The sequence below is a fragment of the Rhizobium sp. UGM030330-04 genome (assembly GCF_003208455.1).
In the GTDB taxonomy this organism is placed as follows: Bacteria; Pseudomonadota; Alphaproteobacteria; order Rhizobiales; family Rhizobiaceae; genus Agrobacterium; species Agrobacterium rhizogenes_A.
Window position 1 is genome coordinate 54773 of record NZ_QKML01000012.1, and the last position, 161853, is coordinate 216625.

Sequence of the window (161853 nt, forward strand, 5' to 3'; positions counted from 1 at the left end):
CCTCTTCCAGAGTGGCACGGAAAGCGGCGACCAGATGCGTCGGCAGGTCGGAAATGAAACCGACCGTATCGGACAGGATGACGGTGCGGCCATGCGGCAGCTTCATGCGGCGCAAGGTCGGGTCGAGCGTGGCGAAGAGCATGTCCTCCGCCAGAACGCCAGCGCCGGTGATGCGGTTAAACAGCGTGGATTTGCCGGCATTGGTATAACCGACGAGAGCCACGATCGGATGCGGCACCTTTCGGCGCTTGGCGCGGTGAAGCTGACGGGTGCGCACCACCTGCTCCAGTTCGCGTTCCAGCTTGACGATGCGTTCCTGCAAAAGCCGGCGGTCGGCTTCGATCTGGGTTTCACCCGGACCGCCCATGAAGCCCGCGCCACCACGCTGACGCTCAAGGTGGGTCCAGCTTCGGACGAGGCGGCCCTTCTGGTAGTTCAGATGCGCGAGGTCGACCTGCAGCGTGCCTTCCTTGGTGGAGGCGCGGCGGCCGAAGATTTCAAGGATCAGACCGGTGCGGTCGATGACCTTGCAATTCCACTGCTTTTCGAGATTGCGCTGTTGCACCGGGGTCAGCGGATGATCGACGATGACGAGACCGGAATCGGTTTCATCGAGAAGATGGCCGATTTCCTCGATCTTGCCGGTTCCAAACAGCGTTGCCGGCCGCGGCTGGTTGACGGAAACGATCAGCCCCTGCGTTACTTCCAGATCGATGGCGAGCGCCAGACCCTTGGCTTCCTCGAGCTTGGCCTCGACCGAACGGCCGGGCGCGGCCGGGGCGGCGGCCGCATCGCGCGTTTCACGCGGCTGCTTGAGGACGGGCACGAGAACCACCGCGCGCATGTCGTCGCGGTGCTTTTCCTGCTCCGGAATGATCGATTCGTTCGAGGTGTCGCGTGTCGAAATGGGGCTTGGCCTTATCCAGAAAGAACATTTCGGCCAACCGCATCCACACGGACGGCCATTGAATTTAACCTGACAGAACCGGAAACGTTCCGGTCCGGGTCAGCTTATATCGAATATACCGCCGGAGGGAGCCTGATCAGGCCGCGCCTTCTTCGCTTTCGAACATCTGCATCGGCTGGCCGGGCATGATGGTGGAGATCGCATGCTTGTAGACCAGCTGCGAATGACCATCACGGCGCAAAAGCACGCAGAAATTGTCGAAGGAGGTAACAACGCCCGTCAGCTTGACGCCGTTGATCAGGAAAATCGTGAGCGAAATCTTCTGCTTACGAACGGTATTGAGGAAAAGATCCTGAAGGTTTTGAGAACGTTCCGCCATGGCGCCGCTTCTTTCTTTTTTGCCGGCAGGGATACCGGAAAATAATCAATCAATAATCAACCGGCCAAGTCACATCCCCCGCTTGGCCAGCCTGCAACTCTGGTATCAAATCGTGTCCTGTTCCGCAACGGTCAAAACAGCCGAATGAGTACGAGTATTGACCCGCTTTTTCGATTCGAAACAGTCAGAAATATTGTATCGAAACCCGGAAAAGCTGTTCCACGTCGCGCACCGCATCCGCAGACGCAAACAGCACGACACGGTCCTTCGCCTTGATTTTCGTGCTGCCGTCCGGGCGGATCACCACGCCATCACGATAAATCGCGCCAATGCGCACACCGTCGGGCATATCGATGTCGCGGAAGGACTGGCCGACCAGCGGCGACGTTTCCAGCGCCTCCGCCTCGATAACCTCCGCCGAGCCGCGCTGGACGGCGTATACCGAGCGGATGCGGCCCTTGCGCACATGCTGGAGCACGCGGGAGATGGTGACGGCACGGGGGTTGATATAGGCGTCGAGGCCAAGCGAAGCCGCAACATCGTGGAAGGACGAACTGTTCAGCAGCGCAAGGTTGGACTTGCAACCGAGCTGCTTGGCCATCACCGCAGCCAGAATATTGGTCTGATCGTTATTGGTGAGCGTGACGATCAGGTCCGCGTCCTGAATATCCGCCTGCATGAGAATTTTCTGATCGAGTGCCGAACCGTGCAGAACGATGGTGTTGCTGAGCTGCTCCGATGCGACAACAGCCCTGTCGCGATCCGCTTCGACGATCTTCACCCGGGTCTTCGGCTGCATCTCCTCGATCTTGTGCGCGACGAAATGACCGATATTGCCGGCGCCCGCGATGACGATGCGCTGCGCCTCCTGCTCTTCATGACCGAAGAGGCTCAAGGTGCGACGGGCGTGCTGGCGCTGGCAGATGACATAGGCAAGATCGCCGACCCGCAACTGCTCGGAGGAATGCGCCACCTTGAGAATGCCGTCGCGATAGACGCCGACGACCGTGGCGATGAGGTCAGGAAAGAGATTGGAAAGCTGCTGCAGCGGCGTATTGATGACCGGGCAGTCCTCCATGCATTCGATGGCCAGCATGAAGATCGTGTCGTCGGCAAAACGCACGACATCGGTGGCGCCCGGAAAGGCGATACGCCTGAGCACCATCTTTCCGACTTCCACTTCCGGCGAAATCGTCACGTCGATGGACATGTTCTCGCGGCTGAAGAGATCGGCATATTCCGGCCTCAGATAGCTCTGGTCGCGGATGCGGGCAATCTTGGTGGGAACGCTGAACAAGGCGTGCGCCACCTCGCAGGCGACGATGTTGATTTCGTCATGCAGCGTCACGGCAATGATCATGTCGGCCTGGTCCGCACCGGCCTTGGCCAGCATGTCCGGATGCGCGCCATGGCCAACGTATCCGCGCACATCCAGCGTCTCGGTGATGGCGGTGATCAGCGGTGCGGCCGTATCGATGACAGATACTTCGTTATCCTCGCGCGACAATTGTTCGGCGATGCCGTAACCCACCTGCCCTGCGCCGCAAATGATGACTCTCATGCTGTCTCTCTGACGGAATATCTGTTACGGCGACCTGGCCTTCGTTCCTTATACGCCGAGAGATTTCAGTTTGCGATGCAGCGCCGATCTTTCCATGCCAACAAATTCCGCCGTCCGTGAAATATTGCCGCCGAAACGGTTGATCTGGGCCACCAGATAATCCCGCTCGAACATTTCACGGGCTTCGCGCAGTGGCAGGGTCATGATGTGCTGGTCGCCCTGCGCCGAAATCTTCGGCAGCATGTCGCCAATATCCGATGGCAGCATGTCGGCCGAGATCGGCGCCTCGCCGCCCTCCGGACGGGCAAGGATCATCAGCCTCTCGATATTGTTGCGCAACTGGCGGATATTGCCCGGCCAGTCATGCGTCTGGAGAACGGCCATGGCGTCGTCACCGATCTTGCGCGGGCGGATACCGGCCTGCTCGGAAATCTGGCGCATGAACATGTCGACGAGGAAGGGAATATCCTCGCGCCGTTCCGAGAGCGCCGGCACCTTCACCGGCACGACGGCCAGACGGTGGTAGAGGTCCTCGCGGAACTGGCCTTCGGCGATCAGGCTTTCGAGGTGATGGGCGGTCGAGGAAATGATGCGCACATCCACCTTCACCCGCTTGCCGCCACCGACGCGCTCGAACTGCTGGTCGACCAGCACGCGCAGGATCTTGTTCTGCGTCTCGCGCGGCATTTCGCCGACTTCATCGAGATAAAGCACGCCGCGATGGGCTTCTTCCAGCGCGCCGACCTTGCGTGGCTGCCCCGGCAGGCCTTCCGTTCCAAAGAGCGCGATTTCCATGCGGTCCGGCGTGATCGTCGCGGCATTGAGCGCCACGAAGGGGCCGCCCGCACGCGAGGACTTCTTGTGCACCATGCGGGCCACGAGTTCCTTGCCGGAACCGGAGGGGCCGAGGATCATGATGCGGCTGTTGGTAGGCGCAACCCTGTCGATGGTCTGGCGAAGCTGCGACACCGCAAGCGAGGCGCCGACGAGTTCAACCGCGTCCCCGGTGCGTTTCTTGAGTTCCTGAACCTCGCGCTTCAGCTTGGAGTTTTCCAGCGCCCGCTCGGCTATCAGGATCAGGCGGTCGGCCTTGAACGGCTTTTCGATGAAATCGAAGGCGCCGCGCTTGATGGCGTTGACGGCGGTTTCGATATTGCCGTGACCGGAAATCATGACGACAGGGATTTCGGGATGGCGGCTCTTGATCTCGTCAAGCAGCGCCAGACCGTCGAGCTTCGAGCCCTGCATCCAGATGTCGAGAAAGATCAGGCGCGGCACACGCTCCGAGATGGCGGCCAGCGCGCTGTCACTGTCGAACGCCATGCGCGTCTCATGGCCTTCATCGGACAAGATGCCCGCTACGATTTCGCGAATGTCCGCCTCGTCATCCACGACCAGAATATCAGACGCCATATGCTGCTTCCTTGTTATTTTCGCCGCCGACCGCCTCGATATAGGGCAGCAGCACTCTGATCATGGCGCCGTGGCCGTGATCGAACTCAGGCGGGGCATCGTGGAGTTCCAGATACCCGCCATGCTCTTCGATGATCTTCTTGACGATGGCCAGACCAAGGCCCGTGCCCTTGTCCCGCATCGTCATGTATGGTTCGAGAATGCGGTGACGGTTCTCGACGGGAAGGCCGCGGCCATTGTCGATGATATCAGCGACAAAACGGGAGTTGGCCTCGTCGAAGGAGGCGCGTACCAGGATCATGCCCGGCCGCTTTTCGCCTTCCACCGCCTCGATCGCTTCGGTCGCATTCTTGATGAGATTGCCGAAGGCCTGCCCCAGCATGCGGGCATCGAACATGCCCTCCAGCGGGATATCGCCCAGCTCCGTCGTGAACCTGGTGTCGGCGGCGCTGATTTCCCGCAGGAACGCCGCATCCTTCAGGATCGCGCGCAGATCCGACTTTTCCTTCGTCGGCTTGGGCATACGCGCAAAGGCCGAGAATTCATCCACCATCCGGCCGATATCACCGACCTGCCGGACGATGGTGTCCGTACACTGATCGAAAACGGCGCGGTCGCTCTCGTCGATCTGCTTGCCGAAACGGCGCTTGATGCGCTCGGCGGAAAGCTGGATCGGTGTCAGCGGGTTCTTGATTTCATGCGCGATGCGGCGCGCCACATCCGACCATGCCGTCGAGCGCTGGGCAATGACGAGGTCGGTGATGTCATCGAGGGTGATGACGTAGCTGTCGCGGCTGTCGCGGGCATCCTCACGGGTCACCTGCACATTCAGTGTCCGTTCCTTGCCGCGTCGCATGATGTTTATCTGCTTGCGGAAGTTGCCACGCGCCCAGGTGTTGGCCTCGGTCACGACCTGTTCGATTTCCGGCGCGATCTCCGACAGCTGCGCGCCGATGAGCTGCTCGGAATTCAGCGCCAGGAACTCTTCGCCGGATGGGTTGACGATGGTGATCCTGCGGTTCTCGTCGACACCGATGACGGCGGCGGTGACACCTGACAGCACGGCTTCGATGAAGCGGCGGCGATCGTCGATATCATCCTTGGCCTCGATGATCTGCTCCTGCTGGCTGCGCAGTTCCGAGACCATCTTGTTGAAGGTACGCGACAGGCGCCCGACATCGCCATCGACGGCGCGGACGGGAACCAGAACATGCATGTTGCCGGTGGCGACACTGTCTGCGGCACTGATGAGCAGGCGGATCGGCCGCACGATACGGTCGGCCACCGCGATTGCCGTCCAGATGGCGGCGAGAAGCACGATCAGCGCAAAGCCGAGATAGAGGATGGCAAAGGCGATCTGCAGCGGCGCGCGGCCCGCCTCCATCGCCTTGTATTCGGCGCGGTTCTCCTCCATCAGCCGCATCGCGCCCATCACCTTGGGATCAACGGCGCGCACGGTGTAAAGGAAGGTGCCGCTGATGCCCTCGAGCTTGATGATGGCGCCAACGAGGTTGGTGATCCCCGGCGGGATCAGCGTCGGCTGGCCGGCGGCCGCCTTTTCCAGCGCGTCATGCGGAATGGCGGGAAGCGGTTTTTCCGTCTTGATATCGGCCTGCGCGACGGCGTCGCCATCCTCCTGCACCAGAAACGCGCCAAGCAGGCCGCGCCCCTTGGCCTGACGGGTCATCAGATCGACGAAGCCGGTGCGGTCAAGATAAAAAAGCGCGCGATTGCGGTCGAGGTCGGTGGCCATCGACAGGGTCTGGCCCTGAAGATAACCGGCATTCTCCATCATATAGGCCTGGGCGATATTGCTGGAGGAATCGACGATCGACTGGGTTCGGATCGAGAACCAGCGGTCGAGGCCGACATTCAGCGTCAGGCTGGCGAAGATGGCGACAAGCACGGCGGGCGTGATTGCCACGATGGAGAAAAGCACGACAATGCGCACGTGCAGGCGTGCGGCCGCCCTGCCCTTTTTGCGCGCTTTCAGCAGGCGGTTGATTTCCCGGCCAATGAGGAAGATCAGGCCGATCACGAAGATCGAATTGATGACCACCGAAGCGATGACGACATTCGATGTCGGTGCGATCGGCGTCACGCCCAGCAGCACGAAGAGGGTAATGATGGCACAGACGAGCGCGACGCCAGCGAGCACAAGCCCCGGCAAAGCGAAAGACATCCTGCGATCGGCAACCACCATTCCCGCTGCTTCGTCGGCAACGGCGTTTTCGGCGGCGGGTTTCCGCATGCACTACTCCCAATCGCTGGCCAGCCAGCGCCACAATCATGAAGTCAGGCGAGACTCACCGCATATTGGCGAATCTCTTCCTTCCTAGTGTTTTCCAAGCAACACAATGTGGCGAAAATGCAACGACAAATGCGACCTTGTCAACATTCTCACGTGGGGCGGGAGCTGCGATAGACGGAAACACCAAGCTCGCGGATTTTCTTGCGCAGCGTATTGCGGTTCAGGCCAAGAAGATCGGCAGCCTTGATCTGGTTGCCGCGCGTCGCCGTCAGGGCGGCGAGAATCAGCGGGTATTCGAGTTCGCGCAGCACACGGTCGTAAAGGCCGGGCGGCGGCAGGCCATCGCCGAAGCTGGCGAAATAATCCCGCATATTTTCTTCCACCGCCTGCGAAATGGTGAGCGAACCGGTGCGAACCGCCATCTTGTCGAGCGGGCTGTCGGGAACATCCGACTGCAGTTCCTGCTCGATGATCTCGCGGGTGATGACTTCCTGCGGATAAAGCGCCATCAGGCGGCGGATCAGGTTTTCCAGCTCGCGCACGTTGCCCGGCCAGGCATAGGCCTTCATGACCTCAAGAGCTTCGCTCTCGAAACGCTTGCCCTCAAGACCTTCCTTCTCACCCTGCTGGATGAAATGGCGCACCAGATCGGGAATATCCTCGGCGCGGTCACGCAGCGGCGGCAGGCGCAGCGGCACGACGTTCAGGCGATAATAAAGGTCTTCGCGGAACAGGCCCTGATTGATCGACTGTTTCAGGTCCTTGTTGGTGGCAGCGACGATGCGGACATCGGTACGGATAGGCGTGCGACCGCCCACCGTCGTATATTCGCCCTGCTGCAACACACGCAGCAGGCGCGTCTGCGCATCCATCGGCATGTCGCCAATTTCATCGAGGAAGAGCGTGCCGCCCTCGGCCTGCTCGAAACGGCCGGTGGAGCGGTTCTGCGCGCCGGTGAAGGCACCCTTCTCATGGCCGAAGAGTTCGGATTCGATCAGGTCACGCGGAATTGCCGCCATGTTGATGGCGACGAAGGGGCCGTTGCGGCGTTTGCCGTAATCATGCAGCGCGCGGGCCACCAGTTCCTTACCCGTACCGGATTCACCTGTTATCATCAGCGTCAGGTCGGTCTGCATCAGGCGGGCGAGAACGCGGTAGATTTCCTGCATCGCCGCCGAGCGGCCAACGAGCGGCATGCCGTCCTGCATGTCGTCATCGAGCTTGGCCGGCTTGCGCTTCGGCTCCGACAGGGCGCGACCGATGATGGCGATCAGTTCCGTCAGATCGAAGGGCTTCGGCAGGTAATCGTAAGCGCCTTTTTCCGACGCCTTGATGGCCGTCATGAAGGTGTTCTGCGCACTCATGACCAGAACCGGCAGGTCCGGGCGGGCCTTCTTGATGCGCGGCAGAAGATCGAAGGCGTTTTCATCGGGCATCACGACATCGGTCACGACAAGATCGCCCTCACCTGCCGAAACCCAGCGCCAGAGCGTTGCGGCATTGGAGGTGATGCGCACGTCGTAACCGGCGCGGCTCAGCGCCTGGTTCAGCACCGTGCGGATTGCGGCATCATCATCGGCGACGAGGATCGTAGCTGTCATAGGTCATTTCCTGTCGTGTTCGGCAAAGTGCTGTCGTCGAGCGCCACTTCCGGCGAGACGGGCATCAATACGCGGAAAGTCGTGCGATGGTTCTGGCTGTCGCATTCGACAATGCCGCCATGGGCGCCGATCAGCTTGGCGACAAGCGCCAGCCCGAGGCCCGAACCATTCGTCTTGGTGGTAATGAAGGGATCGAAAAGATGCGGCAGGAGATCGGCCGGAACGCCCGGACCATTATCATGCACGCAGAATTCGAGCGGCAGCGAGATACGCTCGCGGCTGCCGGCGACCGAAAGCCGCATGCCGGGACGATAGGCCGTGGTGAGGATGATCTCGCCATCCGGCTGGTTGCCCACGGCTTCCGCCGCATTCTTCACCAGATTGAGGAAGACCTGCACCAGCTGATCGCGATTGGCATAAACCGGCGGCAGCGACGGGTCGTAATTTTCCGAAATCTTGATATTGCGGGCAAAGCCGGCCTTGGCGATGGCCTTCACATGATCGAGCACGGAGTGGATATTGACCGGCACGCGATCCACCGGCCGCTCGTCGGAAAACACCTCCATGCGGTCGACCAGCGAAACGATGCGGTCGGTCTCGTCGCAGATCAGCCGCGTCAGCGCCCGGTCTTCATCGGCAACCGAAGTCTCCAGCAGCTGGGCGGCGCCACGAATGCCGGACAGCGGGTTCTTGATCTCGTGCGCGAGCATCGAGGCAAGGCCCGTGACGGAACGGGCGGCGGCACGATGGGTCAGTTGCCGGTCGATCTTGTCGGCCATCGACCGTTCCTGAAAGACGACGACCACCGATCCCGGTTCGCTGACAACGGGCGCGACATAAAGATCGACCAGCTTGTCCTGACCAAGACGCGGCGAACTCAGATCGACGCGGTATTCGTTGACCGGCGCGCGACGCTCCCGCACCTGATCGATCAGCGCCAGAAGAGGGCTGCCGAAGGGAATGAAGGTGGAGACGCGGTAGCGGGCGAGATGGGAGGCGCTCGCTCCGAAAAAGGCTTCGGCTTCCCAATTGGCGAAGGCGATGAAACCTTCGGCATCCACCAGAATAACGGGGTTCTGCACCGCGTTCAGAACCGCCATGGCAAGCGGGTTTCCATCTGCCGGGCTGTGTTTGTCAGCGCTCATGCGGCCTTCCTTGCGGCGTCTTCGCCCGCATTTTCGCTAAGGGCAGAGCGCAGCAGATCAGCCACCTCCCCCGTGTCACGCGATGTCATGATTTTAGCCTTGTCAGGCGTGGCGCTCTCAATCGCGAAACGATCGAGATACCAGCCCAGATGTTTGCGGGCATGCCGGAGACCGGCTTCCCTTCCGTAAAATTCCAGCATCATCTCGTAATGCTCGACGGCAATACCAGCGATCTCGGCGTGTTGCGGGGCGGCGTGCCCGGCCAGCACAGCCGGCAACCAGGGTTGCCCCTGCGCGCCACGCCCGACCATGACGGCATCCGCACCTGAACGGCGGAGAATTTCCCGCGCATCTTCCGCAGTCTCGACATCGCCATTGGCGATCAGCGGCACGGAAATCACCTCGCGAACGGCGCGGATGGCATTCCAGTCCGCCCGTCCCTCGTAAAACTGCATACGGGTGCGGCCGTGAATGGTGATGAGCTGAACCCCTGCCGCTTCGGCGCGGCGGGCAATTTCGGGCGCGTTGATGGTGTTTTCGTCCCAGCCGAGCCGCATCTTCAGCGTCACGGGCACATCAACCGCACTGACGGTCGCCTCGATCAGAGAGAGCGCATGATCTGGATCGCGCATCAACGCCGAACCGGAGTAGCCCCCCGTCACCTTCTTGGCCGGACAACCCATATTGATATCGATGATTCCCGCGCCGTTATCGGCCGCGATCTTCGCTGCCTCGGCCATGAAATGCGCCTCGCGCCCGGCAAGCTGCACCATATGCGGAACCATGCCGGCATTTTTCAGCCGCGCCCAGGATTCCCCTCGGTTGGCGACGAGTTCGCGGCTTGCCACCATTTCCGTGACAACAAGGCCAGCGCCATAACGCCAGGCAAGCTGTCGGAACGGCAGATCCGTCACGCCCGACATGGGCGCCAGCACGGCACGATTACGGATCGTGACTGAGCCGATGCTAAACGGTTCTGACAACTGCGGAAGGGGCAACTGATGATCTTTCATGCAGAAGGGTTATTTGCATTATTTTTAGACAGTGTTTGCGCAGTTGCCAAGCACTTTTAGAGGGTTGCATCTTTTATTTGCTGCGCGGCTGCCTGCCTGTTTTGCGGTCGGTGGCAAATTGTGCAGGTTCGGGACATGCCATGCCGGACGATCCTGCGGCGTGCAGGGTAAATGCGCGTCTTATCGGGCTGGCCATCCGGGTTTTGAAACGCTAGAGCAGGACTGTCAACCGTTAAGGGTTGCGCGCAAAGCATATGACCAATGCAGGAAAGTACTATGAAACTCGGCATCGTCATCGTCGCCGCCGGGCGCGGCGAAAGGGCAGGCTCCCCCGAGGAAGGGCCGAAACAATATCGCCCGATCGGCGGCAGAGCCGTCATCGAGCACACGGTATCGACCTTTCTGGGCTGGGACAGCGCCTGCCCCATCGTGATCGTCAGCCATGCCGACGATGCAGCACTGCTGTCGCCGATCCTTGAGCGGCTTGATGCCGGTGAGCGGATCGTCACGGTGACGGGCGGCGCGACACGCCAGCAATCGGTGCTGGCGGGGCTGGAGGCGCTCTCCTCCCACGATCTCACCCATGTGATGATCCATGACGCCGTGCGGCCTTTCGTCGCCACGGACATGCTGGAGCGTATCGTGGCGCTGCACGCGGAAGGCGCTCGGGGCGTTCTGCCTGCCCTGCCCGTTACCGACACGTTGAAACGCGGTTCGGATGACCGCGTCGTGGAGACGGTTTCCCGTCAGGGACTTTATGCCGCGCAGACCCCGCAGAGCTTCGCTTATGATGACATTCTCGCAGCGCATCGCGCCGCTGCCGCCTCGGGAAAGTCCGATTTTACCGATGATGCGTCGATTGCCGAATGGGCGGGACTGCCGGTGACGCTGACCGAAGGTTCGGTCGACAACGTGAAACTCACTCTCAAGCGGGATATCGCCATGGCCGATGAAAAGCTCTCTCACGCATTGCCCGACGTGCGCACCGGCAATGGTTACGACGTGCACCAGCTGGAGGCCGGAGACGGTGTGACACTCTGCGGCGTCTTCATCGAACACGACCAGAAACTCAAAGGTCATTCGGATGCGGATGTGGCTTTGCATGCGCTGACGGATGCGCTGCTCGCCACCTGTGGTGCCGGTGATATCGGCGATCACTTCCCGCCTTCCGATCCGCAATGGAAGGGGGCGGCCTCGCGCATCTTCCTCGAACATGCGGCCAAGGTGGTGCGCGACAATGGCGGCACGATCATGAATGCCGATGTCTCGCTGATCGCCGAGGCGCCACGCATCGGTCCGCACCGGCAGGCCATGCGCGAAGCGCTCTCCGACATGCTCGGAATTGCGCTGGAGCGCTGCTCGGTGAAAGCGACGACCAATGAGACGATCGGCTTCGTCGGCCGCCGTGAGGGTATCGCGGCAATCGCCACCGCTACCGTCGTTTACAGGGGCAGACCGTTATGAGCCTCTTTCCCGCTGACATAGAAGAACTGGCGCGGCGGATCATCTCTGATTTCACCGCCCGTGGCTTCATGGTCTCGACCGCCGAAAGCTGCACGGGCGGCCTGATCGCCGGTGCCCTGACAGAGATTGCCGGCTCCTCCGCCGTCGTCGACCGTGGTTTCGTCACCTATACGAACGAAGCCAAGATGGACATGCTGGGGGTTGGCACTGGCACGCTTGCCACATTCGGCGCGGTATCCCGACAGACGGCGCTGCAGATGGCGCATGGCGCGCTGTTCCGCTCACGCGCGGATTTTGCCGTGGCCGTGACCGGTATTGCCGGTCCGGGCGGCGGTTCGGCCGACAAGCCCGTTGGCCTGGTGCATCTGGCCGCCAAGGCGCGCGGCGGTAAAATCCTGCATCATGAAATGCGTTACGGCGAGATCGGCCGCACGGAAATCCGGCTTGCGACCGTCAGAACCGCACTTGAGATGCTGATTGCCCTCAATCAGGCCGGGTCGGCGTAAATTTTATCGGCGCGGGTCTCGAAGGCTTCCGCAAACATGCGGAAAGCCCGGTCGAACATCGACCCCATGACGGCGCCGAGCAGGCGGCTTTTAAATTCATAATCGATGAAGAAATGAATGGCCGAGCCACCATCTTCCGATTCTTCGAAACGCCAGCGATTGTCGAGATATTTGAAGGGCCCATCGATATATTTCACATCGATGGCGCGCTCGGCCGGGTTCAGCAGCACCTGCGTGGTGAAGGTCTCGCGAATGGCCTTGTAGCCCACCGTCATATCCGCCACCAGTAGCACCTTGCCATCGCGTTCCTTGCGCGAGCGGACAATGAGCGCCTCGCAAAGCGGCAGAAACTGCGGATATTTTTCCACATCGGCGACGAGGTCGTACATGCGGTCTGGCGAGTGTTTGACGAGGCGATGCGTTTCGAACTGTGGCATAAGCGGCAGTTAATCCCCGGCAACAAGAAGATCAAGAAGGCGGCGAAACTGTTTTCGGCTTTTCAGCTGGAATACAGGCACATCGCCGCCATAAAGCGCGAAATTCTGCTCGAAGAGCGGAGCATGACGCCGTTCGAAGTTCCAGATATAGCGCAGGAAATCGACGTCTATCCGTTCGGGGCATCCCTCCGCCATTTCCGGCCTCGCCTTGCCATACCCCCTGATCGCCCGGCTGACGGCACCCCACAGGCAGAGCCAGCGCGGCATGCGCACCCAGAGGACGATGTGGGACCGCGGCAGTCGCATGTCGAACGAGGATGGATTGCTGCCGTCCATCAGCCAGCGCTCTTCGGTGATGATGGCGGCTATCCTCTGCCGCTGCTCCTCGCGCGGGCGCGCCTGCCAGCCGGGCAGCCAGAAAATTTCACGGTCCATGGAGATATAACGAAGCCCAAATTTGCTTGCGAGCTTTTGCGAGAGCGTCGACTTGCCGCCGCCGGAACAGCCGACGACCATGATGCGTTGCGCCCCGGCGACGATCGTCGCAGCATCTTCCACTGTCTCAAGATAGTTCGGCATCGCATAACCTCGTCATGACCGGGGAGATTGCCTGCGGCAAGGATATCTGCACCCAGGCGGGTATTGTCGTTGCGCATGGCAGTTACGGAAAATTGACTATTGCAACCCCGTCGCAGGGATTGCTATTTATTTGCGACTAATATTACACCCATTGGATGCAAACGCGCCGGGCACTCCCGATTTCCCCACGCGTATTCATCTTTGGGTTCAGACCCGACACATAACCGCTTTGAGCCACTGAGTGAGCCGATGGACGATTTTTCCAACATCATCAACCTTCTCGAATCCGCCAAGCAACTCGCATCGATGAACGGCATGCCCGTGCTTGCCTACCTTATTGACGTTGCAAAATGCGAGGCGAGAGAGAACAAGCCGGTTCTGCGCAAGCGCAAACGCGGCGAATCGACCGCCAAGGAAGACTGTTAATTGCCGTTTCGTATAGCTGAGCGATAAAGCCGGCTGGCCCAATCTTCAAGACGATGTCATAATCAACGATGAAACTGGCCGCTTTTTCGAGGCGGCCATTTCTTTGCACAATGGAAACGACAGCGTCATGACATCCGCATCGGCCGATATCAGAACCTACAGGCAGGAAAGACCGAAAGAGCGGCACGGTTTCGTGCAGATCGTTCTTCCGGTTTCTGGCCGCCTGCGGATCGATGTGGCGGGGCGGCAGGATGAACTGTCGACCGGACGTGGTGTCTTCATCCACCGTGATGCACCGCATACACAGGAAGCGACGGCAAGCAATCACTCGCTGGTGGTCGATATCGATGAAAGTGCCGTTTCCGAACAGACGCTGGAGAGATTCGCCCGCGTGCCGTTTCTCGATATTGCCCCGGACACACGGCAATTGATCGCCTATATGCGCGGCCTCATCAAAACCGACGGGCGGCGCGACGATGTCGCCGGGATCTGGGCGCCACTGCTGGTGGATAGTCTCGCGACTGAAAAAGCCGATATCCGCCAACGCCTGCGCAAACTCAGTGCAGTCGTCAGGGCGGAGCCGTTCTTTCCCTGGACGATCGAGATGCTGGCGGCCTGCGTGACGATCAGCGACAGCCGCCTGCACGCGTTGTTTCTCGAAGAATTCGGTCTCCCGCCTCACCGTTGGCTTGCCGGGTTGCGCATGGACAAGGTTTGCACGCTCCTCAGCCAATCCAGCCTGCCGATTGCGGAAATCGCGCTCAGGGCCGGTTTTTCCGACCAGACGGCGCTGACCCGCGCCATGCGCAATACGGTGGGTGAAACGCCGGCCACCTATCGCCGGAACCTCGGCATTCATTAGATTTGAGCTTTCAGGAGGTCGTCCGTTCACAGCGGATCGAGGGGTGCGTGTGGCTTTACCCCCCTCTGCCCTGCCGGGCATCTCCCCCCTCAAGGGGGGAGATCGACAAGCGGCTGCGTCTCGCCTCTTTCAACGTTTGCGAATGAAGTGGCGGTAGCGCCTCCTGCTGATCTCCCCCTTGAGGGGGAGATGCCCGGCAGGGCAGAGGGGGGTAAAGCCACACGCACCTCGATCCGCTATAAACGCACAACCCTCTAAAACCCCCCAATCATAGCGGCGGACAAATCCTCAGGAGTTTTTGTCAAGACAGCCGCAAGGGGCTGTGGCACATCGCGGGCAAATGCGAATGCGGATGTGACATGACATGAACAACAGAACAGGTCTCGGTGTTTTTTACGGCATGCTGGCGGGTGCGCTGTGGGGGGGTATCTTTCTCGCCCCAAAACTGGTGCCGGATTTTTCGGCCCTGCAACTGTCGACGGCACGTTATCTCACCTACGGGCTGATTTCCCTCATCATCATCGGACCGCGTCTGAAACGGGTATCGGCGCATTTCGGCGCGCGGGAATGGTTTGCGCTCGGCTGGCTGAGCATGATCGGCAATATCGCCTATTACGTCTTCATATCAACGGCGGTGAAGCTGAGCGGTGTTGCTTTCACCTCCATCATCATCGGCTTCCTGCCCGTCGCCGTCACCATCATCGGCAGCCGCGATCATGGCGCGGTGTCGCTGAAGCGGCTGTGGCCGTCGCTTGCCTTCGGTGCCATTGGCATTATCGGCATTTCCTGGCAGTCGCTGACGGAAAACGATGCCGGGCTGGATGTGTCCCGTATCATCGGCCTTGCCTGTGCGCTCGGGGCGCTGGCTTCATGGACGGCCTTTGCTGTCGGCAATGCCCGTTGGCTGTCGCGTCTTCACGATGTCAGCGCCGATGACTGGAACATGATGACGGGTGTCGTAACCGGCGGGCTTGCGCTGCTGCTCGCCATTCCGGCCTTCGGATTTGGTGGGGAAAGCCATAGCACGGGAGACTGGCTGCATTTCACCGCCATCGCCGCCGGGCTCGGTTTCACCGCCTCCATTCTCGGCAATGCCTTCTGGAACCGCATGAGCCGCCTGCTGCCACTCACCCTGGTCGGACAGATGATCCTGTTCGAAACGCTGTTTGCGCTGCTTTACGGCTTTATCTGGGAAGGACGCGGCCCAACACTTATTGAGGTCGTGGCAATATGTTCCGTGGTACTGAGCGTCGTGCTGTGCATGCGGGCGCACCGGCCTGAGAAGGTTGTGGCCTAAATGGGATGCTGGGGCTTTCTGGACATTCTTCTTCCGTCATACCGGCCCTGAGCCGGTATCCAGCCAGCCCAAGTCCTTGGGCTGAAAAGACTCTCCCAGCCGCGCGAGAGCCGCGATGGCTGGATTCCGGCTCAAGGCCGGAATGACGGAGTAGGTAGATTGCACCACGTGGGCGCAATCCAATCGTCCTAACGCCTACTTACTCCGCAGCCGCCAGCAGCTTCTTCTCGCGGGCTGCACGCAGGCGCTCAAAATCGTCGCCGGCATGGTGGGAGGAACGGGTCAGCGGGCTGGAAGACACCATCAGGAAGCCCTTGGTATAGGCGACCGTTTCGTAGGACTTGAACTCTTCCGGCGTCACGAAGGCCTCGACCTTGTGGTGCTTGCGGGTCGGCTGCAGGTACTGGCCGATAGTCAGGAAATCCACGTCGGCGCTGCGCAGGTCGTCCATCAGCTGAAGCACTTCGTTGCGCTCTTCGCCGAGGCCGACCATGATGCCCGACTTGGTGAACATGGTGGGATCGAGTTCCTTCACCCGCTGCAGGAGGCGCACGGAGTGGAAATAGCGTGCGCCGGGGCGGACCGTCAGATAATTGCCTGGAACGGTTTCCATATTGTGATTGAAGACATCGGGCTTGGCGGCCACGACACGCTCCAGCGCACCGGGCTTCTTCAGGAAGTCGGGGGTCAGGATTTCGATGGTCGTCGTCGGAGACGCAGCACGGATCGCCCAGATGACCTTTTCGAAATGTTCAGCACCGCCATCGGCGAGATCGTCGCGGTCCACCGAGGTGATGACGACGTGGGAAAGGCCCATCTGCTTGACGGCCTTGGCGACATTCTCAGGCTCGTCCATGTCAAGCGGATTGGGCTTGCCGGTCGCGACGTTGCAGAAGGCGCAGGCGCGGGTGCAGATTTCACCCATGATCATGAAGGTCGCGTGTTTCTTGTCCCAGCATTCGCCGATATTCGGACAGCCGGCTTCCTCGCACACCGTTACCAGCTTGTGGCTGCGCACCAGTTCGCGCGTCTCGTGATAGCCCTTGGAGGTCGGCGCCTTGACGCGGATCCATTCCGGCTTGCGCATGACCTCGGTATCGGGCCGATGCGCCTTTTCCGGGTGGCGGATGCGCTTTTCGTCGGACGACGTTCTGTCGAGAATAGTGACCATTTAAAACCTGCTTCCATCGCCTGTGGCGATCTAAACACCTGTTGGCCGGATGCTTTAGAACAATTCCAGAAAAAGCGTAAGCCCTTTCCGGTCACGAAGCATTTTCAGCGCCGTACCAGCTTTGCCAGGAACAGCAAAAGGCTGGCACCGAGGAAAGACGTGACGAAATAACCGAGCCTGCTGTCCTGCACGAAGACATCAAGAGTGCGAAGGACGGCGACGGCGACAACCGAGCCGACAATGCCGAGAATGATGTTCATGAAGATGCCGAAGCGCATGTCCATGAGCTTGCCCGCAAGCCAGCCGGCGAGACCGCCGATGATGATTGCTGCAATCCAGCCTACACTTTCCATTCCCACGCTCCCTGAAGAACAGTTCCCTTGAGGAACCGGCGTTGAGACATATGGGACACCCGGCAAGGTTAAACAATGCCGGGCATCACGCGGCACTTATGCGTTCAGCACACGCCCATAGGCGTCGAGTACGCTTTCCTTCATCGATTCCGAAATGGTCGGATGCGGGAAGATCGTGTGCATCAAATCTTCCTCGGTCGTCTCGAGATTCATGGCGACGACGAAGCCCTGAATGAGTTCGGTGACTTCCGCACCCACCATATGCGCGCCGAGCAGCTCACCGGTCTTCTTGTCGAAGATGGTCTTGACCATGCCCTGATCTTCGCCGAGAGCGACCGCCTTGCCGTTTGCCGCAAAGGAGAAGCGGCCGACGCGGATGTCGCGGCCCTGTTCTTTGGCCTTGGCTTCGGTGAGGCCGACCGAGGCGACCTGCGGGTTGCAATAGGTGCAGCCGGGGATCTTGAGCTTGTCCATCGGGTGAACATTCGGCAGACCGGCGATCTTTTCGACGCAGATGACGGCCTCATGTTCGGCCTTGTGGGCGAGCAGCGGCGGGCCGGCGACATCGCCGATGGCGTAGATGCCAGGCACATTGGTCTTGCCGTAACCGTCGATGACGATGAAGCCGCGATCGGTCTTCACGCCAACGGCCTCAAGACCGATGCCTTCGACATTCGCCACGACGCCAACGGCGGAAATCATCCGGTCGGCGGTGATCTTCTCGGAAGAGCCGTCCTTCTTCTCCAGCGTCGCGGTGATGGAGTTCGCGCCCTTCTCGACCTTGGAAACCTTGGTCTCCAGATGAATCTTGATGCCCTGCTTTTCCAGCTGCTTCTTGGCGAAGGCGGAGATTTCCGCATCTTCGACCGGCATGACCTGGCTCATGATTTCGACGACGGTAACGTCAACGCCCATGGTGCGGTAGAAGCTGGCGAATTCGATGCCAATCGCGCCCGAACCCATGACGAGCAGCGACTTCGGCAGCTCTTCCGGCTTCATCGCCTCGAAATAGGTCCAGATCAGCTTGCCATCCGGCTCTATGCCGGGCAGTGCGCGCGGGCGGGCGCCTGTGGCGACGATGATGTGCTTGGCGGTATAAGTGCCCTCGCCCAGCGTGTTCTTCGGAACCGGACCCTGCGGCTGAACCACCGGCTTGGTGGATTTGCCAACGACGATCTCACCCGGCTTGGTGATTTTTGCTTCACCCCAGATGATATCGACCTTGTTCTTCTTGAACAGGAAACCGACGCCGTTATTCATGCGCGCGGCAATGCCGCGCGAGCGAGCGACGATTGCCTTCACGTCCGGCTTGATCGAACCTTCCAGCGTCAGGCCGTAATCCTTGGCATGAGTGGCGGTGTGCATGACATCGGCGGTGCGCAGCAGAGCCTTGGTGGGAATGCAGCCCCAGTTGGAGCAGATGCCGGCCAGATGCTCGCGCTCCACGACGGCAACCTTCATGCCGAGCTGGGCTGCGCGGATCGCGGCAATATAACCGCCCGGTCCCGAACCGATGATGATGACGTCATAAGATTGAGCCATTGGAAATCCTGCCTTGTCTTATTCGGATGACGGCAAACCGTTCCGAAACGAGAATGAGTGTCAAAGTCCGAGCATCATGCGGACAACGGGCTCCAGCCCGCGCCCGATGGCCCGCGTGTTTTCAGCATCGAGATGAACGCCGTCCACCGGCGTCGTGCGGGCGACGGAGCCGGCATCGAAAAATCCGCAATCGAGGTCGTCGGCCAAATCCCTGTAGACGGAAGCCAGCATCGCCGATTCATCGATCGCATCACGAAAGATCGCGCCCATGACGGGATTGGCCGTTTCGCATAATTGTGGCGGCGCGACGATTAGAACGTCAGGCGCTTCCCAGTCCGGTACTTGCCAGACGTGGTTGCGCGTGAGTTTCACCAGTCGCTCGACGCCCTTCATGGCGACAATGGCCGAACCATGGATCGCCGGTTTCATGTCGTTGGTGCCGAGCATGATGATGACCAGATCCAACGGCGCATGGCTATGCAGCAGCGTCGGCAGCAATCTGGCGCCATTACGGTCACAATCGGCGGTGTGGTCGTCATAGGCCGTGGTGCGACCGCCCAGCCCTTCGTGGATCACATGCACGTCAGGCCCGAGCGCCTTTTGCAAGACGCTCGGCCAAAGATCGTCATGGCTGTGCCGGCCACCCGTTTCCGCATTCGAGCCCCAGGTCAGGGAATCGCCAAAGCAGAGGACCGACTTCACCATGTCACTCTCCGATCAAACCAGCATGCCCATCGGGTTTTCGATGTAGCGCTTGAAGGCGCCGATCAGCTCGGCTCCGAGCGCGCCATCGACGCAGCGGTGGTCGGTGGAAAGCGTAACCGTCATGACGTTGGCGATCTTGATCTCGCCGTTCTTCACGACTGCCCGCTGTTCGCCCGCGCCGACCGCCAGAATGGTGGCATGCGGCGGGTTGATGACGGCGGAGAAGCTCTTGACGCCCATCATGCCCATATTGGACACGGCGGTCGTGCCGCCCTGATACTCCTCGGGCTTCAGCTTGCGCTCCTTGGCGCGCTTGCCGTAATCCTTCATCTCGTTGGAGATGGTGGAGAGCGACTTTTCTTCCGCCTTACGGATGATCGGCGTGATCAGGCCACCCGGAATGGAAACGGCAACGCCGACATCCGAATGCTTGTGCTTGACCATGGCGCTTTCCGTCCAGGAGACGTTGGCGTCAGGCACATCACGCAGCGCAAGAGCCAGCGCCTTGATGACCATGTCGTTGACCGAAAGCTTATAGGCCGGCTTGCCGTCCTTTTCGGGAGCAGCCGCATTGAGCTGAGCGCGCAGCGCCAGAAGCGTATCGAGCTCGCAATCCACGGAAACGTAGAAATGCGGAACCGTCTGCTTGGATTCGACCAGACGCTTGGCGATGACCTTGCGCATGCCGTCATGCGGCACAAGCTCGTAGGAGCCCTGTTCGAAGAGCTTGAGAACCGCTTCGTCGGAAGGGCCCTTGGCAAGCGCCGGAGCCGGTGCGCTAGCAGCTGCTGCTGCAGACGGTGCGGCCTTGGCACCGCCGGAAGCGGCAGCCTTTTCCACGTCGGTCTTGACGATACGGCCATGCGGGCCGGAACCGGAGACGGCCGAGAGGTCGAGACCGGCTTCCTTGGCGAGACGGCGAGCAAGCGGCGAAGCGAAGATGCGCTCGCCGGACGCCGACGCTGGAGCGCCATTGCCGACACGGTCGCCTCCAGCCGAAGCTGGACTTGCATTACCGACAAAACCGTTTCCAGCGACTGCCGGGGCAGCAGCTTCTACCTTGGCTTCCTGCTTGGGTGCCTCGGCCTTTGCTTCCGCCTTGGCAGGAGCGGCAGCGCCGCCCTTTGCCGCCTCGGCCACGTCCTCGCCTTCGGCGGCGAGGATGGCGATCAGGGCGTTGACCTTGACGGCTTCGGTGCCGGCCGGAACGACCAGCTTGGCAACCGTGCCTTCGTCCACGGCTTCCACTTCCATGGTCGCCTTGTCGGTCTCGATCTCGGCGATCACGTCACCGGGTGCGACCTTGTCGCCTTCCTTGACCAGCCACTTGGCCAGATTGCCCTCTTCCATCGTCGGAGAAAGGGCAGGCATGGTGATGTTTATCGGCATCGAAACGCCTCCCCTTACTTGTAGCAGACGGTTTTGACGGCCTGAACGACTTCATCGACGTTCGGCAAAGCCAGCTTTTCGAGGTTTGCCGCGTAAGGCATCGGAACATCCTTGCCGGCGATCGTCAGGATCGGCGCATCGAGATAATCGAAAGCGGCGCGCATCACCTGGTTGGCAATGAAGTCACCGACCGATGACTGCGGGAATCCTTCCTCCACCGTGACCAGACGGCCGGTCTTCTTGACCGATTCGATGACCGTGGGCAGATCCATCGGACGAATGGTGCGCAGGTCGATCAGTTCGACATCAATGCCAAGCTTTTCGAGTTCCGCAACCGCCTTGATCGCGTAGGTCATGCCGATGCCGAAGGAAACGATGGTCGCATCCTTGCCCTTGCGGTGAATGCGCGCCTTGCCGATCGGCAACACGAAATCATCGAGCTTCGGCACTTCGAAGCTCTGACCGTAGAGAATTTCATTCTCAAGGAAGATGACCGGGTTCGGATCGCGGATAGCTGCTTTCAGCAGACCCTTGGCGTCGGCTGCCGTGTAGGGCATGACGACCTTGAGGCCCGGAATATGGCTGTACCATGCGGCGTAACATTGCGAATGCTGTGCACCGACGCGGGCAGCAGCACCGGACGGACCACGGAACACCATCGGTGCACCCATTTGGCCACCCGACATATAAAGTGTCTTGGCCGCCGAGTTGACGATCTGGTCGATCGCCTGCATGGCGAAGTTGAAGGTCATGAATTCGACGATCGGCTTCAGGCCGGTCATCGCCGCACCGACGCCGATACCGGCAAAACCGTGCTCGGTGATCGGGGTGTCGATGACGCGGCGCTCGCCGAATTCCTGCAGCAGGCCTTGGGTGATTTTGTAGGCGCCCTGATATTCGGCGACTTCTTCACCCATGACGAAAACTTTTTCGTCGGCGCGCATTTCTTCGGCCATGGCGTCACGCAGCGCTTCACGCACCGTCGTCATCACCATTTCCGTGCCTTCCGGGACATCCGGGTCGGCTGCGACGTCGATCTTCGGGGCTGCCGGAACCTTGGCGGCTTCCTTGGCAGCGCTCGGCTCTTCGGCAGCTTCGCGAGTCTTGCCGCCGGCGGCATCAGAACCGGAATTTGCGGCTTCAGCCTTCGGCGCGGAAGCGGAAATGTCGTCGGCGCTTTCGCCTTCCTGAATGAGAACGGCAATCGGCGTATTGACCTTGACGCCTTCGGTGCCGGCATCGATCAGCAGCTTGCCGATGACGCCTTCATCCACGGCTTCCACTTCCATGGTCGCCTTGTCGGTTTCGATCTCGGCAATCACGTCGCCTGACGTGACCTTGTCGCCTTCCTTTTTAAGCCATTTGGAAAGCGTGCCTTCCTCCATGGTCGGGGAAAGGGCGGGCATAAGAATTTCTACAGGCATGGTTTTCCCTTTCCCGATCAGAGCAGAATGTCGGTGTAGAGCTCGGATGCATCCGGCTCGGGATCGTTCTGGGCGAAGTCGGCGCTGTCGGCGACGATATCACGGACATCCTTGTCGATGGCCTTCAATTCGTCTTCGCTTGCCCAGCCCTGCTCCAGAAGCCGTGCCTTGACCTGTTCGATCGGGTCATGTTCGGAGCGCATCTTCTGCACTTCGTCCTTGGAACGGTATTTCGCCGGGTCGGACATGGAGTGACCGCGATAACGGTAGGTCAGCATTTCCAGAATGATCGGACCCTTGCCGGAACGGCAATGTTCCAGCGCCTGATCGGCGGCGGCCTTGACGGCGCGCACATCCATACCATCCACCTGGATGCCGGGGATGCCGAAGGACTGGCCGCGCAGCGAGTAGTTCGACTGGGCGGTGGCGCGGGCGGTCGAGGTGCCCATCGCATAACGATTGTTTTCAACGATATAGATGATTGGCAGTTTCCAGAGAGCAGCCATGTTGAAGCTCTCGTAGACCTGGCCCTGGTTGGCGGCGCCGTCACCGAAATAGGTCACGGAGACATTGTCGTTGCCGCGATAGCGGTTGGCGAAGGCAAGACCGGTGCCGAGTGAGACCTGCGCACCGACGATGCCGTGGCCGCCGTAGAAATGTTTCTCCTTGGAGAACATGTGCATCGAGCCGCCCTTGCCCTTCGACAGACCGCCCTTGCGGCCGGTCAGTTCGGCCATGACGCCGCGGGCGCTCATGCCGAGTGCGAGCATATGGCCGTGGTCGCGGTAAGCGGTGATGACCTGATCACCTTCCTTCTGCGACATCTGCATGCCGACGACGACAGCTTCCTGACCGATATAGAGGTGACAGAAACCACCGATGAAGCCCATGCCATAAAGCTGGCCGGCCTTTTCTTCGAAACGGCGGATCAGAAGCATTTCACGATAAGCGTGAAGCTCTTCTTCCTTCGAGAAGTCCGGGCTGTTCTTGCCGGTGAATTCGGTTGCGGACTTTGCCGTTGTCTTGCGGCCGGATACGGTCGCTGGTTTTCGCGGCGCCATTCATCCCTCCCTGAGTTGCCGTTTGAATGGATAGAGTGGCGCGTACCATATGCAAGAAAATGCCATGCAGCAATGCTTTAAACGCATGGCACATATTCACGCTAAGATGCTGTGAATAAATCACAAATGTTAAATTAACCTGATTTCGGTTAATTAGAAATATGTGTTCATGATGACGATTTCGTCCGTACGCGACATATTCAGCTGGTAACGGGAAATCTCATCGATCATGTCCCGCTCCAGCGAACCGTCACTCAACAATTCCACCTGCCGTTCCAGTGCCGTGCGCGCCTGCGTCAGCTTTGCAAGCTCCGCAGTGCGGGCAAGACGCTGCCGCTCCAGCCGCTCCGTCGCCTGAAGGCCGAAGTCGCCATGGATGGAATGATACCCGAAATAGGAAAGAAAAGCGATCGTGATGGCCGGAACGATCAAACGGCCGAATCGTCTCTTTTTATGATGTCTGGTCCACATGCCGCAGAGAAGCCTTAAAACGCATAACGTGAGTCTGAAGACTAAGCCGGATTGTTTAACTATCCGTTGACCTTAAATTCCAATCGGCAAATGGGCATGAAAAAGCCCGCCGGGAGGCGGGCTTAGAACGGTGACGACGCCAGAAGAAACCTCGTCATGCCGGACTTGATCCGGCATCCAGCCACGGCGCGTCTGCGCCGTGAAAGAGTCTCCCGCGATCAAGGACTTGATCACGCTGGACCCCGGATCAAGTCCGGGGTGACGGAGTGCGGATGATACCGCTCACCCCTGAAATGAGCCCGCCAAAGCGGCGGGCTGCATCGTAAAACCAGACGCGAATTATCCGCGCAGAATGGAACGGCCAGCGTAGGCAGCCTGCGGACCCAGCATTTCCTCGATGCGGATCAGCTGGTTGTATTTCGCGAGCCGGTCGGAACGGGCGAGCGAACCGGTCTTGATCTGACCGCAGTTCGTGGCAACCGCGAGGTCGGCGATGGTGGAATCTTCCGTTTCGCCCGAACGGTGCGACATGACGGCGGTGTAGCCGGCCTTGTGCGCCGTTTCGACTGCGTCCAGCGTTTCAGAAAGCGAACCGATCTGGTTGACCTTGACGAGGATGGAGTTTGCGACACCCATCTTGATACCATCGCGAAGGCGAGCGGAGTTGGTGACGAAGAGGTCGTCGCCGACCAGCTGGCACTTATTGCCGATCAGATCGGTGAGCGCCTTCCAGCCGTCCCAGTCGTCTTCAGCCATGCCGTCTTCGATGGAGATGATCGGGTACTTGGCAACGAGCTCCGCGAGGTATTCAGCCATTGCGCCGGATTCCAGCGTACGGCCTTCACCTTCGAGAACGTATTTGCCGTTCTTGAAGAATTCGGTCGATGCACAGTCGAGGCCGACATACATGTCCTCGCCCGGACGATAGCCAGCCTTTTCGATCGACTTCATGATGAAATCGAGCGCTGCCGGCGCGCTTTCGAGACCCGGTGCGAAACCGCCCTCATCACCGACATTGGTGTTGTGGCCCTGAGCGGACAGTTCTTTCTTCAGCGTATGGAACACTTCAGAACCCATGCGCACGGCTTCGCGGATGTTCTCCGCGCCGACCGGCAGGATCATGAATTCCTGAAAGTCGATCGGGTTGTCGGCATGGGCGCCGCCATTGATGATGTTCATCATCGGAACCGGCAGCAGATGCGCGTTCGGGCCGCCGACATAACGGTAAAGCGGCAGGCCGGAAGCTTCAGCCGCAGCCTTGGCGACGGCAAGCGATACACCGAGAATGGCGTTGGCGCCAATACGCGACTTGTTCGGCGTACCGTCAAGCGCGATCATCGTCTGGTCGATCTGGATCTGGTTCTCGGCATCGAAACCGCCGATGGCGTCGAAGATTTCCGTATTGACGGCTTCGACTGCCTTTTCCACGCCCTTGCCGAGATAACGCTTGCCGCCATCGCGCAGCTCAACCGCTTCATGCGCACCGGTGGAGGCGCCCGAAGGAACGGCGGCGCGGCCCATGGAGCCGTCTTCGAGATAAACATCGACTTCAACGGTCGGGTTGCCGCGGCTGTCGAGGATTTCGCGCGCGATGATATCGGTAATGGCAGTCATGGTCTCTCCCTTGGGAATGGAACAGATATTTTCCGTCGCCTGTCTTAGACGATGGCGAAGAAATTACAATGACGGCGGGCGGCAGAAACGGAGCGCCCGCCATTTAAAATCGATTGGCACGAACCGCGCCGGTTCTTCAGGCTTTGGTGATGGTGTCGAAGGCCAGGAGCTTTTCGAGCAGTTTCGGCATGTCCTTCAGGTGAACCATGTTGGGACCGTCGGAAGGCGCATTGTCCGGGTCCTCATGGGTCTCGATGAAGAGGCCGGCCACGCCGACGGCCACGGCCGCGCGCGCCAGCGTCTCGACGAATTCGCGCTGGCCACCGGTGGAACCGCCCTGCCCGCCCGGCTGCTGCACGGAATGGGTGGCGTCGAAGACAACGGGCGCACCCAGCGAGGCCATGATCGGCAGCGAGCGCATGTCGGAGACCAGCGTATTATAACCGAAGGAGGCGCCGCGCTCGCACAGAAGCACATTCGGATTACCGCTGTCGTTCAGCTTGGCCAGAACATTCTTCATGTCCCAGGGGGCCAGAAACTGACCCTTCTTGACATTGATGACGCGGCCGGTTTTCGCGGCGGCAACGAGAAGATCGGTCTGACGGCTGAGAAAGGCCGGGATCTGCAGCACATCCACCACTTCGGAAACGATGGCGCATTGCTCTTCGGTGTGAATGTCGGTCAGGACAGGAAAACCGAACTCCTTCTTGAGATCGGCGAAGACCTGCATGGCGTTCTCAAGGCCGATGCCGCGCTTGCCGGAAAGCGAGGTACGGTTCGCCTTGTCGAAGGAGGATTTATAGACAAGCCCGATTCCAAGTTTGTCACAAAGCTCCTTCAGGACGCCGGCGATCATGAATGCATGTTCGCGGCTTTCCATCTGGCACGGGCCGGCAATCAGCGAAAAGCGCTCGCTGTTGGAGAAAGAAACTTTGCTGGCGCCGTCGCCGGCGGTGACTTTGAGATTGTTCGTAACGCTCATTATTTTTCCTCGAAGGCGAAGGCAACGCCCTGGCCGGGTGCTGCGGGCACCACCAGACGGCCGCCCGTTTCCATGCAGAACACGCCATTAGCAGCAAGCGCCGCCGCTGTCACGGCAAGATCGCCGACGGAAAGGACGATGCCCGCGCCGCGCAGTCCAGCATCACCCTGCCCGGCAACATTCAGCGCATATCCATTGAAGACTGGCTTCTCAGTCAATCTTATGCACGCATTGCCGGTTGCGAAAACCACATCACCGTCCGGTGATATTTTGCCGCCGCAGCCAAAAACCGTCTCTATCAGGCGTGCGGCATTCGGATCATCACCGACAAACAAGACGATCTCGCTGAGACCGGACACACCATTGGCATGGCGCTCCAGCGCCGAGCGGTCGCCCGGCAAGGCCTGCAGCCGCTGGCAGCTGAACAGGAAGAAATCCTCAGCGGAACCGCTCGCAGCAAAAGCCAGCCGGAAGGCTGCCTCGCTCTGCGAACCGTCCGGCATTTTGACCGGACGCGAAAATTCAAAGACATTACCGGCCGTCAGGCCGGAGGCCACGAATCGGTCGTGATCCCCAAGGGCGTCTTCGGTTGCAGCGACGAGAGCGGAAAAACCCTCCCCTCCGACGTGTTTCCGAAAGGCATGATCCCGCCCGGTGAAGACATCTCCTCTGCCAATCGAGGCGTTATATTTAGCCGGGTCAGCAATTGCGAGCGGCTCCAGATAGGTGCCGTCGGAGAAAAAAACACAGGCATTGTGTGTGCCGAACGGATGGAGAGCCGCCGGCGCGACCGTAAACCCAAGGTTTGCAAGGCGATTGGCGGCGACGTCGAGACGCTCGACGGGCAGTACGAGATGGTCGACGCGATAGGGTTTCGTCATTTTCCTGCTTCCTGCTGTCGGGTCCGGCAAGGCGACACCGGAACAGTCCCAGCGGCAGAAAAGCACAATTGCGTGCTTTCAGGCAAATCATCAAAACAACAGATGGCAGCTTCACGAAATTTTAGGGGATTGCGGAACACATATGGAACATATAGTGTTCGTTCTGTATTTGTTTCGCGATCTCCACTACGATTCTCAAGGGTGTTTTCCTCATGCTCACGCGCAAACAGCAGGAATTGCTTCTCTTCATTCATGAACGAATGAAAGAGTCCGGCGTGCCGCCCTCCTTCGATGAAATGAAGGACGCACTCGATCTTGCCTCCAAATCCGGCATCCACCGGCTGATCACCGCCCTCGAAGAGCGCGGATTCATTCGCCGGCTACCGAATAGGGCGCGAGCGCTGGAAGTGATCAAGTTGCCTGAGGCCTATACGCCGGGTGCGCGGCCGCAGCGCGGCTTTTCACCGAGCGTCATCGAAGGCAGTCTCGGCAAGCCAAAAGCGCCGGAACCGGCCCCTGCCCCCAAGGCGCCCGCCAACGATCTCGGCGGCGCCGTTACCGTGCCGGTCATGGGCCGTATTGCCGCCGGCGTTCCGATTTCCGCCATCCAGAACAATACCCATGATGTGGCCGTACCGGTGGACATGCTGGGCTCGGGCGAACATTACGCTCTCGAGGTCAAGGGCGATTCGATGATCGAGGCCGGCATTTTCGATGGTGACACCGTCATCATCCGCAATGGCAATACCGCCAGCCCCGGCGATATTGTCGTGGCGCTGGTGGATGACGAGGAAGCGACGCTGAAGCGCTTCCGCCGCAAGGGCGCCTCCATCGCGCTGGAAGCGGCCAATCCTGCCTATGAGACCCGCATATTCGGGCCGGACCGGGTGAAAATTCAGGGCAAACTGGTCGGACTGATCCGCCGTTACCATTGATCCGTACAGGCCGCCATCTTCTCGGGGCGAACATCGCCCTGGTGAAGAGACATCCATTGAGGATGGCGGCAATTTCGCTCGTTGGCTGACTATGCGGAAACCGGGCTGACACATTCATCCCGGGAGCAGTTTCATTCCGTACCGCTGAGCATCGGTTGCGGTCTTCATATGATATTGCGGCTTCGATTTTAGCCCGGCCTGTTGCGTTCCGTGCGTCATCCGCATGGAATTTCGGTAACGCTGCGAGGTATCCGGCCTGCGTGATGGGCTTGACGCCCATCCGTCACTTGAATGCTGACATTGATCGTTGAGCAGCCCGCCGCCACTCATCAAAGGCGTTTATGGGTGCCATGGATTATTTTCGATATTCCGCAGCGCTCCGACAGGTATAGAAATGCGCGTCATATCCGGGAGACAAGCCATGTATGATCTTTATATCGCCAACAAGAACTATTCCTCATGGTCGCTGCGGCCGTGGGTCCTGATGCGCACGCTCGGTATCGCCTTCGATGAGAAACTCGTTCCGTTCGGCGAAGGCGTCGCCTTTTCCAACTTTTCGCCGACGGGCAAGGTGCCCTGCCTTGTCGACGAGGGAGTGACGATATGGGAATCGCTGTCGATCGCCGAATATCTGGCGGAAAGACATCAGGGTATCTGGGCGAGCGACAAGCAGGCCCGGGCATGGTCGCGTTCGGCTGCGAGCGAAATGCATGCCGGCTTTTCCTCGCTGCGCAATCTCTATCCGATGTCGGTCGGCATTCGGGTCAAGCCGAAAGGCGGCGATGCCGGGCTTGCGGCCGATATCAAGCGCATCGATACGCTGTGGAGCGAAGGGCTGACAAAATTCGGCGGCCCCTACCTTGCCGGTCAGAAATTCACGGCGGTGGACGCTTTCTTTTGCCCTGTCGCATTCCGTTTCCAGACCTACGGTGCCGATCTTTCACCGGGCGCGAAAACCTATTGCGACCGGCTGCTCGCCCTGCCCGCCATGCGCGAATGGTATGAGGCCGGATTGAAGGAAATCTGGCGCGATACGGCGCATGAAGAGGAGATCGGCGGTATTGGCGAGTTGACTGCCGATCTTCGCCTGAAGGCCTGAGGACCTGTGCTGGCGATGGTCACTGCGACGTCGCCAGCAACTGCCGGACCTTTTCGGGTACATCGTGCTCGAAACGGCCGCTCTTCCAGTCATAATAGCGGTGTTCGCTCCACGGCCTGTCCGCCCCTGCGATGGCTGCGCGCAGCCTTCCGACCACCGCGGACTGCTCGCTGCCCGCAAAGTTCATTTCCACCGAACCGATACGCCGCAGAATATCACGGTTGAGCAGCAACGCTCCCGAGCGGCACTGCGAAAACGAGGTTCTGCGGGAAACAACGACTATATCGGCGATGTCGCAGGCTTTTCCGGCAAACCGGCCGTCCTCAAGAACGACGATCCATTCGCCGCTGCCCGCCCGCGCCACGCACCATATGCCTCTCATGCAGGTGAAGACACCCGGCTCGGCATCTTTCAGGGCCGCCGTCATCTGCCGTGCAACGGTGCTCAGCTCCTGCGAGGTCAGTTTCGGCCTTGCAGCGAAAGCCACACGGGTCGGTGCCGTCCCGGTTTTGACGATGGCCGGCGGCACGGGCTGTTCCGGTAAGAGCAATGCTCTTTGCCACTGGCCATAAACGAAACCCTGCGGCCGTGTCTTTGTTGTATAGACCTTGCCATCCTCCAGCAGCGCGACCAGTTCACCGTCCTCGTGAATGAGCAGGTCCGGCGCATCGCGATAGGCCATGGTCGCCGATAGCCCGAAAGCGACGAGCAGAACCGGGATGCCAAGCAGGGCCAGCCGGCTGCGCAGCAATGTCAGCAGCAGGAAACCGGAGGAAGCAAGACCGATGAACCAGCCATGCGGCCGACCTGTCGCAGCGCTGCCACCCCAGGACGCGACCTCCCCCGCAACCTCGATGACAAGCGCCATGCCATATCCCATAACCTTCAGGAACGGGGCATCGAGCCCGAAAGGCATCAGCAGCATGGCGACGAGACCGAAAGGCATGACGACCAGCGACATCAGCGGCATGGCGGCCAGATTGGCGAACAGTCCATAGGTGGTGACACGGTGGAAATGTTCGGCCGAATAGATCGCTGTCGAAAGCCCGCCAATCAGCGATGTGACGATGACGCCACCGATGATGGCCCCTGCCGTTTCCCCTGCCCTCATCCATGCCGGTCTGCGACCGATCGACAGCCGCTCGTGATCGCTGCGCCGGAGGCTCCACCAGGCATAGGCGGATACCAGCGCGATGGTCGCGGCAAAGGACATCTGAAAACTCGGCCCCATGATTTCCGAAGGTGAAAGCGCAAGAATGACCAAGGCGGAAAGCGCGACATTCCGGAGGCTGAGCGAGGGTTGATCGAAAAGGACAGCGATCAGCATCACCGACATCATCAGCCAGGCGCGTTCGGCAGAGACGGCAAAACCGGAAATCAGATAATAGGCGAGCGTCATCAGGAGAGCGGCGAAAGCCGAAATCTTCTTCACGGGCCAGCGCTGCGCAAAGGCGGGAAACAGGCTGAAACCCAGCCGAAGGCCGACGAAGAAGATGCCGGCGGCCAGCGCCATGTTGAGCCCGGATATGGCGACGATATGCGCAAGGCCGGAAAGCCTCAGCGCTTCCATGGTTCCGGCCGATATGGCCTGTCTCTCATCGGTGACTATGGAGGCGGCAAAAGCGCCGGCATCGCCGCCAATCGTGCCGCGGATGCGTTCGGCAATGGCGCTGCGAAGGCCATAAAGGCGCATATCGGCCCATTCGAGCAAACCTGTCGCAGCCGCAACATCACTTTTCGGTGACATTATCATCCGGGGCGGCTTGTAGAAAAATCCCGTCGCGCCCACGCCTTTGAAGTAGGAGGCGAAAGCGAAATCATTCAGCCCCGGCAGGGCCGGACCGGAGGGCGGCGAAAGCCGCGCCTTGCCGCGAATGGTGGCGCCAAGTGCGACCGGCTCACCGCCGCCGCGCGCAAGCAGCGATACCCTTTCCGGCGGGCGTGACAGTTTCGGCGCCTCCGTCGCGACAAGTCTCACCATATATCGCCAGTCGCCACGCGCATCGACCTCCCGGCGTGTCACCGTGCCGGTGATGGTGGTGGTAACGGGTGTATCCAGCACCACGGTGCCGGCACGCCTCGTTTCGAGATCGGCCAGAAGCATGCCGAGCAACAGAAAAGCGACGATGCTGCAACTCGCCGCCGACAGGCCGGTATCGTATCGACGAAAAAGTGCCAGACCGGCGGCAAGCAGGAATGCGATTGCCAGAACGGACGAAGATGGCGTGACATCCAGAGAAAACCACAGGATCGCGCCACAGCCGATCATGACGGGAATGAACAGGAAACCATGGCCGAATGCCCGCTCCTCGGCGAGACAGGCGGCGAGTTTTTCGACGATGGCGGCCTTCAGCCCGCGCCGGGAAACAGGAGCCGGCAGATCGTAGGCAGCGACATCGCCGGTGCGACAAACGGGAAACAGGATTTCATGCGTGCCGGGCAAGGTGCCCCGCATCGTTTCGGCATATCCGAAATGCTGTTTTTCCCCTTGATCAAGCAATCCGCGCTGCGCCCCTGCCGCACCGGAAACAGGTTTGCAGGCAGGCGCGGAGGATTGCAATCCCTTCCTTTAACGGTGCGTTGACCGAGATTGAATTGCCGTGGCCGATAAAGCCGCGGGCAGCGTAATTGCGTTTGCCGCAATGCACAATTTGACCTTCGAATAGCTTGGCATCGGCGCAAGGATCATATAGCTAATCGGTAGACGCTTAACCGCGGGGCGTGTCTCAACGCCCCCACCCGCATGTTTTCGGAGGATCAGTATGACGGAAAAAAGCGCTACAGTGACACTTGGCGATAAACAGGTCGAACTCCCGGTCAGGGAAGGCACGATCGGGCCGAGCGTCGTCGATATCGGCACGCTGTACAAACACACGGGCTCCTTCACCTACGACCCGGGTTTCACGTCGACGGCCTCCTGCGAATCCAAGATCACCTATATTGACGGTGACGAAGGCGTTCTTTTGCATCGCGGCTTCCCGATCGAGCAGCTTGCCGAACAGGGCGACTTCCTTGAAACCTGCTACCTGCTGCTTTACGGCGAACTGCCGACGGCCGCGCAGAAGAAGGATTTCGACACCCGCGTCACGCGCCACACCATGGTGCATGAGCAGATGAGCCGCTTCTTCACCGGCTATCGCCGCGATGCGCATCCGATGGCCGTCATGTGCGGCACGGTCGGCGCTCTCTCGGCCTTCTATCACGACTCGACCGACATCACCGATCCGCACCAGCGCATGGTCGCTTCGCTGCGCATGATCGCCAAGATGCCGACGATCGCCGCCATGGCCTATAAGTACCATATCGGCCAGCCCTTCGTTTACCCGAAGAACGATCTCGATTACGCCTCCAACTTCCTGCACATGTGCTTTGCCGTGCCGTGCGAGGAATACAAGGTCGATCCGGTTCTGGCCCGCGCCATGGACCGCATCTTCATCCTGCATGCCGATCACGAGCAGAACGCCTCCACCTCCACGGTGCGTCTTGCCGGCTCCTCGGGTGCGAACCCGTTCGCCTGTATCGCGGCTGGCATCGCCTGCCTCTGGGGCCCGGCTCACGGCGGTGCCAACGAAGCGGCGCTCAACATGCTCAACGAAATCGGCACGGTTGACCGCATTCCGGAATATATCGCCCGCGCCAAGGACAAGAACGACCCGTTCCGCCTGATGGGCTTTGGCCACCGCGTCTACAAGAACTACGACCCGCGCGCCAAGATCATGCAGAAGACGATGTACGAAGTGCTGGAAGCCACCGGCAACTCCGACGATCCGATCATGCAGGTCGCGCTGGAACTGGAAAAGATCGCCCTTTCCGACCCCTACTTCGTCGAGAAGAAGCTTTACCCGAATGTCGACTTCTATTCGGGCATCACGCTGAAGGCGCTCGGCTTCCCCACGACCATGTTCACCGTTCTCTTCGCTCTCGCCCGCACCGTCGGCTGGATCGCCCAGTGGAACGAAATGATCGAAGATCCGCAGCAGCGCATCGGCCGTCCGCGCCAGCTCTACACGGGCGCCGGCAAGCGCGACTACGTTCCGGTTTCCAAGCGCTAAGCCGCGAAACCCTCTAAGATCAAAGGCCGGCAGGTTTTCACCCGCCGGCCTTTTTTGTTGAACATCCGAATGGTTCTCAGTGGCGCGCCGCAACGCCCAGGAACTGCTTGAGTTCGGGTGTTGCGGGATTGGAGAATACCTCTTCCGGCGGTCCGATTTCATGCACCCTGCCCTCGTGCATGAAGACGACGCGAGAGCAGACGTCGCGCGCAAATTTCATTTCATGCGTCACCATCAGGAGCGTCATGCCCTCGGCGGCGAGTTCGCGCACCACGGCCAGCACTTCCGCAACCAGTTCGGGATCGAGCGCCGAGGTGATTTCGTCGCAGAGCAGCGCGATCGGCTGCATGGCGAGCGCGCGGGCAATGGCGACGCGCTGCTGCTGGCCGCCCGACAATTCATCGGGATAGGCATCGAATTTATGCGCCAGCCCGACCCGTTCCAGCATCTTGCGGGCAACGGCTTCCGCTTCCGGTTTCGGCGTCTTCTTCACCACGGTCTGCGACAGCATGACGTTGCCGCCGACGGTCTGGTGCGGGAAGAGGTTGAACTGCTGGAAGATCATGCCGACCTTCAGTCGCAGGGCTTTCAGATGCAGATCGTCTTCGAGAAGCTGCGCGCCGGCGACCGATATGGAACCGGCCGAAATCGTCTCCAGCCCGTTGATGCAGCGAAGCAAGGTCGACTTGCCCGATCCGCTCTTGCCGATGATGGCGATGACCTCACCAGGCTCCACATCGAGATTAATGCCCTTCAGAACCTCGTTACTGCCATAGCTTTTACGGACTTCAGTGATTTCGATGAGCGACATTGAGCTTCCTTTCGAGGATCTGGCTGCTCTTCGACAGAGGCCAGCACAGCGCGAAATAGATGAGGGCGACGAGGCCATAAACGGTGAAGGGCTGGAAGGTGGCGTTGGTGACCACCGTGCCGGCCTTGGACAGTTCCACGAAACCGATGATCGAAGTCACGGCCGTTCCCTTGATGACCTGCACGAAGAAACCGACGGTCGGCGGAATGGCGACCCGCATGGCCTGCGGCAGGATGACATAACGCATCTGCTGCAGGCGGCCCATGGCAAGGCTTGCCGATGCCTCCCATTGGCCTTTCGCGACGGATTCGACGCAGCCGCGCCAGATTTCAGTCAGGAAGGCTGCCGCCCACAATATCAGCGTCAGGCCCGCAGCCAGCCAGGCCGGCACGTCGATGCCCAACAGGCCAAGGCCGAAAAAGGCGATGAAGAGCTGCATCAAAAGCGGCGTGCCCTGAAAAAGCTCGACATAATAACGCGCGAAAGCCCGCATCGATTTTTTCCGGGAAATGCGCATGAACAGCAGAAGCAGCGCCACCATGCCGCCGCCCGCAAAGGATACGAGCGAGAGCAGCACGGTCCAGCGCGTGGCGAGCAGCAGGTTTCTGAGAATATCCCAGGTGGAGAATTCGATCATCGGACACTCCGGCGTGGAAAGATGAGATTACCGCCCATGACAAGCACCTGCCGCAGAAGAATGGCCAGCACGAGATAAATGACGGTGGAGACCATATAAGCTTCGAAGGCGCGGAAGGTGCGCGACTGGATGAAATTGGCCGCGAAGGTCAAATCCTCGGCGGCGATCTGCGAGACAACCGACGAGCCGAGCATGACGATCACCACCTGCGATGAAAGAGCGGGCCAGATGCGTTGCAGTGAAGGCACCAGCACTACATGCCGGAAGGTTTCGAAACGCGTCATGGCAAGGCTTGCCCCCGCTTCGAACTGCCCCTTCGGCGTTGCCTGAATACCGGCGCGGATGATTTCGCAGCTATAGGCGCCGAGATTGACCACCATGGCGATGTTGGCGGCGCTTAGTTCCGACAATTGCAGGCCAAGCGACGGCAGGCCGAAAAAGATAAAAAACAATTGTATGAGGAATGGCGTATTGCGAATGAGCTCCACATAGGTCGCGACCGGCGGCCGCAGCCATTTGGGCCCGAGCGCGCGCACCCAGGCGCAGACGATGCCGAGGGCGATGCCGAGAACGCCGCCGATGGCAATCAATTCCAGCGTAACGGCGATGCCTTTGGCAATCTGCGGATAATAGTCGAGAAGCCATCCAAAATCGAATGTGTATTTCACCCGATGCTTCCTTTCGGCGAGGACAAACCATGCGCCGGTCCCACCTCAAGGCGAGGCCGACGCATGCATTTTGCCGGGTTGCTCAGAGATCCTTGGGCAGGTCGGTTTTCAGCCATTTCTGCGCGATCGTGTTCAACGAACCATCGGTCTTTGCGGTGGCGATGATGGCGTTGACCTTTTCAAGCAGCGCCGGCTGTTCCTTGTTCAGGCCGATATAGCAGGGCGAATTCTTGATCAGGAACTTAAGCTCGGGACGCTTTGGCGGGTTCTTGGCGAGAATGGCGGCGGCTACGACATTGCCCGTGGCGACGGCTTCCACCTGGCCGGCGAGGAAGGCGGAGATCGTGCCGTTATTGTCCTCGTAGCGCTTGATGGTCGTATCGGCAGGCGCCACCTTCGTCAGCTCCAGATCCTCGACAGCGCCACGGGTGACACCGACGGTCTTGCCGGACAAATCTTCCGCCTTGGTGACGGCAACCGAATCCGGAGCGAACACGCCGTTGAAGAAGGGCGCATAGGCGGTGGAGAAGTCGATGACCTTTTCACGGTCCGGGTTCTTGCCGAGACTTGAAATGACGAGGTCGACCTTGTTGGTCTGCAGATAGGGAACGCGGTTGGCGCTGGTCACCGGCACGAGTTCAACCTTCACGCCGAGTTTTTCGCCGATCAGATTGGCGACGTCGATATCATAACCCTGCGGAGCCATATCCGTGCCGACGCTGCCGAAGGGCGGGAAATCCTGCGGGACGGCAACGCGGATCGTGCCACGTGAGGTGATATCACCGAGCGCATCCGCAAAGGCTGCGGGCGAAAAACCGAGCGTTGCGGAAATCGCGGCGATGGCAAGCAATGAACGTCTGGAAATCATTGGGAATTACTCCTTGGGGCTTGAGGAAAGAGGCTGAAGTGAAAGGGAATTGCGAAGCTCGTAGAGCGGATCCGGCCTGCGGGTGAGATCGAGACCGGTTTCGACTTCATCGAGATGGCGGATGGCGAGTTCGGCGGCGCCATGAAAATCGGCAGCCTTGATCGCGTCAAAGATACGGCAATGCCCATCATGCGATTGCTGCGCATGGAAATCGGACTGATAGAGCATGGAGATGAGGATGGTTCTCGCTGTCAGGTCGCGCAGCGTTTCGACGATGATGTCGTTGCCGGCGATTTCCGCGATGCGGATGTGGAAATCGCCCATCAGGCAGGTCAGGCGCTGGCGGTCGCCTTTGGCAATCGCCGCCTTCTCCTCATCGAGATGATCGGCGAGGATGGCGATGCCTTCCTGGCTGACGCCGGAAAGATTGCGCAAGAGCCCATATTCTATGATGCGACGCGCCTCATAGACCTTGATGGATTCTTCGGCGGAAGGCTCCACCACGAACCAGCCCCGGCGCGGGCTGACGGTGACGATGCCGCGCGTCTCCAGCCGCATCATCGCCTCGCGGATGCGCGTGCGCGACACACTGAAAAGGCTGGCCAGCTGGTTTTCGCTGAGGCGGGTTCCCGGGCGGATGCGCGCGGATAAAATGCCGGAGATGATGGCGTCTTCTACCGCGCTCTGGGCGCTTTCGGATGTATGGCTATCTTGCATACAAGATTGAAAGCAAGCGGTGTGCCAGACGAAAATTCCAGGGTTGCGAACCGCCCGATGGTCAGCTGCCTGCCGTTCCAACGATCAAATGCAGTAAAATCGATCCCTTGCCTGCCTGCAGGAGCGGCAGGACGGCAGCCAGCATCCTTTGCCGGCACATGGGTGTTCCGGCAGCTGAAGACGCGGCGAATGGGGTTTTCCCGAGGGGCTATTTTTTGCTTTTCAGGACGTCAAGAAGAATGGCCGCACCGGTTTCACCGGGAGGCACATCCGTCTGCAAACGCCGTTGCACCAGCGCATAACCTTCCAGCATCGCCCGGCGTTCGATGGTATCGTGAGACAGGCGCTCAGCCCAGCGCAGCATCGAACCTGCCCGTACCACCTCGTTGAAATATTCCGGGACGACGGCATAGTCGGCAATCAGGTTTGGCAATGCGCCGGTCCAGGTTTTCACCCGCTTGCTCAGCATGGTGAAAATCCAGTCGGTCTTGTAGACCGAGATCGTCGGTACGCCGGCGAGTGCGAGCTCCAGAATGACGGTTCCGGAGGCGGCGATTGCCGCATCGGCCTCCGCGAAGGCATTCCACTTGAATGCAGGGTCGGCGCCGATTTGCGGCCTGATTTCTTCCGGCCATGTTGCGGCCAGTTCGCGGATACGGTTTTCCTGGCGCGGCACAGTGGGCAGCAGGAACCGGGTGGGGCCGTTGCGTTCCACAAACGCCTTTGCCGCCTGCTGGAACGGCTCCATCAACCGCGTCGTTTCAGTGGAGCGCGATCCCGGCAGCAGAAGAATGGTCTTCGGCTGGCCATCGGCCGGAAGAGAGCGTTCCGCGCGCTTCTGCCGTACGGAGAGTACATCGGGGTCGACGCTGAGGCGATGACCGACAAAGGTCGTCGGCGGGCCGCCGAGACGGCGCATGGCTTCCGGCTCGAAGGGCAGCAGGGCCAGAACGTGATCGACATAGGACAGCATCGCGGTGGCGCGATATTCCTTCCAGGCCCAGACGCTGGGGCAGACATAATTGACAACAGGCAGATGCGGCAATTGCCGGCGGACTTTTTTCGCAACGCGATGGGTGAAATCCGGGCTGTCGATGATCAGCAGAATATCAGGCTTCGCAGCCGCGATGGCCTGAGCGGTCTGGTTGATCCGCGCAATGAGCTTCGGCAGCTTCTTCAAGACCTGCGTGAAGCCCATGATGGAGAGTTCGGAATAATCGAACAGCGACACCAGCCCCTGCGCCTCCAGCGCCTCACCGCCGACACCCACCAGCTCGATCGGACCGGCATACCGGGCCTTGAGCGCGCGGATCAGATCCGCGCCGAGAAGATCGCCGGATACCTCGCCGGCGATAACCGCCACTTTTAATGTCGCCGTCATGCGCTCATATCCCCGCCAATCATGTCTCCATCAAGTGACGTATCGATGCCGCAGACGAATATGCCCGCCTGATCGGCGGCTTTCAACATCGCGTCGCGATCGAGCACAAGCGCCCGGCCGGCTTCGACGGCAATACCCGCCAACCCGGCTTTCCGGGCGTTTTCCACGGTTTCGATGCCGATTGTCGGCAGGTCGGCGCGCACATCCTGTTGTGGTTTGCAGAGCTTGACCAGCACCCCCCTGCGACGGGGCGATATACGACCTTCAGCGCGCAGCGCCGCGACACGCGCCAGCATGGCATCCGTGCCCTCGACACCTTCAAGGGCCACGATGCGGCCACCGACAGAGACCGCCCCCTGCCCCACATCCAGCGTGCCGAGCGCAAGCGCCGCGTCGGCCGCCTTGCGTATATCGCGAAAATCCTCGTCGGTGGGTTTCTGAGTGCCCAAAACACCGGTGGTGGCGAGCAGCCCGGGTGCGATCTCGTGTGCACCGATGACCCTTGCACCAAGCGTGCCGATGATCTTGATGACCATCTGCAGAACGGTGTCGTCGCCGCCCGACAGCAGCGTGCGAACGATGGAGGGAAGTTTCAGCACGATGCCGATTGTGGGGCGAATTTCGCGCCACTCCGGCCGCCGCGCCACGCCGCCGGAAAGGACGACGCGGTCTACACGATTCTCCCGCAGCAACCGGCCAAGCCCGGCAACATCCCCGACACTGATGATGGCATTGTCGAAACCGCTCCAGTCGAAGCTGGAATCATCGCGCAGCCGCACAATGAACGGGTTTTCGCCCATCTCGCGGGCGGCGGCCGCCACATAGAGCGGCAGCTGGCCGCTGCCGGCCACAATGGCGAGACGCCCGCCGCCTGTCACGGCTCACTTGCCCCGGTTGGGCGAAGAGATCGCGCGGTCGCTATCCGCACCGATGAAATCGATGACTTCAAGCGCCTGCGGGCAATCCAGATAGTCGTTACGGTCGATGGCCGCCGCATTGCCGCGGATCGTGCCCTCAGCCTCGAAAATCGCCTTGTAGACGCGCCTGACCTTGTGGATATCGGCGCGCTCGATACCGGCGCGGGTCATGCCGACGACATTGAGGCCGCCGAGAATGCCGGGATTGCCATTCAGCATGCCATAGGGAATGACGTCATAATTGACCGCCGAAAGTCCGCCGATGAAGGCCTGGCGGCCGATACGGGTGAACTGGTGCACGGCGCAACCACCGCCCAGAATGGCGCGATCCTCAATGGTGACATGGCCCGCCAGCATCACATTGTTCGACAGGATGATGTGGCTGCCAAGACGGCAATCATGCGCCACATGCGAATTGGCAAGGAACAGATTATCGTCACCGACAATGGTCTTGCCGCTGCCATCGGAACTGCCGGCATTCATCGTCACGCCTTCGCGCATGACGCAGCGTTCACCGATCTCGAGCGTCGTTTCCGAACCGTCGTGGCGAACCGCCTGCGGCGAACCGCCGATGACCGCCATCGAATGGATGACCGAGCCGCGACCGATGACGGTCAGGCCGGAAACGACGGCATGATTGTGCAGTCGGACCTCGTCGTGCAGCGTGACTTTCGCGCCGACATAGCTCAGCGCGCCAATGACGACGTTTTCACCGATCACCGCACCGTCTTCGATGACGGCGGTCGGGTGAATTCTGGCCGAGGCGGCAATCGTGCTCATTGCTGATCCTCGGGGATCATCATGGCGCCGACATCGGCCTCCGCCACCAGAGCACCGTCCACCTTCGCCTCGCAATGGAATTTAAAGACATTGCCGCGCTGACGCTGCTTGACGACGTGGATTTCCAGACGATCGCCGGGGATCACGGGCTTGCGGAAACGCGCGTTGTCGATCGTCATGAAGTAGACCAGATGACCGCCCTCACCCTGACTGCGAGCGCATATCGCACCTGCCGTCTGGGCCATGGCTTCGACGATCAGAACGCCCGGCATGATCGGCCGGTCCGGGAAATGGCCGGTGAAATGCGGTTCGTTGACCGTGACGTTCTTGATGCCGATCGCCGAATTGTTACCATCGATATCGATGATCTTGTCGATCAACAAGAATGGGTAACGATGCGGCAAAAGCTTCATGACTTCCAGAATGTCAGCCGCGCCGAGCGTCTTCGTTTCGTCAGTCATTGTTTTTCTCTCCTGTTTTTTTATCACGCCCTTCAGCGCGTGCCAGAATCTCGGCCATATCGCGCAGGAAATATTTCATTGGACGCGCAGGCGTTCCGCCATAACGGGCGCCTGCCGGCACGTCCGCCACAACACCGCTCATCGCCGCGATCTGCACGCCGTCGCCAATAGTGATATGGCCATTGATGCCGGCCGCGCCGCCAATCATCACACCGTCGCCGATGCGGGTGCTGCCGGCAATGCCGACCTTGCTGACGATGCCGCAATGGCGGCCGATGCGAACGTTGTGGCCAATCTGGACCTGATTGTCGATCTTGGTGCCTTCGCCGATGACAGTATCATCCATGGTGCCACGGTCGACCGTGGTGTTGGCGCCAATCTCGACATTGTCCTGAATGATGACCCGGCCGATCTGCACGATCTTCAGCATGCCGCGCGGACCCGGCGCATAACCGAAACCGTCCTGGCCGATGCGGGCACCATTGTGGATAATCACATTATTGCCGATGAGCGCTGCAAGAACGCTTGCGCCGCCGGCAATGGTGCAATCGCGCCCGATCTGCACATCCTGCCCGATGATGACGCCGGGGCCGATCCGTGTGCCAGCGCCGATATGGGCGCCGGCTCCAATCACGGCAAGCGCCTCGACGACGACACCCGCCTCAAGCTTCGCGGATGGATCGACATGCGCTGCATGAGAAATCTCGGCTTCCATTCGCGCTATCGGACCCGGACGCATGGCGGCAGGATGCAGCAAGGCACCCACCTGCGCAAAAAGCGTATGTGGATTTTTCGATATCAGGGCGGGGATGTGGGACGGAAGCATGTCTACAAGCGCCGCGTCACAAATAACGGCGCCAGCATCGCAGGTCTGCAGCTCATCGCGGTTCTTGCGCGAAAGAATATAGCAGAGCTGATCGGGTTTTGCCCGATAGACCGGCGCAACGGACCGAATGACCCGTTCTCCTGCCGTCTCATCAGACAGTTCCGCCCCAAAACGGTCTGCGATGTCTTTCAATCGCAGTCCCTCGTGGGGCGGAAAAAAGGCGTTGTATTCCATCAGCCGGAAACTCCAGAACGTTCAAAGTTGCAGTTCTGGACTGCCGATATCAGAAAGTGTTGGACATGCCAAACCGGAAACGCTGTTCCTCGTCGTAGTCTTCCTTGGCGATCGGCACAGCGTAGTCGACACGGATCGGGCCGAAGGGCGAAGCCCACATTACGCCGATACCAGCGGACGCGCGGATGGAGTTGTCATCCTTGACAGTCTGGGTGGTGGACACCTTGTTGCCATACATGGTGCCGGCATCGACGAAGCCAGCAAGACGCAGGCCGAAATCTTCCGGAATGCCGGGCATCGGAGCCGAGACTTCAGCAGAAGCCGCGAAGTACGTCGTGCCGCCGATGGAGTCGGAACCGATGCGCGGGCCGATACCGTCGTTCTTGAAGCCACGAACCTGACGACCACCGAACTTGAACTGATCGAAGACCAGAAGATTGTCGCCCGTCGGCATGACGTGACCAGCCTGACCGGTAAGCGAGCCGATAACATCGTATTCGTCAGACAGCGTGTAGAAGAAACGAGCCTTGGCGTAAATCTTGTAATATTCGGAATCACCACCGAGGCCAGCGAATTCGTTCGTCAGGGCAGCCTGCCAGCCTTCACGCGGCATGTTGCGGTCGTCGAGCGTATTGTAGTTCAGGGTGTTCGAAATGATCGACTGCGTCCAGTCACCACCTCTGATCAGATCCTGATAGGGCTCGGCAAGATTGGAGTTGTTCTGCCAATCACCTTCGCCATCATAGTTGATCTGCTTGTAGGTGTACTTGAACGTCGTAGAAAGGTCTTCAGTAATCGGCGCGGTCACACGCAGCGTGAAGCCCTGCTCGTCGTAGTCGTAATAATCTTCGCTGCGGCTCTGGCTCTTGAACAGATCGAAACCTGCGGCAAGACGATAGCCGAGGAAATAGGGCTCGGTGAAGGACAGCGTGTAGCTACGGGCATCATCCTCGCCCGCACCAGCGGCAACACGGATGTACTGGCCACGACCGAGGAAGTTCTTTTCTTCGATGGAGGCTTCGAGCAACACACCGTCGTTCTGCGAGTAACCCGCACCGATACCGAACGAACCCGTCGACTGGTCTTCAACGTCGACAACGATCACCACGCGGTCAGGCGCGCTGCCGCCGGCGGTCGAGATATTGACCTTGGAGAAGTAACCGAGCGCTTCAAGACGGCGCTTTGCAGCCGTGATGACGGTCTGGTTGAACGCATCGCCTTCGGAAATATCGAATTCGCGGCGGATGACATAATCACGCGTACGCGTGTTGCCGCGGATTTCGATGCGCTCGACGTAAGCGCGCTCGCCCTGGTCGACGATATAGGTCACACCGATGGTGTTGCCGGACATGTCACGGTCGCCGCGCGGCGTAACCCGGGCAAAAGGATAACCTTCGCCGGCAACACGCTTGGAAATCGCTTCCATGCTCTGCTGAACTTCCTTGGCGCTGTAGTTTGCGCCCTGGCGGGTCTCAACCAGACCCTGCAGCTCGGAACCGTCAACACCCGGAACCGTCGATTCGACCGCAACGTTACCGAAGTTGTAACGCTGGCCTTCGTCGACCGTGATGGAGATGTTGTATTCATTCTTGGATTCGTCCAGCACCGCCTCGGAGGAGACGACGCGGAAATCCGCATAACCACGGTTGTAATAGAACTGGCGCAGCGCCTCTTCGTCGGCGCGCAGCTTGTCCTCGTTGTAAACGTCCTTACGCGTCAGGAACGACAGCATGTTGGACTTCTTGGTGTTGATGACGGCGGCCAGACGACCGTCGCTGTAGGCATTGTTGCCCACGAAATCGATACGACCGATCTTGGTGCGCTCACCTTCGTTGATGACGAAAGCGATGTTCACCCGACCCTGACCAACGGACACGGTCTGCGTGGTGATTTCAACGTCGCTGCGACCGATCGCGGAATAGGCTTCCTTGATGCGGGCGATATCCGCCGTCACGATTGCCTGATTGAACGGGCCGAGCGGCTGCGTCTGCACGATACCGGCGAGCTTGTCGTCCTTGATCTTGCGGTTGCCGTTGAAGACCACCTGGTTGACGAGCTGGTTCTCGTTGACCGTCACGACCAGCGTGCTGCCGGAGACGCGCATGGAGACATTCGAGAAATAACCGGTGGCGTAAAGACGCTTCACCGATTCATCGATGTCCGAATTGGAAAAGTTCTTACCCGGCGCAATGGTGATGTTGGAACGCACGGCGTCCGCACCGGACCGTTCGGCCCCGCGAACATCAATCCTGCTGATAACGGCTGCCTGTGCAACGCCGGCAGAGGCAAGCACGCCAAGGCCCACAACCGAAGAAACACCAGCAGACAGCGCAACCGCCGACACAGCGTTCAAAAATCTTGAACCAGCCTTCATTTCAATTCTTACCTTTTTACGTTGTCCCTCAGCGGGCGGAACCCGACTCCGGCCATGTGCGTCGTTTTACCTGCTTTTCCCCTACAAGCAAGTCAGAACGTTAAATTCTGTTTACTTCGTGATCCAGAGTGGCTCATTCGCCACTTCGGCATAAAAACAAGGTAAACAAGCCCCTAACAAAACCGTTAAAACACTATCCTCAGCCAATCAAGCTGCTGATATCATTCCATGTTGCAAAAACCATAAGACCCAAAATCATCGCCATGCCGATACGGAAGGCCACTTCCTGCGCGCCGGCGCCAAGCGGCCGGCCACGGATGGCCTCGATGGCATAAAACACCAGATGTCCGCCGTCCAGAACCGGGACAGGCATCAGGTTCAGGAGTCCGATCGACACTGAAAGCACGGCGGCAAGCTGGATGACGGCGGAAATACCGAGTGTCGCCATCTGGCCGGATGCCTGCGCGACGCGGACAGGACCACCCAGCTGATCGGCATTCATGCGGCCGGTCACGAGATTGCCGATATAGTTGAACGTGCCGGTGATGACGTGACCCGTCTCACGCACACCCTCCAGCAGCGCCTCGGACGGCGAATATTCGATATGGCGGAAATTGCCGCTGGTCTGATCGGTGACGATGCCGATGATGCCCATTTCCAGCTTGTTGCCAAACTGGTCGGTGGTTTCCGTGCGGGTCGGAACCATGGGAAGCTTCAGTTCCTCGCCTGCCCTTTCGACAGTCACCGTGATCGGCGTGCCCGGACGGATGCCGACATAACGGCGGACATCCTCGAAGGTCATGACCTTTTCGCCATCGATCGCGACCAGACGGTCGCCCGCAAGCACGCCTGCGGCGGCGGCGGCACTGTTTTCACGCACCTCGGCCACAACCGGGTCGGCGATCATCCGGCCATAGACGCCGAACAGAACCGCGAAGATGAGAATCGCGAGAAGGAAGTTGGCGATGGGACCGGCGGCAACCGTTGCCGCCCTTTTCCAGAGTTTCGCGCCGGCAAGCGTCTGCGCCCTCTCCTCCAGCGACATATGCGACAGGCCGGAACTGTCGGGCTTGCTTGCCGCATCCTCGTCACCGAAAAACTTGACGTAGCCGCCGAGCGGGATCGCGGAGATCTTCCATCGCGTGCCATGCCGGTCGGTAAAGCCGATCAGTTCGGGACCAAAGCCGATGGAAAAGGCGGTGGAGCGGATGCCGCTCCAGCGGCCGACGAGATAGTGGCCCATTTCATGGACGAAAACGAGCAGGGAAAGCACCAGGATAAAGGGCACGATATAGCCGGTCAGAAAACCGGTCGCCGCCATTACTGTGTTCATGACAATCTGCCCTTTATGTCGTGACCTTTCGCGCCGCTTAAAAGCCCGGTAGCAGACCGCCACCCGATCCGGGCACGTCGCCGGTTGCCGCAGCATGCACGAAAGCAATGAGGAATACCGTAAAGCAGGCGAAAACAAGACCGTCAACACGGTCCATGAAACCGCCATGGCCCGGAATAAGATGGCTCGAATCCTTGACCTGGAAACGGCGTTTCACAAAGGATTCGAAGAGATCGCCGATCTGACTGAAGATGGAGAGGATCAGCGCAAGCCCGAGCACCAGCACACTGATGCGGCCGTGATAGGCCAGAGATACGGCCGCGCCGCCGATCAGCGCCGCCGTGGCCCCGCCGATCGCCCCGGACCAGGTCTTGCCCGGCGAGATCGCCGGCGCAAGCTTCGGCCCGCCAATCGCACGCCCGACAAAGTAGGCAAGGATATCCGTCGACCAGACGACAGCGAAAATGAACAGGATGGAGACGAAGCCGGTCAGCTCATCACCGCGGATGGCCGCGAGCGATATGCCGCTCAGGCCGGCATAAACGATGCCGCCCACCAGCCACCAGTTCCTGCCACGCAGGACGGGAAAAAGCGCCGCCGTCAGCGTAAAGCCGGAGAGCAACGGCAGATCGAGCGAAGGTTCGCCGAAAATCGTGTTGCCGGCGATGACCGCAACCGCAAACCAGCCCCAGGCATTGCCGGTCGAATTGGTCTCCGACAGACGGGTGATCGTCGACCACTCATAATAGATGAGGATCGCCAGAAGACCGGCCACGATGCGAAACAGAATACCGCCATACCAGGTCGCGGCCAGAATGACCGCCGCCATGACGATTGCGGAGACGATCCGCAGTCTGAGTTCACGGCTCATCAGGCGCCTGCCACGGCAATCTGCTCGGTGAGAGCGCCGAAACGGCGATCACGCGTTGCATATTGCTCGATTGCGGAAAAGAACCGCTGACGATCGAAGTCGGGCCAATATTCGGGAACGAACAGAAACTCGGAATAAGCCGCCTGCCAGAGCAGGAAATTCGACAACCGCTCTTCGCCGCTGGTGCGGATGATAAGATCCGGATCCGGCATACCCGAAGTGTCGAGTCTTGCCGAAATCATCTCCGGCGTGATCGATGCGGCATCCAGACGGCCCTCGGCGACATCGCGGGCGATCGCCGCCGTGGCGCGGGCAATCTCGTCGCGGCTGCCATAATTGAAGGCGATCACCAGCGTCAGCTTGGTGTTGCCAGCCGTCATCTGTTCAGCCTCTTCAAGAAGGCAGCGAATATCGTTTTTCAGTCCCTGCCGGTCGCCGATGATGCGAACGCGGACGTTTTCGCGATGCAGTTCCGCGAGGTCGCGACGGATGAAGGCCTTCAGGAGCCCCATCAGATCGCTCACCTCGGATTCGGGCCTGCGCCAGTTTTCCGATGAGAAGGCGAACAGCGTGAGATAGCTGATGCCGCAATCGCCGGCCGCGCGCACGGTCTCGCGCACCGCCTCCACACCGCGGCGATGCCCCATCACGCGCGGAAGACCGCGCTGTTTTGCCCAGCGTCCATTGCCATCCATGATGATGGCGACGTGCTCGGGTATGGAGGAACGTGTCGTCGTCGGCATATCGATCCAGTAACAGGAAGCGGAATTAAAACGAATAAAATACAGGTCTATCGCAAGCGATATCAGACCTGCATGATTTCCTTTTCCTTCTCGCCAAGCAAGCGGTCAATTTCCGAAATCGTGTCGTCGGTCATTTTCTGGACCTTTTCAGACTGTCCACGGCTTTCGTCCTGACCGATGTCACCGTCCTTTTCGGCTTTTTTCAGACCATCCATGCCGTCACGGCGCACATGGCGAATCGCCACCTTGGATTTTTCGGCATAGTCATGAGCCACCTTGACGAGCGATTTACGGCGCTCTTCGTTGAGTTCAGGCAGCGGGATGCGCAGGTTCTGGCCATCCACAATGGGGTTCAGACCGAGATTGGATTCGCGGATCGCGCGGTCGACGGCATTGACCATCGACTTGTCCCAGATGTTGACGCCAAGCATACGCGGCTCGGGAACGGTGATGTTCGCGACCTGATTGAGCGGCACGCGCGAGCCATAAGCCTCGATGGTCACCGGATCGAGAATATTGGCCGAAGCGCGGCCGGTGCGAAGCGATGCGATATCGCTCTTGAATGCATTGATGGCGCCGTCCATACGGCGCTTGATATCGTTGAGGTCAACACCACTCATCTTGATACTCCATCTTGTCGGCCATCGCGGCCGTAATTCGCCCCCGGGGGCGGCATCGTTTTTGGATTACTTGTCGTGCACGATGGTCTTGCGGCCGCCGCCGGTCAATATCTGCGCGAAACCACCCTTCTCGTGGATCGAGAAAACAATGATCGGGATATGGTTTTCGCGGGCAAGCGCGACAGCGGCGATATCCATGACCGCCAGTCCCTTGCCGAGCACTTCGCTATGGGTCAGCTCGTCGAAACGGGTGGCCGTCGGGTCCTTTTTCGGATCGGCGGAATAGATGCCATCCACCTGGGTACCCTTGAAGATCGCCTCGGCGCCCATTTCGGCGGCGCGAAGCGCTGCGGCGGAATCGGTGGTGAAGAACGGATTGCCGGTGCCACCGGCAAAAATTACCACGCGGCCCTGGGCCAGATGGTGAAGGGCGGCGCGCTGCGAGAAGCTCTCACAGATTTCAGGCATGGCGATTGCGGAGAGAACGACGGTGTCGATGTTGAGCTTGCGCAGCGAGGTTGCAAGCGCCAGCGCGTTGATGACGGTTGCCAGCATGCCCATATGGTCGCCGGTAACGCGGTCGCCCCCCTTGGAGGCCACGGCCACGCCGCGGAAAATATTGCCGCCGCCGACGACAACGCCGACTTCAACGCCCATCGCCCTCGCCTCGGCGATATCGGAGGCGATACGGTCGGCCACCGCCACATCGATACCGAAACCCTGATCACCCATGAGGGCTTCACCGGAAGCCTTGAGAAGAACACGTTTGTAGATCGGCTTGGAAGACATCATGACTCCTCGGAAATGTAACCGAAACGCGGATACACGAAGGGCACCGCGTTGTCACGCGATGCCCTCCCGTTTTCCCAAGATTGGGTAAATATAATCAGCCCTTGGCGACGGCTGCGACTTCAGCTGCGAAATCGCTTTCTTCCTTCTCGACGCCTTCGCCGAGCAGCAGGCGAACCATGCCCGTCACTTCGATCGACGCGCCGGCTTCCTTTTCGGCTTCCTTGACGGCAGCGCCGACGGTCAGGTCGGGGTTGATGACGAAAGCCTGCGACAGAAGGGCGACTTCTTCGAAGAACTTGCGCATGCGGCCATCAACCATCTTTTCGATGATGGCTTCCGGCTTGCCGGATTCGCGGGCCTGCTCGATGAAGACGTTGCGCTCGCGCTCTGCAACGGCGGCGTCGACTTCTTCAGCGCGGATGGCGAGCGGGTTGGTCGCAGCGATGTGCATGGCAACCTGGCGGCCGATGGAGTTCAGAACTGCCTTGTCGCCTTCCGACTTCAGCGCGACGAGAACGCCGAGCTTGCCGATGCCGTCGCCGGCAGCGTTGTGGATGTAGGTCGCGACAACGCCGTGCGGAACTTCAAGCGCTGCAGAACGGCGCAGCGTCATGTTTTCACCGATGGTGGCGATGGCGTCCTTGATGCTGTCGGAAACGTTCTTGCCGGTCGCCGGGTAGTTGGCGGCGGAAACAGCCTCAACGGTGCCGTCGGTGGTGAGGGCAACCTGGGCGATACCGCGGATGAGATCCTGGAACGCGTCGTTACGGGCAACGAAGTCGGTCTCGGAGTTGAGTTCGACAACAACAGCCTTGTGACCCATGGTGGCGACGCCGATCAGACCTTCGGCAGCCGTGCGGCCGGACTTCTTGTCGGCCTTTGCGATGCCCTTGGCGCGCAGCCAGTCGATTGCCGCTTCCATGTCGCCATTGGTTTCAGCAAGAGCCTTCTTGCAGTCCATCATGCCTGCGCCGGACTTCTCGCGCAGTTCCTTCACCATTGCGGCTGTGATTTCGGTCATTGTGTGCCTCTTATCGGTTCGATCGGTCAGCAGGCGGAATTTGCCGTGCCGAAGTTCTGGGTGATGACTGTACCCGGCCGCACACCCTTTGAAACCGGCAAGGTTCCGAGAAGGGGCATGCGCATTCCCAAGTGCTGCGGCGTCGCCATACATCGAAATGATGGGTGCCGCCGAAGTGTGACAGCGTTATGAAGACTGCCTTCCGTTTCAACTACATCGGACGCCAGCGGTTTCCTGAAAACGTGGCGGAGCAGTCTGAAACGAACAAGGCCGTCAACCCGCTGAAGGTCTTTGACGGCCTTGTCATATCCTGGTTGAGGAGACGGCGACAAGAAATCGCCGCCAGACAGGGCCTATATCAGGCGCCAGCCTCGTCTTCGAGAGCGGGCTCGATCGGAGCTTCTTCAGAAGCGCCGATGTCGCGGCCGGAAGCGCCCTGCTGACGGGCAATACCGTCGATGGCAGCGCGGGCGATCAGGTCGCAGTAAAGCGAGATGGCGCGCGAGGCATCGTCGTTACCGGGGATCGGGTAATCGATGTGGTCCGGGTCGCAGTTGCTGTCGATGATCGCAACGACCGGAATGCCAAGACGCTTGGCTTCTTCGATCGCGATCTTTTCCTTGTTGGTGTCGATGATGAACATCAGGTCCGGAACGCCGCCCATATCGCGGATACCGCCGAGAGCCTTTTCAAGCTTTTCGCGCTCGCGCTCAAGGTTCAGGCGTTCCTTCTTGGAGTAGCCGGAGCCTTCCGAGTTCAGGATTTCGTCAACCTTGCGCAGACGCTGGATCGAGTTCGAAATGGTCTTCCAGTTGGTCATCATGCCGCCGAGCCAGCGGGAGTTGACGTAGTACTGGGCCGAACGCTTTGCGCTGTCGGCGATGATTTCGGACGCCTGACGCTTGGTGCCGACGAACAGAACGCGGCCGCCACGGGCAACGGTGTCGGACACGACCTGCAGGGCGCGCGACAGCATCGGAACGGTCTGAGCCAGATCGATGATGTGGATGTTGTTACGGTCGCCGAAGATGTACGGCTTCATCTTCGGGTTCCAGCGGTGCGTCTGGTGGCCGAAGTGAACACCAGCTTCCAGAAGCTGACGCATAGAAAAATCGGGCAATGCCATGCCTTGTTACTCCTTTTCCGGTTTAACCCCCGCGAAGCGAACAGCGCCGATTTTCATCGACACCACCGGGCGGAACGGACCGGATTTCTCCCGGAACATCCCAAGCTTCGCGTGTGGAATGGTGAGCCGCATACAGTCGCCCGCATGAAAATGCAAGCATTTATGCGAAAAAACCGGCGAAATAGCCGCCTTTCAGCGGACAGGCTTGTTTTCGCAGGTTTCGGGCTTGAGGATATCAAGCTTCGCAAGCTTCCCCGTCAGAACGAAATCGCCGTAATCCATCGTCAGATCGCGGGTGATTCCGTTTTCGTAAAGCTTGAACGACATGCGGTAGATCGGCAGGGCGTCGGTGCCGGTCTTGTCATTGTAATAGGCGATCGTCACCGGCCAGAATGCCGCCTTGGCGAAGTCGCCCGCCTTGCCGGCGTCCGCGTCGCCATCCTTCGGCATCTGCGACTTGCCGACCAGTGTCGAGGTGATCAGGCTTTCATCGCCATCATCGGAACCATCGAATATCCGCGATTCGAAAATGCGCTTTCCCTGCCTGGCATGTTCGATGACCTGAAACATATGCTGGGTCGGGAATTCGCTGGCGACGAGATTGACCTGACGGGCATCCGGACGGGTCAGATCGACCTTCACGCCATCGGTGCCGTCAGTCGCAGCGCCCTGCACTTCCTTGTCCAGCTTGTCGTCAGTGTAGGACTTGGTCTCGAAGGTGAATTTCTTCGCGGCCAGATCCTCGAAAGTCGTGGTCTGCTGGTCGGTCATGCGAACCGCATCACCGGTGTTGATCTGCGTCACGAAGCGGAAATCCGTCTTGTAACCCTGACAGGCCGAGCCGGTGAATTCATAGACCATGCGGCCTGTCATGCCCTCGATGCCGGAGCGATCAGACGCATCCTTGAGTTCGAGATCGTAGACGGCGCGATGGGCGACGAGATCGGGAACCGTGACCGGCACGGCATTGGCAGCGTTTGACAGGCCGGTCATAAGCCCTGTTGCGGCAACGAAACCAAGCGTCCTGACAAACATGCAATATCTCCTGTTGGACTCGCCGCTCATATTGTACAAGCAACCGCCCGGCTTTTGGATCAACATCTTCTGAATGCCGGATTCTTGAAGGATTTACAACAAAACCGGAGACGAAAATGTCGGACGTCATCGAAGGCCGCCTCAAGGAACTTGGCTTTACGCTTCCTGTCGCGGCAGCACCAGCCGCAAACTACGTTCCGTTCACCATCAGCGGCAATCTGCTTTATGTATCGGGTCAACTGCCGATGGAATCGGGCAAGATTGCGGTGACGGGCCTCGTTGGCCGCGATGTCGACGTGCCAGGCGCCCAACGCGCCGCCGAATTATGCGCCGTCAACATTCTCGCACAGGTCAAGGCCGCGTTGAATGGCGACCTCTCGAAAATCCGCCGTGTCATCAAGCTGAATGGCTTTGTTGCCTCCGTTCCGGAGTTCGTCGAACAGCACCTCGTCATCAACGGCGCCTCCAACCTTCTTGCCAATGTTCTCGGTGATGCCGGCAAACATGCCCGCGCCGCCGTCGGCATGGCCTGCCTGCCCTTCAATGCCGCCGTCGAAATCGACGCCATCGTGGAAATCGACGCATGACACTGAAACTCTCCTGGCTGACGGCTCAGCCCGTCGCCCATCGCGGTTACCATGATCTCAACAAGGCGGTCTGGGAAAACACGCTTTCCGCCTTTTCCCGTGCCATCGAGGCCGGTTTCGCCATCGAATGCGACGTGCAGCTGGCAGCCGACAGCGTGCCGGTGATCTTTCACGACGACGACATGGCCCGCCTGACCGGCATCAAGGGCGACGTGCGCGAGCGCACATCGGCCGAGCTGTCCCTTCTTGCCGTTGGCCAGACCGGGGACCGGGTCCCTACCCTCAAGCAGCTTCTCGCGCTCTGCGCCGGCAAGGTGCCGCTGGTCATCGAGCTGAAAGGCCGTGCGGGCGAGGGCGTTGATGACGGTTTTGCCGAGGCGGTTCTGGAAGACCTCGAGGGCTACAAGGGCCATGTGGCGCTGATGAGCTTCGACCACCATCTGCTGAAGGACCTGAAGGCTGCGGGGTCACCCTGGCCGCTGGGTCTCACCGCCGAAGGCGACAAGCCGGAAGACTTCTTCAAACATGACGAAGCGATGCAGCTGGGGCTCGATTTCATCTCCTATCATTGGGGTCACCTGCCCAACAGCTTCATCGAGGCGCAAAGAAAACTCGGACTTCCGGTAATTACCTGGACCGTCAGGGATGAAAATGCGCGCGAGACTACCTATAAATATGCGGACCAGATGACATTCGAAGGTTTCGACCCGAGAGAGAACCCGTCCGCCACGGCATGACAGAAGACTATTCCATTCGCGTTGCGCAATCCCTCGGGGATATCAACCCGGAAAGCTGGAAACAGCTTTCCGGCACTTCGCGCAATACGCTAGGAAAACCGTACAATCCTTTTATTTCCCATGCATTTCTATCATCGATGGAAGAGTCCGGATCGGCGACAGCCAAGACCGGCTGGCTTGGAAACCATCTACTTCTCGAAAACGCGTCCGGTGATCTGGTCGGGGCGATACCGGCCTATCTGAAGAACCACAGCAAGGGCGAATATGTGTTCGACCATGGCTGGGCGGATGCTTTCGAGCGGGCCGGCGGCCATTATTATCCGAAACTGCAATGTTCGGTTCCCTTCACCCCGGCGACCGGGCCGAGGCTGCTCACTTCCGAAACAGTGGACGAAACGCGGTTCAAGCCGCTTCTGGCCTCCGGCCTCGCCCAGGTGACGGAAAAGATCGGCGTTTCTTCCGCGCATGTCACATTTCTAGAAGAGGACGATCTTTCAGCGCTTCTGCCGCGCGATTTCCTGCATCGGACCGACCAGCAATTCCACTTCATCAATGACGGTTATCGTGACCATGACGATTTTCTCGACGCGCTTTCCTCGCGCAAGCGCAAGGGGCTGAAAAAGGAACGCCGCGCGTCGCTGGAAAACGGTATCGAGATCGACTGGCTGACTGGAAGCGATCTGACCGAAGACATATGGGACCAGTTCTTCGCCTTCTACATGGATACCGGCAGCCGCAAATGGGGCCGGCCCTATCTGACCCGGGAGTTTTATTCGCTGATCGGCGAGCGCATGGCTGACGATGTGCTGCTGGTGATGGCGAAACGCGAGGGGCGCTATATTGCCGGTGCGATCAACTTCATCGGCTCGGACGCGCTTTATGGCCGCCACTGGGGCTGCATCGAGGATCATCCCTATTTGCATTTCGAGGTCTGTTACCATCAGGCGATCGATTTCGCGCTGTCCCGGGGATTGAAACGGGTGGAAGCCGGCGCCCAGGGCGAACACAAGCTGGCGCGGGGTTACGTGCCTGTCACCACCCATTCGGCGCATTTCATCGTCCATCCGGGCCTGCGCCGTGCCATTGCCGATTACCTTCAGCGCGAGCGCGAAGAGGTCGAGCATATCGGCGATTATCTTGATGAACACACGCCCTTCCGCAAGGGCGAGAGACAGGAACCGGACGTATAGTCCGCCATGAGGAGAGACCACGATGACGGCCAGCGCCTATGACGACAACAATATCTTCGCTAAAATCCTGCGTGGCGAAATTCCAAGCCACAAGCTTTACGAAGACGAACACACGCTGGCCTTCATGGATGTGATGCCGCAGGCCCCCGGCCATCTGCTGGTCGTTCCGAAGACCGGTTCGCGCAACCTGCTCGATGCCGACCCGGAAGTGCTGGCCAAAACCATTCCCGTGGTGCAGAAACTCGCCGTCGCTGCGAAGGAAGCCTTCGATGCGGATGGTGTCTTCATCGCCCAGTTCAACGAGCCGGCGGCTGGCCAGACCGTGTTCCACCTGCATTTCCACGTCATTCCCCGCAAGGAAGGCGAGCCGCTGAAGCCGCATTCCGGCACCATGGCCGATGGCGAAGTGCTGAAGGCCCATGCGGAGAAGATAAAGGCGGCGTTGGCTTCTTGAGGCGTGCCAAGACGCCCAGGCGTTGGGCAGTACCTCGGCATCCGCATCCCGTCACCCCGGACTGGATCCGGGGTCCAGTGCGATCAAGTCTTTGATCGCAAAAGACTCCTCACGGCGCAGATGCGCCGTGGCTGGATGCCGGATCTGGTCCGGCATGACGACAGTGATGTTTGCCATCACTCCACGGGGCGATAGGCATTCCTTTCCGGCCACGGCCAGCCTTCGAGCACCACCATATCCGGCCGGAATATTTCCACCTTCAACGGATAACAGGCAGCCGCATCGCTGGAATGGGCCGAGCCGCAATCGCCACCCGGGCAGGCCGAAAGCGCACCGATGAGGTCGATTTCCGCAAAAAGCTCCAGATAGTCCCCCGGTCGCACGGGGCTCGCCTTCATGAAATATTGGTGCGTGTCGCGGGTAAAACCCGTGCACATGAAGACATTCAGCACATCATGCACATGTGGTTCCGCCTGCCGGAACGACAGCCCCCTGGCGGAGGCCAGCGCATTGGTCAGGTTGGAATGGCAGCAATGGTGGTAGTCACCGCCGCTGAGCAGCCTGTTGGTATAGGGATCACAACGGGTGCCGATCACGTCATGCACGCCGCCGCCATCCTCATCCCAGCCATACCATGACAGCGTATCATGGGTGATGGTCGCCATAGGCCGCAGGGACGGCAGGTTGCTCCACAACCGGTTGCCAACCGAAACATGGGTGGCGTGCAGGGCGCGGGTCTTGCCGCTGAAAAACCGTTCGGTCAGATCATGGGCGTTCCAGAGGTTCAAATCCCCCACCTGCGGACCTTCGATGCTCACGATGCGGAAGAAATGTCCCTTGGGGACATTGAAGGTACGACCGTCGCGCGGCGGCACGATGACCTCGTCGATCTTCTCCATGCCTTCACGCGCTTTCTCCAGACGCGCAAGGTCCGGTACTTCCAGCGTGCCATTCGGATAAACAACAACGGGACGGACGGCGCGGCGTGTGGCTGCATCCATGGGTTCGGCAACAGGCATGGGGGTCATGAAATCCTCGGAGAAAAATATTGTCGAGGTGAAATTGCGCCACGGTCGCCCGGCTGACAAGATTGGTTTTTCTTGCGCTCAGGCCAAGCCTCACTTACCCTTGTCAATCATGACACTACCGCCGCTCGCCACCCTCCGTGCTTTCGAAGCTGCCGCCAGAAAGGCAAGTTTTGCCCTGGCCGCGCAGGAACTCGGCATGACGGCGACGGCGGTGAGCCAGCATGTGCGCAATCTGGAAGCTTGGCTTGGCGTTGCTCTCTTCGAGCGTCATGCGCGGGGTGTCAGGCTGACCCCGGATGGAAAGGAGTTTGGCAATACGGTCTCAGCCAGCCTGCGACAGATCGCCTCCGGCGCGGAACGGGTCCGCCGGGGCGGCAACCGCACGACCGTGCGCCTTGCCAGCCTGCCTTCGGTGGTGGCGCATTTTCTGACGCCTCGGCTCCCTCGTTTCCGGGCCCTGCATCCAGACATACAGGTGTCGATCAGCTACTCCGGCGGGCCGCATGCAAGCCCGGTCGATCTGACCATCGGACATGGAATCTCCTTCGGGGAAAATACCGTGGCGTTGTTCAGCGCCGAAACGCGCCCGACCTGCGCGCCGGGCTACCTGACCAACTCCGGCCCCTTCAATGATGAGGCCAGCCTGTTGCGGGGGGAATTGCTGCATGACGATACGGAGACGGCATGGCGGGACTGGTTTGCGACCGCCGGCACGTCCCTGCCCTATGGCGCGGGTCCTATTTTCGCGGATTTTAATCTGCTCGTCACGGCGCTGAAAGCCGGACAGGGCATCGGTCTCTGTCCGACCGTGCTTCTTCAAGAGGAGATCGTTAGCGGCCAGTTGACCGTGCTTTTCGACCGGGCTGCCGATACGGACAAATATTACTGGCTCATCCGGCCGGAGGAAATGACCGCACCGGCGAAAATTCTGGCCGACTGGCTGGTGGCGGAAGCCCGCGCGAGCCGGGGTGACTATTCCGCCGCAACGACCTGAGCGGGACCGGTCGCCGTCGCGCCAATAAGCTCCCTCGCCGACAGCCGGTCAAGCAGCCGGCCGGAGACGGCGCAGACGATGACAAAAGCGACCAGACCGCCGAAAATATCCGAAAGATGATGGCCGCCCTGCACAAGAACGGCCGGCAGCATCAGGAGGTTCAGCGGCAGGATCACCGCCATCGCCAGCCAGTGACGCGGCACAAACCAGACCGACATTGCCGCCATGAAAATATGGAACGACGGGAAACCGATGAGACCCAGCACGTTTTTGGGAGAAAGATAGCTAACGCCCTCCGCCGCCAGGCGGTTGAGTTCCTGGCCATAGCCATTGTCGACCGCCAGGGGGACCGCCTGCGAAATCCACTGCGGCAGTTGCACATAGGCAGACGGTCCGAATGTCGGAAAGAATATCCAGAAGACAATGCTGGCAAAGGCGCCGAGCACCCCGGTTACGAGAAAGTGGTGAAGCTGCCGTTCCCTGCCGGTAAAACCCAGCGTCAGAACAATCACCAGAAGCTGCGGCAGCGATGTCGCATAAACGAAGAACAGGATTGTTCCGATCCAAGGATGTGTCGCCGCCCACAGGACGATACCTGCCCAACTGTAACCAAACGCAGCATCCACACTGAAAAGCACATGATCGATCGCCGGAAAGACGACCGGCAGGAACATGTAATTAAAGACCGAGGCGGCAAGCGTGAAGAGGATGAACAGCCCTCCAGACGTCAGGGCTGCGGCAATGCGAAAATCGCGTCCGCTTTTGCGATAGATCTGGCCGAGGATGAACACGCCGGCGCCGGCCAGCACGCACACAAGATATCCGGCATAATCGACACGTATGCCTTTGGCGGCAATCAATATTGCATCGATAGCGAATAACATGGCGATGAAGCCAAGTACAAAGCGTTCTGCCGCGAATAGTCGCATGGAATTTCGCCCCTGTTCCAGACAGCGGCAAAGTACGGCAATGGGCTTAATATTCGGATAAGGCGCGTGTTAAAAACCGAGTACAAAGAGCCCGCCGGCGAGAAGCACGATCGGAACCGCCACGCCGACGATGACACGCTGGCCGGCGAGCAGAAATGCCAGGAAACCGAGTGCTGCCGCGCCGATGCGCAGCCATAGGGGCGTGGTTTCCAGCGTTCCGGTCGGAAAGACGATCAGCTTGGCGGTAACGGCCATGACCAGCGAGGTGGCAACCGCCCTCACCCAGTAAAGCGCTTCGGAATCCTCTTTCAGCCGGTTACCGGCGAGAACGCCGAGCCAGCGCCAGAGATCGGTCGCCAGCCAGCCGGCGATGGCGATGAACAGATAGGGTGCCCACCAGTTCTCGGTCATCATGGCTCACTCTCTGGCGACACGGGTTTGACCTTTCGGCGGAAGACGAAGCGGTCGATCATATAGGCAAGCGTCCCACCACCGATGCCGGCATAGAGAATATCGAATTCGGGCGCGATCACCGCAAAGGTGGGGCCGGCTATCACACCGATGACGAAAGCCACCTTGACGACGGAATGACGGGCCGACGCCCATATCGAGGCCACGAAATAGACCGGCGTGAGGAAAAACAGCACGCCGGCGACCAGCGGCGGAAAGGCCGCGACAACACCGTAACACAGGCCGACGATGACGGCGTTGACGACGGTGAGCGTGATGCCGAAGCCGGCGAACCAGGCGGCGCGCGCCTCACGCGGCACTTTCGACAGATTCTGCGTGGCGAAAACCCAGGCCGTAATCGCGACGAAATGGGAGAGAAACAGCAATATCCATGTCGGCGTCTTCGCACCGCGCATCTCCGGCACGATGGAGGCCACCATCGGCATCATCCGGACCGAGGACAACGTCACCGCCAGGAAACAGGCGGCGAGATTGGCGCCGCCGACCATGGAGCCGATCAGGATCATCTTGGCCGGCAAGGCCCAGATCATCAGCGTCATGAACACCGCTTCGCCGCGTGGCACCCCGGACTCCAGCGCAAAGGCACTGAAACCGACGAAGGATGTCATGAGAATGAGCGAGGGCAGCGAGAATATGCCCCGCATTCCCCTGAAGAACCAACCGCGCAGGGGGATGGCATCGCTGTCGGCAGTTTGCATTCGTCATCCATTATGCATGAAAATGCCGGGCTTTCGCCCGGCACCGGTTATTGGTCAAGAACCGCGATCACTTCTTCTTTGGCACTTTCGGCACCGTGTTGGTCTTGCGGCGCGGCTTGTTGTCTTCGTCCGACTTGTCGGCCTCGGCAACCAAAACATCCGCCTCCTCGGCGATCTTCGCCGCCTTCGAGGCCGGTTTTGCCCTGGCCTTCGCCTTGCCGGGCGACTTGGCCGCCTTCAGCTCCGCCTCGGGCTTCGGCTTCACCGGAGCGGTCTCCGGCAGGACCTCGAGCTTGAGACCATCGGAGCCATCATCCTTCTTGCCGACGGTGACGCTGACCACGCCGCCCTTCTTCAGCTTGCCGAAGAGGATTTCATTGGCAAGCGGCTTCTTGATGTTCTCCTGGATCACGCGCGACAGCGGGCGGGCGCCCATCTTTTCGTCGTAACCCTTCTCCGCCAGCCAGGAGATCGCATCTTCATGCAGATCGAAGGTGACGTTGCGCTCGGACAGCTGGGTTTCCAGCTGCATGACGAACTTCTGCACGACCTTGTGGATGACAGCGGTCGGCAGCGGCGAGAACGGAATGATCGCATCCAGACGGTTGCGGAATTCCGGGGTGAACAGGCGGTTGATCGCCTCTTCATCCTCACCCGTGCGGCGTGAAGAACCGAAACCGATGGCCGATTTGGCCATTTCGGACGCACCCGCATTGGTCGTCATGATGAGGATGACGTTGCGGAAGTCGATCTTCTTGCCGTTATGGTCGGTCAGCGAGCCGTGGTCCATCACCTGCAACAGAATGTTGTAGATGTCGGGATGCGCCTTTTCGATTTCGTCCAGCAGCACCACGGAATGCGGATGCTGGTCGACGCCATCGGTCAGAAGACCGCCCTGATCGAAGCCGACATAACCGGGAGGTGCGCCGAGCAGGCGCGACACGGTATGGCGCTCCATATATTCCGACATGTCGAAGCGCAGCATCTCGACACCGAGCGAGGCGGCGAGCTGCTTGGCCACTTCCGTCTTGCCCACGCCCGTCGGGCCGGAGAAGACGTAGGAGCCAATCGGCTTGTTCGGTTCACGCAGGCCCGCACGGGCCAGCTTGATGGCCGTTGCCAGCGCCTCGATGGCGATGTCCTGACCATAAACGACCGAGCGCAGTTCCTTTTCGAGATTGGCGAGAACCATCTCGTCGTCCTTGGACACCGTCTTCGGGGGAATGCGGGCCATCGTTGCGATGGTGGCCTCGATCTCCTTTTCGGTGATCAGCTTGCGACGCTTGGAAGCGGGCAGCAGCATCTGCGCGGCACCGGTTTCGTCGATCACATCGATCGCCTTGTCCGGCAGCTTGCGGTCGGAAATGTAGCGGGCCGACAATTCGACGGCAGCCTTGATCGCCTCGTTGGAATATCTAAGGTGATGATAGTCCTCGAAATAAGGCTTCAGACCCTTCATGATGGCGATGGTGTCATCGATCGACGGCTCGTTGACGTCGATCTTCTGGAAACGACGCACCAGTGCGCGGTCCTTTTCGAAGAACTGCCGATATTCCTTGTAGGTGGTCGAACCGATGCAGCGGATCGCGCCCGAAGACAGCGCAGGCTTCAACAGGTTCGATGCATCCATCGCGCCGCCGGAGGTAGCGCCGGCACCGATGACGGTGTGGATTTCGTCGATGAACAGAACCGCGCCCGGAAACTCTTCCAGTTCCTTGACGACCTGCTTCAGCCGCTCCTCGAAATCGCCGCGATAACGGGTGCCGGCGAGCAGCGTGCCCATGTCGAGCGAGAAGATGGTGTCGTTGGCGAGCGCTTCCGGCACCTTGCCTTCAACGATGCGCTTGGCGAGACCTTCGGCGATCGCCGTCTTGCCGACGCCGGGATCCCCCACATAAAGCGGGTTGTTCTTGGAACGGCGGCAGAGGATCTGGATGGTGCGGTTGACCTCTTCGTGACGGCCGATCAGCGGGTCGATCTTGCCGTTACGCGCCTTGTCGTTGAGGTTGACGCAATAGGCCTTCAGCGCGTCCTGCTGCTTCTTGGCCGACGACCCTTCTTCCTCGGGGTTGCTGCGGCTCGCCTTGTTTTCGCTTTCCGCTTCGTCGGCACCGCGCGGCGTGCGTGTCTGCGACGTGCCCGGGCGCTTGCCGATACCGTGAGAGATGTAGTTGACGGCGTCGTAGCGGGTCATTTCCTGCTCCTGCAGGAAATAGGCGGCATGGCTTTCGCGCTCGGCGAAAATCGCCACGAGCACGTTGGCTCCGGTCACTTCCTCGCGGCCGGACGACTGAACATGAATGACGGCCCGCTGGATGACCCGCTGGAAGCCGGATGTGGGTTTTGAATCCTCGTCGTAACCGGTCACGAGGTTCGTCAGTTCGTTATCGACGTAATCGCTGACGGTCTTGCGCAGCGCATCGAGATCGACATTGCAGGCGCCCATCACGGCGGCGGCATCCGCATCGTCAATCAGCGCCAGAAGGAGATGTTCCAGCGTCGCATATTCGTGATGACGCTCATTTGCAAAGGTCAGTGCCTGGTGCAGCGCCTTCTCGAGACTCGGGGAAAAAGTTGGCACGTTGCGATCCTCATTTCTTTTCCATGACGCACTGCAGCGGATGCTGGTGCTGTCGGGCGAAATCCATGACCTGGCTTACTTTCGTCTCTGCGACCTCATATGTAAACACCCCGCATTCGCCCACGCCGTGCTGGTGCACGTGCAGCATGATGCGGGTCGCCGCTTCGCGATCCTTCTGAAAAAAACGCTCCAGAATGTGGATGACGAACTCCATGGGAGTGTAGTCGTCATTCAGTAAAAGAACACGGTACAAATTCGGTCTTTTCGTCTTTGGCTTGACGCGGGTGATAACAGACGTTCCGCGGTTGGTGCCGCCGTCTTCCCCTTCGCCCTCGCCCTGCATGTAGATCGGCCTAGCGATCATCTTTCATCATTCTCCAAACTGTTCTCGAACCGACAGCTCATCGCCAGGAGGGAGAACTTCGCCTCTTCATATCTAGGTCGTTAAGATGCGATTTTAAGCCCCTTGCGAAAGCGTGCAATCACTATTGCGTTTGCGAAGAGGCAAACCTCGGGAAAAGTGCTGACGTTACGGCATCCTGCGGGCAATCGGGCGGAAATGGGCGATGCCGGCGCGTTTTCAGACGCGATGAAAAATGACAGGGCAACCCACGGCAAGCGCGAATCCCCGCCATTGCGCCCTGCCGCTACTTCTTGTCATCCAGCATTTCACGCACGGCAATCGCCAGCTGCTTCAGGGAGAAAGGCTTGGGCAGGAATCCGAACTTGGCATCCGCCGGCAGATTTTTCGCAAAGGCATCTTCGGCATAACCGGACACGAAGATGAACTTCAGGTCCGGATAGGACTTGCGCAGCTCCCTCAGAAGCGATGGGCCGTCCATTTCCGGCATGACCACATCCGAAACGACGATATCGACCTTGCCTTCCAGCTCTTCCATGACCTCCAGCGCCTCGGTGCCGGAACCCGCCTCGTGCACGGTGTAACCGCGGGTTTCCAGCATGCGCTTGCCGCCGCGCCGCACCGCCTCCTCGTCTTCCACCAGAAGCACGACGGCCGAATTGCCGGTCAGGTCGAGCGGCTCTTCCTTCACCGGTTCGGCAACGGTGACGGGGGCAAGCGCCGCCTCGCCGGGCTGCTGCCCGGCAGACTGAACGGCTTCCGCCACATGGCGCGGCAGGTAGATACGGAAGGCGGTTCCCTTGCCCACTTCCGATTCGGGATATATGTAACCACCGGACTGCTTGACGATGCCATAAACCATCGACAGGCCGAGGCCGGTGCCCTTGCCGACTTCCTTCGTTGTGAAGAAAGGCTCGAAAATCTTGTCCATGATTTCAGGCGGAATACCGGTGCCGTTATCGCCGACCTCGACCATGACCATGTCTTCCGCCGGAACTTCCGGCCGGCCGAGCGCGGCTGCCTCCTGCGCATCCACATTGCGCGTGCGGATGGTGATCTTGCCGCCATCGGGCATGGCGTCGCGCGCGTTGACGCAGAGATTGATCAGCACCTGCTCGAATTGCGACAGATCGGTTTTCACCGGCCATAGATCGCGGCCGTAATCCACCTCAAGCTTGACATTGGTGCCGGAAATCAGCCGGTCGACCAGCATGCGCAGATCGCCGATCACATCGGTCAGGTTCAGCACCGCCGGGCGCATGGTCTGCTTGCGCGAGAAGGCCAGCAGCTGGCGCACCAGAACCGCCGCGCGGTTGGCGTTGCGCTTGATCTCCATGAGGTCGGCAAAGCTCGGATCGGCGGGCCGGGCCTGCAGCAGCAGGTGATCCGAAGACAGCAGGATGGCGGTGAGCACATTGTTGAAATCGTGGGCGATGCCGCCCGCCAGCGTCCCGACGGCGTTCATCTTCTGCGTCTGCGCCATCTGGGTTTCGAGCGCCTTCTGCTCGGTCACCTCGATGGCGTAGACGATCGCCACCTCTTCCGGCGCCTCGTCGTCCTGATCGATGACGGCGTTGACGTAGAAACGGAAATGCCTGGTCTCGTCGCTCGGGTGACGGGAATCGAAGGGCGCGATATCGCCCTGCCGGTCCTTGGCCTCCGCCAGCGCCTGTTCCAGCCGAGGTTTCTCGTTGTCATGAAGGACGGTTTCGAGCGCCACGCCGCGGTCGATATCGTCACGTCCGACGACGCCGGAGAACAGCTTGAGGAAGGGCGCGTTGATGCGCAAAATGCGGCCTTCGCCATCCAGCGAGGCGATCGCCATGGGCGTATTGTTGAAAAAGCGCGTGAAACGCATGGCGGAAGAGGATTCCGTATCCTCCTGCCCCTTGGGGCGCATCAGAACGATTGTCCGGCTCTCACCCGGCGCACCGTCCTTGGAAGTGACCTGATGCACAAGACGGGCCGGCATGCTCTGGCCGTTCACCCGGCGCATGTCGAGATCGAGGATTTCGGTGCGCTTGGCGGTGCCCTGCGGATGAACGGATTCGATCAGCGCCATGCCCTCGCCGGCGACGATATCGGCCACCGTCATCGAGCCCGGCGAAAACTGCGCCAGATCGATACCGAGCCATTCCGACAAAGTAGCGTTCAGATAAACGATCTCACCCTTACGGCCGGCGGAAAAGAAACCGGCGGGTGCGTGATCGAGATAGTCGATGGCATTCTGCAATTCGCGGAAAAACCGTTCCTGATCCTCGCGCTCCGGCGTGATGTCGGCGATCTGGAAGACGTGCAGCCCCTCGCCGCCCGCATCCTTCAGCACCCGGCCTTTAAGCCTGTACCAGTGGGGCCCTGCGCTCGCATCTTCACCCAGCGGTTTCAGCAGCCGGAATTCCTCGTAACCGTCACGGCCTTCCCGCAGCACGTTGATGAGCCGGTAGAGCGCTTCGGTCGATTCCCGGCTGCGCGACAGCAGCGCCTCGAGGCTCTGTATGTCGCTCGCCTTCGTGGTACCGCTCATGCGGCAATAGGTGGCGTTGGCATAGACCATATGCCCCTTGGCATCGGTGATCAGCGTGCCTTCGGGATGGGCCGACAGGAAACGGCGGGCGAGCCCGTCCGATTGTGACTGCGGCATGACCTCGATGAAACCGATGATCGACGAGACCAGAAAAAAGATACCCATCATGGCCAGCACGCCGAGAATGCCGAGCACGATTTCGTTTTCCAGGGAATTCTTAAAATAAACGAAGGCGGCGGCAGCGGCGATCAACACCAGTGCGAGCAGCAGGATACGCAAGACCGTGCCGGAACGGGCACGCCTGTCCACCAGCGGAAGGTCGTTGTCGCTTGTCTCGCGCACCCGTGTCATCTTGGCCTCGCAGTCGTGCAGGTCGTCATTCGGTCAGCCACGGGTCCTCGACGGAATCGGGCGTTAAAATTTCTTGTAGCAACTCGCTTGAGCATCAAAAAGCTCCGCCGGGCCACAAAGGCTTAAAAACGCACAGCGAAAACGCTTTGAAAGGCGCAATACACAGGCCTTTCAGACGGCGAGGGAACCGAAAGCCACGCCAACCGGTTTTGTGTTCAAGAGGGCGACGGCGGATAAACCTTGTATCGCGCCCAAAAAAATCGTCTTTTCCTGCTTGACGTTCACATTATAAGAACCACGGCAATATTAATTGCCCGAAAAAATCTGAAGGGATGATCTCCATGATGGAAGATTTTATCGGCACCTATGGAAACCGTCTCATCGTCGCCGTTGTCGGTGTGGGTGTGGCACTTCTCGTTCTGGCGATTGCCTTGTGGATATTGCGCAGGCGCAGCGGCTCGGCGCCCTTTATCCGCGGCGGTCGCAACCGCCAGCCGCGCCTGCAGGTTCTCGACGCGACAGCCGTGGATGCACGCCGCCGGCTGGTGCTGGTGCGCCGCGACAACGTCGAACATCTGGTCATGATCGGCGGACCGACCGATATCGTCATCGAGAGCGGCATCGGGGCGATCCCGATTGTCAGGGACGTGCAGGAGCCCGAACTGAAGGCGCTTCCGCGTCAGGAAAGCGAGCAGAAGCGGACAGAACCGCCGATCCCGCAGGAGCGCCGCGCCGCGCTGCCGCCCCAGCAGCCCGTTCCGGCAGCAGCCCCGGTTTCCGTATCGCAGGAACCGGCAAGGCAGCCGCAACGGCCGGAGCCGGCCACCGCCGCCCCTCGCCCGGCACAACCAGCGACCACGGCCGCGCCGCTGCCGCCGCGCCCGTCGACGCCGTCCCAGCCCCAACCCGTCTCACCGCCCGTTGCTGTCCGCGAGCCCGAACCGGCGGCAAGGCAGGCCGCAACCGAGAGGGAAACCCCGCGCCCTGCACCTTCGCCCGCACCGGTTGTTGCGGCAGCTCCCGCAGCCGCCGTTTTGCCCGTCGCAGCTGCATCGCTCGATGTCGCCAGCGAAAGAAACGAGCCGCGTCGGACGGAGCCTTTCATACCCGCTCCGGTTCAGGCACCGACACCCGTGGTATCGCCGGCTCCCGCACAGGCAAGGGTGGAAGAAGAACGTCCGACGGTGATCGCTCCCCCCGTCTTTGCGGCACGCGAGCCGGTCATCGATCAATCCAGCGCCGCGGATTTTCTCGATGCGGCGCGCGAGCGGGTTCTGCCCGGCCTGAAGCCGGAACAGGCTGCGCCGCCGGCCCCCTTCCCGCCGAAACCGGAAAATCCGCTCCTTGCGTCCAATGACGCTGAGCCGAAATTTTCCGATGAGCTGGCCAGCGATTTCGAGAGCTTTCTCGAAGCGGAGATAGCCAAGAGCCGGGAGGCGGACAATGAACCGTCCATTGCCGCCACCGCGGAAAAGCAGCAGAAAAACGAACCCGTTTCGCCACCCGTCACCGGAGCGTCGCCGGATGGTGACGTGCAGAAAGAAATGGCGCGTATTTTCGGCGAGCTTTCCGTTACCCGCGACCGCTGAGGCGGCGCGCATGAAGCTTCAACGCAAAAGGGCACGGAATAATTCCGTGCCCTTTTGTATGTCCGGTGCTTGAGATGGCCGGTTCGCGGCAGCGTCCGGCACAGCAGCCTTGTTATTCGTCGCGATAGACTTTTTCGCGACGCTCGTGACGTTCCTGCGCCTCAATGGAAAGTGTCGCTATCGGGCGGGCGTCCAGACGCTTGAGGCCGATAGGTTCACCCGTTTCCTCACAGAAACCGTAGGTGCCGTCTTCGATCCGCTGAAGAGCCGCATCGATTTTGGAAATCAGCTTGCGCTGACGATCGCGGGCGCGAAGTTCGATCGCCCGGTCTGTTTCGGAAGAAGCCCGGTCAGCGAGATCGGGGTGGTTGGCGCTTTCTTCGGCGAGATGTCCGAGGGTCTCGCGCGCTTCTCTCAGGATGTCATTTTTCCAGGCGACCAGCTTCGCGCGGAAGTAGGCCCGCTGGCTGGCATTCATGAACTCGTCGTCTTCCGAGAGTACATATTTGCTAAGATCGATCTTCTCACTCAACGCGATTCTCCTCGAAGAACATCTCAATGCGGCGGTGTATACTCCAATGATATAGGCCGGTTCAAGTCTGCAGATCAGTTTTCAGGCATTTTTAAAACTGACACAAAAATCATCTAAATGACTAATTTTTATCCTTTATTGGCGTCGAGGCGATCTGTTCTTCGATCACTTCAATGCGACTTGCCAACAGGAAAGAGGACTTGCGGTCCCGCGATCCTATCCTGTAGCATCCGGGCCGTGCCTTAAGTTTCGAACGCCGGTTCCCGCCCTTGACAGATTCTCACCCGAAGCGAGTTTATCTTTTGCGCCACGCCAAGGCCGCCTGGGCGGCGCCGGGGGAACGCGATTTCGACCGTGGATTGAACGAGGCGGGTTTTGCCGAGGCGGAGATCGTTGCCGACCTTGCCGCCGACCGGCGTTACCGCCCCGACCTGCTCTTGTCCTCCACTGCCGCACGCTGCCGGCAGACCACGCAGGCCTGGCAGCGCGCCTTCAACGAAGGCATCGAAATCGCTTATGTCGATGAGATGTATAATGCCCGCAGCGAAACCTATCTTTCCCTCATCGCCGCGCAGACGGATGTGGGGTCGGTGATGCTGGTGGGCCACAACCCCACCATGGAGGCGACGCTGGAAGCCATGATCGGCGAGGATCTGCTGCACGCCGCCCTGCCCTCCGGTTTTCCGACATCAGGGCTTGCCGTGCTCGATCATGATGACAGCGCGGCAAACGGCGGGGATCGCTGGCGGCTCATTGATTTTCTCTCACCGGGCAAGTAGCCGCAACGAAGCGTCAGGATGTTGCCGCCGATGGCAGCTCTCGTGAAAATCGACCGGGGCGCTTCTTTTTTGGGCAACCGCACCTTCCTATATTGCAGCCGTGACCGTTAAACACAGCCAGGAAACCGCCATTGCCGCCTTCTCTTACGTCCCTGACAGACAGCGCGCTGATCGCTTTCGATAATCTGGCCGACCGTGCGAGCAACCTCACCCATCCGACATTACGGCTTGGCGTCACCGGCCTGTCACGGGCGGGCAAGACGGTTTTCATTTCCTCCCTTGTCCATAATCTCCTGAATGGCGGGCGGCTGCCGCTGTTCGAGGCCATGCGGTCAGGCCGCGTCTCGAATGTGCGCCTCGAACCGCAGCCGGACGACGCCATTCCCCGCTTCCAGTACGAAGACCATATTCAGGCGCTGGTGCGCGACAGGCTGTGGCCGGATTCGACGCGGGCAATCTCGGAACTCAGGATCACGCTGGATTACCAGAGCGCCAGCGGCTGGGGCCGGTGGTTCTCTGCCGGCAAGCTATCCATCGATATCGTCGACTATCCCGGCGAATGGCTGCTCGACCTGCCGCTTCTATCGCAGGATTACAAACAGTTCAGCGACGCGACCGTCGCACTTGCCGGGAGCGGCATCCGCGCCGAACTGGCGCAGGAATGGCTGGCGATCGCCTCCTCGCTCGATATCAATGCACCGGCCGACGAAATGACGGCCCGCCGTCTGGCTGAGAGTTTCGCGGCCTATCTGAAGGCCTGCAAATCCGACGAGAGATCGCTCTCCACCCTGCCGCCCGGCCGTTTCCTGATGCCCGGCGATCTGGAGGGTTCTCCGGCGCTGACCTTCGCGCCGCTTCCGGGCCTGACGGACGGGAAGGCACCCAAGGGTTCGCTGCGCGCGATGATGGAGCGGCGTTACGACGCCTATAAGTCGATCGTGGTCAAACCCTTCTTCCGCGAGCATTTCGCCCGTCTCGACCGTCAGATCGTGCTGATCGACACGCTGCAGGCCGTCAATCGCGGTCCGGAAGCCGTTCAGGATCTGGAACGGGCGCTGGGCGATGTGCTTGCCTGTTTCCGCCCCGGCACAAACAGTCTGTTATCCTCGCTGATCGGCCGGCGCATCGACAAGGTGCTGATCGCCGCCACCAAGGCAGACCATCTGCACCATGAAAGCCATGACCGGCTGGAGCGGCTGACCCGCCGTCTGGTGGACCGCGCCATCACCACCATCGGCATGAACGGTGCCGGCATCGAGGTCATGGCGCTCGCTTCCGTGCGCGCCACCAGAGAGGCAAGCGTGCGACAGGATGGCCACGAACTGCCCGTCATCGTCGGCACGCCAATGGCCGGTGAAACGATCAATGGCGAGACCTTCGACGGTAATCGCAAGACGGCGATCTTTCCCGGCGACCTGCCCGAAGACCCCGAGCCGCTTTTCCGCAGCATCGATCAGGATGGCGACAAGGCATCGCTGCCGGATGTCAATGTCGTGCGTTTCCGCCCACCCAACGTCGACGAGCCGGGCAGCGGCGGCATCCGGCTTTCGGTTCCGCATATCAGGCTCGACCGCGCCATGCAGTTCCTGTTCGGAGACAAGCTCGCATGAAGGCTCCCACACAAAACGATCCGCAGGCCCGCCGCCCGGCGGCTTTCACGCTCGAGACCGAGGAGACGGCACGGCCGTCGCCGGCGCAGAAACGCGCGCCAAGGAGCTTCGACACCGAGATTTCGTTGACGCCGGACGAGGACGATCCGTTTCTGGCGCCGGAGGAAATCGATGCCGCCGCCTTGCCGGTGGCCTCGCCGAAGAAAAGCCGCTTCTCTTTCGCCAAGCTCGCGCTCGGCGCGCTTGGCGTCCTGTTCTCGCTCGCCTTCGGCCTCTGGGCGGATCAGCTTATCCGCAACCTGTTCTCCCGCTCCGACTGGCTGGGTTATACGGCCAGCATCGCCCTTATCGTGGCGCTTTTCGCCGTTCTCGTCCTTGTCGGGCGGGAAGTCTTCGGCATCATGCGGCTCAACGCCGTGCAGTCGCTCAAGGCCGATGCCGAGACGGCAAGCCTCGACAAGAGCCCTAAACCCGCCCGCGCCGTCATCACCCGCCTCAATGCCGTGCTTTCCCACCGCGCCGAAACGGCCAAGGGGCGCGCAGCGCTGAAGGATACGGAAAACGATGTCATCGATGGCCCACATTTGATCGAGCTTGCCGAGCGTGAATTGCTCGCACCGCTCGACCGGCAGGCCCGCGCCCTCATCCTCAATTCCTCCAAGCGGGTCTCCGTTGTCACCGCCGTCAGCCCGCGTGCAATCGTCGATCTGGCCTACGTGCTGTTCGAAGTGACGCGGTTGGTGCGGGCCATGGCGGAGCTTTACGGCGGCCGCCCCGGCACGCTCGGCATGCTCAGGCTGTTGCGCGACGTCGTCGCCCACCTCGCCGTCACGGGTTCGATCGCCGTCGGTGACGGGCTCGCCCAGCAGGTTCTTGGCCACGGCCTCGCCTCGAAACTCTCGGCACGACTCGGCGAAGGCGTCATCAACGGCCTGATGACGGCGCGAATCGGCATTGCGGCGATGGATCTTTGCCGCCCGCTGCCGTTCAGGGCGGTGAAGCGGCCGGGGATCGGCGATTTCATGTCCGACCTCACCCCCGATTTAAGCGGCGGAAAAAGCGGTGAAAAAGCCTGAGTGGCAAGGCATGGGCGGTTCAAAAGGTTACGGACAAGGCCGCAAATGAGAGCGAAATAAACCAAGCATTAACCATTCCGCCGGTAGATTGCCGCCTATCAAACAGGCTTCTTCGCCGGGGAAAGTATCATGTATTCGCGCTTCTTTTCGCTTGTGGGCGGACTTGCCGCCATATTGTCCGTCAGCGGCGGCTTTGGCCTGTCTGACGTCCATGCGGCATCGCGCGATCGCGACGACGTGTTCTTCCGCTCCGTTGCTGGTGTCTGGAAAGGTCCGGGCGAAATCGTCGCGGGCAAATACAAGGGCACCAAATTCACCTGCGATCTGACGGGCGAACCGCTCGATGACAAAAAGACCGGCATCAAGCTTGGCGGCACCTGCCGCGTCGGCGTCTTCAGCCAGCCCATGTCCGCCATCATCAGCCAGAAGGGCAGCAGCTATGAGGGCAAGTTCCTCGACGGCGCCGAAGGCAAGGGACTGGACATCACCTCCGGACAGGTCAGTGGCGACAAGGTCGTCGTCGGCATCAACCGCTCCAAACTCAATGGCGCCATGGTCGCCCGCGTCTCGAACGACAATTCGATGAACATCACCATTTCGGTTAAGGTCGCCGACCAGATGATCCCGGTCATCGGCGTGACGCTGGCCCGCGACATCGACCAGATCGCCGTCGGCTCCATCAAGCCATAAGAGCCATCGTTCTTTCAGACATCAGCAAGCGGGAGTGTCCACCACTCCCGCTTTTCATTTGCGCTGACGATGCCGCTCCTGTCCGCCTGCTGAAGCCATTGCCGTACCGGCTTTCCCTTGACTTCGAGGTCAGGCGCGATATCGGCGAGCGGCATCAGCACGAAAGCCCGCTCCGTCATGCGCGGATGCGGCACCTCGATGCTTTCCGTAACGATAGACTCATTCCCGTAGGTCAGCACATCGATATCGATGGTGCGCGGGCCCCATCGTTCCGTCCGCACCCGCTTCATGCCCTTTTCGATGTCGAGACATAATTGCAGCAGCGCGGGCGCCGTGAGCGAGGTTTCGACCAGCGCGCAGCAATTGAAGAAATCGGCCTGATCGGTCTTGCCCCATGGCGGCGTGCGGTAAAGGTTGGAGACGGCCAGCAGGTGGCAATCACCATGCGCGCCGAGTTCGCGCAGCGCTCTTGCCATGGCGGCGGCGGGATCGCCGATATTGCCGCCGAGACCCAGGGCGGCGACGGTCATCTTCTCAGGCACGGTGTTCAACGCTCACCTGCGCATAATCGAGAATGCCGGGAACAGGTGCCGACGGTTTGCGCACCGTGATGCGCAGCCAGACGATCTGCGGGTAACGGGCGCGCAGCGCCTTGGCGATGTCATTCGCCAGCGCCTCGATGAGATAACGGCGCTGACCGACGACAATCTTTTCGATGACGGCGAAGGCCACGCCATAGTCGACGGTGTTTTCGATATCGTCGGTTTCCAGCGCATCACCGGCCTCGACCTCCATCTCGGCATCGACGAAAAAGCGCTGGCCCAGCACTTCCTCCTGCTCGAGAAGACCATGACGGGCGAAAAAGGAACAGTTTTTCAGGATGATGGTATAGCGGCTCATCGCATCGCCTCCATGGCAGGACTGTTTTACCGGAGAGCCGCGCCTTCTTCGGGACACGGCATTCCGGCACTCGTTGATCTAGAGTTTGTCAGGGAAAACTGGAACCGGCTTTCCCGAAAAGACAAACGAAAACAAAATAAGCTGGAGTTAGTCAGGTTCGGATTGAACCTGACGAACTCCAGGCATCGGCCTTTGCCGACGTTTTGGCAAGAACCGCATCGGCGATTGCCAGTGCATCACGCGTTGCGGCGACATTGTGCACGCGAAAAATCGAAGCGCCCGCCAGCCTGAGGATCGCGGTGGTCGCCGCCGTTCCGATATCGCGTTCCTCCGCCGCATCCCGGCCCGTCAGCGACCCGATGAAACGCTTGCGCGACGTGCCGGCCAGAACCGGCAGGCCGAAAGCAGCAAGCTCTCCGAAACGCGCCATCAGCTCGACATTCTCCGCCTCGTCCTTGGCAAAACCAAAACCGGGATCGAGCACGACGGCATCACGGGCAATGCCCGCATCGTCGGCAACCTCGAGCGAGCGATTGAGGAATTCGAACTGGTCCTCGATGACATCGTCGCGTTTCTTCCGATCGCGGCCGGTATGCATGATGCAAATGCCGGCACGGGCGGCGGCGACCACGCCGGCCATTTCCCCGTCCTTCTGCAGGCCGAAGACGTCGTTGACGATATGCGCACCCGCCTCGATCGAAAGCCTTGCGGTCGAGGCGCGATAGGTATCGACGGAAATCAGCACATCCGTCTCGCGGCGCAGTTTCTCGATGACAGGCAACACCCGGTCCTGCTCCTCGGACGCCGTCACCGGGGCGGCACCCGGACGGGTGGATTCGCCACCGATATCGATGATGTCGGCCCCTTCTTCCACGCAGGTCAGCGCATGGGAAAAAGCCGCATCGACGGCAAGATAACGGCCGCCATCGGAAAAGGAATCGGGCGTGGCGTTGACGATGGCCATAATACGGCCACGCCCATCAAGTTTCAGGGAGCGGCCATGGGCCGCTTGCCACACGTTGCTGCCGGCTGTTATCACGTAACACGCGCCTTTCGGGAATAACGGAATGTTATGCCAATTCTTATAGGTTCCGCTCCGCCTATGCAGCAAACGTTTTTCAAGTTCAACCGGAAGGCCGGGTCATGACCAAATCATCACGTGCTCTTTGCGCCGCCCTTGCGGGCGCGCTGGCACTTTCTTCGCCCGGGCCGGCTTTTTCCGAGACCATTGTCCGCAAGACCTACTCCTATTTCTCGATCACCGGTAAAACCGCCGCCGACCTCGACCAGCAGCTTTCCAGGCATGGTCCGCTGACACGCAATACCGGCGCGCGCCATCCCGGCGCGACCGAGATCAAGTTCGGCGGCGAGCTCACCTATGTGGAGAAGAACGGCCAGTGCAGCGTCGGAACGGCCAAGGTGCTTCTGAACACCCGTATCCTGCTGCCACGATGGAAAAACCGTCGCCGCACCACGGCGGAACTCGCCTTCATCTGGGATACGCTGCTTGCCGATATCAAGCGCCATGAGGAACGCCACGCGGAAATCGCCCGCACCCACGCCCGCTCGCTCGAAAGGCAACTGAAGGCGCTTCGTCCGCAGAAGAATTGCGAAACACTTCAGGAAATGGTCGGCAAGATCACCCAGACGGTGATGGACGAACACGACCGGGATCAGATGCGTTTCGATGTGGTGGAATCGAGAAATTTCGATGCACGCATGACGCGGCTTTTGAAAAACCGGCTCGAACAGGGTCAGAGCCGCCGCTAGACGCAGGGGCGTCCTGTCCTTCCCTTACGGCTAAAGACGCGGGCCCTTACGGCCAAAGACGTGGACATGACGTAACGTCATGTCCGATCTCACCCGTGACTTCTCGTCATGGTGCCGTCGCCGAGACTCATTGTAGCTTGTTGATATGGTTTTGGTGGTTGTGGCCCGCAGCGGGTCTGGCACCTGGAACCATCTCCGGTTCTCCCGGTGCGCACTTGAGGGCTCGCAGGTGTTTCCTCCCTCGCCTGCATGCTGCGTACCCGCCTCGCCCCGCTCTCCGCTACCAGGTGAGCGGGGCTTTTTCTGCGCGCAATAAAGCTGAAACCCTCAGCCCTGACGCTCGGGAACGTGAACGACGAGACCGTCAAGCTCGTCATTCATCTTGATCTGACAGGAAAGACGCGAGGTCGGACGCACGTCGAAGGCGAAATCCAGCATGTCCTCTTCCATCGGTTCCGGGCCGCCGACGCGCTCCGTCCAGGCGTCGTCGACATAGACATGACAGGTCGCACAGGCACAGGCACCGCCACATTCCGCATCGATGCCGGGAATGGAGTTGCGTACCGCATTCTCCATGACGGTGGAACCGTTGCTCACATCGAGTTCATGGGGCGTGCCGTCAAAGGCAACGATGGTCAGTTTTGTCATGCCGGAATCCAAAATGGTGATCTAAGAACTGTTCTAAACACATAGAAAGGCCGGTAGCGCTTGGCAACCCGCTTCAGGGGCGTCCAGACGCAACCGGCCTTGCAAAATGGCAGATTTGATAAGTTCGGCCTCAGCGGCAAAGCTTGAGGATGAAGTTTTCCGCTTCGACAATGGCTGCCGCGAGTTTGGCAATCGCCGCGCTGTCTTTGCCCTTGTCCTCCACCGATGCCGCGGCCGCGGCCACGGCGGAAGCGCCGACGGCCTGCGCAGCACCCTTCAGGCGGTGGGCGCTTGCCTTTGCCGCCCTGTCGTCGGCGTCGGCGATCTCGTGCAGGGCGGCGCGGGCGTTGCGGCTGAAAAGTTGCAGTACCTCGATCTCCAGATCCTTGTCGCCCATCGTCTGGCGACCGAGATGATCGAAATCGATCGGCTTCTTCGTGGCGACCGGCGCGCCGCCGCAATTATCCGGAGCTTCGAAAGCAATGCTGACCGCTGCCATGGCTGAAATTCCTTGTCTCGCCGTTTCCTGTTTCGTGTCACATCTGTGTCGTATTCAGGCATTCAAACCGGTGCTATCGGCTTAAATTACGGCGTGACGCGGGCGAAAATCTTCTGCTATGGTTAATTTATGTTAAACTTATGCGAAACAAGGCGTTCAGCGTGAAACTCAGGTTTAAAAACTGTTAAAAAGCCGACACTTCGCGACCGCCGCAAATCCGCATTAATTGTTTCGAACACCTAAATGTGTCACTACGGTACTGCCGTTCCCGCAGGGCTTAAGCACAAGCTTTGTTATTACGGCACAGTGATGTAATTTCGCCCGAAAGCTGGATCACCAGCAATTCGGGATTTGGTAAGTGGCGGAATTCGTCCCTTTTACGGGGACAAGGTTCTGCTGGCATGATGGCGGCAGTCCGCTTGCGGGTCGCAAGTGGTCAACGGCATGAAGCCGGGCGTATGTGTAACGAGGCGTAACCGCATGGCGAATAACAAGATCAGCGACTCTGTCGACGAGACTGCATTTCAGGCGTTGGAAGACGCCCTGCAGCTCGGCGCTTTCGAAGAAAAGCCGGAATCGCGGAAAACCGCAGCGCCAAAGCAGCCGGAGGCCAGATTGAAGGAAGCAAGCAGACAGACCCCTGCTCCCGAGGCCGCCGCGCGTGCGCCTGCCGAACAGGCGCCCCGATCGCCCAATCTGGAAGCGGCCAATGACGGCTCCAAGCGCAGCCCGGCCGTGATCCTGAAATCACTCGAGGGCGGCTCCATCGGCGGCGCGATCAGAAATGCGACGATCATGTCGGTGATCTGGGCGCTTGGCGGCCTTGGCGTCGCGCATCTTCTTTACGGCAACGCCCTCTGGAACATCGGCTCGCTTGCCGATCTCACGGCAATTCCCGGCCTGATGGCGATCGTCGTCGGCATCCTCGTCCCCGTCATGCTGTTCTTCGCCTTCGCGATCATGATGGCGCGCGCCCGCGACCTGCGCAACGCCGCCCGGTCGATGGCCGAAGTCGCCCTTCGCCTGGCAGAGCCCGAAACCGTTGCCTCCGACCGCATCATGTCCGTCGGCCAGGCGGTTCGCCGCGAAGTTTCGGCCATGAATGACGGCATCGAGCGCACCATTGCCCGCGCGACGGAACTCGAAACGCTGGTTCATTCCGAAGTCAACGCGCTTGAGCGCAGCTATGCCGACAATGAATTGCGCGTGCGCAGCCTCGTGCAGGAACTGACCGCGGAGCGTGACGCCATCGTCAACCACGCGGAGCGCATCCGCTCCTCCATCGTCGGCGCGCAGGAACAGATCAAGGAAGAATTGTCCATCGTCGGCGAAGAGCTTTCCATGCGGATCGCCACGACAGGTGAAGCTTTCGCCTCGATGATCGACACCCGCTCGGCCGCGCTGCTGGAAAAATCGCGCGCCTCCACCGAAGCGATGGGCAGCCTGATCGCCGCCAAGACCGAAAATCTGCTTCAGGCCCTGAATTCCTCCGGCACGACGATTTCCAACGAATTCGACATGCGCCTGCACAACCTCACCTCGACGCTGGACGAGCGCGGTGAAGTGCTGCTCGAACGCTTCGCGATCCACGCCTCGACGCTCGACAGCGGTGTCGAAAGCCTCAACAGCGCGCTTGAGGAACGCACCCGTCAGCTCAACGAGACGCTGTCCACGCGCACGCTCGAACTCAACCGCAACATCGATCGCGGCCAGCAGATCATCGGCGGTTCGCTGGATACCGTTCTCGACAAATTGTCCACGACGCTTGAGGAAAAAGGCCTCTCCTTCCGCCAGAGCCTGCAGAGCACGGCAGACGATGCGATCATGGATCTCGATCTTCGCTCCGGCCTTTACGAAGAGCGGCTGCAGGCGACCGTCGGCCAGGTCAACTCGGCCTTCGACGAGCATGTGGCGGAATTCGCCAGCGCCTTCGACCAGCGCGCCGGCAGCCTCGACAGCAAGCTGATGGAAAGCCTCGCCCGCATCAACGAAACCGTTGCCGGCGGCTCCGAAGCGCTTGATACAATGCTGAACGCTGGCCTGGAGCGTATCGGCAGCACCATGACCGACCAGTCGCTGGCGCTCGCAACCGCGCTGGGCACAGGTCAGGAAATGCTGGAAAGCGCGCTTGAAAGCCGTACCCGCGCCTTCAGCGACGCGATCGGCCAGCGCACCGCCGAAATCACCGACGCCTTCACCACCTCGCACGAGAAGATCGACGCCGTGCTGGCGGAACGCAGCAACGCCCTGTTCGGTGCGCTCTCTGCCAGCCAGAACCGTTTCGACGAGGCTCTCGCCAGCCGTTCGATGGCGATTACCGGTTCGGTCTCCGGCACGGCCGAGCGTCTTGCCGCGATGCTTGACGAACGTGCCGCCGCAATCAACACCGTCGTTGCCGATGTCGAGCGCCGCCTTGCCGAAACGCTCGAGACCCGGGCCGCCGCCATCACCGGCGCGGTTTCCGGCATCGAGGACCGTATTTCAGACACGCTGGAAAGCCGCACGGCCGCCCTGCACGATGTCGTCTCCGGCGCGGAGAGCCGTATCGCCGATACGCTCGACGGCCGCACCGCTGCTCTTTCCAGCGCGATTTCCGGTGTCGAGGAGCGGATCGCCGACACCATGGACAGCCGCACCCTGTCGCTCGACATGACCTTCGCCAATGTCGAGGAACGGCTTTCGGAAACGCTCGACAACCGCACCTCCGCCCTCACCGGCATTGTTGCCGGTGCCGAAGAGAAGATCGCCGGCGCGCTCGACAGCCGCACGGCCACCTTCGGCGACGTTGTCGCCGGTGCCGAGACCCGGATCGCGGAAACGCTCGATGGCCGTACCGCCGCCCTCAACGCCGTGGTCTCCGGTGCGGAAGAACGCATCGCCGATGCGCTCGACAGCCGTACCATGGCGCTCGACATGGCATTTTCCGGCGCAGAGGAAAAAATCACCGAAGCGCTCGACACGCGCACCGCAGCCCTTGGCGAGCTGGTGGCAGGCGCCGAGACCCGTATCGCCGGCGCACTCGACAGCCGCACCGATTCGCTGAAGACCGTCGTTTCCGGCGCGGAAGAGCGGATCACCGACGTGCTCGACAGCCGCACGCTGGCGCTCGACATGAGCTTCTCCGGTGTCGAGGAAAAGATCGCCGATATTCTCGATGGCCGTACGGCCGCCCTGCACAGCGCCGTTTCCGGCGTCGAGGACCGGATTGCCGGCGCACTGGACAGCCGTACGGCCGCCCTTTCCGGCATCGTCTCCGGTGCGGAAGAACGCATCGCAGAGGCACTCGACAGCCGCACCATGGCGCTCGACATGACAATTTCCGGTGTCGAAGAGCGGATCGCCGAGGCGATGGATGCCAGGGCATCGTCGCTTTCGCTTGCAGCCGCCGGCGTCGGCCAGCGTCTCGAAGCCACCGCCTTCACGCTTGAAAACGCTCTTGCCAGCGGTCACGAGCGGCTGGAAACCATGCTCGGCTCGCAGGCGGAACGCATCGCCGGCTCGCTGGAGCGCAATAGCGGCCTGATCGAGCAGAGCGTCTCGGGCGCGGCCAACCGCATCGAAAACGTCGTTGAAGACGGCAGCACCCGTTTTGCGCAGACGGTGGAAGAAGGCGTCTCGCGTCTCGAGAGCAACCTGTCGCAATCGCACGAGGATATCCGCACCGCACTCGACCAGCGCCAGGCGGATCTTGCCGCAACGCTCAGCTCCGCCACGACCCAGATGGGCGATATGCTGTCCGAGCAGGCGATGATGATCGGCACCACTGTCGCCTCCAGCGCCAGCATGCTCGAACTGTCGCTCGAAACCCAGCAGGACACGCTGCAGAAGGCAATCGACGGAAGTGCCGCGACGCTGGAGGAGCGCCTTCGCAACAGCGCCGGCGACATCGCCGTCAAGATCGGTGAAGCCGCCCGCGAAATCGGCGGTGCGACGGATGCCCTGTCCTCGAAAATCGAAACTTCCATTGGCAATGTCACCACCCGTCTCGACGAGACCGGCGCCCGTATCGAAACTTCGCTCGATACGCTGCAGGCACGCGTCGGCGGCGATCTGGCCAATGTAAACACATCGATCGAAGATGCCGGCCGCCGCTTTGCCGAAGCGCTGGAAGACAAGACGGCTGTGTTTGCCCGCACCAGCGATGAGGCAGCCGAGCGCATCACCGGCATTCTGGACGAGCAGACCGCGCGTGTCGCGGACACGTTCGAAAACCGTACCAGCCGTCTGGCCGAAACCTTCGATACCGGTACGGCCCGTATCGACGAACGCCTCGGCACCATGGACCGGGCGCTGACGATCGGTCTCGAAAACGTCAACCGCACCATTGAAGGCAAGGCAAGCGATCTCGCTGTCAGCCTGCGCGGCGCGGTCACATCCGCCACCCAGAGCATTGGCGATGAAGCGGTTCGCTCCTCTGCCCTGCTTGCCAAATCCGGCTCGGAATTTGCCGAACAGGTCCAGGCTCAGAACGAGGCCTTCACCAAGGCCATCGAGGAGCGTTCCGGCGAGATCGTCACCCGCATCTCGGATGCGCAGACACGCCTTTCCGGCCAGGCCGCAGCCGTCGCCCAGACCTTCTCCGAAGCGGGCAACATCATCGTCAACAAGGTTGCCGAGGCTGAAGCCGTCGTCCGTTCGCAGGTTGGCGTCATCTCCGAGACGCTCACGGGTGTCGAATCCGCCCTCGACGCACGCGGTGAATCCATCCGCTCGGCGCTGGACAACCGCACCCGCGAACTCAACTCGATGCTGGCCAGCCGTTCTGCCGAACTGTCGCGCCTGATCGAGGAAAAGGCCAAGCCCGTCGTCGACGAATATGCCAACATCGGCCGCGAAGCCGCCGAAAAGATCGTTTCCGCCGCCCAGCAAAGCGCAGATCTCCTGTCGCAGAGCAACAGCGGCATGGTCGGCATGGTCGAACAGGCGATCAGCGACTACGCCAATGCCGGCACGGATGCGGCCAGCAAGCTGGTTGCGGCCACCCGCCAGAGCACCGACATGCTGTCGCAGACGCATACCGCCATGGCGGATGCCGTCGAACAGGGTATCGAGAAATATGCCCGCTCGGGCAGCGATGCGGCCAACAAGCTGGTTGCCGCCACCCGCCAGAGCACGGATATGCTGTCGCAGACCCATAACAGCATGGCCGAGATCGTCGAGCAGTCGGCGACCAACTTCAACGCCGCCGTGGAGCGGGCCGCGCAGGAATTCGGTTCGGCCGACGAAGCGCTGAATGCATCTGCGACCCGCTTCTCCGATAGCGCTTCGCAGGCCGCCGACATGGTGTCCAGCTCCAGCCGCCTGCTCGAAGGAAAGATCGACCGCCTGTCGAATATTTCCGGCCAGACGCTGGCACAGGTTGCCGGCATCGTCGGTCGCTTCGAAGAACACTCGAAGGTGCTGAGCCAGGCGTCCGAACTGCTCAATGCGGCCCAGTCGAGCCTCGTCGGCACGCTGGAAGAACGTCAGGACGCCCTGCGCAGCCTGTCGGTTGGCCTTGTCAAGCGGTCCGAGGAAATCGAAAGCGCCATGCGCAACGTCATCGGTGTGGTGGAAACCACGCTCAACGAGGCCGAGGAGCGTTCGCAGAACGTTGCCGGCAATCTGCGTGACAATCTGCAGGCGTCCTTCTCCGATATCGGCCGTTCGCTCGATGAGACCGAACAGCGCGCCCGCTCGGCGGCACAGACCATGCGGGGCGCCCTGCTCTCTGCCGGTCAGGATGCCAGCCGCTCGATTGAAAGCACGCTGACCGACGCGCAGAAATATTCCGACGAGCTGGTCAGCCGCCTGCGCGGCGGTGTCGAGTCCTCGCTTTCCGAGGTCGACAACCTGCTGGGCAGCGCCTCGGAGAAATCCAACGCCGCCGCCGCCAACCTCAAGGAGACGCTGCGTCAGGCCGTCGAGGAAGCCGTCAGCCGCTTTGCCGGCGCGACGGACGAAATCCGCCGCTCCAGCCACGATATCCGCCGTGAACTGGATGCAACCCGCGCCGAACTGAAACGTGGCGCCTTCGACCTGCCGGAAGAAGCCAAGGAAAGTGCTGCCGCCATGCGTCGCGCCGTTTCCGAGCAGATCAAGGCGTTGCAGGATATTTCCCAGCTCGTCGGCCGTTCGGCCCACCAGATGGAAGTGTCCGAACCGGTCGCCCGCGCCATCGCCGCTACCCAGCCGGCAGCCGAGCGCCGTGTCGAGACGCGTCCGCAGCCGGCAGCAGCCGCTCCGGTGCAGCAGCGCCCGGCGCAGCCGCAGCCTGCCCCCGCGCCGGCCGCATTGCGCGGTTCCCTGCCGCTTGAAAACCGCCAGGTCGAAAACCGGCAGACCGAAAACCGTCAGGCGCCCGCACCCGCTCAGCCGGTTGCAGCCAACCCTGCCGGACGTCGCGAAGAAGGCGGTGGCTGGATCAGCGATCTGCTGCGCGGCGCCTCGCGTGACGGTCAGGAGGCCTCTGCCGCTTCCGCTCCCCGCACCAGCGCCGAACAGCAGCCGACCCGTGCGGCCGACACCCGCAACCCGCGGCACATGGTGGAATCGCTGAATTCGCTCTCGGTCGACATCGCCCGTGCCATCGACCACGACGCCTCGGTGGAACTGTGGCGCCGTTACCAGCGCGGCGAGCGCGACGTCTTCACCCGTCGCCTCTACACGCTGAAGGGCCAGACGACGTTTGACGAGATCAAGCGCAAATACGAGCGGGAAGCGGAATTCCGCACCGCCGTGGATCGCTACATCACCGATTTCGAAAAGCTGCTGGCAGACGTGGCCCGCACGGACCGCGACCGGAGCGTCACCCAGTCCTACCTCACCTCCGATACCGGCAAGGTCTATACGATGCTTGCCCATGCGGCGGGGCGGTTCAACTGAACTGAATTGCGCTGAAATGATAAAACCCCGGTCAAGGCCGGGGTTTTTCTTTAGCTTTCGGGCTGTTGCGTCGCTGTTCAACGACGCGAACTTATTCCGTCACGCTCACCTCAAATCTCGAACGTACCCGATGCGACGCGTATCGCGTGGCCGCCAATGCGGGCGCGGGCGATTTCATTGTCCTTGATGTCCATGCGCAGGTGGATGTGGGACGGTCTTTCCATTTCAACGCCCTGCTCTATCAGGAGCGGATGGTGGCCGTCCGTCAGACCGTCGAAATGGTGGATGGCGCCGGAAAGAGCAGCGGCGGCGGAGCCGGTGGCGGGATCTTCCGCAATTCCCATTTCCGGGGAGAACATGCGGGCATGGAATTTCGCCGCGTGATTGAGGCCGCCGCGACAGTAGATATAGGCGGCCGTCAGCAGTCCTTCGACCAGCGGCGCGGTTCTCAGCCACAGATTGGCGTCGAAATCCATGTCACGAACCGTGGCGATATTGTGCATCGGCACCATCAGGAACGGCACGCCGGCCGTCCAGATCGACGGCACGTGATTTTCAAAGCCAAGATGCCCCTCGCTGACGCCCAGCGCATCGGCAAGAGCGGCGTGGTCGAGCGGCAGCTCGACGCGGGACGATTTGCGTGGCAGGTCGAACTCGGCGAAGCTGACCGCGCCGGCACGCATCTTCACCGCGCAGCGGACGGGACCCACCTTCTCTTCGAGCACGCAGACCATGTCGACATCGTCATCGCCATCCTTGCGGTTGCGCTCAGCAATGGCGACGGCGGCGCCGACGGTCGGATGCCCCGCGAAAGGCAGTTCACCTGATGGGGTGAAGATGCGCAGCGAGGCAGCGTGGGCCGGGTTGCCCGAACGGTTGATGAAGACGGTCTCGGAAAGGTTCATTTCCCTTGCGATCGCCTGCATCGTCGCCTGATCGAGATCGTCAGCGTCATACATGACCGCGAGCGGATTTCCCGCCATTTTCGTCTCGGTAAAGACATCGTAGATATTGTAGTTCAGCAGCACATCCGTCTCCTGCCATTCATCATTCGGCCTGCCCTGCGCAAACTGCATCACGCCGCCCCGCATCGCAACCCTTGTCAGGGGCCGGAAATCAAGAAGCTGTGGAACGGCGTGGCGTAATGGCGCGGCAGGGGAACGCCTCGCTACCCGAAAGGCCTTGTCGCGTGGCGCCGTCTTCATGTACCAAGGATGCGTCTTGCGGCTCGTGATCCCGGCGTTTTCTTCAACGTTTCAAGATTGCAAGCCGCTTCAACAGGTTACAGCATCGTCTGCGGGCCTTCTGCGCCTGCGCCGTTGTCGAGGGAAGCGGATGTCGCAATCTAACTGTTCACTGTCCTTCGTCGCCTCCACCACCGAGGAGGCGCAGACGGCGCTGGAAGAACTGAAACGCGTTTATGGCGATACGCCGTTCGAAGAGGCGGAAGTGATCGTCGCGCTCGGCGGCGACGGGTTCATGCTGCAGATCCTCAACGAGACGATGAATTCCGGCAAGCGGGTCTATGGCATGAACCGCGGCTCGGTCGGCTTTCTGATGAATGATTACCGGGTGGAAGGCCTGCTCGAACGCATCGCGGTGGCGAGCGGCAATGATTTTCATCCCCTGCGCATGACGACGACGGATTCCGATGGCGACGAGTTTACCGCCCTTGCCATGAACGAGGTCAGCCTCTTCCGGCAATCGCACCAGGCCGCCAAACTGCGTGTCGAGGTGGATGGCAAGGTGCGGCTGGAGGAACTGATCTGCGACGGCATGATGGTGGCGACACCGGCAGGGTCAACAGCCTACAACTTTTCCGCCCACGGGCCCATCCTGCCGCTGGAATCGCCGCTTCTCGCGCTCACCCCCGTCAGCGCATTTCGGCCACGGCGCTGGCGTGGCGCGCTTTTGCCGAATAAGGTGACTGTCGACATTCATGTTCTGGAACGGGACAAACGCCCGGTGAACGCCGTGGCCGACCATACGGAGGTGAAATCCGTTCGTCATGTTCGAATCGCACAATCGCAGGACAGGACAGCGCGAATTCTCTCGGACCCGGACCGTTCATGGTCCGACCGGGTTCTCGCCGAGCAGTTCAACAATTGAAGCCAACCATTCGTAACGGCCATGCAACCTAGAAAATCGATCCTCGCCGCCCTCATTTTCGCCACCGCCGTGCTTCCCGCACGGGCACAGACAGCGGCGATCGACACACTGCCTGTCTCCGCGATATTCGTTGTCAGCAGCGGCATGTGGGAAGACAGGAACCTGGAGCCACGGGAAGGCACTGACGGCCAGCTGCGGCCGCCGCCGGCATCGCCCACGCGCGGTTATTACAAGGTGATCGCAATCCGCCAGGGCGACGGGACGGCCAAGATTTACCTGCAGCGCATCGCCTTTACGGCGGATGGACCAAATCTCCTCGAGAATGTCGAGCTGGACGAGTTCAACCAGATGAAATCCTATGTCACGGATATTCGTCCCGAAAGCTCGAATGGCGCATCGGATTCACCCGGTCTGTTCGTCACCGTCTATCTGAAAACGGACCCGATGGCCAAGGAAGCCGAAAGCTGGACGATCCTGATCGACGAGCTTGGCGAGATGAAGATCGAAAAAGCCTCGAACTGACGCCGGAGCGTTTTCGCTTTTCCCTGCATCTGGAAAACGTACCAACCCCTTGTTCTCACGCATTTCCGCATGGGAAACCGGGCTCCACTTTTCCTGGAAATACTTCTAAACGGTGAGCTCATGCGGCCCGGCCAGAACCGCGCCGAAATGGTGTTTCCATAATCTTGCGCCGAGTTCACCGCTGCGGTCGAGGCTGGAACCGACCGTCAGCCATGGCAGCAACGTGGGATGCAGCCCCGCGTCGAACAGGGCAAAGCCGGCCGCCAGCACGCAGGTATCGGCCTGAATACCGCAGACCAGCACCCTGTCAGGCCTGAGGGACAGCAGATGGTCCATTGCTGCCTTTGGCGGGGCATAACCATGCTTGATGAAGATGTGGTCCGCCGCGACGAGCGACATGTCATCCCTGCCCGGCTTCCAGCCCAGTTGCCGCTCGAAGGGCGTTACGCTCTCATCATGACGCTCGACGGTGGCGATGCTCGGCATGGTCAGGGCGAGCGCGGATATCTCCTCAACCAGCGCAGACGGCGGGTTGAAGCTCGGCTGGACGTCGACGATGTAGAGCACCTGTTTCATGCCTGTCCTCCAACGAAAAACCCCTCGCAATCGGCTTGCGAGGGGCAATTTCCCGATCGACGCGTAAGCGTCTCAGTCGATATCCGCGACTTCCACGTCCGCGCCACCGCTGATGCGATGGGCGAGAGCGGCTTCCATGAATTCGTTCAGGTCACCGTCCAGCACGTTGCCGGGCGCGGTGCTTTCCACGCCCGTGCGCAGGTCCTTGACCAACTGGTAGGGCTGCAGAACGTAAGAACGGATCTGGTGACCCCAGCCGATATCGGTCTTGGATGCGGCCTGGGCGTTTGCCGCATCTTCCCGCTTCTGCAGCTCCACTTCATAGAGGCGGGCGCGCAGCATGTCCCACGCCTTGGCGCGGTTCTTGTGCTGCGACCGTTCCTGCTGGCAGGCAACGGCGATACCGGTCGGAATATGCGTGATACGCACGGCCGAATCCGTGGTGTTGACGTGCTGGCCGCCCGCGCCGGACGAACGATAGGTATCGATGCGGCAATCGCTCTCGTTGATATCGATCTGAATCGAATCGTCGACGACAGGGTAAACCCAGACGGAAGAGAACGATGTGTGGCGACGCGCATTGCTGTCATAGGGCGAAATACGAACGAGGCGGTGCACGCCCGATTCCGTCTTCAGCCAGCCAAAGGCATTGTGGCCCTTGACGAGGATCGTCGCAGACTTGATGCCGGCTTCTTCGCCATCATGCACTTCGAGCACTTCGACCTTGAAGCCTTCGCGGTCCGCCCAGCGGGTATACATGCGCAGCAGCATGTTCGCCCAGTCCTGGCTTTCGGTACCGCCTGCGCCCGAATGCACTTCGAGATAGGTATCATTGGTATCGGCTTCGCCTGACAGCATGGCCTCCACCTGACGGCGGTTCGCCTCGCTCTTCAACGCCTTCAGGGCGTCTTCGGCATCCTTGACGATCTCGTCGTCACCTTCCATCTCGCCGAGTTCGATCAGCTCGATATTGTCCTTGAGCTGCTGCTCCAGCGCCTTGACGCCATTGATGCTGTCATCCAGCTGCTGGCGCTCGCGCATCAGCTTCTGGGCCTCGGTGGCATCGTTCCAGAGGGTCGGGTCCTCTGCCTTGTTATTCAACCAGTCCAGTCGTCTTATCGCCTGGTCCCAGTCAAAGATGCCTCCTCAGCAGGCTTATGGCCTGCTTGATTTCGTCGACTACGTTCACGATTTCATTGCGCATTTCGCTGGTTCTTCACCTTCATTGAAACTCGTTGCTCAAATAAATGCGGGGGGCGCGGATGTAAAGACCCGCGCCCCCCGATGATTCCGGAACTTGCGATCAATAAAGACCGCCGCCACCGCCGGTGATGGCCTGCTGCGCCTGCGGCGAGGTTTTCAGAATGTCTTCCTGCGACATGTAGTTTTCCGCGCCGATGACGGAGAAGCTGTCGGCCGGGCCGGTGCCGGGCTTGAAGGCTTCCATGATGGTGTCAGGCTCACCCTCGACCGCCGCCATGCCGGTCTTGCGGTTGACGGCGACGAAGTTCATGCCGGCAGGCACGATGAACTTGCTCGGCTCCATGTGCTTTGCCGCATCGGCGATGAACTCGCCGAAGATCGGCGCGGATAGCGAACCGCCGGTACCGCCGCGACCCAGCGGCGCAGGCGAATCGAAGCCGATATAGAGGCCGGCGACCATGTCCGGCGTGTAACCGACGAACCAGGCATCCTTTTCATCGTTGGTGGTGCCTGTCTTGCCGGCAACCGGCAGATCGACCTTGATCTTGCCCGCCGCCGTGCCGCGTTGCACGACACCTTCCAGCATGGACGTCGTCTGATAGGCGGTCATCGGGTCGAGAACCTGTTCGCGATTGTCGACGATGACGGGCTCGTCCTGGTTCTGCCAGCTCGTCGCATTGCAGCCTTCGCAGGCGCGCTCCTCATGGCGGAAGATCGTCTTGCCGTAACGGTCCTGAATGCGGTCGATCAGGGTCGGCTTGATCTGCTTGCCGCCATTGGCGATGACCGAATAGGCGGAAACCATGCGCATGACGGTGGTTTCACCGGAACCGAGCGACATGGACAGAAGCGGCGGCATCTTGTCATAGATGCCGAAGCGCTCGGCATATTCCGCCACCAGATTCATGCCCATGTCCTGCGCGAGACGCACGGTCATGAGGTTACGGGACTTTTCGATGCCGAGACGCAGGGTGGACGGACCGGCGGAACCCCCGCCGTAATTCTGCGGCTTCCAGACCTGGCCGCCGGAAACCACCTCGATCGGCGCGTCGAGAATGACCGATGCCGGCGTGTAACCATTGTCGAGCGCCGCCGCGTAGATGAATGGCTTGAACGAGGAGCCCGGCTGGCGCATCGCCTGCGTGGACCGGTTGAATTCCGACTGCGCATAGGAGAAACCGCCGACCATGGCCAGAACGCGGCCGGTATGCGGGTCCATCACGACCATGCCGCCCTGCACTTTCGGCGGCTGGCGCAGGCGGTATTCATTGCCGGAATTGGCAAGCGGCTGCGCATAGATGACGTCACCGGCGGCCAGAACGCCGACCGGCGACTTGGCCGTCGCTTTCTTGCCCGTCGCGTCGCGATAGGCCCAGCGCATGTTTTCTGCGGAGATGTGGCCGCGGGTGCGCTTGTCGCCCTCTTCCGTTTCCGTATCCGCCTGCACGCCGATATCGACGCCATCGGCAGCAACGGCGAGGACCACGGCGATTTTCCACTCCGGAACGTCGCGCAACCCCTTGACCTTGGCGAGCGCCGCCGTCCAGTCGCCCGTCGTATCGATCTGTTCGACGGGTCCGCGGAAACCGCGACGTTCATCATATTGTATCAGACCGTCCTGGAGGGCCTTGCGCGCCTCCATCTGGATCTGCGGATCGAACGAGGTGCGGACCGAAAGTCCACCTTCGAGAAGCGCTTCCTCACCGTATTTTTCAACGATCTGGCGTCGGACTTCCTCGGCGAAATAATCGGATGCGAAAATATGGGCGCCACCGCGACGCAGATTGACGCCGAGCGGCTGCTTCTTGGCATCCGTCGCGTCGTCCACGGTGATATAGCCATTTTCGGCCATGCGGTCGATCACCCAGTTGCGGCGCTCGAGAGCAGCCTTTTCACGGCGGATCGGGTGGTAGTTGGCCGGCCCCTTGGGCAGCGATGCGAGATAGGCGGTCTCGGCGATCGTCAGTTCCGTCACCGACTTGTTGAAATAGGTGAGCGCCGCACCGGCGATGCCGTAGGAATTCAGGCCGAAGAAAATCTCGTTGAGATAAAGTTCGAGAATCTTGTCCTTGGAATAGGTCTGCTCAATGCGGAAGGAGAGAATGGCTTCCTTGAGCTTGCGGTCGATTGTCTGGTCGTTGGTCAGAAGGAAGTTCTTCGCCACCTGCTGGGTGATGGTGGAAGCGCCGACCGGACGACGGCCCGAGCCAAAGTTCTGGATATTGACGAGAATGGCGCGGCCAAGACCGAAGATATCAACGCCCGGGTGATTGTAGAAATTCTTGTCTTCCGCCGAAAGGAAGGCCGCCTTCACCCGGTCGGGAATGGCCTGGATCGGCAGGAACAGACGCTTTTCATGGGCGTATTCCGCCATCAGCGCGCCGTTGCCGGCGTGCACGCGGGTCGTCACCGGCGGTTCATAGGTGCTCAGAACTGCGTAATCCGGCAGGTCCTTCGTCACGCCGTGCAAATAAATCGCACCGGCGGCGGCGGCGCACAGGAAGAGCACGCTGGCCAAGCCGAAAAAATATCCAATCAGTCTGATCATACCAAGCTACCGATAATTCGAATCGTAACCATCAACGCCCGACGATATACGGGCGCATCCTTGCATATCGCGTGCCGTTTTGCACACCATACCTTCGATGACAAGCCGGATCGGGCAGCATTCTCCGATATGTTACCGGACCAACCGCCGCAAATCGCGTTTCCACCGTTTTGCGGATCGCCACCGAATCCGCTTTCCGAGTAACGCGGCGAATGTGAGTAAAATAGGGCTTTGCACCCTTAATCATCCGCAAGACCCAAGAATTGAACAGCTTTTTGGACCTTAGCGGCACGGCGGCAACAACATCACCACCAACATCGCCGTGCCGTGCGGGGCGCTCAACCGCCGTTTGCCATGGCCTTGGCCCGGTATCGTCCCACTGCGGTTGCCAGCGTGTCGGCGACCTTCTTGCGCCATTCGGCATCGAGAAGCAGTTTTTCATCTTCCGCATTCGACAGGAAACCCAGTTCCAGCAGCACCGATGGCACGTCATGCGCACGCAGCACCATGAAACCGGCGTAACGATGCGGATTATTGATGAGGCCGACCTGCCCTTCGAAGGAAGAGACGATGTTTTCGGCCAGCGTCACCGAAAAAGCCTGGGTTTCGCGGCGGGTGAAATCAAGCAGGATATCGGCGACTTCCGGCGGTTCGCTGGAGGCCGCCACACCGGCGATCTGGTCGGACTTGTTTTCGCGTTCCGCCAGCTCCTGCGCCTGCCGGTCCGATGCGCGGTCAGACAGTGTATAAACGGTGGCGCCCCGGATGCCCTTCTGCTTCAGCGTATCGGCATGCAGCGATATAAAGAGATTGGCGTTGTTCTGGCGGGCGATGGTCACCCGTTCCGACAAGGCGAGGAACGTATCGGAATCACGCGTCAGGAACGCTTTTATGCCGGGCTCCCTGTTCAGCCGTTCCGCGAGTTCCTTCGCGAACATCAGCGTAATGACCTTTTCTTCCGTACCCGTCGTGCCGCCGGTGGCGCCGGCGTCGATGCCGCCATGGCCGGCATCGACGGCGATGACGAATTCCGCCGGCCGCGATGTCTTGTCGTCAGGCGTGATCGCGGCTGTGGTCACCGGGGCGGGCGCCTGCCATTGCTGGTCCTTCACCAGTTCCGCGAATTTTGCCTTGGTGGTGATTTCGGTATCAAGCACGAAACGGAAAGAGGCGCCGTCTTCACCCTGCCTCGTTTCGGCGATCGCCACCTGCACCGGTTTTTTCGCCGTTAAAACGATACGGGCGCTGTTTTGCCCCATGCCGCCGAAGCGTATATCCGAAAAGAGGCCTGTCGGCTTGAGGTCGGACGCGGGAAAGGCAAAATTGACCGCCGGGAAATCCACGACGATGCGCGCCGGCGAATCGAGGTAATGAACATCGAACTCCGGCTCCTCGGCAAAATCGAGAACGATGCGCGTTCGTGCCTCGTCGCCGATGATGCGCGCCTCCTGGGCGACAAGCGGCCCGGTGGCATGAGCTGCGGGGATGACGGAGACATGGGCCGCGACGGAAAATGCAAGGGCGCCTGCAAGCCGCGCGATTCGCGCGCCAAGCGACCCTGCCCCACCGAATATCGCTGCGCTGCGCGTGAAATTCATGGTCTTCAAGAAATTCCGTATTTCAGTCATTTTCGATAAATGGGGCGGAAAAGCACCGGTAACGGCACCGTTTCGACCACGCCGGACGTTTGTTTGCGCGTTTGCGCCCCACAATCGCAGGCGTTGGTGAACCAATTGTTAACCCGGAAATTCCACCAACAATATGGCATATTTAGCCAGCCTATTGCTATTATGACAGAGAAAACATACAACACGAATGAGGGTTAAAAGTGTTGACGGGATAGATGCCCGCCGGCTGCCAATCGAAAAAGACGCTGGCGCTGCAAATCGGGCAATCATCTGCCGTCGTTACATTTATCCTGAAACTGGATCAATTCCGGCCGTGGCCGGAGACCTACCCCGGTGGCGCTGCCACCGCCGCTCTGAGGAGAGCAAATTCATCGGACCCCAAGGGGTCTATATATTATTGTCGTTCCGCCTGGCCAATGATGTCGCAGCAGTTTTCACATGAACCGGATACCAGGAGCAGGCCAAGCGCCTCGCCGTCGGTCCGGATGCTGCCAGTTTACAGACGCCCGGCAGGAGACTTCATTTCCGGCACATCCTTGCACTCATATGAAAGGCCCGTCCCTATGGCGGGCCTGTTCTCGTATAAAACAAGGCTGCGCCGAGGAGCACAGCTTACATGGCAGACAAAATGCTTATCGACGCCTCCCACGAAGAGGAGACACGCGTAGTCGTTGTCCGTGGGAACCGGATCGAAGAATTCGATTTTGAATCGGAGCACAAAAAGCAGATCCGCGGCAATATCTACCTTGCCAAGGTCACGCGCGTTGAGCCTTCCCTTCAGGCGGCCTTCGTCGATTACGGTGGAAACCGCCACGGCTTTCTCGCTTTTGCGGAAATCCATCCCGACTATTACCAGATCCCGCTTGCCGACCGTCAGGCCCTGCTGAAAGCCGAAGCCGAGGATCACCGCCGCAGCGACGATTTCGAATCGGCTGATGCGCCAGAACCCGGTGTACCGGCCATCGACCTTTCGCAAGTGGAGCAGCCCGATATCGGCATCGTTGCGGCAAGCGAAGCCACGGACGTCGTGGTGACGGAAGAGGCCGCCCCTGCCGCCGAGGAGATTTCCGAGGAGGCTGCGGTTGCAGCCGTCGAGACGGTTGCGGAAGAAGCGCCCGCCGAGGAAGAAAAGCCGAAGAAGCGCACCCGCCGCCCCCGCGCCAAGAAGAAGACGGCGGAAGAGGAAGCCGCAGCAGCCGAGGCCGCTGAAGCTTCTTCCGAAGAAGACGGCAGCACCGGCGGCGAAATGGCCGCCATGGTCGATACCGATACGATTTCCGAGGAAGTCGAAGGCCTTCGCCGCGGCAACGACGATGATGACGACGACGATGATGACGATCATCACGAAAAGGAAGTCATTGAATCCGTTGGCGCCGAAGACGCCATGGAAGAGGTTCCCGATCGCGTCGCCCGCAAGCCGCGCAAGCAGTATCGCATTCAGGAAGTCATCAAGCGCCGCCAGATCCTTCTGGTACAGGTCGCCAAGGAAGAGCGTGGCAACAAGGGTGCCGCACTTACCACCTATCTGTCGCTTGCCGGCCGTTATTCCGTGCTGATGCCGAATACGGCGCGCGGCGGCGGCATTTCCCGCAAGATCACCCAGCCGGCCGACCGCAAGCGCCTGAAGGAAATCGCGCGCGACCTGGAAGTGCCACAGGGCATGGGCGTCATCCTGCGCACCGCCGGCGCCAACCGCACCCGCGTCGAAATCAAGCGCGACTTCGAATATCTGATGCGCCTGTGGGAAAACGTCCGCACGCTGACGCTGAATTCCACGGCTCCCTGCCTCGTTTACGAGGAAGGCTCGCTGATCAAGCGTTCGATCCGCGATCTCTATAACAAGGATATCGGCGAGATCATCGTTTCCGGCGAAGAAGGCTATCGTGAAGCGAAAGACTTCATGAAGATGCTGATGCCGAGCCATGCCAAGGTGGTTCAGCCTTACCGCGACATTCACCCGATCTTCTCGCGCTCCGGCATCGAAGCCCAGCTCGACCGCATGCTGCAGCCGCAGGTGACGCTGAAATCCGGCGGTTACCTCATCATCAACCAGACGGAAGCGCTGGTTTCGATCGACGTCAACTCCGGCCGCTCGACGCGCGAGCATTCCATCGAGGAAACCGCGCTGACGACGAACCTGGAAGCCGCGGAAGAAGTGGCGCGCCAGCTGCGCCTGCGCGACCTTGCCGGTCTTGTCGTGATCGACTTCATCGACATGGAAGAAAAGCGCAACAACCGCGCTGTCGAGAAGAAGCTCAAGGATTGCCTGAAGAACGACCGTGCCCGCATCCAGGTCGGCCGCATCTCGCATTTCGGCCTTTTGGAAATGTCGCGCCAGCGCATCCGCGCTTCGGTACTGGAATCGACCACCCAGGTCTGCCAGCATTGCGGCGGCACGGGCCATGTGCGCTCGGAATCCTCCATCGCGCTGCATGTTCTGCGCGGCATCGAGGAATATCTGCTGCGCAACACCACCCACAATATCACGGTGCGTACCACGCCGGAAACGGCGCTCTACCTCCTCAACCACAAGCGCGGCACGATTGTCGATTATGAAGGCCGCTTTGGCGTGTCGATCATCATCGCCGCCGATTCCGGCGTCGGCGCCCAGCACTTCGCCATCGATCGTGGCGAAGCGGTCGAAAATCCGGTGAAGATCGAAAGCCTCATCCAGATGCTGCCGAACTTCGCGGAAGAGGAAGACGATATCGTCATCGAGGCCGAAGAGGACGAGGAAGAGGAAGAAATCGTCAAGGCACAGGCCTCCGAGCCGCGCCAGCAGCAGGGCGAGAACGGCGAAGAAGGCAAGCGCAAGCGCAAGCGCCGTCGCCGCCGCCGCGGCAAGGGCGGACAGAACGACCAGAACGGTGCGCTTGACGCACAGGCCGGCGATGACGCTGACGATGCCGAAGGTGACGACGACAGCGCCGAAGCCGATGGTGATGCCGACGAAAACGGCGTGAACGAAGCCGCAAACTCCGACGAAGACGGCAAGCGCAAGCGCCGTCGCCGCGGCAAGCGTGGCGGCCGCCGCAACCGCGACGAAGCTCTCGACGCTGCCGAAGCCGAGGCTGGCGACGACGGCGAGACGGAAGGCGAAGAGGTTTCCGTCGCAGCACCCGTAGCGGAAGAACCTGCCGCCGCCGAAGTGGTGGAAGATGTGGTTGCCGACGTCGTCGCGGAAGAAGCGCCGAAAAAGCCGCGCCGTACCCGCAAGGCGAAAGCCAAGACCGAAGCCGAAGAAGCGCCGAAGGCTGAAACCGTCGAAACGGTCGAGCCGGTGATCATCGAGCCGGCCGTCGTTGAAGCAACCGTCGTCGATGTCGCCATCGAAGAGGTTGGTGAAGCCTCGGCTGATCTGGCGCCTGAAACAGAGGCACCGGCAACGGAAGAAAAGACCCGCGCGAACCGGGGCAGCAATGTCTCCAGTTCGGAACCGGTCGTCACCTCTTCCGGTTCGTCCGCAAACCCCGACGGCGACGAGCCGAAGCCGCGCAAGGGCGGCTGGTGGCAGCGCAAAGGCTTCTTCTGATAGAAGAGACTGAAACAAAAAGCCCGCAACCATGTTGCGGGCTTTTTTGTCTGAAATCTCGCTTCGTCTTGCGGGTCGATATTCCGCCCCTCAGACGGACCGCGTCAGTCCGCCATCGACGCGGATGTTCTGGCCGGTAATGTAACCCGCACCTTCCGAAGCAAGAAATGCCACGGTGGCGGCAATCTCCTCGCTTTTCCCGTAACGCTGCATCGGCACGCTCTCCCGACGTTCCTCCGTCGCCGGCAGGCTGTCGATCCAGCCTGGCAGCACATTGTTCATGCGCACATTGTCGGCCGCATAGGTATCGGCGAAAATCTTGGTGTAGGAGGCAAGGCCGGCTCGAAACACGGCCGATGTCGGGAACATGCTGCTCGGCTCGAAAGCCCAGGCGGTGGAGATGTTGACGATGGCGCCCGCCTTCTGTTTCACCATGACGGGGGCGACGATGCGTGTCGGGCGGATGACGTTCATGAGGTAGACGTCGAGGCCCGTGTGCCATTGCTCGTCGGTAATATCGAGAATGGAGGCGCGCGGGCCATGGCCGGCACTATTGACGAGCACGTCGATGCGCCCGAATTTTTCGAGCGTCAGATCGGCCAGCCGGCTGAGGTCGTCATTGGACTGATTGGAGCCCGTGACGCCGATGCCGCCCAGCTCCTGCGCCAGCGCCTCCCCCTTGCCGGAGGAAGACAGGATCGCGAGCCTGTAACCATCCGCAGCCAGACGTTTCGCCACAGCAGCACCCATGCCGCTGCCACCAGCCGTTACAATCGCCACTTTTTCCGCCGACATCGCTCTTCTCCATTTCCAATCCTGCGGACCGCCGTATGGCGGCCCCTCATCCGTAAACTGTCTCATCTATAACGGGTTTCAAAGACGAGTTCGAACCAGAAAGCCTTGCAGCGGCATACAGAAAAACTGATGCTGAAATGTCAGCCTGACCCACGCCCCTCCGCGGCATGGGTTTTCCGGCTGTCGGCTGGCGCTTCCTCCCGTTCCTCCAGGCCATAGTCGCGGATCACCTGCGCAATACGCAACCGGTAGTCGGAAAAGACACCTGCCCGGCCCAGCGACTGCGCGGCGCGATGCGGCAGGGTGTTGCGCCACGCCCTCACCGCCTCTTCATCCCGGAAGAATGACAGAGAGAGCATCTTGTCCGGGTTGCTGATGCTCTGAAACCTTTCGACAGACAGGAAACCATCGATGGTTTCAAGTTCGGTCCGCAGGCCGGCCGCGATATCGAGATAATGCTGTTTCTCGCCCTCAGCCGGCCAGACCTCGAAGATAACGGCGATCATTGCCCGCCTCCGGCGTGCGGCGCGGAGGCGAGACACAGGAACAATCGGTCCTCGCGACGGATGAACTGCTCGCGGCGGGCGAATTCATAGTTTTCGCGCCCGGCCGGATCGGCTGCGAGCCTTGCCCTGTAGGCTTCGTAAGCCGCAAGGCTCTCGATATTGTAGACGCCATAAGCAATGGTGCTCGATCCCTCCTTCGGCGCGTAATAACCGATCAGATCGGCGCCGCAGCGCGGGATCGCCTCACCCCATGTGCGGGCATATCGTTCGAAGGCATCGACCTTGAAAGGGTCGATCTCATAACGAATGAAACAGGTCAGCATCGTTGGTCTCCTCGTGTTCTGCCACTCCTTTCTACGCCATTGCCTTGCATCAATGCTTCGGTTATCATCGAAGCATGAAAGACGGACCCCTGATCGCCAATGTCGCCGCGCTGATCGGCGACCCTGCCCGCGCCAACATATTGACGGCGCTGATGGATGGACGTGCGCTGACCGCAAGCGAGCTTGCGGAGGCCGCCGGTGTGACGTTGCAGACCGCCAGCGGGCACCTGTCCAAACTCTCGGACGCGCAGCTCCTGAAAGCGGAGAAACAGGGGCGCCACCGTTATTTCCGTCTTTCCGACGAGGATGTGGCGCAGGTTCTGGAAGCCTTGATGGGCCTTGCCCAGCGCACGGGCGCAGTCCGCGTCCGCACGGGACCGAAGGACAAGGCGCTGCGCGAAGCGCGCATCTGCTACGACCATCTGGCCGGGGAAAGCGGCGTGGCGCTGCTTGCCGCCATCACCGCAAAGGGGCTCGTGACGTTAGGGGATGATCCTGCCCTAACGGAGAGCGGACGCGACTTCTTCTCGAACTTCGGCATAGACCTTTCGCCGCTTGAAAAAGCCCGTCGCCCGGTCTGCCTGCATTGCCTGGACTGGAGCGAACGCCGCCATCACCTCGGCGGCGGGCTTGGCGCATCGCTTCTCGAAGCCATGCAGCAGCGCGACTGGCTGCGGCGCGGAAACGGCCGTGTGCTGACCTTCACGACAAAGGGTGAAAAGGCGTTCAACAGCACCTTCGGCTGCACGCCCGCCTGATTTCCCTTACCTGATTTCCCTGAGCGGATGATCCCGGCTTATTTCAGCCAGCCCGCAATACGCCCCACCGCCTCGGCAATGTCGGACACCGATCCCGCATAGGAAATGCGCAGCGCCCGGTGGCCTTCCTCGGGATCGAAATCCATGCCCGGTGTCGCCGCCACGTCGATTTCCGCCAGCATGCGCCTGGCAAAGTCCATGCTGTCGTTGGAAAAACGGCTGGTATCGACATAGGCGTAAAAAGCCCCATCCATGGGAGATGCCAGCGGCAGGCCGATTTCGGGCAGACGCGCCATCAGGAAATCGCGGTTGGTGCGATAGCTCTCCCTGTAGACATCCAGCTCCTCCGCCGCCGAAAAGGCCGCGGTTGCCGCAAGCTGCGACAGTTCGGGTGCCGAAATATAAAGGCTCTGGGCCAGACACTCGACCGGACGGACCAGATTTTCGGGCAGTACCATCCAGCCGATGCGCCAGCCGGTCATGCAATAATATTTGGAGAAGGAGTTGATGATCACGGCATTGTCGGTGATTTCGAGCGCGCTCGTCTCTTCGCCGACAAAGGTGAGGCCGTGATAGATCTCGTCGGAAATGAAGGCCATGTCGCGGCTTTCGCAATAGCTCGCCAGCCGCTTCAGCGCCTCGCGGCCGGTGACGGTGCCGGTCGGATTGGCGGGGCTTGCCAAAAGCACGCCCTTCAGCTTGCAGCCGGCTTTCGTTTCCGCCCGCTCCAGACTTGCCGGCGTCAGCGTGTAGCCGGTTTCGGCCGTGACCGGCACTTCCACGACATTGAGGCCGAGAGCCTTCAGAATATTGCGATAGGCCGGGTAGCCGGGCCTTGCGATGGCGACATGATCGCCGGCATCGAAAAGGCTCAAGAAGGCGAGATTGAAGGCCGCAGACGAGCCCGTGGTCACGGCGATGCGGGCCGGATCGATGGAGACCTGGTGGCGCAGTCGATAATGACCGGCGATCGCCTCACGCAGCTCACACAGGCCCAGCGCGTCGGTGTAACCGATCCGCCCGTGCTTCAGCGCAGCCTCGGCCGCTTCCAGCGAGGCTTTCGGCGCGGGATGGGAGGGCTGGCCGACCGCCATGGAAATGACAGGGCGGCCCGCCTGCCTGCGCCGATTCGCTTCCGCCAGGATGTCCATGGCGTGAAAGGGTTCGACTGCGCTCCGCTTCGACATCGTAATCAAGGGCATGCTCTTTCCTGAACCGTATTTCAGAGACTTGCCGCAGAATCACAATCTTCACAATCATGCGACCATAATGCGGACAAGTATTTTTGCCGTATGGCATTTGGCTTAAAGTAAGGTAATTGCCTTCATAAGATTTCAAGAGGCTCCGGCCGCACAGAATGAGGACCGATATGGCGCATTTTCTCCGTTCCACCCTTCTCGCCAGCGTAACGGCCCTTTCGACGGTATTCGCCACCCTGCCCGCCCATGCGCTCGACGAGCAGCAGAAGAAGGAAATGGGCGAATTCATCAAGCAATATCTGATCGAGAACCCGGAAATCATGCTCGAGGTTCAGGATGCGCTTGAACGCAAGCAATATGCGGCGCGCAACGCCAAGGCGGCGGAAGCCGTCGCCGACAACAAGAAGGCCATTTTCGAATCGAAATTCGACCTGGCGCTTGGCAATCCGGATGGCGACGTCACGCTGGTCGAGTTCTTCGACTACAATTGCGGTTATTGCAAACGCGCCATGGGCGACATGGACAATATCCTGAAGAGCGACAAGAAGGTACGGGTCGTCCTCAAGGAATTCCCCATCCTCGGACCGGAATCGGTCGCCGCGCACCGCGTTTCCAACGCCGTGAAGCTGCTTGCGCCGGCCAAGTACCCCGAATTCCAGCGCACCCTGCTCGGCGGCCGTGGACGGGCGAATGAGGACAGCGCCATGGAAGTCGCCACCTCGCTTGGTTTGAAGGAAGCCGACATCCGCAAGTCGATGGCTGAAAATCCCAATGACGAGCAGGTGCAGGAAACCTACAAGCTGGCAACCAGCCTCGGCATCACCGGCACACCCTCCTATATCGTCGGCGACGAGGCGGTTTTCGGCGCGGTCGGCGCGGACCCGCTGAAGGAAAAAATCGCCAATATGCGCAGCTGCGGAAAAGCCACCTGCTCCTGATTGCCTAAAAAGCCCCCACATTCCCTGTGAGATGCCGGCAAAGCCGGCGCTTTACGGCTTGCGGGGGCTTTTCCTTGACCGCTGCGCAGTCTATAGCTGTCGCTGATTTTCTTATGGAAACGTGAATGAGCAACATCATCATCGTCATCAACGGCCCCAATCTCAACATGCTGGGAAAAAGGGAACCGGGTATCTATGGTGGCAAGACGCTGAAGGACATCGAGAATGATTGTCTTCAAGCTGGTGCCGATCTCGGTTTCGCAGTGGAATTCCGCCAGTCCAACCACGAAGGCGTGCTCGTGGACTGGTTGCATGAGGCGGGAGAGAGGGCGGCAGGCGTCGTCATCAATCCCGGTGCTTACAGCCATACCTCTATCGCGTTGCACGACGCTATCCGTGCGATTTCCACGCCTGTCGTGGAAGTGCACATTTCCAACATCCACGCCCGCGAAGAGTTCCGTCACAAATCGATGGTATCACCGGCGGCGAAGGGCATGGTCTGCGGTTTCGGACCATACGGATATATCATGGCGCTTCACGCGCTGAAAAACATCACGGCATAAAAAGAAACAAAGAATAGGGTTTGTCATGTCTGAAAAGAAACAGGGTATCGACAAGGAACTGATCCGCGAACTCGCGAATATCCTCAACGATACCGACCTTTCGGAAATCGAAGTGGAGCAGGACGACCTGCGTATCCGCGTTTCCCGCGCCGCGCCCGCCGCCACGGTCTATGCCGCGGCTCCCGCAGCTTATGCGCCTGCACCGGCAGCAGCTCCTGTCGCTGCGCCGGCAATCGCAGCGCCGGCAGCACCTGCGGCCGCCGGCCCGGCCCGCAACCCGGCCAACACCGTGTCCTCGCCGATGGTCGGTACGGTTTACCTGTCTCCAGCCCCGGGCGCCCGCCCCTTCATCGAAGTCGGTGCGACCGTCAAGGAAGGCCAGACGCTTCTCATCGTCGAGGCCATGAAGACCATGAACCAGATTCCGGCGCCGAAGTCGGGCAAGGTGGTGGAAATCATCGTCAACGACGCACAGCCCGTGGAGTATGGCGAAGCCCTCGTGGTCATCGAATAAAGGCGGTTCAGCATGGTTTCGAAGATCCTCATAGCCAACCGCGGCGAGATTGCGCTACGCGTCCTGCGCGCCGCCAAGGAGCTTGGCATTCCAACCGTCGCCGTACATTCCACGGCGGATGCGGATGCGATGCATGTGCGCCTTGCCGACGAAAGCGTGTGCATCGGCCCGCCGCCCTCGCGTGACAGCTACCTCAACATCCACCAGATCGTTGCGGCCTGCGAAATCACCGGTGCGGACGCCGTTCACCCCGGTTACGGCTTCCTGTCGGAAAATGCCAAGTTCGCCGATATTCTCGACGCGCACGGCATCACCTTCATCGGACCGACCGCCGAACATATCCGCATCATGGGCGACAAGATCACCGCCAAGCAGACGGCACAGGAACTCGGCATTCCCGTGGTTCCGGGCTCCGATGGTGAAGTGAAGCCTGAAAACGCCCTTGAAATCGCCCGGACGATCGGTTTCCCGGTCCTCATCAAGGCGACGGCGGGTGGCGGTGGTCGCGGCATGAAGGTGGCGAAGACCGAAGCCGATCTGGAAGAGGCCGTTGCGACAGCCCGTTCCGAAGCGGCGGCAGCCTTCGGCAACGACGCCGTCTACATGGAAAAGTACCTCGGCAAACCGCGCCATATCGAAGTGCAGGTTTTCGGCGATGGCGAAGGCAATGCCGTTCACCTTGGAGAGCGCGATTGCTCGTTGCAGCGCCGTCACCAGAAGGTGCTGGAAGAAGCCAATTCGCCGGCACTGACCGTCGAACAGCGCATGAAGATCGGCGAGATTTGCGCCAGCGCCATGCGCAAGCTGAAATATCGCGGCGCCGGCACCATCGAGTTCCTTTATGAAAACGGCGAGTTCTATTTCATTGAAATGAACACCCGTCTGCAGGTGGAGCATCCGGTCACGGAAGCGATCACCGGCATGGATCTCGTGCAGGAACAGATCCGGGTTGCCTCCGGCCAGGGCCTGTCGGTCACGCAGGATGATATCGAGTTCCATGGCCATGCCATCGAATGCCGAATCAATGCCGAGGACCCACGCACCTTCGTGCCCTCGCCCGGCACGCTGACCTATTTCCATACGCCGGGCGGTCTTGGCGTGCGCGTCGATTCGGGCGCCTATCAGGGCTACAAGATCCCGCCCTATTACGACAGCATGATCGGCAAGCTGATCGTTCACGGCCGCGACCGTGACGAGTGCATCCGCCGCCTGCGTCGGGCGCTGGACGAGTTCGTCGTCGACGGCATCAAGACCACGCTGCCGCTTTTCCAGGACCTTCTCCAGAACGAGGATATTCTGAACGGCGATTACGATATTCACTGGCTGGAAAAATATCTGGCCGGTGACGCGTCTCACTAAGACGATATGGTTGGGCGGCGCAGCAGAAATAACGGCATAACGGTCGATATCCTGCTGCGCGCCTATTCCGCCGGCCTGTTCCCCATGGCCGATTCGGCAGACGATCCGGAGCTCTTCTGGGTCGAGCCGGAAATTCGGGGGATCATCCCGCTTGACGATTTTCACGTTTCCAGAAGTCTCGCCAAGGCGATGCGCAGGAAGCCCTTCGACATACGCTTCAACACCGCCTTCGAAGCTGTCATGGCCGGATGTGCGGCGGAGGCACCGGACAGGCCGAGCACCTGGATCAACGCCACCATTCGCAGGCTTTATACCGAATTGCACCAGATCGGCCATGCCCACAGCGTCGAGGCATGGGAAGGCAAGGAACTTGTCGGCGGGCTCTACGGTGTCTCGCTGGGTGCCGCCTTCTTTGGCGAAAGCATGTTTTCCCGCCGCACCAATGCGTCCAAGATTTGCCTCGTACATCTGGTGGAAAGGCTGAGGGCGCAGGGTTTCGTGCTGCTCGACACCCAATTCACCACCGAGCATCTGAAAACATTCGGCGCCATAGACGTGCCGAAGCAGGACTATGCGAAAATGCTCGACCTCGCCGTCAATCGGCCAAGCCTGCAATTCTGAAAATTCACGTCAGAGCAGGTCCAATCCAAACGCAATCGTCGGACGTGCACTATCCTTTTGTTTTCCGCATTTTCAGGACGTAAAACCGCTACGCACCTTTACTGGAAACGCTCCAGCTCAATTGCTTGCCGTAGAGGGAGCAGGAACGTCCGAGTCCTGCTTGCAGCCCGTCAGCCACACGTCGTAGATCGGGTGCTCCACGGCGTTGAGGCCGGGGCTATCGGCGAACATCCAACCTGTGAAAATCCGCTTGATCTTGCGGTCGAGCGTGATTTCATCGACCTCGACAAAAGCGTCGATCTTCTGGGTTTCCGTCTGGTCGCGGGAATAACAGACCTTCGGTGTCACCTGCAACGCGCCGAACTGCACCGTCTCATCGATATAAACATCGAAGGAGGTGATGCGGCCGGTGATCTTGTCGATGCCGGAAAACACCGCAACACGGTTTTCCAGACGGGCGGCAGAGACGGGTGACACGAGGAGGACAGCAGAGACCGCCGCAAACAGCGACACTGTCAGCGCACGCAAAGAACGATCCCGCGTGAATTTCCTCATACGATGTGTCTCCAAAGTTTGCCTGTGTCGCGACGCCGACCGGATCAACGCCTAAGGGCGGAATGTGGCAAAAACCGGTGAGGCCGGATGCAAGCGCGGTGTTTTGCACAACACCGCGCATCACAAGAGCTTAGTTGCCGGGGGTCCAGGCGTCGTAATCGCCTGTCACGCGCGGGCGCTCGCCGGCCACGGCCAGCGACCCCTGAGGACGATAGGCCTTGGACGAACCGGTGAGGTTCGGCTGGTGCGGTTTCTGCCAGTCGCGCGCCACATAGCTTTCCTGGCTCGGCGGCACGTCGGTGCGGTAGTGCATCCAGCCATGCCAGCCGGGCGGAATGGCCGACGCTTCAGCGTAACCGTTGTAGATTACCCAGCGGCGCGGCATGCCCCAGGAGGTGGTGCCGCCTTCATAATAGGTGTTGCCCAGCTCGTCCTGTCCTACCTTCTTGCCGAAGCGCCAGGTGTGAAACCGCGTTCCGATCGTCTGGCCGTTCCACCAGGTGAAGATTTGCGTCAGGAGAGTCTTCATTATGCGTTCCTCGGGCTTGAATGCGCCGCAGCGATTTTCCGTGCACGGCACAAGACATGCTTATGCCGCCCCTCACGGCAATTGTCCAGCATTTCGAGATATATCGGCGCTATTTCAGCTTCATCCTGAAGCCTAAATGCCGCTTCTCGAAACCCAGTCGCTCATAGAAGCGGTGCGCGTCCAGCCGGGCCATGTTGGAGGTGAGCTGCGCGGCATTCAGACCCTGGCGGCGGGCCTCTTCGAGGCAATGATTGATCATCACCGCGCCGATGCCACGACCGCGCATGTCGGCGCGGGTCTGCACCGCCTCGATCACCATCGACTTTGCCCCCCGTCCGACGAGCTTGGTCAGGATGGCGGTCTGGAAGGTGCCGACCACTTCGCCATCCAGTTCCGCCACATAAAGCGTTTCGCTCGGCGATGCCTCGATGGCGCGGAAGGCCGCGAGATAATCGGGCTGCGCCGATTCGTCGGTGGTGTCACCGTGACCGCCAATCTCGTCAGCGGCAAAAATGGCGGCGAGCGCCGGAAGATCGTCTTCGCGCGCCGTGCGGATTATCAGCTTCTGCAATGTCGCATTCATCGGGTCAGGCTCTTTTCCATAACGATGCCGGGCAGATCCTCGATGCCCGCCATGCGCTCGATTCGGTCCACCTCGACAAATCCGACGCCTTCATAAAAGGCGATTGCGACAGTATTTTTAGGCTCGACCTCAAGACGCATGATTTCCGCATCCGGAAAGCAGGTTTCGAGTTCGGCGAAGAGATCACGCCCGACACCCTGACGCTGAAATTCCGGGGCCACATAAAGCTGGTGCAGCAGGGCCGTCTTCGCCATCTTGGCGGACATCGAACCATAGGCCATGCCGCCGATGCGCTTGCCGTCATCAGCCACCAGAAACTCGCCGCCCTTTTTCTCAACGCGGTCTTTCATGGCCTGCGGCGAATGCCATGCCGCAATCAACTGGTTCACCTTGTCGACGCCGTAGATCGCGTCATAGGTGGCATGCCAGGTTTCAGCGAGCAAGGCCCTGACCGGCTCGATGTCACGCAGACTGGCTGTGCGGATGAAAAACATGTCTGGACTCCGTCTAAAAACAGAAATGCCGGGTATTGATCCCGGCAAAACGATATCAGCCCCCCCGCACTCGCCGTCATCCTCGGGCTTGTCCCGAGGATCTAAACACGTTTGACGTAGTGGGTCGTTAGATCCTCGGGTCAAGCCCGAGGATGACGGAGGAGAGGTGTTTACTCTTCTTCGATACCGAGCTTGGCCTTCACCAGCGCCTGCACCGCCTGCGGGTTGGCCTTGCCGCCCGTCGCCTTCATGACCTGACCGACGAACCAGCCGGCAAGCGTCGGCTTCGCCTTGACCTTCTCGACCTGATCGGGGTTTGCGGCAATGATCTCGTCCACGGCCTTTTCGATGGCGCCGGTGTCCGTCACCTGCTTCATGCCGCGAGCCTCAACGATCTCGGCCGGATTACCGCCCTCGTTCCAGACGATCTCGAACAGGTCCTTGGCGATCTTGCCGGAAATGGTTTCCGCCTTGATGAGATCGATGATTCCGCCGAGCTGTTCCGGGGAAACCGGCGTCGTCTCGATATCCTTGCCGGATTTGTTGAGCGCGCCGAGCAGATCATTGATGACCCAGTTGGCGGCGGCCTTCGCATCGCGGCCGGCGGCAACGGCTTCGTAATAGTCGGCAATCGCCTTTTCCGACACGAGGATCGAGGCGTCATAGACCGACAGGCCAAGATCGGCGACGAAACGGGCCTTCTTGTCGTCAGGCAGTTCCGGCAGATCGACCTTCAGCGCTTCCACGAAAGCATCGTCGAATTCGAGCGGCAGCAAATCCGGATCGGGGAAATAACGATAGTCATGCGCGTCTTCCTTGGAGCGCATGGAGCGCGTCTCACCCTTGCCGGGATCGAACAGACGGGTTTCCTGATCAATGGCCCCGCCATCTTCCAGAATGGCGATCTGGCGGCGCGCTTCATATTCGATGGCCTGACCGACGAAGCGGATGGAGTTGACGTTCTTGATCTCGCAGCGCGTGCCGAAACCTTCGCCCGGACGACGCACGGAAACGTTGACGTCGGCGCGCATCGAGCCTTCGTCCATGTTGCCGTCGCAGGTACCGAGATAACGCACGATGGAGCGCAGCTTGGTCAGATAGGCCTTGGCCTCATCCGACGAACGCATGTCCGGCTTGGAGACGATTTCCATCAGCGCCACGCCCGAACGGTTCAGGTCCACGAAGGACATGGTCGGATGCTGGTCGTGCATGGATTTGCCGGCGTCCTGCTCCAGATGCAGGCGCTCGATGCCGATCTCGATATCCTCGAAATTGCCCTGACGGTCCGGGCCGAGCGAAATGGTGATGGTACCCTCGCCGACGATAGGGTCCTTGAACTGCGAAATCTGGTAGCCCTGCGGCAGATCCGGATAGAAATAGTTCTTGCGGTCGAAGATCGAACGGTTGTTGATCTTCGCCTTCAGGCCGAGACCGGTGCGCACCGCCTGCTTGACGCATTCCTCGTTGATGACGGGGAGCATGCCGGGCATGGCGGCGTCCACCAGCGACACGTTGGCGTTCGGCGCATTGCCGAAGGTGGTGGATGCGCCGGAAAACAGCTTGGAATTGGAGAGAACCTGCGCATGGACCTCCATGCCGATCACGATTTCCCAATCGCCGGTGGCGCCGGGAATGAAGCGTTTCGGATCAGGGGTGCGCACGTCTACAAGGGTCATCTGAAGCTCACGATATACGGGTTCTTTGGCTCTGGTGGGTAGAACATATGGCGCGCGGGCGCAAGACATGTTGCGCCCTGTGACACGACGCACCGGGTTTTCAGCCACGCCGGACACGGGTTTTTTACGCTTCTCGATTTCAATTCACGTCATGACAACGATTGCTCTCTGTTTCCTGATCTATATCGCCTTCAATCTTTTCGTCTTTCTCGTCTATTGGTGGGACAAGCAGGCGGCGAGGAATGGCGGCTGGCGTATTCGTGAAAGCACCCTGTTGTGGCTGGCCTTCCTGGGTGGCAGCGTGGGAGCAATCTCGGCGCAGCATCTTCTCAGGCACAAAACGCGCAAGGAACCATTCCGCAGCATCCTGCTATCCATCGTGATCTTGCAGGCAGGCCTTGTCGCATCCCTAGCGATCATGCCGGACTGGCCGATGCGGTTGATGTCTTTCGCTCAGAATTCCGTGCCGTAAAGGCCGCTATCGGCTTCGACCAGTTGCTTCTGCAGGCCGACCGACTGAACATCGCGGTCGAGCTTCGGCGCGTAGGAAACCGAGAGCCAGCGGACATTGTAGTCGTGGTGCCGAAAAAACGCGACGGCCGGTTCGTTCTGCGCATGGGTTTCAAGCCGGATGGCGTCAAAACCCTTGTCCCGTATCAGCCGTTCCATATCCGCAAGCAGCAGGGTGCCGACACGCCGGCGCTGAAAATCCGGATCGACCCAGAAATCGGAAATCCGGTCGTCGAAATGTTCCCGCGCCGCCCATCCCGCAACCGTGCCGCCCAGTTCCGCCACGCGGATGGCGAGCCATGAGGAACGCGTGAAATTGGAAAAGGCGCTGGCTGCGTTGTCGTAAAGCGTCGCGGTTATGCCGAGCGCAATCGTGGCCTGTCGCCATGCCCTGAGGCCGATGGCCGCCAGAACCTCCGCTTCCTGCTCATGCGCATTGCGAATGACGATCAAGCCGCGCCCTCCATGGCCACGGAAAGTAGAACACCGGCGGCGCGATTCGGCCAGTGTGGTTTTACCGGGCGCGCAGCAGACTTGACCGTGACGGTCTTGCCCGCTAACCAGAACCGGCAAGAACGGAGTTTTTATGTTCGCTCAATCGGAGTCCCGGTAAAGGCCCTGCCCGCAAATTTATTGCGCGCCGGGCCATGCTGAAACCGAGCCGGCTGCCTTAGCGGCACCCGGATTTGCTTTCACGCGTCCATATGACGCCGACCGGACTTCCAAAAAATGGACATTTCCCGCGCCGAACAGCGCATTCTACATCTGCTCGCCCAGGGCGGCAGAATTGAACTCGTTCGAGACGACGCCCGCAAAATCGAAAAACTCGCGCTTTATACGCGCGACGGCTGGATTTTCAGCGGTCTCGATCTCCTCACCTTCCGCAAGCTGAAACGGAAAAGAGCCATCGCCTCTTCCGGCGGCAAACCCTACCGCATCACCATGCGCGGTCTGGAACTCGTGCGGGGTGAGCTGGACAATCGATAACAAAAAGGGGCGGCGGCCCACTCGCCGCCGCCCGTCACGATACAAACCGGCGAATGCAGCCTAGTCAACCGGATTATGGCGTGAGCCTGCGCTCCAGCTTCACCTTTTCAAGCTCGACCTTCATGATGTCGGACCATTCCATGCCGCGCCAGACGATCTGAAAACCGCAACGCTCGTAAAGACCGATGGCGGCCTGGTTTCCGGCATGGGTATCGATGGTGGCAAACGGCAGGCCTTGCGCGCGCATCCTGTCGAGAAAATGAAGGATCAGGGCTTTGCCGATCCCCCTGCCCTGCCAGTTCGGGTCCACCCAGAGATCGGAAATATGATGAGGCGCGGCGTCGCAAGCGCCCCAGCCGACGACAACACCATCGATTTCGGCAATGGCGATATCACCGGTCGGAGACTTGGCGAAATTCTCGAATTCGCCCCTCACCCGCTCGATGACGGCAGGATCGAGATAGCTGTCGTCGAAGGCTTCACCGGAACGCCATGCGGCAAAACCGACAAAGCCGACCGCGTCGCGGTCGGCTTTGTTCATCTGTCTGAGCTTGAGGCTGCTCACCACCACTTGGCGGGGGTGAACTTGCCCGCTGCCTGCTCGATGGCGTGTGCCGTCTTGAACAGCGTTTCTTCCTCGAAAGGCTTGCCGATGAGCTGCAGGCCGAGCGGCAGGCCCTTGCCGTCAAGACCGGCCGGCACCGAAAGGCCCGGAAGACCGGCCATGTTGACGGTGATGGTGAAGACGTCCTGCAGGTACATCTTCACCGGATCGGAGGCGAGTTCCTCGTCACCCACAGCGAAGGCGGAAGACGGCGTGATCGGGGCCAGAATGGCGTCGACACCTTCGTGGAAGACGTTTTCGAAGTCGCGCTTGATAAGGGTGCGGACCTTCTGCGCCTTCAGGTAATAGGCGTCGTAATAACCTGCCGAAAGCACATAGGTGCCGACCATGATACGGCGCTGCACTTCCTTGCCAAAACCGGCGGCGCGGCTCTTTTCGTACATGTCGGCAATGTCCTTGCCGTCGACGCGCAGGCCGTAGCGGACGCCGTCATAACGGGCAAGGTTGGACGAAGCCTCCGCCGGCGCGACGATGTAATAGGCGGGCAGCGCGTATTTGGTGTGCGGCAGCGAAATATCGACCACCTCGGCACCGGCATCGCGTAGCCATTCCACGCCCTTGGCCCAGAGCTTTTCGATCTCTTCCGGCATGCCGTCGACGCGATACTCCTTCGGAATACCGATCTTCAGACCCTTGAGCGACTGGCCGATGGCCTTTTCATAATCCGGCACCGGCAGGTCGACGGAGGTCGTATCCTTGGCGTCGACGCTTGCCATGGTCTTCAGCAGGATCGCGGCATCACGCACGTCACGGGCAATCGGGCCTGCCTGGTCGAGCGAAGAGGCATAAGCGACGATGCCGAAGCGCGAGCAGCGGCCATAGGTTGGCTTGATGCCGACGGTGCCGGTGAAGGCCGCCGGCTGGCGGATGGAGCCGCCAGTATCGGTCGCGGTGGCGCCGGCGCACAGATGCGCGGCGACGGCTGCGGCCGAACCGCCCGAAGAACCGCCGGGCACCAGCTTCCGGTCAGAACCATTGGCGCGCCACGGGTTGATCGCCGGGCCATACCAGGAGCTTTCATTGGACGAGCCCATGGCGAATTCGTCCATGTTGAGCTTGCCGAGCATGACGGCGCCCTGATCCCAGAGATTCTGGGTGACCGTGGATTCATATTTCGGCTTGAAGCCATCGAGAACATGCGAACACGCCTGCGTGTGCACGTCGCGGGTGGCGAACAGGTCCTTCACGCCAAGCGGAACGCCTTCCAGTTCGCCAGCCTTGCCGGCGGCGATGCGTTCGTCGGAGGCTTTTGCCATGTCGCGCGCCTTTTCAGGCGTCGTCGCCACATAGGCGTTCAGCGCGCCGTTGGCCGCATCGATGGCGGAGAGATAGGCGTCGGTCAGCTCGAGGGCGGAAAATTCTTTGGCCTTCAGCTTTTCGCGGGCTTCGGCAATGGTCAGGCTCGTCAGGTCGGTCATGGTCGGCAACGGCTTTCGAAATCTTGGAAAAAACGGGCGGCAGAGGCGGTCGCTTATTCGACCACTTTCGGGACCATGAAGAAGTCCCGGTCGGTCGCAGGCGCATTGGCGACAATGTCTTCCGCCTTGTTGCCGTCGGTCACCACGTCGGCGCGTTTTTTCATGTCCACCGGGGTCACCGATGTCATCGGCTCGACGCCGTCGACATTCACTTCCGAAAGCTGCTCCACGAAACCGAGTATGCCGTTCAGCTGGCCGAGCATATTCTGTGCTTCTTCTTCGCTGACAGCGATACGGGCAAGGCGCGCAACGCGCTTTACGGTGGCGAGATCGACGGACATGGTTCTACTCCGGTCAGAATTTTCCTACCCGCTATAATGACCATGTCCGTCCTTCGCAACGGTAGAAAGCATGTCGTGTCAAACTGTATGGCGGTTTTGCAGTCGCGACATGCACAGGCGAAATATCAGAAGGACAGCGTATCGCCTGCCTTCGGCGTGTAAACACGCGTCTGCGCCCCTTCCATGCCGGCCACGAATTTCTCCGGTGTCTGGTCGATGATCGGGAAGGAACCGTAGTGGCAGGGGAGCACATGCTCGAACTTGAAGAAGCGCTGGCAGGCAAGCGCCGCCACCGCGCCACCCATGGTGAAGCGGTCGCCGATCGGCACGAGGCCGATATCCGGCTGGTGCAATTCATTGATGAGCTTCATGTCGGAGAAGATATCGGTATCGCCCATGTGATAGACGGCCGGACCGTCCTCGAAATGCAGCATCAGGCCATTGGCATTGCCAAGCGAATGGGAGACGCCATCCTCGGTGATCTGGGCGGAGGAATGCAGCGCATTGGTGAAGGTGACGGAAAAACCGTCGAAATGCACCGTGCCGCCGGTATTTCCCATATCGACCTTCGAAACACCCTTTGCGGAAAGCCATGCGGCAAGATCGGCGTTCGCCAGCACGGTGGCGCCCGTCTCGCGGGCTAGCTGAACGGTATCGCCGACATGGTCGCCATGGCCGTGGGTCAGGAGAATATGGGTAATGCCCTCGGCCGCCGATTTCCCGTCCTGACCGGCAAAACCGGGGTTGCCGGTGAAGAACGGATCGATAAGGATCTTCGCGCTACCGTTTTCAAGGCGGAAGGCGGAATGGCCGAGCCAGGTGATTTTCATGGGAAGTTCTCCTTTGTATTGCCGGTATATTATGACATAGGACGGCCTGAACAACCGCACTACCAATATTTAAGAGAGGCGACCATGGCCGCAAATGATGACGAGTACGTATATGACGAGGCGACCGGCGAATGGCGACCGGCTTCCGAACTGGCTGCGGAAGCGGCGCGTGCGAATGAGGTGCGCGACGCCGCCGGCAACGTGCTGGCGGATGGCGATCAGGTGACGCTGATCAAGGATTTGAAGGTCAAGGGCACCAATACGGTCATCAAGCAGGGCACCGTCATCAAGTCGATCCGCCTGACCGACAATCCGGAAGAGATCGATTGCAGGCATGATGCGGTGAAGGGTCTGGTGCTGCGCACCGAATTCGTCCGCAAGCGATAAGGACAGCACGCGACATGGCAATACTCACCATCGAGGAACTGGCGGAAACCCTTCAGCCCGCACAGGCGATTGCCGGCCTCGACCTTGGCACAAAGACCATCGGGCTTGCCATGTCGGACCTGTCGCGGCGTTTCGCAACGCCGCGTCCCGTCATCAAACGGGTGAAATTCACGCAGGATGCGGAAGTGCTGCTGGCCTTCGCCGAAAAGGAAAAGGTTTGCGCCTTCATCATCGGCCTGCCGATGAACATGGATGGATCAGCCGGGCCACGCGTACAGGCAACACGCGCCTTCGTGCGCACCATGGGCGAAAAAACCGCCCTGCCCTTCATTTTCTGGGATGAGCGGCTTTCCACGGTCGCCGCAGAGCGCGCGCTGCTGGAAATGGATGTTTCGCGCGCCAAGCGGGCCGAACGCATCGATTCGGCTGCCGCGAGCTTTATTCTTCAGGGGGCGCTGGACAGGCTTTCCGCACTCGCCCGCGCGGCCGACTGACGGCCCCGCCACCAGGCGGCAATCTGCTTTCTCCTGCGGAAGGCGACAATCGCAAAGACAATCAGACTATCGACCGCGATGGCGCGCGCCACCAGCGGCGGCAGGCTTTCCGGCGGCAGGCCGAGAATATTGCCGTAAATTTCGAACACCAGATCATGTGTCTGGCGCGTCAGCATGTAAAAGCCGAAGCTCATGTCGTAATAGGACAGCCAGTACCAGCTGCCCAGCAGTGCGACGGGGCCGGCCCACAGGATCAGAAACCACTTCATGCCGCCTGCCCCCGCGCAAAAAACGTATCGGGAAGGCCGGCAAGCACCGCCCAGCGCACCGCAGCCATCAGGCAGAGGTTCAGCGCCGGCGCGTCGATATCCAACGGCAGCAACACAAAAAACGTCATCATGACGCCCAAGGCTGTCCAGCGGCTCACTTGCGGCTCCCTTATGCGCAGTCATTGCGCATGGTTAACATTTCGTTAACCCACACTGGACCCGCAGCCGTGGCGACGCAAATGAAAGCTGCCATTATGGTTAACGGCGGGCGGGTGACATGTGGAAAACAATGTGGAGGCGTGAACGGACGGACCTGCCGGGTGGTTGCCGGGCCGGTGAAAACATGGCTGATTTTTCTTTAATACGGCGCTCGCGCGGGATTGCGATCTCCCCCAACCCGGCAGCGGTTTCAGCCGTAAACGCCGCGTACCAGCCTTTTGACGGCAGTGGTGATCTTCTCCCAGTCCCGCTCGGATTTCAGAGGCACGCCAGCGAACTGGCCGCTGGTGGCAGCGGAAATGACGAGGTGCTGGATGGCCGCGAACAACACGGCGTTGACGGCGGCAGTGTCCACACCCTTGGGAGCCGCGAGCGAACCACGCATGCGCTCCAGCCACTTGCCCAGCGACTTGGCGCGGGCCTCGGCCAGCTGGCGCACCTGCGGTGAACCATCAGACACTTCCCAGGCGATGATCTTGCAGACGAGAGGATCGCTGCGCAGCGCATCCATGAAATAAAGCGCCAGCTTTTCCATGAGGTCGCCATAAGTCAAAAGGAACATGCCGCCGGTATCTTCCGGAATGCGATCCTTCACCCACGAGCCGAGGTCCTCGCCGATCGCCTCGATCAGACCGTCAAGGCCGCCGAAATAACGATAGATCAGCTGCTTGTCGCAGCCGGCGCGGCGGGCAACGGCATTGATGCCAAAGCCCTGAAATCCCTCTTCGGCAAGCAGCGACCGCGCCGCGTTAAAAATCGCCTTTTCGGTCTGAGCGCGATCCTTGATGCGCTTTTCCGGTCTGTCGGCTGAAATCGCCTCTGCGGTCGCCAGCATGATTCCCTACCCGTTTTCTGAAAGGCCTGACCACAGGGGTTAACAAAGCATGAAGGCAAGAACAATGTGGCGGAGCGGATGGGCGGAAGGTTTTTGTGGATGAGCCGGCCGCCAGGCCAAAATCGACGGCTTTAAATTTTCTGTATTTTCTGTATTATTCAGGAAATACAGATTTTAGGAGTCCTCATGAAAAGAAAATCTATTTCCACCGCGGAGTTTATGCGACATTTCGGTCGCTACCATGACGAAGCGCAGAAATCGCCCATTTTGCTGACGAAGCATGGGCGACCTTCTGTCGTGGTGATGCCGGTCGAACTTTTCGAAAAAATGCTGGGAAGCGACGATCCGCGCAGGTCTTACGCTGCTGGTGAAATGCCCGATGAATTGGCCGCCATGTTCAACACCCAACTGGAGAAAGACTCCGAAGAATATCGGACATCCCGCGATGAGCAGGACAGATAATGTCCAAGTTCAGACGCGGTGATATCGTTTCCTATCCCTATTTGTGGCGATGGCAGTCTGCCGCTAATCCAACGCGTGACCATGGGGAAAAAGATCGCCCCGTCTGCATGATCCTGACGATTACGGACGCGCAGGGCTTGTCACATATATTGCTGCTGCCCATTTCATCGAAACCGTCGCAGGACAGCCAGCAGCGGGCAATCGAAATACCGAAACTCGAGCTTCGGCGCGCAAAATTAACCGGCTATGATCGCGGCTGGATCACCGTCAGCGAATGCAATTACGACGTGATCGAACGATCCTACCACTTCAACGCTCTTCAACAGCCCATCGGGCGTTTCAGCGAGACATTTCTTGAAGACATCCGCACTGCCTTTGCACCGCTTCTGGCGGCGGGGGCAGCGCGGGTCATCAGAATCTGAATTACTCCAGCGCCATGCCGAACCAGACACTGCCAGGCGTTTCGTGGCTTTCAAGGCGTTTGAACCCGCGGGTTTCCCAGAAGCGCATGCCCGCATGGTTGCGCTCGCTGGCGCCGAGATGGATGCCGTAGACGTTGTTCTGCCTTGCCATATCCAGCCAGCGCGACAGAAGCCGGGTGCCGCCGCCCTTCCCTTGCGTGCGCGGCAGGAGGTTCATGTGGATATGGGCCGGGAACGGATCGGTGAGCCATACCGGTGTGCGGCGCGGATGATGGATGAAATGCGCGCGGCGCTGGTCGGCGTCCCACGTCTGCTGGTCACCGCCGGGGTCGGGGTAAAGAGAGCGCAGGTGCGGCCACCATTCCCGCTCCAGCCGCTCCTCATGCCGTGCCGTATCAAGCGCGCCGACGATATAGCCGCACACACCGTCCTCGTCCTCGGCCACAAAAACGGCATCGGGCCACAGATGCAGATAGGGCACGGCGTAGATATGCCCGACCATGCGACCATCGTTGTAAAGCGGGGTGGCATCCTGCCCGGCATCGCCGGTGGCAAGACTTATGGCGTAGAGCGCTTCTTCATCCTCGGCGCGGGCGGAACGGAAGATCAACATTGGCAGCCACCTTCCCTTGCCCCGCATCGACACGCGAAAGTGTCACGACAGATCGGAACACGCCTAACGCCATTGCTGTTTTTCAAATCCGAGACCCCTCCCGCCGGGACTGCAACACCTTCACCTCCACGTCGCTGCTCAGGACGCGGGCGGATAAAGGAGATCGATTATATACGTCGGATCGAAACGGGAATCGAGCATGCCGTAAGTGTGCCGCCAACCGCCCGCGAGACGGGTTTCGAGGAAGGCATCGGCGATTTTGCCGGCGCCGAGGCGGCAAAGCTCGGCGGCAGCGGCCGCAAGCGCGAACTGCTCCACCAGCAGGCGGGCCGCCCCCTCATCACGTTCGGCAAGGGCGATCGCGGCGCGCAGCACATCGGTGGTCTTCTTGCCCGCTGCCCCAAGATCGCGCTCCAGCGTCTGGAAGACGAGATCGAACAGGTCCTTGCCGCGCTGGAGAACCCGCAGCACATCCAGCGCCATGACGTTGCCGGAGCCTTCCCATATGGCGTTAACAGGCGCTTCGCGGTAGTGGCGGGCAATCGGCCGCTCTTCCACGTAACCATTGCCGCCAAGGCACTCCATCGCCTCATAGATAAGCGCCGGCGCGATCTTGCAGCACCAGTATTTCACGATGGGCGTCATCACCCGCGCATAGGCGGCTTCGGCCGGATTGTTGCGGGCGGCGTCGAATGCCGTCGCCAGCCGGAAGGAGAGCGCAGTGGCCGCGGCCACATCCAGCGCCATGTCGGCGAGAACCCGCGTCATGATCGGCTGGGTGACCAGCATCTTGCCAAAAACCGAACGGCCGCGCGCGTAATGCACCGCTTCGGCAAGCGAAGCGCGCATCATGCCTGACGATGCCAGCGCGCAATCGAGCCGCGTCAACGTCACCATGTCGAGAATGGTGCGGATACCGCTGCCGGGATCACCCAGCAGATATCCGAAGGCATCGGTGAATTCGACTTCGGCCGACGCATTGGAGCGATTGCCGAGCTTGTCCTTCAGGCGCTGGAAGTGCAGGCCGTTCTTCGAACCGTCCTCCAGATAACGTGGCACCAGGAAGCAACCCATGCCGTCGCCCATCTGGGCAAGCATGACGAAACCGTCGCTCATCGGCGCGGAGAGGAACCATTTGTGGCCGGACAGGCGATAGATGCCCTCGCCCACCCGCTCGGCGGTGGTGCGGTTGGCGCGCACATCCGTGCCGCCCTGCTTTTCCGTCATGCCCATGCCGATGGTGACGGCGGTTTTCTGCAGGGCCGGTTTCTGCGAGCTGTCATATTTGCGCGACAGGATCTTCGGCGCCCACTCCTTCTGCACGCGCGGCGAGGCCATGATGGCGGCAACGGAGGCGCTGGTCATGGTCAGCGGGCAGAGATGCCCGGCTTCAAGCTGCGAGGTCAGGTAAAATTTCGTGGCGCGTGCCTTGTGCTCATTGCCGCGCGTATCAGGGGAATTTTCCCAGACGCTGGAATGCAGGCCTGATGACATGGAGCGGCGCATCAGCGCGTGCCATGCGGGATGGAACTCCACCTGGTCGAGACGTTCGCCGCGCGGGCCATGGGTATGCAGCTGCGGCACGCCCTGATTGGCCATGCGTGCCAGTTCCTGCGCCTCGTGCGAGGTGACATAACGGCCGAGCTGGTCGAACTCGTCCCTCAGATTGCGCGACAGGCCGGAGGTGAGGTCGACGATCAGCGGATCGGAACGATAGGCGTTGATGCCGGACCAGAGGCTTGGCTGGTTCAGTTCGGCGAGCGATTCTTCTGTCCGGGAGTTCTGGGTCATCCGCTGCTTCTAGCTGTTTTGTACTGGCATTGCATAGTGGGGTGATATTGCATAATTCCACCCGCAGGAAGCGATCGGGACGATTAAACCGCCGCTTTCAGCATTTTTCGGGAGTGGCCCTGATTTAGGTGCCCAGCCTAAAGAATGCCAAACACGTTTCCGGCAAGACCGAGCGACAGCACCAGAAGGAAGCCCGACGCGGTGCCGCGCACGAGGCGTGGCGAAGACCGATCCGCATGGCGGATGAGAAACGCCCCGACGCACAGCCACATAAGGGCTGCGAAAGCCACCAGCGCAGAAAACAGCAGGATATACGGCCATATCCGGGGCAGCGGCGCCTGTGGCAGCAGGACAAGGCCGACGATAAGACCTTTGGGGTTGAGGCAGGTGGTGACGAAAACCCGACGAGGCGTGATCGCCGCACCGACCGGTGCGGAGGATGGCAGGGTCCATAGCCGAACCGCCAGAAACGCGACCCAGATCGCGGCGCAAAGCTTGATGGCCTGCGCGAGACCCACATGTGTCTTCAGAAAATCGGAAAACAACACGACAAGCGCGAGAATGACCAGCAGATAGCCGGCGATTTCACCCAGCATCAGCGGGAGCGACGCGCGAACGCCGCGCCCGGCACCGGAAAGCGCAAGAAGCGTGTTGGTCGGGCCGGGCGTCAAAAGCAGACCCAGAACGGCAAGGGCAAAAACAGAATAGGCGTGCATCGCGATGCGTCCGATCACCTGCGTCGCAGACCGGGATTGTCCGCGAGTTCCACCCCGAAACTGGCCGATACCGCAGCATCGTGCCTTGATATAAAGCAAGCGAGGAAACATCGCCATGTTTTCATTTCGAGGGGTGACGAGTGCTTGCCCATGAGGCAAGCAATCTCTATAGAGCGCAAGACCGAATTCCGCCGCACTCCTGAGGCGTGTTCACAGCGAAAGGGAGCGCGCGGATCAGCATTCGGGCGTTCCGGGCATTTTCACGGGAAAATGCGGCGCCCGTCAGGAGGCAAACCGCATGGTCTTCTTCCCCCATCGCCATCTCCTCGGCATCAAGGGGCTTTCCCATCAGGATATCACCCTGCTTCTCGACAAGGCCGACGAGGCGGTGAAAATCAGCCGCCAGCGCGAGAAAAAGACCTCGACGCTTCGGGGTCTGACTCAGATCAACCTGTTTTTCGAAGCCTCGACGCGCACGCAATCCTCCTTCGAGCTGGCCGGAAAACGCCTCGGCGCCGACGTGATGAACATGTCGGTCGGCAATTCCTCGGTGAAGAAGGGCGAAACGCTGATCGATACGGCGATGACGCTGAACGCCATGCGCCCGGACGTGCTTGTCGTGCGCCACTCCTCCGCAGGGGCGGCAGCGCTTCTCGCGCAAAAGGTCGCCTGCTCCGTGGTCAATGCCGGCGACGGCCAACACGAGCACCCGACACAGGCGCTGCTCGATGCGCTGACCATCCGCCGTGCCAAGGGCGAGCTATCAGGCATCACGGTGGCGATCTGCGGTGACGTGCTGCATTCACGCGTTGCCCGCTCCAACATCATCCTGCTCAACCAGATGGGCGCGCGCGTTCGCGTCGTCGCCCCCGCCACGCTTCTTCCCTCCGGCATTCGCGACATGAGCGTGGAAGTCTTCCACGACATGAAGGAAGGGTTGAAGAACGCCGATGTGGTGATGATGCTGCGCCTGCAGCGCGAGCGCATGTCCGGCTCCTTCGTGCCTTCGGTGCGCGAATATTTCCATTATTACGGTCTCGACGCCGAAAAGCTGAAGGCGGCGAAAGAGGATGCGCTGGTCATGCATCCCGGCCCGATGAACCGTGGCGTGGAAATCGCCTCAGACGTGGCCGACGGTCCGCAGAGCGTGATCGAAAGCCAGGTGGAAATGGGGGTTGCCGTGCGCATGGCGGTCATGGAAACCCTGCTTGTCTCGCAAAATCAGGGTGAGCGCGTATGAGTGCCGTGACCGTTCTCAACAATCTCCGCATCGTCGATCCCTCCCGCAATCTGGATGAGACCGGCAGCATCGTCATCGGTGCCGATGGCACCATTCTGGCGGCAGGCAAGGATGCGCACAATCAGGGTGCGCCGGAAGGTGCGGCGGTGCGCGACTGCAAGGGGCTCCTGGCCGTTCCCGGTCTGGTGGATGCCCGCGTCTTCGTGGGTGAACCGGGCGCGGAACATCGCGAAACCATCGAATCCGCCTCGCGCGCGGCAGCGGCCGGCGGTGTGACCAGCATCATCGTGATGCCGGACACCGACCCCGTCATCGATGACATCGCGCTGGTCGAATATGTGAAGAAGACGGCACGGGACAAGGCAATCGTCAATGTCCACCCGGCAGCGGCCCTGACCAAGGGCCTCAATGGCGAGGAAATGACCGAATTCGGCATGCTGAAGGAAGCCGGCGCGGTTGCCTTCACCAATGGCCGCAAGGCGCTTTCCGACACGCTGGTGCTGCGTCGCGCCATGACCTATGCGCGCGAACTGGGTGCTGTCATCGCGCTCGAGACCCGCGACAAATATATCGGCGGCGGTGACATGAACGAGGGGCTTTTTGCCAGCTGGCTCGGGCTGTCAGGCGTTCCGAAGGAAGCCGAGATCATTCCGCTGGAGCGTGACCTGCGCATTGCCGGGCTGACACAGGCGATCTACCACGCCGCCAAGATTTCCGTACCGGAATCGGCGGATGCGATCCGCCTTGCCCGGCAGCGGGGCGTGAAAGCGACCTGTGGCATTTCGATCAATCATCTGACGCTCAACGAGAACGATATCGGCGAATACCGCACCTTCTTCAAGCTTTCCCCGCCGCTGCGCGCCGAAGACGACCGCAAGGCCATGGTGGAAGCGCTGAAGGACGGCACCATCGACATCATTGTCTCCTCGCACGACCCGCAGGATGTCGACACCAAACGCCTGCCGTTTTCGGATGCGGCGAGCGGCGCGGTGGGGCTGGAGACCATGCTGGCGGCGGCCCTGCGCCTGCACCACAGCGGTGAAGTTCCGCTGATGCGGCTGATCGATGCGCTTTCCACCCGCCCCGCGAAGATTTTCGGTCTCGACGCCGGAACGCTTAAAGTCGGTGCGAAGGCCGATATCACCCTGATCGATCTCGATGAGCCCTGGCTCGTGGCACGCGACCAGCTGGTGTCGAAATCCAAGAATACGCCATTCGAGGATGCCCGTTTCAGCGGCCGCGCTGTGGCCACTTATGTGGCTGGCAAAGCCGTTCATTCCTTGGCATAAGATCAGCAACAGAGATCACGCTGACGGCGCGACAGAGGGGACATCTGAATGAGTGCTTTGACTGACTGGCAGACGGTGCCTGCCCTTCTCGCGCTTGCGGCGCTGATCGGCTATCTGCTCGGTTCCATCCCCTTCGGCCTCATTCTCACCCGCATGGCGGGGCTGGGCGACGTGCGCAAGATCGGCTCCGGCAATATCGGCGCCACCAACGTGCTGCGCACCGGCAACAAGAAGCTCGCCGCCGCGACCCTGCTGCTCGACGCGCTGAAGGGCACGGCGGCGGTGCTGGTTGCCAATGCGCTCTGGGGTTACGAAGCCTCGCTGGTCGCCGGTTTCTTCGCCTTCCTCGGCCACCTGTTTCCGGTGTGGCTCGGCTTCAAGGGCGGCAAGGGCGTGGCGACCTATATCGGCGTACTTCTGGGTGCAGCACCGCTGATGATGCTTGCCTTTGCGCTGATCTGGCTCGCAACGGCGTTCATCACCCGCTATTCCTCGCTGTCGGCATTGCTGGCCATGCTGGTCATTCCCGTGGCGCTCTGGATATTCGGACCTGAAAAGACGGCGCTGCTGGTGACGCTGCTCAGCGTTATTTCCTGGTGGAAACACCGCGAGAACATCGCACGCCTGCTGGCGGGCACCGAAAGCAGGATCGGTCAAAAGGGCTGAAACCCCATATCGAGGATATGCCATGCCGCATGAGGAAACGAAACGGCAGGGCATAGAGCTTTCCGCGCGGCAGCGGGTCGCATGGCTGCGGCTGATCCGCAGCGACAATATCGGCCCCGTCACCTTTCGCGAACTGATCAATCATTTCGGCAGCGCCGAAAAGGCGCTCGATGCCCTGCCCGAGCTGTCAAGGCGCGGCGGCTCGTCGCGCAGCCCGCGCATCGCCACGCCGGCGGAGGCGGAAGGTGAAATCGAAAAGGCCGAAAAATTCGGCGCGCGTTTCGTCGGCATCGGCGAACCGGATTATCCACCTGCCCTGCGGCAGCTGGATGGCGCGCCGCCGCTGATCGCCATGAAGGGACCGGCCGATGCCGCAACAAGAGCCTGCGTCGGCATCGTCGGCTCGCGTAATGCCTCCATCAACGGCGCGAAATTCGCCGCCATGCTGGCACGTGACTGCGGCCGGGCTGGATACACGATCGCTTCCGGGCTGGCACGCGGCATTGACGCCGCCGCACACCGGGCAAGCCTTGCAACCGGTACGGTGGCGATGCTGGCGGGCGGTCTCGACCGGCCCTACCCGCAGGAAAATTTCGGGCTATTGCAGGACATATACGATCAGGGCGGCGCGACGATCAGCGAAATGCCGTTCGGCTGGGAACCCCGCGCCCGGGATTTTCCCCGCCGCAACCGGCTGATCGCCGGCGTCTCGCTTGGCGTCGTCATCGTGGAAGCGGCGGAGCGCTCGGGCTCGCTGATCACGGCGCGGCTTGCAGGCGAAGCGGGACGGCTGGTTTTTGCGGTGCCCGGTTCCCCGCTCGATCCGCGCTGCGAGGGAACAAACCGGCTGATCAAGGAAGGCGCGATGCTGACCACCGGCGCGGCCGATATTCTCGAAGCGCTGCGACCGCTGATGGAGCCGCAATTGCCCTATGACCGCAAGATCGAGGAACCGCGATCCGAAAACGAGATGTCACCGCCCGGAGATGACGAGCGTAGCGTCATAGCTTCCGCTCTCGGTCCCTCACCCGTCGAGATTGACGACGTCATCCGCCACACGGGCTTTTCCGCGGCCACCGTTCATCTGGTCTTGCTGGAGCTTGATATAGCCGGCCGTCTAAACCGGCATGCCGGGGGGCGTGTGTCGCTCGTCATCGCGGATTGACAGCTTGCGCCGTCCGCTCTGGATATCGCCGACTTCGACATAGGCCATCTCGATCAGATAACACAGCATGTCGGCGCCCTCGCGGCTTGCGACCTGCCGCAGCTCCGCCAGCATCTGGCGAATGTAAGCCAAGCTCTCTCTGGTCCCTTCATTGTCGGCATTATTGTTTGTCGCGTTCGGGACCATATATTTATCCTAAAGATTCCGCCTGAAACGAAGAGCATTAAGTAGATTCAAATGATGTTGCCCATCATAACCAATTTACCAAAGATTGCAATACAACAATAGATTATCCATAGGTTGCATACGCCTTGGAGCGATAAAATGGGGCTTGCCTCTTGACCCGCGCGCATTACCTGTCCATGTCGAATTATAAAGAAGCCTTGTTGCGGCCATCCTCCGTGATCCGGCTATGTTAACGGACCAGTTCCAGAGAAAAACAATATGAATGTCGTCGTCGTAGAATCTCCTGCCAAAGCCAAGACGATCAACAAGTATCTTGGTTCCGGCTACAAGGTTCTTGCATCCTTTGGCCACGTCAGAGACCTTCCTGCCAAGGACGGATCGGTGCTGCCCGACCAGGATTTCGAAATGTCCTGGGAGGTCGACAGCGCTTCCGCCAAGCGCATGAAGGATATTGCCGATGCGGTGAAATCCTCCGACGGCCTCATTCTCGCAACCGACCCTGATCGCGAAGGCGAGGCGATTTCCTGGCACGTTCTCGATCTTTTGAAGAAGAAGCGCGTCCTCGGCGACAAGCCGGTGAAGCGCGTGGTCTTCAACGCCATCACCAAAAAGGCGGTGCTGGACGCCATGGCGAACCCGCGCGACATCGACGTGCCGCTGGTGGATGCCTATCTCGCCCGCCGCGCGCTGGATTATCTCGTCGGCTTCAACCTGTCGCCCGTGCTGTGGCGCAAGCTGCCGGGCGCGCGTTCCGCCGGCCGCGTACAGTCCGTTGCCTTGCGCCTCGTCTGTGACCGCGAATCCGAGATCGAGCGTTTCGTCTCCGAGGAATACTGGAATATCAGCGCGCTGTTCAAGACACCGCGCGGTGACGAGTTCGAGGCGAAGCTGGTTTCCGCCGACGGCAAGCGATTGCAAAACCGCGGGATCAAGACCGGCGAAGAGGCGAACCGGCTGAAGGTGCTGCTGGAAGGCGCCACCTATGTGGTGGATTCCGTCGAGGCCAAACCCGTCAAGCGCAATCCCGGCCCGCCCTTCACCACCTCGACGCTGCAGCAGGCGGCCTCCTCGCGCATGGGCTTTTCCGCCTCGCGCACCATGCAGGTGGCGCAGAAGCTTTACGAAGGCATCGATATCGGCGGCGAGACCGTCGGTCTGATCACCTATATGCGTACCGACGGCGTCCAGATGGCGCCGGAGGCGATCGACGCCGCACGCCGGGCCATCGGCGAGCAGTTCGGTGACCGTTACGTGCCGGAAAAGGCACGTTTCTATTCCACCAAGGCCAAGAACGCACAGGAAGCGCACGAGGCGATCCGCCCGACCGATTTCAACCGCACGCCGGATCAGGTGAAGCGTTTCCTCGATCCCGATCAGCTGCGCCTTTACGACCTGATCTGGAAGCGCGGTATCGCCAGCCAGATGGCGTCAGCCGAAATCGAGCGCACCACAGTGGAAATCCTCGCCGGCAATGGCGGCGAAAAGGCGGGCCTGCGCGCCGTCGGTTCGGTGATCCGCTTCGACGGTTTCATCGCCGCCTATACCGACCAGAAGGAAGACGGTGAACAGAGCGACGACGGTGATGACGAAGGCCGTCTGCCGCCGATCAACGAGCGCGAAAACCTCGCCAAGCAGAAGATCAACGCCAGCCAGCACTTCACCGAACCGCCACCGCGCTATTCGGAAGCCTCGCTGATCAAGAAGATGGAAGAACTCGGCATCGGCCGTCCTTCCACCTATGCGGCGACACTGAAGACGCTGAGCGACCGCGAATATATCGTCATCGACAAGCGCAAGCTGGTGCCGCATTCGCGCGGCCGGCTGGTGACGGCTTTCCTCGAAAGCTTCTTTTCGAAATATGTGGAATACGACTTCACCGCCGCCCTCGAAGAAAAGCTCGACCGCATCTCTGCCGGCGAACTGGACTGGAAGCAGGTGCTGCGCGATTTCTGGAAGGATTTCTTCGCGCAGATCGAAGACACCAAGGAACTGCGCGTCACCAACGTGCTGGATGCGCTGAACGAGGTTCTGGCACCGCTGGTCTTCCCGAAACGCGAAGACGGTTCCGATCCGCGCATCTGTCAGGTTTGCGGCACCGGCAATCTTTCGCTGAAGCTCGGCAAATACGGCGCCTTCGTCGGTTGCTCCAACTATCCGGAATGCAACTACACCCGCCAGCTCACTTCCGACGGTGCGGAAGCGGAAGCTGCGGCGCTGAACGAGCCGAAGGCGCTCGGCGCCGATCCGATGACCGGCGAGGAGCTGACGCTGCGGTCGGGCCGTTTCGGGCCCTATATCCAGCGCGGCGATGGCAAGGAAGCCAAGCGCTCCTCCCTGCCCAAGGGCTGGAAGCCTGAAGATATCGACCATGAGAAGGCGCTGGCGCTCATCAACCTGCCGCGTGATATCGGCAAGCATCCAGAAACCGGCAAGATGATATCGGCCGGTCTCGGCCGCTACGGGCCGTTCCTTTTGCATGACGGTTCCTATGCCAACCTCGAAAGCATCGAGGATGTGTTTTCCATCGGCCTCAACCGTGCCGTGACCGTCATTGCCGAGAAGCAGAGCAAGGGCCCCGGACGCGGACGCAGCGGCACACCGGCTGCCCTGAAGGAACTGGGCGACCACCCCGATGGCGGCGCGATCACCGTTCGCGACGGGCGTTATGGCGCCTACGTCAACTGGGCCAAGGTCAACGCCACCATTCCCAAGGGTCAGGATCCGACTTCGGTGACGCTGGACGAGGCGCTGGTGCTGATCGCCGAGCGCATCGCCAAGACCGGCACCGGCGGCAAGCCTGCCAAGGCAAAGAAGACCACTGCCAAGAAGGCTGATGGCGACGCCGCAAAGCCGAAGGCGACAAAGGCCAAGGCCGCAACGAAGAGCAAGGCGGCCGCCAAGCCGAAGGCAGCGGCCAAACCCAAGAAGGCAGCAGAGTGAGCAAGGCGCCGCGTCAGAGACAGGGTTCCGCCAGCGACGGTTTCGGACGCACCGGGCGCGGCAAGCGTGTGAGCGAAGGTGAAGGCATCATCCATGGTGAGGTGCCTTCTCGCGACGTGCTGCTGAAATTCATCGCAGACCACCCGCAGCAGGCCTCCAAGCGTGAGATCGCCAAGGCTTTCGGGCTGAAGGGTGAGAACCGCGTCGTCCTCAAGGCGCTTCTGAAAGAACTTGAAACCGACGGCATGGTGCAGAAGAGCCGCAAGTCGCTGACGCGGCCGGGCGGCCTGCCGCCGGTCACGGTTCTCGATATCACCACCCGCGACAAGGATGGCGAGTTGATCGGCCGCCCGGCCGAATGGCCGGAGGATATGGGTGCGGCACCGGCCGTTCTCATCCGCCAGTCGTCGCAGGATCGCGGCAAGAAGGCCCCGGCAGCCGGTCTTGGCGACCGTATTCTGGCAAAGATCTTTCCCTCCAAGGAAAGCACCGGCCCGGCCTATACGGCGCGCGTCGTCAAGCTGATCGACCGCCGCCAGAACGCGCTGCTCGGCGTGTTCAAGGAGACGGCAGGCGGTGGCGGGCGGCTGATGCCGATCGACCGGCGCGGCGAGGAAATGGTCATCGACCCCGATGGCGTCGGCGATGCGAAGGACGGCGATCTGATCGAGGTGGAAACCTCACGCAACAGCGGCCGTTACGGGCTGACGCGCGCCAAGGTTCTGTCGGTCGTCGGCTCCGTCGCTTCGGAAAAGGCGATCTCGATGATCGCGATCCATTCCCACGGCATTCCACATATCTTCCCCTCGAGCGTTCTGGCCGAGGCGGATGCCGCCAGGGCGGCGACCATGTCCCACCGCGAGGACTGGCGCGACCTGCCGCTCATCACCATCGATCCGGCCGACGCCAAGGATCATGACGACGCGGTCTATGCCGAACCCGACACCTCGCCCGACAACCCTGACGGTGTCATCGTCACCGTCGCCATTGCCGATGTCTCCTGGTATGTGCGGCCCGGTTCGCCGCTCGACCGCGAGGCGCTGAAGCGCGGCAATTCGGTCTATTTCCCGGATCGCGTCGTGCCGATGCTGCCGGAGCGGATTTCCAACGATCTCTGCTCGCTGAAGGAAGGCGTCGACCGCCCTGCCCTTGCCGTGCGCATGACCTTCTCGAAAGAAGGCCGCAAGGCCGGCCACACCTTCCATCGCATCATGATGAAGAGCGCGGCCAAGCTCTCCTACCAGCAGGCGCAGGCTGCGATTGATGGGCGGCCCGACGACAAGACCGGCCCATTGCTGGAACCGATCCTGAAGCCGCTGTGGCACGCCTATGCCGTGATGAAGCGCGGCCGCGACCGTCGCCAGCCGCTGGAACTCGACATGCCGGAGCGCAAGATCCTGCTTCGGCCAGACGGTACGGTGGACAAGGTCGTCATTCCCGAACGCCTCGACGCGCACAAGCTGATCGAGGAAATGATGATCCAGGCGAATGTCGCCGCCGCTGAAACGCTGGAAAAGAAGAAGCAGCCGCTGGTCTATCGCGTCCATGATGCGCCCACGCTTTCCAAACAGGAGGTGCTGCGCGAATTCCTCGGCACCATCGGCATATCCATGGCCAAGGGTGCGGCCATGCGCGCAAATTCCTTCAACGGCATCCTGGCCCGCGCGCTCGACACGCCGCACCAGATCATGGTCAACGAGATGGTGCTGCGCAGCCAGAGCCAGGCGATCTACAGCCCGGAAAATATCGGGCATTTCGGCCTCAACCTGATGAAATACGCGCATTTCACCTCACCGATCCGCCGTTATGCCGATCTGATCGTGCACCGCGCGCTGGTGGGATCGCTCGGCCTCGGTGAAGGCGGCATCACGCCGCAGGAAGAGGCGACGCTGGACGATATCGCCGCCGAAATCTCCACCTTCGAGCGCCGCGCCATGGCCGCCGAACGCGACACCATCAACCGGCTGATCGCGCATCATCTCTCCGAACGGGTGGGTGAAGAATTCGAGGGCCGTGTTTCCGGTGTCACCAAGGCGGGACTTTTTGTCGCGCTTCCGCAATTTGGCGCCGACGGCTTTGTTCCTATATCTACGCTTGGAACCGACTATTTCCTCTATGACGAAGCCCATCAGGCGCTTACGGGGGAAAAGACCGGTCTCGGTTATCAGCTTGGCGACACGGTTCAGGTACGGCTTGCCGAAGCCGTGCCACTGGCGGGCGCGCTGCGTTTCGATATGCTGAGCCCGGGGCGCAAGATGCCGGTCGGCACGCGCTCGTTCCACAAGGCAGGCCGGCGGACGTCACGTCCTGCCGCCAAGCCCGGAACGCGGCCGCCGAGAAGGCGGCGTTAGGGCGACGACGATAACAGGACCGCTTCAGGCGGTTGAACGAACGGGAGAAGGACTTAAGGATGAGTGCACATCAGGGCTCGGAAACAGTCACCTTCGGCGACAACAGCGCGGAGCGGCCGCTTGGGCGCTCGATCATGCGGGGCATGGCGAACCGTTGCCCCGCCTGTGGCGGCGGACGCCTGTTTCGCGCCTTTCTGAAGCCGGTGGACAACTGTGCCGCCTGCGGTGCCGAAATGCATCACCACCGTTCCGATGACCTGCCGCCTTATATTTCCATCGTCATTATCGGCCATATCGCCGTTGGCGGCTTCATGATGACGGACATGGTGTTTTCCGTTCCCATGTGGGTGCATTTCGCCATCTGGGTACCAATCACCATTCTGGCCGCGCTCTTGACGCTGCAACCGATCAAGGGTGGCGTCATCGGCCTGCAATGGGCGCTGCGCATGCATGGCTTCGATGATAAACAGCAAAAAGTGCAGATAGACGGTTCCTCGCACTGACGGCAGGCAGGGCAACGTGCGCGTGACCCAGCTTCCCGAGAGCGCCGCCGTGGCAAGCCCGCGCCTGCGGCCGCGCGATGCCGCCTCCCTTATCCTGTTTGACCGCTCCGGCCCTGCCATCCGTGTCCTGATGGGTCAGCGTAGCAATGCCCATGTGTTCATGCCGGGCGCTTACGTGTTTCCGGGTGGCAAGCGCGATCCGCGCGACCACGCCCTGCCCTTTTCGGGTGATCTTCATCCCGCCGTGCTGCAAAGCCTGACCACATCGGCTTCGCGCCGCATGAGCGCGGCCGGCGCCCGGGCGCTGGCACTTGCCGCCGCGCGTGAACTCGTAGAGGAAACCGGCATGGACATGGGGCTCGGGACGGGCGGCGCCGACCTTTCGCGTTTTCGCTATGTGGCGCGCGCCATCACCCCGCCCGGCAATATCAGGCGCTACGACACGCGATTCTTTTGCTGTTATGCCGACGAATTGCGGCTGGATACCCGGCTAAGTCGGGATTCCGAAGAGCTGCATGACGTGCAATGGCTTGACATAACAGACCTTTCCGGTCTGAACATGCCGAAAATCACCCGCACGGTTCTCGAAGATGTCACAAAACTCATGATAGGTGATCCGTCATTGCCCTTTGAAAGCCCCGCGCGGCTCTATGTCATGCGCCACGGCCGATTCATTCGAGACTTTGTATAAAGGCCGTCATGTCACAAACGAAATGCGAAGCGGACGCCATTCACTGGCCCTCACTGATCGCCGCCATATCCGCCATCAGCGCGGTCGGCGTCGCCATCGGTCTCGGGCTGCCGCTCCTGTCGATCATTCTTGAAAAGCGTGGCATCTCCTCCACCATGATCGGGGTGAATTCGGCGATGGCCGGCATCGCGGCCATGATGGCCGCCCCGGTCGCCAGCAAGATCGCCCATGATTTCGGGGTTGCCCGGACCATGCTGCTGGCGGTCGTGATTTCCGCGGTGAGCGCGCTCGGCTTTTATTTCGCCGAGGCCTTCTGGATGTGGTTCCCCCTCAGAATCGTTTTCCATGGCGCCACAACCACGCTGTTCATCCTTTCCGAATACTGGATCAACATGACCGCGCCGCCGAAGAAACGCGGCATGGTTCTCGGCATCTACGCCACGGGACTGGCGGTCGGCTTCGCTGTCGGGCCCCTGTTGTTCTCCGTCGTCGGCAGCGAAGGCATCCTGCCCTTCCTCGTCGGAGCCGCGATCATCCTTCTGGCGGCCATCCCGATCTTCATGGCGCGCGGCGAAAGCCCGGAGCTGGACGAGCGGCCCAACCACCATTTCGTCCGTTACGTCTGGCTGGTGCCGATGGCGTCGGCCGCGGCCTTCGTGTTCGGTTCCGTGCAGGCGGGCGGCCTGTCGCTCTTTCCCATCTACGCCACCCGCGAGGGTTTCAACGAATCGCAGGCGGCGCTGCTGCTGACCGTGATGGGAATCGGCAACATGGTCTTCCAGATACCGATCGGTCTGCTTTCCGACCGGATGAAGGATCGGCGCACCCTGCTCGCCCTGATGGCCTTTGCGGGCGTTTGCGGCACGCTTGCGCTGCCGGTCCTGGTGGAGAGCTGGCTTCTGGTGGCGGCGCTGCTGCTGTTCTGGGGCGGCCTCGTCTCCGGCATGTATACCGTCGGCCTCACCCACCTCGGCTCACGCCTGAAAGGCGCCGATCTGGTGGCTGCCAATGCCGCCTTCATCTTCTGTTACGCCATGGGGACGATTGCAGGGCCACAGGCGGTCGGCATTTCCATGGATGTTGCAGGCACCGACGGTTTCGCCTGGGCGCTTGCCGTATTTTTCGGGCTTTACGTGGTGCTTTATGGGTTCCGTTTTGTTTTCCGGGCAAAACAGACTTGACTTTTCAGGCGCGATACGTAGTTTCGCGCCAGATTTAGCCGAGGTGAGAAGCGCCTGCGGCTTCTCTTTTGTTTAAAGGCAGGACGACCATGGCGAAAGCTACAACAATCAAGATCAAGCTGCTGTCGACAGCCGACACCGGTACCTTCTACGTCACCACCAAGAACAGCCGCACGTTCACGGACAAGATGACGAAGACGAAGTACGACCCGGTTGTACGCAAGCACGTTGAATTCAAGGAAACCAAGATCAAGTAATCTTCTTGATCGGGTCTCCGGCAAAAGCGCGCCCAACGGGCGCGTTTTTTGTTTGTGCGGGTCTTCAGGCTTTTCCAGGGGAGATGCCGCCGGCCTTCATATATTGCGCTCCGATAGCCCGAGAATGCGCGATGAAGGAATACAGCGGGTAGCCCACAGGTATTTCGGACCCGCCAAGGCATCTGCGCCTTGTTCCCCGCGCCTAGCGCGTCCCCTCCCTCCCGGCAGGAAAACCGCAAACGGCGCCAAACCGCCATAACGGAACTGACGCAGCAAACCGGCTTCCCGGTCAGACATTTTTGTCGGGAGAAGGCGGTCGGCCGACGATGTGACTACGGCACGAGGAACCGATTCGGACATCGTCAGCCGACCGACCCCACGATTCAGGAGATGCGGCGGACCTGAGCATCATGGGGCATTCGAACTACGCAATACCAGCCCCTGACGAGCGAAAAAGCAGCGGCGCGAGCCGCCATCATTCCATCATCACGAGACGGAAAAACCGCCGGAAGAACTGTTATTCTCGATAATGAGTGTGCGCAGAAGTAAAATAAAAATCAACAAATTCTTAAGCCAGCGATACATAACCCGGAAAACATGGTTAAATATACAACGCTGGCACACTATAGTTTCCAGCGGGATTGAATTCAATATATTTTTCAACTTGAACTGTATTAACCCTACCCAACTTCGCCCATTCATTGCAAAAAGTTAAAATACGGGCAAGGTCAGGCACTTAAGTGCCCCGAGCGGCTTTTCGTCCCTTGGATGACAAGTATCCCCGGCAAGGCCCGCCCGGCTTTTCGCGCCAGGCGTCCATGGCCGCCTTCAGGCGGCCGCAGCCACCACCCGGTTGCGCCCGGCGTGTTTGGCCTCGTAGAGCGCCTTGTCGGCCTGCTTCAGCAATTCGTCCGGCGTTCCGAAGGCGCCGCTGCTGGTCGCGATACCGAGCGAGGCCGTAATGCTCAATTCGCGGTCGATGGAGCGCACGTAGAACGGCTTGTCTTCAACGATTGCCCTCAGGCGTTCGGCGACGCTTGCGGCAAGCTCCATCGGCGTGTCGGGCATCACAACCACGAATTCCTCGCCGCCATAACGGCATGCGAGATCGGCGCCACGTACCGTGCTGCGGATACGCGCCGCAAATTCCCGCAGCACCTCGTCGCCGACATCGTGGCCATAGGTATCGTTGACCAGCTTGAAGCGATCAATGTCGGTCATGCAGATGGAGATCGGGCGACCACGGACGGCGGCGCGATCGAACAATATCTTGAGGTGATTGTCGAGATAACGGCGATTGTTGAGGCCGGTCAGCGCGTCGACAATCGCAAGCTCCATCGTATGCTGCAGATTGAGCCGAAGATGTTCGTTGTAACGCTTGCGCCTGATCTGCGTCAGCGAGCGGGCAACAAGCTCGTTGGGATCGATCGGGCGCAGAATATAATCATTGACGCCAAGATCGAGCGCACGTGCCACCATGTCGTCCGCCCCCTGCTCCGCCACCAGAAGCAGCGGCAGGAAACGGGTGCGTTCCAGCGACCGTAGCTGCGAACACAGTCTCAGGGGATCGTAATCCTCGAAATTGGAATTGACGATGACAAGTTCGAACGGATTGCCCGCGGCCTTCAGCAGCGCCGCCTGCGGCTCGGTGACCGCGTCCACCTCGGCAATCGGCTTCAACGCACGGACGATACGCTCCTGCGAGCTGGTGCGGCCATCGGCGACGAGAACACGGCCGGGCGTCTGCATGAGACCGTCGCTGCGCAGCATCTCCTCTATACCGATCTGCCTTGCGGTTTCGGCGCGCAGCCGCAATTCGTCACTGACGGCCTTGAGGCGCACCAGACTTTTGACACGGGCAATCAGCTGAAGGTCGTTGACCGGTTTGGTCAGGAAGTCATCCGCGCCGGCCTTGAGGCCGCGCACACGGTCGGACGGCTGATCGAGCGCGGTGACCATCACCACGGGAATATGCGCCGTCTTCGGGGAGGCCTTCAGCCTTTCGCAGACTTCGAAACCGTCCATGCCCGGCATCATGATGTCGAGCAGGATGATATCGACCTGCTCCTCTTCGCAGATCGCCAGCGCCCTGAAGCCATCCTCTGCGGTGACAACATCGAAATACTCAGCCAGAAGCCGGGCCTCGAGAAGCTTCACATTGGCAGGAATGTCGTCAACAACCAGAACTCTCGCCGTCATAACCGTTCCTCAGTCGCCTTACGCATCGCCCAGATAGGTCTTGATGACTTCAATGAATTTCGGGACGGAAATCGGCTTCGACACATAGGCCTCGCATCCGCCCTGACGAATCCGCTCCTCGTCACCCTTCATGGCAAATGCCGTGACGGCGATGACGGGAATGACGTGCAATTCGTCATCCTCCTTCAGCCACTTCGTCACCTCCAGCCCAGAAACCTCCGGCAGCTGGATATCCATGAGAATGAGATCCGGGCGGTGCTTGCGGGCAAGATCAAGTGCTTCCATGCCGTTGCGCGTCTGGATCGTCGTATAACCGGACGCCTCGATCAGGTCGCGAAAGAGCTTCATGTTCAGCTCGTTGTCTTCGACTATCATGACCTGCTTGGGCATGGTGGGCAGTCCCCGTTTCGCTTTGAAACCATCATCCAGACATATAAGTTGCCTAAGAACCGATTCCATCGTCCATTTGTTGCGCAAGGCTAGAGGGATTTGGTTTCAAAATAGGTAACTTCGGGGAAGAAATGCTGCGCGATACGAAAAACAAAGGCAATGCCGGTCAGGATCCGCAAGAAACAGCGGCCGCCATACTTGGCTGGCTTGCAAACGAGCCGGAAATGCTGGCGCGTTTTCTGGCGCTGAGTGGATTGCAGGCCAATATGCTGCGCCAGGCCGTCAACGATCCCGGCTTTCTGGCCGGCCTCACCGATTTCCTGATGAGCCACGAACCGGACCTCATGGCATTTTGCGCCGCGACCGACACATCGCCCGAAACGGTGGCCGCAGCCTGGCATCATTTTTCCGGCCCGGGACTCGATTCAGGGGTGTATTGACAGGCTCGCCCCTTGAGCCATCGCCGCAGCCGGAGTATGGTCGGCGACGTTCTGGTTTTGTTTTCGGCCCATGTCCACGTCGCACTCCTATGATCCCGGTTTTTGCCGCGACTGTCTGGCCGGTCAGCCAGCGGGATCAAGGCGTTGCCGTACCTGCGGCAGTCCGCGCCTTGTCTATCATGACGAGCTCTACAGTCTCAGCATCGCCCATATCGATTGCGACGCCTTTTACGCCTCGGTTGAAAAACGCGACAATCCCGAACTTGCCGACAAGCCGGTGATCGTCGGCGGCGGCAAGCGTGGAGTGGTTTCGACGGCCTGCTACATCGCCCGTATTCAGGGCGTGCGCTCCGCCATGCCGATGTTCAAGGCGCTGGAAGCCTGTCCGGATGCCGTGGTCATCAAGCCGGACATGGAGAAATACAGCCGTGTCGGGCGGGAAATCCGTGCCATGATGCAGGAGCTGACGCCGCTGGTGCAGCCGCTTTCCATAGATGAAGCCTTTCTCGATCTTTCCGGAACCGAGAAACTCCACCACGATCCGCCGGCCCGCGTATTGGCGAAATTCGCAAGACGCGTGGAAAAGGAAGTGGGGGTCACCGTATCGGCCGGGCTTTCCTACTGCAAGTTTCTGGCCAAGGTCGCATCCGACCTCAGGAAACCGCGCGGCTTTTCGGTGATCGGCGAGGCGGAAGCGCTTTCCTTTCTGGCAACGCGCCCGGTAACGACGATCTGGGGCGTGGGCAAGGCCTTTGCGGCGACGCTGGAGGCGGACGGCATCCGTATGATCGCGCAGTTGCAGGAAATGGAGGAAGGCGAGCTGATGCGCCGTTACGGCGTGATGGGGCAGCGCCTTTTCCGCCTTGCGCGCGGCATTGACGAGCGGCACGTACACAATAACGATCCGGTCAAAAGCGTATCGTCCGAAACCACCTTCTTCAACGATATTTCCCGCCACGAGGATCTCGTGCCGATCCTGCGCTCGCTCTCCGAAAAGGTTGCCTGGCGGCTGAAGAAGAACGGTATTTCCGGCCAGACGGTGGTGCTGAAGATGAAAACCGCCGACTTCAAGCTCCGCACCCGCAATCGCAGGCTCGATGACCCCACCCAGCTTGCCGACCGAATATTCCGCACCGGCCTTTCGCTGCTGGAAAAGGAAACCGACGGCACCAAATTCCGCCTGCTCGGCATTGGTGTCAGCGATCTGCGCGATGCGGGCCTTGCCGATCCGCCCGATCTCGTCGACAGGCAGGCGGGACGGAGGGCGGCGGCGGAAGCGGCCATGGACAAGCTGCGCGACAGGTTCGGCAAGGGCAGCGTCGAGACCGGCTATACGTTCGGTTCACGAAAATAGTAGCCGCCATCGGCGCGGGCTGCCTGTCGGCAGTCTGCCGGTGCCGGATGTGTTTATTTTAGATTTTACACAAATTAGTGATGTTGCGACCGCGCAGTCCTTAAACTTCATTAAACTTCGCATGATTGAGTAAGTGAAGTTTTGTGCATGTGGTGTATTGCGTCATGTCCCTTCGCTTCCGTCTTGCGGCCGGCATGCTGTCGGCCAGTTTTCTTGCCTTTCCGGCACTCGCCGCCGACGGCAGGGCCCTGCAAATTCTGGTATCAAAAAGCGACCAGTCGCTCTCGCTTTATGAAAACGGCGAGATCATCGCCACCTCGAAAGTCTCCACCGGCAAGGCCGGGCATGAGACACCGAGCGGCATCTTCTCCATTCTGGAAAAACGCAAATATCACGAGTCGAATATCTATTCGGCAGCCCCCATGCCCTTCATGCAGCGGCTGACATGGTCCGGCATCGCGCTGCACGAAGGCAAGGTGCCGAACTATCCGGCCTCGCATGGCTGCGTGCGCCTGCCCTCGAAATTCGCCAAGTCACTGTTTGGTGATACGCGGGCCGGGGTGCATGTCATCATCACCGACCGCCCGGTTTCGCTGCGCTTCGTGCAACATCCCGCGCTGTTTTCCCCGCGTGACGATGCCGATGACGGCAAGCTGCTTCTCTCGGACGTGGAGCTGCGCCCGGCGACCTTCGATGCGGCACTGGGTGCAGTCGAGGTTGCCGTCAATGAAAAAACGCAGGCCGTCAGACCGGCGGCAAAGGCCAAGGCCCCCTCGCCCCTGCGCATTCTCATTACCCGGCGTGGTGAGCGGGAAAAGGTGATGGATGTTCAGGCCGTACTGACCCGGCTCGGCTTCGACGCCGGCTCCGCGGATGGTTACGCCGGGGAAATGACGATCAGTGCCGCGAACGGTTTCAAGCGCTGGAAAGGGTTGAAGACGACCGGGCCGCTTCTGACCGACGCCTTTGTGAAAGCGCTCTACGAATCCGCCGGTGAAGATCATCCGCCAAATGGCCAGATCATGGTGCGGCAGGATTTCAAACCGCTGTTTGAAGCGGCTATCGACATCAGGGATCCCGACATCGCGCTCGGAACCCATTTCTTCGAGGCCGTTGCCGTGGATCGCACCGCGGGAACCGCCGAATGGAACGGCGTGACGCTTGAAAACCACCTGCCGGCCGCCGCCCGCAAACGCCTCGGCATTACGGTTACCGAAGCACCCGGCGGCTTCGACCAGTTGAGCGCCGTGCTCAGCCGTCTCGATATACCGGCGGCGATACGCACCCGGATCGAGCAGGAGCTTTCAACCGGCAGCTCGATCACCATCTCCGACCTCAGTCACCAGATGGAGACGGGAACCGGAACCGACTTCATCACCGTCACGAAGGAAGGACCCGTGTGAGGGCTTTCGCCTCACACCAGTTCCACATCCACGACACCGGGCGCGGACCGCAGGGCAGCGGCGATCTCGGGTGAAATACGGTATTTCTCCGTCAGCTCCACCTCGATCTCGCGGCTGCCTTCATCCTTGATGACGATGAAATAGACAGAGCCGTCGCCCCTGGTGTTGAGGTGGCGGGCAACGGTTTTCAGCGGGCCGGAATCGCGCACATAAACGCGCAGCGCCTTCTGCATCTGCACGGATTTTTCTTCCAGCGACTGCGCCGTCTGGATACGCAGGCCGATGCCCTCCGGACGCTCTTCGGCCTGCACGGTGATAACAAGCGATTTGCCGACCTCCAGCAGATCGCGAAACTGGCCGAGCCCTTCGGAAAACAGCACCGCTTCGTATTGGCCCGATGCGTCCGAGAAGGTGACGATACCCATCTTGTTGCCGGTGCGGGTCTTGCGTTCCTGCTTGCCGGTGACGGTGCCGGCCAGACGCCCAGCGGTGGCGCCCTGTTTCACCGCGGCGGAAAAATCGGCGAAATTCTGCACGCGCAGTTTTTCCAGCACGGGACGATAGGTATCGAGCGGATGGGCGGTGAGGTAAAAACCGAGCACCTGATATTCACGCAGCAGTTTTTCCGAGGCGAGCCAGGGCTGGAAGGCGGGAAGGACCAGCTTCTCCGGACCATTGCCGCCACCCGAGCCGAACATGTCCGACTGGCCGATGGTGCGGTTGTTCTGCGCCATCTGGGCATAACCGATGATGCGGTCCAGCCCGCCGATCAGTTCGGCGCGATCACGGCCGAAGCAATCGAAAGCGCCGGCATTGATGAGGCTTTCCAGCACACGCCGGTTGATCTGCTTGGGATCGATGCGCAGGCAGAAATCCTCAAGGCTCGTGAACGGCTTGCCGTCGCGTACCTGAACGATGTGCTCCACCGCACCCTCGCCCACGCCCTTGATGGCCGCCAGCGAATAATAGATGCGGTTCTCGCCCGTCTCGAATTGCCGGAAGGAGGTCTGCACCGAAGGTGCGACGACCTCGATGCCAAGGCGGCCGGCATCCTGACGGAAATCGTTGAGCTTTTCCGTGTTGGCCATATCGAGTGTCATGGAGGCCGCCAGGAACTCCACCGGATAATGCGCCTTCATATAGGCGGTCTGGTAGGACACGATGGCGTAGGCGGCGGCATGGCTCTTGTTGAAGCCGTAATTGGCGAATTTCGCGAGAAGGTCGAAGATGGTGTTGGCCTGCGGCTTCGAGACGCCGTTCTCGATGGCGCCATCGACAAAGCGCTCGCGCTGCTTGTCCATCTCCTCCTTGATCTTCTTGCCCATGGCGCGGCGCAGAAGATCGGCTTCGCCGAGCGAATAACCTGACAGAACCTGGGCGATCTGCATCACCTGTTCCTGATAGACGATAACACCCTGCGTTTCCTTGAGCAGATGGTCGATGGTCGGATGGATCGATTCCAGCTCCTCCTCGCCATGCTTGCGGGCATTATAGACCGGGATGTTCTCCATCGGGCCGGGACGATAAAGCGCCACCAGCGCGATGATGTCCTCGATGCAGTCGGGGCGCATGCCGATCAGCGCCTTGCGCATGCCGGCACTTTCCACCTGGAACACGCCGATGGTTTCGCCGCGCGACAACATCTCGTAGGTCCTGGCGTCTTCCAGCGGAATGGCGGCAAGATCGACCGTGATGCCGCGCTTGGCGACAAAATCGACGGCGACCTTCAGCACCGTCAGCGTCTTCAGACCGAGGAAGTCGAATTTGACGAGACCGGCGCTTTCGACCCACTTCATGTTGAACTGGGTGACCGGCATATCGGATCGCGGATCGCGATACATCGGCACCAGCTTGGAGAGCGGCCGGTCACCGATGACGATACCGGCGGCATGGGTGGAAGCGTGGCGGTAAAGCCCTTCGATCTTCTGGGCGATATCCAGCAGGCGGGCGACGACCGGCTCCTTGTCCGCCTCTTCCTGCAGGCGCGGCTCTTCCTCGATCGCTTTTGACAGCGGCGTCGGGTTGGCCGGATTGTTGGGCACCAGCTTGCAGATCTTGTCCACCTGCCCATAGGGCATTTCCAGCACGCGGCCGACGTCGCGCAAGGCCGCACGCGCCTGCAGCGAACCGAAGGTGATGATCTGCGCCACCTGCTCACGGCCATATTTGGCCTGCACATAGCGGATCACCTCTTCACGACGATCCTGGCAGAAGTCGATATCGAAGTCGGGCATCGATACGCGTTCAGGATTGAGGAAGCGTTCGAACAGCAGCGAGAAACGCAGCGGATCGACGTCGGTGATCGTCAGCGCATAAGCGACGAGCGAGCCGGCACCCGAACCACGGCCCGGGCCAACCGGAATGTCATGCTGCTTGGCCCATTTGATGAAGTCGGCAACGATGAGGAAATAGCCGGGGAATTTCATGCGCGAGATGACGCCGAGTTCGAAATCCAGTCTCTCGCGATATTCCTGCTCCGTATAACCCGGCGCCATGCCAAGTGCGGCGAGACGCTGATCCAGCCCCTCCACCGCCTGCCGGCGAAGTTCCTCGGCTTCGGCGCGTTCCGCCGCCTCCGGGTCGTCGCTGGCGCCGGTGAAACGCGGCAGGATCGGCCCGCGCTTCTTCAGCACATAGGAACAGCGCAGCGCAATCTCGACGGTATTTTCCAGCGCCTCGGGCAGGTCGGCAAAAAGCGCCGTCATCTCCTCGCGGCTTTTGAGATAATGATCCGGCGTCAGGCGAAACCGGTTGTCATCGGAAACGATGGCGTTGTGCGCCACCGCCATCAGCGCATCATGCGCCTCGTAATCGGCCTTGGAAGGAAAAAACGCCTCGTTGGTGGCAACGAGGGGAATATCGTGTTCATAAGCAAGGCCGATCAGACGCCGCTCATGGGAGCGGTCATAACCGGACTGACGCTGCAACTCGATGTAAAGCCTGTCACCGAAGAGCGACTTCAGCGCCAGCAGCCGCTCTTTCGCCTGCGCGGCATGGCCTTCCTTCAGCGCCATATCGACCGGACCGCCGGTAGCACCCGTGAGCGCGATCAGCCCGGCATTGGAGGCCTCCTCCAGCCATGCGCGGGTAATATGCACGGAATGGCCGCTGCCCTCGCCTTCCAGATAGGCGCGGCTGACGAGATCCACCAGCCGCTCATAACCCTCGGCATCGGCGGCCAGAAGGACGATGGCGGGAAGTTTCTGAAGATGGCTGTTGTGGCTGCGGCGGTCCTCCGCCGCATCCTGCATGTCGATCGACAGCTGGCAGCCGATGATCGGCTGCAGACCCTCATCGCGCGCCTTTTCGGAAAATTCCAGCGCGACGAAGAGGTTGTTGGTATCGGTAATGGCGATGGCCGGCTGGCCATCCGCGACGGCCTTGGACATGATTTTCTTGAGGGGCAACGCCCCCTCAAGCAGGGAATAGGCGGAATGAACCCGCAGATGAACAAAACCCGGCGTCTTTAGCGTTTTGTCAGAGATCTCTGCACGCACAACCGTATCGCCCATATCGTCATCCTGTCATTCTGAATCGAGGGGGCGATTTTCCGATTTCCGGCGCTCAAAGTCTACAGCCTTGCGGTGGCCATACAGGCTTCTGCGCCGGTATCTCCTTCACAGGGCGGTGAGGATCACCGAAAAGCTGGCCACAAAGACAGCGATGGAGGCGAAAGCGGCAACGTCACGGATGAAATCAGTCATTGGTCTCTCCTTACTCGTTATGTTCCAACTTTGTTCTCATTTTGTTCGATTGTCAACAGGGTTTTGCTGATATTCCCCTTGCTAACGCCGCAGAATCAGCCGCGGTTCCGCTCACATTTTCGGCAAGCCCCTGACTCCAAAGCGAAAAAACCCGGAGGAAAAACACCTCCGGGTTGCCAAAAAATGCAGATATGAAAGAGCTGATGCCGACCCTGCGGATCAGGACCGGAGCGAATCCCGGCCGCGCACGCTATCCGCGCTGGCGGCGGCACGGCAATTCGGAGGAATGTTCGGCCGATCAGAAATCGACGATCTTGCCGTCGGCGAGCGTTACGCGTCGGTCCATCCGGGCCGCGAGTTCGTGGTTGTGGGTGGCGATCAGTGCCGCAAGGCCGGATTGCCGCACCAGCGCCTCCAGCGCGTCGAAGACATAATGCGCGGTCTCGGGGTCGAGGTTGCCGGTCGGCTCGTCCGCAAGCAGCAGCAGTGGCGCATTGGCGACAGCACGCGCAATGGCCACACGCTGTTGTTCACCGCCGGAAAGTTCGGCCGGACGGTGTTCACCACGATGGCCGACACGCATGTAGTCGAGCAGCGCGCTGGCGCGCTTGTGCGCCTCCGCCGGAGCAAGGCCGGCGATCAGCTGCGGCATCATCACGTTTTCCACGGCGGAAAATTCCGGCAGGAGGTGATGGAACTGATAGACAAAGCCGATATCGCTGCGACGGATCGCGGTGCGCGTCTCGTCCGGCAGCCCCTGACAGGGCGCACCATTGATGAAGATCTCGCCTGCATCGGGATGCTCCAGCAACCCGGCCAGATGCAGGAGCGTGGATTTACCCGTGCCGGAAGGGGCGACAAGCGCCACCATCTCGCCGCTCCTCAATTCAAAATCGGCCTTGCGCAGGATCGATAGCGACGTCTCGCCCTGACCATAGGTCCTCTCAACGCCAGTAAGCCGCAGCACTGTTTTTTTTGCCATATTGCGAAGCGGTCCTTATTCGTAACGCAGGGCCTGCACCGGATCGAGCCTGGAGGCCCGCCATGCCGGAAAGATCGTTGCCAGGAAAGAAAGCGTCAGCGCCATGATGACAACGGTAATGGTCTCGCTGATATCCATTTCGGCCGGCAGCTGGCTCAGGAAATAAAGCTGCGGATCGAACAGCACCGTGCCTGATATCCAGGAGAAGAACTGCCGGATGGATTCCACGTTAAGGCAGACGATGACGCCGAGCGCCACGCCGGCAAAGGTGCCGACCATGCCGATGGCCGCCCCGGTCATGAAGAAGATGCGCATGACAGCGCCGGAACTGGCGCCCATGGTGCGCAGAATGGCGATGTCGCTGCCCTTGTCCTTCACCAGCATGATGAGACCGGAAATGATGTTCAGCGCCGCCACCAGAACGATGAGGGTGAGGATCATGAACATCACGTTTCTTTCCACCTGCAGGGCGGAGAAGAAGGTCTGGTTCCGCTGTTTCCAGTCGGTGATATATATCTGCCTTCCGGCTGCCTGTTCCACCAGCGGCCGGATGCCGTCGACATCATCGGGACGGCTGACGTAAAGCTCGATGGATTGCACGATGCCGTCGGCATTGAAATAGAGCTGGGCCTCGGACAGCGGCATATAGATCATCGAGGCGTCATATTCCGACATGCCGATCTCGAAGACGCCCGATATCTTGTAGGATTTGACGCGCGGATTGACGCCCATCGGCGTCACGTCGCCTTCCGGCGAAATGAGGGTGATATCATCGCCCGCCGTCACGCCGAGCTGGGCGGCAAGCCTTGAGCCGACAAGGACGCCATCACCCGCCATGAAGCCGACGAGATCACCGGTCTTGATGTTGTTGGCGACTTCCTTGACCTTGTCGATATCCTCCTGGCGCACGCCGCGCACCAGCGCGCCGGAGCCCGCGCCGCCACGGCCGGAGGCGAGCGTCTGGCCTTCCACCAGCGGCAGGGCCATGGTGACACCCGGAACGGCGGCGAACTTCTTCGCCAGCTCATCGTAATTGTTGAAGGGCTGGTCGATCGGCTGCACGATCATATGGCCGTTGATGCCGAGAATGCGCGAGATCAGCTCCGTGCGAAAACCGTTCATCACAGCCATGACGATGATGAGCGTCGCAACGCCCAGCATGATGCCGACAAAGGAAAACCCGGCGATGACGGAAATGAAGGCTTCCTTGCGTCGCGACCGCAGATAACGCCAGGCCACCATACGTTCAAAAGCGGAAAAAGGCCGTGCGGTCTTTTCCCGGACAGCAGGAGCCGCACTCTTTTCAGCCTCGGCTTTTGCCATGTCGTCTCCCTGATCTCATACCACAAGGCCGGTCTTTTCCGAAAACCGGCCCCTATTTCCGTGACATCGGCGCTTTGGAAGCGAAGCGGGCTTCGGGTGAAGCCGCTCCCGTCTTCCCGTCCGCGCTTAGCCAAGCACCCTGTTCATTGCCGCCTCGATCGTGACGGTTTCCCGCTCGCCGCTCTTGCGATCCTTTACCTCGACCTCGCCATTCGCGACCGAACGCGGACCGACGATGATCTGCAGCGGCACGCCGATCAGATCGGCGGTCGCAAACTTCTGGCCCGCACGGTCGTCGGTATCGTCGTAAAGAACATCCTTGCCGGCGTTGGAGAGCTGATAATACAGCTTTTCGCAAGCCGCATCGCAGGCCTCGTCACCAGCCTTCATGTTGACGATGACGACATCAAAAGGCGCGACCGAGGCCGGCCAGATGATTCCGTTCTCGTCATGCGATGCTTCAATGATGGCGGGAACAAGGCGTGTCGGCCCGATGCCGTAGGAACCCATGTGGACAGGGTGTTCCTTGCCGTCCTTGCCCTGCACTTTCGCGCCCATCGGCTCGGAATATTTGGTGCCGAAATAGAAGATGTGACCGACTTCGATACCGCGCGCCGAGAGGCGTTCGCCTTCGGGAATGGCATCATAGGCGGCTTCATCATGCATTTCGGAGGTGGCGGCGTAGTCGGCCGTCCACTCGTTAAATACGCCCTGAAGGGCTTCGACGTCGTCGAAATCGGTATTTTCGGCAGGAATGGCGCGGTCGAGGAAGCTCTTGTGGCAGAAAACCTCGGATTCGCCGGTATCGGCCAGAATGATGAATTCGTGGCTGTGGTTGCCGCCGATCGGGCCGGTATCGGCGCGCATGGGAATGGCGCGCAGACCAAGGCGCTCGAAGGTGCGCAGATAGGCGACGAACATCTTGTTATAGGAATGGATCGCGTCTTCCTTGGTCAGGTCGAAGGAATAGGCGTCCTTCATCAGGAACTCGCGCGAGCGCATCGTGCCAAAGCGCGGACGCACCTCGTCACGGAACTTCAGCTGGATGTGATAAAGGTTCAGCGGCAGGTTCTTGTAGGACTTCACATAGGAACGGAAGATGTCGGTGATCATCTCCTCGTTGGTGGGACCGTAAAGCATCTGGCGGTCCTGACGGTCCTTGATGCGCAGCATCTCCTTGCCGTAATCGTCATAACGGCCGCTTTCCTGCCAGAGCTCGGCGGTCTGCAGCGTCGGCATCAGAAGCTCGATGGCGCCGGAGCGATCCTGCTCCTCGCGGATGATGCGGTTCACCTTGTCCAGCACGCGCTTGCCGAGCGGCAGCCAGGAATAGATGCCCGCCGATTGCTGCCGGATCATGCCCGCACGCAGCATCAGGCGGTGGGAGACAATCTCGGCTTCCTTGGGGTTTTCCTTCAGGATGGGCATGAAATAACGGCTGAGACGCATGACGGCTTCCATTGATATGGGCGACAGCGCGCAAAAGCGCGGGAATCGCCCCGAATAAAGGGATATTGGCGCCGGATATAGCCGTTTCCCGCCAAGAAGAAAACCCGCCATGAAAAGAGCCTTAAAGGCGATTTCGTGGCATTTTCGCGATAGCTAATTCGCGTCAAAACGCTTTGGCCGGAATATTATTCTTGATCCGGTGCGACAAATTGCACCACAGGGAATTTTTTGCCGACTGTAACAAATATGCAAAAAATGAGATGACAAGCAGGGGTGATTGAGCTAGCTTTAGCTTACAAAAGAGGCAAGAAGTTTAAATTCTTGTCATTTTCGCGGTCAGTCTTGGGAGGATCAGATCTTAGGCGCGCTCGTTCGCAGCCCCGGCAACGGTTACAGATCACGCGAAACCTGGAAAACAAGGCTGAAAGGCCTTGTTTTTTTTTGCTTCAAACACACAACAGCGCCCCGGCCCGTTATTCCGGCAATTGTGACGGTGAATCAGCCGCTCACAACGCCTATGCTGTGTGCACGACGGAGATGACATCCATATGACAGTGTCGATGCACCTTGCGGCGACCGGGACAATGCTGCCCTGTTTTCAGTCATCCCGGTTTTGAGGCGGAATGCATTCGATACGTCGTAAACGCAACGGAGCCACGCTTCCCAAATCAAAGGCCCAGCGGGATTAAGTTCCGATGCTTCAGTCGTAAACGGGGACAATTCTCGGCAGATCATCAAGACTGAAGCCGAACCACCAGGACCCGCCGTACCAGACGCCACAGATCAGCGCCGATATCAGTGTCGTCCACAGGACGATGCGCCCGCCCCGAAACCGTGAGGGCGCACTGGCCACGGTGCCGAGCGCCACATCGCCCTCTTCCGCCTGGGTGCGAAGCCCGATCGGCAGTACGATAAAAAGCACTGTCCACCAGACGATGAAATAAACGGCGAAGACCGAAAGAAGCGGCATGACGTCCTCCTGCGCAATGCGTTGCTTGTAACGCATTCATCCGTAAAGCGGAATCAAATCCCTGCAAGATGCGTAAAAAGCCGCGTTAAAAAAGGGCCGCGCCTTGCGGCGCAGCCCCCGTTCTCAACCCACAGGATGATGGACGACGATCATTGTGCCGCCCATCGGCCGCGATCATTCAAAGATCGGCATCCCTGCCTCACACCTTCGTGACAAAAACCGTTACGATGGGCTTCTTGCCCCAGGTCTGGTTGGCGGCGGCGCGCACGGCGCGGCGCACCGCTTCGCGCAGCAGTTCCAGATCCTTGCGTCGCGCGCGGGGGATGCTCTCAACGGCGCCGAGAACGGCGTCATAAAGCGTGTCCTCCATATCCTCGCCCTCATCATCGAATTCAGGCAGGCCGAAAGGCACGACATCCGGATCGCCGAGGAAATCGTAACGGCTGTCCAGCACGACATTGACGGAGACGTGGCCGGCAAAGGAGAGCTTGCGGCGATTGCTGATGCCCATCTCGTCCATGTCGCCGATGAGATTGCCATCCTTGAAGACGCGGCCATGCGGCGCGTCATCGATGACTTCCGCCGGGCCCGGCGCAAGGCGCAGAATATTGCCGTTGCGCACCTTCGGCACCTGCGAAATACCGGCCTGTTCCGCCAGTTCCTTCTGCGCCACCAGATGCGCCGCCTCGCCATGAACGGGCACGACAATCTGCGGCTTTGTCCATTCATACATTTTCAGCAGTTCATTGCGGCGCGGATGGCCGGAAACGTGAACAAGAGCCTCGTTGTCTGTGACGATATGAACGCCCTGCTCGATCAGGCCGTTCTTGATATCGATGATGGCCTTTTCGTTGCCGGGAATGGCGCGCGAGGAAAACACCACCGTGTCTCCCGCAGCCAGCGCCACATTGCGCATCTCGTCACGCGACAACTTGGCAAGTGCGGCACGCGGTTCGCCCTGCGAACCCGTCAGGATCAGCACCACCTTGTCGCGCGGGATGTAGCCATATTCGTCTTCGGCGAGGAATGGCTTGATGCCTTCCATGATACCGAGATCCTGCGAGACATGAACGACGCGCTTCAGTGACGAGCCGAGCAGCAGAACCTCGCGGCCCGCCGCCTCCGCCGCCTGGGCAATCGAGCGGATGCGCCCGACATTGGAGGAGAAGGTGGTGACGGCGACGCGGCCTTCGGCATTTTCGATGATCTGCCGCAGACCTTCGGAAACCTCGTGTTCGGAGGGCGATACGCCATCGCGCACCGAATTGGTGCTGTCGCACATCAGCGCCAGCACACCCTCTTCACCGATGGCGCGGAAGCGGGCCTCATCCGTCAACGGCCCGAGCGAGGGCGCCTCATCGATTTTCCAGTCACCGGTGTGGATGACGTTGCCGAGCGGCGTGCGGATGACCAGCGACATTGGCTCCGGGATGGAGTGATTGACGCCGACAGCCTCGATTTCAAACGGACCGACATTGATGCGGTCGCCCGCCTTGAACGGCGTGACCGGAATTTCGGCGCGCGTGCCCTCATAAGCACGCTTCGCCTCCAGCATGCCGGCGGTGAAGCCCGAGGCATAGACCGGCACGTTGAGACCCGGCCACAGGTCGTTCAGCGCGCCGTAATGATCCTCATGGGCGTGGGTGATGATGATGCCTTTGAGGTTTTTCTTCTGCTCGGCGATATAGCTGATATCGGGCAGCACCAGATCGACGCCCGGCAGGTCGGGTCCGGCAAAGGTCACGCCGCAATCCACCATGATCCATTGGCGCTTGCTTTCCGGACCGTAGCCGTAAAGCGCCAGATTCATGCCGATTTCACCGACGCCGCCAAGCGGCAGGAAGACCAGTTCGTCCTGTTTAGCCATTGTTGTTTTTATCCATTCATAAAAGCGCACGGACGACGGCATCATGCCCCGCCCCGCGCCGGTTTTCAGCATCGGACCTGTTGAACCATCTGATCGACCGGGCCGATGCGGAGCCGGTCTGCCACCCTGCTTTTCATGAGCCGCAGGAAAGCTCCAACCTGTGGGACAGGGTTCGGCGCGGGTTGCTGGACCGCACCGTTCGCCTCATCCGAAAAATACGTCGCCGGCGGCGATGGAGCGCCTTGCGCCCTCATCCTCATCCAGCAGCAGATAACCATTATCATCAATTCCGACGAAACGCCCGCCGATCGAGCGATCCGGAAAGTTGACGGTGATATGTTCGCCGATACCGCAGGCAGCGGCCCGCCAGCCGGCCATGACGCCGGCCACACCCCTGCCCTCGTCCCAGTCTCGCAGCACATCCGCCGTCTCGCGAAAAAGATGCGCGAAGAGTTCGTCGGGCGAACAGGAAGCGCCGTGTTCGGAGAGCATTGTGACGGGATAAAGCGGATTGTCCGGCTTATGGGCGATATTGATACCGATGCCGATGACGATTGCCCGCCGCCCATCCGGCAGAAGCTCCGCTTCCATCAAAATGCCGCAGGTTTTCTGGCGACCGATCAATACGTCGTTTGGCCATTTGATTTCAAGCGGAGCACCACCTGCCGGCAGGACCGCGCGGATGGCGCGATAGACGGCCAGCGCAAAGGCAAGCGGCAGGGAGCCGATACGATCCATCGGAGCGGGATCAATGAGAAGAAGCGAGGCGTAGAGGTTGCCGGGCTCGGAAACCCAGGGCCGGCCGCGGCGACCGCGACCGCCGGTCTGGCGGATGGCGGTGATCCAGAGATTACCGCCATCACCCGCCCGCGCCCGGGCGAAACACTCTATGTTGGTCGATGGCGTTTCCGCCATCGCCTCGTGCCGGAAGTCATCGATGGACATCCGGCCCGTATGCTGCGGCGTATCGATCAAAAGAACGTCTTTGCTGCGGCCGTGACCGCATTGCCAAGCGCACCGCCGAAGACGACGAAGGCAAGAACGAAGAGACCCGAAAGGGCATAAACGACCTTCAGCTCACCCGCCGGACGCTCGAAGCTGCCCTTGGCCTCATCGAACCACATGACCTTGACGACGCGGACATAATAATAGGCGCCAACGACCGACCCGATCACACCGATAACCGCGAGCGGATAAAGCTTCGCCTCGATGGCAGCGAGGAAGACGTAATACTTGCCGAAGAAGCCGGCGAGCGGCGGAATGCCGGCAAGCGAGAACATCAGGATCGTCAGCACAACCGCCATGAAGGGGTTGGAAGACGAAAGGCCGGCAAGATCCTCGACAGTCTCGACATTGCCGATTTCCTTGCGGCGCATGGAGAGAATGCAGGCGAAGGTGCCAAGCGTCATGACCATATAAACGGTCATGTAGAGAATGACGCCGGCTACACCGGCCTCGGTGCCGGCGGCAAGACCAACCAGCGCATAACCCATGTGGCCGATGGAGGAATAGGCCATCAGGCGCTTGATGTTCTTCTGGCCGATGGCGGCGAAGGAACCGAGCAGCATGGAGGCGATGGAGATAAAGACGACGATCTGCTGCCAGTCAGCAAAGACCGGCTGGAACGCCTCGATGACGATACGAACGAGGATAGCCATGGCGCCGATCTTCGGTGCAGCCGACAGGAACGCCGTTACCGGGGTCGGCGCGCCTTCATAAACATCCGGCGTCCACATGTGGAACGGCACGGCCGAAATCTTGAATGCCAGACCGGCAAGAACGAAGACCAGACCAAAAACCAGACCGAGCGAACGGGTTTCCGACGCCAGAACCTGGGCGATTTCGGTAAAGCCGGTATTGCCGGTGAAACCATAGACCAGCGACATGCCGTAAAGCAGCATGCCGGAGGAGAGCGCACCGAGAACGAAATACTTCAGGCCGGCTTCCGTGGAGCGCAGGCTTTCACGGTTGATCGCGCAGACGACGTAGAGTGCCAGCGACTGCAGTTCCAGCGCCATGTAGAGCGAGATCAGGTTGTTGGCCGAGATCATCAGCAGGATGCCAAGCGTCGCGAGGACCAGAAGCACCGGATATTCGAAACGGCCGATGGGTTCTAAACGGCCCTGACCGACGGCGAGGATCATGGCGGTGATCGAGCCGATCAGCGCCAATACCTTCATGAAGTTGCCGAAGGCATCGGCGATATAGACACCGCCGAAGGCCACACCCGAGGCGGGGGCAAAGATGATCCAGAGACCGACGACGAGCAGGAGGGCAACGGCAAGGCCGGTGACCGTCGTTGTCGACTTGTCGCCCGAGAAGACGCCAATCATGAGCAGCGCCAGCGCGCCGACCGCAAGGATCAGCTCGGGCGTCGCAATGTGCAGACTGGCAAAAAGGATTTCAGCGGTCATGTCCAACGGGTCCTGTCGTCAATTCATAGAGAGCGCAACATTTTGCGCCGCCTGCAATGCAGCCGAATAGTTGTTTACCAGAAGATCGACCGATGCGGCTGTCGCATCGAACACCGGTGCCGGATAGACACCGAAGAAGATCGTCAACGCAACCAGCGGATAAAGGATGACCTTTTCGCGGGTGGACAGATCGAGCATCGCCTTCAGGCTTTCCTTCTCGAGCGCACCGAAAATCACGCGGCGATAAAGCCACAGCGCATAGGCGGCCGAGAGGATGACGCCGGTTGCCGCAAACAGCGCGACCAGCGTGTTGGCGCGGAATACGCCGACCAGCGTCAGGAATTCACCGATGAAGCCGGAGGTGCCGGGCAGACCGACATTGGCCATGGTGAAGATCATGAAGGCGACGGCATATTTCGGCATGTTGTTGACGAGGCCGCCATAGGCCGCGATTTCGCGGGTATGAAGACGATCATAGACAACGCCGACGCAGAGGAAGAGCGCGCCCGACACGATACCGTGCGACAGCATCTGGAAGATCGCGCCCTGCACGCCCTGAACGTTGGCGGCGAAGATGCCCATGGTCACGTAACCCATGTGGGCCACGGAGGAATAGGCGATCAGCTTCTTGATGTCGTCCTGCATCATCGCCACCAGCGAGGTGTAGATGATGGCGAGAACCGACAGCGTGAAGACGAAGGGAGCGAAATAATCCGAAGCCAGCGGGAACATCGACAGCGAGAAGCGGATGAAACCGTAACCGCCGAGCTTCAGCATGACGCCGGCAAGGATGACGGAACCGGCGGTCGGCGCCTGAACGTGGGCATCCGGCAGCCAGGTATGCACCGGCCACATCGGCATCTTCACCGAGAAGGCGGCGAAACAGGCGAGCCAGAGCCAGGTCTGCATGCCCGCCGGGAAGCCGTATTTCAACAGTTCCGTCATGTCGGTCGTGCCGGCCTGCCAGTACATGGCCATGATGGCGAGCATGGTCAGAACCGAGCCGAGCAGCGTGTAGAGGAAGAACTTGTAGGATGCGTAGACACGATCCTTGCCGCCCCAGACGCCGATGATGATGAACATCGGGATCAGCGTCGCTTCGAAGAAGACGTAGAAGAGAACCGTATCCAGCGCCACGAAGACGCCGATCATGACGACTTCCAGAAGCAGGAAGGCAATCATGTATTCCTTGATGCGCTTTTCAACCGATTCCCAGCTTGCCAGCACGCAGAAGGGCATGAGGAAGGTGGTGAGGATGACGAACAGCATGGAAACGCCGTCGACACCAAGATGATAGGCGGCGATGTTACCGAACCAAGCGTGTTTTTCCACCATCTGGAAACCGGGGTTCGAATTGTCGAAACCGATCCAGATGAACAGCGACACCAGGAAGGTGAAAACGGTCGTCAGCAGCGAGACATTGAGAATGTTGCGGCGTCCATAAGGGCCGTTCTCATTTGTCAGCAGCAGGAGCACCACGCCGACGAGCGGCAGAAAGGTGACCGTTGAAAGAATAGGCCAATCGGTCATCAGAGGGCACTCCCGAGCATCATCCAGGTGACAAGCGCCGCGATGCCGATCAGCATCGCAAAGGCATAATGATAGAGGTAACCGGATTGCAGGCGGACCATGCGGTTGGTCACGTCAACCACACGCGCTGCAATGCCGTTCGGTCCATAGTGGTCGATGACGGCGACGTCGCCCTTCTTCCACAGGAAGCGACCGAGCGCCTTTGCGGAACGAACGAAGAGGAAGTCATAGAGTTCGTCGAAGTACCACTTGTTGAGAAGGAACTGGTAGAGGCCACGATGGGTCTCGGCCAGACGCTTCGGCGTCTCCGGCGACTTGATATACATGTACCAGGCGGTCACGAAACCAAGGGCCATGGCGAAGAACGGGCTCCACTTCACCCACAGCGGCACGTGGTGGAATTCCTCGAGGATCTCGTTTTCCGGAAGCGTGAACAGAGCGCCCTTCCAGAACTCGGCATATTCATGGCCGAAGAAATAACCTTCGAAGGCAACACCGGCAAAGATCGCGCCAACCGTGAGGATGAAAAGCGGGATCAGCATGACCATCGGCGATTCATGCACATGGTGCATGACGTCGGCGGACGCGCGCGGCTTGCCGAAGAAGGTCATGAAGGCCAGACGCCAGGAATAGAAGCTGGTGAACAGCGCTGCGATAACCAGCAGCGTGAAGGCGAAGCCGGACAGAACCGAATGGGACGCGTAAGCGGATTCGATGATGACGTCCTTCGAGAAGAAGCCGGCAAAACCGATCATCGTGCCCGGAATACCAACGCCGGTCAGCGCCAGCGTGCCAACGGTCATGGTCCAGAAGGTAATGGGGATATGCTTGCGCAGGCCACCCATGTAACGCATGTCCTGCTCGCCATCGACGGCATGGATGACCGAACCGGCGCACAAGAACAACAGGGCCTTGAAGAAGGCGTGCGTGAAGAGGTGGAACACGGCCGCGCCATAAGCGCCGACGCCGAGCGCCACGAACATGTAACCGAGCTGCGAGCAGGTCGAGTAGGCGATGACGCGCTTGATGTCGTTCTGCACGAGGCCGACGGTTGCTGCGAAGAAGGCGGTGATCGCACCAATCAGCGTCACGACGGTGAGCGCATCATGCGACAGTTCGAACAGCGGCGACATGCGGGCGACGAGGAAGACGCCGGCCGTGACCATGGTTGCGGCATGAATGAGGGCCGAAACCGGGGTCGGACCTTCCATCGCGTCCGGCAGCCAGGTGTGCAGCAGGAACTGCGCCGACTTACCCATGGCGCCCATGAAGAGCAGCAGGCAGACGCCCGTCATTGCATTGGCCTTGTCCAGATGCATACCGAACAGGTTGATGACGGTTTCCGAGGAGGCCGCGCCTTCAGCCGGCAGATAGGTCGCAGCGGCAGCGAAGATGGTTTCGAAATTGATCGAGCCGAACAGCACGAACACGCCGCCAATGCCGAGAATGAAGCCGAAGTCACCGACGCGGTTGACGATGAAGGCCTTCATTGCGGCGGCCGAAGCGGACGGCTTCTTGAACCAGAAGCCGATCAGCAGGTAGGACGCCAGACCCACGCCTTCCCAGCCGAAGAACATCTGCAGCAGGTTGTCGGAGGTCACCAGCATCAGCATGGCGAAGGTGAAGAGCGACAGATAGGCGAAGAAACGCGGACGATGCGGATCGTGGTGCATGTATCCGATCGAATAGAGATGCACCAGCGTCGAGACCGTGTTGACGACGACAAACATCACCGCCGTCAGCGTGTCGATGCGGAAGGCCCATTCGACGTCGATGCCGCCGGACTGGATCCAGCGCAGCACGGTGACCTTGATCACCTCGCCCGGCTCGCCATGGGCGAGTGCCACGGTGAAGAAGACGATCCACGACAGGATAGCGACCACGATCATCAGACCGGTGGTGACATATTCCGAAGCCTTGGCGCCGATCGAGCGGCCGAACAGGCCGGCGATCAGGAAGCCGATCAGTGGAAGAAAGACGATAGCCTTGTAGATCATAGCCTTATCAGCCCTTCATCATATTGACGTCTTCGACGGCGATCGATCCGCGGTTGCGGTAGAAGACAACGAGTATTGCAAGACCGATGGCCGCTTCGGCGGCTGCAACAGTCAGAATGAACAAAGCGAAGACCTGGCCGACAATATCGTTCAGGAAGGCCGAGAAGGCCACCATGTTGATGTTGACCGCAAGCAGGATAAGCTCGATCGACATCAGGATGACGATGACGTTCTTCCGGTTGAGGAAGATACCGAAGACGCCGATCGTAAAGAGGATGGCGCTGACCGTCAGGTAGTGGGAAAGACCGATTTCCATGTTCTGTTTCCTTGGATCCGTTCGCGCCTCAGATGCCCTGGCCCGGCTTGACCTTGACCGTGGTGACGGCGGTCTTCGGGTCGCGGCCGACCTGCGTGGAGATATCCTGCCGCTTGATGTCGGTGCGATGACGCAGCGTCAGCACGATGGCGCCGATCATGGCCACCAGCAGCACGAGACCGGCGAGCTGGAAGAAGTAGACGTAATTGGTATAGAGCACGTCGCCGAGCGCGGCCGTATTGGTGCGTTCGGTGACAGGCGGGATCGGCATGGTGATGGACTTGGCCGCAATCGGGTTCAGCATGCTGCCGCCGACCACAACGATCAGCTCGGCCGCCAGGATGACACCGATCAGCGCCCCGACAGGCGCATATTGCAGCACGCCCGAGCGAAGCTCGGCGAAATCCACATCCAGCATCATGACGACGAAGAGGAACAGCACCGCCACCGCGCCGACATAAACCACCAGCAGGATCATGCCGAGGAACTCGGCGCCCGTCAGCAGGAACAGCGCGGCTGCGTTGAAGAAGGTCAAGATCAGAAACAGCACCGAATGAACAGGGTTCTTCGATGCGATGACCATGAACGCAGACGCCACGGCGACGAAAGCGAATATATAAAAGAATACAGCGTGCAGACCCATCTTGGTGCCTTCTTGTCCTCATCGGGCAAAGATGGCTCGAAGGCCCCTCACCCGTTTCGTCCCCGCCGGCGAAAACCGCGCAGGCATTTTACTTTTCATCGCTCTCCGGGGTCGCCCCCGGAAAGACGGTTGCACCTTAACGGTAAGGTGCATCCAGTGCGAGGTTGCGTGCGATTTCACGCTCCCAGCGGTCGCCATTGTCGAGAAGCTTCTGCTTGTCGAAATAAAGCTCCTCGCGGGTCTCCGTCGCGAATTCGAAATTCGGGCCTTCGACGATGGCATCCACCGGGCAGGCTTCCTGGCAGAAACCGCAATAGATGCACTTCACCATGTCGATATCGTAACGCACCGTGCGGCGGGTGCCGTCATTGCGGCGCGGGCCGGCTTCGATGGTGATCGCCTGAGCGGGACAGATCGCTTCACACAGCTTGCAGGCGATGCAGCGTTCTTCACCGTTCGGATAACGGCGCAGCGCATGTTCACCACGGAAACGCGGAGAGACCGGGCCCTTTTCGAAAGGATAGTTCACCGTTGCCTTCTGTTTGAAGAAGTGGCGCATCGTCAGCAGGATCGCGCCGACGAACTCCTTGAGGAACAGCGAATTGACGGCTTGGGAGAGGCTTGCCATCTCAGTCTCCAGATCTTTGAGCGAGGAGTTCGGACATCAACCAGCCCACCCCGTCAGCTTCAATACGAATGCAACAATAACGACCATGGCGAGCGACAGCGGCAGGAACACCTTCCAGCCAAGGCGCATGAGCTGGTCATAACGGTAACGCGGAACGAAAGCCTTGGTGAGCGCTATCATGAAGAAGACCATGCAGCCCTTCAGCGCGAACCAGACGATGCCCGGAACCCAGTTCAGGAACCACACATCCACGATCGGCAACCAGCCGCCCATGAACAGGATCGTCGTCAGGCAGCAGATCAGCACGATCGCAGCATATTCGCCGAGCATGAACATCATGTAAGGCGTGGAACCGTATTCGACCATGTGACCGGCGACCAGTTCCGATTCCGCTTCCGGAAGGTCGAAGGGCGGACGGTTGGTTTCGGCAAGGCCCGAAATGAAGAACACGATGAACATCGGGAACAGCGACAGCCAGTGCCAGTCGAGGAACGAGGCCGGCAGGCCGAGCATGGTGCCGAGGCCGGTCTTCTGGGCAAGCACGATATCCGTCAGGTTAAGCGAGCCGACGCAGAGCAGAACGGTGACGATGACGAGACCGATCGACACTTCATAGGACACCATCTGCGCGGCGGAGCGCAGCGCGCCGAGGAACGGGTACTTCGAGTTCGAAGCCCAGCCGCCCATGATGATGCCGTACACTTCAAGCGAGGAAATCGCGAAGATGTAGAGAATGCCGACATTGATGTTGGCGACCACCCAGCCTTCATTGAAGGGAATGACCGCGTAAGTGGCGAGCGCCAGTGTCACGGCGACCAGCGGCGCCAGAAGGAAGACGGCCTTGTTGGCGCCAGCCGGAATGACGGGCTCCTTCAGGATGAACTTCAAGAGGTCGGCGAAGGACTGGAAGAGACCGAAGGGACCAACAACGTTCGGACCACGGCGCAGCTGCACGGCCGCCCAGACCTTGCGGTCGGCAAGCAGCAGGAAGGCGATGGCCACCAGAAGGCAAACGAGAAGCAGCAGGGACTGGCCGACCATGATCAGCGCGGGCCAGACGTAGCTCCAGAAAAACTGTTCCATAAATCCCCTACCCTTACTCTGCCGCAGCCTTGAAATTGTTGCGGGCCAATGCGGAACACTCGGCCATGACGGCGGAGGCGCGCGCAATCGGGTTCGTCAAATAAAAGTCTTTTACCGGCGAGGCAAACGCCGACTTGTTGAGCGAGCCGGTCTTGCCGGCCAAAGCCTCGATATCCTTGCCGTTACCGGCTGCGATCTCGTCGGTTTCCGCCAGATGCGGATGCGCGACGAAGAGCTGGCCACGCAGGGCCGACAGCGAATCGAATGGCAGCTTCTTGCCGAGAACGTCGGATAGCGCGCGCAGGATCGCCCAGTCTTCGCGGGCTTCACCCGGTGCGAAACCGGCGCGGTTGCCCACCTGCACGCGGCCTTCGGTGTTGACCCAGATACCGGATTTTTCGGTATAGGCCGCGCCCGGAAGGATGACGTCGGCGTTCATCGCGCCCTGATCGCCATGGCTGCCGATATAAACGGTGAACTTGGCGCCCTTGTTCGACAGATCGAGTTCATCGGCGCCGAGCAGGAACAGAACATCCATGGAAGCGACCATTTCAGCGGCGGCAACACCGCCCTCACCCGGCACGAAGCCGATATCGAGACCGCCAACGCGGGCAGCGGCAGTGTGCAGAACGGAGAAACCGTTCCACTCTTCGCTGACAGCGCCAACCGAAACGGCAAGCTTTGCAGCAGCAGCGAGCACGGCGGCACCATCGGCGCGGGCAAGAGCGCCCTGACCGATGATGATCAGCGGGTTCTTGGCGGACTTCAGCTTGTCAACGAAGCTGTGCGAGCCGTTGGCCAGATCGGAGAGCGTTTCAGCACCCGAGCCGAGATATTCATAATTGTAGCGCAGTTCGCCAGCTTCGCCGATCACGCCGATCGGGAAACCGCCACGACGCCAGCGCTTGCGGATGCGGGCGTTGAGGACAGCCGCTTCGAAACGCGGGTTAGCGCCAACGATCAGCAATGCGTCCGCCTGCTCGATGCCTTCAATGGTGGAATTGAAGATGTAGCTGGCGCGACCCAAAGACGGATCAAGCGCTGCGCCATCCTGACGGCAGTCGACATTGGCCGAGCCGAGCGAGGCAAGAAGCGACTTCAGCGCGAACATTTCTTCAACGGAAGACAGATCGCCGGCGATCGCACCGATCTTGTTGCCGGATGTTGCGGCAACAGCCTGCTTGATCGCACCGAAGGCTTCGCCCCAGGTGGCGGGCTGCAGCCGGCCATCCTTGCGGACGTAAGGCCGGTCAAGGCGCTGCGTCTTCAGGCCATCCCAGATGAAGCGGCTCTTGTCGGAAATCCACTCTTCGTTGATCGCCTCGTTGACACGCGGCATGACGCGCATGACTTCACGGCCACGGGTATCGACGCGGATGGCCGAACCGAGCGCGTCCATCACGTCGATGGTTTCGGTCTTGTTCAGTTCCCACGGGCGGGCGGTGAAGGCGAAAGGCTTCGAGGTAAGAGCGCCGACCGGGCAGAGGTCAACAACGTTGCCCTGCAGCTCCGAGGTCATCGCCTGCTCGAGATAGGTGGTGATTTCGGCATCTTCGCCGCGGCCGATAAGGCCAAGTTCAGCAATGCCGGCCACTTCCGTGGTGAAACGGACGCAGCGCGTGCAGTGGATGCAACGGTTCATGACCGTCTTGACGAGCGGGCCGATATATTTGTCTTCAACCGCACGCTTGTTTTCCGCATAACGCGAACCGGCGATACCGAAGGCCATGGCCTGGTCCTGCAGGTCGCATTCGCCGCCCTGGTCGCAGATCGGGCAATCCAGCGGATGGTTGATGAGCAGGAATTCCATCACGCCTTCGCGGGCCTTCTTGACCATCGGCGTATTGGTGAAAACCTCAGGCAATTCGCCGTTCGGGCCGCCGCGAACGTCGCGCACGCCCATGGCGCAGGAGGCGGCGGGCTTGGGCGGTCCGCCCTTCACCTCGATGAGACACATGCGGCAGTTACCCGCGACCGACAAGCGCTCATGAAAACAAAAGCGCGGAACTTCAGCACCCGCCTCTTCGCACGCCTGCAACAGCGTGAAATGATCCGGAACCTCGATCTCTTTACCGTCAACCTTGAGCTTTGCCATGGTTCTACTTACGTCCTGTTGCCTGTTCGTCCCATGTCTCACACGGTCCGCAACAAATCCTTAATCGCGCCCGGCACTGATATCGTCTGCCAGACGCTTCATGGTGTCGCGAGGCCGGAAATTTCCGGCTCCGCCTGAAGCCTTGTTGCTTATTCAGCGGCTTCCAGAACAGCGCCATCATCCATGGCCCTGTAGGTATATTGGTCGATGCGCTTTTCGATTTCCGGACGGAAATTGCGGATCAGCGCCTGTACCGGCCATGCGGCGGCGTCGCCGAGCGCACAGATGGTGTGGCCTTCGATCTGCTTCGTTACTTCAAACAGCATGTCGATTTCGCGCTTCTGGGCGTTGCCCTTGACCATGCGCTCCAGCACGCGCCACATCCAGCCGGTGCCTTCGCGGCACGGCGTGCACTGGCCGCAGCTTTCATGCTTGAAGAAGGCCGCGATGCGGGCAATCGCCTTGATGACGTCGGTGGACTTGTCCATGACGATCATGCCGCCAGTGCCGAAAGAGGATTTCACTTCGCGCATGCCGTCGAAATCCATGATGGCGTCCTTCATGTCCTCACCGCGCACGATGGGGCAGGATGCGCCGCCGGGGATGACGCCGAGCAGATTGTCCCAGCCGCCGCGAATGCCACCGCAATGGTGTTCGATCAGCTCGCGGAAGGACAGGCCCAGCGCGTCTTCGAAGGTGCAGGGACGCTCGACATGGCCTGACACCATGAACAGCTTGGTGCCGACATTGTTCGGACGGCCGATCGACGAGAACCAGGCCGCACCGCGACGCAGGATGGTCGGCGCAACGGCGATGGATTCAACGTTGTTGACGGTCGTCGGGCAGCCGTAAAGACCCATATTGGCCGGGAACGGGGGCTTGAGGCGCGGCTGACCCTTCTTGCCTTCGAGGCTTTCGAGCAGAGCCGTCTCTTCGCCGCAGATATAGGCACCCGCGCCGTGATGGACGTAGATGTCGAAATCCCAGCCGTTCTTGTTGTTCTTGCCGAGCAGGCCGGCATCGTAACATTCGTCGATGGCCGCCTGAAGCGCTTCACGCTCACGCATATATTCGCCGCGCACGTAGATATAGGCGGTATGCGCGCCCATCGCGAAACCGGCGATCACGCAGCCTTCGATCAGCGTATGCGGATCGTTGCGCAGGATTTCGCGGTCCTTGCAGGTGCCGGGTTCGGATTCGTCGGCGTTAACGACGAGATAATGCGGACGGCCGTCATTTTCCTTCGGCATGAAGGACCATTTGAGACCCGTCGGGAAGCCGGCGCCACCGCGACCGCGAAGGCCGGAAGCCTTCATCTCGTTGATGATCCAGTCACGGCCCTTTTCGATGATCTGCTTGGTGCCGTCCCAATGGCCGCGCGCTCTCACGCCCTTCAGGGACTTGTCCTTGAGGCCGTAGAGATTGGTAAAGATGCGATCCTGATCTTTTAACATGCTTCACCTCTTACCGCGGCTTCTTGCCGAAGACCCTGATATACTCGGCTTCGCCACCCTTGGCGAGCGCCTCGGCCTGCTTGATCCACTCATCGCGTTCAATGCGGCCCTTGAAATTCAGATAACCGTCGACCCAGTCGCATTCGGCCTTTTTCCAGCCGGCGACCTGCGCGAAGGTGAAGATGCCGAGTTCGTGCAGCGTGCCTTCAATCTTCGGACCAACGCCGGAAATGAGCTTCAGGTCGTCGGGCGTTGCGGGCTTTTCGATGCCGGCCGGACGATCCTTGGAATCGAGCGACGGCTTCGCAGATCCCGAAGCTTCCTTTTCGGCGGTCTTCACATTCGCTTCGGCAGCTTTCGGCGCGGTCGCAGGTGTCTTCAGCTTCGGATCGGTTTCCGGGGCGTCCGTCTTCGGCTTGGCGGCGTTGGACGGCGGAACCGGTGCGGCATCCGCAGGCGCTTCGGCCGGCTTGTCGAGATTGGAACGATCCGGCTTGATCTCTTCCGTCAGCGTCGTCAGGCCACCGACCGGGACCGACTGGTGACGGTCGATCTGCGGGCCGGTCTTGACCGTGTCGCCCTTGCCTGCCTCGAACGTGTCGATGATCTCTTCCAGACGCTCGGGCGTCAAATCCTCATAGGCATCCTTGAAGATGATGACCATCGGCGCGTTGACGCAGGCGCCCTGACATTCCACTTCTTCCCAGGACAGCGTGCCGCTCTCATTGGTGTGCAGCGGATCGTGGTGGATCTTCTTGCGGCAGACATCCATCAGCGCTTCCGAGCCGCGCAGCATGCAGGGCGTGGTGCCGCAGACCTGAACGTGGGCGCGCGTGCCAACCGGCTTCAACTGGAACTGGGTATAGAAGGTCGCCACTTCCATGACGCGGATATAGGCCATATCCAGCATGTCGGCGATCTTTTCGATGGCGGCGCGGGTAACCCAGCCGTCCTGCTCCTGCGCACGCATGAGCAGCGGGATGACCGCCGATTGCTGGCGTCCCTCGGGATATTTCTTGATCGTCTTTTCCGCCCATGCGGTGTTTTCCGCATTGAAGGCAAATGCCACGGGCTGGAACTGATCTTCGGCTAGTCGACGAACGGACATACTTCCTCACGCCTTTTCAGTTTAACGTCTCACAACGCGATCTCGCCACCGTGACGAATTCGCAGGCGTAAGCCGCCTTGTCTTTCTGCATGAACACGATGAACTTGCTGCCATTGGGAACCGAGGCCTTGATCTCGTATCCCGACGACAGAAGCTGCTTGATGGTCGAAGAGCCGCCGCTCGACAGCGATACGCCACCCTCGCCCGTCGCCGTCTGGGCGAGAGCGGGAGCAGACATCGCTGCGAGAAAAGCCGGTATGGCCAGCGGCAGACGCATCAGCGGTCGACCTCCCCGAACACGATGTCGAGGGAGCCGAGCACGGCTGTAACGTCAGCAAGCTGATGGCCCTTGCACAGGAAATCCATGGCCTGCAGGTGTGCGTAGCCCGGCGCGCGGATCTTGCAGCGATAGGGCTTGTTGGAACCATCAGCGACCACGTAAACGCCGAACTCGCCCTTCGGCGCTTCGACGGCGGCGTAAACTTCGCCGGCCGGAACGTGGTAACCTTCGGTGTAGAGCTTGAAGTGGTGGATCAGCGCTTCCATCGAGCGCTTCATCTCGCCGCGCTTGGGCGGAACCACCTTGCCGTCCAGCGAGGAGACCGGGCCGATGCGGTGCTTGCCGGACAGAAGATCGACGCACTGCTTCATGATCTTCACGGATTCGCGCATTTCCTGCATGCGGATCAGGTAACGATCGTAGCAGTCGCCGTTCTTGCCGACGGGAATGTCGAATTCGAGATCGGAATAGCACTCATAGGGCTGCGCGCGGCGCAAATCCCAGGCAGCGCCCGAACCACGCACCATCACGCCCGTGAAACCCCAGGCGAAGGCGTCCTCAAGCGAGACGACGCCAATATCGACGTTACGCTGCTTGTAGATGCGGTTGTCGGTCAAAAGGCCTTCGATATTGTCGAGAACGGTCAGGAACGGGTCGCACCATTTGCCGATATCGTCGACCAGTTCCGGCGGCAGGTCCTGATGCACGCCACCCGGACGAACGTAAGCCGAGTGCATGCGGGCGCCGCAGGCGCGCTCATAGAACACCATCAGCTTTTCGCGCTCTTCGAAACCCCAGACAGGCGGTGTCATGGCGCCGACGTCCATGGCCTGCGTCGTCACGTTCATGATGTGCGACAGGATGCGGCCGATTTCCGAATAGAGAACGCGGATCAGCTGGCCGCGCATCGGGATTTCAAGGCCCAGCAGCTTTTCGACGGCGAGCGCGAAAGCGTGTTCCTGGTTCATCGGCGCGACGTAGTCGAGGCGATCGAAATAGGGAACGGCCTGCAGATAGGTCTTGGTCTCGATCAGCTTTTCGGTGCCGCGATGCAGGAGACCGATATGCGGATCGACGCGTTCGACGATTTCGCCGTCCAGTTCCAGAACCAGACGCAGCACGCCGTGCGCGGACGGGTGTTCCGGACCGAAGTTGATCGTGAAATTGCGGACGTTATGCTCAGTCATTCTAGTGCTCCGCCGAGGTGATCATGGCGATGAATTCGGGGCCGGTCATGTTCTGCGTGGTTTCTGCGAAGGAATAGCTCGAAGGCTTCTCATCCGTGAAAATCTGCGACGCGAACGTGAAGCTGGAAGGGTTGTCGAACGCCTGCAGCGAAACGGCGAAATGCTTGCCGTCCTTCGAGCGCCACATCAGCGTGCTGCCGCAATTCTTGCAGAAGCAGCGCTCACCCCATTCCGACGAGGAATAGACGCCGAGGCTCTCTTCGTTTTCGACGGAGATATCAGCGCATTCCACAGCCAGAAACGCACCGCCGGACCAGCGGCGGCACATGGAGCAATGGCAAGCGCCGAATTCGCGGGCACCGATGACGGCCTTGAGGCCGACGGCGCCGCAAAGACATTGTGCCTGCTCTGTCGCGGGGGCTTGGCTCATTGCTTGGCCTTTTCGTCGCCCGGGAGAACATATTCGGTTCCTTCCCAGGGGGAGAGGAAATCGAAGTTGCGGAATTCCTGCTTCAGTTCGACCGGTTCATAAAGAACCCGTTTCAGAACGTCATCGTAACGCACTTCCACAAAGCCGGTAACCGGAAAATCCTTGCGCAGCGGGTGGCCTTCGAAACCGTAGTCGGTGAGGATGCGGCGAAGATCCTTATGGCCTTCGAACGGAATGCCATACATGTCCCAGGCTTCGCGCTCGAACCATTCGGCACCCATATAAACGGAGGTCGAAGACGGTACGCCCTCGTCTTCCGCCACCTGCAGCTTGACGCGCACGCGCAGGTTCTGGCGCGGCGACAGCAGGTGATAAACGACATCGAAACGCTTTTCGCGCTGCGGCCAGTCGACACCGCAGATATCGATGATGTTGACGAAACCGCACTGCACGTCGTCACGCAGGAAGGTCAAAAGCGCGATCACGCTTTCAGGCGTCGTGTTCAGCGTCAGCTCGCCATAGGCGATATCAGCCGACACCAAGAGGGAACCGCGCGCTTCCTTAACGTAAGCAGCAAGATCGTTGAGAGCTTCGCTCATTACTTAATCCGTCCTTTGCCCTTAGCGCTCGATCGTACCGGTACGACGAATCTTCTTCTGCAGCAGAAGCACGCCGTAAAGCAGCGCCTCCGCCGTGGGGGGACAGCCCGGAACGTAGATATCCACCGGCACGACGCGGTCGCAGCCGCGCACCACGGCGTAGGAATAATGGTAATAACCGCCGCCATTGGCGCAGGAGCCCATGGAGATGACGTAACGCGGCTCAGGCATCTGGTCATAGACCTTGCGCAGCGCCGGAGCCATCTTGTTGGTCAGCGTGCCGGCGACGATCATCACGTCCGACTGGCGCGGCGAAGCGCGCGGGGCGACACCGAAGCGCTCCATGTCGTAACGCGGACCGGACGCCTGCATCAGGCCTTCGACGGCGCAGCAGGCAAGACCGAACTGCATCCACATCAGGGAGCCGGTACGGGCCCAGGTGATCAGTTCGTCGGTCGAGGTGACGAGAAAGCCCTTATCGGCCAGCTCGTCGTTGATTTCCGTGAAGTAGGCATCGTTGCTGCCAACCGGCTTGCCGGTCGAGGGATCGATGATCCCCTTCGGCTGCGGCGCAACGAGCGTGGTGTTGTTCTGGCTCATGCCCATTCCAGCGCTCCCTTCTTCCACTCATAGATAAAGCCGATGGTGAGGACGAGGAGGAACACCATCATCGACCAGAAACCGAACCAGCCCATCTCGCCGAAAGACACCGCCCATGGGAACAGGAAGGCGACTTCCAGATCGAAGATGATAAAGAGGATCGACACCAGGTAAAAGCGGATATCGAACTTCATGCGGGCATCGTCGAAGGCGTTGAAACCGCACTCGAAAGCAGAGAGCTTTTCCGGGTCCGGCGCCTTGTAGGCAACCGCGAAAGGCGCGATGAGAAGCGCCAGGCCGATGACGAGAGCGATACCGATGAAGATTGCGATCGGAATGTAGGAACTGAGGAGTTCAGTCATGGTCTCTTCCCTGCCCGGCCGGGTGCCGGGCCTGCCTTTGTGACCTTAAGTCTCAAAGAGCGGACAAATATGTTGCAACGCCAAAGTGGTTAGCGCAGCCGCGCCCTCTCTGCAAGAGTTTAGGCACCATTTCAAGACACCTGCCGCATTGATTGGCAACAATATTGCCAGAATTGACGCAAATTTGGGCCACAATTCCGACCTAAGCCCCTCAAATACAATAATAATCGATTGAACGACGCAACCGCAAAAAAGTCACACGAATTTTATGTCAGAAAGACAGCGAAGTGACGATTTTCAGAAATCGAAACCTGACTAAAAAAAGCAGGAAAAATCACACCACAAACGACCGGAATCAGCCGCCTGGATCGCCAATGGCGAAGCGCGCCGACGGCGCGTTAATCAGTATTGTGAGGGGACATTTCAGGAAATGAAATGGCGCGAGTGACGGGGCTCGAACCCGCGACCTCCGGCGTGACAGGCCGGCACTCTAACCGACTGAGCTACACCCGCGCACCACAGACATTCAT

General features: G+C 60.3%; 153 protein-coding genes and 1 tRNA gene (1 of these 154 running past the window's edge). 48 read left to right on the plus strand and 106 right to left on the minus strand.

Features of this window, described 5'->3' with window-relative positions; translation table 11 throughout:
• The 8 genes from hflX to dusB form a co-directional block, all read right to left on the minus strand.
• Positions 1-844 carry the 5' portion of a GTPase HflX gene (gene hflX / locus N434_RS18315; RefSeq protein ID WP_110759776.1) on the minus strand. Its footprint begins 491 nt before the window's first position, so only the first 844 of its 1335 coding nucleotides appear in the window; its start codon is at positions 842-844; its stop codon lies beyond the left edge, outside the window.
• 199 nt (positions 845-1043) lie between these two features.
• On the minus strand, positions 1044-1286 hold the full coding sequence (gene hfq / locus N434_RS18320) for an RNA chaperone Hfq (RefSeq protein WP_003496145.1): 243 nt from the start codon (positions 1284-1286) through the stop codon (positions 1044-1046).
• 184 nt (positions 1287-1470) lie between these two features.
• Positions 1471-2847, minus strand: coding sequence for a Trk system potassium transporter TrkA (trkA, locus tag N434_RS18325; RefSeq protein WP_110759778.1), 1377 nt, complete (start codon positions 2845-2847; stop codon positions 1471-1473).
• Positions 2848-2895: 48 nt separating this feature from the next.
• On the minus strand, positions 2896-4260 hold the full coding sequence (gene ntrX, locus N434_RS18330; RefSeq protein WP_110759779.1) for a nitrogen assimilation response regulator NtrX: 1365 nt from the start codon (positions 4258-4260) through the stop codon (positions 2896-2898).
• On the minus strand, positions 4250-6511 hold the full coding sequence (locus tag N434_RS18335; protein WP_065115544.1) for a sensor histidine kinase NtrY-like: 2262 nt from the start codon (positions 6509-6511) through the stop codon (positions 4250-4252). Before N434_RS18335 ends, ntrX begins: the two co-directional genes overlap by 11 nt.
• Before the next feature lie 149 nt (positions 6512-6660).
• Complete coding sequence (ntrC, locus tag N434_RS18340) at positions 6661-8112, minus strand: nitrogen regulation protein NR(I) (protein WP_003521350.1); 1452 nt, start codon at positions 8110-8112, stop codon at positions 6661-6663.
• On the minus strand, positions 8109-9257 hold the full coding sequence (locus tag N434_RS18345; RefSeq protein WP_110759781.1) for a two-component system sensor histidine kinase NtrB: 1149 nt from the start codon (positions 9255-9257) through the stop codon (positions 8109-8111). The genes ntrC and N434_RS18345 overlap by 4 nt, the downstream gene beginning before the upstream one ends.
• Positions 9254-10270: a tRNA dihydrouridine synthase DusB gene (gene dusB / locus N434_RS18350; protein ID WP_110759782.1), complete on the minus strand. Its 1017-nt coding sequence runs from the start codon at positions 10268-10270 to the stop codon at positions 9254-9256. Before dusB ends, N434_RS18345 begins: the two co-directional genes overlap by 4 nt.
• Before the next feature lie 276 nt (positions 10271-10546).
• Here dusB and N434_RS18355 point away from each other — a divergent pair, with 276 nt between their 5' ends.
• Both N434_RS18355 and N434_RS18360 read left to right on the plus strand, forming a co-directional pair.
• On the plus strand, positions 10547-11734 hold the full coding sequence (locus N434_RS18355) for a bifunctional 2-C-methyl-D-erythritol 4-phosphate cytidylyltransferase/2-C-methyl-D-erythritol 2,4-cyclodiphosphate synthase (RefSeq protein ID WP_110759784.1): 1188 nt from the start codon (positions 10547-10549) through the stop codon (positions 11732-11734).
• Entirely contained in the window at positions 11731-12240 is a 510-nt protein-coding gene (locus N434_RS18360; protein ID WP_110759786.1) for a CinA family protein, read from the plus strand. Before N434_RS18355 ends, N434_RS18360 begins: the two co-directional genes overlap by 4 nt.
• On the opposite strand, the gene N434_RS18365 is transcribed toward N434_RS18360, so the two are convergent.
• On the minus strand, positions 12222-12677 hold the full coding sequence (locus N434_RS18365) for a type II toxin-antitoxin system RatA family toxin (RefSeq protein ID WP_065115539.1): 456 nt from the start codon (positions 12675-12677) through the stop codon (positions 12222-12224). The genes N434_RS18360 and N434_RS18365 overlap by 19 nt on opposite strands.
• Before the next feature lie 9 nt (positions 12678-12686).
• A complete protein-coding gene (locus N434_RS18370; protein WP_110759787.1) occupies positions 12687-13256 on the minus strand; it encodes a P-loop NTPase family protein in 570 nt (189 codons plus the stop codon).
• A gap of 249 nt (positions 13257-13505) precedes the next feature.
• Between N434_RS18370 and N434_RS25815 the strand changes: the two genes are divergently transcribed.
• The 3 genes from N434_RS25815 (at position 13506) to N434_RS18385 (ending at position 15841) form a co-directional block, all read left to right on the plus strand.
• A complete protein-coding gene (locus tag N434_RS25815) occupies positions 13506-13682 on the plus strand; it encodes a hypothetical protein (protein ID WP_003496171.1) in 177 nt (58 codons plus the stop codon).
• Positions 13683-13809: 127 nt separating this feature from the next.
• Positions 13810-14544, plus strand: a complete 735-nt coding sequence (locus N434_RS18380; RefSeq protein ID WP_110759789.1) for a helix-turn-helix transcriptional regulator — start codon at positions 13810-13812, stop codon at positions 14542-14544.
• Positions 14545-14908: 364 nt separating this feature from the next.
• Entirely contained in the window at positions 14909-15841 is a 933-nt protein-coding gene (locus N434_RS18385) for a DMT family transporter (RefSeq protein ID WP_110759791.1), read from the plus strand.
• Between the two features lie 199 nt (positions 15842-16040).
• Here N434_RS18385 and lipA read toward each other — a convergent pair whose 3' ends face one another.
• From lipA to N434_RS18440, 11 genes are all read right to left on the minus strand, one after another.
• Complete coding sequence (lipA, locus tag N434_RS18390; RefSeq protein WP_065115535.1) at positions 16041-17012, minus strand: lipoyl synthase; 972 nt, start codon at positions 17010-17012, stop codon at positions 16041-16043.
• Between the two features lie 104 nt (positions 17013-17116).
• The gene (locus N434_RS18395) at positions 17117-17365 is read right to left on the minus strand and encodes a GlsB/YeaQ/YmgE family stress response membrane protein (protein WP_065115534.1); all 249 of its coding nucleotides are present in this window, start codon (positions 17363-17365) and stop codon (positions 17117-17119) included.
• 96 nt (positions 17366-17461) lie between these two features.
• Complete coding sequence (gene lpdA / locus N434_RS18400; RefSeq protein ID WP_110759792.1) at positions 17462-18907, minus strand: dihydrolipoyl dehydrogenase; 1446 nt, start codon at positions 18905-18907, stop codon at positions 17462-17464.
• Positions 18908-18967: 60 nt separating this feature from the next.
• Positions 18968-19612, minus strand: coding sequence for an SGNH/GDSL hydrolase family protein (locus N434_RS18405; RefSeq protein ID WP_110759793.1), 645 nt, complete (start codon positions 19610-19612; stop codon positions 18968-18970).
• 12 nt (positions 19613-19624) lie between these two features.
• Positions 19625-21001, minus strand: coding sequence for a pyruvate dehydrogenase complex dihydrolipoamide acetyltransferase (locus tag N434_RS18410; RefSeq protein WP_110759795.1), 1377 nt, complete (start codon positions 20999-21001; stop codon positions 19625-19627).
• A gap of 14 nt (positions 21002-21015) precedes the next feature.
• Positions 21016-22425, minus strand: a complete 1410-nt coding sequence (locus N434_RS18415; protein WP_110759796.1) for a pyruvate dehydrogenase complex E1 component subunit beta — start codon at positions 22423-22425, stop codon at positions 21016-21018.
• Positions 22426-22442: 17 nt separating this feature from the next.
• The gene (gene pdhA / locus N434_RS18420; RefSeq protein WP_065115529.1) at positions 22443-23486 is read right to left on the minus strand and encodes a pyruvate dehydrogenase (acetyl-transferring) E1 component subunit alpha; all 1044 of its coding nucleotides are present in this window, start codon (positions 23484-23486) and stop codon (positions 22443-22445) included.
• Positions 23487-23639: 153 nt separating this feature from the next.
• On the minus strand, positions 23640-23957 hold the full coding sequence (locus tag N434_RS18425) for an FtsB family cell division protein (protein WP_065115528.1): 318 nt from the start codon (positions 23955-23957) through the stop codon (positions 23640-23642).
• 339 nt (positions 23958-24296) lie between these two features.
• Positions 24297-25571: a phosphopyruvate hydratase gene (eno, locus tag N434_RS18430; RefSeq protein WP_065115527.1), complete on the minus strand. Its 1275-nt coding sequence runs from the start codon at positions 25569-25571 to the stop codon at positions 24297-24299.
• Between the two features lie 136 nt (positions 25572-25707).
• A complete protein-coding gene (kdsA, locus tag N434_RS18435) occupies positions 25708-26553 on the minus strand; it encodes a 3-deoxy-8-phosphooctulonate synthase (protein WP_110759798.1) in 846 nt (281 codons plus the stop codon).
• The gene (locus N434_RS18440) at positions 26553-27434 is read right to left on the minus strand and encodes a VOC family protein (protein WP_110759800.1); all 882 of its coding nucleotides are present in this window, start codon (positions 27432-27434) and stop codon (positions 26553-26555) included. The genes kdsA and N434_RS18440 overlap by 1 nt, the downstream gene beginning before the upstream one ends.
• A gap of 212 nt (positions 27435-27646) precedes the next feature.
• Here N434_RS18440 and lexA point away from each other — a divergent pair, with 212 nt between their 5' ends.
• Together lexA and N434_RS18450 are read left to right on the plus strand one after the other, a co-directional pair.
• A complete protein-coding gene (lexA, locus tag N434_RS18445; RefSeq protein ID WP_065115524.1) occupies positions 27647-28369 on the plus strand; it encodes a transcriptional repressor LexA in 723 nt (240 codons plus the stop codon).
• Positions 28370-28790: 421 nt separating this feature from the next.
• On the plus strand, positions 28791-29468 hold the full coding sequence (locus tag N434_RS18450; RefSeq protein WP_110759802.1) for a glutathione S-transferase family protein: 678 nt from the start codon (positions 28791-28793) through the stop codon (positions 29466-29468).
• Positions 29469-29487: 19 nt separating this feature from the next.
• Here the strand turns inward: N434_RS18450 and N434_RS18455 are convergent, their stop codons facing one another.
• Positions 29488-31923 carry a ComEC/Rec2 family competence protein gene (locus N434_RS18455; protein WP_110759886.1) on the minus strand — a complete coding sequence of 812 codons (2436 nt, stop codon included), beginning with the start codon at positions 31921-31923 and terminating at the stop codon, positions 29488-29490.
• A gap of 307 nt (positions 31924-32230) precedes the next feature.
• Here N434_RS18455 and gltA point away from each other — a divergent pair, with 307 nt between their 5' ends.
• The gene (gene gltA / locus N434_RS18460) at positions 32231-33520 is read left to right on the plus strand and encodes a citrate synthase (protein WP_065115522.1); all 1290 of its coding nucleotides are present in this window, start codon (positions 32231-32233) and stop codon (positions 33518-33520) included.
• Between the two features lie 76 nt (positions 33521-33596).
• Here the strand turns inward: gltA and N434_RS18465 are convergent, their stop codons facing one another.
• From N434_RS18465 to N434_RS18555, 19 genes are all read right to left on the minus strand, one after another.
• Positions 33597-34331 carry an amino acid ABC transporter ATP-binding protein gene (locus N434_RS18465; protein ID WP_035217484.1) on the minus strand — a complete coding sequence of 245 codons (735 nt, stop codon included), beginning with the start codon at positions 34329-34331 and terminating at the stop codon, positions 33597-33599.
• Positions 34309-34968 carry an amino acid ABC transporter permease gene (locus N434_RS18470; RefSeq protein WP_065115521.1) on the minus strand — a complete coding sequence of 220 codons (660 nt, stop codon included), beginning with the start codon at positions 34966-34968 and terminating at the stop codon, positions 34309-34311. Before N434_RS18470 ends, N434_RS18465 begins: the two co-directional genes overlap by 23 nt.
• Entirely contained in the window at positions 34965-35636 is a 672-nt protein-coding gene (locus N434_RS18475) for an amino acid ABC transporter permease (protein ID WP_110759803.1), read from the minus strand. Before N434_RS18475 ends, N434_RS18470 begins: the two co-directional genes overlap by 4 nt.
• A gap of 82 nt (positions 35637-35718) precedes the next feature.
• Entirely contained in the window at positions 35719-36504 is a 786-nt protein-coding gene (locus N434_RS18480; protein WP_110759805.1) for a transporter substrate-binding domain-containing protein, read from the minus strand.
• A gap of 6 nt (positions 36505-36510) precedes the next feature.
• Complete coding sequence (locus N434_RS18485; protein ID WP_110759806.1) at positions 36511-37221, minus strand: GntR family transcriptional regulator; 711 nt, start codon at positions 37219-37221, stop codon at positions 36511-36513.
• Positions 37222-37429: 208 nt separating this feature from the next.
• Positions 37430-38602, minus strand: coding sequence for a lipid-A-disaccharide synthase (gene lpxB / locus N434_RS18490; protein ID WP_110759808.1), 1173 nt, complete (start codon positions 38600-38602; stop codon positions 37430-37432).
• Positions 38599-39480 (minus strand): LpxI family protein, encoded by an 882-nt coding sequence (locus tag N434_RS18495; RefSeq protein ID WP_181424012.1) that lies wholly within the window; start codon positions 39478-39480, stop codon positions 38599-38601. The genes lpxB and N434_RS18495 overlap by 4 nt, the downstream gene beginning before the upstream one ends.
• A gap of 3 nt (positions 39481-39483) precedes the next feature.
• Positions 39484-40299, minus strand: coding sequence for an acyl-ACP--UDP-N-acetylglucosamine O-acyltransferase (lpxA, locus tag N434_RS18500; protein WP_110759810.1), 816 nt, complete (start codon positions 40297-40299; stop codon positions 39484-39486).
• Complete coding sequence (gene fabZ, locus N434_RS18505) at positions 40296-40760, minus strand: 3-hydroxyacyl-ACP dehydratase FabZ (RefSeq protein ID WP_065115515.1); 465 nt, start codon at positions 40758-40760, stop codon at positions 40296-40298. The genes lpxA and fabZ overlap by 4 nt, the downstream gene beginning before the upstream one ends.
• Positions 40753-41820, minus strand: a complete 1068-nt coding sequence (lpxD, locus tag N434_RS18510; RefSeq protein ID WP_110759812.1) for a UDP-3-O-(3-hydroxymyristoyl)glucosamine N-acyltransferase — start codon at positions 41818-41820, stop codon at positions 40753-40755. The genes fabZ and lpxD overlap by 8 nt, the downstream gene beginning before the upstream one ends.
• 49 nt (positions 41821-41869) lie before the next feature.
• A complete protein-coding gene (bamA, locus tag N434_RS18515) occupies positions 41870-44194 on the minus strand; it encodes an outer membrane protein assembly factor BamA (protein ID WP_065115513.1) in 2325 nt (774 codons plus the stop codon).
• 199 nt (positions 44195-44393) lie between these two features.
• Positions 44394-45515: an RIP metalloprotease RseP gene (rseP, locus tag N434_RS18520; RefSeq protein WP_162883108.1), complete on the minus strand. Its 1122-nt coding sequence runs from the start codon at positions 45513-45515 to the stop codon at positions 44394-44396.
• A 49-nt stretch (positions 45516-45564) separates the two neighbouring features.
• Entirely contained in the window at positions 45565-46398 is an 834-nt protein-coding gene (locus tag N434_RS18525; RefSeq protein ID WP_065115511.1) for a phosphatidate cytidylyltransferase, read from the minus strand.
• Positions 46398-47141: an isoprenyl transferase gene (locus N434_RS18530; RefSeq protein ID WP_065115510.1), complete on the minus strand. Its 744-nt coding sequence runs from the start codon at positions 47139-47141 to the stop codon at positions 46398-46400. Before N434_RS18530 ends, N434_RS18525 begins: the two co-directional genes overlap by 1 nt.
• A 62-nt stretch (positions 47142-47203) precedes the next feature.
• On the minus strand, positions 47204-47761 hold the full coding sequence (frr, locus tag N434_RS18535) for a ribosome recycling factor (protein ID WP_065115509.1): 558 nt from the start codon (positions 47759-47761) through the stop codon (positions 47204-47206).
• A 66-nt stretch (positions 47762-47827) separates the two neighbouring features.
• Positions 47828-48550, minus strand: a complete 723-nt coding sequence (gene pyrH, locus N434_RS18540; protein ID WP_065116199.1) for a UMP kinase — start codon at positions 48548-48550, stop codon at positions 47828-47830.
• A 97-nt stretch (positions 48551-48647) separates the two neighbouring features.
• Positions 48648-49574: a translation elongation factor Ts gene (gene tsf / locus N434_RS18545; RefSeq protein ID WP_065115508.1), complete on the minus strand. Its 927-nt coding sequence runs from the start codon at positions 49572-49574 to the stop codon at positions 48648-48650.
• Between the two features lie 358 nt (positions 49575-49932).
• Positions 49933-50700, minus strand: a complete 768-nt coding sequence (gene rpsB, locus N434_RS18550; protein WP_003502558.1) for a 30S ribosomal protein S2 — start codon at positions 50698-50700, stop codon at positions 49933-49935.
• Positions 50701-50892: 192 nt separating this feature from the next.
• Positions 50893-51735, minus strand: coding sequence for a cell envelope integrity EipB family protein (locus N434_RS18555; protein ID WP_110759813.1), 843 nt, complete (start codon positions 51733-51735; stop codon positions 50893-50895).
• Positions 51736-51851: 116 nt separating this feature from the next.
• On the opposite strand from N434_RS18555, the gene N434_RS18560 reads away from it, so the two are divergent.
• Genes N434_RS18560 through N434_RS18575 form a run of 4 tightly spaced genes read left to right on the plus strand, consistent with a single transcriptional unit; the run spans position 51852 to position 54703 of the window.
• Entirely contained in the window at positions 51852-52322 is a 471-nt protein-coding gene (locus N434_RS18560; RefSeq protein WP_065115506.1) for a RidA family protein, read from the plus strand.
• The gene (locus tag N434_RS18565; RefSeq protein ID WP_065115505.1) at positions 52319-53059 is read left to right on the plus strand and encodes a glycerophosphodiester phosphodiesterase; all 741 of its coding nucleotides are present in this window, start codon (positions 52319-52321) and stop codon (positions 53057-53059) included. Before N434_RS18560 ends, N434_RS18565 begins: the two co-directional genes overlap by 4 nt.
• Entirely contained in the window at positions 53056-54249 is a 1194-nt protein-coding gene (locus N434_RS18570; protein WP_110759815.1) for a GNAT family N-acetyltransferase, read from the plus strand. Before N434_RS18565 ends, N434_RS18570 begins: the two co-directional genes overlap by 4 nt.
• Before the next feature lie 22 nt (positions 54250-54271).
• Positions 54272-54703, plus strand: a complete 432-nt coding sequence (locus N434_RS18575) for an HIT family protein (RefSeq protein ID WP_110759817.1) — start codon at positions 54272-54274, stop codon at positions 54701-54703.
• A 176-nt stretch (positions 54704-54879) separates the two neighbouring features.
• Here the strand turns inward: N434_RS18575 and N434_RS18580 are convergent, their stop codons facing one another.
• Entirely contained in the window at positions 54880-55731 is an 852-nt protein-coding gene (locus tag N434_RS18580) for an urea carboxylase-associated family protein (RefSeq protein WP_110759819.1), read from the minus strand.
• Between the two features lie 109 nt (positions 55732-55840).
• On the opposite strand from N434_RS18580, the gene N434_RS18585 reads away from it, so the two are divergent.
• Positions 55841-56725, plus strand: coding sequence for a LysR family transcriptional regulator (locus tag N434_RS18585; protein ID WP_110759888.1), 885 nt, complete (start codon positions 55841-55843; stop codon positions 56723-56725).
• Here N434_RS18585 and N434_RS18590 read toward each other — a convergent pair.
• The 6 genes from N434_RS18590 to cckA form a co-directional block, all read right to left on the minus strand.
• Positions 56704-57654 (minus strand): phosphatase PAP2 family protein, encoded by a 951-nt coding sequence (locus tag N434_RS18590; protein WP_110759820.1) that lies wholly within the window; start codon positions 57652-57654, stop codon positions 56704-56706. The two genes, N434_RS18585 and N434_RS18590, sit on opposite strands and share 22 nt — an antisense overlap.
• A 69-nt stretch (positions 57655-57723) precedes the next feature.
• A complete protein-coding gene (locus N434_RS18595; protein WP_065115500.1) occupies positions 57724-58068 on the minus strand; it encodes an AzlD domain-containing protein in 345 nt (114 codons plus the stop codon).
• Positions 58065-58823 (minus strand): AzlC family ABC transporter permease, encoded by a 759-nt coding sequence (locus N434_RS18600; protein WP_110759822.1) that lies wholly within the window; start codon positions 58821-58823, stop codon positions 58065-58067. The genes N434_RS18595 and N434_RS18600 overlap by 4 nt, the downstream gene beginning before the upstream one ends.
• Positions 58824-58890: 67 nt before the next feature.
• Positions 58891-61404: an ATP-dependent Clp protease ATP-binding subunit ClpA gene (clpA, locus tag N434_RS18605; protein ID WP_110759823.1), complete on the minus strand. Its 2514-nt coding sequence runs from the start codon at positions 61402-61404 to the stop codon at positions 58891-58893.
• Positions 61405-61414: 10 nt separating this feature from the next.
• Positions 61415-61768, minus strand: a complete 354-nt coding sequence (gene clpS / locus N434_RS18610; RefSeq protein WP_035242552.1) for an ATP-dependent Clp protease adapter ClpS — start codon at positions 61766-61768, stop codon at positions 61415-61417.
• 283 nt (positions 61769-62051) lie between these two features.
• Positions 62052-64640 (minus strand): cell cycle histidine kinase CckA, encoded by a 2589-nt coding sequence (cckA, locus tag N434_RS18615; protein WP_110759825.1) that lies wholly within the window; start codon positions 64638-64640, stop codon positions 62052-62054.
• Positions 64641-64972: 332 nt separating this feature from the next.
• Here cckA and N434_RS18620 point away from each other — a divergent pair, with 332 nt between their 5' ends.
• Complete coding sequence (locus N434_RS18620) at positions 64973-66229, plus strand: flagellar biosynthetic protein FliO (RefSeq protein WP_181424013.1); 1257 nt, start codon at positions 64973-64975, stop codon at positions 66227-66229.
• Between the two features lie 112 nt (positions 66230-66341).
• On the opposite strand, the gene dksA is transcribed toward N434_RS18620, so the two are convergent.
• On the minus strand, positions 66342-66761 hold the full coding sequence (dksA, locus tag N434_RS18625; RefSeq protein ID WP_046800250.1) for an RNA polymerase-binding protein DksA: 420 nt from the start codon (positions 66759-66761) through the stop codon (positions 66342-66344).
• Between the two features lie 302 nt (positions 66762-67063).
• Between dksA and N434_RS18630 the strand changes: the two genes are divergently transcribed.
• The 4 genes from N434_RS18630 to N434_RS18645 all read left to right on the plus strand — a co-directional run bounded on the left by N434_RS18630 (position 67064) and on the right by N434_RS18645 (position 70916).
• Positions 67064-67540, plus strand: coding sequence for a SixA phosphatase family protein (locus tag N434_RS18630; protein WP_236771109.1), 477 nt, complete (start codon positions 67064-67066; stop codon positions 67538-67540).
• A 131-nt stretch (positions 67541-67671) separates the two neighbouring features.
• Positions 67672-69150, plus strand: a complete 1479-nt coding sequence (locus N434_RS18635) for a YcjX family GTP-binding protein (protein ID WP_110759828.1) — start codon at positions 67672-67674, stop codon at positions 69148-69150.
• On the plus strand, positions 69147-70226 hold the full coding sequence (locus N434_RS18640) for a YcjF family protein (RefSeq protein WP_110759830.1): 1080 nt from the start codon (positions 69147-69149) through the stop codon (positions 70224-70226). Before N434_RS18635 ends, N434_RS18640 begins: the two co-directional genes overlap by 4 nt.
• A 129-nt stretch (positions 70227-70355) precedes the next feature.
• Positions 70356-70916: a hypothetical protein gene (locus tag N434_RS18645; protein WP_065115492.1), complete on the plus strand. Its 561-nt coding sequence runs from the start codon at positions 70356-70358 to the stop codon at positions 70914-70916.
• Positions 70917-70930: 14 nt separating this feature from the next.
• Here N434_RS18645 and folK read toward each other — a convergent pair whose 3' ends face one another.
• The 3 genes from folK to folP form a co-directional block, all read right to left on the minus strand.
• Positions 70931-71446, minus strand: coding sequence for a 2-amino-4-hydroxy-6-hydroxymethyldihydropteridine diphosphokinase (gene folK / locus N434_RS18650; RefSeq protein ID WP_181424018.1), 516 nt, complete (start codon positions 71444-71446; stop codon positions 70931-70933).
• Between the two features lie 4 nt (positions 71447-71450).
• Entirely contained in the window at positions 71451-71816 is a 366-nt protein-coding gene (folB, locus tag N434_RS18655) for a dihydroneopterin aldolase (RefSeq protein ID WP_003502532.1), read from the minus strand.
• A 151-nt stretch (positions 71817-71967) separates the two neighbouring features.
• Entirely contained in the window at positions 71968-72780 is an 813-nt protein-coding gene (folP, locus tag N434_RS18660; protein ID WP_110759832.1) for a dihydropteroate synthase, read from the minus strand.
• Positions 72781-72959: 179 nt separating this feature from the next.
• Between folP and N434_RS18665 the strand changes: the two genes are divergently transcribed.
• Positions 72960-73586: a DUF922 domain-containing Zn-dependent protease gene (locus N434_RS18665; RefSeq protein ID WP_065115489.1), complete on the plus strand. Its 627-nt coding sequence runs from the start codon at positions 72960-72962 to the stop codon at positions 73584-73586.
• Between the two features lie 327 nt (positions 73587-73913).
• Here N434_RS18665 and N434_RS18670 read toward each other — a convergent pair whose 3' ends face one another.
• Both N434_RS18670 and N434_RS18675 read right to left on the minus strand, forming a co-directional pair.
• Positions 73914-74234, minus strand: coding sequence for a 2Fe-2S iron-sulfur cluster-binding protein (locus tag N434_RS18670; RefSeq protein WP_065116198.1), 321 nt, complete (start codon positions 74232-74234; stop codon positions 73914-73916).
• 130 nt (positions 74235-74364) lie between these two features.
• Positions 74365-74733, minus strand: a complete 369-nt coding sequence (locus N434_RS18675; RefSeq protein WP_110759833.1) for an Hpt domain-containing protein — start codon at positions 74731-74733, stop codon at positions 74365-74367.
• A gap of 480 nt (positions 74734-75213) precedes the next feature.
• Between N434_RS18675 and N434_RS18680 the strand changes: the two genes are divergently transcribed.
• Positions 75214-81597, plus strand: a complete 6384-nt coding sequence (locus N434_RS18680; protein ID WP_110759835.1) for an apolipoprotein A-IV repeat region-like domain-containing protein — start codon at positions 75214-75216, stop codon at positions 81595-81597.
• A gap of 110 nt (positions 81598-81707) precedes the next feature.
• Here the strand turns inward: N434_RS18680 and N434_RS18685 are convergent, their stop codons facing one another.
• Positions 81708-82625 (minus strand): PhzF family phenazine biosynthesis isomerase, encoded by a 918-nt coding sequence (locus N434_RS18685; RefSeq protein WP_110759891.1) that lies wholly within the window; start codon positions 82623-82625, stop codon positions 81708-81710.
• 307 nt (positions 82626-82932) lie between these two features.
• On the opposite strand from N434_RS18685, the gene N434_RS18690 reads away from it, so the two are divergent.
• Complete coding sequence (locus tag N434_RS18690) at positions 82933-83706, plus strand: NAD kinase (protein WP_065115486.1); 774 nt, start codon at positions 82933-82935, stop codon at positions 83704-83706.
• 21 nt (positions 83707-83727) lie between these two features.
• On the plus strand, positions 83728-84228 hold the full coding sequence (locus tag N434_RS18695; protein WP_110759836.1) for a hypothetical protein: 501 nt from the start codon (positions 83728-83730) through the stop codon (positions 84226-84228).
• Positions 84229-84333: 105 nt separating this feature from the next.
• Here the strand turns inward: N434_RS18695 and N434_RS18700 are convergent, their stop codons facing one another.
• The 4 genes from N434_RS18700 to N434_RS18715 all read right to left on the minus strand — a co-directional run bounded on the left by N434_RS18700 (position 84334) and on the right by N434_RS18715 (position 90153).
• Positions 84334-84804, minus strand: coding sequence for a cysteine hydrolase family protein (locus N434_RS18700; RefSeq protein ID WP_110759838.1), 471 nt, complete (start codon positions 84802-84804; stop codon positions 84334-84336).
• 72 nt (positions 84805-84876) lie between these two features.
• Positions 84877-86008, minus strand: a protein-coding gene (gene prfB / locus N434_RS18705) for a peptide chain release factor 2 (protein WP_181424014.1) whose coding sequence is annotated in 2 segments (ribosomal slippage) — positions 84877-85938 and positions 85940-86008 — 1131 coding nt in all. Because the reading frame shifts where the segments join, the coding sequence is not laid out codon by codon here.
• Positions 86009-86107: 99 nt separating this feature from the next.
• Positions 86108-88555 (minus strand): penicillin-binding protein 1A, encoded by a 2448-nt coding sequence (locus N434_RS18710; RefSeq protein ID WP_065115483.1) that lies wholly within the window; start codon positions 88553-88555, stop codon positions 86108-86110.
• 338 nt (positions 88556-88893) lie between these two features.
• A complete protein-coding gene (locus N434_RS18715; protein WP_065115482.1) occupies positions 88894-90153 on the minus strand; it encodes an N-acetylmuramoyl-L-alanine amidase in 1260 nt (419 codons plus the stop codon).
• A 646-nt stretch (positions 90154-90799) separates the two neighbouring features.
• Between N434_RS18715 and N434_RS18725 the strand changes: the two genes are divergently transcribed.
• Positions 90800-93715 (plus strand): Rne/Rng family ribonuclease, encoded by a 2916-nt coding sequence (locus tag N434_RS18725; protein WP_110759840.1) that lies wholly within the window; start codon positions 90800-90802, stop codon positions 93713-93715.
• Positions 93716-93805: 90 nt separating this feature from the next.
• On the opposite strand, the gene N434_RS18730 is transcribed toward N434_RS18725, so the two are convergent.
• The 3 genes from N434_RS18730 to N434_RS18740 form a co-directional block, all read right to left on the minus strand.
• Entirely contained in the window at positions 93806-94510 is a 705-nt protein-coding gene (locus N434_RS18730; RefSeq protein ID WP_110759841.1) for an SDR family oxidoreductase, read from the minus strand.
• A 140-nt stretch (positions 94511-94650) separates the two neighbouring features.
• A complete protein-coding gene (locus tag N434_RS18735) occupies positions 94651-95016 on the minus strand; it encodes an antibiotic biosynthesis monooxygenase family protein (RefSeq protein WP_110759842.1) in 366 nt (121 codons plus the stop codon).
• Positions 95013-95339, minus strand: a complete 327-nt coding sequence (locus N434_RS18740; protein ID WP_110759844.1) for an NIPSNAP family protein — start codon at positions 95337-95339, stop codon at positions 95013-95015. The genes N434_RS18735 and N434_RS18740 overlap by 4 nt, the downstream gene beginning before the upstream one ends.
• A gap of 74 nt (positions 95340-95413) precedes the next feature.
• Here N434_RS18740 and N434_RS18745 point away from each other — a divergent pair, with 74 nt between their 5' ends.
• Positions 95414-96097: an ArsR/SmtB family transcription factor gene (locus tag N434_RS18745; RefSeq protein WP_110759845.1), complete on the plus strand. Its 684-nt coding sequence runs from the start codon at positions 95414-95416 to the stop codon at positions 96095-96097.
• 38 nt (positions 96098-96135) lie between these two features.
• Here the strand turns inward: N434_RS18745 and N434_RS18750 are convergent, their stop codons facing one another.
• The gene (locus N434_RS18750) at positions 96136-97293 is read right to left on the minus strand and encodes a pyridoxal phosphate-dependent aminotransferase (RefSeq protein WP_181424019.1); all 1158 of its coding nucleotides are present in this window, start codon (positions 97291-97293) and stop codon (positions 96136-96138) included.
• Between the two features lie 173 nt (positions 97294-97466).
• On the opposite strand from N434_RS18750, the gene N434_RS18755 reads away from it, so the two are divergent.
• The 5 genes from N434_RS18755 to aat all read left to right on the plus strand — a co-directional run bounded on the left by N434_RS18755 (position 97467) and on the right by aat (position 101291).
• On the plus strand, positions 97467-98234 hold the full coding sequence (locus tag N434_RS18755; RefSeq protein WP_110759847.1) for a DsbA family protein: 768 nt from the start codon (positions 97467-97469) through the stop codon (positions 98232-98234).
• Positions 98235-98359: 125 nt separating this feature from the next.
• Positions 98360-98797 (plus strand): type II 3-dehydroquinate dehydratase, encoded by a 438-nt coding sequence (gene aroQ, locus N434_RS18760; RefSeq protein ID WP_020012378.1) that lies wholly within the window; start codon positions 98360-98362, stop codon positions 98795-98797.
• Positions 98798-98822: 25 nt separating this feature from the next.
• Complete coding sequence (accB, locus tag N434_RS18765; RefSeq protein WP_065115475.1) at positions 98823-99311, plus strand: acetyl-CoA carboxylase biotin carboxyl carrier protein; 489 nt, start codon at positions 98823-98825, stop codon at positions 99309-99311.
• 12 nt (positions 99312-99323) lie between these two features.
• Positions 99324-100670 carry an acetyl-CoA carboxylase biotin carboxylase subunit gene (accC, locus tag N434_RS18770; protein WP_003521459.1) on the plus strand — a complete coding sequence of 449 codons (1347 nt, stop codon included), beginning with the start codon at positions 99324-99326 and terminating at the stop codon, positions 100668-100670.
• 6 nt (positions 100671-100676) lie between these two features.
• The gene (aat, locus tag N434_RS18775; RefSeq protein ID WP_065115474.1) at positions 100677-101291 is read left to right on the plus strand and encodes a leucyl/phenylalanyl-tRNA--protein transferase; all 615 of its coding nucleotides are present in this window, start codon (positions 100677-100679) and stop codon (positions 101289-101291) included.
• Between the two features lie 117 nt (positions 101292-101408).
• Here aat and N434_RS18780 read toward each other — a convergent pair whose 3' ends face one another.
• The 5 genes from N434_RS18780 to gatB all read right to left on the minus strand — a co-directional run bounded on the left by N434_RS18780 (position 101409) and on the right by gatB (position 105128).
• Complete coding sequence (locus tag N434_RS18780) at positions 101409-101846, minus strand: DUF2155 domain-containing protein (RefSeq protein WP_065115473.1); 438 nt, start codon at positions 101844-101846, stop codon at positions 101409-101411.
• Between the two features lie 130 nt (positions 101847-101976).
• Positions 101977-102375, minus strand: coding sequence for an NADH:ubiquinone oxidoreductase subunit NDUFA12 (locus tag N434_RS18785; protein ID WP_003521463.1), 399 nt, complete (start codon positions 102373-102375; stop codon positions 101977-101979).
• Between the two features lie 109 nt (positions 102376-102484).
• Entirely contained in the window at positions 102485-102958 is a 474-nt protein-coding gene (locus N434_RS18790; protein WP_065115472.1) for a GNAT family N-acetyltransferase, read from the minus strand.
• Positions 102955-103452: a GNAT family N-acetyltransferase gene (locus tag N434_RS18795; RefSeq protein WP_110759848.1), complete on the minus strand. Its 498-nt coding sequence runs from the start codon at positions 103450-103452 to the stop codon at positions 102955-102957. Before N434_RS18795 ends, N434_RS18790 begins: the two co-directional genes overlap by 4 nt.
• 170 nt (positions 103453-103622) lie before the next feature.
• Positions 103623-105128, minus strand: a complete 1506-nt coding sequence (gene gatB, locus N434_RS18800; RefSeq protein ID WP_065115470.1) for an Asp-tRNA(Asn)/Glu-tRNA(Gln) amidotransferase subunit GatB — start codon at positions 105126-105128, stop codon at positions 103623-103625.
• Positions 105129-105279: 151 nt separating this feature from the next.
• On the opposite strand from gatB, the gene N434_RS18805 reads away from it, so the two are divergent.
• The gene (locus tag N434_RS18805) at positions 105280-105600 is read left to right on the plus strand and encodes a DUF1294 domain-containing protein (protein ID WP_110759849.1); all 321 of its coding nucleotides are present in this window, start codon (positions 105280-105282) and stop codon (positions 105598-105600) included.
• Here the strand turns inward: N434_RS18805 and N434_RS18810 are convergent.
• Complete coding sequence (locus N434_RS18810) at positions 105582-106091, minus strand: GNAT family N-acetyltransferase (RefSeq protein ID WP_110759850.1); 510 nt, start codon at positions 106089-106091, stop codon at positions 105582-105584. The genes N434_RS18805 and N434_RS18810 overlap by 19 nt on opposite strands.
• Before the next feature lie 276 nt (positions 106092-106367).
• On the opposite strand from N434_RS18810, the gene N434_RS18815 reads away from it, so the two are divergent.
• A complete protein-coding gene (locus N434_RS18815) occupies positions 106368-106625 on the plus strand; it encodes a YjhX family toxin (protein ID WP_065116195.1) in 258 nt (85 codons plus the stop codon).
• A gap of 73 nt (positions 106626-106698) precedes the next feature.
• On the opposite strand, the gene N434_RS18820 is transcribed toward N434_RS18815, so the two are convergent.
• The 4 genes from N434_RS18820 to N434_RS18835 all read right to left on the minus strand — a co-directional run bounded on the left by N434_RS18820 (position 106699) and on the right by N434_RS18835 (position 109839).
• Positions 106699-107196 (minus strand): GNAT family N-acetyltransferase, encoded by a 498-nt coding sequence (locus N434_RS18820; protein ID WP_286172342.1) that lies wholly within the window; start codon positions 107194-107196, stop codon positions 106699-106701.
• A complete protein-coding gene (gene gatA, locus N434_RS18825) occupies positions 107187-108668 on the minus strand; it encodes an Asp-tRNA(Asn)/Glu-tRNA(Gln) amidotransferase subunit GatA (protein ID WP_110759852.1) in 1482 nt (493 codons plus the stop codon). Before gatA ends, N434_RS18820 begins: the two co-directional genes overlap by 10 nt.
• A gap of 53 nt (positions 108669-108721) precedes the next feature.
• Entirely contained in the window at positions 108722-109009 is a 288-nt protein-coding gene (gene gatC / locus N434_RS18830) for an Asp-tRNA(Asn)/Glu-tRNA(Gln) amidotransferase subunit GatC (RefSeq protein WP_003521472.1), read from the minus strand.
• Between the two features lie 125 nt (positions 109010-109134).
• Positions 109135-109839, minus strand: a complete 705-nt coding sequence (locus N434_RS18835; RefSeq protein WP_110759853.1) for a metal-dependent hydrolase — start codon at positions 109837-109839, stop codon at positions 109135-109137.
• Positions 109840-109923: 84 nt separating this feature from the next.
• Here N434_RS18835 and N434_RS18840 point away from each other — a divergent pair, with 84 nt between their 5' ends.
• Positions 109924-110226, plus strand: coding sequence for an alkylphosphonate utilization protein (locus N434_RS18840; protein WP_065115465.1), 303 nt, complete (start codon positions 109924-109926; stop codon positions 110224-110226).
• A gap of 14 nt (positions 110227-110240) precedes the next feature.
• On the plus strand, positions 110241-110720 hold the full coding sequence (ruvX, locus tag N434_RS18845; RefSeq protein ID WP_110759855.1) for a Holliday junction resolvase RuvX: 480 nt from the start codon (positions 110241-110243) through the stop codon (positions 110718-110720).
• Here ruvX and N434_RS18850 read toward each other — a convergent pair.
• The 3 genes from N434_RS18850 to N434_RS18855 all read right to left on the minus strand — a co-directional run bounded on the left by N434_RS18850 (position 110672) and on the right by N434_RS18855 (position 112043).
• Positions 110672-110989 carry a DUF6105 family protein gene (locus N434_RS18850; protein ID WP_110759857.1) on the minus strand — a complete coding sequence of 106 codons (318 nt, stop codon included), beginning with the start codon at positions 110987-110989 and terminating at the stop codon, positions 110672-110674. The genes ruvX and N434_RS18850 overlap by 49 nt on opposite strands.
• Positions 110986-111147: a hypothetical protein gene (locus N434_RS25820; RefSeq protein ID WP_161490904.1), complete on the minus strand. Its 162-nt coding sequence runs from the start codon at positions 111145-111147 to the stop codon at positions 110986-110988. Before N434_RS25820 ends, N434_RS18850 begins: the two co-directional genes overlap by 4 nt.
• A gap of 251 nt (positions 111148-111398) precedes the next feature.
• Positions 111399-112043, minus strand: coding sequence for a TetR/AcrR family transcriptional regulator (locus tag N434_RS18855; RefSeq protein ID WP_110759859.1), 645 nt, complete (start codon positions 112041-112043; stop codon positions 111399-111401).
• Positions 112044-112229: 186 nt separating this feature from the next.
• Here N434_RS18855 and N434_RS18860 point away from each other — a divergent pair, with 186 nt between their 5' ends.
• Both N434_RS18860 and N434_RS18865 read left to right on the plus strand, forming a co-directional pair.
• On the plus strand, positions 112230-112505 hold the full coding sequence (locus N434_RS18860) for a type II toxin-antitoxin system Phd/YefM family antitoxin (RefSeq protein WP_077767625.1): 276 nt from the start codon (positions 112230-112232) through the stop codon (positions 112503-112505).
• Complete coding sequence (locus N434_RS18865; protein WP_110759861.1) at positions 112505-112927, plus strand: hypothetical protein; 423 nt, start codon at positions 112505-112507, stop codon at positions 112925-112927. Before N434_RS18860 ends, N434_RS18865 begins: the two co-directional genes overlap by 1 nt.
• 1 nt (position 112928) lies before the next feature.
• Here N434_RS18865 and N434_RS18870 read toward each other — a convergent pair whose 3' ends face one another.
• From N434_RS18870 to N434_RS18880, 3 genes are all read right to left on the minus strand, one after another.
• A complete protein-coding gene (locus tag N434_RS18870; RefSeq protein ID WP_110759893.1) occupies positions 112929-113540 on the minus strand; it encodes a GNAT family N-acetyltransferase in 612 nt (203 codons plus the stop codon).
• Positions 113541-113678: 138 nt separating this feature from the next.
• A complete protein-coding gene (locus N434_RS18875; RefSeq protein WP_065115458.1) occupies positions 113679-115331 on the minus strand; it encodes an acyl-CoA dehydrogenase family protein in 1653 nt (550 codons plus the stop codon).
• Positions 115332-115468: 137 nt separating this feature from the next.
• Positions 115469-116047, minus strand: coding sequence for a LysE family translocator (locus tag N434_RS18880; protein WP_286172343.1), 579 nt, complete (start codon positions 116045-116047; stop codon positions 115469-115471).
• 298 nt (positions 116048-116345) lie between these two features.
• Between N434_RS18880 and N434_RS18885 the strand changes: the two genes are divergently transcribed.
• Genes N434_RS18885 through dprA form a run of 4 tightly spaced genes read left to right on the plus strand, consistent with a single transcriptional unit; the run spans position 116346 to position 120407 of the window.
• A complete protein-coding gene (locus N434_RS18885; protein ID WP_003521487.1) occupies positions 116346-117287 on the plus strand; it encodes an aspartate carbamoyltransferase catalytic subunit in 942 nt (313 codons plus the stop codon).
• Entirely contained in the window at positions 117284-118576 is a 1293-nt protein-coding gene (locus N434_RS18890) for a dihydroorotase (RefSeq protein WP_110759863.1), read from the plus strand. The genes N434_RS18885 and N434_RS18890 overlap by 4 nt, the downstream gene beginning before the upstream one ends.
• A gap of 48 nt (positions 118577-118624) precedes the next feature.
• On the plus strand, positions 118625-119242 hold the full coding sequence (gene plsY / locus N434_RS18895) for a glycerol-3-phosphate 1-O-acyltransferase PlsY (protein WP_181424015.1): 618 nt from the start codon (positions 118625-118627) through the stop codon (positions 119240-119242).
• 22 nt (positions 119243-119264) lie between these two features.
• On the plus strand, positions 119265-120407 hold the full coding sequence (gene dprA, locus N434_RS18900; RefSeq protein WP_110759864.1) for a DNA-processing protein DprA: 1143 nt from the start codon (positions 119265-119267) through the stop codon (positions 120405-120407).
• On the opposite strand, the gene N434_RS18905 is transcribed toward dprA, so the two are convergent.
• Positions 120360-120593 carry a hypothetical protein gene (locus N434_RS18905; RefSeq protein WP_065115454.1) on the minus strand — a complete coding sequence of 78 codons (234 nt, stop codon included), beginning with the start codon at positions 120591-120593 and terminating at the stop codon, positions 120360-120362. The two genes, dprA and N434_RS18905, sit on opposite strands and share 48 nt — an antisense overlap.
• A 258-nt stretch (positions 120594-120851) precedes the next feature.
• On the opposite strand from N434_RS18905, the gene topA reads away from it, so the two are divergent.
• From topA to rpmG, 6 genes are all read left to right on the plus strand, one after another.
• Positions 120852-123533 (plus strand): type I DNA topoisomerase, encoded by a 2682-nt coding sequence (topA, locus tag N434_RS18910; RefSeq protein ID WP_110759866.1) that lies wholly within the window; start codon positions 120852-120854, stop codon positions 123531-123533.
• Complete coding sequence (gene rnr / locus N434_RS18915) at positions 123530-125884, plus strand: ribonuclease R (RefSeq protein WP_110759867.1); 2355 nt, start codon at positions 123530-123532, stop codon at positions 125882-125884. Before topA ends, rnr begins: the two co-directional genes overlap by 4 nt.
• Before the next feature lie 59 nt (positions 125885-125943).
• Positions 125944-126387, plus strand: coding sequence for a DUF983 domain-containing protein (locus N434_RS18920; protein WP_065115451.1), 444 nt, complete (start codon positions 125944-125946; stop codon positions 126385-126387).
• Between the two features lie 64 nt (positions 126388-126451).
• Positions 126452-127078 carry an NUDIX domain-containing protein gene (locus tag N434_RS18925; protein ID WP_110759896.1) on the plus strand — a complete coding sequence of 209 codons (627 nt, stop codon included), beginning with the start codon at positions 126452-126454 and terminating at the stop codon, positions 127076-127078.
• Positions 127079-127086: 8 nt separating this feature from the next.
• Entirely contained in the window at positions 127087-128259 is a 1173-nt protein-coding gene (locus tag N434_RS18930; RefSeq protein ID WP_065115450.1) for an MFS transporter, read from the plus strand.
• Between the two features lie 89 nt (positions 128260-128348).
• Positions 128349-128516 carry a 50S ribosomal protein L33 gene (gene rpmG / locus N434_RS18935; RefSeq protein WP_003496403.1) on the plus strand — a complete coding sequence of 56 codons (168 nt, stop codon included), beginning with the start codon at positions 128349-128351 and terminating at the stop codon, positions 128514-128516.
• Positions 128517-129344: 828 nt separating this feature from the next.
• Here rpmG and N434_RS18940 read toward each other — a convergent pair.
• Positions 129345-130715 carry a PleD family two-component system response regulator gene (locus N434_RS18940; RefSeq protein WP_110759868.1) on the minus strand — a complete coding sequence of 457 codons (1371 nt, stop codon included), beginning with the start codon at positions 130713-130715 and terminating at the stop codon, positions 129345-129347.
• 18 nt (positions 130716-130733) lie between these two features.
• Complete coding sequence (locus N434_RS18945) at positions 130734-131105, minus strand: response regulator (RefSeq protein ID WP_003521498.1); 372 nt, start codon at positions 131103-131105, stop codon at positions 130734-130736.
• A 131-nt stretch (positions 131106-131236) separates the two neighbouring features.
• Between N434_RS18945 and N434_RS18950 the strand changes: the two genes are divergently transcribed.
• The 3 genes from N434_RS18950 (at position 131237) to N434_RS18960 (ending at position 134302) form a co-directional block, all read left to right on the plus strand.
• Positions 131237-131545 carry a DUF3572 domain-containing protein gene (locus N434_RS18950; RefSeq protein ID WP_003521499.1) on the plus strand — a complete coding sequence of 103 codons (309 nt, stop codon included), beginning with the start codon at positions 131237-131239 and terminating at the stop codon, positions 131543-131545.
• 70 nt (positions 131546-131615) lie between these two features.
• Complete coding sequence (locus N434_RS18955) at positions 131616-132899, plus strand: DNA polymerase IV (protein ID WP_110759869.1); 1284 nt, start codon at positions 131616-131618, stop codon at positions 132897-132899.
• A gap of 164 nt (positions 132900-133063) precedes the next feature.
• Complete coding sequence (locus N434_RS18960; protein WP_065115447.1) at positions 133064-134302, plus strand: L,D-transpeptidase family protein; 1239 nt, start codon at positions 133064-133066, stop codon at positions 134300-134302.
• A gap of 11 nt (positions 134303-134313) precedes the next feature.
• Here N434_RS18960 and dnaE read toward each other — a convergent pair whose 3' ends face one another.
• From dnaE to N434_RS19090, 24 genes are all read right to left on the minus strand, one after another.
• Positions 134314-137814 carry a DNA polymerase III subunit alpha gene (gene dnaE / locus N434_RS18965; RefSeq protein ID WP_065115446.1) on the minus strand — a complete coding sequence of 1167 codons (3501 nt, stop codon included), beginning with the start codon at positions 137812-137814 and terminating at the stop codon, positions 134314-134316.
• A 490-nt stretch (positions 137815-138304) separates the two neighbouring features.
• The gene (locus N434_RS18975) at positions 138305-138988 is read right to left on the minus strand and encodes an ABC transporter ATP-binding protein (protein ID WP_065115445.1); all 684 of its coding nucleotides are present in this window, start codon (positions 138986-138988) and stop codon (positions 138305-138307) included.
• 15 nt (positions 138989-139003) lie between these two features.
• On the minus strand, positions 139004-140311 hold the full coding sequence (locus tag N434_RS18980) for a lipoprotein-releasing ABC transporter permease subunit (protein ID WP_110759871.1): 1308 nt from the start codon (positions 140309-140311) through the stop codon (positions 139004-139006).
• Between the two features lie 126 nt (positions 140312-140437).
• On the minus strand, positions 140438-141760 hold the full coding sequence (proS, locus tag N434_RS18985; protein WP_065116191.1) for a proline--tRNA ligase: 1323 nt from the start codon (positions 141758-141760) through the stop codon (positions 140438-140440).
• Positions 141761-142460: 700 nt separating this feature from the next.
• A complete protein-coding gene (locus tag N434_RS18995; protein WP_065115443.1) occupies positions 142461-142766 on the minus strand; it encodes a DUF1467 family protein in 306 nt (101 codons plus the stop codon).
• Between the two features lie 163 nt (positions 142767-142929).
• Entirely contained in the window at positions 142930-144597 is a 1668-nt protein-coding gene (locus tag N434_RS19000) for a ribonuclease J (RefSeq protein ID WP_065116190.1), read from the minus strand.
• Between the two features lie 204 nt (positions 144598-144801).
• A complete protein-coding gene (locus N434_RS19005; RefSeq protein WP_181424016.1) occupies positions 144802-145542 on the minus strand; it encodes a biotin--[acetyl-CoA-carboxylase] ligase in 741 nt (246 codons plus the stop codon).
• A gap of 26 nt (positions 145543-145568) precedes the next feature.
• Positions 145569-147011, minus strand: a complete 1443-nt coding sequence (nuoN, locus tag N434_RS19010) for an NADH-quinone oxidoreductase subunit NuoN (RefSeq protein WP_110759873.1) — start codon at positions 147009-147011, stop codon at positions 145569-145571.
• Between the two features lie 18 nt (positions 147012-147029).
• On the minus strand, positions 147030-148541 hold the full coding sequence (locus N434_RS19015; RefSeq protein WP_110759874.1) for an NADH-quinone oxidoreductase subunit M: 1512 nt from the start codon (positions 148539-148541) through the stop codon (positions 147030-147032).
• Positions 148541-150538 (minus strand): NADH-quinone oxidoreductase subunit L, encoded by a 1998-nt coding sequence (gene nuoL / locus N434_RS19020; protein WP_065115441.1) that lies wholly within the window; start codon positions 150536-150538, stop codon positions 148541-148543. The genes N434_RS19015 and nuoL overlap by 1 nt, the downstream gene beginning before the upstream one ends.
• Positions 150539-150545: 7 nt before the next feature.
• Positions 150546-150854, minus strand: a complete 309-nt coding sequence (nuoK, locus tag N434_RS19025) for an NADH-quinone oxidoreductase subunit NuoK (protein WP_003521516.1) — start codon at positions 150852-150854, stop codon at positions 150546-150548.
• 28 nt (positions 150855-150882) lie between these two features.
• Positions 150883-151497, minus strand: a complete 615-nt coding sequence (locus N434_RS19030) for an NADH-quinone oxidoreductase subunit J (RefSeq protein ID WP_003521517.1) — start codon at positions 151495-151497, stop codon at positions 150883-150885.
• A 136-nt stretch (positions 151498-151633) separates the two neighbouring features.
• Positions 151634-152125 (minus strand): NADH-quinone oxidoreductase subunit NuoI, encoded by a 492-nt coding sequence (gene nuoI / locus N434_RS19035; protein WP_003496449.1) that lies wholly within the window; start codon positions 152123-152125, stop codon positions 151634-151636.
• 36 nt (positions 152126-152161) lie between these two features.
• Positions 152162-153208: an NADH-quinone oxidoreductase subunit NuoH gene (nuoH, locus tag N434_RS19040; protein WP_003496451.1), complete on the minus strand. Its 1047-nt coding sequence runs from the start codon at positions 153206-153208 to the stop codon at positions 152162-152164.
• Positions 153209-153221: 13 nt separating this feature from the next.
• Entirely contained in the window at positions 153222-155303 is a 2082-nt protein-coding gene (nuoG, locus tag N434_RS19045) for an NADH-quinone oxidoreductase subunit NuoG (protein ID WP_110759875.1), read from the minus strand.
• Positions 155304-155452: 149 nt separating this feature from the next.
• Positions 155453-156757 carry an NADH-quinone oxidoreductase subunit NuoF gene (gene nuoF / locus N434_RS19050; protein ID WP_020012329.1) on the minus strand — a complete coding sequence of 435 codons (1305 nt, stop codon included), beginning with the start codon at positions 156755-156757 and terminating at the stop codon, positions 155453-155455.
• Between the two features lie 10 nt (positions 156758-156767).
• Positions 156768-157865 (minus strand): NADH-quinone oxidoreductase subunit E, encoded by a 1098-nt coding sequence (locus tag N434_RS19055; protein WP_110759876.1) that lies wholly within the window; start codon positions 157863-157865, stop codon positions 156768-156770.
• 16 nt (positions 157866-157881) lie between these two features.
• Complete coding sequence (locus N434_RS19060; protein WP_065115438.1) at positions 157882-158142, minus strand: hypothetical protein; 261 nt, start codon at positions 158140-158142, stop codon at positions 157882-157884.
• A complete protein-coding gene (locus N434_RS19065; RefSeq protein WP_003496461.1) occupies positions 158142-159332 on the minus strand; it encodes an NADH-quinone oxidoreductase subunit D in 1191 nt (396 codons plus the stop codon). The genes N434_RS19060 and N434_RS19065 overlap by 1 nt, the downstream gene beginning before the upstream one ends.
• A gap of 1 nt (position 159333) precedes the next feature.
• Positions 159334-159762, minus strand: a complete 429-nt coding sequence (locus tag N434_RS19070) for a GFA family protein (protein WP_110759877.1) — start codon at positions 159760-159762, stop codon at positions 159334-159336.
• On the minus strand, positions 159759-160361 hold the full coding sequence (locus N434_RS19075; RefSeq protein ID WP_065115436.1) for an NADH-quinone oxidoreductase subunit C: 603 nt from the start codon (positions 160359-160361) through the stop codon (positions 159759-159761). The genes N434_RS19070 and N434_RS19075 overlap by 4 nt, the downstream gene beginning before the upstream one ends.
• Before the next feature lie 21 nt (positions 160362-160382).
• Positions 160383-160967: a NuoB/complex I 20 kDa subunit family protein gene (locus N434_RS19080; RefSeq protein WP_003521524.1), complete on the minus strand. Its 585-nt coding sequence runs from the start codon at positions 160965-160967 to the stop codon at positions 160383-160385.
• Complete coding sequence (locus N434_RS19085; RefSeq protein ID WP_003496469.1) at positions 160958-161323, minus strand: NADH-quinone oxidoreductase subunit A; 366 nt, start codon at positions 161321-161323, stop codon at positions 160958-160960. The genes N434_RS19080 and N434_RS19085 overlap by 10 nt, the downstream gene beginning before the upstream one ends.
• A 436-nt stretch (positions 161324-161759) precedes the next feature.
• Positions 161760-161836, minus strand: a tRNA-Asp gene (locus N434_RS19090).
• Between the last annotated feature and the right edge of the window lie 17 nt (positions 161837-161853).

Excerpts from the sequence above, each read along its gene's own strand:
- hfq (WP_003496145.1), bottom strand. The coding sequence starts at position 1,286 with ATGGCGGAACGTTCTCAAAACCTTCAGGATCTTTTCCTCAATACCGTT.
- trkA (WP_110759778.1), bottom strand. The coding sequence starts at position 2,847 with ATGAGAGTCATCATTTGCGGCGCAGGGCAGGTGGGTTACGGCATCGCC.
- ntrX (WP_110759779.1), bottom strand. The coding sequence starts at position 4,260 with ATGGCGTCTGATATTCTGGTCGTGGATGACGAGGCGGACATTCGCGAA.
- N434_RS18335 (WP_065115544.1), bottom strand. The coding sequence starts at position 6,511 with ATGCGGAAACCCGCCGCCGAAAACGCCGTTGCCGACGAAGCAGCGGGA.
- ntrC (WP_003521350.1), bottom strand. The coding sequence starts at position 8,112 with ATGACAGCTACGATCCTCGTCGCCGATGATGATGCCGCAATCCGCACG.
- N434_RS18345 (WP_110759781.1), bottom strand. The coding sequence starts at position 9,257 with ATGAGCGCTGACAAACACAGCCCGGCAGATGGAAACCCGCTTGCCATG.
- dusB (WP_110759782.1), bottom strand. The coding sequence starts at position 10,270 with ATGAAAGATCATCAGTTGCCCCTTCCGCAGTTGTCAGAACCGTTTAGC.
- N434_RS18355 (WP_110759784.1), top strand. The coding sequence starts at position 10,547 with ATGAAACTCGGCATCGTCATCGTCGCCGCCGGGCGCGGCGAAAGGGCA.
- N434_RS18360 (WP_110759786.1), top strand. The coding sequence starts at position 11,731 with ATGAGCCTCTTTCCCGCTGACATAGAAGAACTGGCGCGGCGGATCATC.
- N434_RS18365 (WP_065115539.1), bottom strand. The coding sequence starts at position 12,677 with ATGCCACAGTTCGAAACGCATCGCCTCGTCAAACACTCGCCAGACCGC.
- N434_RS18370 (WP_110759787.1), bottom strand. The coding sequence starts at position 13,256 with ATGCCGAACTATCTTGAGACAGTGGAAGATGCTGCGACGATCGTCGCC.
- N434_RS25815 (WP_003496171.1), top strand. The coding sequence starts at position 13,506 with ATGGACGATTTTTCCAACATCATCAACCTTCTCGAATCCGCCAAGCAA.
- N434_RS18380 (WP_110759789.1), top strand. The coding sequence starts at position 13,810 with ATGACATCCGCATCGGCCGATATCAGAACCTACAGGCAGGAAAGACCG.
- N434_RS18385 (WP_110759791.1), top strand. The coding sequence starts at position 14,909 with ATGAACAACAGAACAGGTCTCGGTGTTTTTTACGGCATGCTGGCGGGT.
- lipA (WP_065115535.1), bottom strand. The coding sequence starts at position 17,012 with ATGGTCACTATTCTCGACAGAACGTCGTCCGACGAAAAGCGCATCCGC.
- N434_RS18395 (WP_065115534.1), bottom strand. The coding sequence starts at position 17,365 with ATGGAAAGTGTAGGCTGGATTGCAGCAATCATCATCGGCGGTCTCGCC.
- lpdA (WP_110759792.1), bottom strand. The coding sequence starts at position 18,907 with ATGGCTCAATCTTATGACGTCATCATCATCGGTTCGGGACCGGGCGGT.
- N434_RS18405 (WP_110759793.1), bottom strand. The coding sequence starts at position 19,612 with ATGGTGAAGTCGGTCCTCTGCTTTGGCGATTCCCTGACCTGGGGCTCG.
- N434_RS18410 (WP_110759795.1), bottom strand. The coding sequence starts at position 21,001 with ATGCCGATAAACATCACCATGCCTGCCCTTTCTCCGACGATGGAAGAG.
- N434_RS18415 (WP_110759796.1), bottom strand. The coding sequence starts at position 22,425 with ATGCCTGTAGAAATTCTTATGCCCGCCCTTTCCCCGACCATGGAGGAA.
- pdhA (WP_065115529.1), bottom strand. The coding sequence starts at position 23,486 with ATGGCGCCGCGAAAACCAGCGACCGTATCCGGCCGCAAGACAACGGCA.
- N434_RS18425 (WP_065115528.1), bottom strand. The coding sequence starts at position 23,957 with ATGTGGACCAGACATCATAAAAAGAGACGATTCGGCCGTTTGATCGTT.
- eno (WP_065115527.1), bottom strand. The coding sequence starts at position 25,571 with ATGACTGCCATTACCGATATCATCGCGCGCGAAATCCTCGACAGCCGC.
- kdsA (WP_110759798.1), bottom strand. The coding sequence starts at position 26,553 with ATGAGCGTTACGAACAATCTCAAAGTCACCGCCGGCGACGGCGCCAGC.
- N434_RS18440 (WP_110759800.1), bottom strand. The coding sequence starts at position 27,434 with ATGACGAAACCCTATCGCGTCGACCATCTCGTACTGCCCGTCGAGCGT.
- lexA (WP_065115524.1), top strand. The coding sequence starts at position 27,647 with ATGCTCACGCGCAAACAGCAGGAATTGCTTCTCTTCATTCATGAACGA.
- N434_RS18450 (WP_110759802.1), top strand. The coding sequence starts at position 28,791 with ATGTATGATCTTTATATCGCCAACAAGAACTATTCCTCATGGTCGCTG.
- N434_RS18455 (WP_110759886.1), bottom strand. The coding sequence starts at position 31,923 with ATGCGGGGCACCTTGCCCGGCACGCATGAAATCCTGTTTCCCGTTTGT.
- gltA (WP_065115522.1), top strand. The coding sequence starts at position 32,231 with ATGACGGAAAAAAGCGCTACAGTGACACTTGGCGATAAACAGGTCGAA.
- N434_RS18465 (WP_035217484.1), bottom strand. The coding sequence starts at position 34,331 with ATGTCGCTCATCGAAATCACTGAAGTCCGTAAAAGCTATGGCAGTAAC.
- N434_RS18470 (WP_065115521.1), bottom strand. The coding sequence starts at position 34,968 with ATGATCGAATTCTCCACCTGGGATATTCTCAGAAACCTGCTGCTCGCC.
- N434_RS18480 (WP_110759805.1), bottom strand. The coding sequence starts at position 36,504 with ATGATTTCCAGACGTTCATTGCTTGCCATCGCCGCGATTTCCGCAACG.
- N434_RS18485 (WP_110759806.1), bottom strand. The coding sequence starts at position 37,221 with ATGCAAGATAGCCATACATCCGAAAGCGCCCAGAGCGCGGTAGAAGAC.
- lpxB (WP_110759808.1), bottom strand. The coding sequence starts at position 38,602 with ATGACGGCGACATTAAAAGTGGCGGTTATCGCCGGCGAGGTATCCGGC.
- lpxA (WP_110759810.1), bottom strand. The coding sequence starts at position 40,299 with ATGAGCACGATTGCCGCCTCGGCCAGAATTCACCCGACCGCCGTCATC.
- fabZ (WP_065115515.1), bottom strand. The coding sequence starts at position 40,760 with ATGACTGACGAAACGAAGACGCTCGGCGCGGCTGACATTCTGGAAGTC.
- lpxD (WP_110759812.1), bottom strand. The coding sequence starts at position 41,820 with ATGGAATACAACGCCTTTTTTCCGCCCCACGAGGGACTGCGATTGAAA.
- bamA (WP_065115513.1), bottom strand. The coding sequence starts at position 44,194 with ATGAAGGCTGGTTCAAGATTTTTGAACGCTGTGTCGGCGGTTGCGCTG.
- rseP (WP_162883108.1), bottom strand. The coding sequence starts at position 45,515 with ATGGCGGCGACCGGTTTTCTGACCGGCTATATCGTGCCCTTTATCCTG.
- N434_RS18525 (WP_065115511.1), bottom strand. The coding sequence starts at position 46,398 with ATGAGCCGTGAACTCAGACTGCGGATCGTCTCCGCAATCGTCATGGCG.
- N434_RS18530 (WP_065115510.1), bottom strand. The coding sequence starts at position 47,141 with ATGCCGACGACGACACGTTCCTCCATACCCGAGCACGTCGCCATCATC.
- frr (WP_065115509.1), bottom strand. The coding sequence starts at position 47,761 with ATGAGTGGTGTTGACCTCAACGATATCAAGCGCCGTATGGACGGCGCC.
- pyrH (WP_065116199.1), bottom strand. The coding sequence starts at position 48,550 with ATGTCTTCCAAGCCGATCTACAAACGTGTTCTTCTCAAGGCTTCCGGT.
- tsf (WP_065115508.1), bottom strand. The coding sequence starts at position 49,574 with ATGACCGAAATCACAGCCGCAATGGTGAAGGAACTGCGCGAGAAGTCC.
- rpsB (WP_003502558.1), bottom strand. The coding sequence starts at position 50,700 with ATGGCATTGCCCGATTTTTCTATGCGTCAGCTTCTGGAAGCTGGTGTT.
- N434_RS18555 (WP_110759813.1), bottom strand. The coding sequence starts at position 51,735 with ATGTTTGTCAGGACGCTTGGTTTCGTTGCCGCAACAGGGCTTATGACC.
- N434_RS18560 (WP_065115506.1), top strand. The coding sequence starts at position 51,852 with ATGTCGGACGTCATCGAAGGCCGCCTCAAGGAACTTGGCTTTACGCTT.
- N434_RS18565 (WP_065115505.1), top strand. The coding sequence starts at position 52,319 with ATGACACTGAAACTCTCCTGGCTGACGGCTCAGCCCGTCGCCCATCGC.
- N434_RS18570 (WP_110759815.1), top strand. The coding sequence starts at position 53,056 with ATGACAGAAGACTATTCCATTCGCGTTGCGCAATCCCTCGGGGATATC.
- N434_RS18575 (WP_110759817.1), top strand. The coding sequence starts at position 54,272 with ATGACGGCCAGCGCCTATGACGACAACAATATCTTCGCTAAAATCCTG.
- N434_RS18580 (WP_110759819.1), bottom strand. The coding sequence starts at position 55,731 with ATGACCCCCATGCCTGTTGCCGAACCCATGGATGCAGCCACACGCCGC.
- N434_RS18585 (WP_110759888.1), top strand. The coding sequence starts at position 55,841 with ATGACACTACCGCCGCTCGCCACCCTCCGTGCTTTCGAAGCTGCCGCC.
- N434_RS18590 (WP_110759820.1), bottom strand. The coding sequence starts at position 57,654 with ATGCGACTATTCGCGGCAGAACGCTTTGTACTTGGCTTCATCGCCATG.
- N434_RS18595 (WP_065115500.1), bottom strand. The coding sequence starts at position 58,068 with ATGATGACCGAGAACTGGTGGGCACCCTATCTGTTCATCGCCATCGCC.
- N434_RS18600 (WP_110759822.1), bottom strand. The coding sequence starts at position 58,823 with ATGCAAACTGCCGACAGCGATGCCATCCCCCTGCGCGGTTGGTTCTTC.
- clpS (WP_035242552.1), bottom strand. The coding sequence starts at position 61,768 with ATGATCGCTAGGCCGATCTACATGCAGGGCGAGGGCGAAGGGGAAGAC.
- cckA (WP_110759825.1), bottom strand. The coding sequence starts at position 64,640 with ATGACACGGGTGCGCGAGACAAGCGACAACGACCTTCCGCTGGTGGAC.
- N434_RS18620 (WP_181424013.1), top strand. The coding sequence starts at position 64,973 with ATGATCTCCATGATGGAAGATTTTATCGGCACCTATGGAAACCGTCTC.
- N434_RS18640 (WP_110759830.1), top strand. The coding sequence starts at position 69,147 with ATGAAGGCTCCCACACAAAACGATCCGCAGGCCCGCCGCCCGGCGGCT.
- N434_RS18645 (WP_065115492.1), top strand. The coding sequence starts at position 70,356 with ATGTATTCGCGCTTCTTTTCGCTTGTGGGCGGACTTGCCGCCATATTG.
- folK (WP_181424018.1), bottom strand. The coding sequence starts at position 71,446 with ATGACCGTCGCCGCCCTGGGTCTCGGCGGCAATATCGGCGATCCCGCC.
- folB (WP_003502532.1), bottom strand. The coding sequence starts at position 71,816 with ATGAGCCGCTATACCATCATCCTGAAAAACTGTTCCTTTTTCGCCCGT.
- folP (WP_110759832.1), bottom strand. The coding sequence starts at position 72,780 with ATGGCCATCGTCAACGCCACGCCCGATTCCTTTTCCGATGGCGGCCGT.
- N434_RS18665 (WP_065115489.1), top strand. The coding sequence starts at position 72,960 with ATGACCAAATCATCACGTGCTCTTTGCGCCGCCCTTGCGGGCGCGCTG.
- N434_RS18670 (WP_065116198.1), bottom strand. The coding sequence starts at position 74,234 with ATGACAAAACTGACCATCGTTGCCTTTGACGGCACGCCCCATGAACTC.
- N434_RS18675 (WP_110759833.1), bottom strand. The coding sequence starts at position 74,733 with ATGGCAGCGGTCAGCATTGCTTTCGAAGCTCCGGATAATTGCGGCGGC.
- N434_RS18680 (WP_110759835.1), top strand. The coding sequence starts at position 75,214 with ATGGCGAATAACAAGATCAGCGACTCTGTCGACGAGACTGCATTTCAG.
- N434_RS18690 (WP_065115486.1), top strand. The coding sequence starts at position 82,933 with ATGTCGCAATCTAACTGTTCACTGTCCTTCGTCGCCTCCACCACCGAG.
- N434_RS18695 (WP_110759836.1), top strand. The coding sequence starts at position 83,728 with ATGCAACCTAGAAAATCGATCCTCGCCGCCCTCATTTTCGCCACCGCC.
- N434_RS18700 (WP_110759838.1), bottom strand. The coding sequence starts at position 84,804 with ATGAAACAGGTGCTCTACATCGTCGACGTCCAGCCGAGCTTCAACCCG.
- N434_RS18710 (WP_065115483.1), bottom strand. The coding sequence starts at position 88,555 with ATGATCAGACTGATTGGATATTTTTTCGGCTTGGCCAGCGTGCTCTTC.
- N434_RS18715 (WP_065115482.1), bottom strand. The coding sequence starts at position 90,153 with ATGAATTTCACGCGCAGCGCAGCGATATTCGGTGGGGCAGGGTCGCTT.
- N434_RS18725 (WP_110759840.1), top strand. The coding sequence starts at position 90,800 with ATGGCAGACAAAATGCTTATCGACGCCTCCCACGAAGAGGAGACACGC.
- N434_RS18730 (WP_110759841.1), bottom strand. The coding sequence starts at position 94,510 with ATGTCGGCGGAAAAAGTGGCGATTGTAACGGCTGGTGGCAGCGGCATG.
- N434_RS18735 (WP_110759842.1), bottom strand. The coding sequence starts at position 95,016 with ATGATCGCCGTTATCTTCGAGGTCTGGCCGGCTGAGGGCGAGAAACAG.
- N434_RS18740 (WP_110759844.1), bottom strand. The coding sequence starts at position 95,339 with ATGCTGACCTGTTTCATTCGTTATGAGATCGACCCTTTCAAGGTCGAT.
- N434_RS18745 (WP_110759845.1), top strand. The coding sequence starts at position 95,414 with ATGAAAGACGGACCCCTGATCGCCAATGTCGCCGCGCTGATCGGCGAC.
- N434_RS18755 (WP_110759847.1), top strand. The coding sequence starts at position 97,467 with ATGGCGCATTTTCTCCGTTCCACCCTTCTCGCCAGCGTAACGGCCCTT.
- aroQ (WP_020012378.1), top strand. The coding sequence starts at position 98,360 with ATGAGCAACATCATCATCGTCATCAACGGCCCCAATCTCAACATGCTG.
- accB (WP_065115475.1), top strand. The coding sequence starts at position 98,823 with ATGTCTGAAAAGAAACAGGGTATCGACAAGGAACTGATCCGCGAACTC.
- accC (WP_003521459.1), top strand. The coding sequence starts at position 99,324 with ATGGTTTCGAAGATCCTCATAGCCAACCGCGGCGAGATTGCGCTACGC.
- aat (WP_065115474.1), top strand. The coding sequence starts at position 100,677 with ATGGTTGGGCGGCGCAGCAGAAATAACGGCATAACGGTCGATATCCTG.
- N434_RS18780 (WP_065115473.1), bottom strand. The coding sequence starts at position 101,846 with ATGAGGAAATTCACGCGGGATCGTTCTTTGCGTGCGCTGACAGTGTCG.
- N434_RS18785 (WP_003521463.1), bottom strand. The coding sequence starts at position 102,375 with ATGAAGACTCTCCTGACGCAAATCTTCACCTGGTGGAACGGCCAGACG.
- N434_RS18790 (WP_065115472.1), bottom strand. The coding sequence starts at position 102,958 with ATGAATGCGACATTGCAGAAGCTGATAATCCGCACGGCGCGCGAAGAC.
- N434_RS18795 (WP_110759848.1), bottom strand. The coding sequence starts at position 103,452 with ATGTTTTTCATCCGCACAGCCAGTCTGCGTGACATCGAGCCGGTCAGG.
- gatB (WP_065115470.1), bottom strand. The coding sequence starts at position 105,128 with ATGACCCTTGTAGACGTGCGCACCCCTGATCCGAAACGCTTCATTCCC.
- N434_RS18805 (WP_110759849.1), top strand. The coding sequence starts at position 105,280 with ATGACAACGATTGCTCTCTGTTTCCTGATCTATATCGCCTTCAATCTT.
- N434_RS18815 (WP_065116195.1), top strand. The coding sequence starts at position 106,368 with ATGGACATTTCCCGCGCCGAACAGCGCATTCTACATCTGCTCGCCCAG.
- gatA (WP_110759852.1), bottom strand. The coding sequence starts at position 108,668 with ATGACCGACCTGACGAGCCTGACCATTGCCGAAGCCCGCGAAAAGCTG.
- gatC (WP_003521472.1), bottom strand. The coding sequence starts at position 109,009 with ATGTCCGTCGATCTCGCCACCGTAAAGCGCGTTGCGCGCCTTGCCCGT.
- N434_RS18835 (WP_110759853.1), bottom strand. The coding sequence starts at position 109,839 with ATGAAAATCACCTGGCTCGGCCATTCCGCCTTCCGCCTTGAAAACGGT.
- N434_RS18840 (WP_065115465.1), top strand. The coding sequence starts at position 109,924 with ATGGCCGCAAATGATGACGAGTACGTATATGACGAGGCGACCGGCGAA.
- ruvX (WP_110759855.1), top strand. The coding sequence starts at position 110,241 with ATGGCAATACTCACCATCGAGGAACTGGCGGAAACCCTTCAGCCCGCA.
- N434_RS18850 (WP_110759857.1), bottom strand. The coding sequence starts at position 110,989 with ATGAAGTGGTTTCTGATCCTGTGGGCCGGCCCCGTCGCACTGCTGGGC.
- N434_RS18855 (WP_110759859.1), bottom strand. The coding sequence starts at position 112,043 with ATGCTGGCGACCGCAGAGGCGATTTCAGCCGACAGACCGGAAAAGCGC.
- N434_RS18860 (WP_077767625.1), top strand. The coding sequence starts at position 112,230 with ATGAAAAGAAAATCTATTTCCACCGCGGAGTTTATGCGACATTTCGGT.
- N434_RS18865 (WP_110759861.1), top strand. The coding sequence starts at position 112,505 with ATGTCCAAGTTCAGACGCGGTGATATCGTTTCCTATCCCTATTTGTGG.
- N434_RS18870 (WP_110759893.1), bottom strand. The coding sequence starts at position 113,540 with ATGTTGATCTTCCGTTCCGCCCGCGCCGAGGATGAAGAAGCGCTCTAC.
- N434_RS18875 (WP_065115458.1), bottom strand. The coding sequence starts at position 115,331 with ATGACCCAGAACTCCCGGACAGAAGAATCGCTCGCCGAACTGAACCAG.
- N434_RS18880 (WP_286172343.1), bottom strand. The coding sequence starts at position 116,047 with ATGCACGCCTATTCTGTTTTTGCCCTTGCCGTTCTGGGTCTGCTTTTG.
- N434_RS18885 (WP_003521487.1), top strand. The coding sequence starts at position 116,346 with ATGGTCTTCTTCCCCCATCGCCATCTCCTCGGCATCAAGGGGCTTTCC.
- N434_RS18890 (WP_110759863.1), top strand. The coding sequence starts at position 117,284 with ATGAGTGCCGTGACCGTTCTCAACAATCTCCGCATCGTCGATCCCTCC.
- plsY (WP_181424015.1), top strand. The coding sequence starts at position 118,625 with ATGAGTGCTTTGACTGACTGGCAGACGGTGCCTGCCCTTCTCGCGCTT.
- dprA (WP_110759864.1), top strand. The coding sequence starts at position 119,265 with ATGCCGCATGAGGAAACGAAACGGCAGGGCATAGAGCTTTCCGCGCGG.
- N434_RS18905 (WP_065115454.1), bottom strand. The coding sequence starts at position 120,593 with ATGGTCCCGAACGCGACAAACAATAATGCCGACAATGAAGGGACCAGA.
- topA (WP_110759866.1), top strand. The coding sequence starts at position 120,852 with ATGAATGTCGTCGTCGTAGAATCTCCTGCCAAAGCCAAGACGATCAAC.
- N434_RS18920 (WP_065115451.1), top strand. The coding sequence starts at position 125,944 with ATGAGTGCACATCAGGGCTCGGAAACAGTCACCTTCGGCGACAACAGC.
- N434_RS18930 (WP_065115450.1), top strand. The coding sequence starts at position 127,087 with ATGTCACAAACGAAATGCGAAGCGGACGCCATTCACTGGCCCTCACTG.
- rpmG (WP_003496403.1), top strand. The coding sequence starts at position 128,349 with ATGGCGAAAGCTACAACAATCAAGATCAAGCTGCTGTCGACAGCCGAC.
- N434_RS18940 (WP_110759868.1), bottom strand. The coding sequence starts at position 130,715 with ATGACGGCGAGAGTTCTGGTTGTTGACGACATTCCTGCCAATGTGAAG.
- N434_RS18945 (WP_003521498.1), bottom strand. The coding sequence starts at position 131,105 with ATGCCCAAGCAGGTCATGATAGTCGAAGACAACGAGCTGAACATGAAG.
- N434_RS18950 (WP_003521499.1), top strand. The coding sequence starts at position 131,237 with ATGCTGCGCGATACGAAAAACAAAGGCAATGCCGGTCAGGATCCGCAA.
- N434_RS18955 (WP_110759869.1), top strand. The coding sequence starts at position 131,616 with ATGTCCACGTCGCACTCCTATGATCCCGGTTTTTGCCGCGACTGTCTG.
- N434_RS18960 (WP_065115447.1), top strand. The coding sequence starts at position 133,064 with ATGTCCCTTCGCTTCCGTCTTGCGGCCGGCATGCTGTCGGCCAGTTTT.
- dnaE (WP_065115446.1), bottom strand. The coding sequence starts at position 137,814 with ATGGGCGATACGGTTGTGCGTGCAGAGATCTCTGACAAAACGCTAAAG.
- N434_RS18975 (WP_065115445.1), bottom strand. The coding sequence starts at position 138,988 with ATGGCAAAAAAAACAGTGCTGCGGCTTACTGGCGTTGAGAGGACCTAT.
- N434_RS18980 (WP_110759871.1), bottom strand. The coding sequence starts at position 140,311 with ATGGCAAAAGCCGAGGCTGAAAAGAGTGCGGCTCCTGCTGTCCGGGAA.
- proS (WP_065116191.1), bottom strand. The coding sequence starts at position 141,760 with ATGCGTCTCAGCCGTTATTTCATGCCCATCCTGAAGGAAAACCCCAAG.
- N434_RS18995 (WP_065115443.1), bottom strand. The coding sequence starts at position 142,766 with ATGCGTTACAAGCAACGCATTGCGCAGGAGGACGTCATGCCGCTTCTT.
- N434_RS19000 (WP_065116190.1), bottom strand. The coding sequence starts at position 144,597 with ATGGCTAAACAGGACGAACTGGTCTTCCTGCCGCTTGGCGGCGTCGGT.
- N434_RS19005 (WP_181424016.1), bottom strand. The coding sequence starts at position 145,542 with ATGTCCATCGATGACTTCCGGCACGAGGCGATGGCGGAAACGCCATCG.
- nuoN (WP_110759873.1), bottom strand. The coding sequence starts at position 147,011 with ATGACCGCTGAAATCCTTTTTGCCAGTCTGCACATTGCGACGCCCGAG.
- N434_RS19015 (WP_110759874.1), bottom strand. The coding sequence starts at position 148,541 with ATGACCGATTGGCCTATTCTTTCAACGGTCACCTTTCTGCCGCTCGTC.
- nuoL (WP_065115441.1), bottom strand. The coding sequence starts at position 150,538 with ATGATCTACAAGGCTATCGTCTTTCTTCCACTGATCGGCTTCCTGATC.
- nuoK (WP_003521516.1), bottom strand. The coding sequence starts at position 150,854 with ATGGAAATCGGTCTTTCCCACTACCTGACGGTCAGCGCCATCCTCTTT.
- N434_RS19030 (WP_003521517.1), bottom strand. The coding sequence starts at position 151,497 with ATGGGTCTGCACGCTGTATTCTTTTATATATTCGCTTTCGTCGCCGTG.
- nuoI (WP_003496449.1), bottom strand. The coding sequence starts at position 152,125 with ATGGCAAGCCTCTCCCAAGCCGTCAATTCGCTGTTCCTCAAGGAGTTC.
- nuoH (WP_003496451.1), bottom strand. The coding sequence starts at position 153,208 with ATGGAACAGTTTTTCTGGAGCTACGTCTGGCCCGCGCTGATCATGGTC.
- nuoG (WP_110759875.1), bottom strand. The coding sequence starts at position 155,303 with ATGGCAAAGCTCAAGGTTGACGGTAAAGAGATCGAGGTTCCGGATCAT.
- nuoF (WP_020012329.1), bottom strand. The coding sequence starts at position 156,757 with ATGTTAAAAGATCAGGATCGCATCTTTACCAATCTCTACGGCCTCAAG.
- N434_RS19055 (WP_110759876.1), bottom strand. The coding sequence starts at position 157,865 with ATGTCCGTTCGTCGACTAGCCGAAGATCAGTTCCAGCCCGTGGCATTT.
- N434_RS19060 (WP_065115438.1), bottom strand. The coding sequence starts at position 158,142 with ATGCGTCTGCCGCTGGCCATACCGGCTTTTCTCGCAGCGATGTCTGCT.
- N434_RS19065 (WP_003496461.1), bottom strand. The coding sequence starts at position 159,332 with ATGACTGAGCATAACGTCCGCAATTTCACGATCAACTTCGGTCCGGAA.
- N434_RS19070 (WP_110759877.1), bottom strand. The coding sequence starts at position 159,762 with ATGAGCCAAGCCCCCGCGACAGAGCAGGCACAATGTCTTTGCGGCGCC.
- N434_RS19075 (WP_065115436.1), bottom strand. The coding sequence starts at position 160,361 with ATGAGCGAAGCTCTCAACGATCTTGCTGCTTACGTTAAGGAAGCGCGC.
- N434_RS19080 (WP_003521524.1), bottom strand. The coding sequence starts at position 160,967 with ATGGGCATGAGCCAGAACAACACCACGCTCGTTGCGCCGCAGCCGAAG.
- N434_RS19085 (WP_003496469.1), bottom strand. The coding sequence starts at position 161,323 with ATGACTGAACTCCTCAGTTCCTACATTCCGATCGCAATCTTCATCGGT.